Source organism: Rhizobium sp. AN6A (assembly GCF_900215635.1).
Taxonomy (GTDB): Bacteria; Pseudomonadota; Alphaproteobacteria; order Rhizobiales; family Rhizobiaceae; genus Agrobacterium; species Agrobacterium tumefaciens.
In genome coordinates, this window is the sequence record NZ_OCNC01000004.1 from 168,265 (window position 1) to 398,950 (window position 230,686).

Annotated in this window: 208 protein-coding genes, 1 tRNA gene, 1 other RNA gene and 5 pseudogenes (2 of these 215 running past the window's edge); 97 read left to right on the plus strand and 118 right to left on the minus strand. The window is 59.0% G+C overall.

The window, feature by feature from the left end:
* Window positions 1-375, plus strand: partial view of a DMT family transporter gene (locus tag CRO62_RS13460; RefSeq protein ID WP_097100575.1) — the 3' portion only. Its footprint begins 51 nt before the window's first position; 375 of the gene's 426 nt are visible here — the last part of the coding sequence; its start codon lies off the left edge, out of view; the stop codon is at window positions 373-375.
* 32 nt (window positions 376-407) lie between these two features.
* Here the strand turns inward: CRO62_RS13460 and CRO62_RS13465 are convergent, their stop codons facing one another.
* The gene (locus CRO62_RS13465; protein ID WP_097100576.1) at window positions 408-1,694 is read right to left on the minus strand and encodes a DUF2778 domain-containing protein; all 1,287 of its coding nucleotides are present in this window, start codon (window positions 1,692-1,694) and stop codon (window positions 408-410) included.
* Between the two features lie 455 nt (window positions 1,695-2,149).
* Here CRO62_RS13465 and pncA point away from each other — a divergent pair, with 455 nt between their 5' ends.
* A complete protein-coding gene (gene pncA / locus CRO62_RS13470) occupies window positions 2,150-2,776 on the plus strand; it encodes a bifunctional nicotinamidase/pyrazinamidase (protein WP_097100577.1) in 627 nt (208 codons plus the stop codon).
* A 7-nt stretch (window positions 2,777-2,783) separates the two neighbouring features.
* Here pncA and CRO62_RS13475 read toward each other — a convergent pair whose 3' ends face one another.
* Entirely contained in the window at window positions 2,784-3,020 is a 237-nt protein-coding gene (locus tag CRO62_RS13475; RefSeq protein ID WP_025594024.1) for a DUF2164 domain-containing protein, read from the minus strand.
* 181 nt (window positions 3,021-3,201) lie between these two features.
* On the opposite strand from CRO62_RS13475, the gene CRO62_RS13480 reads away from it, so the two are divergent.
* On the plus strand, window positions 3,202-3,921 hold the full coding sequence (locus tag CRO62_RS13480) for an AzlC family ABC transporter permease (RefSeq protein WP_097100578.1): 720 nt from the start codon (window positions 3,202-3,204) through the stop codon (window positions 3,919-3,921).
* Entirely contained in the window at window positions 3,918-4,232 is a 315-nt protein-coding gene (locus tag CRO62_RS13485; protein WP_097100579.1) for an AzlD family protein, read from the plus strand. The genes CRO62_RS13480 and CRO62_RS13485 overlap by 4 nt, the downstream gene beginning before the upstream one ends.
* Here the strand turns inward: CRO62_RS13485 and CRO62_RS13490 are convergent.
* A complete protein-coding gene (locus tag CRO62_RS13490) occupies window positions 4,229-6,070 on the minus strand; it encodes an aminopeptidase P family protein (protein ID WP_097100580.1) in 1,842 nt (613 codons plus the stop codon). The two genes, CRO62_RS13485 and CRO62_RS13490, sit on opposite strands and share 4 nt — an antisense overlap.
* 338 nt (window positions 6,071-6,408) lie before the next feature.
* Here CRO62_RS13490 and CRO62_RS27215 point away from each other — a divergent pair, with 338 nt between their 5' ends.
* Complete coding sequence (locus CRO62_RS27215; protein WP_003513176.1) at window positions 6,409-6,582, plus strand: hypothetical protein; 174 nt, start codon at window positions 6,409-6,411, stop codon at window positions 6,580-6,582.
* A 149-nt stretch (window positions 6,583-6,731) separates the two neighbouring features.
* Here the strand turns inward: CRO62_RS27215 and CRO62_RS13500 are convergent, their stop codons facing one another.
* From CRO62_RS13500 to CRO62_RS13510, 3 genes are all read right to left on the minus strand, one after another.
* Complete coding sequence (locus tag CRO62_RS13500; RefSeq protein WP_097100581.1) at window positions 6,732-7,610, minus strand: 50S ribosomal protein L11 methyltransferase; 879 nt, start codon at window positions 7,608-7,610, stop codon at window positions 6,732-6,734.
* A gap of 94 nt (window positions 7,611-7,704) precedes the next feature.
* Window positions 7,705-8,304, minus strand: coding sequence for a cytochrome oxidase assembly protein Sco (gene sco / locus CRO62_RS13505; RefSeq protein WP_097100582.1), 600 nt, complete (start codon window positions 8,302-8,304; stop codon window positions 7,705-7,707).
* Between the two features lie 143 nt (window positions 8,305-8,447).
* Window positions 8,448-8,744, minus strand: coding sequence for a hypothetical protein (locus tag CRO62_RS13510; protein ID WP_323455498.1), 297 nt, complete (start codon window positions 8,742-8,744; stop codon window positions 8,448-8,450).
* An 85-nt stretch (window positions 8,745-8,829) separates the two neighbouring features.
* Between CRO62_RS13510 and CRO62_RS13515 the strand changes: the two genes are divergently transcribed.
* Window positions 8,830-9,297 (plus strand): chemotaxis protein CheW, encoded by a 468-nt coding sequence (locus CRO62_RS13515; protein ID WP_003513183.1) that lies wholly within the window; start codon window positions 8,830-8,832, stop codon window positions 9,295-9,297.
* Between the two features lie 213 nt (window positions 9,298-9,510).
* Here the strand turns inward: CRO62_RS13515 and CRO62_RS13520 are convergent, their stop codons facing one another.
* The 3 genes from CRO62_RS13520 to gcvA are packed head-to-tail and all read right to left on the minus strand — an operon-like array spanning window position 9,511 to window position 11,603.
* Window positions 9,511-10,002, minus strand: a complete 492-nt coding sequence (locus CRO62_RS13520; protein ID WP_097100583.1) for a CreA family protein — start codon at window positions 10,000-10,002, stop codon at window positions 9,511-9,513.
* Between the two features lie 46 nt (window positions 10,003-10,048).
* Window positions 10,049-10,657 (minus strand): 3'-5' exonuclease, encoded by a 609-nt coding sequence (locus CRO62_RS13525; RefSeq protein ID WP_097100584.1) that lies wholly within the window; start codon window positions 10,655-10,657, stop codon window positions 10,049-10,051.
* A gap of 43 nt (window positions 10,658-10,700) precedes the next feature.
* Window positions 10,701-11,603, minus strand: a complete 903-nt coding sequence (gene gcvA, locus CRO62_RS13530) for a transcriptional regulator GcvA (RefSeq protein WP_097100585.1) — start codon at window positions 11,601-11,603, stop codon at window positions 10,701-10,703.
* A 196-nt stretch (window positions 11,604-11,799) separates the two neighbouring features.
* Here gcvA and CRO62_RS13535 point away from each other — a divergent pair, with 196 nt between their 5' ends.
* Together CRO62_RS13535 and CRO62_RS13540 are read left to right on the plus strand one after the other, a co-directional pair.
* A complete protein-coding gene (locus tag CRO62_RS13535; RefSeq protein WP_025594031.1) occupies window positions 11,800-12,732 on the plus strand; it encodes a DMT family transporter in 933 nt (310 codons plus the stop codon).
* A 187-nt stretch (window positions 12,733-12,919) separates the two neighbouring features.
* Window positions 12,920-13,450 carry a GNAT family N-acetyltransferase gene (locus tag CRO62_RS13540; RefSeq protein WP_097100586.1) on the plus strand — a complete coding sequence of 177 codons (531 nt, stop codon included), beginning with the start codon at window positions 12,920-12,922 and terminating at the stop codon, window positions 13,448-13,450.
* A 4-nt stretch (window positions 13,451-13,454) separates the two neighbouring features.
* Here the strand turns inward: CRO62_RS13540 and CRO62_RS13545 are convergent, their stop codons facing one another.
* The gene (locus tag CRO62_RS13545; protein ID WP_097100587.1) at window positions 13,455-14,348 is read right to left on the minus strand and encodes an aminoglycoside phosphotransferase family protein; all 894 of its coding nucleotides are present in this window, start codon (window positions 14,346-14,348) and stop codon (window positions 13,455-13,457) included.
* Window positions 14,349-14,412: 64 nt separating this feature from the next.
* On the minus strand, window positions 14,413-16,587 hold the full coding sequence (gene ligA, locus CRO62_RS13550; RefSeq protein ID WP_097100588.1) for an NAD-dependent DNA ligase LigA: 2,175 nt from the start codon (window positions 16,585-16,587) through the stop codon (window positions 14,413-14,415).
* Window positions 16,588-16,718: 131 nt separating this feature from the next.
* Here ligA and CRO62_RS13555 point away from each other — a divergent pair, with 131 nt between their 5' ends.
* Entirely contained in the window at window positions 16,719-17,333 is a 615-nt protein-coding gene (locus CRO62_RS13555) for a LysE family translocator (protein WP_097100589.1), read from the plus strand.
* Here CRO62_RS13555 and recN read toward each other — a convergent pair.
* The 7 genes from recN to CRO62_RS13590 form a co-directional block, all read right to left on the minus strand.
* Complete coding sequence (gene recN, locus CRO62_RS13560; RefSeq protein WP_097100590.1) at window positions 17,330-19,003, minus strand: DNA repair protein RecN; 1,674 nt, start codon at window positions 19,001-19,003, stop codon at window positions 17,330-17,332. The genes CRO62_RS13555 and recN overlap by 4 nt on opposite strands.
* 15 nt (window positions 19,004-19,018) lie before the next feature.
* Complete coding sequence (locus CRO62_RS13565) at window positions 19,019-19,885, minus strand: outer membrane protein assembly factor BamD (RefSeq protein ID WP_097100591.1); 867 nt, start codon at window positions 19,883-19,885, stop codon at window positions 19,019-19,021.
* A gap of 237 nt (window positions 19,886-20,122) precedes the next feature.
* Window positions 20,123-21,079, minus strand: a complete 957-nt coding sequence (gene lpxC, locus CRO62_RS13570) for a UDP-3-O-acyl-N-acetylglucosamine deacetylase (protein ID WP_003513204.1) — start codon at window positions 21,077-21,079, stop codon at window positions 20,123-20,125.
* A gap of 271 nt (window positions 21,080-21,350) precedes the next feature.
* Window positions 21,351-23,096 (minus strand): cell division protein FtsZ, encoded by a 1,746-nt coding sequence (gene ftsZ, locus CRO62_RS13575; RefSeq protein WP_097100592.1) that lies wholly within the window; start codon window positions 23,094-23,096, stop codon window positions 21,351-21,353.
* A gap of 92 nt (window positions 23,097-23,188) precedes the next feature.
* Window positions 23,189-24,520: a cell division protein FtsA gene (gene ftsA, locus CRO62_RS13580; protein ID WP_003513208.1), complete on the minus strand. Its 1,332-nt coding sequence runs from the start codon at window positions 24,518-24,520 to the stop codon at window positions 23,189-23,191.
* Entirely contained in the window at window positions 24,517-25,449 is a 933-nt protein-coding gene (locus CRO62_RS13585) for a cell division protein FtsQ/DivIB (RefSeq protein ID WP_003513210.1), read from the minus strand. The genes ftsA and CRO62_RS13585 overlap by 4 nt, the downstream gene beginning before the upstream one ends.
* Window positions 25,437-26,363 carry a D-alanine--D-alanine ligase gene (locus tag CRO62_RS13590; RefSeq protein ID WP_097100593.1) on the minus strand — a complete coding sequence of 309 codons (927 nt, stop codon included), beginning with the start codon at window positions 26,361-26,363 and terminating at the stop codon, window positions 25,437-25,439. The genes CRO62_RS13585 and CRO62_RS13590 overlap by 13 nt, the downstream gene beginning before the upstream one ends.
* Window positions 26,364-26,904: 541 nt before the next feature.
* Here CRO62_RS13590 and CRO62_RS13595 point away from each other — a divergent pair.
* The gene (locus CRO62_RS13595; protein ID WP_097102977.1) at window positions 26,905-28,209 is read left to right on the plus strand and encodes an MFS transporter; all 1,305 of its coding nucleotides are present in this window, start codon (window positions 26,905-26,907) and stop codon (window positions 28,207-28,209) included.
* A gap of 68 nt (window positions 28,210-28,277) precedes the next feature.
* On the opposite strand, the gene CRO62_RS13600 is transcribed toward CRO62_RS13595, so the two are convergent.
* The 13 genes from CRO62_RS13600 to mraZ all read right to left on the minus strand — a co-directional run bounded on the left by CRO62_RS13600 (window position 28,278) and on the right by mraZ (window position 43,267).
* Window positions 28,278-29,120: a GGDEF domain-containing protein gene (locus CRO62_RS13600; protein WP_097102979.1), complete on the minus strand. Its 843-nt coding sequence runs from the start codon at window positions 29,118-29,120 to the stop codon at window positions 28,278-28,280.
* A 199-nt stretch (window positions 29,121-29,319) separates the two neighbouring features.
* Window positions 29,320-30,285: a UDP-N-acetylmuramate dehydrogenase gene (murB, locus tag CRO62_RS13605; RefSeq protein ID WP_003513214.1), complete on the minus strand. Its 966-nt coding sequence runs from the start codon at window positions 30,283-30,285 to the stop codon at window positions 29,320-29,322.
* Window positions 30,282-31,697 (minus strand): UDP-N-acetylmuramate--L-alanine ligase, encoded by a 1,416-nt coding sequence (murC, locus tag CRO62_RS13610; RefSeq protein ID WP_097100594.1) that lies wholly within the window; start codon window positions 31,695-31,697, stop codon window positions 30,282-30,284. Before murC ends, murB begins: the two co-directional genes overlap by 4 nt.
* Entirely contained in the window at window positions 31,694-32,830 is a 1,137-nt protein-coding gene (gene murG, locus CRO62_RS13615) for an undecaprenyldiphospho-muramoylpentapeptide beta-N-acetylglucosaminyltransferase (protein ID WP_097102981.1), read from the minus strand. The genes murC and murG overlap by 4 nt, the downstream gene beginning before the upstream one ends.
* Window positions 32,831-32,836: 6 nt before the next feature.
* A complete protein-coding gene (ftsW, locus tag CRO62_RS13620; RefSeq protein ID WP_065687183.1) occupies window positions 32,837-33,991 on the minus strand; it encodes a putative lipid II flippase FtsW in 1,155 nt (384 codons plus the stop codon).
* Between the two features lie 4 nt (window positions 33,992-33,995).
* Entirely contained in the window at window positions 33,996-35,405 is a 1,410-nt protein-coding gene (gene murD, locus CRO62_RS13625; protein ID WP_097100595.1) for a UDP-N-acetylmuramoyl-L-alanine--D-glutamate ligase, read from the minus strand.
* A gap of 3 nt (window positions 35,406-35,408) precedes the next feature.
* The gene (mraY, locus tag CRO62_RS13630; protein ID WP_003513226.1) at window positions 35,409-36,509 is read right to left on the minus strand and encodes a phospho-N-acetylmuramoyl-pentapeptide-transferase; all 1,101 of its coding nucleotides are present in this window, start codon (window positions 36,507-36,509) and stop codon (window positions 35,409-35,411) included.
* A 23-nt stretch (window positions 36,510-36,532) separates the two neighbouring features.
* Window positions 36,533-37,966, minus strand: coding sequence for a UDP-N-acetylmuramoylalanyl-D-glutamyl-2,6-diaminopimelate--D-alanyl-D-alanine ligase (locus CRO62_RS13635; protein ID WP_097100596.1), 1,434 nt, complete (start codon window positions 37,964-37,966; stop codon window positions 36,533-36,535).
* Complete coding sequence (locus tag CRO62_RS13640) at window positions 37,963-39,423, minus strand: UDP-N-acetylmuramoyl-L-alanyl-D-glutamate--2,6-diaminopimelate ligase (protein ID WP_013636513.1); 1,461 nt, start codon at window positions 39,421-39,423, stop codon at window positions 37,963-37,965. The genes CRO62_RS13635 and CRO62_RS13640 overlap by 4 nt, the downstream gene beginning before the upstream one ends.
* A 59-nt stretch (window positions 39,424-39,482) precedes the next feature.
* The gene (locus tag CRO62_RS13645) at window positions 39,483-41,225 is read right to left on the minus strand and encodes a peptidoglycan D,D-transpeptidase FtsI family protein (protein WP_003513230.1); all 1,743 of its coding nucleotides are present in this window, start codon (window positions 41,223-41,225) and stop codon (window positions 39,483-39,485) included.
* Window positions 41,225-41,785, minus strand: a complete 561-nt coding sequence (locus CRO62_RS13650; RefSeq protein WP_097100597.1) for a hypothetical protein — start codon at window positions 41,783-41,785, stop codon at window positions 41,225-41,227. The genes CRO62_RS13645 and CRO62_RS13650 overlap by 1 nt, the downstream gene beginning before the upstream one ends.
* A gap of 1 nt (window position 41,786) precedes the next feature.
* Entirely contained in the window at window positions 41,787-42,812 is a 1,026-nt protein-coding gene (gene rsmH / locus CRO62_RS13655; RefSeq protein WP_097100598.1) for a 16S rRNA (cytosine(1402)-N(4))-methyltransferase RsmH, read from the minus strand.
* Between the two features lie 14 nt (window positions 42,813-42,826).
* A complete protein-coding gene (mraZ, locus tag CRO62_RS13660) occupies window positions 42,827-43,267 on the minus strand; it encodes a division/cell wall cluster transcriptional repressor MraZ (RefSeq protein ID WP_003513235.1) in 441 nt (146 codons plus the stop codon).
* 607 nt (window positions 43,268-43,874) lie between these two features.
* Between mraZ and CRO62_RS13665 the strand changes: the two genes are divergently transcribed.
* From CRO62_RS13665 to CRO62_RS13675, 3 genes and pseudogenes are all read left to right on the plus strand, one after another.
* On the plus strand, window positions 43,875-44,276 hold the full coding sequence (locus CRO62_RS13665) for a DUF350 domain-containing protein (protein WP_097100599.1): 402 nt from the start codon (window positions 43,875-43,877) through the stop codon (window positions 44,274-44,276).
* A gap of 9 nt (window positions 44,277-44,285) precedes the next feature.
* A pseudogene (locus CRO62_RS13670) lies at window positions 44,286-44,759 on the plus strand (DUF1190 domain-containing protein); the annotation flags it as partial.
* A 104-nt stretch (window positions 44,760-44,863) separates the two neighbouring features.
* The gene (locus tag CRO62_RS13675; protein WP_097100600.1) at window positions 44,864-46,021 is read left to right on the plus strand and encodes a glutathionylspermidine synthase family protein; all 1,158 of its coding nucleotides are present in this window, start codon (window positions 44,864-44,866) and stop codon (window positions 46,019-46,021) included.
* Window positions 46,022-46,078: 57 nt separating this feature from the next.
* On the opposite strand, the gene rnpB is transcribed toward CRO62_RS13675, so the two are convergent.
* The 6 genes from rnpB to CRO62_RS13705 form a co-directional block, all read right to left on the minus strand.
* An RNA gene (rnpB, locus tag CRO62_RS13680) (RNase P RNA component class A) lies at window positions 46,079-46,484 on the minus strand.
* A gap of 56 nt (window positions 46,485-46,540) precedes the next feature.
* Complete coding sequence (locus tag CRO62_RS13685) at window positions 46,541-47,731, minus strand: NAD(P)/FAD-dependent oxidoreductase (protein ID WP_097100601.1); 1,191 nt, start codon at window positions 47,729-47,731, stop codon at window positions 46,541-46,543.
* 66 nt (window positions 47,732-47,797) lie between these two features.
* Complete coding sequence (locus CRO62_RS13690) at window positions 47,798-48,985, minus strand: FAD-dependent oxidoreductase (protein WP_097100602.1); 1,188 nt, start codon at window positions 48,983-48,985, stop codon at window positions 47,798-47,800.
* Between the two features lie 186 nt (window positions 48,986-49,171).
* Entirely contained in the window at window positions 49,172-49,711 is a 540-nt protein-coding gene (locus tag CRO62_RS13695; protein ID WP_003513258.1) for a lytic transglycosylase domain-containing protein, read from the minus strand.
* Between the two features lie 247 nt (window positions 49,712-49,958).
* Window positions 49,959-50,738, minus strand: a complete 780-nt coding sequence (locus tag CRO62_RS13700) for an N-acetylmuramoyl-L-alanine amidase (protein ID WP_097100603.1) — start codon at window positions 50,736-50,738, stop codon at window positions 49,959-49,961.
* Window positions 50,735-51,475: a J domain-containing protein gene (locus CRO62_RS13705; protein ID WP_013636520.1), complete on the minus strand. Its 741-nt coding sequence runs from the start codon at window positions 51,473-51,475 to the stop codon at window positions 50,735-50,737. Before CRO62_RS13705 ends, CRO62_RS13700 begins: the two co-directional genes overlap by 4 nt.
* 318 nt (window positions 51,476-51,793) lie before the next feature.
* Between CRO62_RS13705 and CRO62_RS13710 the strand changes: the two genes are divergently transcribed.
* The 7 genes from CRO62_RS13710 to CRO62_RS13745 all read left to right on the plus strand — a co-directional run bounded on the left by CRO62_RS13710 (window position 51,794) and on the right by CRO62_RS13745 (window position 59,549).
* Window positions 51,794-53,005 (plus strand): pyrophosphate--fructose-6-phosphate 1-phosphotransferase, encoded by a 1,212-nt coding sequence (locus CRO62_RS13710; RefSeq protein WP_003513264.1) that lies wholly within the window; start codon window positions 51,794-51,796, stop codon window positions 53,003-53,005.
* Window positions 53,006-53,056: 51 nt separating this feature from the next.
* Window positions 53,057-53,692, plus strand: a complete 636-nt coding sequence (locus tag CRO62_RS13715; protein WP_097100604.1) for a LysE family translocator — start codon at window positions 53,057-53,059, stop codon at window positions 53,690-53,692.
* 125 nt (window positions 53,693-53,817) lie between these two features.
* On the plus strand, window positions 53,818-54,897 hold the full coding sequence (locus CRO62_RS13720) for a lytic transglycosylase domain-containing protein (protein WP_097100605.1): 1,080 nt from the start codon (window positions 53,818-53,820) through the stop codon (window positions 54,895-54,897).
* A gap of 294 nt (window positions 54,898-55,191) precedes the next feature.
* Complete coding sequence (locus CRO62_RS13730; RefSeq protein WP_065659182.1) at window positions 55,192-56,442, plus strand: DUF3419 family protein; 1,251 nt, start codon at window positions 55,192-55,194, stop codon at window positions 56,440-56,442.
* A complete protein-coding gene (locus tag CRO62_RS13735; protein WP_179784520.1) occupies window positions 56,439-57,155 on the plus strand; it encodes a class I SAM-dependent methyltransferase in 717 nt (238 codons plus the stop codon). The genes CRO62_RS13730 and CRO62_RS13735 overlap by 4 nt, the downstream gene beginning before the upstream one ends.
* Before the next feature lie 265 nt (window positions 57,156-57,420).
* Entirely contained in the window at window positions 57,421-58,200 is a 780-nt protein-coding gene (locus CRO62_RS13740; protein WP_013636525.1) for a GH25 family lysozyme, read from the plus strand.
* Between the two features lie 122 nt (window positions 58,201-58,322).
* Window positions 58,323-59,549: a lytic murein transglycosylase gene (locus tag CRO62_RS13745; protein ID WP_097100607.1), complete on the plus strand. Its 1,227-nt coding sequence runs from the start codon at window positions 58,323-58,325 to the stop codon at window positions 59,547-59,549.
* Between the two features lie 465 nt (window positions 59,550-60,014).
* Here the strand turns inward: CRO62_RS13745 and metF are convergent, their stop codons facing one another.
* The 3 genes from metF to ettA form a co-directional block, all read right to left on the minus strand.
* Window positions 60,015-60,920 (minus strand): methylenetetrahydrofolate reductase [NAD(P)H], encoded by a 906-nt coding sequence (gene metF, locus CRO62_RS13750; RefSeq protein ID WP_179784095.1) that lies wholly within the window; start codon window positions 60,918-60,920, stop codon window positions 60,015-60,017.
* Between the two features lies 1 nt (window position 60,921).
* Window positions 60,922-61,935 (minus strand): ArsR/SmtB family transcription factor, encoded by a 1,014-nt coding sequence (locus tag CRO62_RS13755; RefSeq protein ID WP_097100608.1) that lies wholly within the window; start codon window positions 61,933-61,935, stop codon window positions 60,922-60,924.
* Between the two features lie 163 nt (window positions 61,936-62,098).
* The gene (gene ettA, locus CRO62_RS13760) at window positions 62,099-63,748 is read right to left on the minus strand and encodes an energy-dependent translational throttle protein EttA (protein WP_003513287.1); all 1,650 of its coding nucleotides are present in this window, start codon (window positions 63,746-63,748) and stop codon (window positions 62,099-62,101) included.
* 127 nt (window positions 63,749-63,875) lie between these two features.
* On the opposite strand from ettA, the gene CRO62_RS13765 reads away from it, so the two are divergent.
* The 4 genes from CRO62_RS13765 to CRO62_RS13780 all read left to right on the plus strand — a co-directional run bounded on the left by CRO62_RS13765 (window position 63,876) and on the right by CRO62_RS13780 (window position 68,634).
* Window positions 63,876-64,847, plus strand: a complete 972-nt coding sequence (locus tag CRO62_RS13765; protein WP_179784640.1) for an alpha/beta fold hydrolase — start codon at window positions 63,876-63,878, stop codon at window positions 64,845-64,847.
* 100 nt (window positions 64,848-64,947) lie between these two features.
* Window positions 64,948-66,150 carry a CaiB/BaiF CoA transferase family protein gene (locus CRO62_RS13770; RefSeq protein ID WP_097100609.1) on the plus strand — a complete coding sequence of 401 codons (1,203 nt, stop codon included), beginning with the start codon at window positions 64,948-64,950 and terminating at the stop codon, window positions 66,148-66,150.
* Window positions 66,147-67,814 carry a thiamine pyrophosphate-binding protein gene (locus CRO62_RS13775; RefSeq protein ID WP_179784521.1) on the plus strand — a complete coding sequence of 556 codons (1,668 nt, stop codon included), beginning with the start codon at window positions 66,147-66,149 and terminating at the stop codon, window positions 67,812-67,814. The genes CRO62_RS13770 and CRO62_RS13775 overlap by 4 nt, the downstream gene beginning before the upstream one ends.
* A gap of 67 nt (window positions 67,815-67,881) precedes the next feature.
* Complete coding sequence (locus CRO62_RS13780) at window positions 67,882-68,634, plus strand: HugZ family protein (protein WP_097100610.1); 753 nt, start codon at window positions 67,882-67,884, stop codon at window positions 68,632-68,634.
* Window positions 68,635-68,857: 223 nt separating this feature from the next.
* Here CRO62_RS13780 and CRO62_RS13785 read toward each other — a convergent pair whose 3' ends face one another.
* The 3 genes from CRO62_RS13785 to CRO62_RS13795 form a co-directional block, all read right to left on the minus strand.
* The gene (locus CRO62_RS13785) at window positions 68,858-69,199 is read right to left on the minus strand and encodes a RidA family protein (protein ID WP_003513295.1); all 342 of its coding nucleotides are present in this window, start codon (window positions 69,197-69,199) and stop codon (window positions 68,858-68,860) included.
* A 49-nt stretch (window positions 69,200-69,248) separates the two neighbouring features.
* Window positions 69,249-69,587, minus strand: a complete 339-nt coding sequence (locus CRO62_RS13790; RefSeq protein ID WP_003513297.1) for a TIGR01244 family sulfur transferase — start codon at window positions 69,585-69,587, stop codon at window positions 69,249-69,251.
* Between the two features lie 142 nt (window positions 69,588-69,729).
* On the minus strand, window positions 69,730-70,563 hold the full coding sequence (locus CRO62_RS13795) for an aldose 1-epimerase family protein (protein ID WP_097100611.1): 834 nt from the start codon (window positions 70,561-70,563) through the stop codon (window positions 69,730-69,732).
* Window positions 70,564-70,719: 156 nt separating this feature from the next.
* Here CRO62_RS13795 and CRO62_RS13800 point away from each other — a divergent pair, with 156 nt between their 5' ends.
* On the plus strand, window positions 70,720-72,111 hold the full coding sequence (locus CRO62_RS13800; RefSeq protein WP_097100612.1) for a L,D-transpeptidase family protein: 1,392 nt from the start codon (window positions 70,720-70,722) through the stop codon (window positions 72,109-72,111).
* A 65-nt stretch (window positions 72,112-72,176) separates the two neighbouring features.
* Here CRO62_RS13800 and CRO62_RS13805 read toward each other — a convergent pair whose 3' ends face one another.
* From CRO62_RS13805 to CRO62_RS13815, 3 genes are read right to left on the minus strand one after another with little or no spacing between them, the layout of a single operon-like run.
* The gene (locus tag CRO62_RS13805; protein ID WP_179784522.1) at window positions 72,177-73,382 is read right to left on the minus strand and encodes an MFS transporter; all 1,206 of its coding nucleotides are present in this window, start codon (window positions 73,380-73,382) and stop codon (window positions 72,177-72,179) included.
* 46 nt (window positions 73,383-73,428) lie between these two features.
* Entirely contained in the window at window positions 73,429-74,076 is a 648-nt protein-coding gene (locus tag CRO62_RS13810) for a TetR/AcrR family transcriptional regulator (protein WP_097100614.1), read from the minus strand.
* 28 nt (window positions 74,077-74,104) lie between these two features.
* The gene (locus tag CRO62_RS13815) at window positions 74,105-74,659 is read right to left on the minus strand and encodes a Crp/Fnr family transcriptional regulator (protein ID WP_097102991.1); all 555 of its coding nucleotides are present in this window, start codon (window positions 74,657-74,659) and stop codon (window positions 74,105-74,107) included.
* A 57-nt stretch (window positions 74,660-74,716) separates the two neighbouring features.
* On the opposite strand from CRO62_RS13815, the gene CRO62_RS13820 reads away from it, so the two are divergent.
* Window positions 74,717-75,235 carry a Spy/CpxP family protein refolding chaperone gene (locus CRO62_RS13820; protein ID WP_097100615.1) on the plus strand — a complete coding sequence of 173 codons (519 nt, stop codon included), beginning with the start codon at window positions 74,717-74,719 and terminating at the stop codon, window positions 75,233-75,235.
* A 14-nt stretch (window positions 75,236-75,249) separates the two neighbouring features.
* Here CRO62_RS13820 and CRO62_RS13825 read toward each other — a convergent pair whose 3' ends face one another.
* The 7 genes from CRO62_RS13825 to CRO62_RS13855 form a co-directional block, all read right to left on the minus strand.
* Window positions 75,250-75,966, minus strand: coding sequence for a ParA family protein (locus CRO62_RS13825; protein ID WP_097100616.1), 717 nt, complete (start codon window positions 75,964-75,966; stop codon window positions 75,250-75,252).
* 161 nt (window positions 75,967-76,127) lie between these two features.
* Complete coding sequence (locus tag CRO62_RS13830) at window positions 76,128-76,511, minus strand: hypothetical protein (protein ID WP_097100617.1); 384 nt, start codon at window positions 76,509-76,511, stop codon at window positions 76,128-76,130.
* A gap of 9 nt (window positions 76,512-76,520) precedes the next feature.
* On the minus strand, window positions 76,521-77,666 hold the full coding sequence (locus tag CRO62_RS13835) for an iron-containing alcohol dehydrogenase (RefSeq protein WP_097100618.1): 1,146 nt from the start codon (window positions 77,664-77,666) through the stop codon (window positions 76,521-76,523).
* Window positions 77,663-79,051, minus strand: coding sequence for an aldehyde dehydrogenase family protein (locus CRO62_RS13840; RefSeq protein ID WP_097100619.1), 1,389 nt, complete (start codon window positions 79,049-79,051; stop codon window positions 77,663-77,665). The genes CRO62_RS13835 and CRO62_RS13840 overlap by 4 nt, the downstream gene beginning before the upstream one ends.
* 18 nt (window positions 79,052-79,069) lie before the next feature.
* Complete coding sequence (locus CRO62_RS13845; RefSeq protein WP_097102993.1) at window positions 79,070-80,434, minus strand: glutamine synthetase family protein; 1,365 nt, start codon at window positions 80,432-80,434, stop codon at window positions 79,070-79,072.
* A gap of 64 nt (window positions 80,435-80,498) precedes the next feature.
* A complete protein-coding gene (locus CRO62_RS13850) occupies window positions 80,499-82,013 on the minus strand; it encodes an amino acid permease (protein WP_097100620.1) in 1,515 nt (504 codons plus the stop codon).
* Between the two features lie 212 nt (window positions 82,014-82,225).
* Entirely contained in the window at window positions 82,226-82,999 is a 774-nt protein-coding gene (locus tag CRO62_RS13855; RefSeq protein WP_097100621.1) for an N-formylglutamate amidohydrolase, read from the minus strand.
* Between the two features lie 177 nt (window positions 83,000-83,176).
* Between CRO62_RS13855 and CRO62_RS13860 the strand changes: the two genes are divergently transcribed.
* The 6 genes from CRO62_RS13860 (at window position 83,177) to CRO62_RS13890 (ending at window position 89,507) form a co-directional block, all read left to right on the plus strand.
* The gene (locus CRO62_RS13860) at window positions 83,177-84,055 is read left to right on the plus strand and encodes a MurR/RpiR family transcriptional regulator (RefSeq protein ID WP_003513323.1); all 879 of its coding nucleotides are present in this window, start codon (window positions 83,177-83,179) and stop codon (window positions 84,053-84,055) included.
* Between the two features lie 288 nt (window positions 84,056-84,343).
* Entirely contained in the window at window positions 84,344-85,450 is a 1,107-nt protein-coding gene (locus CRO62_RS13870) for an ABC transporter substrate-binding protein (RefSeq protein ID WP_097100622.1), read from the plus strand.
* 202 nt (window positions 85,451-85,652) lie between these two features.
* Window positions 85,653-86,537 carry an ABC transporter permease gene (locus CRO62_RS13875; RefSeq protein WP_003513327.1) on the plus strand — a complete coding sequence of 295 codons (885 nt, stop codon included), beginning with the start codon at window positions 85,653-85,655 and terminating at the stop codon, window positions 86,535-86,537.
* The gene (locus CRO62_RS13880; protein WP_003513330.1) at window positions 86,534-87,316 is read left to right on the plus strand and encodes an ABC transporter permease; all 783 of its coding nucleotides are present in this window, start codon (window positions 86,534-86,536) and stop codon (window positions 87,314-87,316) included. Before CRO62_RS13875 ends, CRO62_RS13880 begins: the two co-directional genes overlap by 4 nt.
* Window positions 87,317-87,329: 13 nt before the next feature.
* Entirely contained in the window at window positions 87,330-88,388 is a 1,059-nt protein-coding gene (locus tag CRO62_RS13885) for an ABC transporter ATP-binding protein (protein ID WP_003513332.1), read from the plus strand.
* 75 nt (window positions 88,389-88,463) lie between these two features.
* Complete coding sequence (locus CRO62_RS13890; RefSeq protein WP_097100623.1) at window positions 88,464-89,507, plus strand: zinc-dependent alcohol dehydrogenase family protein; 1,044 nt, start codon at window positions 88,464-88,466, stop codon at window positions 89,505-89,507.
* A gap of 47 nt (window positions 89,508-89,554) precedes the next feature.
* Here CRO62_RS13890 and CRO62_RS13895 read toward each other — a convergent pair whose 3' ends face one another.
* On the minus strand, window positions 89,555-90,199 hold the full coding sequence (locus CRO62_RS13895) for a hypothetical protein (RefSeq protein WP_097100624.1): 645 nt from the start codon (window positions 90,197-90,199) through the stop codon (window positions 89,555-89,557).
* A gap of 200 nt (window positions 90,200-90,399) precedes the next feature.
* Here CRO62_RS13895 and CRO62_RS13900 point away from each other — a divergent pair, with 200 nt between their 5' ends.
* Both CRO62_RS13900 and CRO62_RS13905 read left to right on the plus strand, forming a co-directional pair.
* Window positions 90,400-91,176, plus strand: coding sequence for an AAA family ATPase (locus CRO62_RS13900; protein WP_097102995.1), 777 nt, complete (start codon window positions 90,400-90,402; stop codon window positions 91,174-91,176).
* Between the two features lie 79 nt (window positions 91,177-91,255).
* The gene (locus CRO62_RS13905) at window positions 91,256-92,587 is read left to right on the plus strand and encodes an MFS transporter (protein WP_097100625.1); all 1,332 of its coding nucleotides are present in this window, start codon (window positions 91,256-91,258) and stop codon (window positions 92,585-92,587) included.
* A 69-nt stretch (window positions 92,588-92,656) separates the two neighbouring features.
* Here the strand turns inward: CRO62_RS13905 and metH are convergent, their stop codons facing one another.
* Entirely contained in the window at window positions 92,657-96,430 is a 3,774-nt protein-coding gene (gene metH, locus CRO62_RS13910) for a methionine synthase (protein ID WP_019565253.1), read from the minus strand.
* A gap of 179 nt (window positions 96,431-96,609) precedes the next feature.
* On the opposite strand from metH, the gene CRO62_RS13915 reads away from it, so the two are divergent.
* Window positions 96,610-97,869, plus strand: coding sequence for an AGE family epimerase/isomerase (locus CRO62_RS13915; RefSeq protein ID WP_179784523.1), 1,260 nt, complete (start codon window positions 96,610-96,612; stop codon window positions 97,867-97,869).
* 102 nt (window positions 97,870-97,971) lie between these two features.
* Here the strand turns inward: CRO62_RS13915 and CRO62_RS13920 are convergent, their stop codons facing one another.
* Both CRO62_RS13920 and CRO62_RS13925 read right to left on the minus strand, forming a co-directional pair.
* Window positions 97,972-98,532 (minus strand): dual specificity protein phosphatase family protein, encoded by a 561-nt coding sequence (locus CRO62_RS13920; protein ID WP_097100626.1) that lies wholly within the window; start codon window positions 98,530-98,532, stop codon window positions 97,972-97,974.
* A gap of 202 nt (window positions 98,533-98,734) precedes the next feature.
* On the minus strand, window positions 98,735-99,187 hold the full coding sequence (locus CRO62_RS13925; RefSeq protein ID WP_003513344.1) for a hypothetical protein: 453 nt from the start codon (window positions 99,185-99,187) through the stop codon (window positions 98,735-98,737).
* A gap of 386 nt (window positions 99,188-99,573) precedes the next feature.
* Here CRO62_RS13925 and CRO62_RS13930 point away from each other — a divergent pair, with 386 nt between their 5' ends.
* Both CRO62_RS13930 and CRO62_RS13935 read left to right on the plus strand, forming a co-directional pair.
* Window positions 99,574-100,206, plus strand: coding sequence for an outer membrane protein (locus CRO62_RS13930; RefSeq protein WP_097100627.1), 633 nt, complete (start codon window positions 99,574-99,576; stop codon window positions 100,204-100,206).
* 212 nt (window positions 100,207-100,418) lie between these two features.
* Window positions 100,419-100,781, plus strand: coding sequence for a hypothetical protein (locus tag CRO62_RS13935; protein ID WP_003513347.1), 363 nt, complete (start codon window positions 100,419-100,421; stop codon window positions 100,779-100,781).
* A 156-nt stretch (window positions 100,782-100,937) separates the two neighbouring features.
* Here CRO62_RS13935 and CRO62_RS13940 read toward each other — a convergent pair.
* Window positions 100,938-101,013, minus strand: a tRNA-Ile gene (locus CRO62_RS13940).
* 178 nt (window positions 101,014-101,191) lie between these two features.
* On the opposite strand from CRO62_RS13940, the gene CRO62_RS13945 reads away from it, so the two are divergent.
* Window positions 101,192-101,935 (plus strand): SIMPL domain-containing protein, encoded by a 744-nt coding sequence (locus CRO62_RS13945; protein WP_097100628.1) that lies wholly within the window; start codon window positions 101,192-101,194, stop codon window positions 101,933-101,935.
* Between the two features lie 169 nt (window positions 101,936-102,104).
* Here CRO62_RS13945 and CRO62_RS13950 read toward each other — a convergent pair whose 3' ends face one another.
* Window positions 102,105-102,482, minus strand: coding sequence for a hypothetical protein (locus CRO62_RS13950; RefSeq protein WP_097100629.1), 378 nt, complete (start codon window positions 102,480-102,482; stop codon window positions 102,105-102,107).
* 160 nt (window positions 102,483-102,642) lie between these two features.
* Entirely contained in the window at window positions 102,643-103,068 is a 426-nt protein-coding gene (locus CRO62_RS13955) for a secondary thiamine-phosphate synthase enzyme YjbQ (protein ID WP_026330776.1), read from the minus strand.
* A 252-nt stretch (window positions 103,069-103,320) separates the two neighbouring features.
* On the opposite strand from CRO62_RS13955, the gene CRO62_RS13960 reads away from it, so the two are divergent.
* Window positions 103,321-105,873 carry an HWE histidine kinase domain-containing protein gene (locus CRO62_RS13960; RefSeq protein ID WP_097100630.1) on the plus strand — a complete coding sequence of 851 codons (2,553 nt, stop codon included), beginning with the start codon at window positions 103,321-103,323 and terminating at the stop codon, window positions 105,871-105,873.
* Window positions 105,874-106,051: 178 nt separating this feature from the next.
* On the opposite strand, the gene CRO62_RS13965 is transcribed toward CRO62_RS13960, so the two are convergent.
* The 4 genes from CRO62_RS13965 to CRO62_RS13985 form a co-directional block, all read right to left on the minus strand.
* Window positions 106,052-106,972 (minus strand): DUF930 domain-containing protein, encoded by a 921-nt coding sequence (locus CRO62_RS13965; RefSeq protein ID WP_179784524.1) that lies wholly within the window; start codon window positions 106,970-106,972, stop codon window positions 106,052-106,054.
* Window positions 106,973-107,167: 195 nt separating this feature from the next.
* The gene (gene rpoD, locus CRO62_RS13970) at window positions 107,168-109,222 is read right to left on the minus strand and encodes an RNA polymerase sigma factor RpoD (protein ID WP_003513359.1); all 2,055 of its coding nucleotides are present in this window, start codon (window positions 109,220-109,222) and stop codon (window positions 107,168-107,170) included.
* Between the two features lie 394 nt (window positions 109,223-109,616).
* Window positions 109,617-111,602, minus strand: coding sequence for a DNA primase (gene dnaG, locus CRO62_RS13975; RefSeq protein ID WP_097100632.1), 1,986 nt, complete (start codon window positions 111,600-111,602; stop codon window positions 109,617-109,619).
* A gap of 382 nt (window positions 111,603-111,984) precedes the next feature.
* Window positions 111,985-112,434: a GatB/YqeY domain-containing protein gene (locus CRO62_RS13985; protein WP_026330775.1), complete on the minus strand. Its 450-nt coding sequence runs from the start codon at window positions 112,432-112,434 to the stop codon at window positions 111,985-111,987.
* A 339-nt stretch (window positions 112,435-112,773) separates the two neighbouring features.
* On the opposite strand from CRO62_RS13985, the gene carA reads away from it, so the two are divergent.
* The gene (carA, locus tag CRO62_RS13990) at window positions 112,774-113,979 is read left to right on the plus strand and encodes a glutamine-hydrolyzing carbamoyl-phosphate synthase small subunit (RefSeq protein WP_035198637.1); all 1,206 of its coding nucleotides are present in this window, start codon (window positions 112,774-112,776) and stop codon (window positions 113,977-113,979) included.
* Between the two features lie 39 nt (window positions 113,980-114,018).
* Here the strand turns inward: carA and CRO62_RS13995 are convergent, their stop codons facing one another.
* Window positions 114,019-115,416, minus strand: coding sequence for an MATE family efflux transporter (locus CRO62_RS13995; protein WP_097100634.1), 1,398 nt, complete (start codon window positions 115,414-115,416; stop codon window positions 114,019-114,021).
* Between the two features lie 329 nt (window positions 115,417-115,745).
* Here CRO62_RS13995 and CRO62_RS14000 point away from each other — a divergent pair, with 329 nt between their 5' ends.
* Together CRO62_RS14000 and CRO62_RS14005 are read left to right on the plus strand one after the other, a co-directional pair.
* Window positions 115,746-117,836, plus strand: coding sequence for a methyl-accepting chemotaxis protein (locus CRO62_RS14000; RefSeq protein WP_097100635.1), 2,091 nt, complete (start codon window positions 115,746-115,748; stop codon window positions 117,834-117,836).
* 200 nt (window positions 117,837-118,036) lie between these two features.
* Window positions 118,037-118,516 (plus strand): DUF2938 domain-containing protein, encoded by a 480-nt coding sequence (locus tag CRO62_RS14005; protein WP_038491718.1) that lies wholly within the window; start codon window positions 118,037-118,039, stop codon window positions 118,514-118,516.
* 40 nt (window positions 118,517-118,556) lie between these two features.
* Here CRO62_RS14005 and CRO62_RS14010 read toward each other — a convergent pair.
* A pseudogene (locus CRO62_RS14010) lies at window positions 118,557-119,487 on the minus strand (neutral zinc metallopeptidase).
* A gap of 95 nt (window positions 119,488-119,582) precedes the next feature.
* Entirely contained in the window at window positions 119,583-120,071 is a 489-nt protein-coding gene (locus tag CRO62_RS14015; RefSeq protein WP_097100636.1) for a DUF2306 domain-containing protein, read from the minus strand.
* A gap of 93 nt (window positions 120,072-120,164) precedes the next feature.
* Here CRO62_RS14015 and CRO62_RS14020 point away from each other — a divergent pair, with 93 nt between their 5' ends.
* Together CRO62_RS14020 and carB are read left to right on the plus strand one after the other, a co-directional pair.
* Window positions 120,165-120,986, plus strand: coding sequence for a LytTR family DNA-binding domain-containing protein (locus CRO62_RS14020; protein ID WP_179784525.1), 822 nt, complete (start codon window positions 120,165-120,167; stop codon window positions 120,984-120,986).
* A 156-nt stretch (window positions 120,987-121,142) separates the two neighbouring features.
* A complete protein-coding gene (carB, locus tag CRO62_RS14025; protein WP_097103002.1) occupies window positions 121,143-124,631 on the plus strand; it encodes a carbamoyl-phosphate synthase large subunit in 3,489 nt (1,162 codons plus the stop codon).
* An 83-nt stretch (window positions 124,632-124,714) separates the two neighbouring features.
* Here carB and CRO62_RS14030 read toward each other — a convergent pair whose 3' ends face one another.
* The 3 genes from CRO62_RS14030 to CRO62_RS14040 form a co-directional block, all read right to left on the minus strand.
* Window positions 124,715-125,854, minus strand: a complete 1,140-nt coding sequence (locus CRO62_RS14030) for a GGDEF domain-containing protein (RefSeq protein WP_097103004.1) — start codon at window positions 125,852-125,854, stop codon at window positions 124,715-124,717.
* Window positions 125,855-126,003: 149 nt separating this feature from the next.
* The gene (locus CRO62_RS14035) at window positions 126,004-127,452 is read right to left on the minus strand and encodes a UdgX family uracil-DNA binding protein (protein WP_097100637.1); all 1,449 of its coding nucleotides are present in this window, start codon (window positions 127,450-127,452) and stop codon (window positions 126,004-126,006) included.
* On the minus strand, window positions 127,452-128,684 hold the full coding sequence (locus tag CRO62_RS14040) for a putative DNA modification/repair radical SAM protein (protein WP_097100638.1): 1,233 nt from the start codon (window positions 128,682-128,684) through the stop codon (window positions 127,452-127,454). The genes CRO62_RS14035 and CRO62_RS14040 overlap by 1 nt, the downstream gene beginning before the upstream one ends.
* 221 nt (window positions 128,685-128,905) lie before the next feature.
* Between CRO62_RS14040 and greA the strand changes: the two genes are divergently transcribed.
* Together greA and CRO62_RS14050 are read left to right on the plus strand one after the other, a co-directional pair.
* Window positions 128,906-129,382, plus strand: coding sequence for a transcription elongation factor GreA (gene greA / locus CRO62_RS14045; RefSeq protein WP_003513396.1), 477 nt, complete (start codon window positions 128,906-128,908; stop codon window positions 129,380-129,382).
* Between the two features lie 91 nt (window positions 129,383-129,473).
* Window positions 129,474-130,529, plus strand: a complete 1,056-nt coding sequence (locus CRO62_RS14050; RefSeq protein WP_097100639.1) for a glycosyltransferase family 4 protein — start codon at window positions 129,474-129,476, stop codon at window positions 130,527-130,529.
* 31 nt (window positions 130,530-130,560) lie between these two features.
* Here the strand turns inward: CRO62_RS14050 and CRO62_RS14055 are convergent, their stop codons facing one another.
* Complete coding sequence (locus tag CRO62_RS14055) at window positions 130,561-131,028, minus strand: Lrp/AsnC family transcriptional regulator (RefSeq protein WP_003513401.1); 468 nt, start codon at window positions 131,026-131,028, stop codon at window positions 130,561-130,563.
* Between the two features lie 254 nt (window positions 131,029-131,282).
* Here CRO62_RS14055 and trxB point away from each other — a divergent pair.
* The 4 genes and pseudogenes from trxB to CRO62_RS14075 all read left to right on the plus strand — a co-directional run bounded on the left by trxB (window position 131,283) and on the right by CRO62_RS14075 (window position 135,308).
* Window positions 131,283-132,258, plus strand: a pseudogene (trxB, locus tag CRO62_RS14060) (thioredoxin-disulfide reductase).
* A 24-nt stretch (window positions 132,259-132,282) separates the two neighbouring features.
* Window positions 132,283-133,179: a LysR family transcriptional regulator VtlR gene (locus tag CRO62_RS14065; RefSeq protein WP_003513405.1), complete on the plus strand. Its 897-nt coding sequence runs from the start codon at window positions 132,283-132,285 to the stop codon at window positions 133,177-133,179.
* Between the two features lie 598 nt (window positions 133,180-133,777).
* Complete coding sequence (locus CRO62_RS14070) at window positions 133,778-134,068, plus strand: ArsR/SmtB family transcription factor (RefSeq protein WP_003513408.1); 291 nt, start codon at window positions 133,778-133,780, stop codon at window positions 134,066-134,068.
* A 127-nt stretch (window positions 134,069-134,195) separates the two neighbouring features.
* A complete protein-coding gene (locus CRO62_RS14075; protein WP_097100640.1) occupies window positions 134,196-135,308 on the plus strand; it encodes an alkene reductase in 1,113 nt (370 codons plus the stop codon).
* Window positions 135,309-135,364: 56 nt separating this feature from the next.
* On the opposite strand, the gene CRO62_RS14080 is transcribed toward CRO62_RS14075, so the two are convergent.
* Both CRO62_RS14080 and CRO62_RS14085 read right to left on the minus strand, forming a co-directional pair.
* On the minus strand, window positions 135,365-135,754 hold the full coding sequence (locus tag CRO62_RS14080; protein WP_025594112.1) for a DUF6220 domain-containing protein: 390 nt from the start codon (window positions 135,752-135,754) through the stop codon (window positions 135,365-135,367).
* Complete coding sequence (locus CRO62_RS14085) at window positions 135,754-136,791, minus strand: NAD-dependent epimerase/dehydratase family protein (protein WP_097103005.1); 1,038 nt, start codon at window positions 136,789-136,791, stop codon at window positions 135,754-135,756. Before CRO62_RS14085 ends, CRO62_RS14080 begins: the two co-directional genes overlap by 1 nt.
* Window positions 136,792-136,854: 63 nt before the next feature.
* Between CRO62_RS14085 and CRO62_RS14090 the strand changes: the two genes are divergently transcribed.
* Window positions 136,855-137,826, plus strand: coding sequence for a LysR family transcriptional regulator (locus CRO62_RS14090; RefSeq protein ID WP_179784526.1), 972 nt, complete (start codon window positions 136,855-136,857; stop codon window positions 137,824-137,826).
* Between the two features lie 109 nt (window positions 137,827-137,935).
* Here the strand turns inward: CRO62_RS14090 and CRO62_RS14095 are convergent, their stop codons facing one another.
* Entirely contained in the window at window positions 137,936-138,202 is a 267-nt protein-coding gene (locus CRO62_RS14095) for a DUF2188 domain-containing protein (protein ID WP_003513427.1), read from the minus strand.
* A 197-nt stretch (window positions 138,203-138,399) separates the two neighbouring features.
* On the opposite strand from CRO62_RS14095, the gene CRO62_RS14105 reads away from it, so the two are divergent.
* On the plus strand, window positions 138,400-139,506 hold the full coding sequence (locus tag CRO62_RS14105; protein ID WP_097100641.1) for a calcium:proton antiporter: 1,107 nt from the start codon (window positions 138,400-138,402) through the stop codon (window positions 139,504-139,506).
* A gap of 59 nt (window positions 139,507-139,565) precedes the next feature.
* Here the strand turns inward: CRO62_RS14105 and CRO62_RS14110 are convergent, their stop codons facing one another.
* A complete protein-coding gene (locus CRO62_RS14110; protein WP_003513431.1) occupies window positions 139,566-140,768 on the minus strand; it encodes a pyridoxal phosphate-dependent aminotransferase in 1,203 nt (400 codons plus the stop codon).
* Between the two features lie 209 nt (window positions 140,769-140,977).
* Here CRO62_RS14110 and CRO62_RS14115 point away from each other — a divergent pair, with 209 nt between their 5' ends.
* From CRO62_RS14115 to CRO62_RS14130, 4 genes are all read left to right on the plus strand, one after another.
* Window positions 140,978-141,907 (plus strand): EAL domain-containing protein, encoded by a 930-nt coding sequence (locus tag CRO62_RS14115; protein WP_097100642.1) that lies wholly within the window; start codon window positions 140,978-140,980, stop codon window positions 141,905-141,907.
* Between the two features lie 145 nt (window positions 141,908-142,052).
* Window positions 142,053-142,364 (plus strand): hypothetical protein, encoded by a 312-nt coding sequence (locus CRO62_RS14120; protein WP_081307400.1) that lies wholly within the window; start codon window positions 142,053-142,055, stop codon window positions 142,362-142,364.
* A gap of 141 nt (window positions 142,365-142,505) precedes the next feature.
* Window positions 142,506-143,408, plus strand: coding sequence for a DMT family transporter (locus tag CRO62_RS14125; protein ID WP_097100643.1), 903 nt, complete (start codon window positions 142,506-142,508; stop codon window positions 143,406-143,408).
* A gap of 443 nt (window positions 143,409-143,851) precedes the next feature.
* Entirely contained in the window at window positions 143,852-144,067 is a 216-nt protein-coding gene (locus tag CRO62_RS14130; RefSeq protein WP_003494703.1) for a cold-shock protein, read from the plus strand.
* Between the two features lie 92 nt (window positions 144,068-144,159).
* On the opposite strand, the gene CRO62_RS14135 is transcribed toward CRO62_RS14130, so the two are convergent.
* The gene (locus CRO62_RS14135; protein WP_025594124.1) at window positions 144,160-144,804 is read right to left on the minus strand and encodes an MBL fold metallo-hydrolase; all 645 of its coding nucleotides are present in this window, start codon (window positions 144,802-144,804) and stop codon (window positions 144,160-144,162) included.
* A 234-nt stretch (window positions 144,805-145,038) separates the two neighbouring features.
* On the opposite strand from CRO62_RS14135, the gene CRO62_RS14140 reads away from it, so the two are divergent.
* The 4 genes from CRO62_RS14140 (at window position 145,039) to CRO62_RS14155 (ending at window position 148,495) form a co-directional block, all read left to right on the plus strand.
* On the plus strand, window positions 145,039-145,638 hold the full coding sequence (locus tag CRO62_RS14140) for a DUF1236 domain-containing protein (RefSeq protein ID WP_097100644.1): 600 nt from the start codon (window positions 145,039-145,041) through the stop codon (window positions 145,636-145,638).
* Between the two features lie 203 nt (window positions 145,639-145,841).
* Window positions 145,842-146,369: a MarR family winged helix-turn-helix transcriptional regulator gene (locus CRO62_RS14145; protein WP_003513440.1), complete on the plus strand. Its 528-nt coding sequence runs from the start codon at window positions 145,842-145,844 to the stop codon at window positions 146,367-146,369.
* A 2-nt stretch (window positions 146,370-146,371) separates the two neighbouring features.
* Entirely contained in the window at window positions 146,372-147,085 is a 714-nt protein-coding gene (locus tag CRO62_RS14150; RefSeq protein ID WP_019565223.1) for a response regulator, read from the plus strand.
* A gap of 30 nt (window positions 147,086-147,115) precedes the next feature.
* Complete coding sequence (locus tag CRO62_RS14155; RefSeq protein WP_097100645.1) at window positions 147,116-148,495, plus strand: ATP-binding protein; 1,380 nt, start codon at window positions 147,116-147,118, stop codon at window positions 148,493-148,495.
* A 121-nt stretch (window positions 148,496-148,616) separates the two neighbouring features.
* On the opposite strand, the gene CRO62_RS14160 is transcribed toward CRO62_RS14155, so the two are convergent.
* From CRO62_RS14160 to CRO62_RS14175, 4 genes are all read right to left on the minus strand, one after another.
* Window positions 148,617-148,958, minus strand: coding sequence for a tRNA-binding protein (locus CRO62_RS14160; protein ID WP_003513443.1), 342 nt, complete (start codon window positions 148,956-148,958; stop codon window positions 148,617-148,619).
* Window positions 148,959-148,985: 27 nt separating this feature from the next.
* Window positions 148,986-149,804 carry a pyrroline-5-carboxylate reductase gene (gene proC, locus CRO62_RS14165; RefSeq protein WP_013636581.1) on the minus strand — a complete coding sequence of 273 codons (819 nt, stop codon included), beginning with the start codon at window positions 149,802-149,804 and terminating at the stop codon, window positions 148,986-148,988.
* A 2-nt stretch (window positions 149,805-149,806) separates the two neighbouring features.
* Window positions 149,807-150,307 (minus strand): YbjN domain-containing protein, encoded by a 501-nt coding sequence (locus tag CRO62_RS14170; RefSeq protein ID WP_006311131.1) that lies wholly within the window; start codon window positions 150,305-150,307, stop codon window positions 149,807-149,809.
* A 432-nt stretch (window positions 150,308-150,739) separates the two neighbouring features.
* Window positions 150,740-151,003, minus strand: a complete 264-nt coding sequence (locus CRO62_RS14175) for an accessory factor UbiK family protein (RefSeq protein WP_003513446.1) — start codon at window positions 151,001-151,003, stop codon at window positions 150,740-150,742.
* A gap of 308 nt (window positions 151,004-151,311) precedes the next feature.
* Between CRO62_RS14175 and lgt the strand changes: the two genes are divergently transcribed.
* The 6 genes from lgt (at window position 151,312) to CRO62_RS14205 (ending at window position 157,367) form a co-directional block, all read left to right on the plus strand.
* On the plus strand, window positions 151,312-152,124 hold the full coding sequence (lgt, locus tag CRO62_RS14180) for a prolipoprotein diacylglyceryl transferase (protein WP_029658791.1): 813 nt from the start codon (window positions 151,312-151,314) through the stop codon (window positions 152,122-152,124).
* A 15-nt stretch (window positions 152,125-152,139) separates the two neighbouring features.
* Entirely contained in the window at window positions 152,140-153,240 is a 1,101-nt protein-coding gene (locus tag CRO62_RS14185) for a class I SAM-dependent methyltransferase (protein ID WP_097100646.1), read from the plus strand.
* A 160-nt stretch (window positions 153,241-153,400) separates the two neighbouring features.
* Window positions 153,401-154,195, plus strand: coding sequence for a peptidoglycan editing factor PgeF (gene pgeF / locus CRO62_RS14190; protein ID WP_003513461.1), 795 nt, complete (start codon window positions 153,401-153,403; stop codon window positions 154,193-154,195).
* Complete coding sequence (locus CRO62_RS14195) at window positions 154,196-155,347, plus strand: M24 family metallopeptidase (protein ID WP_097100647.1); 1,152 nt, start codon at window positions 154,196-154,198, stop codon at window positions 155,345-155,347.
* Window positions 155,348-155,437: 90 nt separating this feature from the next.
* Entirely contained in the window at window positions 155,438-156,214 is a 777-nt protein-coding gene (locus tag CRO62_RS14200; RefSeq protein ID WP_097100648.1) for a hypothetical protein, read from the plus strand.
* Window positions 156,215-156,434: 220 nt separating this feature from the next.
* Window positions 156,435-157,367, plus strand: coding sequence for a ribose-phosphate pyrophosphokinase (locus tag CRO62_RS14205; protein ID WP_003513466.1), 933 nt, complete (start codon window positions 156,435-156,437; stop codon window positions 157,365-157,367).
* Between the two features lie 231 nt (window positions 157,368-157,598).
* Here the strand turns inward: CRO62_RS14205 and CRO62_RS14210 are convergent, their stop codons facing one another.
* The 4 genes from CRO62_RS14210 to CRO62_RS14225 are packed head-to-tail and all read right to left on the minus strand — an operon-like array spanning window position 157,599 to window position 161,067.
* The gene (locus CRO62_RS14210; protein WP_097100649.1) at window positions 157,599-158,447 is read right to left on the minus strand and encodes a phosphatase PAP2 family protein; all 849 of its coding nucleotides are present in this window, start codon (window positions 158,445-158,447) and stop codon (window positions 157,599-157,601) included.
* A complete protein-coding gene (locus CRO62_RS14215; protein WP_179784527.1) occupies window positions 158,437-159,945 on the minus strand; it encodes an ArnT family glycosyltransferase in 1,509 nt (502 codons plus the stop codon). The genes CRO62_RS14210 and CRO62_RS14215 overlap by 11 nt, the downstream gene beginning before the upstream one ends.
* Window positions 159,920-160,207, minus strand: a complete 288-nt coding sequence (locus CRO62_RS14220; protein ID WP_029658792.1) for a lipid-A-disaccharide synthase N-terminal domain-containing protein — start codon at window positions 160,205-160,207, stop codon at window positions 159,920-159,922. Before CRO62_RS14220 ends, CRO62_RS14215 begins: the two co-directional genes overlap by 26 nt.
* Window positions 160,208-160,227: 20 nt before the next feature.
* Entirely contained in the window at window positions 160,228-161,067 is an 840-nt protein-coding gene (locus CRO62_RS14225; protein ID WP_038491769.1) for a glycosyltransferase family 2 protein, read from the minus strand.
* A 190-nt stretch (window positions 161,068-161,257) separates the two neighbouring features.
* On the opposite strand from CRO62_RS14225, the gene CRO62_RS14230 reads away from it, so the two are divergent.
* Complete coding sequence (locus tag CRO62_RS14230; protein WP_097100651.1) at window positions 161,258-163,525, plus strand: methyl-accepting chemotaxis protein; 2,268 nt, start codon at window positions 161,258-161,260, stop codon at window positions 163,523-163,525.
* Between the two features lie 143 nt (window positions 163,526-163,668).
* Here CRO62_RS14230 and adh read toward each other — a convergent pair whose 3' ends face one another.
* The 3 genes from adh to CRO62_RS14245 form a co-directional block, all read right to left on the minus strand.
* The gene (gene adh / locus CRO62_RS14235) at window positions 163,669-165,186 is read right to left on the minus strand and encodes an aldehyde dehydrogenase (RefSeq protein WP_097100652.1); all 1,518 of its coding nucleotides are present in this window, start codon (window positions 165,184-165,186) and stop codon (window positions 163,669-163,671) included.
* A 173-nt stretch (window positions 165,187-165,359) separates the two neighbouring features.
* Entirely contained in the window at window positions 165,360-166,319 is a 960-nt protein-coding gene (locus CRO62_RS14240; protein ID WP_013636592.1) for a helix-turn-helix domain-containing protein, read from the minus strand.
* A 107-nt stretch (window positions 166,320-166,426) separates the two neighbouring features.
* Window positions 166,427-168,511, minus strand: a complete 2,085-nt coding sequence (locus CRO62_RS14245) for a putative bifunctional diguanylate cyclase/phosphodiesterase (protein WP_097103010.1) — start codon at window positions 168,509-168,511, stop codon at window positions 166,427-166,429.
* Window positions 168,512-168,811: 300 nt separating this feature from the next.
* On the opposite strand from CRO62_RS14245, the gene CRO62_RS14250 reads away from it, so the two are divergent.
* The 5 genes from CRO62_RS14250 (at window position 168,812) to CRO62_RS14270 (ending at window position 174,115) form a co-directional block, all read left to right on the plus strand.
* Window positions 168,812-169,417: a 50S ribosomal protein L25/general stress protein Ctc gene (locus CRO62_RS14250; protein WP_097100653.1), complete on the plus strand. Its 606-nt coding sequence runs from the start codon at window positions 168,812-168,814 to the stop codon at window positions 169,415-169,417.
* A gap of 305 nt (window positions 169,418-169,722) precedes the next feature.
* The gene (locus CRO62_RS14255) at window positions 169,723-172,107 is read left to right on the plus strand and encodes a bifunctional diguanylate cyclase/phosphodiesterase (RefSeq protein WP_097100654.1); all 2,385 of its coding nucleotides are present in this window, start codon (window positions 169,723-169,725) and stop codon (window positions 172,105-172,107) included.
* A 16-nt stretch (window positions 172,108-172,123) separates the two neighbouring features.
* Window positions 172,124-172,837 carry a substrate-binding periplasmic protein gene (locus CRO62_RS14260; RefSeq protein ID WP_097100655.1) on the plus strand — a complete coding sequence of 238 codons (714 nt, stop codon included), beginning with the start codon at window positions 172,124-172,126 and terminating at the stop codon, window positions 172,835-172,837.
* A 102-nt stretch (window positions 172,838-172,939) separates the two neighbouring features.
* Window positions 172,940-173,656, plus strand: coding sequence for an aminoacyl-tRNA hydrolase (pth, locus tag CRO62_RS14265; RefSeq protein WP_097100656.1), 717 nt, complete (start codon window positions 172,940-172,942; stop codon window positions 173,654-173,656).
* Window positions 173,657-173,662: 6 nt separating this feature from the next.
* Entirely contained in the window at window positions 173,663-174,115 is a 453-nt protein-coding gene (locus CRO62_RS14270) for a GNAT family N-acetyltransferase (protein WP_097100657.1), read from the plus strand.
* Between the two features lie 3 nt (window positions 174,116-174,118).
* Here the strand turns inward: CRO62_RS14270 and clpS are convergent, their stop codons facing one another.
* Window positions 174,119-174,430 (minus strand): ATP-dependent Clp protease adapter ClpS, encoded by a 312-nt coding sequence (gene clpS, locus CRO62_RS14275; protein WP_003513495.1) that lies wholly within the window; start codon window positions 174,428-174,430, stop codon window positions 174,119-174,121.
* 253 nt (window positions 174,431-174,683) lie between these two features.
* On the opposite strand from clpS, the pseudogene ychF reads away from it, so the two are divergent.
* The 4 genes and pseudogenes from ychF (at window position 174,684) to CRO62_RS14295 (ending at window position 177,748) form a co-directional block, all read left to right on the plus strand.
* A pseudogene (gene ychF / locus CRO62_RS14280) lies at window positions 174,684-175,788 on the plus strand (redox-regulated ATPase YchF).
* Window positions 175,789-176,111: 323 nt separating this feature from the next.
* Complete coding sequence (locus tag CRO62_RS14285) at window positions 176,112-176,585, plus strand: MaoC family dehydratase (RefSeq protein ID WP_097100658.1); 474 nt, start codon at window positions 176,112-176,114, stop codon at window positions 176,583-176,585.
* Entirely contained in the window at window positions 176,582-177,049 is a 468-nt protein-coding gene (locus CRO62_RS14290) for a MaoC family dehydratase (protein WP_097100659.1), read from the plus strand. Before CRO62_RS14285 ends, CRO62_RS14290 begins: the two co-directional genes overlap by 4 nt.
* A 63-nt stretch (window positions 177,050-177,112) precedes the next feature.
* Window positions 177,113-177,748, plus strand: a complete 636-nt coding sequence (locus CRO62_RS14295) for a class I SAM-dependent methyltransferase (RefSeq protein ID WP_097100660.1) — start codon at window positions 177,113-177,115, stop codon at window positions 177,746-177,748.
* Between the two features lie 13 nt (window positions 177,749-177,761).
* Here the strand turns inward: CRO62_RS14295 and CRO62_RS14300 are convergent, their stop codons facing one another.
* From CRO62_RS14300 to petA, 5 genes are all read right to left on the minus strand, one after another.
* Complete coding sequence (locus tag CRO62_RS14300) at window positions 177,762-178,304, minus strand: adenine phosphoribosyltransferase (RefSeq protein WP_019565208.1); 543 nt, start codon at window positions 178,302-178,304, stop codon at window positions 177,762-177,764.
* Window positions 178,305-178,394: 90 nt separating this feature from the next.
* Window positions 178,395-178,787: a GFA family protein gene (locus CRO62_RS14305; protein WP_097100661.1), complete on the minus strand. Its 393-nt coding sequence runs from the start codon at window positions 178,785-178,787 to the stop codon at window positions 178,395-178,397.
* Window positions 178,788-178,866: 79 nt separating this feature from the next.
* Window positions 178,867-179,775 (minus strand): cytochrome c1, encoded by a 909-nt coding sequence (locus CRO62_RS14310; RefSeq protein WP_097100662.1) that lies wholly within the window; start codon window positions 179,773-179,775, stop codon window positions 178,867-178,869.
* 22 nt (window positions 179,776-179,797) lie between these two features.
* Window positions 179,798-181,120, minus strand: coding sequence for a cytochrome b (locus CRO62_RS14315; RefSeq protein WP_097100663.1), 1,323 nt, complete (start codon window positions 181,118-181,120; stop codon window positions 179,798-179,800).
* A 14-nt stretch (window positions 181,121-181,134) separates the two neighbouring features.
* Window positions 181,135-181,713, minus strand: coding sequence for a ubiquinol-cytochrome c reductase iron-sulfur subunit (gene petA, locus CRO62_RS14320; protein ID WP_003513514.1), 579 nt, complete (start codon window positions 181,711-181,713; stop codon window positions 181,135-181,137).
* A gap of 310 nt (window positions 181,714-182,023) precedes the next feature.
* On the opposite strand from petA, the gene CRO62_RS14330 reads away from it, so the two are divergent.
* On the plus strand, window positions 182,024-182,956 hold the full coding sequence (locus CRO62_RS14330) for an endonuclease/exonuclease/phosphatase family protein (RefSeq protein ID WP_097100664.1): 933 nt from the start codon (window positions 182,024-182,026) through the stop codon (window positions 182,954-182,956).
* 13 nt (window positions 182,957-182,969) lie between these two features.
* Here the strand turns inward: CRO62_RS14330 and CRO62_RS14335 are convergent, their stop codons facing one another.
* From CRO62_RS14335 to CRO62_RS14345, 3 genes are all read right to left on the minus strand, one after another.
* Window positions 182,970-184,838 carry an ABC transporter ATP-binding protein gene (locus CRO62_RS14335; protein ID WP_097100665.1) on the minus strand — a complete coding sequence of 623 codons (1,869 nt, stop codon included), beginning with the start codon at window positions 184,836-184,838 and terminating at the stop codon, window positions 182,970-182,972.
* Window positions 184,839-185,175: 337 nt separating this feature from the next.
* Window positions 185,176-187,026 (minus strand): ABC transporter ATP-binding protein, encoded by a 1,851-nt coding sequence (locus CRO62_RS14340; protein WP_097100666.1) that lies wholly within the window; start codon window positions 187,024-187,026, stop codon window positions 185,176-185,178.
* A 383-nt stretch (window positions 187,027-187,409) separates the two neighbouring features.
* Window positions 187,410-188,285, minus strand: a complete 876-nt coding sequence (locus CRO62_RS14345) for a phosphodiesterase (RefSeq protein WP_097100667.1) — start codon at window positions 188,283-188,285, stop codon at window positions 187,410-187,412.
* Window positions 188,286-188,510: 225 nt separating this feature from the next.
* On the opposite strand from CRO62_RS14345, the gene CRO62_RS14350 reads away from it, so the two are divergent.
* Window positions 188,511-188,984, plus strand: a complete 474-nt coding sequence (locus CRO62_RS14350) for a tRNA (cytidine(34)-2'-O)-methyltransferase (RefSeq protein ID WP_097100668.1) — start codon at window positions 188,511-188,513, stop codon at window positions 188,982-188,984.
* A gap of 172 nt (window positions 188,985-189,156) precedes the next feature.
* The gene (locus CRO62_RS14355; protein ID WP_065662220.1) at window positions 189,157-190,809 is read left to right on the plus strand and encodes a Na/Pi cotransporter family protein; all 1,653 of its coding nucleotides are present in this window, start codon (window positions 189,157-189,159) and stop codon (window positions 190,807-190,809) included.
* A 3-nt stretch (window positions 190,810-190,812) separates the two neighbouring features.
* Here the strand turns inward: CRO62_RS14355 and CRO62_RS14360 are convergent, their stop codons facing one another.
* Entirely contained in the window at window positions 190,813-191,088 is a 276-nt protein-coding gene (locus CRO62_RS14360) for a hypothetical protein (RefSeq protein WP_097100669.1), read from the minus strand.
* 129 nt (window positions 191,089-191,217) lie between these two features.
* On the opposite strand from CRO62_RS14360, the gene hemF reads away from it, so the two are divergent.
* The 3 genes from hemF (at window position 191,218) to CRO62_RS14375 (ending at window position 192,823) form a co-directional block, all read left to right on the plus strand.
* Window positions 191,218-192,129, plus strand: a complete 912-nt coding sequence (hemF, locus tag CRO62_RS14365; RefSeq protein ID WP_097100670.1) for an oxygen-dependent coproporphyrinogen oxidase — start codon at window positions 191,218-191,220, stop codon at window positions 192,127-192,129.
* 122 nt (window positions 192,130-192,251) lie between these two features.
* Window positions 192,252-192,518, plus strand: coding sequence for a hypothetical protein (locus CRO62_RS14370; RefSeq protein ID WP_097100671.1), 267 nt, complete (start codon window positions 192,252-192,254; stop codon window positions 192,516-192,518).
* Between the two features lie 119 nt (window positions 192,519-192,637).
* Window positions 192,638-192,823 (plus strand): DUF1059 domain-containing protein, encoded by a 186-nt coding sequence (locus tag CRO62_RS14375; protein ID WP_097100672.1) that lies wholly within the window; start codon window positions 192,638-192,640, stop codon window positions 192,821-192,823.
* Window positions 192,824-192,849: 26 nt separating this feature from the next.
* Here CRO62_RS14375 and CRO62_RS14380 read toward each other — a convergent pair whose 3' ends face one another.
* The 3 genes from CRO62_RS14380 to CRO62_RS14390 are packed head-to-tail and all read right to left on the minus strand — an operon-like array spanning window position 192,850 to window position 195,367.
* Complete coding sequence (locus CRO62_RS14380; protein ID WP_097100673.1) at window positions 192,850-194,106, minus strand: CCA tRNA nucleotidyltransferase; 1,257 nt, start codon at window positions 194,104-194,106, stop codon at window positions 192,850-192,852.
* The gene (locus CRO62_RS14385) at window positions 194,103-194,741 is read right to left on the minus strand and encodes an NUDIX hydrolase (protein ID WP_179784528.1); all 639 of its coding nucleotides are present in this window, start codon (window positions 194,739-194,741) and stop codon (window positions 194,103-194,105) included. The genes CRO62_RS14380 and CRO62_RS14385 overlap by 4 nt, the downstream gene beginning before the upstream one ends.
* A complete protein-coding gene (locus tag CRO62_RS14390) occupies window positions 194,738-195,367 on the minus strand; it encodes a DUF1285 domain-containing protein (RefSeq protein WP_097100674.1) in 630 nt (209 codons plus the stop codon). Before CRO62_RS14390 ends, CRO62_RS14385 begins: the two co-directional genes overlap by 4 nt.
* Before the next feature lie 175 nt (window positions 195,368-195,542).
* Here CRO62_RS14390 and CRO62_RS14395 point away from each other — a divergent pair, with 175 nt between their 5' ends.
* From CRO62_RS14395 to CRO62_RS14415, 5 genes are all read left to right on the plus strand, one after another.
* Window positions 195,543-196,553: an AAA family ATPase gene (locus tag CRO62_RS14395; RefSeq protein WP_097100675.1), complete on the plus strand. Its 1,011-nt coding sequence runs from the start codon at window positions 195,543-195,545 to the stop codon at window positions 196,551-196,553.
* 111 nt (window positions 196,554-196,664) lie between these two features.
* A complete protein-coding gene (locus CRO62_RS14400) occupies window positions 196,665-197,579 on the plus strand; it encodes a DUF58 domain-containing protein (RefSeq protein ID WP_003513542.1) in 915 nt (304 codons plus the stop codon).
* The gene (locus CRO62_RS14405) at window positions 197,576-200,386 is read left to right on the plus strand and encodes a DUF4159 domain-containing protein (RefSeq protein WP_097100676.1); all 2,811 of its coding nucleotides are present in this window, start codon (window positions 197,576-197,578) and stop codon (window positions 200,384-200,386) included. The genes CRO62_RS14400 and CRO62_RS14405 overlap by 4 nt, the downstream gene beginning before the upstream one ends.
* Window position 200,387: 1 nt before the next feature.
* The gene (locus tag CRO62_RS14410) at window positions 200,388-202,475 is read left to right on the plus strand and encodes a hypothetical protein (protein ID WP_097100677.1); all 2,088 of its coding nucleotides are present in this window, start codon (window positions 200,388-200,390) and stop codon (window positions 202,473-202,475) included.
* Window positions 202,476-202,562: 87 nt separating this feature from the next.
* Window positions 202,563-202,976 (plus strand): GNAT family N-acetyltransferase, encoded by a 414-nt coding sequence (locus CRO62_RS14415; protein ID WP_097100678.1) that lies wholly within the window; start codon window positions 202,563-202,565, stop codon window positions 202,974-202,976.
* 157 nt (window positions 202,977-203,133) lie between these two features.
* Here CRO62_RS14415 and CRO62_RS14420 read toward each other — a convergent pair whose 3' ends face one another.
* Both CRO62_RS14420 and CRO62_RS14425 read right to left on the minus strand, forming a co-directional pair.
* Entirely contained in the window at window positions 203,134-204,447 is a 1,314-nt protein-coding gene (locus CRO62_RS14420) for an MFS transporter (protein ID WP_097100679.1), read from the minus strand.
* A gap of 239 nt (window positions 204,448-204,686) precedes the next feature.
* Window positions 204,687-205,256: a GNAT family N-acetyltransferase gene (locus CRO62_RS14425; RefSeq protein ID WP_097100680.1), complete on the minus strand. Its 570-nt coding sequence runs from the start codon at window positions 205,254-205,256 to the stop codon at window positions 204,687-204,689.
* 296 nt (window positions 205,257-205,552) lie between these two features.
* On the opposite strand from CRO62_RS14425, the gene CRO62_RS14430 reads away from it, so the two are divergent.
* Entirely contained in the window at window positions 205,553-206,545 is a 993-nt protein-coding gene (locus CRO62_RS14430; RefSeq protein ID WP_097100681.1) for a glutathione S-transferase family protein, read from the plus strand.
* 17 nt (window positions 206,546-206,562) lie between these two features.
* On the opposite strand, the gene CRO62_RS14435 is transcribed toward CRO62_RS14430, so the two are convergent.
* Complete coding sequence (locus CRO62_RS14435) at window positions 206,563-207,054, minus strand: NUDIX domain-containing protein (RefSeq protein WP_097100682.1); 492 nt, start codon at window positions 207,052-207,054, stop codon at window positions 206,563-206,565.
* A gap of 66 nt (window positions 207,055-207,120) precedes the next feature.
* Between CRO62_RS14435 and CRO62_RS14440 the strand changes: the two genes are divergently transcribed.
* Window positions 207,121-208,071: a metallophosphoesterase family protein gene (locus tag CRO62_RS14440; protein WP_097100683.1), complete on the plus strand. Its 951-nt coding sequence runs from the start codon at window positions 207,121-207,123 to the stop codon at window positions 208,069-208,071.
* Window positions 208,072-208,278: 207 nt separating this feature from the next.
* Here the strand turns inward: CRO62_RS14440 and leuA are convergent, their stop codons facing one another.
* The 4 genes from leuA to CRO62_RS14460 form a co-directional block, all read right to left on the minus strand.
* On the minus strand, window positions 208,279-209,988 hold the full coding sequence (gene leuA, locus CRO62_RS14445) for a 2-isopropylmalate synthase (RefSeq protein WP_003513556.1): 1,710 nt from the start codon (window positions 209,986-209,988) through the stop codon (window positions 208,279-208,281).
* A 299-nt stretch (window positions 209,989-210,287) separates the two neighbouring features.
* Window positions 210,288-211,475, minus strand: coding sequence for a benzoate/H(+) symporter BenE family transporter (locus tag CRO62_RS14450; protein ID WP_097103014.1), 1,188 nt, complete (start codon window positions 211,473-211,475; stop codon window positions 210,288-210,290).
* A gap of 88 nt (window positions 211,476-211,563) precedes the next feature.
* A complete protein-coding gene (locus CRO62_RS14455) occupies window positions 211,564-212,208 on the minus strand; it encodes an NrsF family protein (RefSeq protein WP_097100684.1) in 645 nt (214 codons plus the stop codon).
* Entirely contained in the window at window positions 212,205-212,720 is a 516-nt protein-coding gene (locus CRO62_RS14460) for a sigma-70 family RNA polymerase sigma factor (protein ID WP_174002366.1), read from the minus strand. The genes CRO62_RS14455 and CRO62_RS14460 overlap by 4 nt, the downstream gene beginning before the upstream one ends.
* 218 nt (window positions 212,721-212,938) lie before the next feature.
* Between CRO62_RS14460 and CRO62_RS14465 the strand changes: the two genes are divergently transcribed.
* A complete protein-coding gene (locus CRO62_RS14465) occupies window positions 212,939-213,187 on the plus strand; it encodes a pentapeptide MXKDX repeat protein (protein WP_065687135.1) in 249 nt (82 codons plus the stop codon).
* A gap of 116 nt (window positions 213,188-213,303) precedes the next feature.
* Here the strand turns inward: CRO62_RS14465 and CRO62_RS14470 are convergent, their stop codons facing one another.
* Entirely contained in the window at window positions 213,304-213,885 is a 582-nt protein-coding gene (locus CRO62_RS14470; RefSeq protein WP_003513567.1) for an ATP-dependent Clp protease proteolytic subunit, read from the minus strand.
* 233 nt (window positions 213,886-214,118) lie between these two features.
* Between CRO62_RS14470 and CRO62_RS14475 the strand changes: the two genes are divergently transcribed.
* Together CRO62_RS14475 and CRO62_RS14480 are read left to right on the plus strand one after the other, a co-directional pair.
* Entirely contained in the window at window positions 214,119-214,709 is a 591-nt protein-coding gene (locus CRO62_RS14475) for a HupE/UreJ family protein (protein ID WP_097100685.1), read from the plus strand.
* Between the two features lie 100 nt (window positions 214,710-214,809).
* Complete coding sequence (locus CRO62_RS14480) at window positions 214,810-215,565, plus strand: DUF2076 domain-containing protein (protein ID WP_097100686.1); 756 nt, start codon at window positions 214,810-214,812, stop codon at window positions 215,563-215,565.
* Window positions 215,566-215,590: 25 nt separating this feature from the next.
* Here the strand turns inward: CRO62_RS14480 and queF are convergent, their stop codons facing one another.
* From queF to CRO62_RS14500, 4 genes are all read right to left on the minus strand, one after another.
* Complete coding sequence (gene queF / locus CRO62_RS14485; protein WP_013636627.1) at window positions 215,591-216,055, minus strand: preQ(1) synthase; 465 nt, start codon at window positions 216,053-216,055, stop codon at window positions 215,591-215,593.
* A 17-nt stretch (window positions 216,056-216,072) separates the two neighbouring features.
* Entirely contained in the window at window positions 216,073-216,975 is a 903-nt protein-coding gene (locus CRO62_RS14490) for a cation diffusion facilitator family transporter (protein ID WP_097100687.1), read from the minus strand.
* A 156-nt stretch (window positions 216,976-217,131) separates the two neighbouring features.
* Complete coding sequence (locus CRO62_RS14495; RefSeq protein ID WP_097100688.1) at window positions 217,132-217,560, minus strand: glyoxalase superfamily protein; 429 nt, start codon at window positions 217,558-217,560, stop codon at window positions 217,132-217,134.
* A gap of 69 nt (window positions 217,561-217,629) precedes the next feature.
* The gene (locus CRO62_RS14500; RefSeq protein WP_097100689.1) at window positions 217,630-218,736 is read right to left on the minus strand and encodes a branched-chain amino acid ABC transporter substrate-binding protein; all 1,107 of its coding nucleotides are present in this window, start codon (window positions 218,734-218,736) and stop codon (window positions 217,630-217,632) included.
* A gap of 287 nt (window positions 218,737-219,023) precedes the next feature.
* Here CRO62_RS14500 and CRO62_RS14505 point away from each other — a divergent pair, with 287 nt between their 5' ends.
* Window positions 219,024-220,199 carry a DUF3095 domain-containing protein gene (locus CRO62_RS14505; RefSeq protein WP_097100690.1) on the plus strand — a complete coding sequence of 392 codons (1,176 nt, stop codon included), beginning with the start codon at window positions 219,024-219,026 and terminating at the stop codon, window positions 220,197-220,199.
* Between the two features lie 118 nt (window positions 220,200-220,317).
* Here the strand turns inward: CRO62_RS14505 and CRO62_RS14510 are convergent, their stop codons facing one another.
* From CRO62_RS14510 to CRO62_RS14530, 4 genes are all read right to left on the minus strand, one after another.
* Window positions 220,318-220,641 carry an ArsR/SmtB family transcription factor gene (locus tag CRO62_RS14510; protein ID WP_003513586.1) on the minus strand — a complete coding sequence of 108 codons (324 nt, stop codon included), beginning with the start codon at window positions 220,639-220,641 and terminating at the stop codon, window positions 220,318-220,320.
* Window positions 220,642-221,163: 522 nt separating this feature from the next.
* Window positions 221,164-222,210, minus strand: coding sequence for a choline ABC transporter ATP-binding protein (gene choV, locus CRO62_RS14520; protein WP_003513591.1), 1,047 nt, complete (start codon window positions 222,208-222,210; stop codon window positions 221,164-221,166).
* On the minus strand, window positions 222,207-223,058 hold the full coding sequence (gene choW / locus CRO62_RS14525) for a choline ABC transporter permease subunit (protein WP_003513593.1): 852 nt from the start codon (window positions 223,056-223,058) through the stop codon (window positions 222,207-222,209). The genes choV and choW overlap by 4 nt, the downstream gene beginning before the upstream one ends.
* 292 nt (window positions 223,059-223,350) lie before the next feature.
* The gene (locus CRO62_RS14530; protein WP_233283658.1) at window positions 223,351-224,253 is read right to left on the minus strand and encodes a choline ABC transporter substrate-binding protein; all 903 of its coding nucleotides are present in this window, start codon (window positions 224,251-224,253) and stop codon (window positions 223,351-223,353) included.
* Between the two features lie 285 nt (window positions 224,254-224,538).
* On the opposite strand from CRO62_RS14530, the gene CRO62_RS14535 reads away from it, so the two are divergent.
* From CRO62_RS14535 to CRO62_RS14545, 3 genes and pseudogenes are all read left to right on the plus strand, one after another.
* Complete coding sequence (locus CRO62_RS14535) at window positions 224,539-225,120, plus strand: thymidine kinase (protein ID WP_097100691.1); 582 nt, start codon at window positions 224,539-224,541, stop codon at window positions 225,118-225,120.
* Window positions 225,121-225,234: 114 nt separating this feature from the next.
* Window positions 225,235-225,687 carry a pseudoazurin gene (locus CRO62_RS14540; RefSeq protein ID WP_097100692.1) on the plus strand — a complete coding sequence of 151 codons (453 nt, stop codon included), beginning with the start codon at window positions 225,235-225,237 and terminating at the stop codon, window positions 225,685-225,687.
* Window positions 225,688-225,926: 239 nt separating this feature from the next.
* Window positions 225,927-227,085, plus strand: a pseudogene (locus CRO62_RS14545) (DUF2333 family protein).
* 26 nt (window positions 227,086-227,111) lie between these two features.
* Here CRO62_RS14545 and CRO62_RS14550 read toward each other — a convergent pair.
* Both CRO62_RS14550 and CRO62_RS14555 read right to left on the minus strand, forming a co-directional pair.
* Window positions 227,112-227,828 carry a helix-turn-helix transcriptional regulator gene (locus CRO62_RS14550; protein ID WP_097100693.1) on the minus strand — a complete coding sequence of 239 codons (717 nt, stop codon included), beginning with the start codon at window positions 227,826-227,828 and terminating at the stop codon, window positions 227,112-227,114.
* Between the two features lie 100 nt (window positions 227,829-227,928).
* On the minus strand, window positions 227,929-228,450 hold the full coding sequence (locus CRO62_RS14555; RefSeq protein ID WP_013636634.1) for a TIGR00645 family protein: 522 nt from the start codon (window positions 228,448-228,450) through the stop codon (window positions 227,929-227,931).
* 358 nt (window positions 228,451-228,808) lie between these two features.
* On the opposite strand from CRO62_RS14555, the gene CRO62_RS14560 reads away from it, so the two are divergent.
* A protein-coding gene (locus CRO62_RS14560) for a TonB-dependent hemoglobin/transferrin/lactoferrin family receptor (protein ID WP_097100694.1) crosses the window boundary here: on the plus strand, window positions 228,809-230,686 show its 5' portion. Its footprint extends 363 nt past the window's final position; the window shows 1,878 of its 2,241 coding nt (coding positions 1-1,878); its start codon is at window positions 228,809-228,811; the stop codon falls past the right edge of the window.

Sequence of the window (230,686 nt, forward strand, 5' to 3'; positions counted from 1 at the left end):
AGCCGTCAGGTCAACGGCCGCCTCAGCCTGTCGAACTCACCGCTGATCGCCTCGTTCTGGAACCATATCGTCGGTTTCGGGGTATTGACCGCCATCGGCCTCATCGTCGGCGGCCTCATTCCGCCGGGCGCGGCCGACGCGCCGTGGCTTGCCTTTATCGGTGGCCCCATCGGTGTTGTCTTCATCGCTTCGGGAAGCTGGCTCATCCCCCGCATCGGCGCGGTCAATACCGCACTTCTCGTCATCAGCGGCCAGATGGTCTCAAGCGTCGTGCTCGACTTTTTCAGCGATCAGCCGCCGAAACTCTGGGCAAGCGCACTCGGCATTCTGCTGATTCTCGCCGGCATGGTGCTGACCCAGCGTCGCGGCCGCTAAGGCACTTCTCCGTACGTCCGGGAAAGCGTAAATCAGGTATCGCTATCGCGTGAGAACATGCTGAGCAGGGTCTTGCCGCCACTCTTGCCACCGCTGCTTGCGAGCGTCGGGCGACCACCGTTCAGCTTCGGCACCACGACCATGCGCTTGACTTCGCCACGTTTGAAGGCCGCAAGGAACCGGGAATAATCCCGGAACACAACGCAGCCATTCGATTCACCGCGTTTCGCCAGCATGTAGGTGTGGGCGAGAAGACCGTCGCGGCCATGCGGATTGACGCCATTTTCCGGCGTCAGACGAATCGCTTCGACGCCATGGAACCGCGCCTCGCGCATCGTCAGACGATAGCTGGAGGGCGGCGTCGAGCCGCGCATTCTCACATGAACATAGTCGGGGTTGTCGCGCATCTTGCCGATGCCCGAATGTGCCTCGAGCTTCTCGCCGTTCGGCATATGAACCAGGCCGGAGGAAATATCGTAGATCGCCGTGCCGTTGCCGCGATCCGGCCACGGAACCGCATCCATCTTGCTCGGCTCGCGCACCGGATTATCAGGTTTTGCAAAGGCGAGCATGCCGGCCGTGCCTTGCCGCGGCTGCTGGGGTGCACGCGCAGGCACCGGCGCATCGAAAGCAGGTGCGGAAGCGCCGGCTGCCGGGTGTTCATCGGTCTTCGCTAAAACGGCGGGGCGGGGTGATGGCTCCACCGTTTCGGCAGCCGCCACCTCGGGCCGGAAGCTTGGCAAAGGGACGTCGTCCGGAAGCAGGCTGCTCGCCTCTTCCTCGATCTGCGGGCGCCCTAATGCCACTTCAAATGCCGGATGTTGCGATGCGGCGCTCTGATAGGCGACCTCTGTGGTGCGTCCAAGCGCCGAATCGACGACGGCGGAGGGCCGCAGCGCTGCAAGTTCCTTGACTGTCGCCTGCCCCTTCGCGTTCGCAGCCGCGCCAAAACGCTCGCGGAACTCCTTCTCGCCGATTTCGGGCATGATGCCGGCAAGGCGAACCGCCTTCTGCGGGCCATGGCTGTGGTCGCTCAGACGGGAAAATTTACGGACGTGGATATCGCGTGCGGCTGCGCCGGAAATCGCAGCCTCGCCAGACTCCAGCCTTGCCACCAGCGTCTTCTCAAACTGCCCGACACCATGCGATGCGGCCGCCATCGAGTGAAGCGAGGCGAAGGCAGCGAAGGCGAACAGGCCGGCAAAGGCACCACCGCCAAGCAGAGCGGACATTCGGCCAAGCGAAAAGGATTTGCCTCTCTTGAGGCAAGACGAACCGGCAAGACCGGCGCCATTATAAGCCGCAGCAGAATACGCCATGATACTCGTTACTCGAACCGTTCACGCACACCCGGGCAAAGCCGGAGGGATTTTGGGGCATCCGAACAGCGGGCGGACACCCGGCCGATTTCGGAACTGACTGGTTCGAAGCATGACGAATTATGGTAACCAAAGTGTTTACGAGTCCCTGCAAAAATAATTCGTTAAGGTCTGCGCATTATCGGGCGAAGGCAAAAAAATGACTTGCGCGGGCTGGACATGCATCTGCATCGCCTTTTCCCGGAAAATGCCCCGCAGGGCGTCATCGGCCTTTAAAGTTTACGTCGCCGCATCGTCAGGTAAATTCCGACTTTGCCGGAAATTTGCTGTAAATGCGGCAGGACTGCGACGGAGCAAATCTATGCCATGAGCCGTCAAGCACATACAAAGCTGGTAAGGGTACTTGATCCGTTGCTGCCGGCTTGGCATCCTGCCGGAAATAAGGGAGGCAAATCATGAAGGCGCTGCTGCTCATCGATATCCAGAACGGCTTTTGTCCGGGCGGTAATCTGGCTGTCGCCGATGGCGACCGGATCGTGCCCATCACCAATGCCCTGATCGACAATGGCGGTTACGATCTGATCGTCGCCTCGCAGGATTGGCACCCGGAAAATCACGGCAGCTTTGCCTCGCAGCATGTCGGCAAGAAGCCGTTCGATATGGGTGAACTCTCCGGCAGACCGCAGATGATGTGGCCGGACCATTGCGTGCAGGGCACGCCGGATGCGGAATTCCATCCCGACCTCAAGACGGAGGCTTTCGACTATATCCAGCAGAAAGGAGAAAATCCCGCCGTCGACAGCTATTCCGCCTTTCGCGACAATGATCAGGGGGCAACGACAGGTCTTGCCGACTATCTGACGCGCCAGGGCGTAACCCAGCTCGACATATGCGGGCTCGCCACCGATTATTGCGTCAGTTTCTCGGTGCTCGATGCCCTCGACATGCTGCCTGGCGTCAAGGTCCGTTTCATCGAGGATGCAAGCCGCGGCATCGATCCCCAAGGTATACAGGCGTCGATTGCGGCCATGCGGGAAAAAGGCGCCACTATCCTCAAAAGCCGCGACATTTTGCGCGACTGAGGGCCGGTCAGCGCAGCCTTGGCTTCTCCAGCACGTCGATATCGCCTGCCGCATCCTCCAGACGCCGCAGGATCGCGGCATGCGCATCCTTGAGCCCCTGATTGTAAAAGACATATCCGACTTCTTCGGCCAGAAAGTCGACGAAGATTTCCGCCTGCAGCAAGCCGATCTCGGTTTCGGTCTCCCGGGCCAGATACTCCCGAACACGCGCGGCCAGCACGGCCCTTTCCTGCTTCTCCAGCATTGATCCTCCATTATTCAATCGTTTGGGCGGGGAGCAAAAACCGGGTGAGGCCTTCCGTCCGACGTCGCGTATCGGCGTTACCGTAACGGAAGCTTCAAGGGAATCAATCGATCCATTCATGCAATTTGTTTGCCAGCCGGCCGGGACGGCGATAGAGCGGCGGGCAAGGAGTTCCTGAACAATGTCCAATGCAGATTTCCGCGAAGGCCTCAAAAGCGGCTTTCCGATCGCCCTTTCCGCCGCTCCCTTCGGCGCGCTGTTCGGCGCGGTCGCAGTCGATAACGGGCTGAGCGTCGCCGAAGCGACGATCATGAGCGGCACCGTCTATGCGGGTGCCAGCCAGCTGGTCGGCATCGAATTATTCGGCCAGAAGGTAGCCCCCTGGCTGATCGTTCTATCGGTGTTTGCCGTCAATTTTCGCCATATTCTCTATTCGGCCGCCATTGCCAGAATGATCACCAACTGGACTTTCCTGCAAAAGGCCATGGGGTTCTTCGTGCTGGTGGATCCGCAATTCGCCGAGTCAGTCAGGAAATACGAAAACACCGGCGTGGTCGGTTTCGCCTGGTACATGGGCTTCGCCACGCCGATCTATATTCTGTGGCTGGTGATGACCGTTGTCGGTGCATCACTCGGCAATCTCGTCGGCGACCCGAAAGCCATCGGCCTTGATGTGCTGTTGCCGATCTATTTCATGGGCATGGTTTTGAGCTTCCGCCAGCGGGAGAATTTTTACCCGGTGATGCTGGCAAGTGCGCTTGGCGCAACCGTTGCCTATCACATCGTCGGCTCGCCCTGGCATGTCAGCCTCGGCGCGCTTGCCGGCATTCTCGTCGCAGTCGTCTATCCGCCGAAACCAACCGGCGAGGCCAATTCTGAAAGCAAGGTGGAAACGCCATGAGCGATCTGCTGCACGCCGACACGCTGATCCTGATCGCGCTCGCCACCGTCGCCACCTATCTTACCCGCATCGGCGGTTATGTTCTGATGACGCGGATGAAATCCATCCCGCCGCGCATGGAGGCGGGATTGAACGCCGTTCCTGTGGCGGTTTTGACGACCCTTGTCGCACCCGCCTTTTTTGAAGGCGGATACGAGGTGAAGATCGCCATGGTGGCCGCTCTTCTGGTCTGCCTGCGTTTCCCCGGCCTGACGATGCTGGCCATTGGCTGGGCCATCGTCATCGCCATCAGGCAATTTTCTATCCTTTAAGCGTTCCGCTCCAGAGGCTGCGTGGCCGCAACAAGCCACGCCTTCACCTCTTCATCCGCGATCAAAGGCGAAAGCTTTTCCAGAACGCCGGCGTGATAGGCATTCAGCCAGTCCAGCTCATCGTCGGTCAAAAGTGCTGTAACGACCAGCCTGCGATCGATAGGGCACCAGGTCAGGGTCTCGAAGGACAACATCGGCTGATCACCGCCCGCGACTTCCGCCGCCTCGCGCACATAGATCAGGTTTTCGATGCGGATGCCAAAAGCGCCCGGGCGGTAATAACCGGGCTCATTCGACAGAATCATTCCCGGCAGAAGTTCCTGCGTCGAAAGCCGAGAAATACGCTGCGGCCCCTCATGCACCGAAAGATAGGAGCCGACGCCGTGGCCAGTGCCATGGGCATAATCCGCCCCGGCCTTCCACAACGCGATACGCGCCAGGGGATCGAGATCGCAACCGCGCGTTCCCTTGGGAAACCGTGCGTCGCTGATGGCGATCACGCCCTTCAGCACCAGCGTGAAGAAACGCCGCTGATCTTCCGGAACATTGCCGATTGCCACGGTGCGGGTGATGTCCGTGGTGCCGTTTACATATTGCGCGCCGGAATCGACGAGGAACATCTCACCATCGCCAAGGGTGCGGTCGGTATCGGTGGTGACGCGATAATGGATGATGGCGGCATGTTCGCCCGCGCCCGAAATCGTATCGAAAGACACGTCCTTTAGAGGATTCTGGAGAGACTGCCCCACCTTGGCGCGCGCAGCCTCCAGCGCCTTCACGGCCGCGATTTCGGTAACGCTGCCCGGTTGCTGACGATCCAGCCAGCACAGATATTCAACCATAGCCGCGCCGTCCTGCACATGTGCCACTGCCGAGCCGGCAAGCTCCGCCTCATTCTTGCAGGCGCGCGGCAAGCGGACGGGATCGGCCTCCTCGATAAGGGCGCCACCCGCCGCGGTAATCGCCCCTGTCAGCGCCACAGGCGTCAAATCGGCGTCCACCATGACGCGGCCCTTGGCGCTGGCAATGGCGTGCAGACGATCGGCGATATTCGATGGCGACAATTGCGTCGCCAGCTGTGCCAGATAGGCCTCGGCCTCTATACCGGTCTTGCGTTTGTCGAGAAAAATATCGGCCTTGCCATCCGCATAGATGATGGCGCGGGCAAGCGGATGCGGCGTGTGCGGCACATCGTTGCCGCGAATATTGAAAATCCAGGCAATGGAAGACGGATCTGTCACCAGCAGGGCATCGGCTCCCTTGGCAGACACCGTCTCCGCCAGCGAGGCGATCTTTTCCTTCGCCAGCTTGCCGGTGAAGGCTTCCGGCTGAATGACGACAGGCTCCAGCGGTTCGGACGGGCGGTCGTGCCACAGGGCATCGAGCGGGTTATTTTCGAGCAGGACGACAGAACCACCCTTCCCCGCAAGCGCCTTTTCCAGCCGCTTCAATTCAGCGCCGGTATGCAGCCATGGATCGATCCCGAGCCGAAAGCCCGCAGCCCCGTGCTCCAACAACCAGACGGAAGGCGGGGCACCGACCAGATCACCACCGCTGAACACCGTCTGGTCGACCTGCGACTTCAACTGCGTGGTATACCGACCATCGACAAACACCACCGCTTCTGCGCGCGTTACCAGCGCAATGCCGGCAGAGCCGGTAAATCCGGTCAGCCATGACAGACGCTCAGATGATTCAGGTACATATTCGCCCTGATATTCATCGGCACGCGGCACCAGGAAACCATCGATACCAAGGGCGTCGAAACTGGCACGCAGCGCCTCGACGCGGGCCTTGCCGAATTGCGGCGCGGATTTGTTTTCGAAGGTCTGGAACATGGGCATCTTTCGGGAACTGTCATGAGGAAAGCTGGTCGGTAACGCCGTCAAATCATTGGCGCGCAATGACAATGCCATGCCGGCAAACCCGGTTTCAAGCCATATGTGACATCACCCATTAAGGTAGGCAGGCGCGCTGCCGTTTACCCCAAAGGCTGAGAAAAGACGCCGCTAAATTAAGCAGTTTTTCCTAAATAAGTAATATTGAAAAGCGTTAGACATGTGAAAAACGCATATCTACCTTGAAGCAAGACCCCTAACCAAACAAAAACACATCGCTTATCTTCAAGCCAACACAGCGAGAGACACACTCTCCTGGCAAACAAGGATTTGAAGCAATGGCAAAATCTTTCCTCCGCACCGCTTTCGATCGCGTCATTGAAGCACGCGAGCGTCAGGTCAGCCGTCATGTCAACGCAGCCCTGCTCAACCTCGACGACAAGTCGCTCGAAGCGCTCGGCATGAACCGCGCCGAACTTCGCCGCACCGCAAAGTCCAGCTACGTATTCTGATAACTTCGGGCGCGGCGATCCTCCCTCCACCGCGCAGGAACAGGAATACGTCGACCCGCTTGAGCGATTCTCCTCCAATATGTTCGCGGGTTTTCAGGCGGCGCGAAAGCGCCGCCTTTTCTTTGTCCGAAACGGATGCTGCGAAAGCGTCAGTCCTTGCGCAGATGCAGCGTGACCCAGCCATTGCGCCAGATGGTGCGGACGTGGGAAAGCCGCGCGCCATTATAGGCCGCAAGCACCTTCCAGCGCTGCGATGCGAGAATTCCCGACAGGATGACGGTGCCGCCGGGCGCCAGATGCGTAACAAGCTGCGGCGCCATCTTGATGAGCGGCCGCGCCAGAATATTGGCGATGATGAGATCGAACGGGCCGTATTTGCGGAAAGCGTCGGAGTGGAAACCCGGAGCGGTTTCAAGTGCCAGCCCGGAGACGATGCCGTTCAGCCGCACATTCTCCCTGGCCACGCGCACCGCGATGGGATCAATGTCCGTTGCGAGTACCGGAATATGGCGCATCTTGCGCACGGCAATTGCCAATACGCCGCTGCCGGTGCCGAGATCGAGCGCATTGCGCACGGTCCGCGCCCGCAGAACGTCCTCGATCATCTCAAGGCAGCCCGCTGTCGTGCCATGATGGCCGGTGCCGAAAGCCTGACCGGCCTCGATCTCGATCGCCAGATCGTTGGGCTTGACCTTATCGCGATCATGCGCGCCGTGAACGATGAAGCGCCCTGCCCGTACCGGTTTCAACCCCTCGAGCGACTTGGCGATCCAGTCGATGTCGGGAACGATCTCCTTTTCGATGGCGAGGCCGGGAAAGGCCGGTGCCAGCAAGGTGTCGATACGCTCGCGGAATTCGTCTTCCTGCTCGGCCATCAGGTAAACCGAAGCTTCCCAGATGTCGCGCTTCTCATCCACCTCGGTGGTGGCGATCGCGACATCCTCCTCGCCGAAATAGTCCGACATGAGATCGAGGATTTCACCGGCCTTGATTTCGGTCGTGGTGACGTAAAGTCGGATTTCGCTCACGGCAGGCTGCTTTCTCTAGCTAAGGTTCTTAGGCTTGCCTTTGCCACAAAACCTCCGCCAGTCCAATAAGCCAGGCACAATTATGCCGTCTCGTTCAGCCCTTCAGCAGATTCTGGAGCTTCTGCTCGGCAACATCGGGGTTCTCGCCATAGGCGATGGTGCCGGAAAAACGACCATTGGCGTCAAGCAGGATGACGGAAGCCGTGTGATCCATGGTGTAGTCACCATCCGGATCCTTGTCATCGACCGGCACCTTCTTGGCATAGATGCGATAGCCTTTCAGCGTTTCGGCAATCTTGTCGGCCGGACCGGTGATGCCGGTGATCCGCTTCGAGACGTTGGAGACATATTGCTGCATGAGCTCAGGCGTATCGCGCTCGGGGTCTACGGATAGGAAATAGGCCTGCAGCTTGTCGCCGGCCGGGTCTACCTTCTCCATCCAGCCGTTCAGCTCGAACAACGTCGTTGGGCAGACTTCCGGGCAATGGGTGAAACCGAAAAAGAGCGCCGTGGGTTTGCCCTGAAACGCCTTTTCGGTGATCGGCTGACCGTTCTGCGCCGTGAGTTCGAACGGCACGCCATAGGCTGTTTCCACCATTTCCTCACGGGTCTTCGTCATTTCGAGCGTCAACCAGCTGACGACACCGACAAGAACGACCACCACGGCCCACAATACGATGCGAATATTTCTCATTGTCCTAATCCTACCCCCGAAGGCCGGCCGCATGACGTGGGCCTCCATCGTCTGATAACGAACAGCGGTGGCGACGGCAAATCAACTGGGCGTATTTGGGTAAACCGCGCTGATTTGTCACAAAGCCGGGACGGGACGGCAGATTACAGACACCAGGCGATGCCGCTTTGCACGGCAGAGAGGAAAATATCCGTGCCGTGTCGCACCCAGCCATCGAAGGCAAGAAGCACGACGGCAAGCGAGGCCCCTACCGCAAGGCTTGCAAGAATAAACTTCAGCGGATTGGCAACGAGCGCGTTCATGCGTCTGTTATAACCTGTTTGCACCGGCACGAAAACCGCCAAAATACTGGGTTTTGCGAGCGGGACACCTCCAATTGTTAGGGAAAGTTTAAAATCTTGCTGTGCAATATGGCCATAGCGGTTTTTAACTTCCGACATGATGTCTCCCGGTCCATTCCGGCCACCGCATAAAGCTCAATCATGCATGGGCCTGCCTAAGAGCCGCCAGAGGAAACCTGCCGTCATGTCCAACGCCATCAAGCAATCCGGCGCATATCTCGAAATCGTTTCCTTCCATCTCGGCGGTCAGGAATTCTGCATCGACATCATGGCGATCCGCGAAATCCGCGGCTGGGCGCCGGTTACACCGATGCCGCACACGCCGCCTTATGTTCTCGGCCTCATCAACCTGCGCGGCGCCGTTATCCCCGTCATCGACATGGCCGGCCGCCTCGGCATGAAAATGACCGAACCTTCCGAGCGCTCCGCCATCATCGTCACCGATATCGGCGGCAAGCTGGTCGGACTTCTCGTAGAACAGGTCTCCGACATGATGACCATCCGCTCCGAAGACCTGCAGCCCGCGCCCGACATCATTCCCGAAGAACAGCGCAACTTCTGCCGCGGCATCGTGGCACTGGAAAAGAGCATGGTGTGCTTCCTCAACCTCGACACCGTGATTGCCGACGAGCTGGCGCGCGAAGCGGCTTAATAGAGCCGGTGAGGTTTTGATAATATAACGCGCAGGTTCCACGGCTTGCCCTGAGGGGCACGGCAGGGTCAGAAACCTCTCCTCCGTCATCCTCGGGCCTGTCCCGAGCATCTACAACCTATCGATTTTACGATACGTGATTGGATCCTGGGGACAGGCCCGAGGATGACGTCGCGGGTGAATTATGGTGTCAGCAGTACCAAGGGCAAAGCCTCAAGGCTTGCCCTTTTCCCACGTCACCTGCTGGTTGTAGAGCGGCACCGTGGAAATCGCCATCTTTGCCGAACCGTCGCTCAATTCCCGCGCATGCACCAGATAGATCAGCGAATCATTGGCCTTGTCGTAGACGCGGCTGACGACGAGTTTTTTCCAGACCAGTGACATGCCCTGCCGGAAAACCTCTTCCCCGCCCTTCGACAGATCGATGTCGCCGATTTCGACCGGTCCCGTCTGGCTGCAGGAAATGGCATTGTTCGAAGGGTCTTCAAACCAGTTGCCGTTCTTCAGGCGGTCGATAACGCCGCGCTCGAAATAGGTGACATGGCAGGTCACGCCCTTGATCTTGGGATCGGCAATAGCCTCGATGACGATATCGTTGCCTATCCAGTCGACACCGACCTTACCGACGACTTGCGAGTGCGCAACTGTCACCGGGAACAACACCAGAAAGCCCGCAAACAAACCCGAGAGAGTTTTCATCGTCATCGCATGTTCTCCGTTACGCTGCTTCAAACATAGGTGCGGGGAACGGTTACGCAACCCGCGAGACGGCACGTTTTTTCATGCTGCAGGGCTGATAGCCGGTGGAAGTGAGACGGCCGGCGACCATGCCGATCTTTTCCGGCAGGTCACGGATATGGGCAACGCGCAACGCCCTGGCCGCCGCAATCGACGCTGCCGCGCAGACGACAGCATCTTCGGCAGCATTGTGGTGCACGAACCGCAACTGGAGATGATGGGCAATCACATTTAGCTTGTGCGATTCCAGCTGCGGCCAGACATGGCGGGCAATCTTGACGCTGCACAGATAGGAAAGATCAGGATAGGACTGCCGGTATTTGTCGAAGGAAGCCCGCATGACGCTGAAATCAAAGGCGGCATTGTGGGCGATCATCGTGGCGCCGTGGAAATCGTCGATGAATTCTTCCATCACATCAGGGAATTCCGGCGCGTCCTCGACATCGGCAGGCCGAATCCCGTGCACAGCAATATTGAAGGGCGAAAACCGCATGTCCTTCGGCCGGATGAGCCGCTCCTCGACGCGAACGATCTCACCGTCCTCTATCCACGCAAGCCCGATGGAGCAGGCGCTACCCCGTTCCTCATTGGCGGTCTCGAAATCGATGGCGATGGTTTTCAAGAGTGATTCCCGTTGTTTCATTCCGGCATAGACCGGATCGGCGTCAAAGAGAACCGGCTTCGGTAGACCCCGCTTCCGCAAGCATCCAGTCAAGCAGCCTCACAAGATCGGGATTATCAAGCATGCGCCGTGGATAAACCAGGAAATAGGCAAGCGTGCTGGCAATGTCCGTGCCGAAGGGAGCTATTAGCGCTCCCTCGGCAAGTTCGCGGGAAACAAGCGATCGCCGCGTTAGCGCAACACCATGCCCGGCCTTGGCCGCATCCAGCGCGCCGTTGCTGTCGATGAACACGGTGCCCCCGGAAGCATCGACCTCTGTAGCCCCCGCCGTTTCCAGCCAGCGCCGCCACTCGTTGCGGTTTTCATCGTGCAGAAGCGGCACGCATTTCAGATCACCGGCCACCCGAAGCGGGCCATATTTTTCAAAAAGCTGTGGCGAGCAGACCGGCAAGGTGCTGTCGTCTATGAACCGGATGCTTTCCAGCCCTTCATAGCGACCAAAACCGTGACGCACGGCCAGATCGACATCGTCCCTTGAGAAATCAACGAGCCGGTTCGTCACGCTGATACGAACATCCACTTGCGGATGTTGTTGCTGAAAGCCGGGCAGTCTCGGCATCAGCCATTGCACCGCGAAAGTCGGCGTGCAGCTTAGCGTTAAGACCGTAATCTCTGATCGCGCCGTCAGCTCCGCCGTCGCCTCGCGCATCATCCGGAATGCGGTGCGAAGGGAACCGTAATACCGCTCGCCCTCACGCGTCAGCTGGATGCTGCGTGGCCTGCGCAGAAACAGCTGCACGCCAAGGCGGGCTTCCAGCTCCCGGATTTGCAGGCTGACCGCGCCGGGGGTGACGTTCAACTCGTTGGATGCAAGCGTGACACTGCGATAGCGCGCCGCAGCCTCAAATGCCTGCAATCCTTTCAAAGACGGAAGTTCTGCAACCATGGTTTAGCTGAGCTCAATTATCCGACGAGAAACTATCGTTTGAAAACAGCATAATGTGAGGAGTAGATAGATGCAACGGCGCGGACGGAACCAGGATTGCCAAACGACTGATTGAGATAAACTCAACCGATATCGGGTGGCTGAGCGTGGCGTTCTCTGCGACTATTTCAATTTTCCAGCGGTGGGAGAGACGAAGATGGCAATACAAAAACAGATGGATGCCAGCGAATGGGGGATGCTTGTTGCGCTCTCGCTGCTGTGGGGCGGATCGTTCTTTTTCATCGGCATCGCCGTTAAGGAACTGCCGCCGGTCACCATCGTCACGCTGCGTGTCAGCCTCGCTGCCACGGCACTGCTGATCGTCTGCCGCATCATGGGCCTTCATCTGCCACGGCAATGGGCCGTTTGGCGCGCCTTTTTCGGCATGGGCCTGCTCAACAACATCATTCCCTTCTGCCTGATCGTCTGGGGCCAGACCCATATTGCCAGCGGGTTAGCCTCGATCCTCAATGCGACGACGCCGCTCTTTACCGTCATCGTCGCCCATTTTCTCACCGCCGACGAGAAGATGACCGGCAACAAGCTGGCGGGTGTTCTCATAGGTTTTGCCGGCGTGGCGACGATGATCGGCCCGGCAGCCTTTGGCGGTGCGATCTCCGGCCTCTGGGGCCAGATTGCCATTCTCGGCGCGGCTATCTCCTATTCTTTCGCGGGCATATTCGGCCGCCGCTTCAAGGCCATGGGCGTGCCGCCGCTGATGACCGCCACCGGCCAGATATCGTCCTCGACACTGATGCTGATCCCCGCCGCGCTCCTCATTGACAAGCCTTGGACGCTTGCCATGCCGAGCCTCGGCACCTGGGGCGCACTCATCGGTATCGCGCTCTTGTCCACGGCCCTGGCCTACCTCATCTTCTTCCGCATCCTTGCCACTGCCGGCGCCACCAATCTCGCGCTCGTCACCTTCCTCATTCCCGTCAGCGCCATCCTTCTCGGTTCGCTCATTCTCGGAGAACAGCTGGAAATCAAGCACTTCGCTGGCATGGCGATGATTGCCGCCGGCCTTGCCGCGATTGACGGTAGGCTGCCGGCAAAACTAAGAGATTTCCTGCGCAAGGCACCCGCTTGACAGTGACAGTTCGTAAAAGCATTCTCGCCATCATGATCGCTATCAAGACGACAACCACCCGCCATATGACGATGACCGGTCAACCGGCAGGGAAAGGCATGTCCGCGCACTGAGCGATCAACATCCACCCCTGCCGATAAGAGCAGGGGTGTCACGCCTGCTCCGAACGCGCCACAAGGAGACAGGCATGAACATGAAACCAGCGGATATTACAAACAAGCCATTTGATCTGAAGGACGTTGTCCTGCGCGCGACCCGGCTTGAAGACGTCGAAGCCTTGACCGAAATGCTCAACCTTCCCGGCGTCCGGCACGGTACCCTTCGGCAGCCTTTCCATACGCTCGAAAAAACGAGAAAATCGATAGAAAACCGAGCCCCTACCGACATCGTCATCGTCGCTGAGTGGCACGGAAAACTCGTTGGTAACGCCGGATTATATCGCAGAGCGGGCAGACAGTACCATGTCGCCGATCTTGCGATGTCCGTTCACGACGATTTCGCCGGAAAGGGCGTTGGTTCAAGGCTCTTGGCGGCACTCATCGACGCGGCCGATAACTGGCACGATATCCGCCGCATCGAACTGAACGTCTTCACCGACAATCTTGCCGCCCTCCGGCTCTATGAGAAACTCGGTTTCGAACGCGAGGGCACCTTGCGCAACGATGCCTATCGCGACGGCAAATATGTGGATGCCTACGTCATGGCACGTCTGCGCTGATGTTTCAGGCGGACAAATGATCGGCCATCACTTCCCGAATGGTCCGACGTGACCATTCGGCCAGTTTCTCATCACGTCCAGGTTGAGCCTCAAGCGTGATCAACGCCTTCCACAGCGCCCAGCCGCGCCCGCGCTGCCATGTGGCATCGTCGAGATCCATCGCCAGGCGAAAGACGTTCCGGCTTTCGGCGTCGAGCACGTTCCATGCCAGAATGAGATCGGAAGATGGGTCTCCGACGCCGGAACTGCCGAAATCTATGACGGCTGAAAGGCGGCCATCCCTCACCAGCAGATTGCCCTCGGCAATATCGCCGTGCACCCAAACGCCTTGGCCCTGCCAACTGCTCGAAAGAGCAAGCTGCCATATCTCCATGGCCAGCGTCTGATCGACCTCATCGGCAAGGCGCAACGCCGCCGCTCTCGCCTCGCCGTCATAGACCGCAAGCGACCCGCCGCGGTGGAAATTGTGCTCGCCCGCAAGCGGACCATCCGTCGCATTGATGCCCTGCAGGGCTTTCAAAAACGCTGCTACGTCGACGGCTATTGTTGCGAGATTTATATGCCCAAGATGCAGGGCGAGAGGCTCGCCATCAAGCCAGCCATAAACGGACCATGGAAACGGATAATCTCGTCCCGGCTCACCAATCGCCAATGGCTTCGGGATCGGAAGAGGCAAAAGAGGCGCAAGCTTCGGCAGCCAGCGATGCTCCTTCTCTACCTGCGCGACATAACCCGCAGCGCTCGGCAGGCGAACGAGCATATCATCCCCAAGGCGGAAGCTGCGATTATCCCAGCCGCTCAGTTCCACCGGCCTGACATCAAGCCCCGCCCATTGCGGAAACTGGCTCGCGATCAGCGCCCGCACCTGCTGCGTCGAGATAACGATGCGATCACCCATGTCCCGTTCCCCGTTTCAGGATGAGACCCATAGCGGCGCAAAACAACGAGGCGATGACGGTGCCTCAGCCACCGATCAGCGCCAGCCACTCGTCCTCGTCCATGGTCTGCACGCCGAGCTCCGCCGCCTTGGCAAGCTTGGAACCTGCACCCGGCCCGGCCACTAGAATATCCGTCTTCTTCGATACGGAACCGGCCACCTTGGCGCCCAGACTTTCGGCGCGGGCCTTGGCCTCGTCGCGCGTGAATTTTTCCAGAGACCCGGTAAAGACCACCGTCTTGCCCGCCACCGGGCTGCCTTCGGTCGAGGGCTTCTCGGCCTCCTTCGGCCGCAGCTCCCGTATCAGCCGGTCGATGACGTCGAGATTGCGCGGTTCCTTGTAGAATTCGATGATGGCGCGGGCCACGACCTCGCCGATACCATCGATACTGTTGAGTTCGGCCCAGGCATCGCTCGCCGGGTCGGCCGCCGCCTTCATGGCTTCCTCGAAATGCTCATAGGTGCCATAGGAACGCGCCAGAAGCTTCGCCGTGGTTTCACCAACATGACGAATGCCGAGAGCGAAGATCAGCCGATGCAGATCGATCTCGCGGCGGGCATCGATGGCATCGAACAGTTTCTTGACGCTGACCTTGCCGAAACCATCGATGTTTTCAAGCTTGGTAAGATGCGATGCCTCCTGCCGCGCCTTCAGCGTGAAAATATCAGGCGCGGTCTTGATGGAGAGGGTCGGATCCTCGCTTTCGAAGAAGAAATCGATCTGCTTGGTACCCAACCCCTCAATATCGAAGGCATTGCGCGAAACGAAATGTTTCAGATGCTCGACCGCCTGCGCCCGGCAGACGAAACCGCCGGTGCAGCGCGTGACCGAATCGAGCTTGCCGGTCTTTTCATTGCGCTCCCGCACCGCATGGCTGCCGCACACAGGACATTTCTCCGGAAACGCATATCTCACCGCCTCAGCCGGGCGCTTTTCCAGAAGCACATCCAGCACCTGCGGAATGACATCGCCTGCACGCTGCACGATGACAGTATCGCCAATGCGGATATCGTGATCCTCGGGACGGATGCGCTCGCCGCTATTGCCGATACCCTCGATGTAATCGGCATTGTGTAGCGTCGCATTGGTGACGACGACGCCGCCGACGGTAATCGGGGTGAGACGCGCAACCGGTGTCAGCGCGCCGGTGCGGCCTACCTGGATTTCAATGTTCTCGACCGTGGTGAAGGCCTGTTCGGCCGGAAACTTGTGCGCGGTGGCCCAGCGCGGGCTGCGCGAACGGAAACCCAGCCGTTCCTGAAGGTCAAGCCGGTCGACCTTGTAGACCACGCCGTCGATATCATAATCGAGATCGGGTCGCGCGACGCCGATTTCATTATAGTGCTCAAGCAATTGTTCGGCAGAAGTGAATCGCTTCATCAGCGGATTGACCGGGAAACCCCATTCCCGGAATTTCTCGACGATACCATATTGCGTGTCGGCAATCCGCGTCGGCTGGCCGCCATTCGAGACCTCGCCAAGAGCATAGGCAAAGAACCGCAGCTTGCGTTTCGCCGTCACATTCGCGTCAAGCTGGCGCAGCGAACCGGAGGCGGTGTTGCGCGGGTTCACATAGGTCTGCTTGCCATCGGCCTCCATCTGGGCATTGAGCGCCATGAAGTCGCTCTTGGCCATGTAGACCTCGCCGCGCACCTCCACCACATCGGGTGCATCGGCAGGCAGCTCGTTCGGAATTTCCTTGATGGTCTTGATATTGGCGGTGACGTTCTCGCCCGTCGTGCCGTCGCCACGTGTTGCCGCCGTCTTCAGCTTGCCGTTCTCGTAGCGGATGGACATGGAAAGTCCGTCGATCTTCGGTTCGGCGGTAAAGGCAATCGAATCATCCGGCAGGTGCCCGAGGAAGCGGTAGACCGAACTGACGAAATCGCGCAGATCACCTTCAGAAAACGTATTGTCGAGTGACAGCATCGGCCGCGCATGCACGATCGGCGCGAAGGTGGGAAGCGGCGTGAAGCCGACTTTCTTCGATGGGCTGTCGGCCCGCACCAGCGCCGGAAAAGCCGCCTCTATGGCATCGTTGCGCCGCTTCAGCGCATCGTAGTCCGCGTCCGAAATCTCCGGCGCGTCCTTGCCATGATAAAGCGCATCGTGGCGGGCAAGCTCGGCTGCCAGAAATGCCAGCTCGGAAGAGGCCTCAAGCTCGGTCAGGTTTTCGACGGGAATCTGGTCTTTCGACATGGAAGAAGCCTCACGGATGAATCTGCAATGCTTTTAGCGAATTATTGGCAAACGCAAAACCATCCTCGCTTTTCAACAGGCGGGAATCCGTTATTCTGAGCATCCGGATGAAACGGAAGCCGGAGCCCCCCATGGAACTTACCACCCTCATTGCCTTTGCAGCAGCCTTCTTCGTGTTCGCGGCCAGCCCCGGCCCGGACAATATGACGATCGTCGCCCGCACCATCACCCATGGTGCCGCCTCCGGCCTTGCCTATGGGGCCGGAACCGTGGCAGGAATATTGATTTTCCTCACACTTGCAGCCTTCGGCCTGTCGATCCTCGCCGCCGAAATGGGAACGGTGATGGCAGTGCTGCGCTATGGCGGCGCGGCTTATCTGATATGGATGGGCTTCAAACTCTGGACAGCGGAACCTGTGGTTCCCGATCTGCAACCCATGAATGGCGGCCGTAGCATTCTTTCGATATTCGCCACCGGAACTGCGCTCAATCTCGGAAATCCGAAAATGCCGCTCTTTTACGTGGCATTGCTGCCGAACGTCGTCGGCGCCTCGCTGACGGTCGATCACCTTCTGGCGCTGGCATCCGTCATCGTCGTGGTGGAGGCGGTTGTGATCGGCGCTCATGTGGTTCTGGCGGTGCGGGCAAGAAAGCTGCTGCGTGAGCCAAGAATCGTCCGCAGGGTGAACCGGGCGGCGGGCGGCGTCATGATCGGCTCCGGCGTGGCGGTGGCCGTCAGCCGTTAATCCTTGGCGGCAAGCAGGCGGGCGGCGGCAGCCCTCGCCTCATCGGTCACCGAGGCACCGGCAAGCATGCGGGCGATTTCTTCGGTGCGATGTTTCGGCTCCATGGTAGCGACACGCGTGGCGATGCGCTCGGTGCCGTCGCCGGAGGGGCCTTTGGAAATGAGAAGATGTGTGGCCGCCCGCGCGGCCACTTGCGGCGCATGGGTGACGGAGAGAACCTGCACGGTTTTCGACAGACGACGCAGCCGCTGGCCAATGGCATCTGCCACAGCGCCGCCAACGCCCGTGTCGATTTCGTCGAACACCAGTGTCGGTGCCGAACCACGATCCGCCAGCGCGACTTTCAGCGCCAGCAGGAAACGGGACAATTCGCCACCAGAAGCGACTTTCATGATCGGGCCGGGCCGCGTTCCAGGATTGGTCTGAACGTGGAATTCCACGATGTCGATACCGTCAGCCGTCGCCTGCTCCGGGTCGGAGCTGGCTTCGACGGTAAAACGTGCCCGCTCCAGCTTGAGCGCCGGAAGCTCGGCCATGACCGCTTCGGAAAGCGCACTCGCCGCATTGCGGCGTTTTTCGGAAAGCGATTTGGCCGCGTGGTCGAAATCGGCTTTCACGACGCCGAGATTGGCTTCAAGTTTGCCGAGCTTTTCCTCACCCGCATCGAGGTCGGCGAGATCTGCGACCATTTTTTCCGCAAGCGCCGGTAGATCAGGCACCGCGACATTATATTTGCGTCCGGCGGCGCGTAGCGCAAACAGCCGTTCCTCCACCCGCTCCAGCTCGCGTGGATCGAACTCGGTGCGACGAAGTGCGGCCTCCACTTCCATCTGCGCGTTGGAAAGGCTGTCGAGCGCGGCATCCAGCAATTGCACGGTATCTTCCAGCAATCCCGGCGCCTCGTGGCTCTTGCGTTCCAGGCGCCGCATCATGGATGCGATCATGGGCACTGGCGAGGCGTTGCCGTTCAGGAACTCGCTCGCTTCGGCGATATCACCGGCAATACGTTCGGATTTCTGCATCACCGCCCGACGTTCGGCAAGCTCCTCCTCCTCGCCGTCGCGCGGCGAGAGCACTTCAAGCTCCTCGACGGAGGAACGCAGATAGTCCGCCTCTCGGGCAGCAGCCTCCACCTTGGCACGATGGGTTTTCAACGCCCGCTCGGCGTCCTTCCATGTGCGGTAGAAACCCTGAACGGCACGGGCATCGTCGCTCAGCCCGGCAAAAGCATCCAGCAGCGTGCGGTGGGCATCGGTATCGACAAGGGCGCGGTCGTCGTGCTGGCCGTGAATTTCGACCAGTAGCTGCCCCAGCTGACGCATCATCTGCACGCTGATGGCCTGATCGTTGATATAGGCCTTGGTGCGTCCGTCTGCGGATTGCACGCGGCGGAAAATCAGGTCGCCATCGTCATCCAGACCGTTTTCGCGCAGGAGATGCCGTGTGGGGTGGCTGTTCGGAACTTCGAAAGTGGCAGTGACCTGCCCCTTCTCTTCCCCGTGACGCACCAGACCGCCATCGCCGCGTCCGCCGAGCGCAAGCGACAGGCTGTCGAGCAAAATTGATTTGCCGGCGCCAGTCTCACCCGTCAACACGGAAAGGCCCGCCTCAAAACCGAGGTCGAGCCTTTCAATCAGAACGATGTCACGAATCGAGAGCTGGACCAGCATGGCCTATGCCCTGTCTCAGGCGCCGATAAGCTTCTTGCCGGCGCGCGAAATCCAGGACCCCTTGTTTTCACGCGGCTCCAACCCACCGCCCTTCAGCAGCTTGTAGGAATCCGCATACCATTGGCTGTCGGGATAGTTGTTGCCGAGAACGGCGGCCGCAGTCTGCGCCTCGTCGGAAAGACCCATCGCATAGTAGGCTTCCGCCAGACGCGCCAGTGCTTCCTCGATCTGGTTGGTATTCTGATATTGCTCGACGACGATGCGGAAACGCGAAACGGCGGCGAGATATTCCTTGCGCTCTAGGTAATAACGACCGACCTGCATTTCGCGGCCGGCGAGCTGGTCGCGGGCGAAACGGATCTTGGCCTGCGCGTCAGCGACATATTCCGAATCAGGGTAGTCATTGACCACCTTGCTCATCGCCTCAATGGTGCGCTGCGCGGCGCGCTGGTCCTGCGTCACGTCGGAAATCTGCTTCGAATAGGCAAGACCGATCATGTACTGAACGTAGGCGGCATCCTTGGAGCGCGGATATTGCCGCAGGAAGCGGCTGCCCGACGCGATGGCCACGTCGTTCTTGCTGGTGCGCGTGGCGATGAAGGTCTGCATGACCAGCGCCTTCTGGCCCCATTCGGTGAAGGGATATTGCTTGTCGATCGCCTCGAACTTGCGCGAGGCTTCGGTCATGTTGCCGGCGTTCATGTTGGCAAGCCCCTGCTTGTACAGAACGTCTGGCGGATCGGTCTCGACGCCGAGCTTGGTAATGTCGATATCCGGATCGGACTGGCAGGCCGTGACGGCAACACTCGCACCGACCAACATCAACGAAACGGCGATCCCCCGCATCGTACCCTTCATTGCACCAGACCCTACATGCTTCATTCGACAGTTCCCACTTCCCGCGCAAATACATAAGCATCGGCTTTGCACTGGCGTTTCTAGCCATAAAAGCATCTGCAGGGCAACGCAATGATGATGCATTAACGCATTTTTATGGCATCGGCCCATGCAATCGCATGAATATCAGGCGGTATGACGAAACATCCCGCCCCTCATCGTGAAAAAAGCCGCCCCGAAACGGAGCGGCTTTTCCTGTCAATCAATAGCCTGCAAACAAACTCAAGCGGACCAGGGTGCAAATTCCGGCATGTTGACCGGAACGAATTCGCGGGCACGTACCTGGTTGCGAGCGGCCGGAGCCTCCACGATCTCATAGGCCGAGCGGTCGCTCAGCAAAGCCTTCAGCGCGTTGGCATTGACCTTGTGGCCGCCTCGATAGGAGCGATAGCAACCGATGAACTGCGCACCGGCAAGCGCCAGGTCACCCACGGCGTCCAGCGTCTTGTGGCGAACGAATTCGTCCTTGGCATAACGCAGGCCTTCCATGTTGATGACGCTGTTGTCGTCGGAGATGACAACAGAGTTTTCAAGCGAAGAGCCGAGTGCGTAACCGGCAGCCCACAGGCGCTCCACGTCACGCATGAAGCCAAATGTGCGCGCGCGCGAAAGCTCGTTCTTGAACGTATCCGCCGTCAGGTCGCCCTTCCAGGACTGCTTGCCGATCAGCGGCGTGTCGAAATCGATATCGACCTCGAACCGTGTGCCGTCGTAAGGGCGGAACTCCGCCCAGGACGCACCCGAATCGATGCGCACCGGCTTGATGACGCGGATATAGCGGCGCTTCACACCAAGGTTCTTGATGCCGGCCGATTCGATCGCATCGATGAAAGGCGCAGAGCTGCCGTCCATGATCGGCACTTCCGGGCCGTCGACCTCAACGACGAGGTTATCGAGGCCCATGGCGTAGATGGCGGCCATGACGTGCTCGACCGTTGCCACTGACTGGGATAGCGAGCGGCCGAGCACGGTGCACAGATCGGTATTGCCGACATTGGAAGACACCGCCTTCAACTCGGTTACGCTGCCATTTTCATGAAGGCGCTGAAACACGATGCCCGTTCCGGCTTCTGCGGGCTGGAACGTCATCGAAGCCGGATTGCCGGAATGCACGCCAATGCCCTTGAGCTGAACAGCATTTGCGATAGTCGTTTGAAATCCGAGCAGTCCGATAGTCATGCCTATATGCCTTGTTTTGAAAACCGCGCCGTATATTCAGCGCCGTTCAAGTTTTTCAAGCCGGCTTTAACAACCGGCGAGGTCAATGTTTTCCCTTACCCAGCCTCATACATACGCACATGAAAGTGCCAGGACAAATCACTGTTCGTTTCGGATTGTTACACGCACAAGCCATTGAAAAGATGAATTAATTTACTGTTAATAACGCACAATAAAACAAAACGCCCGGGTCGTGTGACCCGGGCGTTTGGAGAGGCGAACGGAATCGCTGTTAGTTGGACTGGCGACGCAGGAAGGCCGGAATTTCCAGCTGGTCGTCGTCATGGTGGCTTGCCGAAGAAGGCGTCGCACGACCGTGATCGTCAAGCTGGCCACGACGCGGAGCGTACAGGCTGGCTTCCGGCGAAAGTGCGCGGCGCTGCTGCGGCGCCATGCTCGGCGCATCCATCATTTCGGAAGGAACTTCTTCCTCTTCGCGTCGGCCAAGCGAGTTGGTGATGCGCTTCAGAAGACCCATCGGGCCACGCTCTTCCTGGGCTGCAGGAGCTGCGTGGGCACGGTGATCCATCTCGGCCTTCACGACCGGCGGAAAGTCCTCAACCTTCGGCATGCGGACAGGCTCGGGCTGGCGGGCAACAGGAGCCTGCTCCTGATAGACCGGGGCCTGCGGCTGCTGCAGACGCGGAGCGGCAACCTGTTCCGGCGCGTGATAGACCGGTGCCGGGGCAACCGGTGCCGGAGCAGCCTGCTGAACCGGCTGGGCCGGACGGAGAGGTGCCGGTGCTTCAGCCGGAGCGGATGCAAACAGCTTGCTCTGCGGACGGAAGTCCTGAGAGGGCTGCTGGTGTGCTGCGAAACCAAGTTCACGTTCCATTTCGGCTTCCGCCGAACGGATGGTCTGGGCGATCTGGTCTACGGTCTTTGGTGCCTGCGATACTGCTTGTGCAGGCTGAACTGCGGCCGGAGCGGGAGCAACGGCCGCGGAAGGACGGATAAGCGGCTTGGCGGCTGCGGCGCGCATATCGGCAATGTTCTGTTCGCCAACGCCCGCAACGCGGTCGATGCCGGTAGCGACGACGGAGACGCGGATGAGACCTTCAAGTGCCTCGTCGAAGGTTGCGCCGAGGATGATGTTGGCATCCGGGTCGACTTCTTCGCGAATACGGGTAGCCGCTTCGTCGACTTCGAACAGGGTAAGATCGCGACCGCCGGTGATGGAGATCAGGAGGCCCTGTGCGCCCTTCATCGAGGTTTCGTCGAGCAGCGGGTTGGCGATTGCCGCTTCCGCAGCCTGCATCGCACGGCCAGGACCGGAAGCTTCGCCAGTACCCATCATTGCGCGGCCCATTTCACGCATGACCGAGCGAACGTCAGCGAAGTCGAGGTTGATGAGACCTTCCTTCACCATCAGATCGGTAATGCAGGCAACGCCGGAATAGAGAACCTGGTCAGCCATGGCGAAGGCATCGGCAAAGGTCGTCTTGTCGTTGGCAATGCGGAAGAGGTTCTGGTTCGGAATGACGATCAGCGTATCGACGGACTTCTGCAGTTCCTCGATGCCCTGTTCGGCAAGACGCATGCGGCGACCGCCTTCGAAATGGAAAGGCTTGGTAACGACGCCGACCGTCAGGATGCCCTTGTTGCGGGCAGCCTGTGCGACGACAGGTGCAGCACCCGTGCCGGTACCACCACCCATGCCGGCAGTGACGAAGCACATGTGGGTGCCGTTCAGGTGATCGATGATCTCATCGATGCATTCTTCAGCGGCGGCGCGTCCGACTTCCGGCTGGGAACCGGCACCGAGACCCTCGGTGACGTTGACGCCGAGCTGGATGACCCGGTCTGCCTTCGTCATGGTCAGAGCCTGTGCATCCGTGTTGGCGACGACGAAATCGACACCCTGGAGGCCAGCCGTGATCATGTTGTTGACAGCGTTACCGCCACCGCCGCCCACACCGAAAACAGTGATGCGTGGCTTCAGCTCGGTGATATCAGGCTTTTGCAGCTGTATCGTCATTTTACCATTCCTTCTTTCTCTGGCCGCATCGCCCCGCTGGCCGATTCTTGAAAACTCAACTTGGAAACCTCAGGCTCACGCCACGAGGCCACTCAGAAACTCTCTTTCAGCCATTGCCCTACCCGGGCTATCCGGCCGCTACCCGTACCAAACGGCGAGAACATTCCGCCTTGCGCCGCATGAATTTCGATGTCCGCCACCTGCGGATAGATCATCAGTCCGCATGCGGTTGAAAATGCCGGTCCCTTTGCCGCAACCGGAAGACCCGCAACCCCCATGGGGCGACCGATACGAACGTTGCGGGCAAGAATGCGCCGTGCCGTTTCCGGCAGCCCCGTCAGCTGGCTCGCGCCGCCCGTCAGGACAACACGTTTGCCGACGATGGGGCTGAAGCCGGACTTCTGGATACGATCACGGATCAATTCCAGCGTCTCTTCGATACGCGCCCGCACGATGCGGGTAACAAGTGCCCTTGAAACTTGCGATGGTTGATCGCGATCATCTTCGCCAATCGGCGGGATCGAAATCATGTCGCGCTCATCCGCGCCATTCAGCAAAGCCGAACCATGCACCACCTTCAGTCTCTCCGCATCTTCGATTCGTGTCGAGAGGCCTCGTGCAAGATCTGTCGTAACGTGATGGCCGCCAAGGCCGATCGCGTCGGTATGAATGAGACGGCCTTCGGCGAAAACCGAGATCGTCGTGGTGCCGCCGCCCATGTCGATGGCCGCACAGCCAAGCTCGACCTCGTCATCGACCAGTGCCGCAAGACCGCTGGCATAGGGCGTCGCCACCATGCCCTCGACCGAAAGATGCGCGCGATTGACGCAAAGCTCGAGGTTCTTCAGCGCCGTGCGCTCGACAGTCACCACATGCATGTCGACACCGAGAAGATCGCCATACATCGACAGCGGATCACGAATGCCGCGCTCGCCATCCAGCGAATAGCCTGTTGGCAGCGAATGCAGGATCGCCCGGTCCTGACGCATGGACTGCTGGCTCGCCGCCACCAGAACCTTGCGCAGGTCGCTTGCTTCCACTTCCTGTCCGCCGAGATCGATGCTCGCGGTATAGATGTCGCTTGCCAGCCTGCCAGCGGAAACATTGACGATCAGGCTATCGACGGTCAGGCCAGCCATGCGCTCGGCCGCATCCACCGAAAGACGGATCACGCCTTCGAGCGCGTCAAGATCGGCGATCACGCCGGACTTCACACCCCGCGAGCGCTGGTGACCAATGCCGATGATTTCCACCTTGTGGGTGCGACCCGGCAGAATTTCGCTTTCCTGGCGCGGCGTCAGCCGTCCGATCATGCAAACGACCTTGGTCGAGCCGATGTCGAGCACCGAGACGATGTGGCTGCGCTTGGAAGACAGCGGCTTCAGGCGAGGCAGACCGAAATGGGAAGAACCAAAAAAGCTCACGTGTTCTTCTCCGCTTTCTTGAGTGCCTTCGTGCGTGCATCTACCGCCGTCTGGCGGCGCTCTGCTGCGCCTTCGGTCAACTGGATCGTGGTGCGGTCCGTCAGGCGCAGATCGACGGCAGCGACATCACGCGACAGAACCTTTTCCTCGAGATCGAGCCGTGCCAGCAATTGCAGTGCCTGCGGCAGGTTCTCTTCCGGCAGCTTGACGACGATGCCGTTGTCGAGATGCAGATCCCAGCGGCGGCCGGCAATGCGAACATAGGCGCGAACGCGGTTGCGAATTTCCGGCCAATCGGCCAGTTGCGCAACGAAGCCGGCAGCACCCGTTTCCGCGTCACGTCCGACGAACAGCGGCAGGGCGGCAAATTTATTGTCACGCAGCGGCGCGATCACGCTGCCGCTTTTTTCGATCAGCGAAAGTTCCGTGCCATGCTGCCAGATGCCGAAAGCTTCACGCTCCTTCAGGCGAACCTCAACCGTCTTCGGATAGACCTTGCGGATATCGACATCTTCGACCCAGGGAAGCTGGACGAGCTTGCGGCGTGCCGCATCGATATCAAGCGCAATCAGGGAGGTGCTGCCGTCAAGGCCGAGAAGCTGGAAGACTTCGATTTCCGATGTCTGCAAATTGCCGGATACCTTGACGTCTTCAACCGCGAAACCGGCGGCCGATGTCGTGGTCTGGGTGACGATATTCGTATGTCCGCCAAGCGACATGCCGTAAAGCCCGATCACCGCGTAAAAGGCAACAGCCGAAATCGTGCCGGTATGGGCGGGAATGTGGATGCGTCCGGTTGCAAGGCTGACACCGAAACGCACGAAACGACGCAGCGGACGCGGCAGCACCCTGCGATCGTCGGCATTTGCCGTCGCCACGAATTGCTCGCGCTTTTTTGCCGTCGACTTTTTGCCGGTCACCGCAAACACGAAGCGTCCTCCACCATCCAGCTGACAAGGTTACCAAAGGAGCGGCCAGCATGGGCCGCCATTTCCGGCACCAGGGAGGTCGGCGTCATGCCCGGCTGCGTATTCACTTCAAGCCAGATAACTTCGCCATCTTCTGAGAAGCGGTCGTCGTAACGAAAGTCTGAACGGCTTACGCCACGGCACCCGATCGCCCGATGCGCCATAACCGCCAGTGTTTGAATTTTTTGGTAAATTTTTGGTGAAATTTCTGCCGGAATGACATGCTTTGAGCCACCGGCTGCGTATTTAGCGTCATAATCATAGAAATTGTGACCCAGCGGCACCACTTCCGTGACACCTAACGCCTCGCCGTCGAGCACGCCGCAGGTCAGTTCACGACCATGAATGTAACGCTCGACCATGACCTGATCGCCGTAACGCCATTCCGACGAGGTGAGGATTTGCGGCGGATGCGACTGGTCTTCCTTGACGATCACCACACCGAAGCTCGAGCCTTCGCGCACCGGCTTCACGACGTAGGGCGGCGCAAGCGGATGTTCGCTGGTGAATTCGAACCGGTTCATGACGCGTTCGGCAGCCACCGGAATGCCGGCAGCCGCAGCCACTTTCTTGGCCTGCGCCTTGTCCATGGCAAGTGCAGAAGCGAGCACGCCGGAATGGGTATAGGGAATGGCGAGATATTCGAGAATGCCCTGAATGGTGCCGTCTTCACCGAAGGGGCCATGCAGCGCATTGAAGGCGACATCCGGGCGCAGCTCGCCGAGTACGGCGGCGATATCGCGCCCCACATCGACCCGGGTGACCTTGTACCCCTCGCCCTCAAGGGCGAGCGCGCAAGCATTCCCGGACGAGAGGCTGACCGGCCGCTCCGACGAAAACCCACCCAAAAGAACAGCTACGTGCTTGCCGCCCATCGATACCTCTGACACCAAATCTCCGCTACGATCCGCACCGGAACCAACCGAATTTGACGAACGGTGATTCTGGCACATGATCCTTGAGATCAGTTAAACGCCATTAAGGTTAATGAATCGTTTACTTTCGTTAACCGCCGCGCCCAACATGCCAGTTCCATTAAAGAATCAGCATCGATCCGAATTACCTCCTTGGAATCAGAGAGTTGCACGGATTGCAACATGCAGGTTTTCAATGATCGGAAATAGAACGAGGGTGCCGCACACTTCTATCCCTGATAAAGACAAGGCGAAAACGTTAACGGATGACGCTTTTCCCCAGCGAAAATTATCTGACGTTTCAGCGTTTTAAATCCGTCGCCTGAATCAGTCTCTCAATCTTGAGACTGCGTCTCGCACACGCTGCGGTCCCTGTCGCACCAGCCGATCACATTGTCCGCATTATTTCTTTTTTAGCATTCCAAAAGAACAAAAATTGCGTTAACGCAGTCAATGCCCCCCAAGGCATGACATGCAATCATCCAAAAATGGGACCAAAACCATGACTGACGCGATATCTCCGGTATCGCCGACAGCTGGCAATCCGAACGTTGTAAAGACAAATTCGCCTGCACGAGTTCTCACCGCCAGCCTGGTCGGCACGACCATCGAGTTTTTCGATTTTTACGTTTACGCCACGGCCGCAGTGCTCGTGTTTCCGACATTGTTCTTCCCGAACAATGATCCGATGACGGCACTTCTGGCATCCTTCGCCACCTTCTCCATCGCCTTTTTCGCCCGCCCGCTCGGCGCCGTCGTTTTCGGCCATTATGGTGACCGCGTCGGCCGTAAAGCTACGCTTGTCGCCGCTCTGCTGACCATGGGCGTATCGACGGTCGTGATCGGCCTTCTGCCGTCCTATGAGACAGCCGGTGTTCTGGCACCTCTGTTGCTGGCGCTTTGCCGCTTCGGTCAGGGCTTCGGTCTTGGCGGAGAATGGGGCGGCGCGGTCCTGCTGGCCACGGAAAACGCTCCTCCCGGCAAGCGCAGCTGGTACGGGATGTTTCCGCAGCTCGGCGCGCCCGTCGGTCTGTTCCTCTCCTCCGGCGTCTTCTGGATCCTGCTGCACTTCATGTCGCAGGAAGCGCTTCTGAGCTGGGGCTGGCGCATTCCCTTCGTCGCTTCGATCATCCTGATCGCGGTTGGCATGTGGGTTCGTCTGTCGATCACCGAAACGCCTGCCTTCCAGAAGGCAATCGAAAAGGAAGAACGTGTTGCCGTGCCGGTCGTGGAACTGTTCCGCAACCACAAGCGCAGCCTCGCGCTCGGCACTTTCGTGGCGCTGGCCACCTTCGTGCTGTTCTATATCGGTACCGCCTATCTGCTGTCCTACAACGTCAAGGTTCTGAAAATCCCGTTCCTCGACGCACTCGAAGTGCAGATCATGGGCTCCATCGTTTTCGGCATCTTCATCCCGATCGCCGGCAAGCTCGCTGAGCGCTTCGGCCGTCGCGAAATCCTGATCCTGACGACGGTGCTGATCGGCCTGTTCTCGTTCCTGCTGCCTACCCTGATGACAGGCGGCGAAGGTTCGATCTTCATCTTCGCGGCTCTTGCGATGACGCTGATGGGCATGACCTACGGCCTGATTGGAACGGCGCTTGCCGCCCCCTTCCCGACAAGGGTGCGCTACACCGGCTCGTCCATCACCTTCAACATGGCCGGCATCTTCGGCGCATCGCTGGCGCCCTACATCGCCACATGGCTGCAGGTGAATTACGGCATGGGATATGTCGGATATTACCTCTGCGTATCCGCCCTCATCACGCTCGCCTGCATTCTTCTGTCCCGCAAGGATGAAGTCTGAGCGACAGGTCACTAAAAGATCAGGGCCGCGAAATCACCTTTCGCGGCCTTTTTCGTCTGTGATGATCCTCAGGCGATAATTTGACGGCCACTTTTCGCGCCCGAAGAACAGATGCGATTACGCCCACTACGTTTCGCCTCATAGAGCGCCATATCCGCACTGTGCATGACCTTCTCGAAAATCTCCCTGTTCCCGCGCAAGGCCACACCTATCGAGATGGTGGTACTGATCTGCAAATCCTGAAAATGAACCGTTGTCGTCGCGATCTTCTCACGGACGCCTTCGCACTGTTCCAGGAACCGGTCCGGGGAAAGGGTGTGGACGACGACAAACTCTTCACCGCCCATCCGCGCCACATGAGCGGCTTCATCGAAACCTTCCCGAATTGTCTTGGCGACACTGGAGATAACCATGTCACCAGCCAAATGTCCGTAGCTGTCATTCACGGACTTAAAATGATCAATGTCGATAAATGCGACGCAATATGGCGTGCTCAGGTGAACGCAATTCGAATAAAGACCTAGCCGGTTGTGAAGACCTGTCAGAGCATCAGTCTGGCTGAGCTGCGCAAAGCGCTCGTGTGACTGGATCAGTAACTGCATCTGCCTCGCATTGAGCCAGCAAATTAAAAAGCCGACGGTGAAAGAGATTGTCGAACTAAGGACCAGGCCGATTGTGAGCCCATTGCTCAAGTCCGATACCAAGTCCAACTGCGCCATCGTCAGGATCGCAACGACACAGATAACGGCGGCTATGGAAGCGATCAGGCAAGCCAATCGAAATGATGACTGTACCGGATCAAGCCGACGCCATCCATCCGGTGTCGCCACGGTGAAAGTCGTTATCGCGACGAGTTCGCTTAAAAAACGTGACAGCTGTCCGCTTACGCGATCGGCAATGAAAATGCTCATAAATATCACCCAAGCAGTAGAGTGGCGTAACGCTGCCTCTCCCGTAATCTAATACTGCTTATAGATGAAAACTATTGATCGACCGTTACCCGTCGCCAAGGGTGATATGAAACAAAAACTCCTGGCCGCTTGGTGCTGCCAGGAGAGATATAGAACGGCTAACGCTGTTGCTCATGGCAATCGCGAGGCATCGCAATTTTCAGGCACCGAGGAAGGGTTCCACTTCACGACCCGGCATGAATAGCCCAAGCCGTTTGATTTCCCACTCCAGCCGAATGCCCGACTTCTCGAACACGCGCTTGCGAATGGTCTCGCCCAGATATTCCAGATCGTAACCGGTCGCATGGCCGGTATTGATCATGAAATTGCAATGCAGCGATGACATCTGCGCACCGCCGATGACCAGACCGCGGCCGCCCGCTTCGTCGATCAGCTCCCAGGCGGAATGACCTTCGGGGTTCTTGAAGGTCGATCCACCGGTCTGTTCACGGATCGGCTGCACGGTTTCGCGGTGGTGACGCACGGCGTCCATATCGGCGCGGATCTTCGCGCGGTCTTCCGGATAACCCTCAAACAGAGCGCCGGTGAAGATCAGACCGGCATCGGCGCCGGAGTGGCGATAGCTGTAATCCATATCCGCATTGGAGAGCACATGCTGGTTGCCCTGACGGTCCACCGCATAAACTTCCACGACACGCTCACGCGTTTCACCACCGTTGGCGCCCGCATTCATGCGCAGCGCGCCGCCGATGGAGCCGGGAATACCGTAGTAGAAATGGAAACCGCCAATGCCATTATCCATGGCCATCGCGGCAATATGCTTGTCCGGGCAGATCGCGCCTGCCTTGATGCGATTTTCACCCGAAAGCTCCACCGAGCCGAAACCCTTGGCGGAAAGACGGACGACGACACCGGGAATGCCGCCATCGCGCACCAGAAGGTTCGAGCCGACGCCGACCACGGTCAACGGCACGTCCTCCGGCAGGATTTTCAGGAATGTAACCAGATCGTCGGTATCGTGCGGCTGGAACATGACTTCCGCAAGACCGCCGGCTCTGAACCACGTCACGCGGTCCATCGGCGCATCCGGTGTCAGACGTCCCCGCAATTCCTTTACCCCGTCGCCGAGCCTCCCCAGCAATTTAACCCCATCGACCTGTCTCATTCAGACTTTCCTGATATGCTCTTCAATTCCGAAGGCAGCACTGCCGCCCATTGCGTGATATTTCCGGCCCCCAAGAGAACCACGAAATCACCCGGATTTGCAATGCCTGCAACCACTGACGCGAGATCTTCCCGTTTTTCGAGAAAACGGGCATCGCGATGGCCGGCAGCCCTGATCGCGGAGACCAGCGCTTCCGAGCTTGCGCCCTCGATCGGATCTTCGCCCGCTGCATAGACCGGAGCAAGAATAATCGTATCGGCATCGTTAAAACAATGCGCGAAATCATCAAACAGGCTCGAAAGTCGGCTGTAGCGGTGCGGCTGGTGCACGGCGATGATGCGACCCTTGCAGGCTTCGCGCGCGGCTGCCAGCACAGCCTTGATCTCAACAGGATGGTGACCGTAATCGTCGAAGACCTGCACGCCATTGGCTTCGCCCGTCAGCGTGAAGCGCCTCTTGACGCCGGCGAAGGAGGCAAGGCCCTTCTTGATGTCCGCTTCCGAAATACCGAGACGATTGGCGACGGCAATCGCAGCCGTTGCGTTCGAAACATTGTGGCGACCTGGCATCGGCAGGACGAGGTCGGTGAAGGAGAATATCTTGCCGGTGCGGCGACGGCGAATTTCCACATCGAAGATAGACCGCGTGCCGTCGATGCGCACATTCGAAAACCGCACGTCGGCCTGTGGGTTCTCACCATAGGTGATGACCTTGCGGTCTTCGATACGCCCCACCAGAGCCTGCACCTCGGGATGGTCGAGACACATGACGCCAAAGCCGTAGAACGGAACATTCTCCACGAATTGCCGGAAAGCAGCGCGCACGGCGTCGAAATTGCCGTAGTGGTCAAGATGTTCCGGGTCGATATTGGTGATCACGGCCACATCGGCCGGAAGCTTCAGGAATGTGCCATCGGATTCATCGGCCTCCACCACCATCCACTCGCCCTCGCCCATGCGGGCGTTGGTGCCATAGGCGTTGATGATACCGCCGTTGATCACGGTCGGGTCGAGATTGCCGGCTTCCAGCAGGGTCGCGACCATCGAGGTCGTCGTGGTCTTGCCGTGCGTGCCACCGATGGCAATGGCGTTGCGGAAACGCATGAGTTCGGCCAGCATTTCGGCACGGCGAACGATCGGCAGGTGTTTTTCCCGCGCGGCGATCAGCTCCGGATTGTTCTTCTTGATCGCGGTGGAAACGACCACGACCTCGGCATCACCGAGATTATCCGCCGTGTGGCCGACGAAGACCTCGATGCCCTTGTCGCGCAGGCGCTGCACATTGGCGCTGTCGGCCTGGTCGGAGCCCTGTACGCGATGACCGAGATTGTGAAGCACTTCGGCAATGCCGCTCATGCCGATCCCGCCAATGCCGATGAAATGGACAAGGCCTATGGCTTTCGGCATCTTCATGCCTCAACTCCTTCAATGTTCTTCTTGAATTCCTGTACGGACTTTCCGCTCGCAATCGCCTCGACCAGATCGGCCAGCACATCCGCCGCATGCGGTTTTCCTGTCGCCTTGGCCGCCGCCGCCGTTGCGGACAACCGATCCGGCTCGGACAGCGCCGAGGACAGAAGGCCGGACAGCTTCTGCGGCGACAGTTCCGCCTGCTTGATGACGCTTGCGCCGCCGGCTGCCGAAAGCGCTGCCGCATTGGCCGCCTGATCGTGATCCAGCGCATGCGGATAAGGCACGAGGATCGAAGGTCGGCCGATGACCGAAAGCTCCGATACCGTCGATGCACCAGAACGGCTGATGACCAGATCGGCCTCACCGATGCGCGAGGCCATGTCGCCGAAGAAAGGCGAGACATCCGCCTTCACGCCCAGCTTCTGATAGGAGGCGATCACGCTGTCCTTGTCTTCGGGGCGCGCCTGCTGGGTCACGACGATGCGCTTGCGCTGCTCGTCCTTCAACAGGCAGATCGCCGCCGGAACCGCGCTGGAAAAGAACTGCGCGCCCTGGCTGCCGCCGAAAACCACAAGCTGGAACGTCTCGCCGGTTTGCGAAGGCGTATAGGGTATCTCTGACGCCGCCAGCACCGCCGGGCGCACGGGATTGCCGGTCGCAACCGTCTTGTCGGAATATTGGCCGTTGGCAGGCGGCAAAAAACCACCGGCAATCGCCTTCACACGGGCCGCCAGCGCCTTATTGGCACGACCCATCACCGCATTCTGCTCGTGAATGATCGATGGCACGCCAAGCCCGGTCGAGGCAAGCAGCGGCGGCACGGTGGGATAACCGCCAAAGCCGACGACCGCAACCGGCTTCAGCTTCGTGATCAGCCGGCGCGCTGAACGCAGCCCTGTCCACAGCTTCCACAGCGAACGCGCCACGGAAATCGGGTTTTTCGAACCGATGGTGGCGGATGGAACGACGTGAATTTCTTCCGCCGGAAACTTTCCCGCATAACGCTCGGCACGGCTGTCGGTGACCAGATGCACCTGATAACCGCGCGCTTTCAGTGTATGCGCCAAGGCCTCGGCTGGAAAGACATGGCCGCCGGTACCCCCGGCGGCGAGCAGAACAATACCCTTGCTCATGATCATTTACTCCGCAGGAACGCCGGAACCGACGCGGAAGAAGCTGCGCTCCTGCGCCCTCTTTTCCGGCCTGTGGCGTGTCAGCGCCAGAAGGAAGCCTGCCGTGACGCAGATCGCCATCATCGACGAACCGCCATAGGAAATCAGCGGCAGCGTCATGCCCTTGGCGGGCATCAGCTCCAGATTGACGCCGATATTGATCATTGACTGCATGCCGATCTGCAGGACCAGACCGGCCACGGCAAAGCGGCAGAAATCGTCTTTTTCCTTGAAGGCATGCGAGAGGCCGCGCAACACGATGAAGGCGAAGATCGCCACAAGGAACATGCAGAAAACAATGCCGAATTCTTCCGCCGCCACCGAAAAGATGAAGTCGGTATGGCTGTCGGGAATGATACGCTTGACGATGCCCTCACCCGGGCCGCGACCGAACCAGTCGCCACGAATGATCGCCTCGCGCGCCGTATCCACCTGGAAGGTATCACCCTCACCGGTCCAGAAACGGTCGATACGGCCGGCGACGTGCGGCAGCAGCAGATAGGCGGAGACGATGCCGAGAACGCCGAGGCCGCCGAGCACGATGATCCAGAACCAGGGAACACCGGCCATGAAGAACATGCCGCCCCACACCACCGATGTCAGGATGGTCTGGCCGAAGTCGGGCTGGGCGATCAGAAGTGCCGCCACGATACCGAAGGTAATGATGGCAAAGAGGTTGCCGGGAATTTCGGGGTGGCGCGCACGTTCGGCAAACAGCCAGGCGCAGACGATGACGAAGGCGGGCTTCATGAATTCCGATGGCTGGATCGAGAAGCTGCCGATGGAAATCCAGCGTCGTGCGCCCTTGACCTCGATACCGAAGAACAGCGCGAAAATCATCATCAGCAGCGACGCGATCAGCATCATCACCGCCACGCGCCGGACCTGACGCGGCGACAGGAAGGAGAGACCGATCATGATCGCCAGCGAAGGCACCATGAACATCGCCTGACGTTCCACGAAGAAGAAGCTGTTGAGACCGATGCGTTCGGCAACCGCCGGCGATGCCGCAAATGACAGCATCAGGCCGATGCCCATCAGCGCGATGAACGCCGCCAGAAAGAAACGGTCGATGGTCCAGAACCATTCCGCGACCGGACCGCGATCAACTCGGCTTACCATGGCATCAGCCCCCTTTTCCAGAGTGAACGAGCATCGTCATGCCATCGAGCGCCGCAACCTGCGCGACGAACGAATCACCTCTGATTTCAAAGTTCTTATATTGATCGAAGCTTGCGCAAGCCGGGGATAACATCACGATATTGCCGGCCGTCGCATCTTTTTCCGCATCCGCCGCCGCATGCTGCACCGCCTTGTCCAGCGTGCCGGATATTTCGTAAGGCACGGCTTCGCCGAGCGTCGCTGCAAATTCCGCCGCCGCCTCGCCGATCAGATAGGCCTTGGCGATGCGCGGAAACAAGGGCGCAAGGCTGGCGATTCCGCCGGCCTTTGGCAGACCGCCCGCGATCCAGAAGATGCGCTCATAGCTCGACAAGGCCGGTGCTGCTGCATCGGCATTGGTGGCCTTGCTGTCATTGACGAAAGTGACATTGCCGCGCTGACCGACCGGCTGCATGCGATGCTTGAGGCCGGGGAAAGACTTGAGACCGGCGCGAACGTCCTCTTCGGAAACGCCGACGGCAAGGCATGCGGCAATTGCAGCCGCTGCATTCTGGGCATTATGGCTGCCGCGAAGCGTCTGGATACCGTCGAGATCGACCAGCAGCGAGGACTTGCCGCCATGCGCCCGCAGGATGCGGCTGCCTTCGGCATAAAGACCTTCGGAAACGACATTGCGCTTGGAAATGCGCTCCACCTTCACGCCGGCACGCTCGATGCGGTCGGCGATCAGCGTGGAATAGCTGTCATCAACGCCGACAATTGCCGTGCCACTACCGGCCACAAGCCGTTCCTTGACATCGGCATAATGCTGCATGGTGCCGTGGCGGTCGAGATGGTCAGGCGTCAGATTGAGCAGAATGCCGGCCGTCGGATTGATCGTCGGCGCCAGGTCGATCTGGTAGGACGAGCATTCAACGACGTAGAAACGCTGTGCCTTCGGCGGATCGAGGCTCAGCACCGCAGTGCCGATATTACCGCCGAGTTGTGTATCGCGGCCCGAAGCCTTGAGGATATGGGCAATCAATGCGGTCGTCGTGGATTTGCCGTTCGTGCCGGTGATGGCGATGAAGGGGCAATCCGGCGCATGCGCCCGGCGCTCGCGAATGAAAAGCTCGATATCGCCGATAACCTCGACACCCGCCGCCCGGGCAAGATCGACCGACCAGTGCGGCTTCGGATGCGTCAGCGGCACGCCGGGTGCGAGCGCGAAAGACGAAAAGGAATGCCAGTCTATCGTTCGAAGATCAGCCGTCGTCATGCCTTCGGCCTCAGCCGTGGCGACGCTGTCGGGATTATCGTCGAAAGCAACGACATCCGCCCCGCCGGCAACCAGCGCCCGGGCCGTGACGAGGCCCGAACCCCCAAGCCCGAAAAGCGCCACCTTCTTACCTCTGAACGACGAGACCGGGATCATCGCTCACCTCAGCTTCAGCGTAGCGAGGCCGAGCAGCGCCAGACCGACGGAAATGATCCAGAAACGGATGACCACCTGGCTTTCCGTCCAGCCTTTTTTCTCGAAATGATGGTGGATGGGCGCCATCAGAAAAACGCGCCTTCCTGTGCGTTTGAACCAGAAAACCTGGATGATGACCGACAGCGTTTCCATCACGAACAGGCCGCCGACGATGACCATGACGATCTCGTGCTTGGTGGCAACAGCGATGGAGCCGATGAGGCCGCCGAGCGCCAGCGAACCCGTATCACCCATGAATATGGCAGCGGGCGGCGCGTTGAACCACAGGAAGCCGAGGCCAGCCCCGACCACCGCGCCGACGATGACGGCGAGCTCACCCGTTCCGGGCACGAAGTTGATCTGCAGGTAATTGGCGAAAACCGCGTTACCGGCGAGATAAGCAATCACACCGAAGGTGGCGGCTGCAATCATGACAGGCACGATGGCGAGACCATCGAGACCGTCGGTCAGGTTAACCGCATTGCCGGCGCCGACAATCACGAAAGCACCGAACAGCACGAAGAAATAGCCGAGATTGATCACGAGTTCCTTGAAGAACGGAAAGGCGATGGAGCTTCCGAGCGTGCCGCCATGCGGTGCGGAAGCAAGCGCCACCTTCATCATGAAGAACACGGCAATCGCGGCAATCAGGAATTCGATGCCGAGACGCGCCTTGCCGGAAAAGCCCTTGTCGCTCTGCTTCGTCACCTTGAGATAGTCGTCGTAAAAGCCGATAGCCCCGAAGCCGAGCGTCACCATCAGAACGGCGACGACGTAGACGTTCGACAGGTCACCCCAGAGCAGCGAACCGCCGAGAATACCGGCAAGAATCATCAGCCCGCCCATGGTCGGCGTGCCTGCCTTCTTGAAATGCGTCTGCGGCCCGTCGGCGCGGATCGGCTGGCCCTTGCCCTGGCGCACGCGAAGCGAATTGATGATCGCCGGTCCAAAAAGGAAGACGATCAACGCAGAGGTGAACATCGCCGCACCCGCCCGGAAGGTGATGTACCGGAAGAGGTTGAAGACTTGAATTTTATCCGACAGTTCGACGAGCCAGATCAGCATAATTGCCCTTTCAAAAGGCTATTTCAGACTTGGCGTTCCGTCTCGGGGAATGCCGGATACTTGTCAAGCAGTGCCGCGACAATCTTGCCGAAACCCAGCCCAAGTGACGATTTTACCATCAGCGCATCGCCCGGTTGCACCCATTGCAGGGCGAAATCGGCAAGTTCAGCTGTCGTCGGGAACCAGATGACAGTTACACTGTCCGGAAGCGCATCGCGAAGGGCGGCCATCGCCTCCCCCGCCAGCCAGACATGTTCGATACCCCCGGCCAGCAACGGTCCGGCCAGTTCCTCGTGTAGCTGGGCTGAGAATTCGCCCATCTCCAGCATGTCGCCGAGAACGGCAACGCGACGGCCATAACCCTGCGTTTCTGTTTCCGCAAGCACGGCAATCGCCGCCCGCATGGAGGCGGGGTTGGCGTTGTAGCTCTCATCGATCAGCAGGAAGGAACCGCTTTCAATCATCAGGCGATGGCGCTGGCCGCGCCCCTTGACTGCCTCGAGCGTTCCGAGCACCTCGAAAGCGCGGTCGAGATTGGCGCCGGTAACGGCAACAGCGCCAAGCACCGCCATGGCGTTGTCGGCAATATGCCTGCCGGGAATGTTCAGGTGCAATTCGCTCGTTTCGCCGTTCAGGATCGCCCAGATGGTCGAGCCCGTGGACGTGCTTTCGAAATCGGCCAGCCGGAAATCGGCCTTGGCGTGCTGCCCGAAGGTCAGGATATGCTCGATACCCTGGTCCTGCGCCGCTTCTTCAAGTTGCTCGAACTGGGCGTTGTCACGGTTGAGGATGACGGAGCCGCCCTCCTCCAACCCTTCGAATATCTCCGCCTTGGCGCTCGCGATCTCTTCTATGTTCTTGAAATTGCCCAAATGAGCTGGCGCGATGGTGGTAATGATCGCGACATGCGGGCGCACCATCTTGACCAGCGGACGGATTTCGCCGGAGTGGTTCATACCGATTTCGAAAACGCCGAATTCGGTATCGGCGGGCATGCGCGCCAGCGTCAGCGGCACACCCCAGTGATTGTTGAAGGACGCCACCGCCGCATGAACCCGGCCCGAAGGCGCCAGAGCCTGCCGCAACATTTCCTTCGTCGTCGTCTTGCCGACAGAACCGGTCACCGCGATGATCCGCGCCGTGGTCCTTTCACGCGCCGCAACGGCGAGCTTGCCAAGCGCCGCGAGGACATCCTCCACGACGATCATCGGCACGGTCAGGCGGCCGAGAGCCGGCAGCTTGCCTTCGGCGACGACCAGCAGGCCCGCACCATTGGCGACAGCAAAACTCGTATAGTCATGGCCGTCGACCCTATCGCCCTTGATGGCGAAAAATGCTTCACCAGCCTTCACAGTCCGGCTGTCGATGGAAATGCCGGTGATACCGGTCGGCAGGTTCCCGACGGGACGCCCTGCCGTGATGGCGATCATGTCGGCGACTGTCCATAACCAATTCAAATCTTCAATCCTTCCAGCGCGGTACGCACCTGTTCATGATCGGAAAACGGCAGCGTCACGGAACCGACGATCTGCCCCTCTTCATGCCCCTTGCCCGCGACGATCAGCGTATCGCCGTTCGAAAGCAGCGACACCGCATGACGGATCGCTTCTGCCCTATCGCCAATTTCCAATGCACCCGGCGCGGCCGCCATGACTTCGGAACGGATCGTTGCAGCGTCTTCCGAGCGCGGATTGTCGTCGGTAACGATGACGATGTCGGAAAGACGTGTCGCCACTTCGCCCATGATCGGGCGCTTGCCCTTGTCACGGTCGCCGCCGCAGCCGAAGACGGTGATGATGCGGCCGGAGGTGAAGGGCCTGACCGAGGTCAGAACATTTTCAAGCGCATCCGGCTTGTGGGCATAATCCACATAGGCAAGCGCGCCGTTCTTCGTCTGCCCTACAAGTTCCAGGCGACCGGCAGCACCGATCAGCTTTTCAAGCGCCTTCATGGCCGTTGCGGCGGAGACGCCGGTGGACATGGCAAGACCGGCGGCGACGAGAGCATTGGCTACCTGAAAATCGCCGGCCAGCGGAATGTCGACCTCGTGGATCACGCCGTCATGATGCACTTCGATCAGCTGCTTGTGACGGAAATGCTCTACCCGCTTCAGCGTCAGATAATCGCCCTTCCGGCCAACGGTGCGCACATTGAGGCCTGCATCTGCGGCGGCACGAATGGCCTTATCCGACCAAGGGTCGTCGGCAAAAATGACGGCCGGCGCGCCCTTTTCCATCAGCGTGTCGAACAACCGCATCTTCGCGGCCATGTAGTCCTCGATGGTCGGGTGATAATCCATGTGGTCACGGCCGAGATTGGTGAAACCGGCCGCAGCGAGCTTCACGCCATCAAGGCGACGCTGGTCGAGGCCGTGGCTCGAAGCTTCCATGGCCGCATGGGTCACGCCTTCGGCAGCAAGCTCGGCGAGAAGCGCATGCAGCGTCACCGGATCCGGTGTAGTGAGCGCGCCATAATCTTCGCGGCCGGGAGCGATGACACCCGTCGTACCGATCTGGGCGGCGGCATGGCCAGCGAAAGCCCAGATTTGCCGCACGAAGGAGGCAACGGAGGTCTTTCCCGCGGTGCCGGTAACGGCGACCATGGTTTCCGGCTGTTTTCCGTAAAAACGGGAGGCGGCGAGCGAAAGGTAGAGGCGCGGGTCGGTGACAGCGAGTACCGGCACATCGGCATCCACCGCATGCCCGGAAACGACGGCGACCGCACCCTTGGCGACCGCGTCCTTCACATAGGCCGCGCCATCCGCCTTGGTTCCCGCAACCGCCACGAACAGGCTGCCGGGCGCAGCCTTGCGGCTGTCTGCGGTAATTCCCCCGATTTCGATTGCCCCTATCTCAGACAGGAGCAATTCATTCAATTCCGGAAACGCCGTCCCGGATATATCTCGCAAATTCATCGACTGTGTCCGTCTTGTCCCCCCGGCGCGATTCGCCGGAACACCATAAGCTCTAACAATCAATAAGACACGAGCAAGGCCGAGCCATCCTTGCCGAACTTCGGCTTCACGCCCAGCACTGCCGCTGTGCGGCTGATGATATCGTGCACCATCGGCGCGGCCGAGGTGCCTGCAAGTGCCGCGCCATTGCCCTTGTCCGTCTTCGGTTCGTCGATGAAGGAGAGCACCACATATTGCGGGTCGTCCATCGGGAAGGCCGAAAGGAATGCATTGAAGTTCTTGTCATGCACATAACGGCCATTGACGACCTTGTCAGCCGTACCGGTCTTGCCGCCGACATTGAAACCGTCGACGCGCGCATTACGGCCAGAACCGTTGACACCGTTCCATTCGAACAGGAAGCGCATATCCTTGCTGGCGCCGGGCTTCAGCACCTGTTTTGCGACCTGATCCGCCTGTTCGCGCGTGCGCGGCAGGAATGTCGGCTCGATCAACTTCCCACCATTGACGAGCGCGGCACCGGCAACTGCTGTCTGCAACGGCGTTGTTGAAACGCCGTGGCCGAATGAAATGGTGATCGAGTTGATCTTCTTCCATTCGCGGGGCTGCGAAGGCAGCGCCACTTCAGGCAGTTCGGTCTGCATGCGCGTCAGAAGGCCAAGCCGCGTCAGGAATTCCTTGTGTCCTTCGGTACCCACGGTGTCGGCAATTTTTGCCGTACCGATGTTCGACGAATACTGGAAGATTTCCGGCACCGAGAGCATGCGGCCCTTGCCGTGGAAGTCCTTGATGGTGAAGCCACCGATGCGGATCGGATAACGCGCGTCGAACATATCGCCCAGGCGGACGCGACCCGAATCGAGACCCATGGCAATGGTGAAGGATTTAAAGGTGGAGCCCATTTCGAACGTGCCGTTCGACATGCGGTTGAGCCATCCTTCCTTGGCACCTTCTGCCGGGTTGTTCGGATCATAATCCGGCACGGAGGCCATAGCGAGCACTTCGCCGGTATGCACATCCAGAACCACAGCCCCCGCGCCGATCGCCTGGAACTTGGTGATGGCCGAGGTCACGACTTCACGCACGATGGACTGGACGCGTAGATCGATGGAAAGCTTCACCGGCTCCAGCGGCTGATCGCTGGTCATGCCGAGCGCCGTCAGATCGGCCAGTCCCTGGCTGTCAACGTAACGCTCCATTCCGGCGACACCGCGATTGTCGATATTGACGTGACCGACAACATGGGCAGCTGTTGGCCCGCCGGGGTAGAAGCGGCGCTTTTCCGGGCGGAAACCGACACCGGGAATGCCGAGCGCCAGGATCTGGCTCTGCTGCTTCGGCGTCAACTGGCGGCGCAGCCACTGAAAGCGCGAATTGGAGGAAAGCTTCTGATAGGTGCCGCGCTGGTCGAGATCCGGCAATACGGTGCGCAGCTTCTCGATGGCTTCGTCGATATCGACGATGCGATGCGGCTCGGCAAACAGCGACACGGTACGGATATCGGTCGCCAGAACCTCGCCGTTACGATCAAGAAGATCGGGACGCGACGCCATCAGCCGGTCGGCAGGGGCAATGCTCGAAACTGTTTCCTGCTCGGCAAGGCCATATTGCACCAGACGGCCGCCCACGACGCCGTAAAAGGCGATGAAGCCGAAAATGATGAGACCGACGCGGCTTTTCGCCTGGGCCGCCCTCTTCTTGCGAGCGCCCTCGAAAGCAGCATGGTCAGTGTGAATGCCGGTGGTGCTGGCGGAAAAGTGAGCCTTGCTCTTCAGAACCATGACGCGGGAGAGAAAAGACATCAGCGGTCCACCGATCCAGTTATGGTTTCATCCATTTCGCCATCTTCATCGCCTGCGACAGCGGCAACGGCAGGAGCCGGAGTCGCCGTGGGACGGGAAACACGCGCCCGCGGTGTTGGAACAGGAGCGCCATTGGCGGCAATCTGGCCGGCGGGCGGTGATTTCTTCTTGGCAGCTCCGCCAAGCGTAGCGCCCGGCTTGGAGCCGTTGACGGCGGCGGCGATAACATCAGCAACGCTCATGCCTTCCGGCTCGGGCGGCTGCGGCAATTGTGAACGCAGCATCGGCAGTTCGCGCGGCTGCGCCAATTGTGTCGGCAGCGTCGGCGAAAGGCCAAGCTCGTCCTGATAGGCATTCACGAGACGATGGAGGCGGTTCGGCTGCGTCAGCAGTGCCCAGTCGGCCCGCAAAAGATCGATCGTGTCTTTTTCGAGCTTGATTTCGGTCTCGAGCTTGCGGACCTGTTCCAGCTTGAGATCGGTCTTGTGCTTGATCGAATAGGTCACCACCGCCGCAGCGACCATGACCCCCATCAACACGACGTCGAATGTGCGCAGCATATCAGCCTCCCATCTTTTCAAGGCTGGCGAGATCGGGAAGTTCGAAAATCGAAAAATCTGCCGCCCGGGCGGGTGCCGCCGTGCGCAGGCCGGCACGCAGCTTGGCCGAACGGGCCCGCGGATTGATCTCTGCCTCCTCGTCGCTTGCAGCGACCATCGGCTTGCCGATATTTTCGAAAATGGCAGGCTTGTCTTCCACCATCGGCAGATGGCGGGAACCCGCCGCCTTTCCGGAACGTTCGGAGAAGAATTTCTTGACGATGCGGTCTTCGAGCGAATGAAACGTGACGACAACCAGCCGGCCGCCGGGCTTCAAAGCCCGCTCGGCTGCAAACAGGGCCTGCGCCAATTCGCCGAGTTCGTCATTGACGAAAACGCGAAGTGCCTGAAACACCCGTGTTGCGGGATGGATCTTGTCTTTAGCCTTGCGCGGCGTAACGATTTCAATGAGGCCCGCCAGATCACGCGTGGTACGGAAGGGCTCTTCCGCCCTCCTCTTCTCGATGGCGCGGGCGATGCGGCCTGGCTGCTTTTCCTCGCCGAGAAAACCGAAGATGCGGATGAGATCGCCGACCTTGGCGCGATTGACGACATCCGCCGCCGAGACACCGGAGCTGGACATGCGCATGTCGAGAGGACCGTTCTTCTGGAAGGAAAAACCGCGCTCGGCCTCGTCTATCTGCATGGAGGAAACGCCGATATCGAGAACCACGCCGTCAAGACCGCCCTCAGGCGCGTGCCTTGCCAGATCGGAAAATTGCGATTGAATGAGGGTAAGCCTGCCGCCATTTGCAGCAACCATGGCCTGGCCGCCGGCGATCGCGTTCGGATCGCGGTCAAGCGCGATGACATCGGCACCTTGATCGAGAATTGCCTGGGTGTAGCCGCCGGCGCCGAAAGTGCCGTCGAGGATGACCTTGCCGGATGCGGGTTCGAGCGCAGCGATCACTTCGCGAAGCAGGACCGGGATGTGACGCTGAGGTCCCTCACCGGCATCAGAAGATCGCCCGCCAGAATTCGCCGCCATTCCGTGTCCCCGTCCTATGCGGGGCGTGCAGCCGAAAAACCGCGCCCCGCTCTTGCTGCCGCCTGCGCCGCCAAAAACGCCTGCGGTTGCCAAAGCTGAAAATGATCCGCTCGTCCAACGAAGGTGACATCGGTGGATATGCCGGTAAATTCCCGGACGAAATCCGTCACCATCAACCGACCTTCCTGATCGAGCTTCATGAAAACGCCGCCGCCGTGTACCAGCAGCGACATTGCGTTCGCCTCCGGCGAGAAGGCATCCATGGACGCGATCTGCCGCTCGTAGCGCTCCAGCAAATCCGGACCGCCGACACTGATTGCCGGAAACGCGAAATCCTGAAGACAATAAAGCTCCTGAATGCCACGCTGTGCCAGCACCGAACGAAACGGAGACGGAACCGAAACGCGCCCCTTGGCGTCGATCCTGTTCGTTACGTTCGATAAAAAGCGGTCCATTACTCAACTCGCCAAAACCGCATTCCACAAAGCGAATCATCCGCCCCACAGACAACACCGGTACGCACGACACATCGCCAAGCGTCAGGGCGACATGCCCTGCAGCAGCCCGTTGCAGGCTCCTCACTCGTTTCAGCGATTGCGGGTCAAAAACACGACCCAGTGTGGTGTGCATTTGGGATACCATGGGACACTATGGGCGTCAATGGGAGAAGCCGGCACGATACCGACTCCGCATCGGAAATTCATAAGCCGTTAAGTTTAACGAATGGTTTACTTCGCACGCCCACATCTCATCCACGGCGGCGCGAAACCGCATGAAAAGGCCGGTTTTTCGAGAAAAACAGTGGATTGAAGAAATGGCTCTACTGACAGAAACACGCTCTCTCTTGCTTTCAACAGAGACCAAGCCGCCGCCAAGTCATTCAGGCCCGTAATTGCCCCACCGGCATCACTGCACAGTATTCAAGGTGCCTATGCGTACTGTCTGACTGGCCAGTTACTGGTACAATCCCAATTGTTGCCGAACCGGCCTTGACTTTTTAAACTTTTAATTGATTTTGCATTCTTAAAGTTGTGTTTTACATGAGTATTGCGAGATATAGCAATGACAGGTTATGTCGCGGGCCTGCCCGCCTTTTTAAGTTATTTCACCATAGGCCTGGTTTGTTTCGCCGTATTTTCAGCAATTTATACCCGCCTGACACCCCATCGCGAAGTTGAGCTCATCAAGGATGGCAACACGTCAGCAGTTGTCGCTTTTCTTGGGGCTCTGATAGGGTTCAGCTTGCCGCTGGCTTCAGCCGCGGCCAACTCTGTTAGCTTGCCTGACTACATAATTTGGGCTGTGATCGGCATATTGATTCAAGTTCTGGCTTTTTACATCGCCAAGCTCACGATGACCGATCTTCATCACAAAATCACCGAAGGAAACATAGCAGCCGGCCTTTGGAGTGGAGGGATCGCCGTGGTGATCGGCACCCTGAACGCTGCCTGCATGACTTACTGAGGAACGGGTATGCCCAAACGCTGGATTGGAAACAACCCGTACCTTACCATCGGTACGATTGCCGCGACAGGTCTCGCGCTGACAACTTGCTCTCCGGACGAAGACGTCCTCTATTCCTCCGCCGACAAATGCATTTCCTCGAAGATCAATCCTGAGGTTTGCCGGGTCGCGGCGGAAGATGCCAGACAGTCTCACCTCGCCACCGCGCCGAGATATCGGAACATGGTCGCATGTGAGATGGAGTACGGCGCAAGAAATTGCTCGGAGCAAAAAGAAACGCCCCTCGTCAACAATGCTATCGGCAACAGCATTTTCACGCCGGCACCGGTCGGATTTATCCTGCCTGCGGGTATTCAGAGCATCGAGGACTACAACAAATATCGGCGGAGACAGGAGGGGCGCCGCGATTCGGATTCCGGCTCCGCAATTTCAGTCTATAAAAAACGCAACGGCGACCTTGTTACACCTGATCTCAGCGAAAAAAATTCAGGCAAGACGGATTTTACTAAAATGAAACCGTTAAACTCGAAAACGAACGTCACGGGCCCGCAGCGGATTTGGCAACGGATTCTTTTCCGGAGGGTGACATGCGGCGCATCTCGATCCCGCCGCGCCCGGATTGGCGTGAAAAGGCCAACGATGTCGGGTTTTCGTTTCATGAAATGCACGGCGAACCATATTGGGTGGATGACGCGGCCTATTGCTTTGAGATCGAGGAGATTGAAGAGAGCATAGAGGCGCCAAGTCAGATGCTGCACGAAATGTGCCTGGATCTCGTCGCCGACATCGTGAAAAGCGAGGAAGCGCTGGAGCGGCTCGCTATTCCCCGCGACTATCATGATGTCGTCAGCGCTTCATGGGAACGAGGGGATCGTCACCTCTATGGCCGCTTTGATCTCGCATATGATGGCTCTGGTCACGCGAAATTACTCGAATATAACGCCGATACGCCCACCTCCGTTTTTGAAACGGCATATTTTCAGTACAATTGGCTTACAGATCAGATCGCTCTCGGGACGATCGCTGCGGAAACCGATCAATTCAATTCGGTTCAGGAAAGCTTGGTCGAGGCGTTCGGGCAATTCTCGAATGACAGAATTTTTCATTTCGCAGCGGTTAGCGACAACCCCGAAGATTATGGCACCACGATCTATCTGATGGACTGCGCCATTCAGGCTGGCCACCGGGCTCAGTTCCTCGATATTCGCGAAATCGGCATCGATGCAAACGGGTGTTATGCCGATCTGCAGAATCGCCTCATCGAACGCTGCTTCAAGCTTTATCCCTGGGAATTCATGCTTCGGGAATCTTTTGCTGCGCAACTCCCTATGCAGAGCGCGATTTTTGTCGAGCCCGCCTGGAAAGCTGTTTTATCGAACAAAGGTCTGTTGCCGATGCTGTGGCAGCGACATCCAAATCACCCGAATCTGCTGCCGAGCTTCTTCCCGGATGATCCCGATCTCTACGAATTGCGGAATTATGTGGTGAAACCACTGCTGTCGCGCGAAGGTGAAAATGTCAGCCTGTTCCGCAACAGACGCGAGGTTTTGTCCGCACCGGGAAGTTATGGCGAAGAGGGATATGTCATCCAGGCCTATGCGCCATTGTTCAAGAGCGAGTTTGGTTACGCCGTGCTTGGAAGCTGGATTGTCGGCGACCGCGCCTGTGGACTTGGCATTCGCGAGGACATGTCTCCCATAACCGCAAATCTCTCGCGTTATGTTCCTCACATCATTGAGGGGTGATTTCGAGCGTTCGTGACGAGAAAGCGCCGTCACCGCCCACGCTTACAGACAGGAAAATTCGCCAGTTGGCCTGTAAGCCGGGTTCTGTATGGCCCCGGTTTGACCCGGAACGTGGCAGCCATTCATCTGGGACGGCATTTGCATGCCGCCTCTCGCAACCCACCCGGATGACGGGCCCGGAAACCGGCTGTAGACGAAGGCTTTCGCCCGCGCCCCGTGTCATCCCTATTCGGTCTTGCTCCCGGTGGGGTTTACCTTGCCACCACTGTCACCAGCGGTGCGGTGGGCTCTTACCCCACCCTTTCACCCTTACCATGCCAGGCATGGCGGTTTGCTCTCTGTGGCACTTTCCCTGGGGTCGCCCCCGCCGGACGTTATCCGGCACCGTATTTCCGTGGAGCCCGGACTTTCCTCACCTTACCGTCTTTCGACATTGGTAAAGCGCGGCTGCCCAGCCAACTGGCATGGCGTCAATACCCATGTTCTTTGGCGAAAGCCACCGAAAAGCGTAACGGAAGATCAAAGAAATGCTGGCTTGAAATCCGTGCCATAGGCGTCGTTGCCAATTTTTCCATCCCGCAGCAACAGGGCGCCTAACCGCCCGATCTCGTCGGAACTCTTGGCCGCCGTACCGTTGCCGCCAGTCAGAACCGCAATGCGCGGTGACGTCGTAAAGCCGATGGCCGGATAACCGCCCGGCGTTTTGGACACCACGCAGGCGGCCATGGAAATGCGCGACCGGTCGATGGAGGGCACCAAGGTCCCGACGATGGCGGAGAGATGGTCGCGAACGCTTTCCCGTCCGCCGGAGCGGAACCATGCGCGGATTTCGGGATCGCTATCGAGCTTCTTATCATCGGGATCGCCGCCGATTTTCAGATAGAACCTGCCATCGGGATAACGGACAGGCGGCAGGAGATAGATATGTTTCATAGTGTCGCGCGGCTCGTAGATCAGCGACGGCATGCCCGCATATTGTCCCAGCTCCGCCTCGTCTACCTCGAAGAAGGCGACGGTGCGCGCATAGACATTGAGAGCGACGGGCTGCGGCAACAAATCCTTCGTGACCGAAAAGCCACCAGCAGCGACCAGCACCCGGTCTGCCGTATAAACCGCACCCGAGGCCGTCTCGACGCGTGCACGGCCAGCCTCTTCCCGCGTCAAGACAACTATATCGTCGATGAGCGTAACGCCAGCTTTGTCTGCCAGAACGCTCTGCGCCTTCACCAGCGCGCGCGGATTGACGTAACCGGCATTGTCCTTTTCGAACACGCCCTCGCAGCCCGGTTCGAAGGAGAAATAGGGAAAGCCGCTTTTCAGACCTGCGTCGTCAAGCATTTCCGTGAAAACCCGCAGACGCGCCGCTGCCTCGCAGACGTTGTCGATAAAAGGATTGTCGCCGCCACGTTCAGGACCGACCATCAGGCAGCCAACGGGCGCGTAAAATTCGACGCCGCTCCTCGCCGCGATGTCGGCGTAGCGCGCGATCGAGCGGTTGGCGAGCAGTGCCCAGTCCGCATCACCGTCAATGGTGCGGGTAATGCGCGCCTCATCATAATGGCTGGCGAAAACACCCGGATGTGACTTGATGTCGGCAGGTTCACCGGGGCCGATCAGGGCCACACCTTCGGTGTTTTCCGCCAGATGGCGGGCGGCAGCAGCACCCATCATGCCACGACCGACAACGATATATTTAAAATGTTCCGACATGCCGCCCTCTTCACCTCAACCCGCTCTAGTACAGCCGCGATTTTGTAGCCGCTTCGCTGCTGAATGTCAGATAAAAACCGGCGACATTTCGGCGGCAAAATCACTCTCGGTCAGTTGGCCATCCAGAAGCAGCACCGCGCCTAGCCGCCCGATTTCGTCGGAAGACTTGGCGGAAACGAAATTGCCACCGGTCAGAACCGCAATATTGGAGGATTGCGTATAGCCGATATAGGGATAACCGCTGCGGGTGATGGATGCGACGCAGGAACCAGAGGTCACGGGGCAGCCCGCAAGTTCCGGCATGAGCGATAGCGCCCGTTTCGTCAGGAATTCCACTTCGCCCGGCGTGCCGTCGGAATGGAACCAGCCGACTGCTTCGGCCAGCGTTTGCAGCCTGCCCTTTTCGCTCTCACCACCGATCTTCAGATAGATCTTGCCGTCGGGGTAACGCACAGGCGGCAGGATATAGACGATATCGTCCTCGGTTTCAGCCAGCACGATGGTCGAGGGCATAGAGCCGAACAGGGCCTGCCTTGCTTCGTCGAGTTCGAAAAACACGATGGTGCGGCCCGTTGCCGCCATATCGACCGGGGAAGGCAGAAGATCAGCCATGTTGGTGAAACCGCCAGCGGCCACTATGACCTTTTCGGCCGTGTGCACGGCCCCTTCCCTGGTGGAAACTTCCACACCTTGGGAGGTATCGCGAACATGCGCCGCCGTCTCGCGGACCAGTCGCGCGCCCTGCGCAGCAGCAATAGTGCATTGCGCCCTCACAAGCGCACGCGGATTGACGTGGCCGGCATTGTGCGCCTCGAAGTAACCGTCGTGATCCGACGGCAGGGAAAACATCGGGAACCGGCCAGCCAGCGCATCGCTGCCGATCGTTTCCACGCCAAGACCAAGACGGTCGGTCGAGACCAAGGCTCGCGAAACGTAGTCTCCGGCAAGCCCCTTGCCGTTTCCGGTAAACAGGCAGCCCGCTTCGGTGAAGAAACGGATGCCGCTTCTTGCCTCGATCTCGGCATAGCGCCGGATGGAGCGTTGCGCCAGCTCCGCCCAGACGGGATCGCCATCGAAACCACGGGTGATGCGCGCCTCGTCATAGTGACTTGAAAACACACCGGTATGGGTCTTGCGATCGGCGGGTTCATCCGGCCCGATCAGCGCCACGCCATCCGTTTGCGCCGAAAGGTGCCTCGCTGCCGCCGCACCCATCATTCCGGCACCGACAACGATATATTTGAAATCCGGCATGTCATGCTCCGCATCAGGTTTGCTCCTGACTACAGCATGCACGCATAAACCGGAATCGATTTTCGTGACGTCCGAAACATGTCGCGCAAGAGCGTGCAGCGGTTTTGCAATAACGAGATGCGATAAAACAAGGACTTAAAGCTTATCGTCAATCTGAAACATCACGACACGCTTGAGCAAAAGACCTCAGCTGGCCAGAAGCGCCTGGACCTTGCCGCAATAACGCTTGGACACCGGGTTCATGCGGGTCGCGCCGTGGCCGGCATTGTAACGCAGGATCGTGCTGCAAACCTCACCGCCGCCAAGCTGGTGGGCGGTTGCCAGATATTGCATGCCCCAGCGAATATTGGTCTCGGGGTCGAAGAGGGCTTTGGTCGTGCCGCGAAAGCCCATCATGCGCGCCGTTGCCGGCTTGATCTGCATCAGCCCGACCTCGCCTGCGCTGCCGCGAGCCCTAGGGTTGAACTTGCTTTCTACAGAAACGACGGCATGGGCCAGATTGGTGGGGACGCCGTAACGCTTGGCATATTTGACGATCAGATCGGAATAGTCGTTCTTGAGCGATGAAGGCAGGCTCTTTTCGGGAACGGGATAACCGGGCGTACGGAAGAAGGTCCCCAGCGTCACGGTTTTGGTCTTGACGTCCTCGTCTTTGGCAAAAGCAATCCCCGCCTGCGAAACGAGCATAGCAACGCCCGCTGCGACAGCAACAAAAACTCTGTTCATCTGTTGAAATAGTCTCCAGATCGGATAACCGGAACAATGAAACGATAAAAACGTCCAGCGCGCGGAAAGTCGATTACGACCTTCTACCGTCCAGTCTCCTTGATTGATATTGACGGCAAGCTCCCCTGAAGAACAGCACCGCGTCCACTGCGGCTCTTAGACTTCCTCAATGCGGATTAACTGTGGCACAACAAAAAAATCGACTTGCGCGACCGGGAAATGGGGAAGGCTTTTCAAGAAACGGCGTTCAAACGGCCGAAAATTTCGGAAGGCTGGCAATCAGCCGATGCAGCGTGTCGATCGTGGAAAAATCCGCGATACCATCCACCAGCGCCGGGCGGAAATGCCGCTGAAAGGCGGCCACGGCACCTTCGGTTTTTTCGCAATATGCGCCTGTTATTTCAACGCCATATCCGTAAATAGATAGCATGGACTGGAGCGCTTCCACCGGCTGGCCGTGATCGCCGCGCTGAAAAAAACGTCCGCCGCGGATCGGCGCTGGCTCCACCCAATGACCGACACCGTGCCGCGACAGGATGTCCCATGGGAATTTTTCACCCGGATCAACCTTGCGGATCGGCGCCACATCGGAATGCGCAAGCACCCTTTCAGGGGCGATAGACCACCGCTGGCCGCAATCGCGACACAATTCGATGACGGCAGCCACCTGTTTTTCCGGAAATTCCGGCAGGCCGCCGGGATGCCCCTGATTGGCGATTTCAATCCCGATGGAGCGGGAATTGATGTCCGCCTCTCCCGCCCAGCTGCTTTTGCCCGCATGCCAGGCGCGGCGTGTTTCCGCAACAAGCTGCATGACACGCCCGTCTTCAAAAACGAAATAGTGGCTGGAGACCTGGCTTTCGGGATTGCAGAGCCACGAAAGGGCGCCATCGGCGGTCGTCATGCCGGTATAGTGCAGAAGAATGATATCCGGGCGTGCCACGCCCTGTCTTTCGCCATGGTTGGGAGAAGGCGCAATGGTTGCGCCCCCGAAATCCGGGTTGAAGTCCGGCAGAAATTCACTCATGCGACGCGGCGTTCTTTCTCGATGGCCTCGTAGGCGGCATTGAGAGCCGCCATACGCTCATTCGCGGCAGCGTGCAATTCCATCGGCACACCGCGCGCAATGAGCTTGTCCGGATGGTGCTCGGCAACCAGCGAACGGTAACGCTTGCGAATATCCAGAAAGTCGTCCGAGGGCGAAACGCCAAGCACACGATAGGGATCGCGCCCGTCCATATGAACGTGCCGCGCCATGATCGTTTCGAAATGATCTTCGGTAATATGGAAGATTTCCGCGATGCGGCCGAGGAACGCCAGTTCCCGCTCGTGGATCAAGCCGTCTGCCTTGGCGATGTGGAACAGGCCGTCGATGACGCTTTCCAGCATCTCGCAATTGTCATGGCCGGAGCCGCAAAGACCGGCAAGACGCTCTGCATAGGCCTCGTATCCCGCAACGTCCTGGCGTGCGAGATTGTAAAGGCGGGCAACGTTTCTGGCTTCTTCTTCAGGAAAATCGAAAATCTGCCGGAAGGCGCGCACTTCGGCATCGTTCACGACACCGTCGGCCTTGGCCATCTTTGCCGACAGCGCGATAATGGCCACGGAAAAAGAAACCTTGCGGCGGGTCTCCGGATCTCCCTCGAACAGGGTGCGGATCGCCTCCACCACGCGACCGAGCGTGCTGCCTGCCGCGTCACCGATCGCGCCGAGCAGCCGTTCCCACAGGGATGAAATATGCAAACAGGCGAAATCGAACATCATGACGCCAAGCATGACGGCATATCGCCGTGAATGCAATATGCGCGGCGCCGCTGCGGCATTAACTTTTATTCATTTTTGCGACAGTTTTTCTTCAGGAGCAAGGGGGCGGCAAACGGGAGAGCAACGGTTTTCCACAGACGGCGAAGCCTGGTGCAAGGTTGGAGGCGATTGAAACGATTATATTCGTCTTCTTTGCCCAAGCTGCTGAAAAACCGCGAGAAATCGGCATTTTTCGTGATAAATTCACTTTACACCTACACGTGGCTGTCGCATCCATTTGCCAGACATATCTTTCTATCCAAGCAAAGGAGAGCCACGATGGCCAAACAGAAAGTCGCAATGCTGACCGCGGGTGGCCTTGCTCCCTGTCTCTCTTCGGCCGTCGGCGGCCTGATCGAGCGCTATAGCGACGTCGCGCCTGATATTGACATTGTGGCCTATCGTTCCGGCTATCAGGGCGTGCTTCTGGGCGACCGGATTGAAATCAACAAGGACATGCGCGAAAAGGCGCATCTGCTGCACCGTTATGGCGGATCGCCGATCGGCAACAGCCGCGTAAAGCTCACCAACGCTGCCGATTGTGCCAAGCGCGGGCTGGTGAAAGAGGGTGAAAATCCGCTGCGCGTTGCGGCCGAACGGCTGGCTGCCGACGGCATCACCATTCTCCACACCATCGGCGGCGACGACACCAATACGACGGCCGCCGACCTTGCCGCCTATCTCGGCGCCAATGGTTACGATCTGACCGTCGTCGGCCTGCCGAAGACGGTGGATAACGACGTGGTTCCGATCAGGCAGTCGCTCGGCGCATGGACCGCGGCCGAAGTGGGCGCTTCCTTTTTCGACAATGTCAGCAACGAGCAGAGTGCTGCGCCCAAGACCTTTGTGATCCACGAAGTCATGGGCCGCCATTGCGGCTGGCTGACGGCTGCGACCGCCCGCGCCTACATCCAGAAGACCAACGGCAATGAATATGTCGAAGGCCTGATGATGAATACGCAGATGAAGAACATAGACGGCATCTACCTGCCGGAAATGGCGTTCGACATCGAAGCGGAAGCCGAACGACTGAAGGCGATCATGGATAAACACGGCTACGTCACGTTGTTCGTTTCCGAAGGTGCGGGGCTCGATTCCATCGTTGCCGAACGCGAAGCCGCCGGTGAAGCCGTCAAGCGCGATGCCTTCGGCCATGTGAAGATCGACACCATCAATGTCGGCGGCTGGTTCCAGAAGCAATTCGCCGGCCTCATCGGCGCCGAACGCTCCATGGTCCAGAAATCCGGTTACTTCGCCCGCTCCGCTCCCGCTAACGGCGACGATCTGCGCCTCATCCAGGGCATGGTCGATCTTGCCGTCGAAAGCGCGCTGAACAAGGTGTCGGGCGTCACCGGCCACGACGAAGACCAAAAGGGTAAATTGCGGACCATCGAGTTTCCGCGTATCAAGGGCGGAAAGCATTTCGACCTGTCTGCAAAATGGTTTACCGAAGTGATGGAACACGTCGGTCAACCGTTCACAGCGGCCTAATTTTACGATAGGCTGGAGAAAGCGGCGACAGGGAGGGCAAGGAGGAAGAGAATGTCTGGACAGGCGTGGCTGGTTTTTTGTGCAGCATGTGCCGTTGTGTTCGCACTTCCCTCTCCCCTTGTATTCTCTGTCGCTTCCTATGCCGCTATCCGCGGCAGAAAAACGGTGTTTGCCTCCGTCAGCGGCGGGGCGCTGGGCATCGTTACCGCCATGACGATATCTGCGATTCCAGCGGCTGGCCTTGCCTACCTGCCGCATGCCTTTGTGGAAATCGTTCAGTGGGCGGGTATCGGCTGGCTGATTCTTTTCCTGTTATGGACCTTTGCCACCCCCGCCGCCCAGGCAGCCAATGCAGACAATGACAATCTGCCCGGCAAATCATCCAGCGGCATTTTCCGTGATTGCTACGCTATTGCAGCGTTGCGTCCGCGCTATTTCATGTTCTTCCTGGCACTTTTGCCGCAATTCGTCTCCACCTCCGGCAATGCGGTCGAAACGCTGGCCGTAGCGCAGGCCGCAATCCTGCTGCTGGCGCTTGGCATTCTGGCAGCGCAGGCACTCTTTGCCGGCTCTACGCTGGCACTGGTGCGCCGCATGTCCGGCAACAAAAAAATCCGGCCGAAGTACCGCACTCACTTCATTTCTGGCCGTGCCGTCAGCGCCGGATACCGCCGCATCGCCGCCTGAAAAACCGCGATGCCACGTCCCGGCTTGCCGCTATCCTTACAATAGGTTAATGAAGGCTCGATGGGACACTGCCTGCTTCGCTCGACGCGGGGGTATCGACAGACAGGCATAACGAAGGCGGCAACATGCGAAATTCGGCAAAATTCCGCGGAAGAAGCGCACTTCTTCTGTCTTCCACGGTGGGCCTTGCACTGGCTTTGGCCGGATGCACCAGCGTCGAATATGCCGCAAAGGAAGGGCCCAACGGCCCGAAAATAGCCCCAGTCAACCAAACCGCACCGGCACAAGCCTCCGCACAGTCGGAAACGGCTGGAACCCCGGCTGATGCCGCCGCACCGGCAGCACATGCCACTGACGTGGCAGCCTCTTCCCAACCCGAATCGCTTCCAACCGTCGCCGCCGTCAAGGGCGGCCGCGTGGCGCTGCCGCCGGCAGCCGAAATCGCAGCGGCAGTGGCAAGCCCAACCCAGATGCAGCCGCAGCAACAACAGACAGAGGTCGCGCAGGCGACGGTAACGACAGCCGCGCCGACGACGGCTGCGGCTCTTGCACCGCACGCCGCAACGCCGGCAGCCGCAGCGATCGAAACCGCAAGTGCCGCCGCGAAACCGGCGGCCCACAACTCTGCCGCCGACCTGCCGCAGGTGGTTGCCGTCAAGGGCAGCTTCCCGCCCGCACCGCCGCCGCCCGGAATGTCGTCGATCGGTACCGAACTGACCGCGGAACGGAAAGTCATTCCCCTGCCGAAGCCGGACAGCACGGTTCTGGCCTATGCGGCCGGCCCGACCAACGCCGCCCTTGCAGCTATCCGGCAGAACGAAACGATGACGGCGCCATACAAATCAGCGCCGGCCGGACGTGAAAAGCTGAGCGGGCTTATTTCGAAATACGCTGTCATGTATAATGTGCCGGAAGATCTGGTGCATCGCGTGGTGCAGCGTGAAAGCAGATACAATCCCGGCGCCTATAATGGCGGCCACTTCGGCCTGATGCAGATCAAGCACGCCACGGCCCGCTCCATGGGCTTTGATGGCCCCGCCTCGGGCCTGTTCGATGCCGAAACCAACCTCAAATATGCCGTCAAATATCTGAGCGGCGCCTGGCTTGTTGCCGACAACAACCGGGACAATGCTGTCAGGCTTTATGCACGCGGTTATTATTACGACGCCAAGCGCAAGGGCATGCTGCACGTTCTGCGCAAGTAAGCCTTTGAGCAGCGCCGGGACTGCAATGCAGCAAAGTGGCTTTTCTTAAAAACGTCGAGCACGTCACTTTCGTCATCCCCGGGCTTGTCCCTGGGATCTGCAAGCTTTTGATTTTACGATACGTGGTTAGATCCTCGGGACAAGCCCGAGGATGACGTCGCATCTAAATGAAAGCTTGAGACCCGAGTCGGTTTCACACCGCCTTTTCGATTCGTTACGTCGGCCCACAACCCCTGTCATCAAACTGTAGCGTCGTGACTGTAGACGCCTCTCAATCTATTGAGAGGTGAACATATGACGAGTGCGGCACCCAAGACCGGCTTCAGCAAGAATACGAAACTGAAGTCCGCATTGCTCCAGCACAAGGCGCTCTCGAAAAGCGGTTTTTCCGAACGGTTCTTCGGGGTTCTCTTTTCCGGTCTGGTTTATCCGCAAATCTGGGAAGACCCGGAAATCGATATGGAAGCGATGGAGCTTGCTGAAGGCCACCGCATCGTCACCATCGGCTCGGGCGGCTGTAACATGCTGGCCTACCTCTCCCGCAACCCGGCCAGCATCGATGTGGTGGATCTCAACCCGCATCACATCGCTCTCAACAAGCTGAAGCTTGCCGCCTTCCGCCATCTCCCCGCCCATCAGGATGTGGTTCGCCAGTTCGGCCGCGCCAATACGCGCAGCAATAGTCACGGCTACGACCGCTTCATCGCCGACCATCTCGACGACACGACCAAGGCCTACTGGTCGAAGCGCACCCTGTCCGGCCGTCGCCGCATCTCGGTATTCGACAGGAACATCTACCGCACCGGTCTGCTCGGCCGTTTCATCGGCGCGGGCCACCTCATGGCCCGCCTGCACGGCGTCAAGCTGACCGAAATGGCCAATAGCCGCACGCTGGATGAACAGCGTCGGTTCTTCGACAGCAAGGTCGCACCGCTATTCGACAAGCCGGTGGTGCGCTGGCTGACGAAGCGCAAAAGCTCGCTGTTCGGCCTTGGCATTCCGCCGCGCCAATATGACGAGCTGGCAAGCCTTTCCAGCGACGGCACGGTCGCCTCCGTCCTCAAGGAGCGGCTGGAAAAGCTCGCCTGCAATTTCCCGCTCAGCGACAATTATTTCGCGTGGCAGGCCTTCGCGCGCCGTTATCCCGAGCCGCATGAGGGTGCCCTGCCCGCTTATCTCAAGCGGGAATATTACGAGACGATCCGCGACAACACCGCCCGCGTTGCCGTGCACCACGCCACCTACACCGAGCTGCTTTCCAAAAAGCCGGCAAACGGCGTCGATCGCTACATTCTGCTCGATGCGCAGGACTGGATGACGGACGTGCAGCTCAACGAATTGTGGTCGCAGATCAGCCGCACCGCCGCTCCCGGCGCCCGCGTCATCTTCCGCACCGCTGCCGAAAAGAGCGTGATCGAAGGCCGTCTCTCGGCCGATATCCGCAACCAGTGGATCTATCTCGAGGAACGCTCCAATGAGCTCAACGCCATGGACCGTTCGGCCATCTATGGCGGCTTCCATATCTATCAGAGGGCTCTGGCATGAAGACCATCGGCGAGAATGTCGGCCTTGCGGATGAGGCGCATGCGAGCCTGATGGACCGCATGTATCGCTACCAGCGGCATATCTACGATATCACCCGCAAATATTACCTTCTGGGCCGCGACAGGACCATTTCCGGCCTCGACGTGCCCAAGGGAGGCACGCTGCTTGAAGTCGGCTGCGGTACCGGCCGCAACCTGCTGCTGGCCAGCCGCAAGTTTCCGGAAGCAAGACTGTTCGGTCTCGATATCTCCGCCGAAATGCTGCTGACCGCATCCGAGAATTTTACCGGAAAGGCGGAACGCCCCGTTCTGCGCGTGGCCGACGCCACCGCTTTCCGCGCCGCAGAATTCGGTCAGCCGGACGGTTTCGACCGCGTCATGATCCCCTATGCGCTTTCGATGATACCGGACTGGGAAAAGGCGATCGAACAGGCGCTGACAGCTCTCAAGCTCGGCGGCTCGCTGCACATCGTCGATTTCGGCCAGCAGGAACAATTGCCCAGGTGGTTCCGCGCACTTTTGCAGGCATGGCTCACCCGCTTCCACGTCACGCCCCGCGCCAATCTCCGTTACGTTCTGGCCAACATGGCGGGCCGTTTTGATGGCAATCTCGAATTCGAGGAGATTGCCCGGGGTTACGCCTGGCGGGCCATCATCACGCTTCCGGTCGCCGAAGTGCAGCCAAAAGTCAGCCGTATTCTGGCAGACGCCTGATCCTCAAGGGTTACGGCGCCTCGCCTCTGCAAATGCGGGCGAGACGCTGCCAGCCGACGGTCCTACAAGTATATGCCACTGGGACGCTCAGGCATTTCGCTCGCCTGAAAGACCGCAAATCTCTTGGAATCCAGCGACTTGCGAGCCGAAAATGGGCCACTGCCCCTTGCCATAACGGCTTGTTTACCATGTTATGGGTAAATCGGGAGATGCGGCGCGCCATTTTGCGGCCGCGGATGGGCAACAATAATTCATCAGGGTTCCAATGCGGCTGCGTCTATCGGCACTTTTGTCGGCTATGTTGTTGATCGGCGGCTGTACGTCCACGAGCTATGACCTGCTTGAAACCGCGTCTGTTTCCAAGCCGAAATTCTCCGATACCGACCCCCAGGATTTTGGCACGAACAACCCGCATCGCCACGAGGTGCATGGCATCGATGTGTCCAAATGGAATGGCGACGTCGACTGGCGGACCGTTCGCAAATCCGGCGTTTCCTTCGTCTTCATCAAGGCGACCGAAGGCTCAGACCGCATCGATCCGAAATTCGGCGACCATTGGCGCAGTGCGGCGGCGGCAGATATCCTGCACGCGCCATACCATTTCTACTACTTCTGCTCGACGGCGGACGCTCAGGCAGACTGGTTCATCAGCAACGTGCCAAAGGAAGCCGTCACCCTGCCGCCGGTTCTCGATGTGGAATGGAACCCCTCCTCCCCCACCTGCAAGACGCGCCCGGCCCCTGGCATCGTCCGTGCCGAGATGCAGCGTTTCCTCGACCGCCTAGAGGCCCATTACGGCAAGCGCCCGATCATCTACACCTCGGTCGACTTTCACCGCGACAACCTCGTTGGCCAGTTCAAGAATTACCATTTCTGGGTGCGCTCCGTCGCCGCGCATCCCGCCAAGATTTACGAAGACCGGCAGTGGGCTTTCTGGCAATATACGGCCACCGGCGTCGTGCCCGGCGTCAACGGCCCAACCGACATCAATGTCTTCGCCGGAAGTGAGAAAAACTGGCGGAAATGGATCGCTTCGGCCAAATAATACGGCCAAGAAGCAACACATTCGAAAAATCGGCGTTCTTCTGCACCGGCAGATCGCTGGACCCGTTTTTTTGTCGCAAACATGTGGGTAAAGCGGGCTAACAACCTATCGAGGAAATTCCCATGCCCACTTTTCGGTCGCGCAGCATCATTTTTGCCGCCGCTCTGTCGCTTCTCTCCGCCGGCTCCGCCCTTGCCACACCGCCTGTGGCCTCACCTGACGATCCAAAGCAGGTTGCCTGCGGCGGTGATCTCGGCGCATTTCTTGAGGGCGTGAAGGCTGAGGCCGCTGCCAAGGGCGTTCCGGCGGCTGCCACCGAAAAGGCGCTGGCCGGCGCGCAGATCGACCCCAAAGTGCTTTCGCGTGACCGCGCGCAGGGCGTCTTCCGCCAGACCTTCCTCGAATTTTCCCAGCGCACCGTCAGCCAGGCCCGTCTCGATATCGGCCGCAAGAAGCTGCAGGAGCTGTCATCGACCTTTGCCCGTGCCGAGAACGAATTCGGCATACCGGCTGGCGTCATCGCCGCCTTCTGGGCCATGGAGACCGATTTCGGTGCCGTCCAGGGCGATTTCAACACCCGTAACGCGCTGGTGACCCTCTCGCACGATTGCCGCCGCCCGGAACTCTTCCGTCCGCAATTGCTGGCCCTCATCGAAATGGTCCAGCACGGCGATCTCGACCCCACGTCCAACACGGGTGCATGGGCCGGTGAAATCGGCCAGGTACAGATGTTGCCCAAGGACATCATCGCCTTCGGCATCGATGGTGATGGCGATGGCCATGTCAACGTCAAGAGCAGCGCACCGGATGCGATCCTGACGGCGGCGAAATTCATCCAGCACCTCGGCTTCAAGAAGGGCGAACCCTGGATGCAGGAAGTTTCCGTACCGGAAAACCTGCCCTGGGAAAAATCCGGCCTCGGCGGTTCGCTTACCGCCGGTGACTGGTTTACCCTTGGCGTGACCCCGCGCGACGGCAACAAAAATTTCGCCTCCCTGCCCGCAGCCCTCATCATGCCGCAGGGCCGCAAGGGACCGACCTTCCTCACCTATCCCAACTTCAACATCTATCTGGAATGGAACCAGTCGTTCATCTACACGACCTCGGCTGCCTACTTCGCAAACCGTCTGATGGGCGCCCCTGTCTATAATAAGGGCAATCCCGATCCGGGCTTCGATGACGCGACGATGAAAGAGTTGCAGACCAAGCTTGAAGCGCGCGGCCACGATGTTGGCAAGGTGGACGGCATTCTCGGTTCCGGCACCCGCGTCGCCATCCAGAAGGAACAGCAGCGTCTCGGAATCCCTGCGGATGGATGGCCGACCCAGGCACTTCTCCAGGCGCTTTAACCTGTATTAATCGCACCTTCAGGCCTTTAATCTATCGGCCGGAATCAAGGCGTAAACTGTTAATCTCGACCTGATGACTGGGGATAACACCCCGGTCATTTACTTTTTTTAAAGATATGAAGCACTGCGTGATGAGAAAATAATCTTTTATTTTCAAAGAATTACAGAAGTTACTTTTTTAAGCGGCCGCAAAGCATGCTGCACCGCATCACAGAAACCGCTTTTCAAGTGCCACAAAACGGTCATATTATCGAACCTGTCAACAACAGGAGGCACCCATGGGACTTACAAAATCTCTCAATGCCTTGGCAGTCGGTTTGGCGTTTTTGTTCGTAGCGATGATGCTTTTCATCTGACGAGACGTGAAGACCAAACGCAGAAAAGAACCGTAGATGACACAAGTTTGAAAAGCGCAGGTCCTGTCGGGCCTGCGCTTTTTTCCTGTCGTAAATAGGATATCTGAAATCAGGCGGCGCTGCGGCGCAAACGCTCAAGCCCGAGGTTTTCAAGCACCGCATCGACCAGCGGCGCACGGTTCATGGTGTAGAGATGGAACTCGTTGACACCGCGCCGTTGAAGATCGGCGATCTGCTCGGCAGCAACTTCCGCCGCAACGCGGGCGCGTCCCTCAAGATCGTCGTCATAACCTGCAAAACGCTCATCCAGAAAACCGGGCACACTGGTACCGCAGCGGCCGGCGAAACGCTTGAGTTGGGTCAGGTTCTGGATCGGCATGATACCCGGAACCACCGGAATGGTGATGCCCGCAGCCGTAACCCGCTCCATGTAGCGCTCGAACACGTCATTGTCGAAGAAGAACTGCGTAAGCGCCCGCGTTGCGCCATTGTCCGCCTTGCGCTTCAGCATATCGATATCGACCGCATCGCTGGCGCTCTCCGGATGCTTTTCGGGATAGGCAGAAACGGAAACCTCGAAATCGCTGATATCGCGTAGCCCCTTCACCAGGGCGGCGGCATTCTCGTAACCTTGCGGATGCGGCCTGTAGTCCGTGCCGATACCGGTCGACGGATCGCCGCGCAGCGCCACGAAATGGCGAACGCCGGCATTGCGAAACTCTTCAACGACCTGATGCACGTCGTCACGGCTGGCATCCACGCAGGTCAGGTGCGCGGCGGTCGGCAAATGGCTGTCACCGATCATCCGGCGCACCGCATCCAGCGTCGGCGCCTTGGTGGAACCGCCCGCGCCATAGGTGACGGAGACGAAATCCGGATCCCATTTCTTCAGCTCGGCAACCGTTTCCCAGAGCTGGTTCTCCATCTCGGGGTTCTTGGGCGGGAAAAACTCGAAAGATAACCGGATATCCCCCCGGATTTCGCCATTGTGGCGCGCGGTTTCCGACCTCAACATATCATGCCCTCCCGGCAGCAAGTAAAACGGCCTCTTGCACCACATCGTCTGCCATCAGCAGCCGCTGGTCGCGGGCAACCCATATCGTGACGTCCAAGGATTCATCGGACGCCCGTTCAGAATGAAGATCGACGGCACGGTCGAGCGCGAGCCCGGCCTTTTTCAGCCATTCATCCATAAGCGGATGCGAAAAGCCGAGCCGCACATGCGCATGCTCATCACGAAGATGCTCGAAGGAATGCGGTGCAAGATCGATGACGATCAGCCGGCCACCGGGACGCAGCATGCGGGCGGCTTCGGAAAGCGCGATCTCCGGCTGGTCGAGAAAATGCAGAACCTGGTGGATGACGATCAGATCGAAATCCTGGCCTTCCAGCGGCAGGTTGAGAATATCGCCATGGCGCACGGAAGCGTTGACCACGCCCGCCTTGTCAAGATTGGAGCGCGCCACCGACAACATGTCGCGGCTCGCATCGACGCCGATTGCCCGGCGATAGATGCCGCTCAGAAGCTGGAGGATGCGGCCCGTGCCGGTACCGAGATCGAGCAGCGAGTCGATCGGGGTGGTTCCCACCAGCTTCAGCAATGCACCTTCCACGGCCTCGTCGCTCACATGCAGGCGGCGCAGCTCGTCCCAGGCGGAGGCATTGCGGCTGAAATAATCCTGCGCCCGCTCCGCCCTTACCCGCTTCACGGTGGCAAGGCGTTCGCTGTCGCGCTGGAGAACGGCGTCAGACGGCGATGCGGCGCCCAGCAGCTGCCTGATAACAACGGCGGGCTCGCCATCCTGCCGCAGGCGGAAATAGGCCCAGGCGCCTTCCTGATAGCGCTCGATCAACCCTTCTTCCGTCAAAAGCTTGAGATGACGGGAAATACGGGGCTGCGACTGGCCGAGAATTTCGGTGAGATCGGTGACGGTCAGATCGCCGGCCGCCAGAAGCGCCAGCAAGCGAAAGCGCGTCGGCTCGCCGGCCGCCTTCAAGAGATCCACCAATTTATCCAAACCGAACGCCACGTCTGCCGCACCTTGCAATCTAATCAACATATAAAGATATCTTTATGTCGGTGTCGCGCGAGATGCAAGCGCAATTTGCCACGCTCTCCCCTTAAGCCCCATTTATTGCATCAAAAAAGGCCCGCTTTTAGGCGGGCCTTTCTGAAGTAATCCGAGAACAGGATTAGCGCGTCAAGCGCTTGTAGCTGACGCGGCCGGGCTTGATGCTTTCCGGGCCGAGACGGCGGACCTTGTCCTTTTCATAGTCTTCGAAGTTGCCTTCGAACCATTCCACGTGGCTGTCACCCTCGAAGGCGAGGATGTGAGTGGCCAGACGGTCGAGGAACATGCGATCGTGGCTGATGATAACGGCGCAACCGGCGAAGGCCTCCAGCGCTTCTTCGAGCGCTGCCAGCGTTTCCGTATCAAGGTCGTTGGTCGGTTCGTCGAGCAGCAGCACGTTGCCGCCTGCCTTCAGCATCTTGGCAAGGTGAACGCGGTTACGCTGACCGCCGGAGAGGTTGCCGACCTTCTGCTGCTGATCGCCGCCCTTGAAATTGAAGGCGCCGCAATAAGCGCGGGAGTTCGTTTCGAACTTGCCGAGCTTGATGATGTCGTTGCCGCCGGAGATTTCCTCCCAGACGGTTTTGTCGCCCGCCAGCGTATCGCGGCTCTGGTCGACGTAGCCAAGGTGCACGGTCTCACCAATGGTCACCGAACCGCTATCGGGCTTTTCCTGACCGGTGATCATGCGAAACAGCGTGGTTTTACCCGCACCGTTCGGGCCGATGACGCCGACGATGCCGCCCGGAGGCAGCTTGAAGGTGAGGTTTTCGATCAGAACACGATCGCCATACGACTTTGTGAGGTTTTCCGCCTCGATAACGACGCGGCCCAGACGCTCGGCGACCGGAATGACGATCTGCGCGTCGCCGGGACGGCGATTTTCGGCGGCTTCCACCAGTTCGTCATAGGCGCGGATACGCGCCTTGGACTTCGTCTGGCGAGCCTTGGGGCTGGAAGCGATCCACTCCTGTTCGCGGCTGATGGCCTTCTGGCGCGAGGCGTCTTCGCGGGATTCCTGCTGCATGCGCTTGGCTTTTGCCTGCAGATAGGCGGAATAGTTGCCTTCGTAAGGAATACCGCGGCCACGGTCGAGTTCGAGAATCCAGCCAGTGACGTTGTCGAGGAAGTAGCGATCGTGGGTGATCATCATCACGGCGCCGGGATAGTCGCGCAGGTGCTTTTCGAGCCAAGCGATGGTTTCGGCGTCAAGATGGTTGGTCGGTTCGTCGAGCAGCAGCAGGTCAGGCTGCGAAAGCAGCAGCTTGCAGAGCGCCACGCGGCGGCGCTCACCACCCGAAAGGCCGGTTACTGCCGAGTCGCCAGGCGGGCAACGCAGCGCATCCATGGCCATTTCGACCTGATTTTCCAGATCCCACAGGTTCTGGCTGTCAATGATGTCCTGAAGCTTTGCGCCCTCATCCGCCGTTTCGTCGGAATAGTTCATCATCAGCTCGTTGTAGCGGTCGACGATTGCCGTCTTGCTCGCCACACCTTCCATGACGTTTTCCATCACGGTCTTGTTTTCGTCGAGCTTCGGCTCCTGCTCGAGATAACCGAGCGTCGCACCCTCAGCGAGCCAGGCCTCACCGGTATATTCCTTGTCGAGACCAGCCATGATCTTCAAAACGGTCGACTTACCGGCACCGTTCGGACCGAGGATACCGATCTTGGCATCGGGGTAGAAGGAGAGATGGACGTTCTCAAGAACCTTCTTCGCGCCATAGGACTTGTTCAGCCCGGCCATGTGATAGATGAATTGACGTGCCATTGTAGCGAATGCTCCACATCGGATTTTAAAGAGTACGTATCGGGAAATTTGCCGCTATGTAGGGTAAATAGGACCTTGGGGCAACCTCTGGCACGATTATGACCCCATGATTATGACAAGGGACACCATGGCAGGCACGGGCGAAAGCATGAATGAGACGACGGATGACTTGACGTTCAGCCGGATTGAGAGGCTCGACGCTCCATCAGGCGCATCCATCGCCTTTCGCCACCAGCCCTCTGGCCTTTCTCCGGCGCGCGGCGTGCTGATGATCTGCCACGGCATGGTGGAGCACGCCGGCCGTTACCGCCGTTTTGCCGACGTCATGGCAAAGCAGGGTTTCGAGGTATACGCCCACGATCATCGCGGCCATGGCCGTACGAGGGCGGCGGATGCGCCGATCGGCCGCTTCGCCTGGAGGGACGGCGCCCAGAAAGTGGTTGCCGATGTCATGGCGATGCGCATGATGGTTGGCGAAAGACATCCAGGCCTGCCGGTGATCCTGTTCGGCCATTCCATGGGCGGCCTTGTGGCGCTCAACACCGCCGTCAGCCATCCGGATGCCTTTGATGGCCTGTCCATCTGGAATTCCAACCTCAATCCCGGTGTCATGGGCCGTCTTGCACAGATCGTGCTGCGCCTTGAAAAGATGCTGAAAGGCTCTGATGTGCCGAGCGCCATCCTGCCCAAAGCAACCTTCCGTGCCTGGAATGCCAGAATGCCGGAAAAGCGCACTCATGCGGACTGGCTGAGCCATGACAGGGCAGCGGTGAACGCTTATGTGGAGGATCCGCTTTGCCAGTTCGAGGCCAGCGTCTCCCTGTGGCAGGATGTCTTTGAATTGTCCTATCGTGCGCCGAGGCTCATCGAACGCCTGCCGAAGACGCTGCCGATTTTGCTTGTCAGCGGCGATCAGGATGCCGCGACCAATGACGGCAAGGAGATCGTCTGGCTTGCCGAACGCTTCCGCGAAGCGGGTTTCAGCCATGTCGAACACACGATCTACCGGGGCATGCGCCACGAAACGCTGAACGAGATCGGCTGGCATGCCGTGGCTGCGGATTTCGCCGCCTGGTGCGGCCGCGTCGTTGGCAACTGACGAGCCTTTGCCGAAACGGAATAAGTCCATGAGATAAAATCACATGCGGCAATGCGGCGAGACGTCTATAAACCGGCAAGCAGAAAACACCGGGGGACAAATGACCGAAACGCCGAACAGGAAACCGCCACTATCAGGCATTCGCGTCATCGAACTGGCGCGTGTTCTGGCCGGTCCCTGGGCGGGGCAGATGCTGGCCGATATGGGTGCGGATGTCATCAAGGTCGAGAACCCTGAAGGCGGAGACGATACCCGCGCATGGGGTCCGCCCTTTGTCGAAAGCGCCGATGGTGAAAACCTCTCCGCCGCCTATTACCATGCCACCAATCGCGGCAAACGCTCCATCGTCGCCGATCTCAAGACGGCGGAAGGCTGTGCGCTGGTGCGGCGGCTCGTGCGCACCGCCGATGTCGTCATCGAGAATTTCAAACGCGGCGGGCTTGCCAAATATGGCCTCGACTATGAGAGTCTCAGGGTTCTCAATCCGAAGCTGATCTATTGCTCCATCACCGGCTTCGGCCAGACCGGACCCTATGCCGATTTCGCCGGTTATGATTATATCGTGCAGGGCATGTCCGGTTTCATGTCGATCACCGGCGAACCCGACGGTCAGCCTATGAAGGCGGGCGTTGCCGTTGCCGATATCTTCACCGGCATCTATTCCGTGTCAGCCATTCAGGCCGCGCTGATCCACGCCATGCGATCAGGCGAAGGCCAGCAGATCGACATGGCACTCCTCGATGTGCAATCGGCAGTGCTCGCCAACCAGAACATGAATTACCTGATATCCGGCAATGCCCCCGTCCGGCTCGGCAACGCCCATCCGAATATCTCACCCTATGAGGTCATGCCGACAGAGGATGGTTTCCTCATCCTGGCCGTCGGCAATGACGGCCAGTTCCGCCGTCTCTGCAAGATCCTCGGAATCGAGGCGACCGCCGATGACGAACGTTTCGCCACCAACAAGGCGCGCGTGGCGCACAAGGCAGAGGTGCGGCGGATCGTTTCCACCGAGACGCTGAAATGGCAGAAGCGCGATCTTCTGACCGCCTGCGAACAGAATGCCGTGCCGGCCGGGCCGATCAACTCCATCGAAGACATGTTCGCCGATCCGCAAATTCAGGCCCGCGGATTACGTGTTGATCTCGAATCGGAAGATGGCACCGTCATTCCCGGCGTGCGCACCCCCATCGTGCTGTCGCAAACCCCGCTGCACTACGGACGCCCGAGCCCGAAGCTTGGCGAGCATCAGGCGCAAGTGCTGGCCGAACTGGAAAACATCGAAAGGACCACGACGCCATGAAAGCAACCGGAATGAAAAGAACAGGCGGACAACTGATCGTCGAAGCGCTGAAAGCCAATGGCGTCTCCCGCGTTTCCTGCGTTCCCGGTGAAAGCTATCTGGCGGTGCTGGACGCGCTTTATGAAAGCGGCATCGAAACCGTGGTCTGCCGCCAGGAAGGCGGCGCCGCAATGATGGCCGACACCTGGGGCAGGCTGACCGGCGAACCCGGCATCTGCATGGTAACGCGCGGTCCCGGCGCCACCAACGCCTCGGCCGGCCTGCATATCGCAAGGCAGGATTCAATTCCGATGATCCTGTTCATCGGCCAGGTACAGCGCGAAGCCCGCGAGCGTGAGGCGTTTCAGGAGGTGGAATATCGCCGCGCCTTTACCGAATTCGCCAAATGGGTGGGCGAGATCGACGATGCGCGCCGCATTCCGGAATTCGTCACCCGCGCCTTTGCCGTCGCCACCTCCGGCCGCCCCGGTCCCGTGGTGCTGACGTTACCCGAAGACATGCTGGTTGAAGAGGTCGAAGCCCCCGAGGCAAAGCCCTATACCCCGGTCGAAGCGCATCCCGGCCCGTCGCAGATCGCCGCTTTCTCAAAAATGCTGGGCGAGGCCAAGCGGCCAATCTTCATCATCGGCGGCACACGGTGGTCCGAAGAAAGCGTCGCAAGCTTCACGGCTTTTGCCGAAAAGAACAAACTGCCCGTCGGCTGTTCCTTCCGTCGCCAGATGCTGTTCGATCACTTGAGCCCATCTTACGCGGGCGATGTCGGCATCGGCATCAACCCGGCCTTGGCGAAGGACATCAAGGAAGCCGACCTCGTGGTGCTGCTCGGCGGTCGCCTCTCGGAAATGCCTTCCTCCGGCTACACGCTGATCGACATTCCCTACCCGTCGCAGAAACTTGTCCACATCTACCCGGAAGCCGAAGAGCTTGGCCGCGTCTATCGCCCCGATCTCGCAATCTGCGCCTCACCGGATGATTTCGTCGCCGCCCTTTCTTCCGTAACGCTCCCCGATAACGCCGCCTGGGCGGACCGCACGGCCACCATGCATTCGGCTTACCTTACCTGGTCGACACCGCCGCAGACCGGTCCGGGCGCGGTGCAGATGGGTCCGATCATGGACTGGATCGAAGCCAACGTGCCTGACGATGCCATCTTCACCAATGGCGCGGGCAACTATGCCACCTGGGTACACCGCTTCCACCGCTTCCGCCGCTTCAACACTCAATCGGCGCCGACCTCCGGCTCGATGGGTTACGGCCTGCCGGCTGCTGTGGCCGCCAAGCACCTGTTTCCGGAGCGGGAAGTGATCTGCTTTGCCGGTGATGGTTGCTTCATGATGCATGGGCAGGAATTCATCACCTCCGTGCGGTATGGCCTGCCGATCATCACCGTGCTGGTCAATAACGGCACCTATGGCACGATCCGCATGCATCAGGAGCGGGAATATCCCGGCCGCGTCAGCGGCACCGATCTCGTCAACCCGGATTTCGCGGCCTTTGCCAAGGCCTATGGTGGCCACGGCGAAACGGTCGAAAAGACGCAAGACTTCGCCGCCGCCTTCGAACGCGCCCGGGCAAGCGGCAAGCCCGCCATCATCGAGGTGAAGCTGGATGCCGAAGCAATCACGCCAACCCGCACGCTGACCCAGATCAGAAGCCGGACCTGATATTGCGCATGGACATGGATCCGGCATGGTGTAAATCCTGACTAGAACATACAGGTTAGGAAACGACATGCCGGATGCAGCCCCTCCCGTCATCACCCCACGCGGCGCAAAGATCGAACCTTCGGCTGGTGCGCCATTCGAGGCCGTGCGCGTGGCACGCGATGTCCTGCACACATCCCGCACGGCGGCGCTCGCGACCCTCGATCCGGTCAGCGGTTATCCCTATACGACCGCCACCAATATCGGCATCGAGCCGGATGGTACGCCGTTCTTCTTCGCGGCGGGCCTGACGCTGCATGCCCGCAACATGGAGGCCGACCCGCGCATCTCGTTGACGCTTGCCCCCTTCGGCAAGGGTGACGCGCTGACGCTGCCCCGGCTGACACTGGTGGGCAAGGCGGAACTGATCGACCTGGAAGAAGTACCGCTTGCCAGACAGCGCTACATCGACCGCTATCCCAAGGCAAAACTCTACCTCTCTCTTCCCGATACAAGGCTCTACCGGCTGCGGACAGAGGGCGTGCAGATCAATGGCGGCCCTGCCCGCAACGCCAGCAACATCACACCTGCCGATCTGCGCACTGACCTTTCCGACGCGGAACAGCTGATGGCTGCGGCAGCGGACGAGGCCGCGCGCCTCAACGCCATCAAGGGCGAGGCATCACGGCTGGCCGCTCTTGCGGGTGAGAAAACCGCACGCTGGAAAATCATTTCCATAGACCCTGATGGTATCGACCTCGCCTCAGCCAATGACCTGGCACGACTGTGGTTTGCAGAACGGGTGAAGACGTTGAAGCAGCTTGAGAAGGCGCTTGCTTAGCTTCTGAAATGAAGGGCGCAAGCGATTCACAAACCTGGGACAATCGCCTCTCCTCCGTCATGCTCGGGCCTGTCCCGATCATCTGCTACCGATCAATTTGCGATACGTGATTGGATCCTCGGGACAAGCCCGAGGATGACAAAACTAGCGTTTCGAATTTTCCCAACAAAAAAAGCCGGGCTGCATTCCGCAACCCGGCCTTTTCTCAAAATCAAACCGTTACTCAGAGAGCAGCGGTAACGATGAACTCAACCTTGTAGTCCGGAGTAGCAAGCGCCGCTTCGCTGGTCGCGCGGGCCGGCGGGTTTGCCGGGTCGATCCAGCCTTCCCAGACGGCGTTCATTTCGCCGAAGGTGGACATGTCGGAGAGGTAGATGATGGTCTGCAGGATCTTCGACTTGTCGGAACCGGCAGCGGCCAGCAGACGATCGACTTCAGCCAGCGCCGACTTGCTCTGATCGGTCACGGACACGCCCTCACCGACCTGGCCGGCCAGATAAACGGTGTTGCCGTGGATGACGGCGCCGCTCATGCGCTTGCCCGGCTCGATACGCTTGATGGTCATGGAAAACTCCTGTTGATTGGCTTTAGAAAATCGAATTATCCGCGGAAAATCAGCCGCGCAGGTGGTGGGTCTTTTCGTAGATCGCGGTCGAGCGCGCGCCGGAACGGCAATAGCCGAGCATCGGGCGCTGCAATTCGTCAAGCGCATCCACCATGCCGGTAACCGCATCCGCATCGACGCCGTAGCGGCCAACCGGTACATGCACGATGGTCAGGCCAAGCTGTTCGGCACGCTCGGCAATATCGGCGAAAAGCGGCTGGCCTTCTTCTTCGCCGTCAGGGCGGTGGCAGACGATCGACTTGAAGCCGAGTGCCTTGACCTCGTCGAGATCGGCAACGCTGATCTGTCCCGTGACCGAATATTCGTCGTCTATGCGCCTGATATCCATATTAATGCCTCCGCTTAAACCGGCGCCTCGGCGCCGCTGGCACGCTGTCGCCACTGCCTGAAATCCGCATCCGATGTAAGGGCTCAAAACCCTTGCGTCAATGATGCCGCGCCTTCATTCGGTACGCCATTCAGTCCCCTATTCAGAGGATGGAAAAGCGAAGACCATAGGAGCGGCTTTCGCCCGGCTGCAGCATGTTGAACTCGCCGGCGGCCTCAAGCTCCCCGCGCCCCACCCAGCGGTGCGAAACCGGTTCGATGCCAAGCACATTGGCCGGATCCTTCTGGTTCCGCCACATCTGCAGATAGGGCAACGTCTCCGTGCCGAAACGTACTCTCAGCGTCTTGCCGCCAATTGCGGCAATCGGACCGAGCGCAAGTTCCGCCCATTCGTCCTGACCGGCGGGAACACAGAACACCGTGCCCGGCTCCTCGCCAAAGCGCCAGCCATGACCACCGTCATCGAGCATGGCACCTTCCAGCCGAACGGCCTCGTCAAACAGCCTCGCGCCGACATTCATGTGGTACATCAGAAAGACCGGGATCGGCCGCGAACTCGTATTGACGATCAGGTCATCGAGGCTGACTTCGCCGCTTTCGCCATCGATGCGCCATGTCCGCTCCAGAAGGGCCGTGCCGCCATCGGCAAGGTTCACGGGAACCTCGGCACGCGCCAATGCATTGGACTCATGAACGTCGAAGGCAACTATCTTGGCGGGATGCGCGGAGAAGGACCCATGCAAAGGATACCGACGCCCCTCGCCCTCACCGCCGATCGGTTCGGGATGGCGGATATGATCGGGACCGCAGGTGAACAGAAAGCCTTCCAGCGAATGGTCGATGCGCGGATCGCCGTCATCTGGAATGGCACGGCCGGGTGCGATGTCGATACCATCGACAACACAGGCGCCAATATCGAAAACGGAGGTTTCATCGAGGAAAATGCGTGGCGATTTGCCGGCCTGAAACGAACGCAAGACAACCTCCCTGTGGCAGTAAAAGCGCAATAATCACGGAAACGCTACTAACCGTGACGTAAATTAAGATTGCTTTAACCGTGAATTCACCTTTTTCACAATAGGGTCAAGATTGCGGTGTGTTTATCGGTGAACGAAGTAAGGGATAGCAGAATCGTGAAACAGTTTGTTAACGCAGCTCTGGGTCTGGCGATTGCCTTGGCGGCGGTTTGCGCGCCTCTACAGGCTGGCGCGCAGCAGCGTTATGGCTATCAGGAACAGCCGGTTCTGGTGACGCCGGATGGCCGTGTTCTCGATTTCGTGCCCCAACGTGGCGACATCGTCATCAGTCGCGACAATATGGGCCGCACGGTATTTTATGACCGGTACGGCAACCTGCTGGCCACTGAAATGCCGTCAGGCTATCAGCAGCGGCAACAGGTACAGCAGCGCGACACCACCTATTATCCCCCGGCCCCCGGCGGCGAGTATCGTGAGCCGCAGCGCGATTACGGTTATCAGGAAAATGGAAGCGTGCGCGATTACCGCGAATATCGCGGCAATGGTTCAGGCGACGATGTCTATACCGGCTCGGTTCCCGGCCCGGGCGCTGTCGAAAGCGCGCCGCTCAACCAGCCGATGCCCGAAGAAAGCACCACGGCTGCCGTTCCGCAGCCGCAGCACCTGATCGAGCGCCACACGCCCGTTACCACACCGGTCAACAGGTCCCGCCAGGAGATCGTAGCACTTCAGACCTTCCTCGACCGCGAAGGCATCTCGCCCGGCGTGATCGATGGCAAGATGGGCGACAACGTCAACAAGGCGATTGCCGCCTGGCAGGACATGACCGGCGAAAAGCTCGACCCGAACAATTCCGAGGACATTCTCGAGCGTCTGCGCGCCTCCGGCGGCATGCCGATCGTCGATTATACGATCACCGCAGCCGATGCAGCCGGCCCCTATGTCGCCTCCATTCCGGATGACTATGCGGAGAAGTCGCAGTTGCCCGCCCTCTCCTTCACCTCCACGTCGGAGGCGCTGGCCGAACGCTTCCACATGGACGAGACCTATCTGAAAGAACTGAACCCCGGCATCGATTTTTCCGTGCCCGGCACCATCATCAAGGTGGTCAGTCCCGGGGAACCGAAAAAGGGACAGGTGGCCCGCATCGTCGCGCATAAGGGCATCAAGCAGGTCTTCGCTTATGGAGAGAATGGCGCTCTGATCGCCGCTTATCCCGCCACCATCGGTTCTACGGACACGCCTTCGCCAAGCGGCACGCACACCGTCGAGCGCGTCGCGCTTAATCCGGGTTACACCTACAATCCGAAGATCAACTTCAGGCAGGGCCAGAACGACAAGATCCTGCAAATCCCGCCGGGTCCAAACGGCCCTGTCGGCACGGTCTGGATTGCCCTGTCCAAACCGACCTACGGCATCCACGGCACGCCGGAACCCTCGAAGATCGGCAAGACCAACAGCCACGGCTGTATCCGCCTCACCAACTGGGATGCGACGGAGCTGGCAAAAATGGTCCGCCCCGGCGTCGTGGTGGAATTCGCGGAATAGGATTGACCGTAAAGATTGCAAAAGCCCGGCGGATGTCATCCGCCGGGCTTTTTCGTTGATGGATGTTATCCGCGCTTTTCAGTCAGGAAGTAAAGCGCCGCCGCCGCTGGTAGAGCAAAGCCGACCCAGGACGCCGCACCCCATTCCCCGACGGAATAGGCCCAGCCGCCGATGGCAGAGCCGATCGCCCCGCCCATGAAAAATGTCGCCATGTAGACGCCGTTCAGACGGCTGCGAAATTCCGCCCCGAGCGTGAAGATGGCGCGCTGACCGAGCACCAGGTTGGTGGTGACGCCGAAATCGAGAACGATGGCGGCGACCACGAGAATGCCGAGTGCCAGATGCGATCCTTCGGGCGCAAGATGCGTGACGGCGAATGACAGCGCCGCTGCCACCATCGCGGCAAAAGTAGCGGCATAGGTCCAGCCCCGGTCAGCCATGCGCCCCGCAATCGGAGCGGCGACGGTGCCTGCTGCACCGGCAAGGGCAAACAGCGCAATCTGACCTTGGCTGAGATTGAAATGCGGTCCGCTCAGATAAAGCGGCGTCGTCGTCCAGAACAGACTGAAGGCAGCAAACAGGAAGGCGTGATAGATCGCGCGCCGCCGCAGGATAGGCGTATGGGCGGCAAGCCTGCCCATGGAGGCCATCAACGCCCCATAACCCAGCCTTGCCTCAGGCACACGAACGGGCAAAAGGCGATAGAGCACAACGGCGAGAATTGCCATGACGCCAGCCGAAGTCAGGAACACACCGCGCCAGGAGACCACTTCCGACAGGAGGCTGGAAACCGGGCGCGCCAGCATGATACCGGCCATCAATCCGCTCATGACATTGCCGACCACCCGCCCTCGAATAGCATGCGGCGCCATGTGCGCCGCATAGGGAACGATAACCTGCACCGCGACCGAACTGATGCCCACCAGAAAGGCGGCAATCAGAAAAGGTGCCGCATGCGGGGCAAAAGCCGCCGCAAGGAGCGCAAGCACCGCCATCGAAACGGTGCTGACGACCAGCCTGCGATTCTCGACCAGATCGCCAAGCGGCACGACGAACAGCAGGCCGACGCCGTAACCGATCTGCGTCAGGGTCACGATCAGACCGGTTGCGCCGGCAGACAGGCCAAGCTCCGCCCCGATGATGCCGGCAAGGGGCTGGCCATAATAAAGATTAGCCGCAATCAGTCCGCAGGCGGTAGCCAGCAGAAAAGTCAGGGCCGGGGAAATGGATGTTTCGTAAACATCCTCCCCTTCAACTACACGCGTCGTCATCATTTTCTCCAATATGGAAACGAATGTTTCCTAAATAGCCACAAAATCATTCGGCAAGTTTCAGGGCGATATTCACCACGGCCGTCATCTCTTCCAAACTGCGCCCGGTCTTTCCCACCACCCGCATGCCGTACATCATGCACAACATCGCTCTGGCGAGATCATCGGGATCAGTCTTCGACTGCACGGAACCATCCTTCTGCCCCTCAGCCACAAGGCGGGCAACGATACGCTCCCTCGCCTTCACGGCCCGCTCGACCACGACAGCGATATCGTCGTCCAGTGCGGCGAGATCGGCGGCAGCACCAACCACGAGGCATCCATCCGAACCGGTGGCACCGTGCGACCGTTCCGCATAAAACATCAGGCCGGCCCGCAAACGCTCGTAACCGGTATCATAACCGGCAACGGCGGCTTCAAACCGCTCCGTCTGCAAGATCCTGTAGCGCTCCATTGTCGCAATGAAGATGGATTTCTTGTCCTTGAAAGCCTTGTAGAGACTGCCCTGCGCCAATTCCATCGCATCGGTAAGATCACCGACAGAGGTGGCGTGATACCCGCGCCTTGAAAAAACACGGATTGCTCCATCAAGCGCGCGGTCGATATCGAACTCGCGCGGCCTGCCGCGATGGCGTTGTTCCGGGGAATTGGTGTGGATGGTATCGGTCATGGCTGCAATATAGGAAACGATCATTTCCAAATCAAGTCAATAATGAAACCCGCTAGATTGATGAAGCCGGGCGTTTGGCAAGTTCGCGATAAAGCGCTTCGGGGGAAACGCCTATTTCCTCAGCCAGGCTCTTCCATTGGCCCTTTGGCGGAAGCTGGCCATCATTGAATGCGGTCCACGCATCGAGCCGCGCCCCGACCGAGCGCAGCGCCAATATTTCGGCGCGCGTCCTGACCTTCTGCAACTCGCCGGAAACATGGCTCATCCATCCGCGCGCGAATACGGGCTCCCGCTCCAGCAATTGCCGCACTGTCATCATCGGCACGAGCAGGACACGGCCAGCCATCATCGCCACTGCATCGCAATGATATTGATCCGAGAACACCGAGGCTTCGGCAAGAACCGTCATCGGTCCCGCACGTTGCAACACTGCGCCATTGCCATCGGACTGAAACCGCATCAGATGCACATATCCCTCGGCCACGAGAAACAGCATGTGTATGGCATCGCCTCGATGGAAAAGGGTCTCGCCCTTTTCAAAAGACTTCGAGGCGGCAGCCTTCGGGCGAAGATAATTGAAAATCAGATTGGACATGATCTCTATCATGTCCAGCAAAGGCATCGGCTGGCAAGGTCAAGAGATCGAAGCAATCAGGTAGCCACCATGAAATCCACTCTCCTTGTTCTTCTCGTCGCCCTTCTGCCCCTCTCCGCCGCGGCAGAACAGCAGCATCAGCATCTTTCGGCCCAGGCCAGTGGACATAGCTTAAACATCAAAAGCCTCTCGGCTGAAGACATTGCCGAGCTGGAGAAGGGTGGCGGATGGGGTTTTGCGAAAGCGGCCGATCTCAATGGAATTCCGGGGCCTTCGCATGTTCAGAAAATGGCGGAGCAACTGGCATTGACGGCGCAGCAGCTGGCCTCGGTGCAACGGCTATTCGAGACCATGCAAGACAATGCCGCGACAGAGGGAAAACAATTGATCGCCAGGGAAGCGGCATTGGAGGCCGCTTTCCGTGATGGCACGATAGATGCGGATCAACTGCGTGCCCGCCTCGATATTATCGAGGCAAGCCGCGCGAAGCTCAGATACATCCACCTTGCCGCCCATCTCGAAACGGTCAAGCTGCTGAACAGGGAGCAGATCGCGCGTTACAACGAGCTGCGCGGCTCCACACGCTAGCCGGGAAATTGTGTTCAGGCCGCCTTGCGGGTGAAAAGGCGAGCAGGTTGCGTGCCGAGTCGCAACAGGCGTTTCGGCAAAAGGCCTAGCACCTCGCTCGCGAATGCTTTCGCATTCTCCACCGCCTTTTCGATATTGCTAACCTTGTCCTTATCGAGACAGAGAAGCGTGCCGCCATAATCGAAGATATCGCGATAGGCCGCTCTTTCGACAATCGGCGTATTCAGAACCGAAACGTTCTTCTCGGCCAGCAGCATTTTGACGAGCAGCAGCGAGCGGGTCGCCACCATGGCGTTGACCCGCGTCAGCACGATGGAATGGGCGATCGCCTTGCCCATCTTGCGGTTCAGGAACTCGATATGGTCAAGAACCTCGGCAGCCCCGCGCGCATCCATGGCGCAGCCCTGCACCGGTATCAGCACATGGTCGGAAATACCAAGCGCCATGGTCAGAAGCGGGTTTTTCGCTCCCGGCAGATCGATGATGAAACAGTCGGTATTGGCGTTGTTTTCGCGGATATGCCCCTCGAGGGACGCCATCGTCACATGCGAAATTACCGAGAGATTTTCAATCTCGCCTGATAATTCGTGCCAGCGGGAAATCCACAATTGCGGATCGGCATCCAGCACGGTCACGCGGTGGCCGCTGCGGGCGAGTTCGGTTGCCAGAAGCAGCACGGCAGTTGTTTTTCCCGCGCCGCCCTTGGTGTTGGCAAAAGTAATGACAGGCATGATATCCCCTGATGATCAGAGCCGTTTCATGCTCATTCACGCACCGAACCAATCATGGTGCTTTCCATAACCTTAACGAACATGGTTAAGAAAAGACTAAGATCGTTTGTGGGGACAACAAAAAGCCCGCGATAAATCGCGGGCTTTTGCCATCTGATTGATCACGCCAGCTTACGGCAGGAACCCACATCGTCCGCACGCAGGCGGCCGGCTTTTAGATCCTCGTACTTCGGCAAGTTCAGGGAACTGCCCAGCCTTTTCTCAACGGTTGCACGATCAAGCGTAATCATGCGTCCGGCGCTGGTGAAGGACACAATGCCTTTCTTTCCAGAATACGCCATAGTCGCGCGCATTTCACAGAAATAGCGGTCTGAACCCCTGGACAAATTCCATCCCTGGATTCCTGCCTTATTGCTCGACAGAGCTCCGACTTTGTAACCCTGACCGGAAAGTTCCTTGAAAGAAGCGGCCTGAGCCACGAGGGGCAGGCTTAGAAACGCCACTGCGAGCAATGGCGAAAAAACTGAAAATCTCATGGTTGCCATAACTACCTTTTAAAAGCAGTCCTCAAACAATTTCCTGGTATTCTCCAGCGTCATCGGCATCGGATTGCCGCCGCAGCTCGGATCCTTGATCGCTTCTGCCGCCAGTTCGTCGATGCGGTCAGGCTTAATGCCCATGGCGGTCAGGTTATCAGGCACGCCGAGTTCCTTGCGAAGCTCCAGCACATAATCATAGAAACCATCGAAACCGCCCGAAATGCCGAGATATGCGGCAGCGCGGGCAATCTTGTCTTCGATGGCCGGGCGGTTGAAACGCAGGACCGCCGGCATGACGACGGCATTGGTCATGCCGTGATGGGTGTTATAGACCGCGCCGATCGGATGCGAGAGCGAGTGAATGGCGCCGAGACCCTTCTGGAAGGCAACCGCCCCCATCGCAGCCGCCGCCATCATATTGGTGCGCGCTTCGATGTCAGTGCCGTCCTTATAGGCGCGTGGCAGAAATTCCTTGACCAGCCGCAGACCCTCGAGCGCAACGCCGGCGCTCATCGGATGGAAGAACGGCGACGAATAGGCTTCGAGGCAATGGGCAAAGGCGTCCATGCCCGTGCCTGCCGTGATGACCTTCGGCATGCCGACCGTCAGTTCCGGATCGCAGATGACGACGCCGGGCAAAAGCTTCGGATGGAAGATGATCTTCTTCACATGGGTCTGCGAATTGGTGATGACGCTGGCGCGGCCGACTTCCGAACCGGTGCCAGCCGTCGTCGGAACCGCGACGATGGGCGCGATCTTCGAGGCGTCCGCCCGCGTCCACCAGTCGCCGATATCCTCGAAATCCCAGACCGGGCGCGTCTGCCCGGCCATGAAGGCGATGGTCTTGCCAAGATCGAGTCCGGAACCACCGCCGAAGGCGACGACGCCGTCATGGCCGCCATCGCGATAGGCTTTTACGCCGGCTTCCATGTTGATTTCGTTGGGGTTCGGATCGACATCGGCGAAGATCGCCCGGCCGAGCCCAGCCTCTTCCAGTACATCGAGCGCATGCGCGGTAATCGCCATATTGGCAAGGCCGCGATCCGTGACGAGAAGCGGCTTCTTGATGCCGAGCGTCTTGCAGGCTTCCGCCAGTTCCTTGATCCGGCCACGGCCAAGCTTGACGGCGGTGGGATAGCTCCAGTTGGCGACGATATTCATTTCGTGACTTTCTTCAGATGGTAGGATTTCGGTCGGGTCAGGTTCTGGAAACCGAGAACGGAAAGCGAGCCGCCACGGCCCGTTTCCTTCACACCTGTCCAGCAGAGCGCAGGATCGAGATAATCCGCACGGTTCATGAACACGGTCCCGGTTTCGATCTCACGGCCGATCCGCCCGGCACGCGCTGCATCCTGCGTCCAGAGCGAGGCGGTGAGGCCATATTTGCTGTCATTCATCAGGGCGATGGCCTCGTCGTCGTTCTTCACCTTCATGATGCCAAGAGCGGGGCCGAAGGTTTCTTCGGTCATGAACTCCATGGAATGATCGACATTGACGAGCACTTGCGGAGCGACGTAAGCGCTCTCGCCGTCATCGGCAGGGAAAAGCTTGGGATCGACCAAAGCCTTGGCGCCCTTTGAGACGGCATCAGCGATCTGTGCGCGCACCACCTTGGCGAAACGCTTGTTGGCCATCGGCCCGAGTGTCGTTTCCTGCTCCAGCGGATTGCCGAGCTTGTAATTGGACACCCACGCCACGGACTTCTCGACGAATGCGTCATAGAGGTTTTCGTTGACGTAGATACGCTCGATGCCGCAGCAGCATTGCCCGGAATTATAGGTCGCGCCATCCATCAGCGTATCGACGGCAGCGTCGAGATCAGCATCGTCCATCACATAGCCGGGGTCCTTGCCGCCGAGTTCAAGCCCGAGACCGGTGAAGGTGCCGGCAGCAGCGCGCTCGATGGCCCGACCGCCTTCCACCGAACCGGTGAAATTGACGAAATTGAACAGGCCTTCGGAAATCAGCGCCGAGGTCGTGCCGTGATCGAGGAAGACATTGATGAAGACATCGTCAGGCACGCCCGCCTCGACGAAAGCCCGCACCATCCGCTCGCCGACGAGAAGCGTCTGCGCCGCATGTTTGATGACGACTGTGTTGCCGGCCATCAGAGCCGGGGCAACGGTATTGATCGCCGTCATGTAAGGATAGTTCCACGGCGCGATGACGAAGACCACGCCATGTGCTTCGCGCTCGATGCGGCGTTCGAAATTGCCGCTTTCCTCGATGACGAGGGGCGCCAACGCATCCGCGGCAATGGAGGCGACATAGTTGGAGCGCTCGTTGAAGCCCTTGAACTCGCCGCCATAACGAACCGGGCGACCCATCATATGCGCCAGTTCCGGTACCACCTCGGCTACCATTTCGTTAAGGCGCGCCACACCTTTGAGAACCAGCTGAACGCGGTCCTCAAGCGGACGTCGCGCCCAGTCCTTCTGCGCCTTGCGCGCTTTCGAAACGGCGGCGCGCGCCGCTTCCAGCGACATCGCCTCCCGCTCGGCATAAACCGAGCCGTCGATGGGCGAGATATTCTGGATCATGGTCATGATGTTTTCCCGTAATGATTAGGCTCTCTCGAAACCGCGCGCCACTTCCCAGTCGGTCACGCGGCGGTCGTATTCTTCCTGCTCCCACCTTGCGGCATGCACATAGTGATCGACCACGTCGTCGCCAAAGGCGTCACGCAGCATTTTCGATCCGTCCAGGAAGGCGGTCGCGTCGCGCAATGTCTTGGGTATCTCGCGCACGTCCTTCCCGCCATAGGCGTCACCGACAAAAGCGGGCTCAAGTTCGAGTTTATTTTCAATGCCGTCAATGCCCGCCGCAAGAAGAGCGGCCATGGCGAGATAGGGATTGAGATCCGACCCGCCGACCCGGCACTCGATACGGATGCCCTTGGTTTCCGCGCCGCAAAGGCGGTATCCTGCCGTGCGGTTGTCGAGGCTCCATATCGCCTTGGTCGGCGCAAAGGTGCCAGCCATGAACCGCTTGTAGGAATTGATGTAGGGCGCCAGGAAATAGGTGATGTCGCTGGCATGCGCCAGAAGCCCGGCAACATAATGCCGCATCACATCCGACATGCCGTGTTCGCCGTCCTTGTCGAGGAAAGCCGGCTTGCCATCCAGGCTCCACAGCGACTGGTGGATATGCGAGGAACTGCCAGCGGCATTGTAGTTCCACTTGGCAAGGAAGGTCACCGCCTTACCCTTCGACCAGGCGATCTCCTTGGTGGCGTTTTTGATGATGGCGTGCCGGTCGGCCATGGTCAGCGCCTCGGCATAACGCACATTGATTTCCGCCTGACCGGGAGACGCCTCGCCCTTGGAATTCTCGACCGGAATTCCCGCACCCTGCAAGCCCTTGCGCAGCGCCCGCATGACGTCCTCTTCCTTGGTCGTCTGGAAGATATGATAATCCTCGTTATAGCCGCTGGCGAGGTTCAGGTCCCTGTAGCCGCTGGCGCGTGCCGCATCGAATGTCTGGTCGAACAGGAAAAATTCGAGCTCGGTGGCCATATAGGCCTTCAGCCCCATCGCCTCCAGCCGCGCCACCTGCTTTTTCAGCAGCGCGCGCGGCGAATGCGGCACTTCTTCATGGGTATGGTGATCGAGGACATCGCAAAGAACCAGCGCTGTGCCTTCCAGCCACGGCACCTTCCGCAGCGTCGAAAGGTCGGGCTTCAGCGTATAGTCGCCATATCCCTTTTCCCAGCTTGAGGATTTGTAACCGGGAACGGTTTCCATCTCCATGTCAGTGGCAAGCACATAGTTGCAGCTATGGGTTTCCTCAAAGGCGCTTTCAACGAAAAACTCCGCCTGGAACCGTTTACCCATCAGACGCCCCTGCATGTCGACAAGGCAGGCCAGAACCGTGTCGATGCGCCCTTCGGCCACATCCATCTTCAGCGCGTCGAATGTATAGCTCGTCATTTTGTCCATCCCTTTTCGTGTGGCGAGCAGGCGGCCGGTATGCGGCCGCCTGTCAGTTCGAGCATCAGGCCTTTGCAGCCGCCGCTGCCATGGCAGCCTGCTTGTGCTCCAGCGCGAACTCCTCTTCCGGCGACAGGATGAGGCGATGGCGTCCGACAAAGGCGAAGTAGGCAATGGCAACCGCAAACCATACGGCTACCCACAGCACACCCTTGGTGAAGTTCGGATCCTGGATCTGATAGAGCAGCGTCACGATAGCGATGATGATCGTCAACACCGCGCCCGGAATGCCGAAGGGCGAGCGGAACGGCCGCTCGATATGCGGCAGATTTTTCCTGAGCAGAATGAAGGAAATCGCCTGCAGGATGTAGGAGAACATCGCACCGAACACGGCCATGTTCAAAAGCACGCTGCCGATGATGCTGCCGCCCTGTTCCGCACCCAGCGAGAACCAGATGACGAGCATGACCGCAAGGCCGACGAGCGCGCCGGCAATATTGGCAACGTATGGCGTCCGGTATTTCGAATGGGTGATCGACAGCACGGTCGGGAAGTAACCCGCACGCGACAGCGAATAGATCTGGCGGCCCTGCGCATAGAGGATCGTATGGAAGCTGGCGATCAGGCCGGTCAGTGCCACGAGACCGAGCAGCACCACGCCGCCATCGCCGTAGATCGCCTTGAAGCCATCCAGCAGCGGTTCAAGCGACGAGCTGAGATGGAAGGCGCCGACGCCCGGAAGTGACGGGTTGAGCAGCACGATCATGAAGGCCGAAACCATCAGCGTGATGACACCGAGAATGATACCCTTGGGCATATCGCGTTTCGGATCAACGGATTCTTCAGCCGCCAGCGGCAGCTGCTCGATGGCGAGAAACAGCCAGACCGCAAAAGGTAGCGTGGCAAGAACGCCCGAAAAACCGAATGGGAAGAAGGAACCGTTGCCTTCCGGCAGTTCCACAGCCTTGCCATCAGGTCCGACACCGATATTAAGCGCGTAACGCGAAAAATCCATGTTCGGAATGGCGCTGACCCAGAAAAACACCAGAACGCCGAGCGAAATCAGCGTGATGACAAGGGTGACCTTGAAGGAAAGCTCAAGTCCGAAGACGTTGAGAGCAAGGAAGATCGCGTAGAAGGCTATCCACACGAATGGTGAATAGGCTGGATCGAGGCCGAGAATGGAGTTCACATAGGCGGTGATGAAGGTAACGACGACCGCCGGCGTCAGCACATATTCGACATTCTCGCAAAGTCCGGTGACGAAACCGCCCCACGGGCCCATGGCCGTGCGGGCAAAGGAATAGGCAGCACCCGTGTGCGGCAGCGCCGGGCTCATTTCCGCAATCGAGAATGTCAGCCCGAGATACATGATGGCGATGATGATGCCCGCCACCAGCATGCCGCCCCAGCCGCCGGTGGAAAAGCCTAAATTCCATCCGGAAAAATGCCCTGATATAACCGCGCCGACGCCAAGCGACCACAGCGACCACACGCCCGCGTATCGGGATAGTCCGCGTTTTTCGAAATAGGATGCATCAGCCTTCTTGTAGCTGACGCCTGATGATGAACCGTCCATGCCCTTCTCTCCTTAATAGAAAAAAAAGCCAGCCAGCCGTTATTGGCCGATTGTGCCCCCAGTTTCCGGCATCGCCCGGGAGGTTTCCCGCACTGCGCCGCACGCATCTGCTGTTCCCTTGCCGCTTCATGCCGTTCCGGCTTTTGTCGATTGCGGCAGTCTCATTGACGGTCGGCCCCGGTGTTTTCACCATAGGCCGCCCCATTGCTCCCTCACTCATCGATTGATGAGAGCGCCTTCCCCATAAGCTCGTGGAGAAAATCGGCAATTGCCGATTGGTCTCCTTCATTGGCGATCAGATCGTTGCGGATCTCGATCATGACGTTCAAAAGTCCGTCCGGCAGCGCATGCAGCCGCAATGTATGCGTTACACCGTCTTCCGGACCGTAGGGATCGTTGCGCTTTACCGTGAGCGCAGAACCCTCGGCGCCCACCAGCATCGCATCGGCGAGCCGGCTGTCAGTATCGTGCAGGATGCCGATCTGCACTTCACGGAACCGACCGTGATAGACCGGCGTGAAACTGTGAATGGTCACCACCACCACCTTGCGGCCGCGGTCCTGCCGCTCGGCAATAATCTCACTGACACGGTCGTGAAACGGCACGTAAAGCGCCGAGGTACGGGCAAACCGCTCCGCCTCGCTCAGATCGAGATTGCCGGGAATATTGTAAATCTCGCTTTTGACCGGCATGGCAGAAGGCGACTCCGGCGGCCGGTTGCAATCATAGACCAGACGCGAAAACCGCTGATGGACGAGCGTGGCATCAAGCTTTTGCGAAAGCAGCCTCGCAACCGCCAAGGCACCCGGATCCCAGGCCGCATGGCTCGAAAGCACGTCCGGCGAAAGACCGAGCGTGCCGAGTTTTTCCGGGATGATGGCTGAAGCATGTTCGCAGACGAGAACGACGTCGCCCTTCGCTGCGGCGTTCTCGACGCCGACAGCCTGTCCTTCCGCTTCCGTGAAAAACCGTGAACGCACCGTCATGCACGCATCCCGCCCCGAAACCTGCCATCCCGCCGATGACGAAAAGAATTCTTCACATTATCGCGAGTGTCAAATGGAATTTTGAAATTTTCTCTTCATTTTCCCCATTGACTCGATAGCTGGCACAGATGCTTATATTCGCCAATACACCGGCAAAAAGACCGGAAGGGGAAAGATTTGCGCAGTACGACGGCCACCGTGTCGGATGTCATCCATGCCCATTATGACGCGCTGACCCGTTCGGAAAAACGGCTGGCGGAGAGCCTTCTCGGCAACTACCCCGTCTCGGGTCTCGGCAGCATCACCACGATTGCCGAAAATGCCGGTGTTTCGACGCCGACCGTGGCGCGCATGGTGCAGAAGCTGGGATATAAAGGTTACCCGGAGTTTCAGGCCCATCTGCACCAGGAACTGGAAGCGACGATCTCCGGCCCGGTTGCGAAACATGACCGCTGGGCAACCAATGCACCGGGTCTACATATTCTCAACCGTTTCGCCGACGCCATAACGGGCAATCTGCGCGACACTTTGAGCGATCTCGACACCGCGGTCTTCGACAATGCCGCAAGGCTGCTCTCGGACCGCAAACGCAGCATCTATTTCGTCGGCGGGCGCATCACCGGCGCGATTGCCGAATATTTTTTCACGCATATGCAGGTGATCCGGCCAAAGACGACGCTGATGTCGTCCAACTCCAGCGCCTGGCCTCAATATATGTTGAATATGAGCGCCGGCGATGTGCTGGTGATCTTCGACATCCGCCGTTATGAGCACGACATGACGACGCTCGCCGAGGTGGCGAAGGCAAACGGCGTACAGATCATTCTTTTTACGGATCAATGGACATCGCCGGTGGCGCGCCATGCGCTGCACACCTTCCGTGTGAAGATCGAAGCGCCCTCGGCATGGGATTCATCGGTCGTTACATTGTTTGTCGTCGAAGCGCTGATCGAAGCGGTGCAGAGCAGCACCTGGGATGAAACCAAGGAGCGCATGAACGCGCTGGAAGGCCTGTTCGAGCAGACGCGTCTGTTCCGCAGGCCGGACCGGACATGAACATTAGTAGCCGGCACAGTGCTTGACGCGGAAACCGCCGGCTGATTGGATACCTGAAATCGCTACCAGCGCGATAAAGCGGGATAAAAACAAGCTGGGGAACATATCTGTCCAACACGAATGATGATGGGATTAACCCGCGATTGCAGGCACAAAGCCGGGCGATGGCGGAAAATGGGCGTAAAGTGACGGAATCCGGATAAATAAATTGCAATCCAGCCGTCACATTAGCTTCATCCAGAATCCGTATCAGCGTCCGTAATACGAGAACACGAAGAGGAGAAAAAAGTGATCTCTCATTGCCGTCGACTGCTTGCTGCCACCACCGCTCTGGTAATGGCCTCCACCGCGATCGCTGCCGCTGCGCCAAGCGCCGAACTGATCGCTGCCGCCAAGAAGGAAGGCATGCTGACCACCGTCGCGCTGCCGCACGACTGGTGTGGTTACGGTGACGTCATCGCCGCTTTCAAGGCGAAATATCCGGAAATCACCGTCAACGAACTCAACCCCGACGCCGGCTCTGCCGATGAAGTCGAAGCGGTAAAGGCGAACAAGGACAACAAGGGCCCGCAGGCTCCTGACGTTGTCGACGTCGGTCTCGCTTTCGGCCCGCAGATGAAGGCCGAAGGCCTGCTGCAGCCTTACAAGGTCTCCACCTGGGACGAAATCCCTGACAACGTCAAGGATCCGGAAGGTTACTGGTACGGCGACTATTACGGCGTGATGTCCTTCTTCGTGAACAAGGACCTCGTCAAGAACGTGCCGAAGGATTGGGCCGACCTGCAGAAGCCGGAATATTCCGGTCAGGTAGCGCTTGCCGGCGATCCGCGCGCTTCCAACCAGGCTATCCTCGGCGTTCTCGCCGCCGGTCTTGCCAGTGGTGCGAAGTCCGGCAAGGAAGCCGGTGAGGCTGGCCTGAAATATTTCGCCGACCTCAACAAGGCTGGCAACTTCCTGCCAGTCATCGGCAAGGCTGGCACGCTGGCACAGGGTGCTACCCCGATCATCGTCGCCTGGGACTATAACGCGCTCTCCTGGAAGAAGACGCTGAACGACAACCCGCCCACGGAAGTCGTGGTTCCGGAAAAAGGCGTTCTGGCTGGCGTTTACGTTCAGGGCATTTCCGCTTACGCCCCGCATCCGAACGCTGCCAAGCTCTGGATGGAACACCTCTATTCCGACGACGGTCAGCTCGGCTGGCTGAAGGGTTATTGCCACCCGATCCGCTTCAACGCGATGGTCAAGGCCGGCAAGGTTCCGCAGGAACTGATCGACAGCCTGCCGCCGGCAGCAGCCTATGAAAAGGCATTCTTCCCGACGCTCGAAGATGTCGACGCCAACAAGGCAGCCGTTACCGGCGGCTGGGACAGCGTCGTCGGCGCGAACGTGAAGTAACCTTTGAAAAATACACCCCGGCTTTTCAAAAAGCCGGGGTGCTTCTTTGAGAGCATTTCAGGTAAAACTCCGTAGGTTTTACCCCCGGAAATTGCACAAAACAAAGATCGAAAGTGCGTCTGACGATTCCGTTTTAACCGGACGTGCGATAATAAAGAACTTTATAGACAGACCGTTTGAAAACGGCGTTTGGGGACCAGGCATGCCATCAACCAACACCGGCGGACCATCCGATGCGGGCAGAAAATTGCCGCTTCATTGGTTAGGCGTCGTACCTTTTGCTGTTTTTGTTCTGCTGTTTCTGATTTTTCCGACGATGAAAATCGTGGTCGGTGCGTTTCAGCGTCCCGATGGCAGCCTGACGCTCGAAAACGTCGCGGGGCTTTTCACCTCGTCCATCCTCGCGGCCTACTGGATTTCGATCAAGATCAGCCTCGCCTCGGCGGCTCTTGGCTGCCTGATTGGTTTTGCCGTCGCCGCCGCCGTGGTTCTGGGCGGTCTGCCGCAGCGCATTCGCGGACCGCTCCTGACCTTTTCGGGCGTCGCATCGCAATTTGCCGGCGTGCCGCTCGCCTTCGCCTTCATCGCCACGCTCGGCCCGGTCGGCCTCCTCACCGTGTTTTTGAAGACGCAGATCGGCATTGATCTGAGACTCCTCGGCTTCAACATCCTGTCCTTCTGGGGCCTGACCGTTACCTATCTGTTCTTCCAGATTCCGCTGATGATCCTCATCATCACGCCGGCGCTTGACGGATTGAAGCGCGAGTGGCGCGAAGCTGCGGAAATCCTTGGCGCGACCGGCGTACAATATTGGCGCATGGTGGCCTTCCCCATCCTCCTGCCATCGTTGCTTGGCACCATGTCGCTGCTGTTTGCCAATGCCTTCGGTGCGGTGGCCACCGCGATCGCGCTTACCGGCTCGTCGCTCAACATCGTGCCCATCCTGCTTTTCGCGCAGATCCGCGGCGACGTTCTCGGCAATCCGCATCTGGGTTACGCTCTCGCCTTCGGCATGATCGTCGTCACCGGCATTGCCAATGCGCTTTACATCTGGCTGCGCGCCCGTAGCGAAAGGTGGCTCAAATGAAGAAGTTCTTCGCCTGGGGCGCGCTGATCTTCGGCCTCCTCTATTTCGCCCTGCCGCTGATCGGCATGACCAACTTTTCGCTGAAAATGCGTCGCGGTGAATATTCCTTCGACGCCTATGGCAAGGTGCTCACCGACCCGCGTTTTCAGGAAACCTTCAGCTATTCTGTGGTGATGGCTCTCTTCACCATCGTTTTCGGTGTGCTGCTGGTGGTGCCCACGGCCTATTGGGTCCGCCTGAAACTGCCGGGCCTGCGCCCCTATATCGAATTCATCACGCTCCTGCCGCTGGTCATCCCGGCCATCGTCATCGTGTTCGGTTATATCAGGCTTTACAACACCTCCAGCTGGCTTCCGCTGACCGGCACGACCTTCGGCACCAACCTGCTTTTGATGTTCGGTTATGCCACGCTCGCCTTGCCCTACATGTACCGCGCCGTCGATACTGGTCTGAGAACCATCGACGTCTCGACGCTGACGGAAGCGGCGCAGAGCCTTGGCGCGGGGTGGACGACCATTCTGTCGCGCATCATCCTGCCCAATGTTCTGGTCGCCGTGCTATCAGGTGCGTTTTTGACCTTCGCCATCGTCATCGGTGAATTCACCATGGCCGCCCTTTTGAACCGCCCGGCCTTTGGCCCCTATATGCAGCTGCTTGGCGCCAACCGCGCCTATGAACCGGCTGCACTTGCCGTGATCTCCTTCGGCATCACCTGGGGTTGCCTTGGGTTGATCCAACTCGTTTCACGCTACCAGAAGGGCGCGCCTCCCAAGGCCTGAGGACAAGATTTTCATGAGCTTTTTGACACTTAGCAATATCAAGAAATCCTTCGGCTCCGTACAGGTCGTCCATGATTTCAACATGGCCATCGAAAAGGGCGAATTCGTCTCCTTTCTCGGACCATCGGGCTGCGGCAAGACCACCGTGCTGCGCATGATCGCCGGTTTCGAAATCCCAACCGGCGGATCGATCGTCATCAACGGCAAGGACCAGACGACGCTCAGACCCAACCAGCGCAATATCGGCATGGTGTTTCAGGCCTATGCGCTGTTCCCCAACATGAATGTCTATGAAAACGTCGCCTTCGGGCTCAAAGTCGCCGGCAAGCCGAAAGCCGAGATCGATGCCCGCGTGAAGGAAATGCTCCAGCTCATCCATCTGGAACATCTGGCGGATCGTTACCCCTATCAGATGTCGGGCGGCCAGCAGCAGCGTGTGGCGCTTGCCCGCGCATTGGCCCCGAAGCCGGAAGTGCTTCTGCTGGACGAGCCGCTTTCCGCGCTCGATGCCAAGATTCGCGTATCGCTGCGCGAAGAAATCCGCCAGATCCAGAGAAAGCTCGGCATCACCACGATTTTCGTGACCCACGATCAGGAAGAGGCCCTGTCGATCTCCGACCGTATCGTTGTCATGAATTCCGGCCGCGCCGACCAGATCGGCTCGCCCTTCGATATCTACAACAAGCCCGCGACCCGGTTTGTCGCCTCCTTCGTCGGCACGCTGAACCTGATCGACGCAACCGTCGTCGATTCCTCGACCAGCACAATCCGTGTCGGGGAGCAGAACGTGACGCTCCACAAGCCGGTCGATGTTGCAAACGGTGAAAAAATCACCCTCGCCTTGCGCCCGGAAGCAGGAGCTCTCGGCGCTGACGCCAAGGGAGACGTGGCTATTTCCGGTATCGTCACCTCAAGCCAGTTCCTGGGTTCGGTCATCCGAACCCGTCTTGATCTCGGTGGCTCGACCTTGTCTTTCGACATGTTCAACGATCCCGGCACCGCACCGCCCGCCCTGGGCGAACAAGTAACTCTTAAATTCGCGGCTGGTGATCTTATGGTGATCAAAGATTAAATTGCTTTTCTCCAGCGTCGGAAGCAGATAGAGCAGGTATAGTTCAAATCTGCTTACCGACGATGTGAGGCCAGGATGCGCGCGCTTTTTTACGAACTGTTCGGCGAGACCCCGATTGTGGCATCCCTGCCTGATCCGGAACCGACCGATGGCGGCGTGGTTATCGAGGTGAAGGCGACTGGCCTCTGCCGCAGCGACTGGCATGGCTGGATGGGCCATGATACGGATATTCGCCTGCCGCATGTCCCCGGCCACGAATTCGCTGGCGTTATCGCTGCGGTCGGAAAGAACGTTATCAGGTTCAAGACAGGCGACCGTGTCACCGTTCCCTTCGTTTCCGGCTGCGGCCGTTGCCATGAATGCCGCTCCGGCAATCAACAGGTGTGTGAGACGCAGTTCCAGCCCGGCTTCACCCATTGGGGTTCCTTCGCCGAATATGTCGCCATCGATTACGCGGACCAGAACCTTGTGCATCTGCCTGATACGATGAGCTACGCCACTGCCGCCGGTCTCGGCTGCCGTTTCGCCACGTCCTTCCGGGCTGTGACGGACCAGGGTCGCCTGAAAGGCGGCGAGTGGCTGGCGGTACATGGCTGCGGCGGCGTCGGCCTCTCCGCCATCATGATTGGCGCAGGCCTCGGCGCTCAGGTCGTCGCCATCGACATTGCGGAAGACAAGCTCGAACTTGCCCGCCAACTCGGCGCAACCGCCACCATCAACAGCCGCTCGGTTGCCGACGTCACGGAGGCGGTGCGCGAAGTGACCGGCGGCGGCGCGCATGTCTCTATCGACGCGCTTGGCCACCCGCAGACCTGCTGCAATTCCATCAGCAACCTGCGCCGGCGCGGGCGCCACGTTCAGGTGGGGCTGATGCTGGCCGATCACGCCATGCCAGCCATCCCCATGGCCCGGGTGATTGCCCACGAGCTGGAGATTTACGGCAGCCATGGCATGCAGGCATGGCGCTACGAAGACATGCTGGCGATGATCGAGAGTGGCAAGCTCGCACCCGAAAAACTGATCGGCCGCCACATCACTCTTTCCGATGCCATCACCGCCCTGCCCGCCATGGACCGTTTCCAGGAAAGTGGCATCAGCATCATCGACCGGTTCGAATAACAGTCACAGCCGGAACGCCCTGGAAAATGCCGTTTGTCTAGACGGCATCAGGCATTCCTGCGTCCGAATGGCCGTGCTGCCGTCCCCGCGCGATTTGGCGCGGCCTCCGGCCTTCTGGTCTGCGGTGCAACCTCATTGCGAGCAGGCGTATAATCCTGGGTAACTGCCGTACGTTGCTGACGTATGGTCGGCGGACGGGGTTCCGGTAATTCGACGACCGCCTCGATATCTTCCCGCTCGAGAAGAGCGTTTCTGCTACCCGACCGATAGTACCAGCGAATACCCCTGCGCAGGAGTACGAACAGGCCCACGAGCAGCACAAACCCACCTATCAGTCTCCCTATAGGCTCAGCCGCCTCCGAAGCCGCCGCACGTTTTTTGCGGTCCTCGACGGTAGGGTCAAATCCAAGCATACTGGAAATGCCCTTAAGGCCTACCTCGTCCAACTTCACATATTGGTCGCCATTATAAAGAACATAAGCGTCGCCACTACTGCTGTTCAGATAACCGAGATCAAAGAACTTCCCTTCCAGCACGAAAGTCGTTTGATCGGGCAAATCGTAAACCCTGTCGATCGTCTCACCGCGACTGAAGCCAGGCGCCGCAAAAAACCGAAAACGCTTGGCATCGGCATCCACAGCAGACGCGAATAAAAATATCATGGCGACGTAAACCAGCGTAATCTGATTCATATCTTCCCCGCAATACAAAAATATCGGGATATATTTATACAATCGCCTTAATATAAAATTTAACCGATGATTACTCATTTAATTACTGTAAAAATACACAGATGTGATTTTGATACTTATAATATACACCAATATAATATACTCCTCTTCCGCCGGAAACGGACACACAGAAAAAGAAGCATCGATAAAGAGGATTGAAAATGCTGTTTCTCGACAGCGTGACCATGAAGGAAACTCCGGACCGAAGGGACGAATACCCCTTTACCGTTCCGGCGCTGCGCCAGCTGGAACGCCTCGAATTCAAGACGCCGATCACCTTTTTCGCGGGCAATAACGGCTCCGGCAAATCCACGCTGCTGGAAGGGCTGGCAGCCGGAATGACGGCCTATGCCATCGGCAATCATGGACAGGTTGCCGGCGACCTCTATCTTCAGCATGCGGAAACCGTGGCGAAGGCATTCTATTTCGCCCGCAAGAAATACCCGAAAATCCGCATGTTCATGCGCGCCGAAGACGTGCTTGGCTACATCCGCAAGCAGAATGAAGAGACCCTGGATGACTTTCGCTGGGAGCGGGAAAAAGCCCTGAAAAGAGGCGAAGATTTTCCCGAGGAAACGCCGGACACTTTCAGGCATATCGTCAGAAGCAACGTCATAGACCGGCGTTCGCATGGCGAGGGATTTCTCGATATCATGCAGCAGCGCCTGCACGGCGCCGGCCTTTATTTTCTCGATGAACCGGAAAGTCCTCTTTCACCGCAAAAGCAGCTGGAGCTTGCGGCTATCGTCCGTCACACGGCAGATAGTGGCGGGCAGTTGATCATCGCAACCCACTCGCCGGTGCTGTTGGCCATTCCCGAAGCGACGATTTATTACTTCGACGAGAGCGGCATCACCGGGCGTCTTTATGACGAGCTGGAAAACATCAGTTTCCTGCGGCGCTTTCTTGATCGTCCATCAAAATTCCTGAGCGATTAGGAGCTGATAAGGCTTGAAATCGCGCATCGCTTGCCGCATGCCCATTAGCAACATGTGAATTAGAAAAAGAAGCAGGCTTATGTCTCCCACCACCACACCGGCAGCTGCCCGGCCCCTGAACAGGCAGGACTACAGAACTCTCGGCCTTTCGGCCCTCGGCGGCGCGCTGGAGTTCTACGATTTCATCATTTTCGTGTTTTTCGCCACCGTCATCGGCCATCTGTTCTTCCCGCCGGAAATGCCCGATTGGCTGGTGATGATCCAGACCTTCGGTATCTTCGCCGCCGGTTATCTGGTGCGGCCGCTGGGCGGCATCGTTCTCGCGCATTATGGCGATCGTTATGGCCGCAAACGCGTCTTCGCCTTCTCCATACTGCTGATGGCGCTTTCGACCCTCGGTATGGCGCTGATGCCGACCTATGCCACCATCGGCGTTGCGGCCCCCATCCTGCTCATCGTCCTGCGCATGCTGCAGGGCGCGGCCATCGGCGGCGAAGTGCCGGGTGCCTGGACCTTCGTCGCGGAGCATGTGCCGTTTCGCCGCGTCGGGCTCGCCTGCGGTTTTCTGACGTCCGGCCTCTCTTTCGGCATCATGCTCGGTTCGCTGATTGCCTTTGCCATCAATTCCCTCTTCTCGGCAGAAGATGTGGCGGCTTATGCATGGCGCATTCCCTTCCTGCTCGGCGGCATATTCGGCCTGATTGCCGTCTATCTGCGCCGTTGGCTGGAAGAGACACCGATCTTCATGGAGATGAAAAAGTCGAAGTCGCTGACGGACAAGCTTCCGCTTGGCCTCGTGCTGAAGCACCATATGCGCGGTGTGATCATTTCCGCGCTGCTGACCTGGGTTCTGTCCGCAGCCATCGTCGTTACCACGCTGATGACGGCAACCTTCCTGCAGAAGCTCTATGGCTACACACCGACGCAGGCGCTGGCAGGCACCAGCTTCGGCACGCTGTTTCTCATCTTCGGCGTCATCATCGCCGGCGCATTGATCGATCGTGTCGGCTCCGGCATTTTCTTCATGGCCGCCAGCATCTTCTTCGGCATCGCCACCTTCACTTTCTACAGCTATGCCGGCACATCGCTCGAAACCATGTTCGTGCTTTACGGCGTCATGGGCCTGTCGGTCGGCATGGCGGGTGCAGTGCCTTATGTCATGGTGCGCGCCTTCCCGGCATCGGTCCGCTTCTCGGGCCTCTCCTTCGCCTACAACGTCTCCTATGCCATCTTCGGCGGGCTGACACCGATTGGCGTAACGATGGCGCTAGCCGTCAATCCAATGGCGCATGCGTGGTATCTGGTGTTCATAGCCGCCCTCGCCTTCTGCATCGGCGCCTACCTCTATCTGCGCGGCAGCGAGATCGAAAGCCATGTCGGCATAGAGGAACTGGCGGCCTTAAGGTCGTAAGCCCAACGACGACACAAAAAAGCGCGGGCAGGACCCGCGCTTTTTATTGCGACAACGGTGGCCGAAACCTCAGGCCGCGCTGTCGATTTCCTCGGCACCGTTTACCGGTACGTAGTTGAGCACCGGTCCCAGCCAGCGCTCTACCTCTACCAACGGCATGTCCTTGCGACGCGCATAGTCCAGCACCTGATCGCGTTCCACCTTGGCGACACCGAAATAGTAGCTCTCGGGATGGCCGATATAGAGGCCGGAGACGGAGGAGCCGGGCCACATGGCATAACTCTCCGTCAGCTCCACGCCCGCCGCGTTGGTGGCGTCGAGCAGGGAGAACAGGGTTTTCTTTTCGGTATGATCAGGCTGGGCCGGGTAACCGGGCGCAGGGCGGATACCGGCATAGGCCTCGCCGATCAGCTCATCGCCGGCAAGAGCTTCTTCGGGCGCATAACCCCAGAATTCCTTGCGCACTCGCTCATGCATACGTTCGGCAAAGGCTTCCGCAAAACGGTCGGCCAGCGCCTTGACGAGAATCGACGAATAATCGTCATTGGCCCGCTCGAAGCGTTCAGCAATCGCCACCTCCTCGATACCCGCCGTCACGACGAAGCCGCCGACATAATCGGCAACGCCGCTATCGACAGGCGCGACGAAATCGGAAAGCGCCACATTGGGGCGTCCGTCACGCTTGGAAAGCTGCTGGCGCAGCGTGAAGAAGGTCGCCAGCTCTTCGGAGCGGTTTTCATCCGTGAACAGCCTGATGTCGTCGCCCACCGCATTGGCGGGCCAGAAGCCGATAACAGCCCGCGGCCGGAACCATTTTTCCTCGATGATCTTCTTCAGCATCGCCTGCGCATCGGCATAAAGCTGCCGCGCAGCCTCACCCTGCTTCTCGTCTTCAAGGATAGCGGGATAGCGACCCTTCAGCTCCCAGGTCTGGAAGAACGGCGTCCAGTCGATGTAACGCGACAGCTCCTCAAGGTCATAGGTCTCGAACACCTTGGTGCCGAAGAATTGCGGCTTCACGACACTATAGGTCGACCAGTCGATCTTGTGCGCATTCTCGCGGGCGCGGGAAAGCGGCAGACGCTGCTTTTCGCGCTCATTGCGGGCGTGCGCCTCCGCCACCTTGGCATATTCAGCCCGGATGCCGTCGATATAGGCTGGCTTCTGCTCGGCGGAGAGAAGTGCGGAAACGACGCCCACCGCGCGCGAGGCATCGGTGACATAGATTGCCTGACCCTGTTCGTAACGCGGATGGATTTTCACCGCCGTATGCACGCGGCTCGTCGTCGCGCCGCCGATCAGCAGCGGGATGTTGAAACCCTGCCGCTCCATTTCCGCCGCCACATGCACCATTTCATCAAGCGATGGCGTGATGAGACCGGAAAGACCGATCACATCGACCTTTTCGGCAATCGCCGTTTCAAGGATTTTTGTCGTCGGCACCATCACGCCGAGATCGATGATCTCGTAATTGTTGCAGGCAAGAACGACGCCGACGATATTCTTGCCGATATCGTGCACGTCACCCTTCACGGTCGCCATCAGCACCTTGCCGGCGGCCTTGTTCTGCTCGCCGCCGTTCAGGCGCTTTTCCTCTTCCATGTAAGGAAGCAGCACGGCGACGGCCTGCTTCATCACGCGGGCGGATTTCACCACCTGCGGCAGAAACATCTTGCCAGAGCCGAACAGGTCACCGACCACGTTCATGCCGGCCATCAGCGGCCCTTCGATGACATGCAGCGGGCGGGCGGCCTGCTGGCGCGCCTCTTCCGTATCGGCTTCGATGAATTCGGTAATGCCGTTGACCAGCGCGTGTTGCAGCCGCTTTTCGACTGAAAGCTCGCGCCAGGAAAGATCCTGCACCTTCGCCTGTTTTTCACCCGTGCCGCGGAAACGCTCCGCCACGTCAAGCAGCCGCTCCGTCGCATCATCGCGGCGGTTCAGCACCACATCTTCGCAGGCCTCGCGCAGTTCCGCATCGATGTTGTCGTAAACCGCAAGCTGCCCGGCATTGACGATGCCCATATCCATGCCGACCTGGATGGCGTGATAGAGGAACACGGCATGCATCGCCTCACGCACCGGCTCATTGCCGCGGAAGGAGAAGGACAGGTTGGAAACGCCACCGGAAATATGCGTGAGCGGCATGGTTTCGCGGATGGTCTTGGTGGCTTCAATGAAGTCCACGCCGTAATTATTGTGCTCCTCGATACCCGTGGCCACCGCAAACACGTTTGGATCGAAGATAATGTCTTCCGGCGACAGGCCCGCCTTCTCGGTCAAAAGCTTGTAGGCGCGCGTGCAGATCTCCACCTTGCGCTGATAGGTATCCGCCTGCCCGACCTCGTCAAAGGCCATGACCACGACCGCAGCACCGTAATTGTGGACGAGCCGCGCCTGCTGGAGAAATTTCTCCTCGCCTTCCTTCAGCGAAATCGAATTGACGATCGATTTGCCCTGCACGCATTTCAGACCGGCTTCGATGATCTCGAACTTGGATGAGTCGATCATCACAGGCACGCGGGCAATATCAGGCTCGGCGGCAATGAGGTTCAGGAATTCCACCATCGCCTTTTGCGAGTCGATCAGACCCTCATCCATGTTGATGTCGATGATCTGCGCACCGTTTTCCACCTGATCGCGGGCAACAGCGAGCGCCGCCGTGTAATCGCCGGCGGTGATGAGCTTGCGAAAGCGGGCCGAGCCGGTGACGTTGGTACGTTCGCCCACGTTGACGAAGGGAATGTCCTTGGTCAGCACGAAGGGTTCGAGACCCGAAAGCGACATGAAAGGCTTGTGCTCGGGAATGGGGCGCGGCTTGTAATCCTTGACGGCTTCGGCAATCGCCCGGATATGCTCGGGCGTCGAGCCACAGCAACCGCCGACGATGTTGACGAGACCGTCGCGTGCGAAACCTTGCACCTGGCGCGCCATCATCTCGGGCGTTTCGTCATATTGCCCGAATTCGTTCGGCAGGCCGGCATTCGGATAGGCGCAGACGAAGGTGTCGGCCACATCCGAAAGCTCCTGCAGATGCGGACGCATGGCATCTGCACCAAGAGCGCAGTTGAGGCCGATGGTGAAGGGGTTGGCGTGTCGCACCGAGTTCCAGAAAGCAGACGGCGTCTGGCCGGACAGCGTGCGGCCGGAAAGGTCGGTGATCGTGCCTGATATCATCACCGGCAGACGTATGCCCTTGGCCTCGAAGCGCTCCTCGCAGGCGAAGATCGCAGCCTTGGCGTTCAGCGTATCGAAGATCGTCTCGATCAGAATGATATCCGCGCCGCCATCGATCAGACCGTCGATCTGCTCGCCATAGGCGATGCGCAGATCGTCGAAACTGACGGCACGGTAGCCAGGATTGTTGACATCAGGCGAAATCGAGGCGGTGCGGTTGGTCGGACCGATAGCGCCCGCAACGAAACGGCGGCGGCCATCTTCGCGCTCAGCCCGCTGGGCAGCACGGCGGACGATCTGCGCCCCTTCGCGGTTGAGATCGTAGACGGCGTTTTCCATCTCGTAGTCCGCCTGCGCGATGCGCGTCGACGAAAACGTGTTGGTTTCGAGAATATCCGCGCCCGCCATCGCATAGCGATAATGGATTTCTTCGATGGCATCCGGCTGGGTCAGGATCAGAAGGTCGTTATTTCCCTGCTGGTGACAGGCGCAGCCGATGAAACGATCACCGCGAAAATGATCTTCATCAAAACCCAGCCCTTGAATCTGCGTGCCCATCGCGCCATCGAGAATGAGGATACGTTCGCTGGCGGCCTGGCGCAGCGCGCGCAAAATTTCCGCGCCGTCGCGCTTTGCCCCTTCAGGGCCGAACAGATCGTCAAACACGGGCGCACTCCTCATTTCGATTTGCAAGATCGCAAGCCGTCAAGTCACATAAAGATATGTTTATGTCAATATATCTTCAAGGTATAGGTATGGCTTTGCGTCGTTGCGGCAGACTACGAAATTTCACTGACAGATGACAGGTTTATGCGGCAAGGATATAAGCCGAAGCAGCAAACCGTATGGAGGACGAAATGCCCGAGGACGACCACAACAACCGGAACTGGAACACCTTGCCATGGCATCGCCAGTGGCTGGTCAAACAGGCCGATGGGCTTTTCGACTTCTTCCAGTACCGCGCCGTCAATCCGGCCGGCGGCTTCTTCGATCTCGACGCCAAGGGTGCGCCGCTGCAGAAAAACGATCCCGTGCGCGGCATCCATGCCTCGGCACGCATGGTGCATTGCTTCTCCATCGGCCATCTGCTCGGACGGCCGGGCTGCGGCGATATCGTCGACCACGGCATGACCTACCTCTGGAACAATCATCGTGACAGCGAGCACGGCGGTTATTTCTGGCAAGTCAACGATGGCGGCCCGGTGGACGCCACCAAACAGGGTTATGGCCACGCCTTCGTGCTTCTGGCCGCCTCCTCCGCCAAAACTGTCGGCCACCCGCTTGCTGACAAGATGTTGGCCGACATCACGGAGGTTCTGGAAACCCGTTTCTGGGAAGAAAAACACGGCGCTATCGCCGAGGAATTCAACCGCGACTGGTCACCCATCGACAATTATCGCGGCCAGAATTCCAACATGCATCTGACCGAAGCGCTGATGGCCGCCTATGAGGCGACCGGCGACAGCAATTACCTGACAAAGGCCGAACGCATCGCCGATCTCGTCATCCGCCGCCGCGCCGGTGAGCTGGATTTCCGCGTGCCGGAGCATTTTGACGAGAACTGGACGCTCGACAAGCAGTATCGTGGCAACGAAATGTTCCGCCCCTCCGGCTCCACTCCCGGCCACTGGCTGGAATGGGCGCGCCTCATCCTGCAATTGTGGGTGCTGGGCGAACGCCGCCACGACTGGATGCCGGTGGCGGCAAAATCGCTCTTCGTGCAATCCATGGCGCTTGGCTGGGACCGCGAAAAGGGCGGCTTCTTTTATACGCTCGACTGGCACGACAATCCCGACAAGACGGCAAAGCTCTGGTGGCCCATGTGCGAGGCGGCTGGTGCAGCCCACTTCCTCAACGAAAATCTGCCGGCGGACGAATTCTACGAAGATAGCTACCGCCGCATCTGGAGCACGATCGCCAACAATTTCATCGACCACGCCAATGGCGGCTGGCACGAGGAGCTGACGGAAAATCTGGTTCCAGCCAAGACGCTTTTCCCCGGCAAGGGCGACATCTACCATGCGCTTCAGGCCTGCCTGATCCCGCTATTTCCGGCAACGGGAAGTTTGACGAAAGTGATCAAGGAAGGCGGCGGCTCCTATTGAGGCCGCTGCAAGAATGAAGCACCCTGACACTCTCTTCGTCATGCCGGACGTGATCATGCTGGACCCCGGATCAAATCCGGGGTGGCGGCATATCGAGGCGCCTCAAAATCCGATAGTTTCCTCGAAATCATCCCAGGACTGGTACATTTCATAGCGGCCGATACCCGGGATCGGCACATGTCCGTAATAGGGTGAAAGCTGGAACTCGGCGGCAGCCTCGCTTTTGCCGGCAACGGCGCTCACATAGATCGCGGAGGCGAGCCCGGTTCGGTTGGCGCCGTGTTCGCAATGAATGAGGATCGGCTTTTCAGCGTTGCGCAGCACGGCGACCAGCATTTCCGCTTCCTCCACCGAGACCTTCTCGCTTGAACTCAGCGGATAATCGACCAGCCGGACGCCGTTGTTTTTCGCTGCCTGGCTTTCGGCGTCATACCAGCCTTCACGCTTTTCATCGCGCAGATTGATGATCGTCTTGATGCCATAGGCCTTGGCATAGGCCGTGATGTCCTTGCCGCTCGGCTGGGCCGAACGATAAAGTTCGCCGGGAATGACCTCGTGAAAATTTCCGGTCAACTGGCCGATGCCCATATGCGCGCCGGCCAGAACCGGCAGAGCCACCAGGCCAATGGCGGCAATTTTCAGAAACTTCAGAACTATACGCAAAACCTAAACCCGCAACATTCATCGGACGGGTGGGCAGGTGGCATTGCAAATCGGCGAAAACAAGTCCCGCAACGGCGAAAGCGGCCTCGGCGTGGCCGGCAACGACGCGGGCACCTTTACGAACCCCTTGCAACACAAGGGGTTCAGGCGACAGCACGAAAATGTTCAAAAAACCGTGAGGGTCGCAAGCAGCGACAGCCGTTCAATCGAACTCCGCAGAAACGATGGTGACGCGCCATTCCAGCCGTTGCGGATCTACCGTTTCATTGTTGCGCAGTCGGAAAGAGCGGCACGCGGCAAAGGTCTCCCCGGCCTCGATCCGCCTTTCACTCACCTGATAGGGATCGAAGGCGACCGAGGCGCGGAAGGCAGGCTCGAACCCTTCAAGCGTATAGGTCAGGCGCTGCACGGCAACATTGTTGTCGTTGCGGAAGCTGACGCGGATCGGCAATGCCGCATCCGTGCACGCCGCATCGAAGCTAGCCGTCGCAATGACATGGTCGAGCCGCTGGCTACCGCGCTGCCAGTCGTAAATGACAAAGGCGGCGGTGGTTCCCCAGATCAACAGCAGGCAGATGACAACCGGTTTGAGATGCCGCGGAAACGCGATGAGGGTGAGAAGAAGAATGGCACTGAGAACGGCTCCGACAATCACGTCGCCCCTCCCCCATGAAAACTAACCCGCATGCGATACTGTCCTCCCTTGCCCATTCCTGCCCGCAACATCAGCCCTATCCAGGTGCCGAAGCACCGGCATTGCCGCAGACCGGCACAACTCTATGGTCGTGCCCCCCGCTGTCAAGACAACCAAGCGTGACCCCGCTCCCGTCGCATTGACAAGGCGGCGAAAGGAACCAAACGCCGTTGAAGGCGTTCGCCGCATCAGAACAGCATGACGGGGCGGTAAAAAACGTCGCGATTTGGGCAAGAAAGGCCGGCAACTCGAGGGAACAATCTGCCCCTTGGAACCACCGATCTCCAACCCATATTAAATGCACCTAATATATGTTATATAAGTCAATCAGCTCAGGGAGAAAAACGATGAAAACGCTGATCGTAACGTCACTCTTGGTCCTGTCGGCCAGCACCGCGATGGCTGCGGATGCCGTCTACGAAACACCGGCGCCTCCGGTCGCGCAGGAAACCCTGCCGGTATTTACCTGGTCTGGTCCCTATCTTGGTATTCAAGGCGGCGCAGGCTGGGCGAACGGCGATTTTTCGGCTGGCGGCCCCGTCGCGTCGGATAGTTTCGATGGCGGCATTCTGGGCGCTTTTGCCGGTTACAATTACCAGTTCGACAATAATTTCGTCCTCGGTATCGAAGGCGATGTCGATTATAACTGGAACGACAATGACTATGCCGGCGTGAACATCGGCACCGACTGGCAGGGCTCCGTTCGTGGCCGTGTCGGTTACGCTTTCGACCGTGCCTTGATCTATGGTACCGCCGGCTGGACAGCGACGCGCGGCTTTATCGAAACGCCTGGCGCCGGCAAGGATAGCACCACGTTCAACGGTTACACCGTCGGCGCTGGCCTGGACTATGCCTTCACCGACAATGTATTCGGCAGGATTGAATATCGCTACAATGACTATGGCGACAAGGACATCTTCGGCGTCAACACCGATTTCGACCAGAGCACCGTCAAGGTCGGCCTTGGTGTGAAGTTCTGATAGCGTCGACAAACGTCAGCAAAAGAGCCCGGCCAAGTGCCGGGCTTTTTCTTTGTCGAAAGGCCGCACCAGCTGCGCCCTGAGACTCTTAAAACGTGGAAAATGTGAACATCGCAAAAATGAGATATTCACGGACCGTTCAGCCGGCCCGTGCCATCATGCGGGCATAATGAGCCTCTATCTCCCGAAGCAGGCTTATGGAGTAGCCCTCGATGAAAAAGATCATTCTTACAACCCTTGCCGCGCTGGTTGCCACCGGCAGCGTCTTCGCGTCCTACGGCACCGCTGCCGCGCAGGACTATCCCTATCGTCCGCGCTACGACCGTGGCGGCCCGCCCCCACCGCCCTATCGCGAACACCGCCGCCACAATGATGGTGCCGCGATTGCCGGCGGACTGGCCGCAGGCGTCATCGGCGGCCTGATCGGCGGCGCAATCGCCAACGGCGGCAACAGCGGTCCCCGCTACTACGAGCCACCACCGCCGCCCCGCCCACGCTGCTGGTTCGAAGACCGCCGCGTTCCCAATTCCTATGATGGCGGCTGGCACACTGAGAGCATGCGGGTCTGCGACTGACCCCATAGCTGAAAATCCGTAATGAACAATCCGATCAGTCTGAATGGCTGGTCGGATTTTTTGTTGGATGAGCAAAAACCAAAGAATGCGCAATGATCGACGATGTATCGATTTGCTATGCGGAATCGCACCAACTCGTTCAAAATATAAGGAAAATGGTGGGCCCGGAGAGACTCGAACTCCCAACCAAGCGGTTATGAGCCGCCGGCTCTAACCATTGAGCTACAGGCCCTTTCGGAAAAATTATCCGAAACACCGGCTTCGCAATGGTTCGAATCCGGTGGGTCACGCTCTAACGTAATTTTTACGGCCCGACAAGCCATTGATGCTATCGCAAGCTGCCGTTGCCGTATTAGCTTCACAATCTAAGGCAATACCCTGCAAAGGGACACAATCAACGAGGAAACACCATGACGACGACAAAGGCCCGCCTTTTCGCACTTAGTGCATTGACCGCAGCAGCAATGATGCCGCTTGCCGGTAATGTTCTTGCGCAGGATGCCACCCCGCGCGAAGCAACCATCAGTGTTTCCGGCGAAGGCCAGTCGGCAATCGCGCCCGATATGGCGATCCTGTCCTTCAGTGTCGTCAAGCAGGCGGAAACGGCGGCCGCGGCTCTGACAGAGAATTCCAAGGCGCTCGCCGAGGTTCTGAAATCGCTGAAGGCGTCCGCCATCGAAGACCGCGACCTGCAGACGAGCAATTTCTCCGTGCAGCCGCTTTACAAGCATTATGAGCCCAAAGACGGCGTTTACGTCGCACCGGAAATTACCGGCTATCAGGTTTCCAACGGACTGACCGTGCGCGTACGCGACCTGAAGAAGCTGGGCGAGATACTCGATACCTCCGTCAAGCTCGGTATCAACCAGGGCGGCGATATCACCTTTACCAATGACAAGCCGGAAGCAACCGTGACCGAGGCCCGCAAGCAGGCGGTTGCCGATGCGCTGGCCAAGGCGAAAACGCTAACGGAAGCGGCGGGCGTGAAGCTTGGACGCGTGATCCAGATCAGCGAGAACATGCAGCGCCCCATGCCGGTGCCGCAGACCATGATGCGCGCTTCGATGGCGAAGGAGGCCGACAGCGTGCCGATCGCTTCGGGTGAGAACAGCTACAGCGTGGTGGTCAACGTCACCTTCGCCCTGGGCGAATAAAACAGTCGTAGCGGCGGCATTGCCCGCCGCCCGCATTTGCCGAACGGCTGCGCGCAACGCCACCCGAGAGGCCACAAAAAGAAACGCCCCCCGCCTGTCATGACAAGCGAGGGGCATTTTTTTGATCCGCGCGAAGGGCGGGGGATTTCCGCGGATCAATATCAGCCGTTTAGCGACGGATCACCGGGCAACCACGCTCATTGGCGAAGAAGACGCGGTCAGGGCCGCGACGGTCAAAGCCTGCAACTACGACACGGCGCGGCGATACATCGACAACGCGCGCGCGGCGAAGACCCATGCGGCTAGCCTTTTCTTCCGCAAGCCGCGGTGAGCAACCGTAACGCGGGCGGTCAGGACGGCCCCAACCCGGACCAGGACGATCGGGACGATCCCAGCCCGGGCCGCGACCTCTGTCATGGCCGTATCCATCCTGAACCTGAACTCTGAGCTGAACATCCGGGCCAGCCGAAGCAGCTGGAGCGGTGACGGAAATTCCGCCAATTGCGATGAGGGCAGCCAGGCCGGCTTTTGCGAAGGTGCTGAACATGAACTCACTCCGTTTGTTTCTGCGCCGGCAGGGGACGTCCCCCGGCGATTGACGAGACCCTAGACCCGCCCGCCTGAACGCCGACAGAACCGCATGTTCAGCAGACGTTCAGAGACATTAACGGGAAAACGACAGGAAAAGGCGGGGCTTTTGACGGGAATCATGGGGAGATATGCAGAACGATTTCACGGCGGTGCGGCCGGTCGCGATGTTCGAAAAGATAAAGGCCCTGCCATGTGCCAAGGGTAAGCCTGCCATCGCTGATCGGCACTCCGATGGAAACCGCGGTCAGGGCCGATTTGATGTGAGCAGGCATGTCATCAGGGCCTTCGAGCGTGTGGACGACCCAGCGCATGGAGACATCGTCGGAAGGTGGCACGAGGCGGGAAAAAAATACCGCCAGATCGCGCCGAACATCCGGATCGGCATTTTCCTGGATAAGCAGGGAGCAGGATGTGTGCCTGACGAAGACGGTCAAAAGGCCTTCGTCCACGCCTGCCTCCTTCACAAAGCGCTCGGCCTCGGACGTAAATTCGTAGAGGCCCTGCCCGTGGGTGGTGGTAATGGTCATTTTCTTCTGCGGCACGTTATTTCCTTTAGATAATTCGGAACAAATTAGGCACTGCAAACGTTGGACCGTGTCGAATTGTAACCGATGGCGAAAAGGCGTGCTTCCATGACATGGCGGCTGCCTTTAATAGAGCGGAATACCGGCGTCACGGTTGCAAAAAACGGGGAAGGATTGGCACTATCAGAATGAACCATTCACGCTTTCCCGTCTGCGGACGACTAAACTATTTTCAGTGCAAGACAGGCAGAGGGTGCGAGAGATAGATTCATGGCATCCACTGACTATAATGTCGACCTGACCAATTGCGACCGCGAGCCCATCCACATTCCAGGTTATATTCAATCGCACGGCTGCCTGATTGCTTGCGACAACGCCATGCGCATGGTCCTGCGGCATTCGGAAAACTGTCGCGAGATTTTGCGCGTCGATGGCGATATCAACGGCAGGACCGCCGAAGAGGTGCTTGGTAAAGATCTTGTCCACGACCTTCGCAACGCACTCACTGTAACCGGAAGAACCACCCGCCCTGCCATGCTGCCCAATATGGAACTGCGCGATGGTCGCAGCTTCGATATTGCGGTCCACCGCTATAAATCCACGACGATCATCGAATTCGAACCGTCAGGGAGCGAGACCCAGCCGCTTGGCACCGCACGCAAGATGGTGGACCGCATCCGCGAGGCGGACACGGTAGAAAGCCTGATTTCGAGAACAACCCGGCTGGTAAAGGCCACCTTGGGTTACGATCGGGTGATGATCTACCGTTTCGAGGATGACGGTGCAGGCAAGGTCGTGTCGGAGGCAAAGCAGCCGGAACTGGAAAGCTTTCTCGGACAATATTTTCCGGCAAGCGACATACCGCAGCAGGCCCGCACGCTCTATCTGAAAAACACACTGCGCATCATCTCCGACGCCAGCGGAATACGAGTTCCCGTATTGCCCGCCATCGATGTGTCTGGCGAACCGCTCGATCTGTCATTCGCGCATTTGCGCAGCGTTTCTCCCATCCATTGCGAATATCTTCGCAATATGGGCGTTGCTGCCTCCATGTCGATTTCGGTGATCGTCGATGGCACCCTCTGGGGCCTTATCGCCTGCCACCATTATTCGCCACGCGTTCTGACGATGTCGGTCAGGATCGCCGCAGAAATGTTTGGAGAGTTTTTCTCCATGCATTTGCAGGTCCTTAAGCAGAAGCGCAAACTCGATACCGTCAACCACGCCCATGCCGCTCTCGACCGCTTCCTGCGGCTTGCCGCCCATCACGCGCACATCGAGGAACTGCTGATCGACAGTTTCCAGGATTTTGCCGATCTGATGCCATGCGACGGCGTCGGGCTTTGGGTGGAAAACAACTGGCACGGCCACGGCGCAACGCCGCCGGCGGATGCCATTCCAAGGCTGGCGCGCTTCGTAACCTCTGTCAGTGAGGGAAGGGTCTGGGCAACCCATGCCATCTCGCAAGCCATACCGGAAGCGGAGATTTATGCAGATACCGCAGCCGGAATGCTCGCCATTCCGCTGTCGCAGGTCAAAAACGACTATCTGCTGTTTTTCCGCAGGGAGATCGTGCAGAACCTCAACTGGGCCGGCAACCCGGAAAAATCCTACGAGACCGGTCCGCTTGGCGATCGTCTCACCCCACGCAAGAGCTTCGCGATCTGGAAGGAGACCGTGCGCCTACAGGCGCAGCCATGGTCCGATGCTGACCGGGAAATTGCCGAAGCCGCAAGAATAGCGTTGGTCGAGGTCGCATTCCATCACAGCGAGCTGATGGCGGGCGAAAGAGAGCGCGCGGAAGTGCGCCAGCGCATGCTGAACGAGGAACTCAACCACCGCGTCAAGAACGTTCTCGCCATTATCAAATCGCTGGTCGGCAATCCCTCGCAAGAGGGTAAAACCCTGCAGGAATATGTCAGTGCGCTGAAGGGTCGTATCCAGGCATTGTCCTTTGCCCATGACCAGATCATTCGCGGTGAAGGCGGCGGCTCGTTGCGCGACCTGCTGGACGCCGAATTGTCGCCGCACCGTTCACCCGAGGCAATTGTTGATCTCGCCGGACCACAGGTCACGCTCGATTCGCGCGCATTTTCCGTCATGGCCCTCGTACTGCATGAACTGGCGACGAATGCTGCCAAATACGGCGCGCTTGCGCAGACCGGCGGAAAACTGGATCTGCGCTGGGAAGTCGACGAAAACCGCGATTGCCTGATACATTGGCGCGAAACTCTGCCTACCAAACTGCCCACACCATCACGCTCCGGTTTCGGCACGGCGCTCATCAGCCGCAGCATCCCCTACGATCTGGGCGGACGCAGCACCATCCGGTATTTGCCTGATGGGCTGGAGGCGGAAATTCTCCTGCCCTCCCGCCATATCTCAGCAGTCACGACAGCTTCCGAAACGAAGACGGAGGATGACACCATGCCGCAACCCAGACGGTCAAACCGGGAGGAAACGTTGAAAATATTGCTCGTAGAAGACCAGATGCTGATTGCCATGGATGTGGAGAACATGCTGGAAGACAACGGCATCAAGACAATCGAAACCGCGACCTCCTCGGCAATGGCCATCGAGAAGCTGAAGAGCTACGTGCCGGATGTGGCTATCCTCGACATCAATCTCGGTTCCGACACCTCCATCGCCGTCGCACGCGAGCTTCACCGCCGCGGCATCCCCTTCCTGTTCGCCACCGGCTATGCCGATGCCAGCATGGTGCCTGACGACTTCGGCAACGTGCCTGTCATCAGGAAGCCGTACGACGAGGATGCGCTGATGGCGGGTATCGGGCTGTTGGTCGGTGATACGGAGAGGGTGTAAGCTCCTAGCCCTGCTGACCGACACATGTCCAGACTCGACGTCATCCTTGGGCTTGTCCCGAGGATCTAAACACGTCTACAAAATCAGTCGGTTGCATGTCCTCGAGACAAGCCCGAGGAAGACGGAGTGGCGGACGGAAAACTTCGTCAGCAAACCAAAAATTTAAAAAAACTAGTCTTCATTGAAATCGGGTGAAGCCCCGCTTTTTGGCCTCATCCGGTGTTAAGGCGTTCCCAATCTTAAACCGGAAGGCCGTCACGGCGTAGTTATCCAGATCGACTTCGCACTGAAAAGACACATCGTGCCAGCTATTGCCGGTGTTGAATGCGCCGCCGGAAGCATCAATCGAATTCCCCGATATCCTCCCGCCCGTGTCCGAATAGGGTATCATGCCACGGGCGGCAAAACCCGCGCCCTGAATTTGCGCCAGAGCCTCCGTGCTGCAAAGCTGAACAATGCGGCGGCGGGGCGGCAGATCACCAAACATCTGGCGTCTTTGGGCCGGAGAAAGCAGCGACGAAGACAATAGACTTTTGGCGGCCGGAAGTTTCGCGGGCTTCTCCTTTGCCACCTCGGCAGGTTTTTCGTCAGCCGGTTTCTCCTGCGGCACAGGCGCCTTTTCCAGCTCAGCCTCTTGCTTGACGGGTGAAACCGCAATTTCTCCCTGTTCGGCGGACGCCTTGAGATCGCCGTTGGCGGCAGATGGCGTGGGCTTGTCCTCAGCCGTCTTTTCAGGCTGGCTTTCAGGCTCCTTGGAAGGCTCGGTCTTGTCCGCTTCCTCCGCCTTACCTGGCTTGTCCTCGGGATCCGCCTGCGTCTCCTCCGGCCGCATGGCGATCGCCGGCAGCGTCGCCTGCAAGGGCGGCGAAGGTTTCGGCTCCTCTGCCGGCGGAGCGGGCGGCGGCGGTGGAGGCTGCGGCTTTTCTTGCTTTGCCTGCTCGGCGGCGGGAGGCTTGGCTTCTTCCGGCTTCTTTTCCTCAGGCGGCGGCACCAGATCGACGCTGATGCTTTCCGGCTCCTGCGGTTCGGCTATGCGTTCGGGCAGTTCGAAAAGAAAGATCGCGACCACGGCCAGATGCAGCAACACGGAGACGGGCACCGCCCATCCCTTCCCTCGCCATCTGCTTGCCGAAACCTGTTGCATGTCATCGAGCCATATCGAACCTGAGCATTTCCGAAAAAGCGGAATGCTTTGTTTTCACACATAAGGCTTGTCGCAGAGATCGCCAGTGCGGGAAACAAAAAACCCGGCCAGAGGTGACTGACCGGGTTCAATTTTAATGCAGGCAAAGGCTTAGCTGTCGAGGAAGCTTCTGAGCTTTCTGGAGCGGCTCGGATGCTTCAGCTTGCGCAGTGCCTTCGCCTCGATCTGACGAATACGTTCGCGCGTGACCGAGAACTGCTGGCCGACTTCTTCCAGCGTATGGTCGGTGTTCATGCCGATGCCGAAACGCATGCGCAGAACACGTTCTTCACGCGGCGTCAGCGAGGCGAGAACGCGGGTCGTCGTCTCGCGCAAGTTGGCCTGAATGGCGGCGTCGATCGGCAGCAGCGCGTTCTTGTCCTCGATGAAGTCGCCGAGATGCGAATCCTCTTCGTCACCCACAGGGGTTTCGAGCGAAATCGGCTCCTTGGCGATTTTCAGAACCTTGCGCACCTTTTCAAGCGGCATGGCCAGCTTTTCCGCCAGCTCTTCCGGGGTCGGCTCGCGGCCGATCTCGTGCAGCATCTGGCGCGAGGTGCGAACGATCTTGTTGATCGTCTCGATCATGTGCACCGGAATACGGATCGTGCGCGCCTGGTCGGCGATCGAACGGGTGATCGCCTGTCTGATCCACCATGTCGCATAGGTCGAGAACTTGTAACCACGGCGATATTCGAACTTGTCCACCGCCTTCATCAGGCCAATATTGCCTTCCTGAATGAGATCAAGGAACTGCAGGCCGCGGTTGGTGTATTTCTTGGCGATGGAGATCACGAGACGCAGGTTGGCCTCGACCATCTCCTTCTTGGCGATACGCGCTTCGCGCTCACCCTTCTGCACCATGGAAACGATACGGCGGAATTCGGCGATGGAAATACCGGTTTCCGTCGACAGATTCTGGATTTCCTGACGGATCTCGCGGATCGTGTTGCTTTCCTCGCGGGCGAATTCCTTCCAGCCGCGGGCGGCCAGATTGGCAATCGACTTCATCCAGTTCGGATCGAGTTCCGCACCGTGATACTGCTCGAGGAAGCTGTCGCGCTTGACGCCATAGGATTCGGCAAGGCGCAGCAGCCGGCCTTCGTTCTGCATCAGACGCTTGGAAATATCGTAAAGCTGCTCGACAAGGCTGTCGACACGGTTCTGGTTCAGCGACAGCGACTTCACAGCCGTGATCAACTGGTCCTTGAGGTCCTTGTAGCGGCGCTCCTGACCGGAGGACAGGGTTCCCGTGCAGGCAAGGCGAGCCTCGACCTGCTGGTCCTGAAGCTTGCGCAGCTTCTTGTAGGTGTCGGCAATGGTGTCGAGCGTTTCCATGACCTGCGGACGCAGCTCGGCTTCCATCGCGGCAAGCGAAAGGTTGGACTCGTCGTCGTCCTCTTCTTCCTCTTCCGGCGGCAGGCCATCGCCACCCACGTCAGTCACATCCTCGTCACCGGAGGGCGCACGCAGTCTGCGGGTCTTTTCCTTCTCTTCGGCGGCCTTGCGGTCCGCCTCGATCTTTTCCGGGCTCTGGAACTGCGGGGCAGCCTTGGCCTCCGGGCCGGAATAGGTGGTTTCGAGATCGATGATCTCGCGCAGAAGCGTCGTGCCTTCGTTGAGTTCGTCGCGCCAGATGATCAGCGCCTGGAACGTCAACGGGCTTTCGCAAAGGCCGGAGATCATCGTTTCGCGGCCGGCCTCGATGCGCTTGGCGATGGCGATTTCGCCTTCGCGCGACAGAAGCTCTACGGAACCCATTTCGCGCAGATACATGCGCACAGGATCGTCGGTACGGTCGGTCGGTTCTTTTTTCTTCGCGGTCGCAAGCGCGGTACCGCCGGAAGGTGCCAGTTCGCCGCCTTCGGACTCTTCGTTATCGGAATCGTCGCTTTCGGCTTCGCCCGGTGCTTCCTCGGCATCCTCGTCCTCGATAACGTTGATGCCCATATCGGACAGCATCGCCATCGTGTCTTCGATCTGCTCGGACGTCACTTCTTCGGACGGCAGGACGGAATTCAGCTCGTCCATCGTCACATAGCCGCGCTTCTTGGCGGCCTTGATCATCTTTTTGACCGCGTCATCCGAAAGATCGAGAAGCGGACCGTCCGTCGCACCGTCGCGTTCGTTTTCTGCTTCTTCGTTTTCTTTGACTTTGGTTGCCATCTATCTCGTCGCTTTCCCTGACGCTAACACCTGTTCCGCCGCATCGCCGTTCGCCTTGAGAGCATCCGGCTGATAACAGCGAATCACTGTCAGACACCTAACGGAGTGATCTTTAATTGCCGATTAACCACGGCAGCCTCAGGCAGAATGCAAAGACAGTGCACCCGAAAATGCTTGCTCATGCAATTTCTATCCGCCAAGGCTCATTCCACCTTACTATTCCTGAATTGGTGATTCCCGCTATTTCCCGTCCCGTCAAGCCTTTGAGGGCGAGACAGCCACGGAAATTCATAAAAAAGGCCGCATTTTGCGAGTTATCACCAGACTACCCCCTATTTAGGGCGCTTGCAGCAAAAGGCAACCCCACACGTCTTTCTATTCTTGGCCGCAGTCCTCAGCCATGGCCGACAGCCGGACCCTTTACCCGGCCGGACATGACGCCGAAACCATCGATGATCGCTTCCTGATTTTCCATTCGGCCGATTTCCAGCTGAACTTCGGCCAGCGCCCGCACCAGAAGCGTGCCGCGTTCGTCGTCCGTCGCCTCGCCGATTTCCCGTTCCAGCTCGCGCTTCTGCCAGAGCAGGGATTTCGTCCTCTTGTGCAGGGAAAGCGCCTGCACGTATCCCTCACGCGCATCTTCCAGCGCCGCCTGTTCCGTGGCCGTCCACAGACGCGCATTGCGCACCTGCTGGTCCATGGTTTTCAAAAGCACCTCGAAACCCTGCTGCGACAGGCGCTCGATCAGCCCTGCCCGCGAAATCTCGGCGGCACTTTCCGCAGCAAAGGTCAGCACAGTCGACCACAGGCGTTGCAGATCGCGGTTCTCGTAATCGATCGCGGCGATCTCGTCATATTCCTCAAGCAGCAGTTCGGGATGGTTGACGATTGTGATGGCGAGAACGCTTTCGCGAAGTGAAGGCTTGGTCTGGTGCCCCCTGACCAGACCCGATTGGGTAAGCCGGTCGGAAATGTTGCTGGCCGGCGCGGCCATGGCTCCACCCCGTCCGGAAGCGTTCCGCTGGAACCCGCGCCCATTGCCATGCTGGCCATCGCGGCGGAAATTTCCACCCTGCGAACCGCCCTGCTGAAAACGCGGCTGGAAAAAGGCATTCAGCCTGTCGCGCATATCCTGCTGGTAAAAACGCCGCACCGCCTCGTCGCCGATCACGGCAACGATCTGCCGCAGCCGGCTTTCAAGCTGGGCACGCTTTTCAGGCGTATCGAAAGTCACCGACGACGTCTCGCGGCTCCAGATCATCGCGGCGAGCGGTTTTGCCTCGGAAAGCACACGGTCAAAAGGCGCACGCCCCTCCAGCCGCACGAGATCATCAGGGTCTTTTCCGTCGGGCAAAAGCGCAAAGCTGACCGAACGATCCGGCTTGATATGCGGCAAGGCGAGATCGGCTGCACGGTTGGCGGCACGAATACCGGCGCCGTCGCCATCAAAGCAGAGGATCGGCTGCGGCGACATTTTCCACAGGAGATCAAGCTGGCTTTCCGTCAGCGCCGTGCCGAGCGGGGCGACAGCATTTTCGACACCCGCCTGATAAAGCGCAATGACATCCATATAACCTTCGACGGCAATGACGGTGCCGCCGGAAGCCTGCGAGGCACGCCGCGCGCGGGCGAAATTGTAGAGAACATTGCCCTTGTGAAAAAGCTCGGTCTCGTTGGAGTTCAGATATTTGGCCACCGCATCCGCCGCCATAGCGCGGCCGCCGAAAGCGATCACCTTTTCGCGCGACGACAGGATCGGGAACATGATGCGGTCGCGGAAGCGGTCATAGGAAACCGGCACGTTTTCATGCACCACCAGCCCGCAGGCTTCCATCTGTTCGCGCGCCACACCCTTGCTCGCCAGATGCTCCTTCAGCGCATTGCGGCTATCTGGCGCAAAACCGAGCCTGAATGTCTCGATGGTGCGCCCAGTCAGTCCGCGATCGCGCAGGTAAGCCCGCGCCCGCGCACCTAGCGCGGTCTGCAACTGATCCTGAAAGAACAGCGTCGCCATTTCCATGACGTCCTGCAACGAGGTGCGCTCGCGCTCCCGCTTCTCAGCCTGCGGATCGGGCTGCGGCATGGAGATGCCGGCCATGTCGGCGATCTGCTGAACGGCTTCGGGGAAACTCAACCCCTCGAGATCGGTGAGAAACCGGAAATGATCGCCGGAAACACCGCAACCGAAACAATGGTATCGCCCCTTGCGATCCTCGCAATGAAAACTCGGGCTTTTTTCGCCATGGAACGGGCAGCAGGCCCAATAATCGCCCCGCGGCGTATTGGTCTTCTTCTTATCCCAGGACACACGTCGGCCGATCACATCGGAGATGTTCACGCGGTCGCGTATCTCATCGAGAAAAGAATTGGAAAAGCGCATGGGTTACCTGTTCGAGGCCAGTCTTTCATATAAGCGCAGAAAGGGGTAAGTACCAAACCCAAAGAACCGGAATACCCGATATTCACAGGCCATCGCACTAAAACCGCATCGCCGCTGTCGCCCGCTTCGGGCAAATTTATGGCAGCGCATCATCACAAAAAATTATGTTTTTGTAATTTGAGCCAACCGTCGCCGAGGTATAAAACATATTCAAAGGCAGCGCCCGGACATTCGCATAAAGCTGCTGACGCCCGCAGGCACGTCCCCCGAAAAACGCCTGCGCGTGACCGCATTTTGATCCGCCGAAATGCGCCTTCGTCGGCAGCAAAAAGGCAGGGCAGCCATGGCTGCCCTGCCTTTACTTTTTCCGAACGGACGAAACCTACTTCAGCAAATCCTTGACGACGCCGGAGGCTTTCGCGAAGTCGATCTGGCCGGGATAACGCTCCTTGAGCGCATTCATGCATTTGCCCATGTCACGCAGGCCAGAGGCGCCGGTTTCGCTGATGACCGCCTGGCACAATTCGCGCACCTTTTCGGCCGGAATTTCTTCCGGCATGAATTCCTTGATGATGACGATTTCCTCGCGCTCCTGAGCGGCAAGCTCGGCGCGGCCGGCGCCATCATAGATGCTGGCGGACTCTTCCCGCTGCTTCACCATCTTGGTCAGGATCTGCATGATCTCGTCGTCGGTGACGGGGTCCTTGCCCACGCCGCGATTGGCAATATCGCGATCCTTGATGGCCGCCTGGATGAGACGCACGGTCGATGTACGCCGGGCGTCACGAGCCTTCAGCGCGTCTTTCAGAGTATTAGCGAACGTGTCGCGCATCATTTCTTCTTCTCCTTGGGAAAGTCCATTCCGCAGCTTCTCGACACGGAAACTTTCCACCTTATTTTTCGAAACGACATAACCGAGCAAACCCGCTCAAGCAAATCAAATACATAAGCCCTTGAATGTGCGAAGGTTTAATTCCGCGTAAATCTTGAGCCTGCGGTTGACCGTTTAAGCAGCTTTCGTTATTTTCCGGCACCTGCACGAGATTTTAACGAAGGGTCAAAACGCGAGTTTTTCGCGCGCCCCTTTATGTCACGAAGCCTGCGACAAAAAATGGCCCCTCTCCCCCTGCCTTTCAAGAGGCGGGGTGCGAAGCGGCAGAAACGGAACGAGATGACCGAGACAGCGCCCTGGACTACCCGCAAACCGACCGCAATGCTTGTTCTTGCCGATGGCACAGTGATCGAGGGAACGGGCATCGGCGCAACCGGCAAGGTACAGGCCGAAGTCTGCTTCAACACCGCGCTGACCGGTTACGAAGAAATCCTGACCGATCCGTCCTATCTCGGCCAGATCGTCACCTTCACCTTCCCGCACATCGGCAATGTCGGCACCAATGAGGAAGACATCGAAGACCTGACGCCTGCCGCCCGCCGCGGCGCAGTCGGCGTCATCTTCAAGGCCGACATCACCGACCCTTCGAACTTCCGCGCCGCCAAACATCTGGATGCCTGGCTGAAAGCCCGCGGCGTCATCGGCCTTTGCGGCATCGACACGCGCGCGCTGACGGCATGGATCCGCGAAAACGGCGCACCGAACGCGGTAATCGCCCATGATCCGAACGGCGTGTTCGACATCGAGGCGCTGAAGGCGGAAGCCAAGGCATGGAGCGGTCTCGTCGGCCTCGACCTCGCCATCGAAGCCACATCCGGCCAATCCTCCACCTGGACGGAAACGCCTTGGGTATGGAACGAGGGTTACGGCACGCTGAGTGAAGCCGATGCAAAGTACCATGTCGTCTGCGTGGATTTCGGCGTCAAGCGCAACATCCTGCGCCTCTTCGCCGGTCTCGACTGCAAGGTCACGGTGGTTCCGGCCCAGACGTCCGCCGAAGACATTCTGGCACTGAAGCCGGATGGCGTGTTCCTTTCCAACGGTCCGGGAGACCCGGCCGCGACAGGCGAATATGCCGTACCGGTCATTCAGAACCTCATCAATAGCGACCTGCCGATCTTCGGCATCTGCCTCGGCCACCAGATGCTTGGCCTGGCCGTCGGCGCCAAGACTGAAAAGATGCATCAGGGCCACCACGGCGCCAACCATCCGGTCAAGGATTTCACCACCGGCAAGGTGGAAATCGTGTCCATGAACCACGGTTTTGCGGTTGACGCCAAGTCGCTGCCTGATGGCGTCGAAGAAACCCACACGTCGCTGTTCGACGGCACCAATTGCGGCCTGCGCATCGTCGGCAAGCCGGTCTTCTCCGTCCAGCACCATCCGGAAGCATCGCCCGGCCCGCAGGACAGCCACTATCTCTTCCGCCGCTTCGTCAACCTGCTGCGCGAGAGACAAGGTGAGGCAGCGCTCGCCGAGCGCTGAGACATCTTCGGGAAATCAGGAAAAATATACGGCCCGCTTTCAGCGGGCCGTTTTCATTTCACGCTTCACCAGAATGACGAAACGTATAGTCAGGAGAACGGCCGCCGTCGAAAGGCCGATCACGAAACCGAACCAGACGCCACGTCCGCCAAAGCCGAGCGGAAAGGCCATGGTCCAGGCCAGCGCCAGCCCGATCGGCCAATAGGAAATCAGCGCCAGCATCGCCGGAATGCGCGCATCCTTCAATCCGCGCAGCAAGCCTGCTGTCACGGCCTGAATACCATCGACCAGCTGGAAGATGCCGGCGATCACAACGAGGCTGCTGGCATAGGCAAGCACTTCCGCCGCTTCCGGCAACTTCGCGTCAAGAAACCACTTCGCCAGAAATTCCGGAACAGCCGCAAACAGGATGCCGCCGCAAACTGCAATGCCGCAGGCAATCGCGTAAACCATGATGGCGGCGCGCACGAGGTTCCTGAAATCACTCTGACCGAACGCGACACCGACCCTCACGGTCGCCGCCTGCGACAGGCCGAGCGGGATCATGAAAGCGATGGAGGCAAGTTGCAGGGCGATGCCATGCGCCGCAAGCTGCACCGTGCCAATCTGTCCCATCAGGATCGAAGCGGCCGCAAACAGCGTCACTTCGGCAAGGATGGTGATGCTGATCGGCAGGCCGAGGCGCAACACTTCGAACAGCGCATGCCAGTCCGGCCGCCAGAAGCGCACGAACAGCTCGTATTTCCTGGTTTCCTCACGCGTCTGCACATAAGCGACGATGAAGACGAAGCTGAAGGCATTGACGATGACGGCAACGACGGCCGCGCCGTTCATGCCCATCACCGGCAATCCGAAATGGCCGAAGACCAGCGCATAGGCCATCAAACCGTTCATCACCAGCATGATGATGGTGACATACAGAATGATGCCCGCACGGCCGATGGCACTGACAAGCCCGCGCAGTACGTAAAAAAGCAGCGCCGGCAAAAGGCCGAACTTGGCGATGGCGAGATAATGGCCGGTCAGCGCCGCAACTTCGGGGTTTTGCCCGAGATAGACCAGAATACGCTCGGCATTGAAGAATATCGGCAAGGCGAGAATCCAGTACGCGATTGCCACCCACATGCCCATGCGCAGCGAGCGGCGGGCAGCCGTCGCATCGCCCTGCCCGTAAGCCTGCGCTACCATTGGCACCACGGCCACGGAAAATCCCGAGCCGAAAATGAAGACAACGAAGAAGAACTGCCCGGCCAGCACCATGGCCGCCAGCTTCTCAGCGCCGAGCTGACCGACGATGACCATATCTGTAGTGTGGATGCCAAGCTGCGCGAGCTGCGCACCGACAAGCGGAATTCCAAGCGCAAGCGTAGCCTTGAAATGCGAAAGCCACGACCCCGATCCGGAGGGAACGGTTTCTGCAACAACCGACGAAGACATTGTAATTCACCTGAATTTTGGCCATTGCCCGCGAATTGCGCAATGGCAGCAGGTGATGAATAAAATATTCCCTTGCTGCACGCAACCTTTGCCGATCAATGATCAAAATTTACGCAGAACGGCAATTTTACATCCACTTTGGCCGAAACGGCGTGACATAAAACAAATTTAGCCGAATTTTACCATTTCACTTTACGCATTAGAATATCGCGAAGTTCTTTCAAACCATAAGCTGCATGACGCAGAATATTCCCGCCATTGAGGCATGTCTTTCCCATTATTTTCCAAGATGAGCCGAATGGGCACATCTGGTTCCAAGGACGTGTAGCTTGCCCAAAAAAACCAATCTCATGACGCGCATTCTGTTTGCGGCGTCATCGCTTGTCGTCGCCGCTTTTGCCGGCTTTTCCTTCTATATCGACAGTCTTCAGCACCAGGTGACAACGGAAGCCGTGGCGGAAAATATCGATTCGTCCGGCAAGCAGGCAGCGCAAAGCATTGCCAACTGGCTGAACGGCCGCATCATGCTGACCGAAACGGTTGCGAAGACGCTCGCCAAGCTCCCAGATGACGACGCCAAGCTGCAGTTCCTCCAGAACGACGTGTTGACGGCTCAGTTCATGTCCACCTATTTCGGCAATGCCGAAAGCGGCAGTTTCACGACTTTCCCGAAATTGCCATTGCCGGAAGGCTATGACCCGCGCAAGCGCCCCTGGTATCTGGACGCCGTCAAGGCCGGCAAGCCAGTACTGACCGAGCCCTATAGCGATGCGTCGACCGGCGGCCTTATCATCACTGCCGCCATTCCCGTGTCCATCAACGGCAAGCTGGCCGGCGTGACGGGTAGCGACTTCTCGCTGGATTCGCTGGTAACGATGATCAAGTCGGTGGATGCGGGCAAGGACGGATACGCCTTCCTCGTCAGCAAGGACGGCAAGATCCTCATGCATCCCGATGCGAAATTCGTCGACAAGCCGCTGACCGATCTCTTCAAGGTTGATACACCGGCAATTTCTTCCGCGATTTCGCAAACCGAGATCGACGGCAAGGGCAAGATCACCAGCTTCATTCCCGTCGCCGGTCTGCCCTCGGTCGATTGGTATCTTGGTTTCGTTGTCGATTCCGACGTCGCCTACAGCGCGATCGGCCAATTTCGCCTCGCGGCAACCATCGCGACGATCCTTGCCGCTGCGATCATGATCGCCCTGCTGGCAACCGTTCTCAGCCGTTTCATTGTTCGCCCCGTCACGCAGATGACTGCTGCCATGGAAGGGCTTGCCGCCGGCAATCTCGATGTCGCCATTCCAGGCCAGGAGCGCAGCGACCAGATCGGCTCGATGGCTGCGGCGGTTGCCGTATTCAAATCGAACGCCACGGAACGTCTGCGTCTTGAAGGCGACGCCGAACAGAACCGCACACTTTCCGAACAGGAGCGCAACGACCGCGAGAGACTGGCGGCGAAAGACGCCGCCGACATCCAGTTCGCAGTCGATTCGCTGGCAAAGGGACTGACGCACCTATCGAACGGCGACCTCAACTACCGGATCGAGACGCCTTTCGTGACCCGCATCGACCGCTTGCGCGACGACTTCAACAACTCCGTCGCCAAGCTGAACGTTGCCTTGAGCACAGTCGGCCAGAATGCACGCGCAATCGATGCCGGTGCTGGAGAAATCCGCCAGTCTGCCGACGATCTGGCCAAGCGCACCGAGCAGCAGGCAGCCTCTGTCGAGGAGACTGCGGCAGCGCTTGAGGAAATAACGACGACGGTCAAGGATTCCGCCCGCCGTGCCGAAGAGGTAGGCCGTCTGGTCGACCGCACGCGCAACAATGCCGAGCAGTCCGGCATCATCGTCGAGGACGCTGTTCGCGCCATGGAAGGCATCGAAAAATCGTCGTCGGAGATCAGCAACATCATTGGCGTGATCGACGAAATCGCCTTCCAGACGAACCTGCTTGCGCTGAATGCCGGTGTGGAAGCCGCCCGCGCCGGTGAGGCAGGCAAGGGTTTTGCCGTCGTCGCACAGGAAGTGCGCGAGCTTGCCCAGCGCTCTGCAAATGCCGCGAAGGAGATCAAGACGCTGATCAACGCCTCAACATCGCAGGTGCAATCCGGTGTCGATCTCGTCGGCAATGCCGGCAAGGCGCTGGAAACCATCGTCCGCGAAGTCCAGGAGATCAACCGCCACATCGACGCCATCGTAACGTCGTCGCGCGAACAGTCCACCGGACTTCAGGAAATCAACACCGCCATCAACACCATCGATCAGGGCACCCAGCAGAATGCCGCCATGGTCGAAGAACAGACTGCGGCAAGTCACGGCCTCGCCTCGGAAGCGGCGGCGCTCAACGAATTGCTTGCGCAGTTCCAGCTCGCCACGGCAACACGGCGGCAGGCTGAATATGGGCGTGCTGCGTAGAGCGAGAATAGCTCACTGGTGAGACCATCGCACCGTTACCCCGGATCCAGTCCGGCATGACGGAGGAGACGTTTCAGTCTTGATTGTGGCCGGAGCAATCCGGCCACTTTTCTTGTCCGCCCCCAGCACACGAAAAACCCTGTTCACGCCACTCACACGATCAGCTAGAGCTTGATCGATCATGATTTGCGGAGGGATCTATGCTGGATTTGATTTGGCGCGGTATTGCCATGGGGGTGGGTGGCACCGTGTTTATGGATATATGGGCGATTGTGCTGCACCGGTTTTTCGGCCAGTCCGCCCCGAACTGGGCACCGGTCGGCCGCTGGTTCTGGCATGTGCCGAAGGGCCGGATATTCCACGATACTATCGCGACGGCCGCACCTTACGAGCATGAACTGGCGCTCGGCTGGGTCTCGCATTATGCCGTCGGCATTCTCTACGGCATCATTCTCGCCCTGATAGTACCGGCCTCGTGGTTTTCAGAGCCTTCCTTCATTCAGCCTTGGATCGTGGGCATCGTCACGGTCGGCGCGGGCTGGTTCCTGCTGCAACCTGGCCTCGGCATCGGCTGGGCGGCATCGAAGACACCGAACCCGAACAAGGTTCGCTTTCTCAACCTCGTTGCCCATACGATCTTCGCGCTTGGCATGTATGCCGTGGCGCTGTTGATGCGCTGAATAAAAAGGGGGCTGAAAAGCCCCCTCGTTCATTTAATTCTCAGATATTCGCCGAGAAGGTGTCGCAATCCTCGACGCGACCGTTCTGGAAGCCGCGCTTGAACCACTCCATGCGCTGCGCCGATGTGCCGTGGTTGAAACTGTCAGGCACCACATATCCCTGAGTCTGCTTCTGCAGGGTGTCGTCGCCGATCTGGTGAGCGGCGTTGAGCGCTTCCTCAAGGTCACCGGTTTCCAGAATGCCCTTCTGTTCGGTGAACTTGCCCCAGATACCGGCATAACAATCGGCCTGAAGCTCCACACGCACCGACATCTTGTTGGCGTCCACCTGGCTCATGGACTGGCGGCGGCGGTTGAACTCCGGCAGGACACCGGTCAGGTTCTGGACGTGGTGACCTACCTCATGCGCAATCACGTAAGCCTGCGCGAAATCGCCAGACGCGCCGAAACGCTTGTCTAGTTCACTGAAGAAACTGGTGTCGAGATAGACCTTGCGGTCACCAGGGCAATAGAACGGACCACTGGCCGCCGAAGCAGAACCGCAGGCAGACGCAACCTGCCCGGAAAACAGCACAAGGGTCGGTTTCTGATACGTCTCGCCGGCGGATTGGAAAATGCCGCTCCAGGTATCTTCGGTCTCAGCCAGCACGGTACGCACGAAAGCCGTCGTCTCGTCGGACGATTGGCCTTGCGGCCCGAGTGCCCGCCTGCTGGCCGGATTGCTGCGTGGTACCGCCGCCATCCAGTGAAATGTCACCGCCCGAAAGCAGCGTCAGCGGATTGATGCCGAGCACCCAGCTGATCAGCAGGATCAGCAGAAGACCGCCAATGCCGATGCCGCCGCCGCGGCGTCCGATCGGCACGCGCATTCCGCCACGCGAAAAAGGATCGTTGCCGGATGGCCCCGATCCCGCCGACATGCCGCGCCGATCCTCGATATTGTCCGACTGGCGGCGCCCTCTCCATTCCATGCTTTTCTCTCCGCAAACGTCGCCTCAACAGGCAACCTTATAACGGCACTATAATACATCTTGTTCCGGAAGAAAGCGGAGGTGGGCGCATTCGTTCAGGAGGCTCGCCGCCTTTGCCTGAAGACGGTCAGAGACAGCAGGGCAAACACGAACACGCCCGCGAAAAGCACCACAAGACCCGGCTGACTGTCACCGAAAGCAACCTCATGCATGATACGCCCCGGAACGAAGGTGAAACCGCCTGCGATGACGATACCGCCGAGATAAACACTCTGCATGATCCTCATATGGCGCCTGATTTCGCCCCTGCGCGCGAAAAGTACCGATTGCAGACAGCCATATATGGTGAAAAGCGATAAAAGATGGATCGGGCTGAAACCGTAAAACATCCTCAGTTCATGGATGAAGAAGGTCGAAACGGACGTCATGACCATCAGCGTCACCCAGATCTTGCCGAGTAGCCGGTGGATGGCGGTTCCTTTGCGGCGAAAGAAAATGAAGGCGCCTAGAATCGCGGCCGGAACAACGGTGGCGACATGGAATTGCACGGCAAGCGGTGCGTCTAGCAAAGGCTGGAGTGACATGATGAAGCGTTTTGACCCGGTTGAAATTACCGCTAACTTCGGCAAAACATGCGCGAAAGAAAAACGCATTGACGTCAACCGCAGGAAAACTTCGTGGATCACCTCTCTTTGCAGTCCACGCTTCGTGAAATACACGCCATCCTGCAATCGCGCAGACTGTGGCTGACCTTTCTTGCCATATTGGCGATCTTCATTCTGACCGGGCCTTTCGGGACAAGTGAGACCATGAGTTTCGCCGACCGGCTGCTTTACTGGACAATCGTTCAGGCTGGCGCATGGACGTTCGCCCTATCCTTTTCCATCGTCGCCAACACCATCCTTGCCGGCAGCATTGAAAATATGCTGACACGCATGATGATCGGCTCGCTGACGGCGGCCCTGCCCATAGGTCTGCTGCTTTCCATCATGAACCAAATCTTTTCCGGCAGGGAAATGGGTTTCGCCGCCTTTCTGAAAAGCAGCCTGTCGGCCCTGCCGCTCTGCGCCATCTTCTGCCTGCTGAGCTACCTCACGGCCTGCCAGTCACGCGCAACGACCGCGGATGCCGTTTCGGACGCCAATGGAGATGCCAAAGGTGAGGCAAAAACTACCGCGCCGCTGCTGGAGCGGCTGCCGCCGCAAAAGCGCGGAGAATTGCTGCGGCTGTCGGTGCAGGACCACTATACCGAAATCGTCACCACACGCGGCCATCAGCTCGTTCTGCTGCGTTTTGCCGATGCGCTGAAAGAAATAGGCCAGACGGAAGGCTTGCAGGTGCACCGTTCCCATTGGATTGCCATTTCCGACGTCGTCTCCTTGCGTAAACAGGCTGGCCGTCTGCACGTCATTACACGAGACGGCTCGGAAATACCCGTCAGCCGCTCCCATAGCGCGGCGGTGCAGGCCCGTTTCGCCGCGCATACACCGGCGGGTTAAGAGTTTCTGTCGATTCCGGAATTTATGGGGTTCCGTTCTCAAAAACATTTGCCTATAAGCCGCTTCTAGCCTGAAAACTTTGAATTGCGCGCCCCGGCCGGTGATCTTTCACCCTGGCTGGTGTTTTGCGCAACCAAAACGCGGAACGAGAGAGCCATGCCGAAGCGCCAAGATATCAAGTCCATCCTCATCATTGGCGCAGGACCGATCGTCATCGGCCAGGCATGTGAATTCGACTATTCCGGCACCCAGGCCTGCAAGGCGCTGAAGGAAGAGGGTTACCGGGTCATTCTGGTCAACTCCAACCCGGCCACAATCATGACCGATCCGGGCCTTGCCGACGCAACCTATGTCGAGCCGATCACCCCGGAAGTCGTTGCCAAGATCATCGCCAAGGAACGCCCGGACGCGCTGCTTCCCACCATGGGCGGCCAGACCGCGCTCAACACCGCGCTGTCCCTGAAGCGCATGGGCGTTCTCGACCGCTACAATGTGGAAATGATCGGCGCCAAGCCCGAAGCCATCGACATGGCCGAAGACCGCGCCCTCTTCCGCGAGGCCATGGCCCGCATCGGCCTCGAAACGCCGAAGTCCATGCTGGCCAACGCCACCGAAATCAAGGACGCCGACCGCAAGAAGCACGAAGCTGCCCGCGCCGAACTCAAGGCGAAGCTTTCCGGTGCGGAACTGGACAAGGCGCTGGACGATCTGGAAAACCAGTGGAACCTTGGCGAGACCGACCGCAAGCAGCGTTACATGGCGCACGCGATTGCAATTGCCGCCCAGGCGATCGACCATGTCGGCCTGCCCGCCATCATCCGCCCGTCCTTCACACTCGGCGGCACCGGCGGCGGCATTGCCTATAACCGCTCCGAATTCTTCGACATTGTCTCGGGCGGCCTCGACGCTTCGCCGACCACCGAGGTGCTGGTCGAAGAATCGGTTCTCGGCTGGAAGGAATATGAGATGGAAGTGGTCCGCGACACCGCGGACAATTGCATCATCATCTGCTCCATCGAAAACATCGATCCGATGGGCGTCCACACCGGCGATTCCATCACCGTTGCGCCAGCGCTGACGCTGACCGACAAGGAATACCAGATCATGCGCAACGCCTCGATTGCGGTGCTGCGTGAGATCGGCGTGGAAACCGGCGGCTCGAACGTGCAGTTCGCCGTCAACCCGAAAGACGGCCGCCTCGTCGTCATCGAAATGAACCCGCGCGTTTCGCGCTCGTCCGCTCTCGCCTCCAAGGCGACCGGCTTCCCGATCGCCAAGATCGCCGCCAAGCTCGCCATCGGCTATACGCTCGACGAGCTGGAAAACGATATCACCGGCGGCGCGACGCCTGCATCGTTCGAACCGTCGATCGACTACGTCGTCACCAAGATCCCGCGTTTCGCCTTCGAGAAGTTCCCGGGCGCCTCGCCGATCCTCACCACGGCCATGAAGTCGGTCGGTGAAGTCATGGCCATCGGCCGCACCTTCGCCGAATCGCTGCAGAAGGCGCTGCGTGGCATGGAAACCGGCCTCACCGGTCTCGATGAAATCGAAATCCCCGGCTTTGAAGAGGGCGAAGGCTCCAAGAACGCCATCCGCGCCGCCATCGGCACGCCGACGCCGGATCGCCTGCGCATGGTTGCCCAGGCGCTGCGCATGGGAATGACGGAAGAAGAAGTCCACGAAAACTCGAAGATCGACCCCTGGTTCATCGCCCAGTTCAAGGCAATTGTGGACATGGAAGCCCGTGTCCGTGAGCAAGGCCTCCCGCAGGACGCAGAGAACCTGCGCATGCTAAAAGCCATGGGCTTTTCCGACGCCCGCCTGGCAATTCTAACGGGCAAGCGCCCGAAGGAAGTGGCCGAGCTGCGCAACAGCCTCAATGTTCGCCCGGTCTTCAAGCGCATCGATACCTGCGCGGCAGAATTCGCCTCGCCCACCGCCTACATGTATTCGACCTATGAAATCCCCTTCGTCGGCGCCGCCCGCTCTGAAGCGCAGGTTTCCGACCGCAAGAAGGTCGTCATCCTCGGCGGCGGTCCGAACCGTATCGGCCAGGGCATCGAGTTCGATTATTGCTGCTGCCATGCTGCCTTCGCGCTGAAGGATGCAGGCTTCGAAGCGATCATGATCAACTGCAACCCGGAAACGGTTTCGACCGACTACGACACCTCCGACCGCCTCTATTTCGAACCGCTGACGGCCGAAGACGTGATCGAAATCATGCGCGCCGAACAGGAAAAGGGCGAGCTGGTCGGCGTCATCGTGCAGTTCGGCGGTCAGACGCCGCTGAAGCTGGCCGAAGCGCTGGAAAAGAACGGCATCCCGATCCTCGGCACCGCGCCTGACATGATCGACCTTGCCGAAGATCGCGACCGCTTCCAGAAGCTGCTGATGAAGCTTGACCTCGCCCAGCCGAACAACGGCATTGCCTATTCGGTTGAACAGGCGCGCCTCGTCGCTTCGGAAATCGGCTTCCCGCTGGTCGTGCGTCCGTCCTATGTTCTGGGTGGCCGCGCCATGCAGATCATCCATTCGGAAGGCCAGCTGCAGACCTATCTACTCGACACGGTTCCGGGCCTCGTGCCCGAGGATATCAAGCAGCGTTACCCGAACGACAAGACCGGCCAGATCAACACCCTGCTCGGCAAGAACCCGCTTCTGTTCGACAGCTACCTGACCAACGCCGTCGAAGTCGACGTCGATGCACTGTGTGACGGCGAAAGCGTCTTCGTGTCGGGCATCATGGAGCACATCGAAGAAGCCGGTATCCACTCGGGCGACTCGGCCTGCTCGCTGCCGTCCCGTTCGCTGAGCAAGGAAACGCTCGACGAATTGGAACGCCAGACGACGGCGCTTGCAAAGGCGCTCAACGTCGGTGGCCTGATGAACGTTCAATACGCGATCAAGGACGGCACGATCTACGTTCTCGAAGTCAACCCGCGCGCCTCGCGCACGGTGCCCTTCGTTGCAAAAACCATCGGTGCGCCGATCGCCAAGATTGCTGCCCGCGTCATGGCCGGCGAGAAGCTTGATGCGGCGATTGCCGCTTACGGCAAGAAACCCGACCCGCGCAACCTGAAGCACATCGCCGTCAAGGAAGCCGTTTTCCCGTTCGCCCGCTTCCCCGGCGTCGACATTCTGCTCGGACCGGAAATGCGCTCGACCGGCGAAGTCATCGGCCTCGACACCGATTTCGCACTCGCCTTCGCCAAGAGCCAGCTCGGCGCCGGCGTCGACCTGCCGCGCTCCGGCACCGTCTTCGTCTCGGTGCGCGACGACGACAAGGACCGCGTATTGCCCGCAATCCGTATTCTGGTCGAGAGCGGCTTCAGGGTACTGGCAACCGGCGGCACCCAGCGTTTCCTTGCTGAACAGGGCATCAACGCCGAGAAGATCAACAAGGTGCAGGAAGGTCGTCCGCATATCGAAGACGCCATCCGCAACCGGCAGGTACAGCTGGTCATCAACACCACCGACAGCAACAAGGCGATCTCCGACTCGAAGTCGCTGCGCCGCGCAACGCTGATGCAGAAAGTGCCCTACTACACCACGATGGCCGGTGCCGAAGCAGCAGCCCTTGCCATCAAGGCGCTGAAAGCCGGCAACCTCGAAGTGAAGCCCTTGCAGAGCTACTTCCTGTAAAACCAGCCGACAACGAAGATCATGGAAACGCCGCGGGTCATGCCTGCGGCGTTTTGCATTGTCTCACAAAAAGCTCAGAAACCTCACGCCGCCAGCGCTTCTCGCACGCAATTACGCCCATCTGTCTTGGCGCGGTAAAGGGCGCGATCCGCCATTTCCGCCAGGGTTTGCAGATCGCAGCGCATGTCGCCGCTGGTTGCGACGCCGATGCTGATCGTCACGCCGACACGCAAACCGCCGCAATCGACTTCGGTTATCGCAATCGCATCGCGAATGCGTTCTCCGATCATGGAAGCCTTTTGAACACCGGCACCCGGCAGGAAGATGATGAACTCCTCGCCACCGTAACGCGCCAGCACGTCACCACCGCGTATGCTGCCGCCGATACGCTTCGCCACTTCCTGAAGAACGCTGTCGCCGACGGCGTGGCCGAAGCGGTCGTTGATTGATTTGAAGTGGTCGATATCGAGCAGCATCGCCGCATCGGTGGGACCCGGCACCGCCGGCATGGCCTGGAAGAAAAAACGACGGTTCTTGACGCCCGTCAAAGGATCGGTGTTGGCGAGAACCAGCAATTTCCGCTCTGACCGCTCGGCTACCAGCATCATCACGAACAGCGCAATGGCGAAGTTCAACATGATGATCAAGAAAAACGCATTGACCAGATCGATGGTGGCGTATTGGGGCAAAAGCACGCTCTTTGCCACCGACAACGAAATCAGGCCGGAAATACCCGAAATCGCGCCCAGCGCGAAGCGGGACAGGAGTGGCTCCTTGCGCCACCGCGCAAAAAGCCCGCCCGCTCCCGCAAGATAGGCCAGAGCCGCACAACCGTTGAACAGGGCCGCACGATAAGCGTTATTGTCAGCCACCTGCTGTGCAAGGACAATTGCCAGCAAGGCAATGAAACAGACAGTTGACACTGTCCTCCTGCTGGCAGCACGTCCGTCGCTCAGGATTTTCAGGCCAAGCCAGATCAGCGCATAACCCACAATACCGAAGACGATGCTGCCGAATTGCCACAAGGCCGGAGACATTATTCCCCACTCGCCGTACCCAGCGAGCGTGGAGCCGGCAGCCATGGCTGCGAAGCCTGCTGCAAGAGATGTCGGGCCGCGCAAACCACGATTTGTGAGCTTCAGATATATAAAACTCAGCATTCCAACAATGTAAGAACACTTTTGCATCAGTATCACTGTTGCAAGATCTAGTTCGCCGAGCATCATACATCCACGCAATGAATAAATATAAATAGCTGAATTATAGTATCAAGTATAAAATTTCAATAAAAATAACCAATAAACAAAAATTTAATCATATCGATGAAGACATAGATTATCATCCAATATAACATAGCAATACACAAAACGGTCTATTCGAATAATCTTATAAAATCAATTTCATTCCTGAAATTTTGCATTTCCGCCTCCTTCTGCCGCGAGTCGGGAAGGCGAAGAAGATAGGAAGGGTGCACCGTGACAAAAAGCGTCCGCTCCTCCTGCATCGGAATCGGGCGACCCCGAACCTCGGAGACCTTTTCCTTTCCGCCCGTCAGCGCATAAAGCGCAGTTGCACCCATGGCAACGATAAGCTTCGGCCGTACCAGCTCGATTTCCTTGTTAAGCCACCAGCGGCATTGCTGCACCTCGCCCGCATCCGGTCGCTGGTGGATGCGCCGCTTGCCGCGGGCCTCGTATTTGAAGTGTTTGACGGCGTTGGTGACATAAAGCTTTTTGCGGTCAATACCGGTTTCAACCAACGTCCGGTCGAACAGCTGACCAGCCGGACCGACGAAAGGTTTTCCGGCAAGATCCTCGTGATCTCCCGGCTGTTCCCCGACGATCATCACTTTCGCATCTTCAGGTCCCATGCCGAACACTGTCTGCGTTGCCTTGCAATGCAGGGCGCAGCGGGTGCATTGGCCAGCCTCCCGCGCCAATGAAGCGAGCGTACCGTCCGGCGCCGGTGGCGGCTCTTCACGCGCCGAGGCCGCGGCCTGCAGGCGGTGATGGAATGGTTGCGGCTGGCTCGCAGCCTTTGCCGCCATCTCCAGCACCCGCGCCTCGGCACCGAGAACCAGACCCGGAATAAGTTCGGCTTCCGGTAGATTCTTCCAGTATTTCTTTGGCATCTCTGCCGTCATCGCTTTTATCTTAAGACGCGCCGGATTGAATATATTGGCATAATAGGTTCGCCACAGCTCGTCCGTTTCATCCGTCAGCTCAGGCTTGGACGCGGCCTGCCGCGATGTCTCCAGCACGTTTCCGTCCCACCGCGCGGAGCCGTTGGGTGTCGCGATCAGCCAGTCCATATCCGTGAACCGCCGCTGGAAAAACGGGGCCGTGCGCTCGACGATGAAGTGATCCGGCTCGAACCATGCGACGAAGCGCCGCCGCCCACCCTGCCCCTGCGGCAAGGATAATTCCTTGAAGCGAACAAAGGCCGTCATCTTGTGACAATCGCGACGGACCGATTTTTCAAGCTGCCGGGCTTCGGAAACATCCGCATCGGACTTGAACTGCAACAGGGCGCGATCCCGCTTCAGCCGCCACAGCAACCGGTAAAGCAGTGCGAAACGACCCGGATCGCTATGACAGATAATCGCTTGCGCCAAAGTCACGAAGGAGGCTGGAACGGACACCTGCACGTCATCCGCACGGGCCGCCGGCAAAGGCTCTCCGGCAAAATCGAGAAGCCCGGCTTTCTCATCCCGCAACCGCCAGTCAATCGCCTCCGGCGGCACATTGGCGGCGAGAGCCGCGCGCGCCGCATCACGCCACTCGCCGAAATCGCCCCGCCCTTCCAGAACCGGGCCGTACATCACAGCAGCGATAATTGTTCGGGCTGCGGAGCAAACATCGCTCGCAAATCCGGCCGTTCAGTCAGCTTGCCCGGCGTCCAGCCCTCGGCAACGATGAAGGCCTTCACCTTTTTGAGGGAAACGCCGAAGCGGGCAATATCCTCCAGCCGCAACCGGCGAAACCCGCGTGAAGACAGGATCGAGGCGACCGTCTTGGTACCGAAGCCGGGCACGCGCAGCAATATTTCGCGATCCGCCACGTTCACGTCCACTGGAAAACGGTCGCGATTTTTCAGCGCCCAGGCAAGCTTCGGATCTATATCGAGATCGAGCATTCCGTTACCGCCGATCGCGGTTATTTCACCAATGTCGAACCCATAAAAACGATAAAGCCAGTCGGCCTGATAAAGCCTGTGTTCCCGCATCAAAGGCGGCTTGATGAGCGGCAGGTTCTTCGACGAATCCGGAATGGGGCTGAAAGCCGAATAATAGACGCGCCGCAAACCATAGCTGCCATAAAGCCGGGCGCTCGTGGACAGAATGGTGCTGTCATCAGCCCCATCCGCGCCAACGATCATCTGCGTGCTCTGTCCGGCAGGCGCAAAACGTTTGGTCTTTCGCGTCCTGACAGTCGGCTCCCCCGCCTCCTCGATCTTCAGGCGGATATCAGCCATCGAGCGGCGAATATTGGCGGGCTGCTTTTCCGGTGCAAAACGGCTGACGCCGCTATCAGTCGGCAATTCGATGTTGATCGACAGCCGGTCGGCGTAAAGCCCCGCTTCCTCAATAAGCTTTGGCGATGCTTCGGGAATGGATTTCAGATGGATGTAGCCGCGAAAGCCATGCGTGACGCGCAGTTCCCGCGCCACCCGCACCATCTCTTCCATCGTATGATCGGACGAGCGGATAATGCCGGAAGAGAGAAACAGCCCCTCGATATAGTTGCGCCGATAGAACTCCAGCGTCAGCCACACCACCTCCTCGGCAGTAAACCGCGCCCGCTCGACATTGCTCGAAGAACGATTGATGCAATAGGCGCAATCATAGATACAGAAATTGGTGAGCAGTATCTTCAGGAGCGAAATGCAGCGCCCGTCCGGCGCATAGGCATGGCATATGCCTGACCCCTCTGTGGAGCCAAGTCCGCCGGATGCAGCAGAGCTGCGTTTCGTCGTGCCGCTGGAGGCACAGGACGCATCGTATTTGGCCGCATCGGAAAGAATGGCCAGCCGTTGCCTGATTGACTTCTTCATGGTTATGTTCACTATATGTTCTATTGAAAAATGTCAATCTCATCTGTTAAAGCCCTGAACGAATGCAAGAAAATGCCCGTCTCAAATTTGCTGGCATTTCGTTGTCGTCTTCTGATATAGTCGGCTTAGTTATGATTTTGGCATGGTTCCGGAGTTCCCCTCCGGAACCTGTTTCTTTTTGTGTCTGCAAGTAAAGCGACAGGACTGCGAAGGATAAAAAAATGGTAGAAAAAGTACCGATGACGCACGGTGGATTCATCAAGCTGCAGGAGGAGCTGCGCTTTCGCCAGCAGGAGGAGCGTCCCCGTATCATCGAGGCAATTGCGGAGGCGCGCGCCCATGGCGACCTTTCGGAAAATGCCGAATACCACGCTGCCAAGGAAGCCCAGAGCCATAACGAAGGCCGCATCACTGAACTCGAAGACTTGACCGCACGCGCGGAAGTCATCGACCTTTCCAAGATGTCCGGTTCCAAGATCAAGTTCGGCGCCACCGTCAAGCTGATCGACGAGGATAGCGACGAGGAAAGAATCTATCAGATCGTTGGCGACCAGGAAGCCGATGTGAAGGCTGGACGCATTTCCATTTCCTCGCCCATCGCCCGCGCCCTCATCGGCAAGGAAGTCGGTGACAGCATCGAAGTCAACGCACCGGGCGGCGCCAAGGGTTACGAGATTCTCGCCGTACAGTGGGGCTGATCTGCCCTTTCATGCAATGCGCCCCTCGGGCGCATTGCATCGATATCTTGAACTGAACATCCTGCCTTAGCCGCAAAGACGGAAGCCCATCTTGTCCCACGCCAGTCTGAAAGATGTGCAGGTGCTTGCGCCGAACTTCAAGCGCAGGCTCTCCGGCGTTACCTCCACCATCGTTCAGCTTATTCCGGTGCAAAACCGGCTGGGTCAGAAAGTGGCCGTAATCGGCCCGGGCCTGCCGCAGCATCTGCCACATGTGCGCTTCCGTGATCTGTGGCGGCTCTGGCAAAACGGCCCGCTCAGCGGTCCGCGCATCTGGCACGCCCGCCGCAATCTCGAAATGTTGCCGGGCATTCTCATGCGTGACGTGCTGCGCATGAAGGTGAAGCTGATGTTCACCTCGGCGGCGCAAAGGCGACATTCCGCCTATACCCGCTTTCTGATTTCAAAAATGGATGCGGTCGTCGCGACAAGCGGCCGCTCAGGCTCGTTTCTGGAAGTACCACACAGCGTCGTCATGCATGGCGTCGATACAGAACTGTTTCACCCCGCAACTGGCCCGGAGGATACGGTCGCTTCGACCGGCCTGCCGGGACAATATCTCATCGGATGTTTTGGACGGGTGCGCCACCAGAAGGGCACAGACCTTTTCGTGCGCGCCATGATCGAACTCCTGCCCGACTATCCCGAATGGACGGCCGTCGTTTCCGGCCGCGTGACCGCAGAGCACAAGGCCTTCGCCGACAAGCTCGTGGCCGATGTCGCAGCAGCCGGTCTTGCGGACCGCATCGCGTTTCAGGGCGAGGTGGACGACATCAAGCCCTGGTATCGGCGGCTGACCCTCTATGTCGCACCGTCACGCAACGAGGGATTTGGCCTGACGCCACTGGAAGCCATGGCGTCTGAGACGGCTGTCGTTGCCAGCAATGCCGGCGCCTATGAGGAAATGATCGTCAAGGGCGAGACCGGCATGGTCGTTGAGGCCGGCGACTACGCGTCCCTGCGGGATGCCATTAAAACCTATCTTGCCGATCCTGCTCTCGCCAGGGACCATGCCCGTGCCGGACTTGCGCATGTGCGCACTGCATTTCCGCTGGAAAAAGAGGCGACGAGCCTCGGCACGATCTACGACGCGTTGCGGCGCGGGTAAGCGCCGGCGCAATCACTCAAAGGTCCGCCGATCAGATTTCCACCAGACCGACGCGCTTGACCTGACGGATGGTGAGCATGGTGCGCACGGTGTCGACGTTTTCGTCCGCTGTCAGAACCTCGATGACGAAATCCTGAAACTCGGTCAGGTTTCTGGCGATGCAATGCAGAAGGAAATCACTTTCGCCGGATACCATCCAGGCCTGGCGCACCAGCGACCATCCGGCCGTCGCCGCTGCAAAGGCTTTCAGATTGCTGTCCGACTGGCGCTTGAGGCCGACCATGCAGAAGGCAACGAGATCGAAACCGAGCTTCGGCGCGTTCAACATGGCGTGATAACCCTCGATCACGTCAGCTTCTTCCAGCTTGCGGACACGCCTGAGGCACGGCGGCGCGGAAATACCGACCCGTTCGGCCAGCTCCACGTTGGTCATGCGCCCGTCGCGCTGCAATTCGCGCAGGATTTTCAGATCGATGGCATCGAGTTCGACGCTGGTCACGGAGAGGTTCCTCGTTAAGCCGGAGAACTTCCTTGTACTACCAGGCGCAGGATTCGCAACAATATGCCGCCGGCCGGTCACAAAATTGCGCGCGCATCCACAACTGCCTTGTTGGTAACGCAAGGCTGCCCTTGAATAAAGGCACTAGACAACCTTAAATACCGGACAACGAAGGGGTTGCGGCCTGTCCACCGTGCTGCGGCTGGAATGTTCTGCCGCCGAAAGGCCCCGCTACTTTAAAAAGGATTGTTTCCATGTCTGCCCGCCATACCAAGGTATTGATCATTGGCTCTGGTCCCGCCGGTTATACCGCGGCGATCTACGCGGGCCCGCGCAATGCTGAAACCCGTGCTGATTGCCGGCATGGAACAGGGTGGCCAGCTGATGATCACCACCGATGTCGAAAACTATCCGGGCTTTGCCGATCCGATCCAGGGCCCCTGGCTGATGGACCAGATGCTGAAGCAGGCGACGCATGTGGGTGCGGAAATCGTCAGCGACCTCGTGACCGAAGTCGAAACCAACACGCGCCCCTTCGTGGTCAAGACCGATTCCGGTCAGGTCTGGACCGCTGACACGCTGATCATCGCAACAGGCGCAAAGGCCAAGTGGCTCGGCATCGAGAGTGAGCAGCACTTTCAGGGCTTCGGCGTTTCCGCCTGCGCCACCTGCGACGGTTTCTTCTATCGCAACAAGGATGTGATCGTGGTTGGCGGCGGCAACTCTGCCGTGGAGGAAGCGCTCTATCTCGCCCATATCGCCAAGTCCGTAACCGTCGTGCACCGCCGTGACAGCTTCCGCTCGGAGAAAATCCTTCAGGAACGGCTTTTCGCCAAGGAAAACGTCAAGATCCTGTGGAACACCGAAATCGCCGAAATCACCGGCGCTCCCGCCAAGCCGCCCATGCCGCCCTCCGTCTCGGGTGTGCGGCTGCGTGACACCAAGACCGGTGTGATCAGCGACACGCCCATCGACGGCGTCTTCGTCGCCATCGGCCACGCGCCGGCCGTCGAACTGTTCAAGGGCAAGGTGAAGCTCAAGGACAATGGCTACATGTGGACCGCGCCCGATTCCACCGCTACCGACGTGGAAGGTATTTTCGCCGCCGGCGACGTTACCGACGACATATACCGTCAGGCCATCACCGCCGCCGGTATGGGCTGTATGGCCGCCCTCGAAGCAGAACGGTACCTCACCGCGCAGCAGCCGCTTGCGGTAGCAGCCGAATAACCGAAAGGCAGGATAGGCATGGCAATGCCATTGGACTGGGATAAACTGCGCATTTTTCATGCCGCAGCCGAAGCGGGGTCTTTTACCCACGCTGCCGACAAGCTGCATTTGTCCCAGTCGGCCATCAGCCGCCAGGTCAGCGCGCTGGAACAGGACGTTGGCGTGAAGCTGTTTCACCGCCACGCCAGAGGTCTCATCCTCACCGAGCAGGGCGAACTGCTGTATCGCACCGCCCATGACGTGTTGCTGAAGCTCGAAACCGTCAAGATGCAACTGACCGAAACGACGGAGAAGCCGAGCGGCAAGCTGCGCGTGACGACGACGGTTGGTCTCGGTCAGGGCTGGCTGACGGACAAGGTGCAGGAATTCCTGCAGCTCTATCCGGAAATGTCGATCCAGCTCATCCTCGACAATGAGGAGCTGGATGTGAACATGCGCCACGCCGATTGCGCCATCCGCCTGCGCCAGCCGCAACAGTCCGACCTTATCCAGCGCAAGCTGTTCACGGTTCACATGCACGTCTATGCGGCACCGTCCTACATCAACCGCCACGGCGAGCCGCAGTCGATCGAGGATCTGGACAACCACCGCATCATCTCCTTCGGCGAACCGGCACCCAACTATCTGCTTGATGTCAACTGGCTGGAAAATGCGGGACGCTCGTCGGACAACACCCGCATTCCGCATCTGCAGATCAACAGCCAGACCTCAATCAAGCGCGCCTGCCTGCTGGGAATAGGTATCGCCTGTTTGCCGGATTACATCGTCGGGCGCGATCCGGGATTGATTCAGTTGTCGCTTGCAGCCGATATTCCTTCGTTCGATACCTACTTCTGTTACCCGGACGAGATGAAAAACGCTGCAAAACTGAAAGCCTTCCGCGACTTCGTCGTTGCCAAGGCACGGAACTGGAACTTCTGACGTTTAAATAGGCCAGCGCCACAAAATATCATACTAATTCATGGGGTTGGCCTTCCCAAGATGGCGGCGCGCCAGACGCGCCGCACTTCAGCTTTGCACATAAATTATACCGGAAATATCCAGACCTGCATCGCACGCATGCCTGACCTGCACAAAAAAGAGTTGTTTCGTGCACAAAAAAGCACCATATCGCTCTCAGTTGATGCACACGGTGGCTTTTCCTCCCAGTTCCACCGCATCAGCTGTTCCCCTCTGGAGGTTTTTGACCTTCACACTTAAAGGGCCCTGGATTTATCCGGCGGCCCTCTTTTTTTACCCGCAAGAATTTTCTCCAATTTGGCGAAATATCGCATGATGCAACCTTGTTTTGCATTCTTGCCACTCCCATATTTCAATCAGCTGTCACGCCTGCCTATGCACGCGACAGCTGTTCCCCTCTGGAGGTTTTAACCTTCAAACTCATTGGCCGCGGAGAAATCCGGCGGCCATTTTTTTGCGCGCTGTTCTCGGCCCGGGTGACAACCTCACAGAGACGTGAATTGTATATCGGAAACTATCGATCTAAATATCGGGCATGCCAGATATTAGAGAAACGCAGATGAACCCGGAGGAAATCCTCAAAGCCCTTTCACACCCCGCAAGGCTGAAGTTCCTCGAGTGGCTGAAGAGCCCTGAGAGTCACTTCTGTCAGGACCATCCGCTCAGCATGGGCGTATGCGCCAATCAGTTCCAGATCAGCGGCCTGTCGCAATCGACGGTCTCCTCACATCTGGCGGTTTTGCAGGCAGCTGGCCTGATAAGGTCAAAGAAAGTCGGGCAATGGGTGTTTTTCGAACGCAACGAGGAAACCATCGACGCCTTCCGTAATTATCTGCAAGCCAATCTTTGAGCCTCCCAAGCTTATAAGACCGGGGCGTCGGACCGGAAACTGCAAGGCGGTTTTCTCTCCGATGCCCAGACATTAGGAAAGCGCGCCAGCCGCGCAATTTCGCCAACCGACCAGAAAGTGAAGTCGCATGACAAGTCTTTTCGAACCGGCACAGGCCGGCGATATCGCACTCGCCAACCGTATCGTCATGGCTCCCCTCACCCGCAACCGCTCGCCGGGGGCAATTCCCAACAATCTCAACGCCACCTATTACGAGCAGCGCGCAACAGCCGGGCTGATCGTGACCGAAGGCACGCCGATTTCCCAGCAAGGTCAGGGTTACGCGGATGTTCCGGGCCTCTACAAGAAGGAAGCGGTCGAGGGCTGGAAAAAGATCACGGATGGCGTGCATGCCGCCGGCGGCAAGATCGTCGCGCAGATCTGGCACGTGGGACGCATTTCCCACACCTCGCTCCAGCCGCATGGCGGACAGCCGGTCGCCCCTTCCGCGATTATCGCCAAGTCCAAGACCTATATCATCAATGATGACGGCACCGGCGCGTTTGCGGAAACCTCCGAGCCGCGCGCACTGACCATCGACGATATCGGCCTTATCCTTGAAGACTACCGCACCGGCGCGCGCGCCGCACTTGAGGCCGGTTTCGACGGTGTCGAAATCCATGCCGCCAACGGTTATCTGATCGAGCAGTTCCTGAAATCCAGCACCAACCAGCGCACTGATGAATATGGCGGCTCGATCGAAAACCGCGCCCGCTTCCTCCTGGAAGTCGTGGATGCGGTTGCGGAAGAGATTGGCGCAGGCCGCACCGGCATTCGCCTGTCCCCCGTCACGCCCGCCAACGACATTTTCGAGGCCGACCCGCAGCCACTCTATAATTACGTTGCGGAAGAACTCGGCAAACGCAATCTCGCCTTCATCCATGTTGTTGAAGGTGCGACCGGTGGTCCGCGTGACTTCAAGCAGGGCGACAAGCCCTTCGATTACGCAGCCTTCAAGGCCGCATATCGCAATGCGGGCGGCAAGGGCCTGTGGATCGCCAACAATGGCTACGACCGTGAGAGCGCCATCGATGCGGTGGAAAGCGGCAAGGTTGATGCCGTGGCCTTCGGCAAGGCCTTCATCGCCAACCCGGATCTGGTGCGTCGCCTCAATGACAACGCGCCGCTGAACGAGCCGAACCAGCCGACCTTCTATGGTGGCGGGGCTGAAGGCTATACCGACTACCCGGCTCTTGGCTGATCAGTTCTAAACTCGAAACGCCGCACCGCTCCACAGCAGTGCGGCGTTTCGCCGTTTCAGGACAGGCCTCGCGCCTGCCGCGCAGCAAAGTCTGAAAATGCGCCCATCACGAAGGCGTTGGCCACATGCAGCGCCTGCAGAAAGCCACTGCCCGTTTCCCGACCGATGCTCATCAACGCCACCTGAAGGCAGTAGAGAGCGAGCAGCACGAGCGCGCGCCCAAGGTTTGGCCGGAGGTCATCATGACGAAGGGCGAGCACGACTAGAGATACAATGGGAACGGCGATCAGCATGCCAAGCCCTTTGTGAACCACAAGCAGCGATCCGTCATAATAGATCGACAGCCCGGCCAGCAGCACCTGCGCGAAAATCAACACCGGCACGCCTGCCGAAATCACCGCGAACATACGGCGCCGCCGGGAAAATCCATTAGCCACTGTAACCATCACACCCTACCCCCGGCATCGGTCGCATGATGAAGGCCCGCCAGTTGTTGCACCTCGCCGAGACACCCAAGGCTCGCCAATGTTGTCGATACCGCCGCATCGATCGGCGTTCGCGGTTCCGCGCCGAGGAATTCGACAAGCTTGCGGTTGCTCATCCGGATCGGCATCTGCCAGAGATATTTCATTTCCATGACTTCGCGGAACAGGGGAACGAACGGTGCAGCCAGCCCGACGGCTAACCACGAAAGCCGCCGCATCTTGACCGGATGGCCGACGGCCCGCTCGATTGCCCCGACCAGTTGCAGCCCGTCGAAATCCCAGACACCCTCCATGTGGTAGACGGCAAACGTTTGAAGCTCGTCCGAGCGATCGAGCAGCCGCCCGATTATCTCCGCAACATCCGGCAGATAGGCCCATTGATGCCCGGCATTCGGTACTGCTGGATTCTGAACGCTGCGAACCGGCTTGCCCGGTCGCACCAGCATCTGCGAAAACCAGTTGTTCTTCGCGTCCGGACCAAAGAAATCACCGGTGCGGACGATCAGGACCGGCACGCCGCGCATCGACGCCATTTTCAAACGCCGCTCCATTTCAACGCGCAAGCCGCCCTTGCGGGTGAAAGGCTTTTGCGGGCTGTCCTCCGTCAGAAGCGGAAAGGCATCCGGGCCAAAATTATAGATGCTGCCTGGAAACACGATCCTCGCACCGCAGGCCTCGGCAGCGGCAATGGTATTGTCGAGCATCGGCAGCACTTGGCTGTCCCAGTTGCGATATCCCGGAGGATTGACCGCATGGACGATGAGCCCGGCGCCTTTTGCCGCCTTCACCACATCCTCCCGGTTCATGGCATCGCCAGTCACGCGCTCGACGCCATCGGCGGCATCAACTGGTGCCGATCGGCGCGTCATCGCCCGCACCCGCCAGCCGCGCTGCAACAACATCTTCGAGACATGGCTGCCGACGCCGCCATTCGCCCCAACGATCAGCGCCAGAGGCTGGTTATTCTCTGCTGTATTTGCGTGGTTTTCATATATCATTGCCATTACTCCTTCTTCTGGGCTGGAGTATCGAGCCATCAGTCGATATACGAAATTGTCCAAATGAGTGGAGCCGCTATACAAAATCTTATAATCAGAAGCCGCAATGTCAGCTGGGATTTTTACCGCACCTTCCTCAGCGTGCTGCGCGACGGCTCGCTTTCCGCCGCCGCCCGCGAACTCGGCATTACCCAACCGACAGCTGGGCGCCATATCGGAGCGTTGGAAGAGGCCATCGGCTTTCCGCTGTTCATCCGCTCGCCGCACGGGCTGATGCCGACGGAAGCGGCGCTGGCGCTCCGGCCCTATGCGGAAAATCTGGCGGCGACGGCCGCAGCCCTTATGCGGGCAGCCTCCGGCGAGGTCGGCAAGATCGAAGGAACCGTGCGTATCAGCGCATCGGATATCATCGGCGTCGAAATGCTGCCGCCGATCATCGCTGCCATGCAGGAGATTCACCCCCGGCTTGAAATAGAACTTTCACTCTCCGACACGCTGGAAGACCTTTTGCGGCGCGAGGCTGATATCGCCATCCGCATGACCGAACCGCAGCAGGATGCGATCGTCATGCGCTATATCGGCAATTTCCGTCTGGGATTTCATGCGACACGCGATTATCTGGCAAGAGCCGGCATCCCGAAAAACATGGAAGAACTGAACAACCACCGTATGATCGGTTTCGACCGCAAGACGCCTTTCATCAGGGCGGCGATCCAGCGCATGCGCTCGCTCGATCCGGAAATACCCGATATCGAAGAAATTTCCTTCGAAATCCGCGCCGACAGCAACCTCGCCCAGCTTGCCATGATCCGCGCCAGCGCGGGCATCGGCGTCTGTCAGATAGGCCTTGCACGCAAGGATCCGCGGCTTGTCCAGGTCCTTCCGAAAACCGACATCCCGCTGCACGCATGGGTCGCGATGCATGAAAATCTCAAGACCTCGCCGCGATGCCGTGCCGTGTTCAGCGCCCTTGTCGACGGCCTGAAGGCCCACCTGAAGGAAACCGATCCGGGCGCCCCGCCGCAACGACGCTAGCGCTATTACGGCATCGATGGCGCACGGCCTTGCGCCCGCAAATCCGCAAGACATACCGGCGAAGCATGGAGGGTGATGCTGTTCTCACCGGAAATGTTGACGCCCTTCATCAAAACGGTCTGGCGGGCGGTGAAATCTTGTCGACCACTTCCGCCTCCGGCCGATCGCCGCCCTGGCTGTATTCCTCATGCCACTGGCCGCGTTCGTCCTGATAGCTGATTTCCTCGTCATCGCCGCCCACCTGCTGTTCGGCAGCAACGATGCGCGCGGCCTCAACGGCATCGGCATAGGTAGGAAATGTTTCGGAATAAGCGCCGTTCATGCGGTAGGCGAAGCCACCGTCATGTTCCACGACTTCATATACCACTTTTGTCATGCATGTTCCTCCTGTTTCAGTAGGCGAAATGGCAACCACAACCGCGCTTCAAGCATTGCACCCAACGGGGGACAACACGGCATGAGCAGCATGTCCTTGACCGCACCACTATCCTACCAAAAGCATTCAAGCGCAAATCCTGCTTGATCTTAACGACGATACGTCACAGCCTCACACTCTCAGGGGAAGGGAAATCGATGGCGGGTTCTATTTTAAAGCAGGAGCGAATGTTGCTGCTGGCAATACCGGTGGCAGTCGTCGCCTATCTGGCCGAACATGCGATATTCGAGGCCGGCAAAACGGCGTCGCTGATTGCCGCGATCGCTCTGATCGGGATGATCGTTCTGGTGTCGATGCGGGTAGCCCATCACGCCGAAATCCTCGCCGCCAAGGTCGGCGACCCCTATGGCACGATGATCCTGACGCTGTCTGCCGTGGCGGTGGAAGTGCTGATCCTTGCCATCATCATGAGCGAATCCAACTCGCCGACGCTCGTGCGTGACACGATCTATTCCGCCGTGATGATCGACATCAACGGCATTCTGGGCCTGGCCGCCCTGCTGGGAGGTCTTCGCCACGGCGAGCAGCCCTACAATGACGATTCCGGCAAGACCTACGGCGTCATGATCCTGACCGCCATGGGCATTTCGATGATCGTGCCGGAATTCATCCCCAAGGAAAGCTGGCACGTCTATTCCGCCTTCACCATCGTCGCGATGATCGCGCTTTATGCGCTGTTCCTGAAAATGCAGGTTGGTCCGCACAGCTATTTCTTCAGCTACGCCTATCCCCGCAAGGCTCATCCCAGCGGTCATCCATCCGGCGATCACACGGAGGACGAGGATGAGGGCAGCGTGTCCCTCTCCATCGGCCTCATCATCGCGGGCGTCGTGCTGATCGGCGTGCTGGCGGAATTCATGGCGGCCTTCCTAAGCCAAAGCCTCGAGGGCACAAGCGCGCCACCGGCACTGATGGCCGTCGTGGTCGCGACGATCTCCGCATCACCGGAAATCCTGACCGCGCTCAGGTCCGCATTGCGCAACCGCATGCAGGCCGTGGTCAATATCGCCATGGGCGCATCGCTTTCGACGGTCATCCTCACCGTCCCGGTGATGGAGGGCATCGCACTCTACACCGGTCAGCCGTTCATCATGGCGATGACGCCGGTTCAGACGGTCATGGTCTTCATCACCCTCATCGCCGCCGCCATCAACCTCAATGACGGTGAAACCAACGCGATCGAGGGAATGACGCATTTCATCCTCTTCGCCACCTTCATCATGCTGTTGTTTCTCGGGCTTTAGCCGCAACAAAAAAAGCCCGGCATCGCTGCCGGGCTTCTTCGTTCAAGATCGTAAACCGATCAGCGGCAATCGGCGCAGAAGCGCTGGATGCGCTTGCAGGCCTCTTCCAGCAGTGCTTCCGACGTGGCGTAGGAAATGCGGAAGTTCGGGCCGAGGCCGAACGCCGATCCCTGCACGACGGCAACACCTTCGGCTTCCAGAAGCTCGGAGACGAAATCCACATCCGACTCGATGACCTTGCCGGACGGCGCGGTCTTGCCGATCATGCCGGCGCAGGACGGATAGACGTAGAATGCGCCTTCCGGAGCCGGGCAATTGATGCCTTTCGCCTGGTTGAGCATGGAGACGACGAGGTCGCGGCGGCCTTCAAAAATCTTCTTGTTGGCCGGAATGAAATCCTGCGTGCCGTTCAGCGCTTCGACAGCTGCCCACTGAGCAATCGAGCTGGCGCCCGAAGTCTGCTGGCCCTGGATCATGTCCATGGCCTTGATGAGCGGCAGCGGGCCGGCTGCATAGCCGATACGCCAGCCGGTCATGGCATAGGCCTTGGAGACGCCGTTCATCGTAAGCGTGCGGTCATAGAGCGAAGGCTCCACCTCAACCGGCGTGACGAATTTGAAGTCGCCATAGGTCAGGTGTTCGTACATGTCATCAGTCAGCACCCAGACGTGCGGATGCTTGACCAGCACGTCCGTCAATGCCTTCAGCTCGTCATGCGAATAGGCAGCGCCCGAAGGGTTGGACGGCGAGTTGAAAACGAACCACTTGGTCTTCGGCGTGATCGCCTTTTCCAGCGCTTCCGGCTTCAGCTTGAAATTGTCTTCGAGCGTCGTGTCGACGAAGACTGGCGTACCGCCGCAGATCGCCACCATTTCCGGATAGCTGACCCAGTAAGGTGCGGGAATGACGACTTCGTCACCCGGGTTGAGGGTGGCCATGAAGGCGTTGAAAAGGATCTGCTTGCCACCGGTGCCGACGATGGTCTGCTCCGGCTTGTAGTCCAGGCCGTTTTCGCGCTTGAACTTGTCGGCGATCGCCTTGCGCAGTTCAGGAATACCTGAAACGGGCGTGTATTTCGTTTCGCCGCGCTTGATGGCGTCAATGGCCGCTTCCTTGATGTTTTCGGGCGTATCGAAATCCGGCTCGCCGGCGCCAAGGCTGATCACATCGCGGCCCTTCGCTTTAAGCTCACGGGCTTTCTGGGTAACAGCGATGGTGGCGGATGGCTTTACGCGGGAGAGAATGTCGGCAAGGAAGGCCATTTTTAATCGGTCCTGTTGTGGTTGACATCGGCAGAGGCGGAAAATCCTGTCTTCTGCGGCATTTTCTATGTCGAAAGACAGGCGCTCTTTCAAGGTCAAAAGCAGCATATGTGACACGGGAAAGAATTTAAACCTTCCTTAACCCGGAAGTAACGCTTGATGCGCTATATTCTCCGGCTAGAGGTCGTGTCTCTGTAGCTGGTTGAAAAATGGCGCCCAAAAGCATCTTTTCCAGTCTTGTCCGCGAGGTCGATGGCACATGGTCCACGGCCTATGGCACCTTCAACTTGAAATCCGCCCTGCAGCCCATCTTTCGCCGAACGATGAACGGCGCTCTCGACATCGATTCCTTCGAGGGTCTGGTGCGTCCCCATCGCAACGGCGAACCGGTGACACCGGGTGAATTCTTCTCGCTGGTGGCGCCTGAAGATATAGAGAATATCGACAGTATTCTGCGAACGATCCACATTCTCAATACCGGCAGGCTCAATCGTTCGCGCGCCCGCGTCTTCGTCAACTTCCATCCGGGCCTGTTCCAGACCCCGGCCAAGATGCGTCAGGAAGTGGAGCGCATGCGCCTTACCGCCCACGAGGCCGGCATGACGGCAGACCGCATCGTCTGCGAAATCTCCGAGAAAAAGGCGTCCGATACGCAGATGGTCGCCGACTTCGCCTATCATATGCATGACATCGGTTTTCGCGTGGCGCTGGATGATTATGGCGCGGGCGATTCCGACATTGACCGGGTGAAACTCATCAAGCCGGACTATGTGAAATTCGAGGCAGGCTGGGTGCGTGATTTCATGCAGAATTCGGCAGGCGCCGCCCTTCTGCGCGTCATCGTCAGCCAGTTTCGCGACGATGGGATAGAGCCGGTGTTCGAAGGACTGGAAACCGGCAGGCAGGTGGATATCTGCGAGGACCTCGGCGTCTTGCTGATGCAGGGATACGTGTTGGCAAAACCCGAACTAGCACCGACGAGTTTCGATGCGCGCTTTCCCGAACTCGGCAGCGGATATTTTTCACCCTCTCCAAGGTCGGACAGAAGCACTGCGACACAGGCATTCCCGCGTGAAGAACGCCCCGCCGAGCCGCATACCCTGCGCCAGACCAGAACCTTCGGAAAACGCGGTCTTTGAGGCCGTTGACAGCGAAATTGTCCCGAAATCGGCTTTGCCACGATATTGCCACAATAAATACTGCGGAACGCCTGAATTCGGTCTCCAAGCCGTCCATTTCGAAGCCTCATTTATCCTTTGAGAACAGGGACAAGAGGCGATCGCCATGTTTACCAACGACAGGACATCAGTTGAACGGTTAAGGGCGCAGAGAACGCTGTTTTCCCTCTGGATGGCCATTGCGGCCTTTCTTGTCGTCGTCACCATGGCCGCCGGGATCGCAACCTCGGCCAATGCGGCCCCTCAGGCAATTGACACCCTGCAGACATCCTCTATTCCGCAGGTGACGGCAACCGCGCGGGCGGGCGGCCACCTGTTGCTAGTTATCTTCTCGGCCGCAGCCTTCATCAGCCTCGGCATAGGCGGCCTCGCGCTCACCCGGCGAAGCCTGAAGGACGAGGCCCGCCGCCACAAGTAAGCCGCCGTCTCCTCGACTTGCGGCATCGGCGTGTTGCTGCTAAAGCACAGGGGAAGTCGTCAGAACGACGTTTCAAAAATCCCCGAAATGCCAAGGCCGCGACGGAATGATCTTCGGGCCCCTGCTGTGCTGGTGCCATCAATGACGCGTATTCAGGCCAACATGCTGCTTCTGCTCGCCGCGGCGATCTGGGGAGGCGGTTTCGTCGCACAATCATCCGCCATGGCCTCGATCGGGCCATTCTGGTTCGTCGGTCTGCGCTTCGCCATTGCCGCAATCGCCGTGCTGCCATTCGCCCTGATGGAAACCCGCTCGAAAAAATCGCCGCCACGTCGCAGGGAAATCGGCGGCTTCATCCTTGTGGGCTTCGCCCTGTTCGGCGGCGCGACGACGCAGCAGGTTGGGCTTTTGACTACAACCGTCACCAATTCCAGCTTCCTGACGGGGCTTTACGTCATCTTCGTGCCCGTGATCGCCGTCGTTCTTTACCGGCGCCATCCCCACTGGATCGTCTGGCCCAGCGCCCTGATGATGCTGGGCGGCATATTCCTCCTCTCGGGCGGCGCATTCGAGGCGCTGACGCAGGGCGATATTCTGAGCATCATCTGCGCCTTCTTCTGGGCAATCCAGATTACGCTCGCAGGACGTTTCGTTTCCGAAAGCGGACGGCCGCTTGCGCTCTCATGCACTCAGTTTGCGATTTGCTCTCTCTTGAGTTGCATGATCGGCCTTGCGGTAGAACCCATCAGCATGGCGTCCATAGAGGGGTCGCTGGCGGAAATTCTATACGTCGGCCTCGTATCCTCCGGCCTCGCCTTCGTTTTGCAGGTCGTCGCCCAGCGTTATACGACCGCGCCGCAGGCTGCGATATTTCTCTCTTCAGAGGCGCTTTTCGGCGCCTTGCTGGCGTCGATTTTCCTGAAAGAAACCATTTCCAACGCCGGTTATATCGGCTGCGTGATCATTTTCGCCGCTATATTGATCGTCGAACTGGTGCCGGAACTGACGCGTAAACGGCAAAAAACCGTCGCTGGAACGGCCTGACGCAGAAAGAACTGATTTTTCTGTTTCGAGGAAAAATCGTACTGCCGCATTCAAAATTTTGCCCGGAAACCGAAGGCAACCGGCAATTATTTCATCAATTATCAAATATGCGGAAAAAATGTGCGACTACGCGCAGGAATTCTACCGCAGGTTTTTATCCGACAAAAAGCCCGTGAAAACTTTTGCTTGCCAATTTTCCATAAACGCAGCAATCTACTGCGGTTCGGGCAATTTGCGAGCATGGGAAGGCCTATAAATTTGCGCACTGGGGACGCTATAAACCTCGGGCGGTGGGACGAAAAACGTTGGATGAGAACGCCATTACTTCCCGCTGTGAAGGTCCTTTTTCTCAATAGTCAAGAGCTGCCTGCCAACGCCCTCGCGGGGCAAAACTGTAATGCTGCCTGTAGCTGAACGCGGGCAGAGCGAAAAGGACCTGATGCATGGCCGAAACTGGCACCGTAAAATTCTTCAACACAGACAAAGGCTTCGGCTTCATCAAGCCAGACAATGGTGGCGCTGATATCTTTGTTCATATCTCTGCCGTACAGGCTTCCGGCCTGTCCGGACTTTCAGAAAATCAGAAAGTGAGCTTCGACACGGAACCGGATCGTCGCGGCAAGGGCCCGAAGGCAGTCAATCTGCAGATTGCTGGCTAACCCTAAAACGGCTTTCATTTCTAGTTGAAGCCCGGCAGGAATGCCGGGTTTTTTTATGCCCAATCCGTAGGCGCCAATACGCGCCCGGAAACTCAGATCCCCTTGAGATAGGGGTTGGTGCGCCGCTCCTCGCCAAGCCGCCCGCCGGGGCCATGGCCGCAGATAAATCCGACATCATCACCCAGCGGCAGCAGCTTGTCGCGAATGGACGCCATCAATTGCTCGTGGTTTCCGCCCGGCAGGTCGGTACGCCCCACCGACCCCGCAAACAGCACGTCGCCGACATGGGCGAATTGCTGGTCGCGATTATAATAGATGACATGTCCGGGAGCATGACCCGGGCAATGGTAGACTTCAAAGACATGATCCCCGAAAGATACCGTGTCGCCCTCATTCAGCCACCTGTCCGGCAAAACGTTCTGAAGACCGCTGATGCCGTATTTTTCGGCCTGGGTCTCGATCCTCTCGAGCAGCGGCCGATCGTCCTCATGCGGGCCGATCACCGGCAGGGAAAGCTTCTCGCGCAGTTCCTTGGCGCCACCGGCATGGTCGAGGTGGCCGTGCGTCAGCCAGATTTCCTTGAGCGCGATGCCGTTTTCGGAAACCACCTGAAGAATGACATCCACATCCCCACCGGGATCGACGACAACGCCTTCCTTCGTATCCTCATCGAAGAGAATGGTGCAGTTCTGCTCGAACGGCGTGACCGGAATAATGCCCGCCTGCAACTTTCCCATATCCCGTGTCTCCCTGTCTGACAAATCCCGCCTGCTATAGCCTGCGGCCGGTTCCGGCACAATGGCGGAGGAAAAAGCAACGGTTTCCGGTGACCTTCCTACTTCTAAAAACTATGATTTAATTCAATTAGATATCGGAAATATTCCCGCTCAAGACGGAAGGTGACTGTGAAAAATGTGGAACGCCCTGAAGGCTGCGACGTTGTAGGTCCAGTCTTAAAAGGAGTGAGACACATGGACAAGACGCTTAAAATGCTCATGGCTGGCGGCGCTTTCGCCCTGATGGCCGGTTACGCAAACGCCGCCATGGTCGCCACAACAGCTTCGGACGTTTCCGTTCGTTCAGGCCCAGGCGAGGACTACCCCGAGCTTGGCCTTGCCACCCGTGGCAGCAATGCAGTTCTTGATGGCTGCATGGACGGCAGCAGCTGGTGCCGCATCGAAGTCAACGGCCTGCGCGGCTGGGCACATGCAGATTATCTGAATGTCATGTATGAGGGCTCTCCCGTCATTCTCGAACAGCGCCGATCCGATATCAGCGTGCCGGTCGTGACTTACGAGAAGACCTCGAGCGTACAGGCAGAACCCAACCCCGGCGATCCGAACCTCGGCCGCGTCGGTGAAGTCAACCCGCCCGAAACCGTCATCTCCTATATTGACGAGCACCCTGCGGACACTGTCGCCTTTGATGGCGAGGTAGCGGTTGGCAGCACCCTGCCCTCCGATACCCGGCTCGTGGAAATCCCCGATTACCAGTATCGCTACGTTCAGGTGAACGACGTGCCGGTTTTGGTGGAGCCATCGACGCGCCGGATTGTCTACGTCTACCAGTAGACGCGAACTCGATACCGGCAGCATGAAACCAATGAAGAGCGCGGGGCTTTCCGCGCTCTTTTCTATTTCCGGTAAAGGCCAGTCAGGATTCCAGTTGCACCGGCACCCGCAGCATATTATCCACCGCAACAGAAAATGATCGCGGCATCCTCCCGAGCGGACGCATTTTCGGCTATGTTTACAGAATATTGGCGCATCGACGTATGTCAGCCGCAGAATATGAAGGAACCGCAGTGCCACCGCAATCGCTCAAAACCGCAGCCGCCAGGCAGACACCGGCACTCCCGAAGGTTGACGACGGCAAGATCGACTTCGATACGATAGAGGCGCTGTTCTTCGCGTATCGCGATTTCGTCTCCGATCCAGATGTCATTCTTTCGAAACTGGAATATGGGCGCGCGCATCACCGGGTGGTCTATTTCGTCAGCAGGCAGCCCGGCATGACGGTAGCGGATTTGCTCGACACCCTGCAGATCACCAAGCAGAGCCTTGCCCGCGTGCTCAAGCAATTGATCGACGACGGTTATATCCGCCAGATGGCTGGTCCGGAAGACCGCCGCCAGCGCAGGCTCTATCCGACGTTGACAGGGCGCGAACTGGCGCTGGCGCTGAGCGAGCCGCAATCGCGGCGGATCGACCGTGCGCTGGAAGGGCTTGGACCCGACGCCCGCGCCTGTGTTCGCAAGTTTCTGGCGCAGATGCGCAGCCCGACACCGGGGGAAGGCGACTGACGATGGCCACGGCAACGACAAAACTCCCCCCCGCCGATGACGATGCGGCCCACCTTCTGATCGTCGATGACGACGCCCGCATTCGCAATCTTCTGCAACGTTTCCTTGGCGACAAGGGATACCGCATCTCCGTCGCAGCCGATGCGGCAGAAGCCCGGCGCAAGATGGTCGGCATCCGTTTCGACCTTCTTATTCTCGACGTGATGATGCCGGGGGAAAACGGGCTTTCGCTCACCCGGTCGCTGAATGAGAACAAATCCGTGCCGGTCATTCTTCTGACTGCTCGCTCGGAGGCGGACTCCCGAATTGCTGGGCTCGAAGCCGGCGCGGATGATTATCTCGCGAAGCCTTTCGATCCGCGCGAACTTGTCCTGCGTATCAACAACATCCTGCGGCGCAACACTTCGCCGGATACGCCCAAGATCGAACAGATCATGTTCGGCCCCTACAGCTTCTCCATCCCCAGGAAGGAATTGCGGCGCGGCCCTGAAACGATCCGCCTGACGGATCGCGAACAGGAAATCATGCTGCTTTTTGCGCTTCGCGCCGGCGATACCATTCCAAGGCACGAGCTGGTCGAGGCGGAATCGGAAGTGGGCGAAAGAACAATCGACGTGCAGATCAACCGCCTTCGCCGCAAGATCGAGGACGACCCTGCCAACCCGGTCTATCTGCAAACGGTGCGTGGTATCGGCTACCGCCTGAGCGTGGATTGACAAGGACAAACGAAAGGCGGGCGCACAGCCATGGCGAGCCTCGATTTTCTAATCACTGTCAGGAATAGCGGCGTAGCCAAGACCTGGCGCGCATTTACCAGATGGCTTCGCCACTGGCTGCCCACCGGGCTTTATACACGCTCGCTGCTGATCATCATCCTGCCGATGATCCTGCTTCAGGGCATTGTAGCGGCCGTTTTCATGGAGCGTCACTGGCAGCTGGTTACCGAGCGCCTTTCCTCCGCCGTAACGCGTGATATCGCAGCGATCATCGAGCTTCTGCAAACTGATGAGGAAGAAGACGACTATCAGCGCGTCATCCGCATCGCCCGCGAGAAGCTGGGCCTCAGCATATACATCGAGCCGAAGTCCGATTTGCCGGCCCCGAGACCAGAACCGTTGTTTTCCATTTTGGATACGATCCTCGCCAATCAGCTGACCCAGCAAATCGGCCGGCCATTCTGGATCGATACTTATGGCAACGGTTCCCTGGTGGAAATACGTGTCCAGCTCGAAGACAAGACGCTCCGCGTCTTTACCAGTCGCAGCGCCGCCTATGCCTCCAACACGCATATCTTCCTTGTCTGGATGGTCGGTGCATCGCTGGTCCTGATCGCCATTTCCATCCTGTTCCTGCGCGGGCAGATCAAGCCTATCGAAGCGCTCGCCAAGGCGGCCGAAAATTTCGGCAGGGGCCAGAAGATCAGCGCCTATTCCCCACGCGGCGCAGACGAGGTGCGGCGGGCGGGTCTTGCCTTCATATTGATGCGTGAACGCATCGAGCGGCAGATGGAACAGCGTACCGCCATGCTGAACGGTGTCAGCCACGACCTGCGCACCATCCTCACCCGTTTCAAGCTGCAACTCGCGCTTGCCGGCGACAATCCTGATCTGGAAGGGTTGGACAAGGATGTCGAGGATATGCAGTCGATGCTGGAGGCCTACCTCACCTTTGCCCGCACCGATGTCGAGGAGGATGTCGGCACGCTGGAGCTTCCGGCACTTCTGGAAAAAATCGACTATGATTTCGAGCTGCACGGCAAGAAATTCAGCTACGAGCTTTATAATATCGACCAGATCATCGCGCGCCCGAATGCCCTCTCCCGCCTCGTCGCCAATCTTGCGGAGAATGCCCGGCGCTATGCCACCAAGCTCCATATCGACATCCGCAAGGCGCCACGCTCCATCATCATGACGTTTGATGATGACGGGCCGGGTATTCCGGAAGCATCAAGGGAGGATGTCTTCAAGCCGTTCTTCCGGCTGGACGAGGCACGCAACCTCAACGCCTCGGGCACGGGGCTCGGCCTCTCCATCGTCCGCGACATCGCCCGCAGCCATGGCGGTGACGTATCGCTGGACGACAGCCCCATGGGCGGATTGCGGGTAATCGTCAAAATTCCGGCGTAGAGCAGCGGAGAGAAAAATGTGATGCAGCTCGCCCGCTTCCGTCATTCCAGCCTTGAACCGGAATGACGGAGAGAAAATTTTGAGCATGCGCAATCTTTGGGTTGCGTGTTGTTGTGCTTTCTCAGCACATTTTCTCGCCGTTCGGCACCGGCCGCTCCACCGCGGCAAGCACGATGTCGCCGTTGCCATCGGCAAACCCCAATGTCAGAACTTCGGAGCGGAACGGGCCAATCTGGCGCGGCGGAAAATTCACCACTCCCAGCACCTGCCGGCCGATCAGACTTTCCGGGGTATAATGCACCGTGATTTGCGCCGAGGATTTCTTGATGCCGATCTCGGGGCCGAAATCGATCTTCACCTTGATCGCTGGCTTGCGTGCTTCCGGAAAAGGCTCTGCCTCGACGATCGTGCCGACACGGATATCGACCTTCTCGAAATCGGCATAGGAAATTTCACTGCTCATGCCCTGCTCCCGCCAGCCTGCTCGTCTTCAACCAGCCAGTTCTTCAGCGCGATTTTTCGCCGCAGCGATCGCCTTGTCAAACAGGGGCTGCATGCCGTCTTCGGCCATCAGCACCGAAAGTGCGGCGGCCGTTGTACCGCCCGGCGAGGTCACGTTCTGGCGCAGGCGCGCCGCCTCGTCTGAGGACTGATGCAGGAGTTCGCCCGCACCGGCCACGGTTTCACGCGCCAGCCGCATGGCTATATCCGCCGGCAGACCGGCCTTGCGACCGGCTTCCGCCATGCATTCCACCAGATAGAAGACATAGGCCGGACCGCTTCCCGAAACCGCGGTAACCGCGTCGATATCGCTTTCGGTTTCCACCCATTCGACCGGACCGCTGACCTTCAGCAATCCATCCACCACGGCCTTAAGCGCCGGCGTCACCAATTCGTTGGCATAGGCTCCCGTCACGCCACGACCAACCATGGCGGGCGTGTTCGGCATGGCCCGCACGGCGGCGACCGAGCCGAAATGCGAAACGAAAGTGCCGATGGTGGTGCCGGCCGCAATCGAAACCACGACGGTCTCGGGTCCGAGCAAGGGCTTGAGGGAGGGTAGCACTGCTTCCATCATCTGCGGTTTTACCGCGACAAACAGAATGCCCGCCTTCACGCCGTCAGGCACGCTTTCGCTATGCGTGGCGCCCGCTTCCGCAATTGTCGTGCGCATGGCGTCGGAGGGGCGCGGATCAATGACGATAACCTGCGAACCCGGCACGCCCTTTTTCAGCCAGCCCGAAAGCAAAGCGCCGCCCATATTGCCCGCCCCAACGAGGACGAGAGGACCGGAAGCCCTGTAGACCATTTTCAAGCTTCTCCGACGGTCTCGAACATGACCGCTTCAATTGCACTTTTCGCATCCAGCCCCGACCATACGACGAACTGGAATGCCTGATAATATTGTTCGCATGCCTCAAGCGCGCTGGAAAGCAGCACTTCCACCTGCTGGTTGTTAGGCTCCGCACCGCCAGCCAGAAGCAGCGACTGGCGGAAGATCACAACATCTTCCTGCCGCCACAGATCGAAATGACCCATCAGTACCTGGCCGTTGACCTGAGACAACAGGCGAATGACTTCGTTGACGCGCTGATCGGGCACCTTGATGTCGAAGGCGCAGGCCAGATGCAGTGCCTCGAAATCTTCCATCCAGGAAAAGGAAACGTGATAATCGGCCCAGTGGCCCGCCACCGTCATGGCGATCTCATCTTCGCCGGAACGTTCGAACGACCAGTCGTTCGAGGCGGCGACAATCTCGATCATGTCCACGGGATTGGACTGGCGCTCAATTTCAAATTCTATCAGGCTCATGCGGCACCTTCTCATCCGGTATGGATGTTCTGTTTTGAACGCCGGGCACAAAACGCACACACAAACCGGATTCAACACTTGAGACGATTGCCCGACACCAACAGAGTTACACATTCACCCTGTGTGGAGCTTACCAGGTTCGTTTCGAATCATCATTTAAAATCAGTGTATAATGGCCGAGTCCTGCTGCCACCCCTCGGGCAGCATTTTTACTTTTTGAACAGTGGATATCTTCTCCCCCATCACCTCAGGCGAGATACATAAGCGACTCTGGCAATTGCGTTTTTTGGAAGTGTCCACAGGCCTCAAAAAATTAACGATGGAGGCAGGTCCGGATCGACAGGGAATAATTTCGGGTTGCATGGCCCGCAAACAAAAAGTCCCGGAATCGCAGGCGATCCGGGACCTCTTGATGAAAAAGCGCGAAAAGAATCAATCCTTGGCAGCAGAAAGCTTTGCTTCCAGAGCCTCGATGCGAGCGCGCAACGCATCGTTTTCATCGCGCGCCTTGATCGCCATCTCGCGCACCGCGTCGAATTCCTCGCGCTTGACCACGTCGAGGCTGTTCAGCCAGCGATCCGCCTGTGCGTGCAAGGCAGCCTCGGCCTCCTTGCGCATTCCCTGCGCAGCGCCCGCCGCATCGGTCATCAGCTTGGCGAATTCATCAAGAAAACGATTGGTGCCTGTCGTGCTCATGGCCCTGTTCCTTCGTCGGTTCAGGGAGCGTTCCGTTCCCTGCTGTTGATGCCTTTCAGGTAGGCACTCGACAGCCGCCTTGCAAGCAAAATCGAAAAATCGGCATGGCTTGCAATGGCCTTCGGCATCGCAAAGCGTCCCTTGAAGAATAATCTTGACCGGCGCTGCGGCAATCGCCATTTTCCTCGCGTAAAGAGACCGGAGAGCATCATCGCCCGGCTCCTTGAGGCAATGGGTCATTCTGTTGTCCGCCCAGCAACGATGACGGAATATACGGATTGTTAGCCGCTCCCACCCAACTTGCCATCATGCCATTTCCGAATATCGATCCGGTTGCCCTGTCTCTCGGGCCTCTGGCGATCCATTGGTACGGCATTGCCTATGTCGCCGGCATCATGCTCGGCTGGTTTTATGCCCGCCGCCTTGCGCTTACGCCTCGCCTGTGGCCAAACGATACATCGCCAATCTCGGCGCAGCATCTTGACGACTTCATCCTGTGGGCAGCCGGCGGCATCGTGCTTGGCGGGCGCATCGGCTACATCCTGTTTTACGATCTTGGCGCCGTCGCCGCAAACCCTATAAGAGCACTTGAGATATGGAACGGCGGCATGTCGTTCCATGGCGGCCTGATCGGCACGACCATCGCCATGATCCTCTTCGCCCGCAAGAACGGCATCCCTGTCTGGAGCATGTTCGATATCATCGCAGCCGTCGCACCTGTCGGCCTGCTGTTCGGACGCATCGCCAATTTCATCAATGGCGAATTGTGGGGACGTATCGCCGACGTTCCCTGGGCCGTCGTGTTCCCGACCGGCGGGCCGTTTGCGCGCCACCCCAGCCAGCTTTACGAAGCGGGACTTGAAGGCCTCGTTCTCCTCGTCATTCTGGCGGTCACCATCTACGTTTTCAGGGCGCTCAAGACACCTGGCATCGTAACCGGCATCTTCGTTTGCGGTTATGCGCTGTCGCGCATCTTCGTGGAATTCTTCCGCGAGCCGGACGCCCAGATCGGTTATCTCGCGGGCAACTGGCTGACCATGGGCATGGTACTCTCCACGCCGATGTTCCTTCTTGGCCTCTGGGCCGTCTTGCGTGCGCGACGCGCGAAAATACGCGCTTAAGCGGAATGGCCTGCCATGACGACACCGCTTGCGCAACGCATCAAATCCCTCATCCGCCTGAACGGCCCGCTCAGCGTCACCGATTTCTTCTCGCTTTGCCTGGCCGATCCTGAACACGGTTATTACCGGAGCCGCGAGCCTTTCGGCCGATCGGGTGATTTCATCACCGCTCCGGAAGTCAGTCAGCTTTTCGGCGAAATGCTCGGCGTTTTCGTGGTTCACGCCTGGCAGCGCCATGGCGCACCCGCAGATATTCGTCTGGTGGAAATCGGCCCCGGCCGCGGCACCATGATGTCTGACATGCTGCGCGTCATCCGCCGCATCGCCCCACCGCTTTACGAGACGATGCGGGTGCATCTGGTGGAGACCAGCCCTCGCCTTTGCGCCATCCAGAAAGAGACGCTCGCTGCGCATGCCGAACGGCTGACATGGCATGACAGTTTCGATGCGGTGCCGGAAGGTTTCCTGCTCCTCGTCGCCAACGAGCTTTTCGACGCCATCCCAATCCGCCAATTCGTGAAAACGCCGCAGGGTTTCCGCGAACGGGTGGTCAGTCTTGGTACCGATGGTGAACTGGTCTTCTCGACTGGGCTTGCCGGCATCGACCCGGCGCTGCTGCCGCCCGGCCCGGAACGGCAGCCGATTGGCAGCATATTCGAGATCGCACCCGCCCGCGAAGCCGTAATGACCGCAATCTGCCAGCGCCTGTCCGCATATGGCGGCACCGCACTCGCGATCGACTACGGCCATCTGGTCGCCGGGTATGGCGACACATTGCAGGCCATGCGCAACCATGCCTTCGACCCGCCGCTTTCTCATCCCGGGCAAGCCGATCTGACCAGCCATGTCGATTTCGAAAGCCTTATCAGGACGGCTGAGGCAAACGGCGTTCATGTCAACGGCGGCATCAGGCAGGGCGACTTTCTTTATGGTCTTGGCCTGAAGGAACGGGCAACCGCCCTTGCCGCAAAAGCTACACCCGACCAGACGCTTGAAATCGCCGAAGCGGTCAACCGTCTCGCTGGCGAAGGGGCTGGCAGGATGGGGGAACTTTTCAAGGTCATCGCCGTTTCAAGTCCCGCGCTCCATCTCATGCCGTTTCGCGCGGTGGATTGACAGTGCAATCACCTCTGGGCCAACATCGGCCCAGAACGAAGCAAGCGAACGCAGACACACTGCACCAGACAAACGCCGCGCAACGCCGTGGCAACAGGAAACATCTCGCTTAACGCATCCCACTGGCCAACAGCGACATTCTCCAAGGAACTCCCGCACCATGCAGAACGAAACGCTGCCGCTCCCCATCCAGAGCCCCCTGCTTGCCGCCTTGAGTGAAAACCGTGTCCGTCACGGTTTCTTCACCCGGCAAGGCGGTGTCTCCGAGGGGCTTTATCAGGGCCTCAATGTCGGCCTCGGTTCGAATGACGAGCCGGAACTGGTGCAGGAAAACCGCCGGCGCGTCACGCAATGGTTCGGCTTGTCTCCGGAACGTCTCGCCACCGTGCATCAGGTCCATTCTCCTGATGTCCTTGTGGTCGATGAAAGCTATGACGGCAGCCGCCCGCAGGCCGATGCGATGGTAACGGCGACACCGGGTTTCGTGCTCGGCGTTCTGAGCGCCGATTGCGGCCCGATCCTCTTTGCTGATGCTGAAGCGGGCGTTGTGGGTGCCGCCCATGCCGGCTGGAAGGGTGCATTGTTCGGCGTGCTCGAAAACACGATCGAGACCATGAGGAAGCTGGGCGCCAGCCGCGAGCGCATCTCCGCCTCTCTCGGCCCCTCCATCAGCCAGGCCAATTATGAGGTCGGGCCTGAATATATGGCGCGCTTCACCGATTTCGATCCTGCCTATGCGGCCTATTTCACCGCTTCGGACAAAGGCGGCCATGCGCTATTCGACCTCAAGCAATTTACGGTGGACCGGCTGGTCAATGCGGGCGTGAGAGCGGAAAACCTCGGCCTATGCACCTATCCTGATGAAGAACGCTTCTATTCCTACCGCCGCACGACCCACCGTGCCGAGCCCGACTACGGGCGGCAGATTTCCGCAATCGCAATTCTGGAGGACTAAATGGCCCTGCACTTCGAGCTCTCGGAATTCGATGCCCGCCGCGAACGGCTGATTGCGAAGATGGCGGAAGAGAAGCTGGACGCCATTCTGCTTTTCGCCCAGGAAAGCATGTACTGGCTTACCGGCTATGACACCTTCGGCTACTGCTTCTTCCAGACGCTGGTGGTCAAGTCGGACGGCTCCATGATGCTTCTGACCCGTTCGGCAGATATGCGGCAGGCCCGAAATACTTCGACGATCGAGAATATTCTCGTCTGGGTCGACCGGCCCAATGCCGACCCGACGCTCGATCTTAAGAACCTCCTCAGCGATCTCGATCTCCTTGGCGCCAAGATCGGCGTGGAATACGACACCCACGGCATGACCGGGCGCGTCGCCCGCCTGCTGGACAACCAGCTTGCCAGCTTCTGCCAGATGATCGACGCCTCCTATCTGGTCAGCAGCTTGCGGCTCATCAAGAGCCCAGCCGAGATCGCCTATGCGAGGAAGGCAGGCAGACTTGCGGACGAGGCTCTGGACGCTGCACTGGAGCTCATCAAGCCCGGTGCGGACGAAGCCGCGATCCTCTCGGCAATGCAGGGAGCGGTTCTGTCCGGCGGCGGTGACTATCCCGCCAATGAATTCATCATCGGCTCCGGCGCGGACGCGCTGCTGTGCCGTTACAAGGCCGGGCGGCGCAGGCTCGATGACAAGGATCAGCTGACGCTGGAATGGGCGGGTGTCAGCGCCCACTACCACGCCGCCATGATGCGCACGGTGGTGATCGGCGAACAGGACTTCCGCCAGAAGGAGCTTTACAGCGCCTGCCTGCAAAACCTCACCGACATCGAAGAGGTGCTGCGGCCCGGCAAGACCTTCGGCGATGTCTTCGACGTGCACGCCCGCGTCATGGACGAGCGTGGACTGACCCGCCATCGCCTGAACTCCTGCGGTTATTCGCTGGGCGCGCGTTTCTCGCCGTCATGGATGGAGCATCAGATGTTCCATGCCGGCAACTCTCAGGAAATCGCCAGCGACATGACCCTGTTCGTGCACATGATCGTGATGGATTCTGATTCCGGCACCGCCATGACCCTCGGCCAGACCTACCTTACCACGCAAGGCGCGCCGGAACCGCTCTCGCGCCATAGCCTCGATCTTCTCACAGCTTAAATCTGCACCGGGTTTGACAGAGCGGGAAAACCGGCCCTACATTGCCGCCACCTTGGGCAAGAAGGAGCGGAACATGAGAGGAAACGTCGCATGAGCCGGACGGGGTTTACCCGCCCTTTCCAGACGTTTGTCGTTTCGGTCCTCGTCATTCCGGCGCTGGCGTTGACCCTGTCGGCCTGCAACACCACGGAGGCGCTGACGCCGCAGGTGAATGTCGGCCACAATAGCTCGCAATCGACACCGGTGACGCAGGGCGATCTCGACCAGATGGCTGCCGCTGCCGACCGCGCGCCCGCAGGCGCACCGGCAACCGCCTCTTCCGTGCCCGCTTACGCACCGCAGAACTCCCTGCAGGCCCAGGCGCAGGCGCTTTCCAACGGCAATGAGTACGGCGAACCTCTTGGTCAGACCCAGTCTACCGGACAATCTGCAGGCCACTCACCCTCCGGCACCCAGCCGCCGCCTCCACAGCAGACGGCTGCACTTGCCCCCGCCGCTTCCGGCAATACCATCCGCTTCCTGCCGATCATCGGCGCGCCCGTTCAGGCCGTCACGCCGCTTTCGCGGCAACTGGGCGCCGAGGCGCGGGCAAAGGGGCTGACAATCCGCGCCTCTAACGACAATTCGGCAGAGAACATCCTCAAGGGATATTTCTCCGCCTTCGCCGATGGCAGCAAGGTCAACATCATCTACGTCTGGGACGTTCTGGATGCCAATGGTGTCAGGCTCCATCGCCTGCAGGGGCAGGAAACGGTGGCAGCCAAGGGCAGCGATCCCTGGGCCGCCGCGACCGACAGGGTCATGCAGGATATCGCCGCAAAAACGCTCAACGAGTATTCGTCATGGAAGCAGTCTCAAAGGGGATGAGATGAAACGGCGGGAGAAGTCACAGAGATTTCATGAAAATCATTGCGAAAGCACGGAGTCCTCTTGCAATCGGAAGCAACAACGCTATTAAGGCGCGCATGGCAACAAGGCGTATCCGGCAAAGGCTTTTCAGCCGGATGTTCCTCCCCTTGAACGACGCTTGGTTACGGCAGACACTTTCCCGTGGCGCAAGGCGATTGCATGGAAACAGGCGGGCGCAATGAAGGTTTTCGCAGGCAATTCGAACCGGCACCTTGCCGAAGCGATCTGCAAGTATCTCAACGTTCCCTTGGGAAATGCCACCGTAAAGCGGTTTGCTGACCAGGAAATTTTCGTAGAAATCAGTGAAAACGTGCGCGGGGAGGACGTTTTTCTCGTCCAGTCCACTTCGTTTCCGGCAAACGATCATCTGATGGAACTGCTCATCATGATCGATGCCATGCGCCGCTCCTCGGCAAAACGCATCACGGCAGTACTTCCCTATTTCGGTTACGCCCGCCAGGATCGCAAAGCCGGCCCCCGCACACCGATTTCCGCCAAGCTCGTCGCCAACCTGATCACCGAAGCCGGCGCCGACCGCGTTCTGACGCTCGATCTTCACGCCGGCCAGATCCAGGGCTTTTTCGATATTCCGACCGACAACCTCTTCGCAGCGCCCATTCTGGCCCGCGATATCAAGGACCACTACGACACCAACAACGTCATGGTCGTTTCGCCTGACGTTGGCGGTGTGGTGCGCGCCCGTGCCCTGTCGAAGCGTCTGGACTGTCTGCTGGCCATCGTCGACAAACGCCGTGACCGTCCGGGTGAATCCGAAGTCATGAACGTCATCGGCGACGTATCCGGCAAGGACTGCATCCTGATCGACGATATCATCGATTCCGGCGGCACGCTCTGCAATGCTGCCGAAGCGCTGTTGAAAAAGGGCGCAACCAGCGTCACCGCCTATATCACGCACGGCGTGCTTTCCGGCGGCGCCGTTGCCCGCGTGGCTTCATCGAAGCTGCGCGAACTCGTCATCACCGACAGCATCCAGCCGACCACCAGCGTCCAGTCCGCGCACAATATCCGCGTGATCAGCACTGCGGGCCTTCTGGGCGAAGCGATCAACCGCACCGCGCAGGAACAGTCGGTTTCCGGCCTGTTCGACTGAAGCAATCGTTTCTCTCGCACATCTGCAAAATCACTGCATCCGCATACCGTCACCCCGGATTTATTCCGGGGTCCAGTGCGATCAAGTCTTTGATCGCGTAAGACGCTTTCTTACGGCGCATCCGCGCCGTGGCTGGATGCCGGTTAAAGATTGGCATGACGAGAAGAGGGCTTATCAACTTTGCCAGCTATCTCAGCATCCGCAGAGATCGCAGCACTCCATCTGCACCACTCAGGAAGACGCCGTGCCCGCATCCGGCGGTCGTTGGAGGCGTGTGGCGGCGGCCTTGATTTTCGGCCACCAGCGTCGAGCGCGGGTGCGAACGGCATGGCTGCCATTGCGCCAAAGGCTGATGGCATCGGCCGTAACGGCGTCGCCGGTAAACAGATGACGATGACGGGCAATTGCCAGCGCCCGGTAAAGAAACAGCGTCGTCAGTGCGGAAAACAGCACGGACATCACCACATCGCTAAGAAAATGCCCGCCAGCTGCAATACGCAGACCGGACATGAGGATGATGGCTCCGGCGGCAGTGCTGCCCATGAAAAGACGCCCGCGCCATTGCAGGCGGTTCCAGACAAGCGCGCAGAGCGGCAGGAAAAAGCTCGCTATGAGCGCCGTTTCCCCGGAGGAAAACGAACAGTTTGAATAACATTGCGTGCTGAACTGGAAAGGCGGCGTAAAAAGCTGATGTCCACCGAAATCGCTGACGCTGAACGGGCGGGCGCGGCCGATATTGGCCTTCAGCACCCCGTTTACCAGAAGCCCGGCGCAGAGCACCACAGGCCCGCAGAGAAAGGCCCAGACGCGCCAGCCCGTGCGCTGCAGCGCGCCCAGCCTGATGTTGCCGACCAGAACGATGAAGGCCAGAAGCGTGGCCAGTTCCGTTAACTCCCGCAACGTATCGCGAAACCATTCCGGAACCGGCAGGCTTCCAGCCCACAGGCGCGCTTCGGTCGAGAAGAACAGGGAAGAAAACTCGAGGTCGATGGATGGGAAGGTCGCGAACAGGATGACGAGCGCCAATGTGGCGAATGTAACCCAGATCGTGATCCGCATATGCGAAAGATCATTGTCCATCGGCAGCCCCCGGGATGCATCGTGGCGGCAGACGCCAGAGACCGATTTCCTTGCCCTCGAACGAGCCCGGCCCGGCAACCCAGGTCGATAGCGGTGCCTCGCCATTGAGACAGCCCGGCAAGCCGTCTGACCTTGAAAGATAGACGGGATTTGTCGCCTCTCCGGCTTTCAGCGGATAAAGAAGCGCATAGTGGCTGGAAGGAACGCCGGTTTCAGGCAGCGCACGCCGCAATACCTGCTTTTCGTCCCGCAGCTGATAAAAAAGCTCGGCCAGAATGGAGCGATCTGCAGCGACGATTGCATCTGCCCCCGCCTCGCGCGCCCGGGACAGGCCGGTCGACACAAGCTCCGAGCTGCCGAGATAACGCTTCATCGCCAGGTCGCCATTTGGCAAGCGCAATTCAGTTCCGGCGATCGTCATCAGCGGCAGTGCGATGGCAACGATGCCACCGAGGACAAGGCTGGAAACGGTGAGCCAACGCCGGGATGCCAGAACAGGCACTGCCAGAAGCACGCCCGCGGCATAGGCCCCCACCGCCCAGTTGGCGAGCGCCCGTGACATCAGCCCTTGCGCGGTGATCAGAAGCACGATCGGTACCGAAAGGGCGACAAGCGCCCGGGTTTCAGCGGTTTTCGCCCTGAACGTCGCGACGATCATGCCGATGAAGACGAACGGCCCGACAACACCCGCCTGCGAGAAGAAGAACTCAAGCGCCGGACCGATTTTCAGCTTAACGCCATGCCAGTTGGCATTGTCCGCCGTGTGGCGCGCGGTCATGAAATCATGCGCGGCATTCCACCAAAGATTGGGAGCGATCACGGCGGCGCAGACAACTACAGCAATACCGGCGTCACGCCAACGGATGCGCCAGCCCACGCACAGCCAGCCGGCAGCGATGAAGCACGGCAGAAAATAGATCATCGCATATTTAGACATCAGCCCGAGGCCGAAGCTGAGACCGAGCGCAATGCTCCAGAGCGTCGCGGACATACCGGCGGCGCGTGCTTCCGCAAGCTTGCGCATGCAGATCATCGACAGCACGATGAACAGCATCATCGGCGTATCGGTCGAGATCAACAGGCTGCCGAGCGTCACGGCGGGCAGCGTCAGATAGATGACGGCAGCGAGCGAAGCGAGCTTCGTGTCGTAAATCATGCGCCCGAGCGCAAGGATAGCCGCGGCCGCTATGCCATGGATGACCGGCGCGGCCAGCCGCACGTCGAAGGTGCTCTCGCCGCCGCTCAGAGTGGTGGCGGCGCGAATGATCCAGCCGATCAGCGGTGGCTTGGAATAGGCGCCGAACGCCATCTCCCGGCCCCACAGCCAATATTGCGCCTCATCAACGAAAAGATCGGTGCGGTTGAAAGCAAGCCCGAGGATGCGCAGCACGGTGACGAGCACGATTGCCGCAAGCGCAAACGTCATCCATTGGCGCTGCTCATTCGCCTGCGCGTAAGGCAGAGCTGCGGCCTCATGCATGCTGGCGGCGTTCTGCATGGATCAACCAGAGATTTCGGGCATAAATGAACAGGCCGGAGGCCTGCCCCAGAATGAAAACCGGATCGCGACGCCAGATCGCGTATAATAGCAGCACAAGGCCGCCGAAGATGGAGAAATACCAGAAGGCTACTGGAATGACCGAGCGGTTCGCCCGTTCCGACGAAATCCATTGAACCAGAAAACGCATGGTGAACAGCATCTGGCCCATGAAGCCTGTGCAGACCCAGAGAAATTCCTTCCAGCTGTTCACATGCAGCATGGACCATAAAGCCGGTGCGTTCACGGCGATGTCTCCGTTTTGAAGGTTTCGGCCCAGCTTGCCCGCTTGCGCCGGCGCAACAGCCAGGCAACGCCGATCAGGTCATGGATGCCGACAAGCGCGCGGCCGATATTGGTGTAATGGGAGTTGCCATGCAGGCGCGCCCGGTGCGTGACGTCGACATGGGCAACCTGCCAGCCGTCGCGATTGAAGAGCGCCGGAAAATAGCGGTGGTGGTGATCGAAATAGGGCAAGGCGAGATAGGCGTCGCGACGGAAAGCCTTGAGGCCGCAGCCGGTATCCCGCGTGCCGTCCTTCAATATCCGCGCCCGCAAGCCATTGGCGAAGCGGGAGGAAAGACGTTTTGCAAGCGTATCGCGCCGGCCGACGCGCTGCCCGGCCACAAGCGCAAGCCGGCTCGGCGCGTTCGTGGCAAGAAGCGGCGCAAGAAGCGCCGGCAGATTGTCCGGCGGGTTCTGGCCGTCTCCGTCAAGCATACAGACAACCGGCGCGCGCGCTGCCTGCACACCGCTGTGGATCGCAGCCGATTGCCCGCCCTGCCGGTCATGCCGCACCAGCCGCAGCATCGGATAACGCCCGGCAAGCGAAAGCGCCACATCCGCCGTGCGATCGGAAGATGCGTCGTCCACCACGATGATCTCGAACGGACCGACCGGCTGGCAGGCAGCAACGATCTCAGCGACAAGCGTTTCAACGCTCGCTTCCTCATTGTGCATGGGTACGATAACCGCGAAATCCGGGATCGATCTCAAAGGGGCTCCGTCATATCCATCCGCGGGTGTTCCGCAAACATCGTCGATAGTGGCAAGAGCAGGAGCGCGAAAAGCTTGCATGAATATGAACAGCCGTTGAACTTCGCACGGTATGCGCCCGTTCCATTGCAGTTTTATTACGGAGAATGGGCGGCCAGGGCCTTGGATTTTTTCACGGTATGCGGGAAATAATCATACAATTCCCCGCCAAGCTTAACGCGACCGTAAACAATTGTTGCGACGGTACCGCAACGTTCTTTTGGGGGGAGGAAACAGGATGCCGGGTGCAAATCCGACTGCTGTCAAAGCTAAATCATTGTCAATCAAGGCCAAATTCGCAGCGCTCGTCACGGGCGCGACGCTGGTTTCGTGCCTGGCCGTTGGGCTGCTGTCATACGAAACGGGCAAGTCCGGGCTGATCGACGCCAGCAAGATCAGGCTCGAGACGGTTGCGGGAAACCAGTCCAAGCAGCTTGATGCCTATACGCTGCGCGTCGAACAAAGCATTTCCGAGCTGTCGCAGAACGCTGCGATCGCTCAGGCGCTGGAAACCATGACCACGGTCGTACCGACGGAAAAGGATGCGATCATTCAGGCATTCCGCCGCGAGGGCGTATCCGAGGAGGAGCGCGCCTCCTTCAACGGTGAAGGTTTGCGGCTGCTCTATGCCATTCGCCATGCCACGATCAACGCGGCCATTGCCAGCGTCTGGCGCAACACCCGGGTCAGCGACATCTACGTCATCGACAAGGCAGGCCTCATTATCTATTCCGTGACCAAGGGCAAGAACTTCCTGACCAATGTGACGGAACCGCAAAACAGCGCGATCAAGGAATTGTTCGACCGCATCGAGGCCGGCAAGGACGGTGTCATCAGCACAACCGGGTTCAGCGATGGCAGCACCAATGACTCGGCCCTGATCGGCATGCCGCTCGCGGTCTCGAACTGGGGCCAGTTGCAGCGCAAGGGCGCCGTCATCATGCGCATTTCCGCAGACCGTATCGGTGCGGTGGTAACACCTGAGGAAACCGGCAAGTCCATCGACGACGCCGTTCTTCTGAGCGCTGACGGCAAATTTCGCGCGGGCGTGCTCTCCGGTGGGGCTGGTGTCGCCGTTTCCGAAAGTCTCGCGGCACTTACAGGTGCCAGCGAAGCAGGAACGGTTATGGCGAAGACCCCAGCGGGCAGCATCTTCTACGCCTATCGTCCGGTCTCCGTTTTCGGACAGAAGCATCTTCTGGCCATCGGCCAGCAGGAGAGCAAGGTGCTGGCGGCGGCCAATGATCTCGCCTTCTGGGCAACGCTTGCGACACTTGCGGTGCTTGCCGTCATGACACTCATCGGCATTTTCGTTTCCGCCAGCCTGACCAAGCCGCTGACCGGCCTTGCCGGGTTGATGGAACGTCTGAACGGTGGCGACAATAATATTGAGATCAAGGCCGTTTCCCGTGGCGACGAAATCGGCACCATGGCGCGCGCACTGGAATCCTTCCGCCAGGGCATTCTGGACAAGCAGCGCATGGAAACCGAGTCCCATCGCAAGAGCGAGGAACTGGACGAGGAACGTGCCCAGCGTGAGATGGAAAAGGCAAGAAGTGCAAAGGAGTTGGAAGAAGCCGTCGATGCGCTTGCAACCGGCCTTGCCAATCTTGCTGCGGGCAGGCTCGATCTTCGCATTGAAAAACCCTTCGTGCCGTCGCTCGACCATCTGCGCGTCGATTTCAACAACTCCATAGCGGGGCTGGATGCGACGATCTCCAGCATCGGCGAAAGCGCCAATGCCATCCGCTCCGGCTCCGGGGAGCTGAAAAGCGCATCGGAAGATCTGTCGCGGCGCACGGAACGCCAGGCGGCCGCCCTTGAAGAAGCAGCCGCCGCACTTGGAGACATGACGCAGGCCGTCAACGTTTCCCTCTCCCGCTGCGACGTCGCAGTCGGAACGACGGCGGAAACCATGCAGGACGCCCATAAATCCACCGCTGTCGTCAAAGAAGCAATCGTCGCCATGGAGCGTATCGAGACGTCGTCGTCCAAGATCCGCCAGATCATCGACGTCATCGACCAGATCGCCTTCCAGACCAATCTTCTGGCGCTGAACGCCGGGGTTGAGGCCGCCCGCGCCGGTGAGGCCGGAAAGGGTTTTGCGGTCGTGGCACAGGAAGTACGGGAACTCGCGCAGAAATCGGCGGCTGCCGCACGGGATATCACGACGCTCATCGCCACCTCTGCGGGCGATGTGGAAAGCGGCGTGGCACTGGTGCTGAAAACCGGAGAAAGCCTCGAGCAGATCCAGAAACGCATCCAGTCGGTCAACGATCAGATCGGTGAAATCGCCACAGCATCGCGCGAACAATCCGGTCGCCTCGGCGAAATCAACGCCTCCGTCAACGAACTCGATCATGTAACGCAGCAGAACGCGGCGATGGTGGAAGAAACGACGGCTGCGGCCTTCTCGCTCGCAAGCGAAGCTGATGGCCTGACCGAACAGGTGGGCCAGTTCTCCGTAGGCGCCACCCGAAACCGCGACCAGCGTTACGCGGCATAGTCCGCAGTAAAAAAAGGCCGGAGGCAACACCTCCGGCCTTTTATTTTGCTGAACTTCATCCGGGTTCCCAGGGACCGAAGCCCCTGGGAACTCGCCGGCGGCCGGAAATCAAGACGATCCGTCGCCGGCTTCCGGGGAGGAACTCAGAAGAAGCCAACCTTGTTCGGGCTGTAGGATACGAGCAGGTTCTTGGTCTGCTGGTAGTGATCGAGCATCATCTTGTGGGTCTCGCGACCGATGCCGGACTGCTTGTAACCGCCAAAGGCGGCACCGGCCGGATAGACGTGGTAGCAATTGGTCCACACACGGCCCGCTTCGATGCCGCGGCCAGCGCGATAGGCGATATTGGTATCACGGCTCCAGACGCCAGCGCCAAGACCGTAAACCGTGTCATTGGCGATTTCGAGCGCTTCTTCCACCGTCTTGAAGGTGGTGACGGAAACGACAGGACCGAAGATTTCCTCCTGGAAAACCCGCATCTTGTTGTTGCCTTCGAAGACCGTCGGCTGAATGTAGTAGCCGTCCTTAAGATCGCCCGTGAGCGTCTTGCGGTCACCGCCAGTCAGAACCTTGGCGCCTTCCTTCTTGCCGATATCCAGATAACGCATGATCTTGTCGAACTGTTCCTGCGAGGCCTGCGCACCCAGCATGGTCGACGGATTGAGCGGGTCGTCCTGGCTGATAGCCTGAACGCGCTTGATTGCCTTTTCCATAAAGCGGTCGTAGATCGATTCATGCACCAGCGCACGCGACGGGCACGTGCAGACTTCGCCCTGGTTGAGCGCGAAGAAGGCGAAACCTTCAAGCGCCTTATCAAGGAACGCGTCGTCTTCATTCATCACATCGGCAAAGAAGATGTTCGGCGACTTGCCGCCCAGTTCCAGCGTGATGTTGGTGACATTGTCGGCCGCATAACGCATGATTTCCTTGCCGACCGGGGTGGAGCCGGTGAAGGCGATCTTGGCGATGCGCTTGCTCTGCGCCAGCGGCTTGCCCGCTTCAACACCAGTACCGTTGACGATGTTGAGCACGCCCGGCGGCAGCAGGTCTTCGATAAGCTCCATCACCACCAGAATAGAAGCAGGCGTCTGTTCCGCCGGCTTCAGTACCACGCAGTTGCCGGCGGCGAGTGCCGGTGCAAGTTTCCATGCGGCCATCAGGATCGGGAAGTTCCACGGAATAATCTGGCCGACGACACCGAGAGGCTCATGGAAATGATAAGCGACCGTGTCATTGTCGATTTCACCGATCGTGCCTTCCTGCGCGCGGATGCAGCCCGCGAAATAGCGGAAATGGTCGATCGTCAGCGGAATATCCGCATTGGTGGTCTCGCGTAGCGGCTTGCCGTTATCCCAGGTTTCGGCCCGTGCGATGAGATCTAGATTGTCCTCGATGCGCTGGGCGATCTTGAGCAGGATGTTGGAACGTTCGGTAACGCTCGTCTTGCCCCACTTCTCCCGCGCCTTGTGGGCGGCATCCAGTGCGAGTTCGATATCGGCCGCATCGGAGCGCGGAACCTCACAAATCTTGTGACCCGTTACCGGCGACAGATTGTCCATATAGCGACCGGATTTCGGCTCCACCCATTTGCCGCCGATGAAATTTCCGTATTTCAGCTTGAAGGGCGCTTCGCCAGCTTTGTGCTGAACCTGAATATTCATGATTTCATCCTCCCTGATGAAAACGATCCGCGACGGACCGCATGACAGGAAGGTGGGCCTAGATGATCGTGGCGGGTAGTGGCGCCGCGTCGTTCCGCAGCGCACATTGTCTCACATCTGCGACAAACCCGCTCCGATCCCGCTGAATTGACCGGGTATCGTTTCGGATAGCCTCAATGTACGTCGAATTTCTTCATCTTGCGATGAAGCGTGGCACGGCTGATGCCGAGCAGGGACGCGGCCTGCGTGACATTACCATTGGTGCGCGACAGAACCCTGCGCAAAGCCGAACGTTCCGCCTCCTCAAGATCGGAACCGCCATCGTGACGCTGTTCCTGCAAGACATCGGCGGCGGGCAGCCCCTGCGCAATGCGATGGTCATCGAGCTTCAGCGCAAGCCGCGCCGCGCGCGTCGCCCCAAGCACGAGATCGTCCTGATCGACGGCAAGCAACGAAAGTGCCGGACTGAAACCCGTTGGCACCACGACGATGCGCGCACCGGGAAAGGCCCGGCGGAAGAGATTGCCCTCGATGCGCTGCGCCGCATCCCGCACCGCCTGCGTGACGAAAGAAAACGTCATTTCGTTGATGTCGTCGCGGCACGTGGAAATATCGAGAGCGCCCGTCACCCGGCCGGTATGGTCGCGGATCGGTGCCGTGGTGCAGCAGAGTTCCGTGTTCGATGTGAAGAAATGCTGGTCGCGATAGACCACCACCGAACGTTCGTCGGCAAGTGCCGTTCCAATACCGTTGGTTCCGACGCTCGCTTCGCTCCAGACGGCGCCGGACCAGAGACCGAGCGCCCGGAAATCACGATCGTCGCCGGCAGCACCCCGGCGCTCCAGCGCGACGCCTTGGGCGTCGGTCAAAAGCAGGCAGCAGCCGGATTTGCCGACACTGTGAAAAATGCGGTCGAGTTCATCCGTGCTTTCGGCAATCAGGCCCGCCGCACTTTCGCGTGCGCGGCGGAATTCGACGTCGGTGAGAAAGATTGGCTTGCGGTTTTCCTCCGGCGCAAGACGGTGCGTGACCATGCAGCGGCGCCATGAGGCGATGATCGGAGAACTTGCGGCTGCGGAACGTTGGCGCGCTGTTTCATACACGCGGTCCGCATGGGCGATGTCTGTCGGCATTCGCTCCTCCCAAAGCTTTTCGGCAATGGTGCGCTGGAAGCGTTCACGTTTCAACTAAAAACTTTGCGACCCGCATCCGTCAGCGCAACCGCGGGCTGCGCCTGATATCATACCGCCTTGAAATAGCGTTGGCCGGTGGTGGTGACCTCCGGCTCGTCCTCCGTCGAGAGGAACGTGTCGTCGACGAGATTGGCGATGGAGGTCAAAGGACCGGGCCTGCCGAAGAAGAAGCCCTGCACCTGCAGGCAGCCTTCGCGGCGCAGGAACTCAATATGGGCCTTGGTCTCGACACCTTCCGCAAGCACCGGAATATTGAGGCTATGCGCCAGAATGAGCGTGGAGCGAACGATCGCCTCCGACTGCACATTGGTCGACAGGCCATCGATAAAGGCCCGGTCGATCTTGATCTTGTCAAAGGGAAAGCTCTGCAGGGTCGACAGGGAGGAATAGCCCGTGCCGTAATCGTCCATGGCGATCTTGACGCCGAGCGCCTTGAGTTTGCGGATCGTGATCAGCGCGTGGCGGTGGTCGGCGATGATGCTGCCTTCGGTGATTTCAAGCTCAAGCCTCTCAGGTGCAAGCGCCGTCTCCCGAAGAATCTTCTCGACTTTCTCGGGGAAATCATTGTCCGCAAGCTGCTGCGGGGCGACATTGACGGCGATGGAAAGCGATTTTTTCCAAAGGGCAGCCTGCGCGCAGGCTTCGCGCAGAACCCATTCGCCCAATTCGACGATAAAGCCGGTCTGCTCCGCGATCGGAATGAATTCGACGGGCGAGATCATACCGCGTTCCGGATGTTTCCAGCGCAACAGCGCCTCGAAACCGACGATGCTGCCGCTCTTGGTATCGTTCTGCTGCTGGTAATAAAGCTCGAACTCGCTGTTGGCGAGACCGCTGCGCATGGCCACGGCAAGCGCGTTGCGTTCGCGTGCGGCTTCATCCATGGACTTGTCGTAAAAGCAGATCGTGTCAGAAGTCCCGCCTTTTGCCCGATACATGGCGACATCGGCCTGCGCCATCAGCGTGTCGGCGTCGATGGCGCTGGTATTGCGCACCGATATGCCCACACTTGCGCCGACCGAAAATGTCTGCCCGTTCCATTCGACCGGCCTGCTGATCTGCTCGATCAGCCGCTGGGCGAATTCTGCACCATCGGCGCGGGTATAATAGGAATGGGTCATCGCCACGAATTCATCCCCGCCCATACGCGCCAGAAACTCCCCGGCTTTCAGAACGGAACTTGCGCGGTCGGCAATGGCGCGCAGCACGGCATCGCCCGCCGCATGGCCGTGAACGTCGTTGATTTCCTTGAAGCGGTTTAGATCGATGGACAAAAGCGCCGTGTGTGCGCCCATGGAGAGATGGCGCGTGCGGCGGTTGAGATGTTCGATAAATGCCGCGCGGTTCGGAATGCCCGTCAGCGGATCGTGCAGCGAAAGATGACGATAGCGGGCGACCGCCTGCTGCGTGGACTGGGCGTCGATGACATAGGTGGAAAGCCCGAGCGCCAGCAGGAGAAGCGTCACGGCGATGGCGCCTCCACCCATGATGGCGGGCGGCAGCAGACTTTCCGAAATGACGATGCGCGGATCGAACTCGAACAACATCGAAGCCATGCCGGTGTAATGCATGGAGGCGATGGCCAGGATGAGGAACGCAACCGAGCTATATTGGCAAAACCGGTTGACCGGGCGCGCGATGCGATTGACCGCGAGCGCGCCGAATACAGCCCCGAGCACCAGCGAAGCGATGACGTAGGTCTGGTTCCAGAAAATCATGCCCTGAATCTGATAGGCAGCCATGCCGGTATAATGCATGGCCGCAATACCGAGACCGACTGTCGCACCACCCGCTTCCACCAGCGCGGTGCGTCCGCCATAGGCGGAAATGGCAAAGCCGGTTGTCGTTGTGGCAATGGCGATGAGAAGCGAAAGCCCGGTCAGATAGGGATCGTAACCCACTTCCCCGGCAGCAACATAACCCAGCATCGCCACGAAATGGGTGGTCCATATCGCCGAACCACCATTGACACCAGCCAGAAACAGCCAGTTGACCTTTTGCCAACCCCTCGCCTGACGCGCCCTCGAGAATAGACGCATCGTGACGAAGCTTCCCAGCATGCAGACGAGGACCGCTGCTGTGGTGTATCGGAAGTCATGATCGACGGTAAGGCACTGGAGAACTTTAAGCATTGTCATCTACGCAATTGGAATTCCAGGCAGCCTTATCACTTGCCAAGTTTGCAGCCGGTTTATATGAATGGATAAGCATATATTAAAAGTTGCAATGCACGAGTGAATTAGACAACTCTAATAAAATCACAGCTTAGCATCCGTAGAAAACGGCCGCTCTTGTCTTTGTCTTCCGTTTGTATTATAGCGCCCGCACCCGTGTAGACACCCTTGGAGGCAACGCGGGCGAGATGGCTTTTAGCCTCTCCAGTTCAGCGCCCGCGGGCATGAACTCTCCATATAACCTCGAAAGGAATTGCCATGAGCAAAGAATCGTATGAGCTCAAGGCCGAGGCGCGCGAACGAGTTGGTAAGGGGTCCTCTCGTGAACTTCGCCGCAACGGTTTGATTCCCGCTGTCATCTATGGTGACAAGCAGGCCCCCATTTCCATCGCTCTGTCGACCAACGAAGTAACCAAGCGTATCCACGCTGGCGGCTTCATGACGACTGTTGCGGTAATCGACGTCGACGGCAAGAAGATCAAGGTCCTGCCGAAGGACTACCAGCTTGATCCGGTCCGCGACTTCACCATGCACGTCGACTTCCTGCGCGTTTCGGGCAACACGCTCGTCAACGTTGAAGTTCCGGTTCACTTCGAAAACGAAGAAAAGTCGGACATCAAGATCGGCGGCGTTCTGAACATCGTTCGCCACACGGTGGAATTCCACTGCCCGGCCAACGACATTCCGGAATTCATCACGGTTGATCTCTCCGGTCTGAAGATCGGCGACAGCGTTCACATTTCGAATGTGAAGCTGCCGAAGAACATCACGCCTGTAATCGCTGACCGTGACTTCACGATCGCAACGATCGTTGCTCCGGCTGGCGGCGTTGCTGAAGAAGAAGCCGGCGAAGCTTCTGAATAATAATCTGCGGCCATAAGGCCAGATAGATTTGAGCTAAAAGGCCCGTTCCGTTTTCGGAACGGGCCTTTTAGTTTTTATGAACTTTAAAAGCAAAAACCTCTCGCCGCGTGCAGGATGCCGGACCCGTTTCAGCGTGAATTAACAATTCCATGAAACGATGCCCATTGCGTTATCGTGAAAACACCGGACGGGTTGAAGAAATACAGTGGGGATACAAGGCCGTTGCCGAAAACCTCAAGGATGTCTCTCCGGACGTGGCGGAAACGGGGCGCAGTTATCTGGGGTAGAGGGTACTGCAATAGAACATGGCTCATTCCGTCGAAAGTCGCTTTATCGCGATTGTTTCCGGTGCACTTCTCACAGTGGTCGCCCCGCTTTTCACCCTTTTGCTGACCCTCTCCTATCACGAGGCTATCCGTAGCCAGCGCAATCACCTTGAGATTCTGCTGTCAACCAATGCGCAGGCGCTTGCCCGCCCGCTATGGGATCTCGACGACGACACCATAAACCAGATTACCGGCACCCTCGTTTCCGACCCCGTGATCCGCATGGTCGAGGTCAAGGATACCTCTGGCCAGTTGGACATCATCCAGACGGCTGGCAGCGACATCATTCAGGATGCGGCCTCCACGACCCGCGAAGTGACCTACAAAACCACAAACGGTGTCGTCACCGTCGGGCAACTGACAGTTTATTACGACGATATCGGTCTTCTGACCTCTCTCAGCCGCACCGAACTGGCGTTCATCACAATTTTCATTCTCGCCATTCTCACCACCGTTCTTGCGGCCATCGCCGGCAACCGCTTCATGGTCATCCGTCCGCTGATGCGGCTGGCGGCAGCGATAGAAGCGACACGCCGCGTCGGCTCCCGCCACCATGTCGACTGGCGCTCGAAGGACGAGATCGGCAGGCTAGCAAAAAGCTTCAACGAAATGCAGACCCAGCTTGAAAAGGAAGAGCTGGAAATCAAGCATGCCCATGAGCGGAAGACGGAAATCTACAACCGCACGCCCGCCATGCTGTTCTCGCTTGACAGATACGACCGGATTGCCGCAGTCAGCGACTATTGGGTGCAGGCGACCGGTTATGATCGGGCCAGAATACTCGGCCTGAATTTCGCCGACCTCATCCACCCGGATGACCGGTCCTTTTTCCTGCAGCGCAAAGCGGCGCAACATTCGCCCGACGCCGCACAGGCGGGTATCACGGTGCGTTTTCATTGCATGGATGGCAGCGTTATGGACGCGCTCATCCTTGAAAAAGCCCTTGATTCCGGTAACGCACATCAGGGCACATATCTCTGCGTCATGACTGACGTGACGGAGTTGCGCCAGTCGGAAAAGCGCAACCGCCAGCAGGCTATTTCCGACCATTTGACCGGCCTCTTCAATCGCCAGGGTTTCGAGGCCATTCTCGACGTGCAGATCCGTGACGCAGACAGGAACGGCAGCGAACTGGCATGCCTTTTCATAGACCTCGACCGGTTCAAGGCCATCAACGACAATCTCGGCCATGCGGCGGGCGATGCGGTCCTGCGGGAATTCACGCTGAAAATCGAACCCCTGCTGACACCGCTGGACAGCGCATCGCGTCTGGGCGGCGACGAATTCGCCATTCTGCTTGCGGGCGACAAGGTGGAGGAGCGCGCCCAGCTGTTCTGCGAGCGGATTTGCACCATGCTGGACACACCCTTCGAGATCGAAGGCAACAGCATCCGTCTCAGCGCCAGCATCGGCATGGCGATCTACCCGCTGCATGCCGCAAGCGCGTCCGAACTTTTGCAGAATGCCGACATGGCCATGTATACCCGCAAGAGAACGGGCAAGAACGGCTCGCAGATCTTCGACAGCTCGATCATGGACCGCGCCCGCGAACATGCGGAACTGGAAAGGGATATCGCGCAGGCGCTTTCCGACAATTGGTTCGAGGCTTATTTCCAGCCGATTCAAGATCTTGCAACCGGCCAGACGGCGGGTTTCGAGGCACTGTTGCGCCTCAACCATCCGGAAAAGGGATTGCTTTCTCCCGCCACGATCATCAGCCTTGCGGAAGAAAACGGCACCATCCATCGCATTGGCAATGTCATCCTCGACCAGTCAATCGCCAATCTGGCCAGACTGTCGCACCTGCCCGGCATGGAGCAATCCTATGTGGCGGTGAATTTTTCGCCGCTGCAATTCGAACCGGGATTGCCGACCCGTATCGCCGGCGTCCTTCACCGCTACGGCATTCTTCCCAAACGGCTGATTATCGAGATAACCGAGGCAGTCATCATGAAGGACGATCCGCAAATCCGGGCGATCCTCAATGCCATTCACCAGCTGGGCTGCCGCATCGCGCTGGACGATTTCGGCACGGGTTATTCGTCGCTGAGCTATCTCAGCCGCTTTCCGGTCGACATCGTCAAGATCGATCAGTCCTTCACGCGCTCGATCTGCGACGATACGGTGGAGATAAGGCAGCGCAGCCGCATGCTGGTCGAGGGTATCGCCGCAATCTCGCACAAGATGAATTGCTCCGTCATCGCCGAAGGCGTCGAGACGGAAGAGCAGAAGGAGCTTCTGACAGTGATAGGCGCGGATTACGGACAGGGCTATTATTTTGCGCGACCACAGCCCATCGAACGGCTGATCGCCGCATTGAATGCGGATAACGGCGCAGACCGCGCCGCAGCGCGCCAAGCGTAAGCGGGTGGGAGCAGCCATGGGATTGATCCGCTTTTGTCTGATCTTTCTTGCTCTTGCCGGCCCGGCCAGCGCAGCCAAGCTTTTCCTGACCACCGAGGTTTACCCACCTTATAATCTGCAAAACGACGACGGCAGCGTGGCGGGCGTTTATATCGACCAGCTCAAGATCGTGCTTGAGGATACCGGCACGGATTACGAGGTTGCCGTCATGCCCTGGGCGCGGGCAATCGCATTGGCCACTACCCAGGCCATGCATTGCGTCTTTGCCACGGCGCGAACGTCCGAACGGGAAAAACTATTCAAATGGGTCTCGCCGATCCATAGCGACCGCAACATCCTCGTGGCGCGCCAGAATGCGGATATCAACGTCTCCAGTCTGGAAGACGCCAGGAAATACCGGGTCGGCACCCAGCGTGGCGACTACACCGAGGTCCTTCTTGGCAACCTCGGTTTCGAGCATGTGGATGTCGGCGCTGATTTCCAGATCACGCTTCACAAGCTGAAAGCAGGCCGCATCGACCTGATGCCCATGTCGGAAAGCACCTTCAAAAGCCAACCCCCAGGCACGTTCAGGGAAGTGATAACGCTGGCGCGGCAACAGCTGGGTCTTGCCTGCAACAAAAGCGTTCCAGACGAGGTCATTGCAAAATTGCAGGCGCGGCTGGACAGGCTGATCGCCGATGGAACGCAACAGCGCATATTCGACCGCTACAAACTCGTCAGCCCTTGAGCGCCCGCTCGCCACATCCAAAAAATCCATAAAAAGATTGACAGCCGGAACATTTCGGGGTGGTGACAACAGCATCGTCAGGCAAAAACGCGGACATGCCCCATGAAGATCATCGCAGGCCTTGGTAACCCCGGCGCCCAATATGCGGGAAACCGTCACAACATCGGCTTCATGGCCGTGGATACGCTGCAGCGCCTGCCTTCCTTCTCGCCCTGGGCGCGGAAATTCAAGGCGGAGATTTCCGAAGGCGAAATCGGCGGTGAGAAGGTTCTGCTGATGAAGCCCCTCACCTACATGAACCTGTCGGGTGAATCCGTCGGCGAGGCCATGCGTTTCTTCAAGCTTGCACCGGCAGACATTATCGTCATCCATGATGAGCTCGATTTGCTTGCAGGCCGCGCGCGCATCAAGACCGGCGGCGGCCATGGCGGCCACAACGGCCTGAAATCGATCGACGCCCATTGCGGCAAGGAATACCGCCGCCTGCGCCTCGGCATCGGCCATCCCGGCGACAAGGAGCGGGTGCATGGCCACGTTCTCGGTGATTTCGCCAAGACCGACCGGGTCTGGCTCGATCCGCTGCTGGACGCCATTGCCGACAACGCCGCCATGCTGGTGAAATCAGAGGATTCGCAGCTGATGAACAAGCTGGCGCTTGCCACCGGCAGCAAGCCGGAAACGGAAAAACCGGCCAAGGCGGCCAAGCCCGCCGCGCAATCCCACATCCATCAGGCGCGCAACAACGCCCAACCGAAAAAACTGCCGGAAACCGGGCCGATGGCGGAGATGCTGAAGCGGATGTTCGGCAAGAAGGATTGAGCGCAGATGTCTTCAGAGACCATGAGCCTTCGCGAAGCTGGCCCCGACGATCTGCCGAAACTGCTCGAACTTTACCAGGCGCTGAACCCTTCGGACCCGCAACTGACGGCGCAAGAGGCAAGCACGGTTTTCGCCGCCATGCTCGGCCAACCCGGCCTCACCGTGTTCTTCGCCATGGAAGACCATGAACCCGTTGCAACCGCCACGCTTCTCGTCATCCCGAACCTGACGCGCGCTGCCCGTCCCTATGCCTTCATCGAAAATGTGGTGACGCTGGAAACCCGTCGCGGCCGGGGATATGGCCGCGCAGTCATGCGCCACGCCATCGAGACCGCCTTTGCCGCAAATTGCTACAAGGTGATGCTGCTGACCGGCCGGCAGTGTCCTGAGGTGCATGCCTTCTACGAAAGCTGCGGCTTCATTCAGAACAAGACGGGTTTCCAGATCCGGCGGGATTGAGCATCACTCCTCCGGCTCGGTGGTGAACATCAGCGGAAATCCGGCCTCCTTGCCAAGATCGTTCGCCTCCTTGGCCTTGGTCTCGGCAATGTCGCGCTCGCAGACAACGACGACCGCGCTTCCGAAGCGATGCGCCGTCATCATCACCCGGTGGCCGGTGTCCTCGCCCATGTGGAAGACGACCTTCAACACCAGGGTGACGAAGTCGCGCGGCGTATAGTCGTCATTCAGCAGAATGACCTTGTAGAGCTTAGGCCGCTCCAGCTTCGGTTTGACTTTCGGTTTCGGTTTGAGATCAACAGGACTGTCACTCATCATTGTCGCCCGTGATTGTCACTCAATTGTAGCCCAGGGGCAAAATCCCCGTTGATGACGAAAGATCGGTTGCTCGACCGGCGCATATTGCGCCGCAACCGCTGCATCGACAACCCCGGCCCCACACTCGCGCTAAATTCCTCGCCATTCGCGGGGCTTTGCCCGCCCAAATCGGCCCCCGGGCTTGACCTTGCCCTGCCCTTTCCGCAAAAGGCTCCTCAACGAATTCTTTCAAACGGACAGGTTTCAAGCCATGGGCTTCAAATGCGGTATCGTCGGGCTGCCGAATGTCGGCAAGTCCACCCTCTTCAACGCGCTGACGAAAACGGCGGCCGCGCAGGCCGCCAACTATCCCTTCTGCACCATCGAGCCCAACACCGGCGAGGTTGCCGTGCCGGACCCCCGCATGCAGCAGCTCGCGGCCATTGCCGGATCGAAGGAAATCATTCCGACCCGTATTTCCTTCGTGGACATTGCCGGCCCTGGTGCGCGGCGCATCGAAGGGTGAAGGTCTCGGCAACAAGTTCCTCGCCAATATCCGCGAAGTCGATGCCGTCGTGCATGTGCTGCGCTGCTTCGAGGACGACGACATCACCCATGTGGAAGGCCGCATCAATCCGGTTGGCGATGCCGACACGATCGAGACGGAACTGATGCTCGCCGACCTCGAAAGCCTGGAACGCCGCGTCGAGCAGACACGCAAGCGCGCCACCAGCAAGGACAAGGAATCCTTGGCCCAACTGCCGGTGATGGAAGCCGTAATTGCCCTGCTCAACGACGGAAAACCAGCACGTCTGCTTTTGAAGACACTGGCGGACGAGGAAATCGAAATCCTCAAGGGCCTCAATCTCCTGACGTCGCACCCGGTGCTTTATGTCTGCAACGTCTCGGAAGCCGACGCATCCACCGGCAACGAGCACACCGCGGCTGTCGCGGAGATGGCAAAGCAACAGGGCGCCGAATGCGTGATCATCTCGGCGGCGATCGAGGCCGAAGTCGCGCAGCTTCCGGCCGATGAAGCCGAAGAATTCCTCTCGGCCCTCGGGCTTACCGAAGCCGGTCTAGACCGGTTGATCCGCGCCGGCTATCACCTGCTAGACCTCATTACCTATTTCACCGTCGGCCCGAAGGAAACGCGCGCCTGGACGATCGTGCGCGGCACCAAAGCGCCCGCTGCCGCCGGCGTCATCCATACCGATTTCGAACGCGGCTTCATCCGCGCCTTCACCATCGCCTATGACGACTACATCGCCTACAAGGGCGAAGTTGGTGCGAAGGAAGCCGGCAAGGGGCGCGACGAAGGTAAGGAATATGTCGTCCAGGACGGCGACGTGATCCACTTCCGCTTTAATACCTGATCTGGTCTTGAGCGCGGCGGCGGTCAGATCGCGTCTTTTGACGCGCTGACCGAAGTGACACAGACCTTGTGGCTTATGTCTTCTCCCCGCCGGGGAGAAGGTGGCCCGGAGGATCGGATGAGGGGGCAACGCTGGCGAATCTCGCGACCCTTGCTCCCTCATCCCGCTGTCGCGACCTTCTCTCCTCGGGGAGAAGGCGCCATGCCGCACTGGCTCTCTCAATAGCACCTCCCTACGCCGCAACCGCGCTCTCGATTTGACCTTTACGTAAAGGGAAAAATCATTTTAGATGCCGGTGACATCGACTAGGCAAGGAGGAAGCCATGGCGCCGGTCGCGACATATGCCTATGAGGATTTTTCCGTTGGACGGGAATTTCCCCTGGGACCGCAATCGATTTCTGCAGCACAAATCATCGAATTCGCCAGCGAATTTGACCCCCAGCCCATGCATCTGTCCGAAGAGGCTGGCCGCCAGAGCATTCTCGGCGGGCTGGCGGCATCCGGCTGGCACACCTGCGCCCTGCTGATGCGAATGATGGCGGAGAGCTATATCAGCGATTCGACATCGCAGGGCAGCCCCGGCATCGATTATGTCGACTGGAAAAAGCCGGTTCTTGCGGGTGATACGCTTTCGGGAAAATCCATCGTTCTGGAACAGCGCACCTCCGGCTCACGCCCCGGCATCGGCCTCGTGAAGTTTCGCCACGAGCTTTATAACCAGCGCGGCGTTCTGGTATCGCACGGCGAAAACACCGTGATGTTCCTGATGCGTGCGGACGGAGGCCTTGCGGCATGAGACTGGCAGAACTTTCCCCGATCGGCGAACGCGTCACCCTCGACACATTGCATTTTTCCGCCGAAGACATCGTCCGTTTCGCCCGCGATTTCGATCCGCAGCCCTTTCATCTCGATGCCGAAGCGGCGAAAAACAGCGTCTTCGGCGCGCTCTGCGCTTCCGGCTGGCACACTGGCGCCGGCTGGATGAAATGTTTCCTTTCCCATTGGGGCGAGGAAGTGAAGAGGCTGAAACAACTTGGCCTTGAGCCGCCGAAACTCGGCCCCTCCCCCGGCTTTCGTGAACTCAAATGGAAAAAGCCGGTTTTCGCCGGAGACGACGTTACCTATTTCGTCACCTTGCTCGATGCCCGACCGCTGGAATCAAGAGCCGGGGTTTGGCTGAACACCACCTTCAACGAGGGCGTGAACCAGTCCGGAGAAACCGTGCTGACCTTCCAGAGCGGGGTTCTGGAGTTCGAATAGCGGCTGGCCGAGATAGCCCGCGCGCGATACCCTCGGAATCGGCGTCGCGGCGGGAAGGCAAGAATGAACGATATCCTACAGGGTTATGCTGAAGCGGCAACGCCGGACCTGATTGCCAGGTTCGATGGACTGGATTGCCGGGAAATCTACGCACCGGTCATCGATCTGTTGCCGGTCACACCGGCCCGCGTCGCGGATATTGGCAGCGGCACCGGTCGCGATGCCGCCTGGTTTGCCGAATGCGGCCATGATGTTCTGGCGATAGAGCCGGTCAAGGAACTGCGTGAACCCGGAAAGAGATTGCACCTCTCGCACAAGATAACCTGGCTTGACGACTGTTTGCCTGATCTGGTGAAAGCGCGCCGCCACGGCCCGTTCGATCTGGTTACACTGTGCGGCGTCTGGCACCATATCGATGACGAGGCACGGCAGACCGCCATGGAAAGCCTCTCGGAGATGACGGCAGCGGGCGGATTGCTGATCATGTCCCTGCGTCACGGCCCCGCACCCGAAGGCCGCCGTGCTTTTCCCATTTCACCAGCGGAAACGACGGGCAATGCAGCCCGTCTGGGGTTCACGTTGATCCGACAGGTAGAAGTTGCCTCCATTCAAGCGGGCAATCGCGCCATGGGCGTCCACTGGACATGGATCGCACTACGAAAGACCGGACAAAACACCGGCCTGTCGCAACATTCCTAACCGGAAACCGGCCTCAATGGCCTGAAAACTCCACCAGTGTCCGCACTTCGACACCGAGGTCTTCCAGCTTCCTGCGGCCGCCGAGATCGGGCAGATCAATGACGAAGCAGGCGGAAACGATTTCCGCGCCCATCTGCCGCAAGAGCTTGACCGCGCCTTCGGCGGTGCCGCCGGTCGCGATCAGGTCGTCGACCAGAATGACTTTTTCGCCCGGCTGCACGGCGTCCACATGCATTTCCATCTCGTCAACGCCGTATTCAAGGCTGTAGGCCACGCGCACGGTGGTGTGCGGCAGCTTGCCTTTCTTGCGGATAGGCACGAAACCGGCGGAAAGCTGGTGCGCCACCGCTCCGCCCAGAATGAAGCCGCGCGCTTCCATGCCGGCGATCTTGTCGATCTTCGTTCCCGCATAGGGCTGCACAAGCTCGTCCACGGCACGGCGGAAAGCGCGCGGATTGCCAAGCAGAGTCGTGATGTCCCTGAAGATGATGCCCGGCTTCGGATAGTCGGGAATGGAGCGGATGGCAGCGGAAAGCTCCGAAGCGATAACGGTCATGGTATTTCCAGTTAGATTGGGAAATGGATCAGAAGGTTCGGGCCACCCTATCAACTTGGTGGCTGCGGACCAACTAAAAAGGACCGCCGCTCATTCCTGCCCCGACATTCCCTCGATCCGCGCCCAGACAGGGCATACATCCGCGAAGGAATGCGACAGAGGCCGTAGCGCCTCATCGTTCCTGTCATCGAAGGAACCGGAAACGAGGGCGACAGTCGGCGCATCGTCGATGGCGCCAAGCGTGCTGCCGCAGATCGCGCAGAAAGCCCGGCTGGAATAATCGGAGGACCGGAACACCGAAGGTGTACCGCCCTCTCCCGTCCAGCTGACCGCTTCGCTGGGGAATTCCACCCAGGCAAGACTGGATGCGCCGGAATGCCGCTGGCAGATGTCGCAGGAGCAACTGTGCGGATTGCCGGGTTCACCCGTGGCCTCGAAACGGACGAAACCGCACAGGCAACCACCGCTCCGGACTTTCACCATTTCTCATCCTCCTTCGAAACATGAAAAGGCCCCCAGGGCAAGACCATGGGGGCCAATGATTGCAGGCATTTGAAGCCGGTCAATGTTCCTTGTTGGCGTAGACCGATTTCTTGGTCAGATAGATCAGCGCCGTGAAGATGAACAGGAACACCATGACCATGAAGCCGGTGCGCTTGCGTGCTTCCAGATGCGGTTCTGCGGCCCACATCAGGAAAGCGGACACGTCCTTGGAATATTGATCAACCGTCTGCGGTGCACCGTCGTCATAGGTCACCTGATCGGCACTGATCGGCGGCGCCATCTTTAAGGAAGTGGCGCCAACGAAGTACGGGTTAAAGTGCGTGCCTTCCGACACCGTGTAATCCGAACCATCCGGGTTTTTTATGCCGGCCGGCGGTTCCTGATAGCCGGTCAGCAGCGCATGGATATAATCCGGGCCGCCTTCCTGGTAACCACCAATGATCGGGATCATGTCGATGATGAATTGCGGGAAACCGCGCTCCACGCCGCGCGCCTTGGCAAGAAGCGACATGTCAGGCGGTGCGGCGCCACCATTGGCGGCAGCCGCCGCTTCGTGGTTCGGGAATGGCGAAGGGAAATGATCGGAAGGCACGGCCTTGCGATTAAACATTTCGCCGTCGGCGTTCGGCCCGTCCTGCACTTCATATTCCGCAGCGAAAGCCTTCACCTGCTCTTCCGAATAACCGAGATCTCCCAGCGTGCGGAAGGAAACAAGGCTCATCGAATGGCAGGCAGAGCAGACTTCCTTGTATACCTTCAGGCCGCGCTGCAACTGGCCCTTGTCATATTTGCCGAAGGGACCGGCAAAAGACCAGCTCTGTTCCTCGGGCTTGATGATCGGAAAGTGATTGCCGGCGATCGCATGTTCGGTCTTGGCGGCAAGATCATGGCTCTCCTCCGCCGCAAAAGCGGCGGCGGAACAGCCGATGGCGGCGATAAGCGCGATGCTCGTGAGAAGCGTCTTCATTGTCGTCATCCTTCCTTCGCGCTCAGACTTCGGCCGCCGCTGGCGCGGCAGTCTTCTTGGCGTTCTTTTCGAGAACGGCCTCGGTAATCGAATTCGGAATACGCCGCGGCGTTTCCACCAGACCGAGTACCGGCATGATGACGAGGAAGAAACCGAAGTAATAGAACGTACCAAGCTGCGAAAAGCCGACGTAGTTGCCTTTGATATCGCCTCCGAAGAGCAGGCCAAACAGGCCGCTACCTTCCGCCGGACGCGAACCCAGCCAGCCGAGCAGGATGGCGTTGACCACGAACAGCCAGAAGAACAGCTTGTACCAGGGACGATAGACGGCGGAGCGAACCTTCGACGTATCGAGCCAGGGCAGGAAGAACAGCACGATGATCGCGCCGAACATGACGAGAACGCCACCGAGCTTGGAATCGATCGGCCCGATGTTGACGGTGACGGCGCGCAGCATCGCGTAGAACGGCAAGTAATACCACTCCGGCACGATATGCGCCGGCGTCTTCAGCGGATCCGCCATGATGTAGTTATCAGGGTGGCCGAGGAAGTTCGGCATGTAGAAGACGAACCACGCATAAGCGATGAGGAACACCGAAACGCCGAGTGCATCTTTCAGCGTCGCATAGGGCGTGAAGGGCACCGTGTCGGTCTTGCTCTTCACTTCCACGCCGGTCGGGTTGGTCTGACCGGTAACATGCAGCGCCCAGATGTGCAGGATGACGACACCAGCGATCATGAAGGGCAGCAGGTAATGGAGCGCGAAGAAGCGGTTGAGCGTCGGATTGTCCACCGCAAAGCCGCCGAGCAGGAACTGCTGGATCCACTCACCTATGCCCGGGAAAGCCGTGAAGAAGCCGGTGATAACAGTTGCACCCCAGAAGGACATCTGACCCCAGGGCAGAACGTAGCCCATGAAGCCCGTCGCCATCATCAGGAGATAGATCACACAGCCGAGAATCCAGAGGATTTCGCGCGGCGCCTTGTAGGAGCCGTAATAGAGGCCGCGGGCGATGTGCAGGTAAACCGCGATGAAGAAGAACGACGCACCGTTGGCGTGCATGTAGCGCAGCAGCCAGCCGTGGTTGACGTCACGCATGATCTTTTCGACGGAATTGAAGGCGACCGTCGTTTCAGCGGCGTAATGCATGGCAAGCACGACGCCGGTAAGGATCTGCACGATCAGCATCACAGCCAGCATCGCGCCGAATGTGTAGGCGTAGTTCAGGTTACGCGGGACAGGATAGGCAACGAAGCTGTCATAGATCATGCGCGGCAAGGGAAGCCGCGAATCGATCCACCTCTCGATGCCGCTGGACGGCTGATAACTGGAATGACCACTCATAAATATCTGTCCCCTTATCCGATCTTGATCACGGTATCGGATGTGAATGCAAATGTCGGGATGGCGAGGTTCTGCGGCGCCGGACCCTTACGTATGCGGCCCGCCGTATCGTAATGCGAGCCATGGCAGGGACAGAACCAACCGCCGAAATCGCCGGCCTGGCCGAGCGGAACGCAACCGAGATGGGTGCAGGAACCGATCATGACGATCCAGTTTTCCTTGCCCTGACCGGCGGAACGGTCAATGTCCGTCGCCTGCGCGTCGGGGGCAATGTTGGCGTTGCGCGCCACCGGATCCTTGAGATCGGCAAGAGCGACAGCATTGGCTTCGCCGATTTCCTTTTCCGTGCGGTTACGGATGAAAATCGGCTTGCCGCGCCACTTCACGGTCAGCGACATGCCCGGCTCGACCGCCGCGACATTCACCTCGATGGAGGCAAGCGCCAGCGTCGATGCGTCTGGACGCATCTGGTCGATAAAGGGCCATGCCACTGCGGCGGCACCAACGGCGCCCGTCATTCCGGTTACTAGATAAAGAAAATCGCGACGGGTCGGTTCACCCGAGGCGTCGTGATTGGTTACGTGCTCGCTCACCGCTACACCATCCTCTGCGCTGTTTTTGCCGTAAATCGCATGAGTCCTCCCGCTATGATTTGATCCAAGACAATCTCCGTCCCACCGTCTCGGTCATCCTCGCGGCGTTTGAGAAACCGCGTCATTCTGTTTGATCGCAAAATATTGACTGACTTGGCAAGAGCAAAGCACACAAAGCTGCCGTAATTCTGCCAGAAGGGGCGGATTTGTTTCTGTTTTTTTCCTAAGCCCCGGCAAGCGGGCAACATTGTGCCCACCCTTGCGGCATGTTACGAGACATCAAGGGAGAGCTTGGAAAGCAGGGATTCGGATGACGGCGAAGCTCTCGTGCATGGTCTCCACGGTCGTGGCTGCCGTACTTTTCATCGCCAGCCTGCGTTATGTGACGGATTTCTGGCTTTTAGCCTTCGTCACCAGTTTCCAGCTTCACATCGCCTTCGTCTGCATCCTGCTGTCATGCCTGGTATTTTGGCTGACGCGTGACGCGATTTCCGCTTTCCTCATCATCTGGTCGCTTGCACTCGCCATCCACGCCGTCGCCATGCTCATGGAATTCTCGACAACCGCCAATGCGGCACCTGGCGCTAGACCCTTCCGGCTACTGTCCTTCAACGTATTGATGGATAACGCCGCCAATGCGGATGCGATTGCCGATAGGATTCTCGAATCAGACGCGGATGCGGTCTATCTGTTCGAGGCGGCTGCGCTGGAATCGGTTTTACCGCGTCTACAGCAAACCTACCCCCACAGGCTCGGCTGTTATGCGGGAACGCCGACCTGTGATCTTTTGATCCTGTCGAAGCGGCCGCTGCTGGAGGGCCGTTTCCATAGCCTCAGCGATCTGCGCCGCGACCGTTTCGCCATCGCCAGCATCAATTTCGACGGCACGGAGCTGACGCTCGCCGCAGGTCACATCACCAAACCCTATTTCGACGATTATCACCGGGACGAGCTGGACGAAGTCAGCGAAATTCTCTTTCGCGTCACCGGGCCGCTCATTCTGGCCGGAGATTTCAATTCGGCCAGCATCGCTCCCGACATGCGCGACTTCCTCGCCGCCAACGACCTGAAAAAAGCGGCATGGGAACCCGCTACGTGGCCGACGAAGGCAGGTCGCTTCGGCATCGCGATTGACCATATCTTCGCCCGCGAACCGGCCACGCTCTTGAAAACCACCCGTCTGCCCGACAGCCTCGGTTCCAATCATTTCGGACTGATGGCGGATTTCATGATCGGGAAATAGCTGTCGACAGGCCCTATTGGGCCGCCTCGTCCACAGCAAGGAAGCCGCCCGACTGTCGCGCCCAGAGTTCCGAATAAAGTCTGCCCTGCGAGACGAGATCTGAATGGCTGCCCTGCTCGACGATACGGCCCTGATCCATGACGATCAGCCGGTCGAGAGCAGCAATCGTTGAAAGACGGTGGGCGATGGCCAGCACTGTCTTGCCCTGCATCAACTCATCCAGATTGCTCTGGATCGCCGCTTCTACTTCCGAATCAAGCGCAGACGTCGCCTCGTCGAGGACGAGGATCGGCGCATCCTTCAGCATCACGCGGGCAATGGCGATGCGCTGGCGCTGGCCGCCCGACAATTTCACGCCGCGTTCGCCGACATGCGCGTCGAAACCCGTGCGGCCGCGCTGGTCTTCCAGCCGTGCAATGAACTCATCCGCCTTGGCCCGGCGCGTCGCCTCCAGCAATTGCGCTTCGGTGGCATCCGTGCGCCCGAACATGATGTTGTCTCTGATAGAACGGTGCAGCAGCGACGTATCCTGCGTGACCATGCCGATATGGGCGCGAAGTGATTCCTGGGTGACCTTGGCGATATCCTGCCCATCAATAAGGATTCGGCCTTTCTCGACATCGTAAAACCGCAGCAGCAGATTGACGAGGGTGGATTTGCCCGCGCCAGAGCGTCCGACGATGCCGACCTTCTCCCCCGCCTTGATATCGAGATTAAGATTGTCGATGACCCCGTTCGCCCGTCCATAATGGAAGCTGACGTTTTCGAAGCGGATACCTGGACTTTTCACGTCCAGCACCGTCGCATCCGGCGCGTCCACGAGGCCGATCGGCTGCGAAATCAGCTCCGCCGCATTCTGCACCGTGCCGAAATTGCGCATGATGCCGTTGAACTGCGTCATCAATCGCCCGAGCAGGAAGTTGAGGCGCAGAACCAGTGCCAGCGTGAAGGCGACAGCGCCGGAACTGATCTTGCCGGACAGCCAAAGGTCAATGCACAGCGCCGCCATCGACGTGATCATCACACCCGACAGCAGCGCCATCGAGGCGCGCACACCGGTGATGAACCGCGTGAACGTCATCGTGGCGTTCTGGAAGATATCGAATCCTTGCCGCATGTAGCGGTCATTGGCATCGTCGCGCCCGAACAGCCTGAGCGTCTGGATATTGCTGTATGCATCCACCATCCGGCCGGAAAGCATGGAGGCTGCCTCTGCAGTTTCTTTCGAATGGGAGCGGATGCGCGGCACGAAATAACGCGCGAGCAGCGAGAAGATCAGCACCCAGACGAGGACGACGACGGCAAGCCGCCAGTCCAGCCCGCCGATCAGCAACAGCATCGAGACGGAGTAGATGCCCACAAACCAGACGCTTTCCATCAGCGAGGTGACAAGATCGCCCGCCGCCTGCCCGCCCGACCAGACCTTGGTGACGATGCGGCCGGAAAAATCATTCTGGAAAAAGGTCAGCGATTGCCGCGCCACATGCATATAGGATTGCCAGCGCACCAGATTGTAAAAGCCGGGCGTGATGATCTGTTGGTCCACCAGCGCGGTCACCATGGTGACGATAAAACGCACGATGCCGATTAACACCAGCATGCCGACGAGTTCGCCGCCATGGGCTGCCAGCAGTCCAGCCCAGCCCTCTTCCGGCTTGACGGTCGAGAGAATGTCGACCAGCCGCCCGACGAACCAGAAAAGCGCAGCCTCAATGGCAGCCGTCAACCCGCCCAGCACCAGCATGGCAAGAAACGGCGCCTTGGCCTGCGAGATATAGAACCAGATGAAACCGGACGTGTTTTCCGGCGGCCGCAAATCGTCCTTGCGGGCGAAGGGCTTTATCCAGTTCTCGAAAAACTCGAAGATGCGGGTAATGACCATGATCCGGATATAGGCGGATTCCCGGAGCGGGAACAGCCGCAGAGCGTTCGGGAAGAGATTATATTTCGGTAACGTTCGGGAAATGAAAAAGGGCGAAGAATGTTCCGCCGGGCTCTGGATAGACCCGCCTGGATTTTGCGCACTCGCAGCATCCTCAGTCCGTCACCCCGGACTAGATCCGGGGTCGAGCGCAATCAAGTCTTTGATCGCGGGATACTCCTTTCACGGCGCAGACGCGCCGTGGCTGAATACCGGCTCAACGCCGACATGACGGAGGGAGAACGCGAACCGCAAACGAAAGGGCGGGAAACAATGCTTCCCGCCCCTCGAGCTTTCCTTATTCGGCAGCCACTTCCGCCTCGTGATCGGCTATGAAGCCGCCGGACTGGCGCCGCCATAGATCGGCATAGATACCGCCCATCGCCGCCAGTTCCGCATGGCTGCCCGATTCCACGATCTGGCCCTTGTCGAGGATGATGAGCCGGTCCATTTCGGTCAGCGTCGACAGGCGGTGGGCGATCGCGATCACCGTTTTGCCTTCCATCAGCGAGAACAGGTTTTCTTGGATCGCCGCCTCTACTTCACTGTCGAGCGCCGATGTCGCCTCATCAAGTACCAGGATCGGCGCGTTCTTGAGGAACACGCGCGCGATCGCAATACGCTGGCGCTGGCCACCGGACAGTTTCACGCCGCGTTCGCCCACCTGGGCATCAAGGCCCTGGCGGCCATGCATATCCACAAGCGTTTCCACAAAGTCCCAGGCATTCGCCCGCTTTGCCGCCGCAATCACCTGCTCGTCGGTGGCCTCGGGATGGCCATAGGCGATGTTGTCGCGGATCGAACGGTGCAGCAGCGAGGTATCCTGCGTCACGACACCGATCAGCTCGCGCAGGCTGTCCTGCGACACCTTGGAGATGTCCTGCCCGTCGATTGTGATCCTGCCCGCTTCCAGATCGTAGAAACGCAGAAGCAGGTTCATCAGCGTCGTCTTGCCCGCACCGGAACGCCCGACCAGTCCGACCTTCTCGCCCGGCTTGATATCCAGCGTCAGCCCGTCAATCACGCCCTTGGTCTTGCCGTAGTGGAAGCGTACATTGTCATAGCGGATCGCGCCCTGCGGTGCCGCAAGCTGAGGTGCCTTCGGAGCATCGACGATATCGTGCGGCTTCGTCATCATCGACATGCCGTCATAGACGGTGCCGATGTTTTCAAACAGCGAGGTGACTTCCCACATGATCCATTGCGACATGCCGTTGACGCGCATGGCAAGGCTTATGGCAATGGCAACCGAACCGGCCGTGACCGAACCCTGCATCCAGAAGTAAAGACCGAGCGAGGCCGTGGAAAACAGCACGACCGCATTGTTGAGGTCGATCAGGATGTTGAAGCCGGAAATCTTGCGCATCTGGCGGTGAACGGTTCCGAGAAACACGTTCATGCCCTCACGCGCATATCTTTCCTCGCGGCCCGCATGCGAAAACAGCTTGATCGTCGAGATGTTTGTATAGCTGTCGACGATACGCCCCGTCATCATCGAGCGCGCATCTGCCTGCTCCTGTGCGAGCCGGCCGAGTTTCGGCACGAAATAGGTGAGGATGCCCATATAGATGCCGAGCCACACCAGCAGCGGAATGACCAGCCGCCAGTCTGCGGCCGCAACCATGAACAGCATCGAGACGACGAAGCTGATCGCGTAGACGAACACGTCGATCACCTTCAGCGCCACTTCGCGGATCGCCAGCGCCGTCTGCATCACCTTGGTCGAAACCCGGCCTGCAAATTCGTTGGCGAAAAAGTTCATGGAGTGGCGCAGCAGGAAACGATGCATCTTCCAGCGCGCGATCATGCCGAAATTGCCAGCAAGCGTCTGGTGCATCGTCATGGTGTGGATCGCGCCCATCAAAGGCAGCACGATAAGCACCAGTCCGGCCATGACCATCAGATGCCAGCCTTCATCGGCAAAGAACGTCTCGCGATTGGCCGTGGAAAGCCAGTCAACGATGCTGCCGAGGAATTTGTAGAGCATGGCTTCCGCAACGGCGATGCCCATGGACATCAGGCCGAGCAGCAGGAGCCACGGCCATGCGGGCTGCACATAATGCCACACGAACGGCAAAAGCTTCTTCGGCGGCACAGACGGCGCCGAAGAGGGAAAAGGATCAAGGCGTTTTTCAAACCAGCCAAACATAGGCCAAGCTCCGGCAAGCAATCGCCCCATCGTGAAACGTGAGCAAACGCAAATATGGCTCACGACGGAACAGAAAAGTATTGGATATGGCCGCAACAGCCACATGACGAATCAAACTATGGGAAACGCGGTCGAACCGCGGGGGTAACACCTAGGCCAGCAGCAGCACTACTGGGGCCGGGAGGCGAATACGAATGTCATTTTGCATCAGAACCTCCCTAGCTGGTGTTGAAGATGTCGCCTTGTAGCGCAAAAATTAATCGTTGACCAGCCGCAAAGATGCCGAACGCGTCAGAAAAGCTCTCGATTGCGACCAATTCTGCCGAAAGGGCGGAGATAACCCGCAAAGGTCTCCGCCCGTCGTAAGGCCTTGGATGCGCAGCTTACTCGGCGGCATCCTGCGCCTGTCCGCTCTCATAATCGTCAATCAACGCGGCCATGCCGTCCTGCGTATGGCGCTTGAGTTCCCGGCGATCGCTGGGCCGGGGCACGAAAGTGACGCTCAGGCCCGTGTCACGCACCGTGCCGATGGTAAAGGACGCACCGGACAGCATGCGCACGCCCTCGTGCAGCCACAGCGGATCGGTGGCGAAATGCTGGCCGATACCGACTACCACGGGAATGCCCTGCCAGTGCGACATGCGGTCATAATGAATGTGGCCCGCCAGAATGCCGATAACATCGTATTCGAACAGCACCTCGTCCAGCGCCTCGGTATCGGCGAAGGAGAGGGATTCCCATTCGGCCTCGGGGCGATCGAAATCGAGCGCCGGCGCGTGGTGCATCACCAGAAGCTTCGGCAGTTCGGGGTGGTTTTCGATTTCTTGCGCGAGCCATTCGATCTGCCCGGGTTCGAAAGCACCGCCAACCTTGCCGGGAACGCTGGTATCAAGAACGATGACATGGATGTCGGCAATCACCAGGGCATAGTCATAGGGCTCGTCCATATTCTCATGGCGGCCGAGCATCACCGGATAAAAGCCATCGCGGCGATCATGATTGCCGAGCGCGAAAAGAACGGGCACGTCAATCGCAGCTTCATCCAGCAGGCGCTTGAGTTCCTCATAGCTGCCGGCATCGCCCCTGTTGGTCAGATCGCCACTCACAACTATGAATTCGGGCTGTGGCACAAGCGCCTTGATCTGCGCCAGAGTATCGGCCAGCGTGGCCGAGGTGTCGGAATAAAGATCATCGTCCTGCACCTGCGGATTGCCCACATGCAGATCGGTCAAATGGAGGAAATTAACCCGTTCGGACATGATATCTTCCTGTCTTTGCTGCGCGGAATCCGGATCGAAACAACGCCGATCCGACGCAACCGGATGTGCCGGATCGGCCTGACGACACGTTGGTCAATGGGTAGCCCGACTGTGTGTCACGCGAATGAATACGTCACTCTTCGAAACGGTCTTCTCGGGCTGCATCTGTCACAAGCCCGCCGCCCGTGATAAGCGATCCGGCATTCCAAACGCGACGAGAAGACCATGAGCGATATCAGACCCCAAATCAGGATTGCCCTCTACCAGCCGGATATTCCCGGCAATACCGGCACGATCCTGCGGCTGGCGGCCTGTCTCGGCCTCGGCGTCGATATCATCGAGCCGGCCGGTTTCGATATTTCCGACCGCAACCTGAAGCGGGCAGGCATGGATTACATCGCAGCGGCGGCGCTGACGCGCCACGTCAGCTGGGACCGGTTTGAGGAGTGGCGCGCAACCACCGGCCGCCGCCTCGTTCTCGCCTCCACCAAGGCCGCCCTGCCCTATACGAAAATCGCCTACCGGACTGACGATATCCTGCTGTTCGGCCGTGAAAGTGCTGGTGTGCCGGACCACGTGCATGAGAAGGCGCAGGAGCGAATCATCATCCCGATGGTCGAGGGGCAGCGCTCCATCAACGTCGCAATGTCGGCGGCGATGATCGCCGGCGAGGCTTTGCGCCAGACCGCATGGTCGTAAGCGCCTTTTTTAACGCCATTTTTTCGTGCAAATACAAAAATTGACCACTTTTGCTTCAAAACTGTCGCAACCCGGTCTGTACCTAAGGCGTTCAGGCTCCTATACTTATTAGCCGGACAACAAAAATCGCCCTCGCCGGAGCCATCCGCCGGCGGGTGTGAGGAGACGTCGCATGCAATCCACCATTGTCATCGTCAACCTTCTCGGCGCAGTCGCGCTGCTGCTCTTTGGTCTTGCCCAGGTCAAGGACGGGGTTACCCGTGCCTTCGGCATGAAACTGCGAAGTGTATTGGCGACGGGCACCCAGAGCGGCCCGCGTTCCTTCTTTTCCGGCTTTTTCGCCACTGTCGCGCTGCAAAGCTCGACGGCAACCGCGCTTACCGTCGCCTCCTTCGCAGAACGCGATCTCATCAAGCCGCGCATGGCGCAGGTCGTGCTGCTCGGCGCCAATGTCGGCACCGCCGTCACCGCCTGGATTGTCGCGGCCGGTGTGGAGTGGCTGTCGCCGCTGCTGATCCTTTCCGGTATCGTGCTCAAAAAGGGTAGCTCCAACGCCCGACAAGGTGGCGGAACCGCGGTCATCGGCATCGGCCTGATGCTTCTGTCGCTGCATCTGTTGAGCGGCGCGACCGAACCGATGCGTGCGTCGCCAGCCCTTGGCGTCTTCATCGGCCTGCTTGATGGCGCATGGCCCGTCGCGTTGATCTTCTCCGCCGTGCTGGCCTTCGTCTCCTCCTCCAGCCTCGCGGTCGTGGTGCTTATCCTGTCGCTTGCTGCTACCGGCACGCTGTCCGCCGGTCTCATCATCGTTCTCATTCTCGGTGCCAATCTCGGCGGCGCCATTCCGCCGGTCATCGCCACGCTCTCCGGCCCGGCCTCGGCGAGGCGCATCACCATCGGCAACCTTGTGGTGCGCACCATCGGCTGCCTCATCGCCATGCCGCTCGCATCCTATGGCGCAACGCTTTTGCAGCAATTGCCGCTTTCGCCGGCCAAATTGCCTGTTGATGCGCATCTCATCTTCAATGTCATTCTGGCAGCGGTTGCCTGGCCGTTCTCAGCCCTCATATCCGACCTGATGGCAAAGCTGGTGCCGGGCGATCCGAAAGCCGAAGATGGCCCGAATTTCCTCGATCAGCAGGCGCTGGATACGCCTGTTGTGGCGCTCGCCAATGCCACGCGTGAGGTTTTGAGCGTCGGCGATGCTATCGAGCGCATGCTGATCCGCGCCGAAAACGCATTCAAGCATAATGATCTGGCACCCCTTCAGGAAGTGTCCCTGCTCGAGAAGAAGGTCGATCGCCGTCAGCAGGAGGTGAAGGTCTATCTTTCCCAACTGGGGCGCAAAGGGCTTGCAGACGACGAAGCGCGCCGTTCGATCGCCATCATCGACTACGCGATCAATCTCGAACATATCGGCGACATCATCGAAAAAGGCATTTGCGAGCAGATCCGCAAGAAGGTGCTGAACAGCTTCAAATTTTCCGACGACGGTTATGAGGAGCTGAAGACGCTGTTCGATATGACAATCGAAAATCTGCGGGCCGCCCAGAGCATTCTGGTGACCGGCGATTTCGATCTCGCCCGCCGGCTGATGGAAAGCAAGGTGGATATACGCCGCCTCGAAAAACAGTCGTCCAACCGCCATCTGGAGCGGCTGCGCGATGGGCTGACGGAAAGCATGCAGACGAGTTCACTGCATCTCGACATGCTGCGCGACCTGAAGCGCATAAACGCCCATATCGTGTCTGTGGCCCATCCCATTCTGGATGAAAGCGGCGTGCTGATCGAAAGCCGCCTGCGTTACGCCGAACCCCGCGCTTAAAGCTTAGTCTGCCGAAGGAAGCCGCCGCATGGTGAATTCGATGCGGTCGCCTTCCAGCTGCCGCCAGCTTTCCACTTCGGTCCAATAGGCGGCTTTCGGAAAGCTGTCGAACCACTCGCGCGCCTTGGCACGGGCTTCTTCACGCTCGAGACAAAAGGTCTGCCGCACGAACATGCCGTTGCGCATCGGGTCGCCGCCGTCACTTTCACGCGCCTTGCGGTGATTGGCGATCCTGCGCTTCAGCCCGTCCAGGGGCGGCGGTCCGGCAAATTTCGTCATGATATTCACCTCTGGCACCTACATCGCTAAAGATAGTGCCCGCATGTGAACTTGGCGAGTCGAATTTGTGCGCAAGGCCAGCACCTGCTAGATGCGACAGGGAATCGACTTCACCAAAGGAGAACATGCATGGAACGGCCATCTTTGCCGAAGGGCTTGCCCGAGGACATAGAAGACAAGAAGGCCGCCGCCCAGGCCTGGTTCCAGCATCTGCGCGACACCATCGTTGCCTCCTTCGAAACCCTTGAAGACGAGCTGAGCGGCCCGCTCGCCGATCAGGAACCGGGACGCTTCGTGCAGAAGGACTGGCTGCGCGACAATGGCGAGGGCGGCGGCGGTAAGATGTCTATGATGGAGGGCCGCGTCTTCGAAAAGGTCGGCGTCCACACCTCCACCGTCTATGGTGAGTTTTCGCCGGAATTCCGCCAGCAGATACCGGGCGCGGAAGAAGACCCCAGTTTCTGGGCCTCCGGCATTTCGCTGATCGCCCATCCGGTCAATCCCAATGTGCCGGCTGTTCATATGAACACCCGCATGGTCGTCACCACCAGCCACTGGTTCGGCGGCGGCGCGGACCTGACGCCCGTGCTTGGACGCCGGCGGACGGAACAGGACCCGGACACCCAGCTTTTCCACCGCGGCTTCGAGATCACCTGTAACCGCCATCCCGTGGCCGACTATCCGCGCTACAAGTCGTGGTGCGACGAGTACTTCTTCCTCAAGCACCGCAACGAACCGCGCGGCACCGGCGGCATCTTTTTCGACTGGCTGCACCCGGAAGAGGAAAAGGGCGGCTGGGACGCCAATTTCGCCTTCGTGCAGGATGTCGGCCGCGCCTTCAACCTGGTCTACCCAAAAATCGTGCGGTCCAATTTCAACCAGCCCTGGACCGAAGAGGACCGCGACGAGCAGCTCATTCGCCGTGGCCGCTATGTGGAATTCAACCTGCTTTACGACCGCGGCACGATCTTCGGTCTCAAGACCGGCGGCAATGTCGAATCGATTCTGTCTTCCCTGCCGCCCGTGGTCCGCTGGCCCTGAAATACTCACGTAAATTTGACGCCCGTCAGGAATTTGGGCGCAAATCGCGCAAATTAGGACTTATGGAAAAATAAAGGCAATGATAATCTCCTGCGTGCAGACGTACTGGAGGAGCTATCGTCATGATTACTTCGAACAGCATGCCTATTTCCGCTTCCGCTGAGGGAGCCTCGCATTCCATTGATACCCCTGATTTGATCGACCGCCTGGCAGCGGAAATGCGTGCCACCGGCGATCGCGAACTGCCGCATTCCTTTTATGTCGAACAGGTAAAACGCACGCTTGCCGGAAAAACGGTGACGCGGGCCGACAATGACGAAATGCCTCGTACAAAAATCCCGGCAGCCGGCACATCCTCTGTTTTCCAGTGCTGGGCGATGCCCGAATAGGGCCTGAACAGGGTCAGCGGACGCCGCCCTGGAACATTAGCGGCGACCGTTCGTTTCTTGTCAGAGGGACAGCAGGCATTTGCAGGCTGTCCCTCTGTCTAAAACAGGGAGGCAAGACCATGAGACTGTTTGAATGTGGAACGCTCGTGCCAGGCTGTGCCTGGCACACCCGCGCGGATGACGACGCGGAAGTTGTGCGCCGCGCCGTGGAACATATGCGATCGGCCCACGGCGAAACCATCATCCGCGAAAACATGATCGAAAACATCAAATCCCGCATCCGCGACGAGGCAAATGCGGCCTGAGCCGCAACGCCTCCGCCGCTGCGATCTCAATTCTCCAGCATATCCTTCAGCCGGGCGGTCAGCGCTGCCCGGTCTAGCGAGAAATTGACGTCGATCCACTTTTCTTCGAGGCTTTTCAGCACCTCGCCTACCTTCGGACCGGACTCCACGCCCGCGGCCATCACATCAGCGCCGCTCAGCGGAAAGCCGGGCTTGTGGAACTTGTTCGCTCTCGTCAGTAGCGTCGAAAGCCGCGCGACTTTCTGCATCGCCGCCTCACCGCCCGTAAGGTCGGCGCGGGCCGAGGCAAGCGCCAGTTTCAGCCGCGTCTTCACACCGTCAACGCCCTGCCGGTAAAGCAGCCGGTCGAGCGCCGTCTCTTTCATCTCCGGATCGACTACCGGCGCAGAAGCCCAGTGGGCAAGATATGCAGCTTCAGCCTTCGACAGCCGCAGCCGCGCAGCAAGCGCCGTTAGCCTCTCCCTGTCGGGCGGCACTATGGCAGCGAGCCGCAGCATCGGGTCAACTGTCCAGCCAAGCGCCTGTTCGGTTGCCACCAGCCCGTGAATGGCGTCGATACCCCATTTTTCCGTTTCGGGAAGAATTTCCGCCAACACGCCGGATTGCCGCATCCACAGCAAGGCGCGGGAGGGATCGCGTGCGGAAAGCAGCTTTTTCAGCTCGCTCCACACCCGCTCGGCCGAAAGCGTCCCAAGCTTGTCCTTGGCGCGCGCACTGGCGCGCAAGCCATCGGCATCGGGACGACCGGAACCATAATGGGCAAAAAAACGGAAGAACCGAAGGATCCGAAGATAATCTTCCGAAATCCGCATCGCGGCATCGCCGATGAAGCGCACCGTGCCGGTTTCAATGTCGGGAAGGCCATCGATGAGGTCGATGATCTCCCCCTTCTCGTCGGCGTAAAGCGCGTTGATGGTGAGATCGCGACGCTCGGCATCGGTCTGCCAGTCAGTGCCGAAGGCAACCTGCGCATGGCGGCCATTTGTCTCGACATCGCGGCGCAGCGTCGTCACCTCAAAACCCTCGCCGTCGATCACCAGCGTCACCGTACCGTGTTCTATGCCGGTCGGTACCGCCTTGATGCCCGCCGCCTTGGCGCGCTCAACCACCACATCGGGGGTAAGCGTCGTCGCCAGGTCGACATCGACGACCGGTTGTTCCATCAGCGCATTGCGAACGGCGCCGCCGACGATCCGCACCTCGCCGCCATCGGCGTTCAACAGCGCGAAGATGCGCTTCAGCGCCGGCTTTTCGAACCAGTCCCGCCCGGCAAGGCTGCTCATGAATAAAACCTCTCGTAAATCGTCCGCACGATGCCCGCCGTAATGCCCCAAATGTAGCGCTCGCCATAGGGCATTTCGTAGAAAAACCGCTCCTTCCCCTGAAAGATGCGGCTGCCGCGCCCGTGATTGGCCGGGTCCATCAAAAAGGACAGCGGCACCTCGAAAACCTCATCCACTTCCGTGGGATTGAGCGTCAGGTCAAAGCCGCGACGAACGACCGACAGCACCGGCTTGATGCGAAAACCGGTACCGGAAATATAATCCGGCAGACGCCCGACCGTTTCCACGAAAGATCGCGAGAGGCCGATCTCCTCTTCCGTCTCGCGCAGGGCCGCCTCTTCCGGCGTGCGGTCCCCGGCATCGATGCCGCCACCCGGAAAGGAAATCTGTCCGGAATGTTTGCGCAGGGTTGCTGTCCGCTGGGTGAAGACCACCCGCGCTTCGTTGCCGTCGTCGATGACAGGCACCAGCACGGCGGCGTCCTTCAGCCTTATGCCGTTTCCCGAAAGCACCACGCCCGGATTGAGCAGATGATCGCCATTCTCGCGTTCCGCCACGCCCTCGCCTTCCTCCAGCACCCGGCGGCGGAAATCGGCGGCGGTAAAAGTTTCAAGGCGCGTCGTCGTCATCGTCATTGCGAAAGCCGTTCCAGTTCATTGGCGGGCATCACGGGAAAGACCACCCCGCCCGAGCGCACGGCAAACATCTCGACGCCGTCCACGTCAATCACCTCGCCGAGTGCCACGAGATCATACATCACCGCCCGCGAGACGAGCGCCTCCAGCCTGCCACGCACCAGAATATAGGGCTTCAATTCGCGGTTTTCTCCGAAAATCGTAAAGCGTAGCGGATGCTCCGGCCCGGCCTCCACCACATCGCCGACATTGGTGCGGAAGGTCAAAAGCGGTCCGCCATCCTTCTCGCCCGCCGTCACCTTCATCTCGACGGCCACGAAAGGCGCATCCACCACGCGGATGCCGACTTTTTCCACAGGAGTTACAAGATAGGTCTTGCCGTCGTTGTCCTTGCGCAGGACCGTGGAAAACAGCCGCACCAGCGGCGCCCGGCCAATGGGCGTACCCATATAGAACCAGGTGCCGTCTGCGCGGATTTCCATGTCGAGATCGCCGCAAAAGGGGGGATTCCAGCGGTCCACCGGGGCAGGTCCACGTTTGGCGTCGCCGGTCTGCTCGGCGGCGCGGGAAATCATCGCCGCCAGCCCTGCTGCATCGCTTGCCGAATTTATCGTCTCCGCTGCCATATTCGAGTCTCGCTTTGCCGATAAGGAAATACTAAGTCACGACATAGTCATTCGAATGGCGCTTGTCAGCGGCCAAGAGAGCAATAAGCTAGTTGCAGCGCGAAATCCGCCCCGGCCAGTGGCCATCAGGATCGGGGCAGGAATGGGTCGGCGGCAAAGGTATGAGGAGAGCGACATGGGCGTGATGAATACCGGCGAAACCCTCGACGAAAAAGCCATCGTCGCCTCGGCCGAAAAGGCGCTTTCGGATATTGCCGCGATCCGCGCGGAGGTATCCAAGGTCATCTTCGGCCAGGAAAAAGTGGTGCAGAACACGCTTCTCGCCATACTCTCGGGCGGCCACGCGTTGCTCGTCGGTGTTCCCGGCCTTGCCAAGACCAAGCTCGTCACCACGCTCGGAACGGTTCTCGGGCTTGATGCCAACCGCATTCAGTTCACGCCGGACCTCATGCCGTCGGATATTCTCGGCTCCGAAGTCATGGATCAGGATGAAAACGGGCGGCGTTCCTTCCGCTTCATAAAAGGTCCGGTTTTCGCGCAATTGCTGATGGCGGATGAAATCAACCGCGCCAGCCCGCGCACGCAGTCCGCGCTGCTGCAGTCCATGCAGGAATATCACATCACCATGGCCGGCCAGCGTTACGACCTGCCGAAACCCTTCCACGTTCTCGCAACCCAGAACCCACTGGAACAGGAAGGCACCTATCCACTGCCTGAAGCGCAGCTCGACCGCTTCCTGCTGCAGGTGGATGTCGGCTATCCCGAGCTTGCCGCCGAACGCCAGATATTGCTCGACACGACGGGCACCGCGTCTGGCGAGGCACGCAAGGTTATCGACGCCGAACGCATGATGGAAATCCAGGCGCTCATCCGCCAGATGCCGGTCAGCGACAAGGTGGTGGACGCGATCCTTTCGCTTGTCCGCTCCGCACGCCCCGGCCACGGCAACAAATTGACCGACAAACACGTTGTCTGGGGCCCGGGTCCCCGCGCCGGCCAGTCCCTGATGCTGACGGCACGCGCCCGTGCGCTTTACGAAGGCAGGCTCGCGCCGTCGCTGGACGATGTCTACGCGCTGGCCGAACCGGTGCTGGAGCACCGCATGGCGCTGACATTCGCCGCCCGCGCCGAAGGCATGTCGGTGCGCGATGTCATCGCAGCCCTTGTGGAGCAGGCGAAGAACTAAGGCATCGGACCGAAAAGTGTGACGCTGTTTTCGGAAAATCCGATGCTCGACAAAAACTCGGAGCGGCCCGCCGCTCTGACATCTGCCTAAGCTTTCTCGAAAGGAGTGCCTGTGGCATCCATCGGCCAGATCGTAGATAAGACACCGGGTAGCGAAGTCCTGGCGCGCGCGCGCCAGCGTGCCGCACTGGTGCCGGACTGCATGGTCGAGGCAAAGCGCATCGCCAATACCGTCACCGCCGGCTGGCACGGCCGCCGCAAGCGCGGCATCGGCGAGAATTTCTGGCAGTTCCGCCCCTATGCCGAAGGCGAGAGCCTGTCGCGCATCGACTGGCGACGCTCGGCCCGCGACGACCACACCTATGTGCGCGATCGCGAATGGGAAGCCGCTCACACCATCTGGCTGTGGGCCGACATGTCGCCGTCGATGATGTTCAAATCCACCCTCGGCTCCGTCTCCAAGGAAAGCCGCGCATTGGTGCTGATGCTGGCGCTGGCGGAAATCCTCGCGCGCTCGGGCGAGCGCATAGGTTGTCCCGGTATCATGGAGCCCATCTCGGCCAGAAACGCCGCCGAACGTCTGGCTGCCGCCATCATGCACGCGCCGCTCACCACAGGCATGCCGGAAACGGGCATGATCCGCGGTGCAAGCGATATCGTCCTCATCGGTGATTTTCTCGATGATGCGAAAAATGTGATGGAGCGGATTTCGCCCCTGGCGCGTCGCGGTCTGCGCGGCCATGTGGTGGAAATCGCCGATCCGGCCGAAGAAACCTTCCCCTATTCGGGCCGCACCGAATTTACCGACCCGGAAACCGGTGAAAAACTCGTCTCCGGCCGCGCGGAAACCATTCGCGAGGATTATACCCGCGCCTATCTCGCCCGCCGAGAGGCGCTGTCTTCGTCGCTGCGCCGTCTAGGCTGGAATTTCGTGTTTCACCGCACCGATCATCTCGCCTCCGAGGCGCTCGTGGCCGTACACATGTATTTGTCCGGCGCGCCCGCGCAAGGCGGTGGCAACCGATGAGCGCATTGCCCTTCGTCTTCACCAGCCCTTATATTCTCTTCGGCCTTCTGGCACTGCCAGCCATCTGGTGGCTGCTGCGGCTCACCCCGCCGCGCCCCAAGGCGGAAGTTTTTCCGCCGCTGAAAATTCTGGCCACCGTGCTGAAGCGCGAGGAAACGCCCTCGAAAAGCCCGTGGTGGCTGACATTGCTGCGCATCGCGCTCGCCGCCGCCGTGATTTTCGCGCTGGCCGATCCGGTGGTGAACCCGCGCAACAACAGCATTGCAGGCACCGGTCCCCTGGTGCTTGTGGTCGACAATAGCTGGGCCTCCGCAACCGATTGGCAGAGACGCGTCGAAACCGCTCAGGCCCTGATCGGCGATGCGGAAAGGGCCGATCGCCCCGTTTCCATCAGCTTCACCGCAGATGCCGAACATGACGCCGTGCCGGCAACCACGGCGGTGGCGCTGGACAAGCTTGCCGCCGCCAAGCCGAAGCCGCTTGCGCCCGACCGCGTGCGCACGGCGGAAGCCATTACCGAGGCGCTGAACGGCACCTCCCCCGGCACGCTCGCCTATATTGCCGACGGCGTGGCCACCGCGCAGGATGAAAGCGCGCTTAAAACGCTGGCCAGCCTCTCAGCTGCCGAATTCCGCATCGTCACGGGTGACGGGAAATCCATCGCCGCCATTACCGGCGCCACCAACAATGCCGATGCGATGAGCGTCACGCTATCGCGGCTCGACACAGCCTCCCCCAGCCGGTTGACCGTCAATGCGCAGGACAGCCAGGGCCGCATCCTTGCCACTGGCACCGCCAGTTTCGCCCCCGGCGAAGCGGAAACGACGGCGACGGTGGAAGCGCCTTTCGAATTGCGCAACGACTTCGCCCGCCTCTCCATCGAGGCAGTTTCGACGGCGGGCGCGGTGCATCTTCTGGATGACGGTTTCCGCCGCCGCCGCGTGGCGCTGCTGGCCGGTGAAACCGGCAATGATTTCCAGCCGCTGCTGCAGCCGCTTTATTACATCAGCCGAGCCCTTCAACCTTTTGTCGATCTCATCCCGCAACGACAGGCAGATCTTGCGCAGGCGATCCCGGAAATCCTGCAATCCAATCCTTCCGTCATCGTCATGGCCGATATCGGACGTCTGCCGCAGGAAACCTATGAGCCGATGCAGCGCTGGCTTGCCGGTGGCGGCACGCTGATCCGTTTTGCCGGACCGCGCCTTGCCGCAGCCCCCGCCGACGATCCCCTGGTGCCGGTGACCTTGCGGCAGGGTGAACGCGCGCTTGGCGGCGCGCTCTCATGGGCCGAGCCACAGCCGCTTGCCGATTTCCCGAATTTCGGCGCCTTTGCCGGAATGCCGAAGGCTGATGGCGTACTCGTCAAACGGCAGGTTCTGGCCGAACCGACACCCGACCTTGCCGAGCGCACCTGGGCGAGCCTTGCCGACGGCACGCCACTCGTCACCACCCGCAATGTCGAGGCGGGCCGCATCGTGCTGTTCCATGTCAGCGCCGAGGCAAGCTGGTCCGACCTGCCGATATCAGGCCACTTCGTCGATATGTTGCGCCGTATCGTGCAATTGTCCAAGGCAGGCGGTGCTTCCACCTCCGCGAATGCTCCGGCCGCAGCATTGCCGCCCTTCCGGCTACTGACGGCCGAAGGTGCTTTGTCAGCCGATGTCGGCTCCGCCCGACCGCTGGAAATGCGCCCCGGTCAGGCTCCCCGCACCGGTTTCGACAATCCCCCCGGCCTTTATGGCACAGAGGATGGTTTCGTGGCTCTCAATCTTCTGCCGGCTGGCGCCACGCTTCGCCCGCTCGATACCTCGGTCGCCGGTGTCAACACCACCAGCGAAGCACTGATCGGCGAAACGGCGAAATCGCTGCGCCCGGCCTTGTTCATCGCCGCCTTCCTGATGTTGATTGCCGACAGTCTCATCGTGCTTTTCATGAACGGCGCCTTCGCACGCCTGCCGAAAGCCCGCAGCGCCACGGCTGCCACCGTGCTTCTGGCGCTTGGCGCTTTTGCAGCCATGTCCTCGAGCGATGCGCGCGCCGACGACCCCAAACCCGGTGACGAGCAGATTTTCGAGCGGCTGGACACGACGCATCTCGCCTATGTCCGCACCGGCGAGGACGATGTCGACCGCATTTCCGAACAGGGTTTGCAGGGATTGAGCGAATTCCTGACCTGGCGCACGACGCTGGAGCCCGGCCAGCCGGTCGGCCTCGATATATCCAAGGATGAATTGTCGTTTTACCCGATCATCTACTGGCCGGTGTCGGCCTCCGCCCCCATGCCTTCAAGCGCCGCCATATCGCGCATCGATGCCTATATGCGCGCCGGTGGCACCGTTCTGTTCGACACGCGCGACCAGTTTTCGTCGCTCGACACCGGCGCGACCAGCCCCAACGGCGAACGTTTGCAGGCGATCCTCGCCAATATCGATATTCCGCCGCTGGAGCCCGTGCCGGAAGACCACGTCCTGACGCGGTCTTTCTACCTGCTCACCAATTTCCCCGGCCGTTACAACGGCTCGCCGCTCTGGGTGGAATCGCGCCAGGGGGCGGCAAAGACGACATCCGGCCTCTCCTCCTCCGGCGACGGCGTGACGCCGATCATGATAACAGGCAATGATTTTGCCGGCGCATGGGCCGTCGATGCGCAGGGCGCACCTGTTCTGCCCACTGTGCCGCCGGACGAGTTGCAGCGCGAACATGCGTTTCGCTCTGGCGTCAACATCATGATGTATATGCTGACCGGCAACTACAAGGCCGATCAGGTCCACGTTCCCGCACTTCTCGAACGATTGGGGCAGTGACATGACATTGACATTCGCCCCCTTCCTGCCGTGGATCGTGATTGCCGTTCTGGCCGTCGCCGCTCTTGTTCTCTCCTTCATCGGCCTGTGGCGCGGCGTGCGCGGCGCATGGCTGCGCGGGCTGGCGCTTACCGCCCTGCTTGCCGCCATCGCCAATCCGCTTTTGACGCAGGAGGAACGCGAGCCTCTCTCCACGATCGTCCCCGTTATCATCGATCGATCACAGAGCCAGGACGTGCAGGACCGACCGCAGATGACGGATACGGCGCTCGCCGCGCTGAAAGACCGTCTGTCCCGCTTCCCGCGCATCGAACCGCGCATTGTGGAAGTGCGTGATGATGGCGAGAGCGATTCACCTTCGACGCAGCTTTTCTCGGCCCTCTCCTCCGCCGTCTCCGATGTTTCGCCCTCCCGCGTCGGCGGTGCGATTTTCCTCAGCGATGGCCAGATTCACGATATTCCGAATGCTCTGCCCAATGCCGAACAGGCGCTTGGTTTCCGCGCCCCCGTTCACGGCCTGATCACCGGCAAGGCCGATGAATTCGACCGCCGCATCGAGATCGTCCGCGCGCCGCGCTTCGGCATCGTCAATGAGGAGCAGCAGCTGACGCTGCGCGTCTTCGATGATGGCCGTGCAGCCGCAGGCGGTGGTTCGGCGGAAGTCACCGTGAAGATGAACGGCGAAGAAATCGCCACCTTGCAGGCCACACCCGGCCAGCCGACACCCTTCACCTTCAAGGTTCCGCGCGGCGGCAACAATGTCATGGAATTTTCCGTCGCCGAGCTTCCCGGCGAAGTGACGGCCGCGAACAACCGTGCGGTTCACCTGATCGAAGGTATCCGCCAGAACCTGCGCGTGCTGCTGGTCTCCGGCGAGCCGCATGCCGGCGAGCGCGCCTGGCGCAACCTCCTGAAATCCGACGCCTCGGTTGATCTGGTGCATTTCACCATTCTGCGCCCGCCGGAAAAGCAGGACGGCACGCCGATCAACGAACTGTCGCTGATCGCCTTCCCCACACGCGAATTGTTCGTGGAAAAGATCGAGGATTTCGACCTCATCATCTTTGACCGCTACCAGCATCGCGGCGTGCTGCCGATCCTCTATTACGATTACATCGCGCAATATGTCGAAAAGGGCGGCGCGCTATTGATCGCAGCCGGCCCGGAACATGCCGGTCAGGATTCGATCGCCATGACACCGCTCGCATCCGTGCTGCCGGCCCAGCCGACAGGCCAGGTGCATCAGTCCGCCTTTTATCCCCGCCTCTCGGAAGCGGGCAAGAAACACCCAGTTACCCGCGGGCTGGAAGGGTCAGCCGATGAGCCGCCACATTGGGGCCGCTGGTTCCGCACCGTCAGCGTTGAGCCGCCGCAGGGCCAGACCGTGATGCTGGGTGACGGGCAGGACCCGCTGCTGGTGCTGAACCGCCAGGGTGAAGGCCGTGTCGCCATGCTGCTTTCCGATCAGGGCTGGCTTTGGGCGCGTGGCTACGAAGGCGGCGGCCCGCACGTGGCGCTTTACCGTCGCATCGCCCACTGGCTGATGAAGGAACCGGAGCTTGAGGAAGAGGCGCTGACGGCACGCGCCAACGGTCGCACATTGCAAATTACCCGCCAGACCATCGGCGACGACCCCGGTCAGGCAAGCGTGCATTTCCCCTCGGGCAAAACCGAAAATATGGCCTTCAACAATACCGAGCCCGGTCTCTACAAGATCGAGCGTCGCATGGACGAAACCGGCCTGTTCGAAATCAAGAACGGCGATTTCACCACGCTCGTCCATGTCGGCGCGGTGGATGCGCCGGAATTCAAGGCAATGATTTCGACAACCGAAACGCTGAAGCCCTTGGCTGACGCCACCAAGGGCAGCGTGCACCGTGTCGCCGACAATTCGGGCCGCGTGGCGCTGCCCGATATCCTGCCTGTCAGGGGCGATATCAGGGTTGCCGATGAGGATCGCATGCTGATACGCATGACCGACGAGACGGTGCTCAAAGGTGTCAACACCCTTCCGCTGTTTGCCGGTTTTGCAGGGCTTACCGCCCTGCTCCTTGCCTTCTCCGCGCTCTGGTGGCGTGAGGGCCGGTAGGAACTTTCCGGTGGAAGCTCAGGCGCTTTCACGTCTCGCAGTGGAAACGAGAAACGGCCGCTGCTCTGCGACCCGGGAAAGATAATCATGAATTTCGTTTTGAGCGATATCGCGGATGCAGAAGCCGAAAAGGCCATCCGGGATCCCCTGGTGGCCTATAATCTCGCCCGTTTTGGCGAAAGCGACAAACGCGAACTCATCATCACCATCCGCGACGATGAGAACACCGTCACCGGCGGTCTTGTCGGCTATACCGGCCGCGGCTGGCTTTATGTGCAGCTTCTCTTCGTGCCGGAAATCCTGCGCGGTCAGGGCACTGGCCCGAAGCTGCTGGCGATGGCGGAGGAAGAAGCCAAAAAGCGCGGCTGCATCGGCGCCTATATCGACACGATGAACCCGGATGCCTTGAGGCTCTATGAACGCTACGGCTTCACCAAGATCGGCTCGCTCGCACCGCTTTCCGGCGACCAGTCGATCACGTGGCTCGAGAAACGCTTCTAGAGCATTTGCAGTAAATGTGCGTATCGGCTTCACATCAGGAAAATGCGTAAAAACAAAGAGCTAGAGCACGTCCAACACTTCCGTTCGAACCGGACGCGCTCCAGGCTGAATGGCCTGACCCGAAAGGGACAGTCCCCGTCGGCCACGCAAACATGCCCTATGTCAGCGCCACCCGCCGCGTTTCCGCATTGATCATCGTTGCAGCAATCGCAGCCAGCACAAGCAGCCCTGCGAAAATGCCGATTGCGAAACCGAAGCCCTGCGCGATGGCATAGCCCAGCAACGATGGCGCAAGAAGGCCGCCTAGCCTCGCCATGGCGCCCGCAGCCCCCATGCCGGTCGCACGCGATTCCGTCGGGTACAATTCGGGAGTGAAGGCATAAAGCGCGCCCCAGGTGCCGAGCAGCGCAAAGCTCATGATCAGAAGCGAAGTGGCGATCATTGCGCCGCCTGTAGCGAGCGTGAAGAGCAGGCAACCGAGGGCGGACAGCAGGCAGAAACCGATCAGCGTCGGCTTGCGGCCCCATTTTTCAACCCCATAGGCGGCAAGCGCATAGCCGGGTATCTGCGCCAGTGCCACCAGCACGAGGAAACCATAACCGCGCACGAAGCCAAAACCGTCTCCCGCCAGTTTTGCCGGCATCCAGGTGAAGACACCGTAATAGGAAACGGAAACAAGGAACCAGATGGCAAGGATCATGATGCTGCGCTGTCTGAGCGCCGGCGAAAATATCCCCTGCCCTTTCGAGACCTCCGGCTGAAAAAGCCCTGTCCCGGCATCAAGTGGCGCGCGGCCGTTTACCACCAGCATGCGGTTGACGATGACCTTGGCTTCGTCCGATCGGCCTCTCCGCACGAGGTAAAGCGGCGATTCGGGCACCATGAACCGTAAACCCAGACCCACAACGGCTGGGAAAGCCGTAACCGCGAAAATATAACGCCAGGCATCGGCAACACCGGCAAGGCTTGCGCCCCACGCTGCAAGCGCCACAATCAGGGTTCCGATGGCCCAGAAGCCTTCCAGCATGACCAGCCAACGGCCCCGGTTCTTTGCGGGCAGGAATTCCGCCATCATCGCATAATCCACCGGCAGGGTGCCGCCGACAGCCGCACCCGTTAAAAAGCGTAGGACAAGAAGAATGGCAAAGTTCGGCGCAAAGACGGAAAGCACACCGAACACGGCATCACAGGCCACGGTGACGATCAACACACGGCGGCGACCGTAACGGTCCGCCAGACGCCCGAAACCGGCAGCACCTAAAAGCATGCCAAAGAAGAAGGCCGTTCCGGTTTGCAGGGCCTGCGGAACAGTCAGGCCAAACGTTAGGGCAATCGAGGCGGCGGTGAAGCCGACCGCCAGCACCTGCATGGCATCCGCTGCCCAGACGAGGCCGAAAATACCCATCAACCGCCGCTGATAAGCGCCCGCACCTGCGCGCTCCAGCGCATCGTTCATGGTGATTGCCGTCATATGCTCGCCCCCGTGCCGAAATCGACTATCGAGTGCTATCGCATAGAGGAAAGAAACGGAATTGAATTTTGCGAAGTACGATGCATGGTTTCAACACCATCCCGTCGTCTTGGCGAAATAACCGGCCAGTACCAATATGGGCGACTCAACGACCCATCCCTCATTTCTGTGCCTGTCACAGGAATGAGGGAAAAAGGACGAACTGGTGAGGGGCGGGAAATCCGACGTAACGAAATCCGTCAGCCGTAAACCCGAAGAGGCTCCTCGAAGCCGTCGTCTTCCGCCCGGGCGGCAGGCATGGCGGCCTCGCATTTACGCCAGCCGATCTTGCCCTTCAGCCGCTGGTGCACGTCGTCACCAACAGGCACGACCAGCACCCGGTTCGGGTCCACCGGACCTGGAAAATCAAGCGCCGCGTAGGCGACCTTTTCGAAACCGAGCGGCATGTAATAGGGCGGATCGCCGATCAGAATGACGGCCTCCGAACCCTTCCGCCGGGCGGCAGCGATAGCAATCCGGACGAGTTCACGGCCGATGCCCATGTTCTTGTGCGAAGGCCGCACGGCAAGCGGGCCAAGCATATGGCCCTGCACCCCACCGGCCAGAACCGGCGTCATGCGCACCGAAGCGATCGTCTCGCCATCATCGGCGCAGACGAAGGACAGCGACCGGTCATGCGGACCCTGCTCGCGAATGCGCGCGGCGGCACGGGTGTGCCGACCGGGGCCGAATGCTTCTTCGTTGATGATTTCGATGATGGCGTCGTGCGACGCGTCCTCGGTGAGGTAGACAAGATCGTGCTTGGACATGAAGAGACCGAAACTTCCAAAATGCGGATGCGACAATAGATGACGGCTGCGCCGGTAAAGGCGTTCAGGAGCGTCAGCGTCGTCGGAGCATCCGTGTTTCGATCATAATCTACAATTTCCTCAGATTTGTGAAAATCGCAATTATCAGGAAAATTCCCACCCGTCCAGAACAAATCTCGGCACTATCCCATTCAGCCCATGCGAGGCCGGAAACGCATTGTTCAATGTGCTACGGGTTCTCGGCACCGCGCTAAACGGTTAGGATTGCGGTCAAGGAAACAATCAAGGAGATCGTCATGGGCATGCTGGTGGAAGGCGTATGGAAAGACGTCTGGTACGACACCAAGGAAACCAAGGGGCACTTCAAGCGCAGCGCCTCGCAATTTCGCAACTGGGTAACGGTGGATGGCGCGCCCGGACCTTCCGGCGAAGGTGGCTTCAAGGCCGAGAAGGATCGCTACCACCTCTATGTGTCGCTCGCCTGCCCCTGGGCGCATCGCACCCTGATTTTCCGCAGGCTGAAAAAGCTGGAAGACCTGATTTCCGTCTCCGTCGTCGATCCGCTGATGCTGGAAAACGGCTGGGAGTTCAGACCGGGAGGCGAACGCACTCCGGGTGCAACCGAGGACCACCTCTTCGGCTTTTCCACACTGTGGCAGGTCTATACCAGAGCGGATGCCAACTATTCGGGACGGGTGACCGTGCCGGTACTGTGGGACAAAGAACGCGGCACCATCGTCTCCAATGAATCGGCCGAAATCATCCGCATGTTCAACGTGGCTTTCAACGACCTCACCGGATCGGCGGCGGATTATTACCCCGAAGCACTGCGCGCCGACATCGATGCGCTGAACGACGTTATCTATAACACCGTCAACAACGGCGTCTACAAGGCCGGTTTCGCCACCACCCAGGATGCTTATCAGCAAAATGCCGTGAAGGTGTTTGAAACGCTTGATATGCTGGAAGACCGGCTGGAGGACCGCCGTTTCCTGTTCGGTGCAGAACAGACGGAAGCAGACTGGCGTCTCTTCACCACGCTGGTGCGATTCGACCCTGTTTATGTCGGCCACTTCAAGTGCAACATCCGCCGCATTCACGATTACCCGCATCTCACGGGTTACCTCCGCGACCTCTACCAGACACCAGGCGTGCCGGACACAGTCGATATCCGCCACATCAAGGAACATTATTACCGCAGCCACCTCACCATCAACCCGACAGGTATCGTGCCCGTTGGCCCGGAACTGGACCTGACCATGGCCCATGGCCGTGAGACGATTGCCTGACGGCAGAGACGCCGCCGCTACCAGTAGTCCGCGATCGCCGCTTTGCCGGAAAGTTCGGCAAGGCGGCGGCGGGTGGCGGGCGTTACATTTTCCGGCAGGTCCGAGAGATCGAAAAAACCGCTTTCGATGATTTCGTGATCCGGTTTTTTCGGCGTGGTCTGGGTAACCTGAAGCCGGTAGAGCGCTACATGATCGCGGTTGCTGCCTTCCAGATTGAGGTAGACATGGACAAGCTCGGGGGTCGACGCAGCCTCGAGATTGCCTTCCTCGCGGATTTCCTTGTTGAGCGCCATCAGCAGCGTTTCACCGCGTTCCACCCCGCCGCCAGGCAGATACCAGCCGGGTAGATAGGTATGCCGCACCAGAAAAATCCGCCCCGCATCATCGAAGCAGAGCGCACGCACACCGAGGGTGGCACCGCGTGTGAACAGAAAAACGTAATGAAGCAGGCGGATAAGGATACGCGTGTGGAACGGACGTGCCTGCCGCTCGGTTCTCTCGTCATTCACCCTGGTTTCCCCCTGCCGGCAGGCTTTTATTGGACGTGCCGCATATCATAGGTTATCTCTGCCGCCATGTTCAAACTTGCGCATATTTCAGACGTCCATCTCGGGCCATTGCCAAAACTCACTTTCCGGGAACTTGCATCCAAGCGTATCACCGGTTTCGTCAACTGGCACCGCAACCGCCGCAAGCACCTTTTCACCGACACGCTGGAAAAACTGCTCGATGATCTCGAGGCCAAATCGCCGGATCATCTGGCTATTACCGGCGATCTCGTCAATCTTGCGACAGGCATTGAAATTCGCGCCGCCGCCGACTGGCTGGAAGAAGTCGGCGACCCTGAAAAGATCTCGGTCGTTCCCGGCAATCATGACGCCTATGTTTCCGGCGCGCACGACAAGGCCATGCGCGCCTGGTATCCTTATGTGCGCGGCGATGGCGACCCCGCGGAATGGGACGATGACCGCAAGATTTTCCCCTATATGCGCGTGCGCGGTCCCGTCGCACTGATTGGCTGCTCCACCTCGATTGCAACACCGCCCTTCTCGGCCACCGGCTATTTCGGCAACCGTCAAGCACGCGCAACCGCGGAACTTCTTAAAAAAGCCGGTGAACAGGGGCTGTTCCGCGTGGTGATGATCCATCACCCGCCGATCCGCGGTGCGGCGGCTGCCCACAAGCGCATGTTCGGCATTCGCCGTTTCGCGGCAGCGCTTGGCGTTGGCGGCGCGGAGCTCGTGCTGCATGGCCACACCCATTTGAACACCGTATACTGGCTGAACACTCACCACGGGCAAGAGCACATCCCGGTCGTCGGCATCGCCTCCGCCAGCCAGGGACCGGGCGGCGAAAAACCGCGCGCGGCCTATAATCTCTTCCATATTTCCGGTGGCCCCGGCGCCTGGAACGTCGCCTGCGAACGCCACAGCCTCAACGATACCGGAACGGGTATCGGGCTTGAAGATATCAGGGTATTTTATGAGAATGGTAGGCCGTTGGGGTTTTCGCGGCTGGGGGGATAGACTCCGGAGTGTTGAGGTTAGGGTCTGTGGCTCACTCCCCTCTGCCCTGCCGGGCATCTCCCCCATAAGGGGAGATCGGCAAGACGCTCTTTCGTCAATTCATTCTGAACGTTGAGATGGTCGAGACCGTGCCTCAGGTCGATCTCCCCCTTTCGGGGGAGATGCCCGGCAGGGCAGAGGGGGGTGAGCCCCTCCCAAAAAGCGAACTTACCTAGCTCGCTCTTCCAGCACCCGATTGGCCGCCGAAACAATCGCCTCCAGCGAAGCGCCAACAATATTCGTATTCACCCCGGCGCCGAACAATTTTCCGCCCGGATGCTCCATCTCAACATAGGCAATGGCGGAAGCATTGGACCCGTGTTGCAGCGAATGCTCGGAATAGTCATTCACCGACAGATCGATGCCGAGATAGACCGACAGCGCATTAATGAACCCGTCGATAGGACCAGTGCCCTTACCCTCGATGCGCTTAACCTCACCGTTATCGGTGATTTCCGCGGCGACAATGCGCACGCCCTTGAAATCGCCCGCCGGATAGGTGTGGTGATCGACGAACTTGATGCGCGCATTTGGCTGCGTCACGTAACGCTCCATGAAGCGCTCGTAGATGCGCTTGGCCGGCAGTTCCACGCCCTCTTCATCGGTGATGCGCTGGATGTCTTCGCGGAACTCCACCTGCAGGTTGCGCGGCAGGTTAATGCCGTAATCCTGCTGGAGGATATAGGCGATTCCGCCCTTGCCGGACTGCGAATTGATACGGATGATCGCTTCGTAGGAGCGGCCGACATCCTTCGGATCGATCGGCAGATAGGGCACTTCCCATACCGGGTGATTGGCAACCTTGATCGCCTTCATACCCTTGTTGATCGCATCCTGATGCGAGCCGGAAAACGCCGTATAGACCAGTTCGCCGACATAAGGGTGGCGCTCGGGGATCGTCATCTCGTTCGAATATTCGTAGACCGCCTTGATGCGCTCAATATCGCGGCAATCCAGCTCCGGATCGACGCCCTGCGTATACATGTTCAGCGCCAGCGTCACGACGTCGACATTGCCGGTGCGCTCGCCATTGCCGAACAGCGTGCCCTCGACGCGGTCCGCACCGGCCATCAGAGCCAGCTCCGTCGCAGCGATGCCAGTGCCGCGGTCGTTGTGCGGATGCAGCGAAATGATGACGTTTTCGCGATTGTCGATATTGCGGCACATCCATTCGATCTGGTCGGCATAGATGTTCGGCGTCGCCATTTCGACTGTGGAAGGCAAGTTCAGGATCAGCTTGTTATCCGCCGTCGGCTTCACCACCTCGACCACGGCATTGCAAATCTCCAGCGCTACTTCCAGCTCGGTGCCGGTAAAGCTTTCCGGAGAATATTCGAAGCGGAAACCGCCGCCGGCCTTGGCCGCCATGTCGGTGATCATCTTGGCGGCATCGACGGCAATCTGCTTGATGCCGTGTACATCCTTGCCGAATACCACGCGGCGCTGCAATTCCGAGGTGGAGTTGTAGAAGTGGATGATCGGCTTGTTGGCGCCTTCCAGCGCTTCGAAGGTGCGGGTGATCAGTTCTGGCCGGCACTGCACCAGCACCTGCAGGGAAACATCCTCAGGCACATTGCCCTGCTCCACGCACCAGCGGGCAAAATCGAAGTCCGTCTGCGAAGCGGAGGGGAAACCGATCTCGATTTCCTTGAAGCCCATTTCGAGCAGCAGCTTGAACATGCGGGCCTTGCGGTCGTGGCCCATGGGGTTGACCAGCGACTGGTTGCCGTCACGCAGGTCCACCGAACACCAGATCGGCGCCTTGGTGATGGTCTTGCCCGGCCACGTGCGGTCAGGAATATTGATGGTCGGGTAAGGGCGATACTTGACGTTCGCGTCCGACATGCCTTTGGAAATATTGGTGATCTTGCCGTCCATATCGCTTCCTCCTTGCGCAGTCCGCCGGCTTCTCGAGCCATCGGCGGATGCGCGGCCCTCAAGGGCCTAAATCCAGTATAAAATGAGATTTCGAGATGAGGAGCGTTTGCGCCAGCGGGCTTTCGGCCGCCGGGCGCTCCTCACTGGACCCGGCAACCGCGTGTAAGGTCGAGGCTAAGAAGCGAGAGTGCACCGCACGGAGAGGCAATCGCAGAAATCTGCGCGCTCATGCCGGAAATGGTTGCGATGCTGTTGCTCATGGGCAAGCTTATAATCGGCGAAATATTTGGATGCAAGGGCTATTGTCTCTTCAATCCTTTTACGAAACCGGTCAACGCCATCATCAACCCGCCGCCTATCAGCCCCCAGAAGGCACCGGAGACACCGGCGAAGGAAAGGCCGGAGGCGGTGATGAGGAAGGTGATCGCCGCCGCCTCGCGTGTTTCCGGATCCTTGAAAGCCGCAACGGCAGAGCCGGAAAAGGCGCCCACCAGTGCAAGCCCCGCCACCGCCTGAATGAGGATGGGCGGCGCCAGTGCCACGAAAGCCGTGACCGCGCCCGCCAGCAGGCCGAAGACGATGTAGCCGACACCGCCGATGATCGCCGCCCAATAGCGCCGTTTCGGATCAGGATGGGCGTCCTCGCCAGCGCACATCGCCGCCGTAATCGCGGCAAGATTGACCGCATGGCCGCCGAATGGTGCGGAAAGCAGTGAGAAGAAGCCGGTCGCCGCGAAAAGCGGTCCGGGCTGCGGATCGTAATGATTGACCTTCAGCACTGCGATACCGGGAATATTCTGCGAGGCCATGGTGACTATGAAGAGCGGCAGCGCGATGGAAATGACGGCGTGCAGGCTGAAGACGGGCATTACCCACTCCATCGGAGGCATCAGCGATTGCGCCACACGGTCAAGCGCCCCAGCCGGAATATCGACACCAAAGATCATCACCAGCACGAAAGCGGCAAGCGCTGCAGGCACGGCAAAAAGTCGTTTAAAGGCTCCGACCACGATCCAGGCAAGAATGATCGGCAATCCGAGCGCCGGGTTAAAGCCGATCGCCTTGATCGGCGCAAAACACAGGCCGATGATGACCCCGGAGAGCATGGCGTTGGCAAGTGGCGCTGGAATGGAGGCCACCGCCTTTCCGAGCGGCCGGAACAGGCCGGCAATGATGATCAATATGGCGCAGATGATGAACCCGCCCACGGCGGCCGGAAAACCGCCCTCGATCACGCCCGTGGTCGCCAGCAAGGCTGCACCGGGTGTCGACCATGCGATGCTGACGGGCATCCGCGTCGCGACTGAAAGCGCAATCGCGCAAACCCCCATCGCAACCGAAAGCGCCATCAGCCCTGACGCTGCCTCGAAATCCGTCGCACCGACAGCCTTCAGGCCCTGCAACACCACGGCGAAAGAACTGGCAAAGCCGACAAAGGCGGTCAGGCACCCCATGAACAGGCTCTGTACGGAAAAATCTTTCATCAACATGGCGGTTCCCGGATCTTCTGTTTCCCTTGAAGATCAAAAAACCCAACCGCTGGCAAGATGCCCGCAGGCTTAACAGGTACGCCTTTTACCAGCGCAGAAAACGCGAACCGGCAAAAGCGCCGATCAGACCGGTGAGGAAAATGCCAAGCGAATACCAGATCAGCACGAAAGCCATGCCGTTTTCGGTGCAGAACCAGGAATACACCCAGGCTCCGGCTGCACCCGCCGCAATGCCCGCGACAAAACCTGCCAGGGCTGGATCAGCCGGGGCTGAGCGTTTGAGAACTGAAAAATTCGCCAGGAATACCGGAAGCGCGAAAGCGACGATCAAAAACGGGCAATGCAGCGCGGACGACCCCAGAACAAGCGTCCTGTAATTGTCCGGAAAGGCAAACCCCAGCTGGACGAGTGCTATCGCCGCCATCACAACGAAAATCACCGCAAGCCAAACGAACAAGCAGCCGCTGTTTCCCTCGGGACGGGTAAGGCGGCCAACCGCGAAAAACGCAGTCAGGGCCAGCAGGGCGTTATAAGCGGACTTGATCCAGAAACCCAGCTCGGTCAAGGCGTCGTGCATGTCGACCCGCGGCCCGAGAGTGGCAAGCATCAGCAACAGCGAAACGCCAAGCGCGGGCAGGACGGCCAGCGCCAGCCGGCGCTCCAGTGCCAAGGCAGGCACGGGCTTGAGGCCGCTTGCCAGTTGTTCAATGATGTCTTCCGTCTTCCTCACGTTTCGCCTCGCAACTTTGCCGCCAGCATTTTAAGCGTCCTGTGAATGCCTACCCTCGCCGCAAGCTCGGTCTGGCCGGATTTTTTGGCCGCTTCGGCAATTGACTGCCCCTCGAGTTTCACCCTGCGAATGAGGTCGCGTTGCCGCTCTGGCAACTCGTCGAGCAACCGTTCCACATCCATACGTGCCGTGACCTGATCGACGGACGATCCCGCTTCCAGCGTCTCATCAAGTTCCACTTCCGAAAGCTGGCGCGCACCCCTGCCCCTGTAGTGATCGATGAGTTTGTAGCGCGCTATCGAAAAGAACCAGGCGGTAAACGGCCTTGCTCGATCATAGGTCTCGCGTTTGGCGTGAAGCGACAACAGGGTTTCCTGAACGAGATCTTCCACATCCCCCCGTGAAGCAGCCCTCATGCGCCGGTCGAAATAGGCTGTCAGCAGCCTGCGTAGGGCATGGAGCAAATGCCTGTAAGCGCCCTCGTCCCCATCGAGGGAACGCAGCATCAGCATTTTTAATGTCTCTTCCGAAAGGCTGCCTGTCATCGTCACTGTCGGGTTATTCGCAATCGGCGGGATATTGTTACATAATGGCGTGAAAAGAATCTCGCCCGAATATGATGTCACAAACGCGTGAGCGTGTAACGACACACGGATCCCGACCGAATGGACAATCGTGAGCCCCGGTGCAACGCCGGCGGACATTTAATGACGTCCAGAGGAGATTTTTCATGACCCGCATTTTTACCGCCATCGCCACCGCTTCCATGCTGTCTGTTCTTTCTTTCGCAGGCATCGCCCATGCCGACGGTATGAAAACCGATATGACGAAAATGCATAACGACACCATGAAGACGCAGACGATGAAAAAGAGCGACATGTCCATGGCATCCAAAAAGGACTGCGTGCACAAGGCTGACATGGAAATGAACAAGATGAAAAAAGCCGACATGATGAAGGCCTGCAACACGATGAAGTGATGCCGGCCGAACATTCAATACACATGACCGGGAGCGGCACGTATCATCCGGCCTGAATGAAAAAAGCCCGTGCCGGTTTCCACCGGCACGGGCTTTCTCAACCAAAAATCAAAACCTTAAACTTCCGACTGGCTCTCGACGATCTTGCCGACGAGGCCGTAGCCCTTGGCTTCTTCAGCGCCAAGCCAGTAATCGCGATCGATGTCCTTGGCGATCTTTTCTTCGCTCTGGCCGGTGGCCTTGGCGAAGATCTTGATCAGGCGCTGGTTCATCTTGATGATTTCGCGGGCCTGGATTTCGATGTCGGACGCCATGCCGCGCGTGCCGCCGGAGGGCTGGTGCAGCAGGAAGCGGGTGTTCGGCAGGCAAAGGCGACGTTCCTTCGGCACCGAAACATAGATCAGCGCGCCAGCGGAAGCGACCCAGCCCGTACCGATGATATAAACCTTCGGCTTGATGAACTTGATCATGTCATGGATCGAATCACCCGATTCGACATGGCCGCCCGGCGAATTGACGTAAACGCGAATGTCGTCGTCGCTGGCGGCGGCAAGTGCCACGAGCTGCGTGCAGACCTTCTGCGCCAGTTCCTGCGTGATGCCACCATAGATGAAGATCGAACGCGACTTGAAAAGATTCGCTTCCGTTTCCTTGCCGATCGGCAGTTCCTTGCTCTTGTCGTCTTCGTCTTCGTTCATCAGCGGCTCTCCAGCGTAATTCATGCATGCCCTTCGGACATAGTGCGACTTGTTACGTAAGGCAATGAGCAAAAAAGGCAAGGTTTGCGCCCCAACAATAAACAGCACCCCCGGCAGATGACGCATGGACAGCCTCTCCGGGTTCGCGGTATCGTCAGGTCCTCATTGCAGTGCCGCCGATTGCGGGAACCCCAAGATCCCCTTGCCGGCGACGATAATCAAAAGAGGGAATCATGCTGAAAAGACTAAGCCTTGCTGCCGCAGCGCTCGGCGCCACCGCCCTGCCCGCTTTCGCCCATTTGAACCCGGAAGAACACGGCTCCTTCATGGCCGGCGTGTCCCACCCCTTCTTCGGTGCGGATCATATCCTGGCAATGGTTGCCGTTGGCCTCTGGGCATCACAGATCGCCATGGCGCAGAATGACCGCAAGGCGCTGTGGATCGTGCCTGCCGCCTTCGTCGGCACCATGGCCATTGGTTTCCTGATGGCCGTTTATGGCATCGGCCTTCCGTTCGTTGAACCTGCCATCCTGGCCTCCGTCATCGGGCTCGGCCTGCTGGTCACGATTGCGGCAAAGCTTCCGACGGCAGCCGCTGCGGCAGTGGTCGGCGCTTTTGCCCTTTTCCACGGCCATGCCCATGGCGGTGAACTCGGCAGCGCCGGCGCCCTGCAATTCGGCATCGGCTTCATGATAGCAACCGCGATCCTCCATCTCGCAGGAATCGTGCTTGGCCTGCGCATTGCGCGTTTCGGCCCGGCCGCAAGCCGTACCGCGGGCGCGCTGACGGCGATAGCGGGCCTTTCGCTTGCCTTCGGCGGGTGACGATCATTACCGAAATTTAAAGTTTCGGCCGCTTTGAAAAGCCTGAATTTGGACCTACCTCCTTATCGTTGATTTCCGCTTCACGGTAAGGAGGCATCATATGTCACCGGAAGAAAGCCAACTTCTCAAGGCCCTGTTCGACAGGACAAAGGCCGCATCCGCCACCCCGCGCGACCGCGAGGCGGAAATATTGATCGCAGATGCCGTGCGCGATCAGCCCGCAGCCCCCTATTATCTCGCCCAGGCGGTGATCGTTCAGGAAAAGGGTCTGGAAGCGGCAGCAGCACACATCCAACAGCTTGAAGACCGCATCCATGCGCTGGAAAGCGGGAATGCGGCCCCGCAAGCCTCCGCACAGGGTGGTTTTCTGAGTTCGATCTTCGGCACCGGCCAACAGCAATCACTTGCTCCGGCGCCCGTCTCGCCACCGGCCCAGACATCATGGCGCAACGATACGGCAGGCCAGACAGCCGGTCCTTGGGGCTCACCAGCCGGCCGCGCACCTGATCCGCAGCCCGGTGGCCTCTGGAGCCAGCAACCCGCAGCAGCCGGACGCTCCGGCGGCGGTTTCCTGCAAGGTGCGCTCGGCGCTGCTGCAGGTGTTGCCGGCGGCATGCTGCTCGCCAATTCGCTGAGCGGTATTTTCGGCAACCACGCATCGTCGCTCGGCATTGGCTCGCCATTCGGCGGCGGCAATCCGCTGGGCAACAACGCACCGGTCGAAGAAACCGTCATCAACAACTACTACGGCGACAGTTCCGCCCAGCCGGACAATAATAACGATGTCCAGCAGGCCGATTACGACGACAGCGCCGATGACGATTTCGATCAAGGCGACGACGGGTCGTTCGCCTGAACGTTCTCAACCGTGAAAAGCCGGATCAGCCGCGGCCGCGATAGGTCGGCACACCCTGATCCGGCAACCACACGCCCTCGGGCACCGGTCCGGTCTGCCAGAAAACGTCAATCGGAATACCGCCGCGCGGATACCAGTAAGCGCCGATGCGCAGCCATTTCGGCTGCAACAGCTCCACCAGCCGCCTGGCGATATAGACCGAGCAATCCTCGTGAAATGCGCCGTGGTTGCGGAAGGATTGCAGGAACAGCTTCAGCGACTTCGATTCCACCAGAAAATCACCGGCAATATAGTCGATGACGATATGGGCGAAATCCGGCTGTCCGGTCATCGGGCAAAGCGAGGTGAATTCGGGTGCTGTGAACCGCACCACGTAATCGGTACCGGCATTGCCGTTCGGCACCTTTTCGAGAATGGCCTTTTCCGGGCTCTCGGGCGTATCGACCTTCGCGCCCAGCTGCGACAGGCTGGAAACATCCGTCACGGACATGGAAAACTCCTGCTTATTCAAACGATCACTTTGACGCCATGCGCCTTTTCGCCTTCCGGCTCGACGTGAATGGCAAGGCTGGCACCCGGTATGACGTCCCTTATGGCATCTTCAAGGCGGTCGCAAATATCATGCGCCTCCCGCACCGTCATCGGGGCGGGAACGACCACGTGGAAATCGATGAAGGCGGCCGAACCGGCGCGGCGGGTTCTGAGATCATGCACGCCGATGATGCCGACGGAATTTTCGGCGATCGCCTTCTTGATCGCCTCGTCTTCTTCCGGTTCCACCGCCCGGTCCATCAATCCGCCGAGCGAATGCAAAATGACCTTCGATCCCTGAAAAAGGATATTGATGGCCACCAGAATGGCGAGCAGCGGATCGAGAATGGCGTAACCCGTCAGAAGCGCCAGAACCAGACCGACCAGCACCCCTGCCGACGTTACGACATCCGACATGATATGATGACCATCCGCCTTGAGAGCTGGTGAAGCGTATTTCCGGCCGACGCGGATGAGGATTGTCGCCCAGACAGCGTTTATGACACCCGCTGACGCGTTGATGGCAAGACCGAGAACCGGCGCTTCCGGCAGCTTTGGGTTGAAGAGACCACCCCAGGCCTCCTGCACGATCAGTAGCGCGGCGACGACGATCAGCACGCCCTCGACGACAGCCGAGATATATTCCGCCTTGTGATGGCCGAACTGGTGATCGTCATCTGCGGGCTTCTGCGCATAACGGATGACGAAATAGGCAATGAAGGCCGCAACCACATTGACGGTCGATTCCAGACCGTCCGACAGCAGCGCTACCGACCCCGTGACCCACCAGGCCACGAGCTTGAGGCCAAGCACGCCGAAAGAAAGTGGAATGCCCCAGAATGCGAGCTTCCTTACCAGTGCATTGCCTTCAGTGTTCATTTTTTGCCCCCGTGCGGATGCGAACGAATTGCAGAACTGACCGCCAAAACGCACGAACCGCGCGCACGGGGTCTCCGTGCACGCGGTTCGCTATTTGCGCTTCCTATCGTTCAAACCGCAGCCGAGGTCAAGACCCATGAGGTCACGTCGAAGACGTCACCCCTCGCTTTTCTGCTCACAGAAACGGATACGGTTGCCGAATGGATCGATGACTTCCATGACATCGCCCCAGGGTAATTCTTCGACACCAGGCTTCAGGAAGCGGTAGTCTTTTCCCGCCAGCTCTTTTTGGAAGGCATGCACGCCGTGCATGGTGGCGAAGATATTGGAGCCCGGCGTCGCGTCGCCGTGATGGCCGCTGAGGTGAAGCCCCATTCCGGCCCGCGAAACCTGCATGTAGAGCGGGAAGTTTTCGCCGAAGCGGTGTTCCCAGTCGACCTTGAAACCGAGAAAATCAACATAGAATTCCCGCGCCTTGGCCTCATCGAAAATTCTGAGAATCGGGAATATCCGCGCAAAGCCGATGTGAGGAAGGTTTTCCCCACCCGCCGCGCTTGCATCCCGGGCGTCCAGGTCATTGCCCATTCTGCTTGCCCCTTGTCAGGCGACGGAGATGGTACCGGCCGCAACGGATGCGGCCGGTACGCCTGATACTTATTCGGCTGCGACGATCTTGCCGTCCTGCCACTTATAGAGCGAGAAAGCCTGCGACGACAGGTCGCCACTCTCGCCATAGGTGACCTTGCCGATCGCCGTGGCAAAAGCGTCACCGCTCTTCAGAGCCGTGACGACCGCTTCGGAATCCTTTGCGCTTCCAGCCTTCTCGATGCCGGCCTTCAGCACTTCGACGGCAGCGTAAGCGTTAAGAGTGAAGGCTTCCGCAGGGATGTTGGCGGCCTTTAGAGCTTCGGCAGCGGCCTTGGAATCCTCGTTCTTCAGGGCGTCGGAGGCGTTGGTGAAGATCGTGCCTTCACCAGCCTTGGCACCGATGTTCCAGAACTCGCTGTTCGACAGGCCGTCACCGCCGATAACGGCAGCCTTGGCGCCGATATCGTTCAGCTGACGCACCAGAAGACCGGCTTCCGGATGGTAACCGCCGAAATAGACGATATCGACATTTTCAGACTTCAGGCGGGCCGTCAGCGCGCCGAGATCCTTTTCGCCTGGTGTCAGCGCGTCATAGAGAACTTCGGTCACGCCACCGGCATTCAGCGTGGTCTTGAAGGCATCCGCCAGACCCTTACCATAAGCGCCCTTGTCGTGAATGATGGCGACCTTCTTGTCCTTGAGCTTGGCAAGAACGTATTTCGCCGCAACTTCTGCCTGCTGGTCGTCACGACCGCAAGTGCGGAAAACGTTGGCAAGGCCACGGTTCGTCAGGCCCGGCGAGGTCGCCGTGGGCGTGATCATGAGGACGCCGTTTTCAGCAAACACGTCCGATGCCGGAATGGCAACGCCGGAGGTAACCGGACCGACGACGAAATGGATGCCTTCGGCAACCAGCTGGTTTGCGGCCGACACACCCTGCTTCGGCTCGCCGCCATCGTCAGCAAGCTTCAGAACGACCTGCTCTCCGAGAATGCCGCCCTTCTTGTTGATTTCATTGACTGCCGTCTGGGCGCCGTTCTTGACCTGATCGCCATAAGCGGCGACGGGACCGGTAAGCGGCGCAATCAGGCCGATGACGATTTCGGCATGGGCAAGCGGTGCGAATGCGAAGGACGCTGCAAGCGTCACGCTGGTCAATGTCTTCAGTTTCATCCTGGTGTCTCCTTGGAAATGGGGTCTCAGCCCCGATGAGCGCCTTGGGCGCCGACCGAATGAAACTTCGCGGACGCCTCCCGGCGAAAACCCGTTCCATTTTTGAATTCCGAGCCTTCATTTCAACTCATACGGAAGGTTTGATGGCTTATGCAAGTCACCTTTGCTGGATAAGGTCTATTCGCGGTAAATCTATCGTCAGGCCAGCCTCGATCGTGCCATCGAAACGGGCGAGTGCACCGGCGTAAACGCTTGGCGTTTGGTCGCCGCAGGAGGATAATGGCGGCATGATAACAGCAGATGACGAATTTCTGACGGGCCTGCCCGTCTTCCGACATTTCGAAGACGTGGCCGACCCGGCGCTTTATCGCGCCCTGCCGCCGGGATGGGCGCTGGCCATTGCCGATATCATCGATTCGACAGGAGCGATCGGCACCGGCAGATATAAGTCCGTCAACATGGCGGGCGCTGCGGTCATCTCAGGCATATCGAACAGCCTCGAGCGTCACGACCTACCCTTCGTATTCGGTGGCGATGGAGCCGCCGTTGCGGTGCCACCGAACGGGATACCCCTTGCGCGCACCGCCCTTTCGAACGTGCAGCGTTGGGTGAAGGACGATCTCGACCTTTCGATGCGTGTGGCGCTTGTTCCGGTGGAGGACATACGCAACAACGGCTTCGATGTGCGCGTCGCGCGCTTTCAGGCAAGCGAGGATGTTTCCTACGCCATGTTTTCGGGCGGCGGCAACAGCTGGGCCGAGGCGCGGATGAAGGAGGGGCAATATGCCCTGCCCACGGTTGCGACAGGCGGGCGGCCGGACCTGACCGGCCTTTCATGCCGCTGGAACCCCATTCCGGCAACCCATGGCAAAGTGGTGTCGATCATCGCCATGCCGGGACCCTCACGGGATATGCCGGCATTCCGCCAGTTGGTCATCGATCTCGTCGATCTGGCCACGCAGGACGCAAGACAAGGCCACCCCGTGCCGGAGGATGGGCCGAAACTGGGCTTCGTGCGGGAAGGCCTCGGTCTGGAAGCCAGGGCAGGTGCGGCCTATCACGATAGCTGGGGCAAGGTGCGCCGTTCGCTCCGCATTCTCGGCGAGAGCTTCCTCGTGAATTTCCTCGGCATGACGGGATTGTCGCTCGGACGGTTTAATGCGGATCGCTATCGGCGCTCGGTTGCCAGCAACACCGATTTCAGGAAATTCGACGATGGCCTGAAAATGACGGTGGATATCGACGCCGAAAGGCTCGAAAAAATCCGTGCGCGGCTGGAGCTGGGGCGCCTCTCCGGCACCTGCTATTTCGGCCTGCACGAGCAGGAAGCCGCATTGATGACCTGTATCGTGCCCTCCCCGCTTTCGAAGGACCATATGCATTTCGTCGATGGTGCAGACGGTGGATATGCGGCTGCGGCAAGCCGGCTAAAGCAACAGATACAGGCTGCGTCTTCGGCCTGAGTGACGCGGACGCCTTCTCACCGCATTACATGCGAGCCAGACACCAAAAAAGAAAAAACCGGCGTCATGCGCCGGTTTCAACGGAATGGCACCGCCGGGCCGTGGGATGGCCGTTAGATCAGGCGGCAGCAGTCTTGCTGCTCTTCTGAACCTGGCAATAAATCTCCTCGAGGGAAGCGAGGATTTTTTTGACGGATTCGGAATTGCTGGAATAATAGATGGTCTGAGCATCCCGTCTTGTTTTCACCAGCCGCTGGGCACGCAATTTCGAAAGATGTTGCGAGAGCGCGGACTGGCTGAGACCAACTTGGGAGGCGAGAACACCGACCGGCACTTCCGTATCCACCAGCGTGCACAAGATCATCAGGCGCTTGGGATTCGCCATCGCTGAGAGCAAGTCTGCAGCGGCGATGCTATGTTCCGACAGAGATTGGTTATCCATACGCTCAAGTCTCCTGATGACAGTCGAAAAGACCGTCATGGTGGCTATTATAGGTGGTCCAAAAGGTGTTTTTTATAATTCAGTCGATACGTTGTATATACCTAAATCTTGCTTATATCGTGTCTCCCTCCAAGACTATTCTTCATTGATCATTTACCTAGACATATTGATCAAATTTTCAGACTTTTGCCTGTTTTTCGTCATTTTAGCAACAAACTGCTACATTCTCAGTAGTATTTGGAGCAAAAAACAATCAAAAATTGAGCACGCAAATCTTGTCTTCCAATGTCTGGCTTCGTGACCACTACCTTACACCACCTTAAATTTAGCAAGGAGGTACAGAATCTAGTTTTACTTTGCGCAATTTTCTCAAAGTTTGCAATATGCTTTTTATTCGTAATTATTTTAATGCATAACTTATAATGTCCTGGGTATTCTTTTTCTTTATACCAGCATTAGGTAATACAAAAAGGCCTTCCGGGGAGGAAGGCCTTTCGTTTTCTCGACCAATGCGAGTGTTTCTCATTTCTTTCGGTGGCGAGTGAGGCCTGTCACAATTTCGTCTGCGGAAATCGTGCCTATAATTGCGCCATTATCGACAACACCGATCGCGCCGGAATGTTTCGAGAGCGCATCGAGGATATCGATCAGCGGCGATGTCGGACGGGCGGTGGCGGCCACGTTCAACCGGCCGTTTTGTTCATCCACGCCTGGCTTCATCACGTCCGCGGCAGTCAGCATGGAAATCGGGTTCATGTTCTGCACGAAATCCGCGACATATTGCGTAGCCGGTTGCTTGACGATCTGCTGCGGCGTACCGCACTGGATGATGCGCCCGCCCTCCATCATGGCGATGCGGTTGCCGATCCGGAATGCCTCGTCCAGATCGTGACTGACGAAGAGGATGGTTTTCTTCAACCGGCTCTGGAACTCCAGAAGTTCGTCCTGAAGGCGGCTTCTGATGAGCGGGTCGAGCGCCGAGAACGGCTCGTCCATCAAAAGAATGGGCGCTCCGGTTGCGAAGGCGCGCGCCAGCCCCACGCGCTGCTGCATGCCGCCGGAAAGCTCCCCCACCTTGCGGTCGGCCCAGGCGGACAGGTTCACCAGCTCAAGCTGCTCGGCCACCATGCGCTTGCGCTCGGCTTCCGGCGTCCCGGAAAGCTCCAGTCCGAAACCGACATTGTCGGCAACGTTTCGCCATGGCAGAAGGCCGAATTGCTGGAAGACCATCGAAACCGTATGCATGCGCAGATCGCGCAGCGCCTTCGCCGTCGCCCGATAGGGATCGACAAAACCGGACGCCGTCTTCACGCTGACATTGCCGCGCACCACCGGCGCCAGACCGTTAACGGCCCTGAGCAGCGTCGATTTACCGGAGCCCGAAAGCCCCATGAGCACGAGTATCTCGCCCTCATTGACCGAAAGCGAGGCATTCGCAACGCCGAGGACCAGTCCGGTCTGCTCGTTGATCTCGTCACGCGTGCTGCCCTTGTCGATCAGCGCCAGCGCCGCCTCGGGCCGGTCGCCGAAGACGATATCGACATTTCCGAAGATGATTGCATCACTCATAGATCATGCTCCGTGCCGGGAAGGCGGAAAAGTCGGTCGAGAACGATCGCCAATATGACGATGCACAACCCCGCTTCGAAGCCCATGGCGATGTTGACGGTGTTCAAGGCGCGTACCACCGGCACCCCCAGGCCGTTGGCGCCGACGAGGGCGGAAATGACCACCATCGAAAGCGAAAGCATGATCGTCTGGGTAAGGCCCGCCATGATTTGCGGCGCAGCGAAGGGAAGCTCCACCTTGCGCAGAACCTGCGATGGCGTGGCACCGAAGGCGATGGCCGCTTCCACCAGTGCCGGCGGCGTCGAAACGATGCCGAGACGGGTCAGGCGCACGGGCGCGGGAATGGCGAAGATGACGGTGGCGATAAGCCCGGGAACCATGCCGAGGCCGAACAGCACTAGCGCCGGAATGAGATAGACGAAGGTCGGAATGGTCTGCATCAGATCCAGCACCGGGCGCATGCCGGCATAGATCCACTTGCGCCGCGCCGCCAGTATTCCAAGCGGTATGCCGATGATCATGCAGACGGCGCTGGAGGCAAGAACGAGCGCCAGCGTTTCCGTCGTCGCCTTCCAGTACCCCAGATTGATGATGAACAGCAGACCAAGCGCCGTGAAGACCGGCATGCCAACCGACCGCCTCGTCCAGGCCGAAAGAGCCGTCACAATCGCGACGATGACCAGCGGATGCGGCGCCTGCAAAACGTAAAGCAGGGCGTTAATGACGCTTTGGAAAATGAAAGAAAGCCAATCGAAGAAAAAAGCGAGATTGCCGGTCAGCCAGTCAATGGCCTCCTTGGCATATCGGCCGACGGGCAGGCGGTTTTCAGGAGCGCTGAGCCATTCCACGGTAAGACAAGACCTTTCGTGAACCAGAGCAATTCCAGTAAAAATGCGTAACGGTTTTGGGTCCGGAATTGCAAAAAAATAAGAAGAACAGGCATTGAAGGTGATCCCGTTTCACCGGAAATGCCGCTAATGCAGAAACGACGGCCGGCAACAGCATTGCCGGATACCGGGATGGCGCGTGACCCCGGATGCAAGAAAAATTCGCGGACCGAGATCATGCAAAGGACATCGTAATTTCCTGCAGTATCCGGCCTGTTACAAGGTTAGGCCGGATACATGCGTTGTCTGCAACCTAGAGGCCCAGGGCCTTCTTGACGGCGGGCAAGGCGTCAGCGCTGCCATCCTTGGTCTTGACGTTGGCAAGCCAGGGTTCGATCGCGGCCGGGTTGGCCTTCAGCCAGGCAGTCGCCGCCGCTTCGCCCTCGAGGCCATCATTCAGGATCTTGCCCATGATCTCGTTTTCCATGGGCAGGGAGAATTCCAGGTTCTTGAGAAAGACACCGACATTCGGGCATTCCTCGGTGTAACCCTTGCGGACATTGGTGTAGATCGTCGCGCCGCCGAGATTGGGGCCGAAAACCTCGTCACCGCCGGTCAGATAGGTCAGCTTGAAATTCGTATTCATGGGATGCGGTTCCCAGCCGAGGAACACGATCGGTTCGCCGGATTTCCCCGCGCGGGCAACCTGCGACAGCATGCCCTGTTCGGAGGATTCGACCACCTCGAAGCTCTTCAGCCCGAAGGTGTCCTTGGCGACCATGTCGAGGATCAGGCGGTTGCCGTCATTGCCGGGCTCGATGCCGTAGATCTTGCCGCCGAGATCGCCGCTATGGGCCGCGATATCCTTGAAATCCTTGATGCCGAGTTCAGCACCCTTGGCATTGGTCGCCAGCGTGTATTTCGCGCCGGTCAGGTTTTCACGCAACGTTTCAACCGACTTGTCGTCGCGGTAAGGCGCGATATCGCCTTCCATGGTCGGCATCCAGTTGCCGAGGAAGACGTCGATGTCCTTGTTTTTCAGCGATGTATAGGTAACGGGCACCGAGAGAAGCTTGACGTCGGTTTCATAACCGAGGCTCTTCAGCAGCACCGTGGCAGTCGCTGTGGTGGCTGTGATGTCGGTCCAGCCCACATCGGAAAAACGAACCTTGCCACAACTTGCCGGCTCCGCAGCGCCGGCCGCATTGAACGTCATGACGGAGATTGCTGCGGCCAAAGCCAGACAGCGACTTCTATTTGCAAACATCGCTTGCTCCCTTTTTTCGTTCCCTTGCCATTATCAATATCTGCCGGACACAATCAACTCGCGTGCATTTGCGTGCTTTGGCCCGCCGTTTGCGACACGACGATGAAAATCTCCGGCTTTTAGTCAGCGATACGGACAGCTGCGGGATGCGGAAATCTGTGTTTTTCCCGTTGCGGCACTTTTCAACCCGCCCCTTCGCCGTCAAAAGACGCGAAGGTGTACAGGGAGTAGACGATGGCAAAACTCTATTTCAATTATGCGGCGATGAACGCCGGCAAGTCGACCATGTTGTTACAGGCATCCTATAATTATCACGAGCGCGGCATGCGCACGTTGATTTTCACGGCCGCCTTTGACGACCGGGCCGGCTTCGGCCGGGTCGCGTCGCGCATCGGCCTGTCGTCCGACGCACGGACCTTCGACGGAAACACCGATATCTTCTCCGAAGTGGAGGCCCTGAATTCCGAAGCGCCCGTCGCCTGCGTTTTCATCGATGAAGCCAACTTCCTGTCCGAACACCATGTCTGGCAGCTTGCCGGTATTGCAGACCGGTTGAACATTCCGGTGATGGCCTACGGCCTGCGCACGGATTTTCAGGGCAAGCTTTTCCCGGCCTCCAGGGAACTGCTCGCCATTGCCGACGAGCTTCGCGAAATCCGCACCATCTGCCATTGCGGCCGCAAGGCGACGATGGTCGCCCGTTTCGACAATGAAGGAAATGTGGTCAAGGAAGGCGCGCAGATCGACGTCGGCGGCAACGAAAAATACGTCTCCTTCTGCCGCCGCCACTGGGTAGAAACGGTCAAGGGCGACTGACCGTCTGCGGCCGGTTGCCGCATTTGATTTTTCGCAAGGATGGTTCCCCTGCTCCTGCGCTAAGACCATGCGGACACATTCGCGTGGATGTGCTTTCTCTCAGGAGCAAAAGATATGCACAACAAAACTGCCACCATCGCCAGCCTTGCCATCGCTGCTGCCCTCCTTGCCTTTCCCGCCCTGTCGGCCGAAATCGAGGTGAAGATGCTCAACAAGGGCAGCGATGGCCAGGCGATGGTCTTTGAACCGGCAACCGTCAAGGCAGCTGTCGGCGACGTCATTTCCTTCGTGCCCGTCGACAAGGGTCATGATGCAGCTGCCGTCAAGGAAATGCTTCCCGAGGGTGTTGCGGACTTCAAGGGCAAGATGAATGAGACGGTGAAACTGACTGTCGAGAAGGACGGTGCATACGTCGTCAAATGCACGCCGCATCTCGGCATGGGCATGGTCGCCCTCGTTGTGGTCGGCGATGCCGCACCAGCCAATCTGGATGCCATAAAGACCGGCAAGCTGCCGAAAAAGGCGCGGGAGCGGCTGGACGCCGAAATTGCCAAGCTCGGTCTGTAACCGCCTGTCACCTTGTCCAGGCGATGCATGCTTCCGCGCGTAGTTCCGGAACACGGGAACGACCCGCGCGGACCGCAGGTTGAGAAAAGTTTCGCAATCATGTTGTATCCCGGTGGGTAGGGACATATCTGGAAGACAGTAAACGACTGCGGTTGTTGCGAAGCGCCAAAAGGCGCATGGCCGGACCGCGGTTGTTCCTTCCGGCGTTCAGCCCCACGGGCAGAGGAGACTATGACGACATGATCGACCGGATAACCGCTTTGATTCAGGCAGCCTTCAACGCCATCGGCAAGGCCGCCGGTCTCGTCGTCGCCTGGCTTTTGTGGCCTTTCATGGCCGCCCACGGCTGGTATCGCGACCGCAACTGGATCATCAAGGGTCCGATCGCTCTGGTGCTCATTCTTCTTGCCGGCTTTTACGGATACTTCTTCTGGCAAACGCAGGTCTGGACGAATTTCGACCCGGATTATATTTCCCGTTACAAGCTTGCCGAACGCACGGTGCCGCCGGGGCAGGAATTGCCGGCTGCAACACCCACGGCCGCCGCCGGCGCCACCGGTGCTGCCGCAAACACTTCCGCACCGGTATGCCAGCGCTCGGCTATCGTCGATGCCGCCGCCGATCTCACCGATTTCAACGTCAATCAGAATGCATGGATTTCCTCCATGCTGCTCTATCGTCTCGGCCCTCTTCGGCATGGACTGGGACAGTACGCCATTTTTGGACAACAAGGCGTCCTTCCAGCGCGGGGTGAACCAGGCCGTGCGCCGCACCGCGGTGGAACTGGTGGATACGCTCGGTCGCGTTCGCGGAACCTCCGGTATCAACAACAATCTCCAGGAAGCGCGCGGGAACATGCAGTTCAGCGAATATTCCTGGTATTTCGGCCTCGATCCGTTTGGCCCCAAAACACCGACACCCAGCTATTATCGCGCCGCCATCCGCAGCTTCCAGGCCTTTAACGGTGAACTGACCGCCTGCAAGGCCGTCTTCGATACCCGCGCCGATAACCTCATCCAGTTCATCGACCGCATTGCCGGCGATATCGGCTCGACATCGGCCATTCTTCGAGAGCGTTCGGAAAACTATAATGGCGGCTGGTTCGACACTCGCGCGGACGACCGTTTCTGGTTCGCCTATGGCCAACTCTATGGTTATTACGGCGTGCTGTCCGCAGCCGGAGCGGACTTCGCGCAGGTTATTCGCGAACGCAATCTGACCAATCTGTGGAACGACACCCTGGGGCAGACGCGTGCGGCGCTACGCATCCAGCCGGCAATCATTTCCAACGGCGACGAAAGCGGTTGGATCATGCCCTCGCACCTTGCCACCATGGGATTTTACGTTCTGCGCGTTCGCTCCAACCTCGTCGAACTCCGCTCCGTTCTCGACAGGTAAGGCAACAGCTCGGACCGGCAGAAAAATCAGCTTATCAGGCCAAGGCGTATTGTCTTGGCCACAAGCTGCGCGCGGTTGACGCAATCGAGCTTGCGAATGGCGTTGTTCATATAGGTATTGACGGTGTGCTCCGAGATGGACAGAAGCTCGGCGATCTCCACGGAGGTCTTGCCTTGCGCAGTCCAGCGAACCACGTCGAGTTCCCGCTTCGTCAATGGTGAGGGGAGTTTTGAGCCTGCACGACAAAGCCGGTCATAGGCCTCCAGGGCGTGAAGGGCGATCATGCACAGCTCGTTCAGCGAACCCTGCGACAGGACATCGCAATCGCCAGCAAAATTCATCAGATGCCGGTTTCCGTCCATGCCATTCACCGGCACCAGAAGACCGGAGGTGATGCTCATGCCGCGCAGCAGGGTTGAGACTTCCAACAGCGAGCCGGAGTTGATGTCCTTATCATCAAGAGACCAGTATTGCGGCATCATCGATGAAGCGCCGCGCTTTATGACGGGACAATCTGCAAGTTCACCGTCCCGGGTCATCGCATTCACCACCCACACCGGCAGGCTGCTTTCCACCACTATCGGCAGGGCATAGGCATTGCGAATGCTCGGCAGCCTCAGCAAGGTCACGTAGGAATAACCGAACGCCTGCATCACCTGCTGCAGCGCCGCCAGCCATTGGGGTCTGTCAATGGCAGCAGAAAGGTCGCGGCAAAGTCTGGCCTGGCGCTCCGTCTTAGGCATTCAGGCGCCACCCGGCGGTGGGCGCAGGACACCCACAAGCGACGGCCAGGCGGCATGGGCAAACAGTGTTGCAACCTTCATATCGGGCGGACCACCTTGACTAAAGTGCCGGTTTTTCGGGTTTATCCTTCGGCTTGGCCATCAGTTTCTCCAGGAAACCGAGCATGACCGCCGAGACGACAAAGGCGAGATGGATGATGGTGAACCACATCAGCTGGCTATCCGTATACTGACTGGCGTTGAGGAATATCTGCAGCAAATGAATCGACGAAATCGCCACAATCGACGATGCGACCTTGATTTTCAGGCTGCCGGCATCAAGCTTGCCCAGAAACGAAACCTCGTCATCCGCCTCATCGAAACGGCTGACGAAATTCTCGTAGCCGGAGATCATCACCATGACGATAAGGCTCGCCACCAGTGCCGCATCGATCAGCCCGAGCATGGCGAGGATCATGTCCGATTCGTCGTAAGTGAAAACGTTTTTGGCGACCTTCAGGAACTTCAGCACGAAGGAAAATGCATAAACCGCCAGCGCCGCGACGAGCCCGAGATAAAACACGACGAGCAGCCAGCGGCTGGAGAGAATGATCCGCTCGACGAGCAGTTCAAGTGACTTCATTTCCGTATCCGATTACTTTTTTGTATATTGTTAGAGCATGCATTCTTCCGCCATCTAAACTGGCTACGAATATCCTAGCAAGCGTCAATGTCGGGACTTTGGCCGGAACCGGGCGTTTTCGGGCCTCTCCACCGGTCTGGATGCAGTCTCACGGGGCGTCACATTTTTGCCACGCACCGTTATGCTTTAAAACATGATGATAAAAGTCATATATAATATGTTGACAGTTATGATCATGTTTTTTAGTCCTCAGCTATCGGCTTGCCCGTAACAAATCAAAACAGTTTCAGCCGCGACAGCAAGCGCGGCGCGTTTTTGCGCGCCATAGCTTCTGCGCGCGCCTATCCGGGGGTATTTAATGTCCATCTCGCGCACACATTCGGCGCTGCTTTTGTGCACTGCCATGTCTCTTCTGCCCTTTGCCGGACCTGCGCAATCGCAGGATGCCGCTTCGCAGACGAACGACACCACCACGCTGGAGAAGATCGTGGTCAAGGGCAAGCGCGTCAAAAGCGCGAATGCAGCCGCCGACACACCGCTTGCAAGCCAGACGACCGCGGAAGACATCAGGAAGAAAGACATCGGCAGCATCAAGGACCTCGGAAACTCCACCGAGCCGGGTGTCGATTATGTGGATGCCAAGCCCGGCAGGCCCGGCGGCCTGTTCATTCGCGGTCTCGGTGGCGCGCGCGTGGTGACCCTGATCGACAATATTCCCGTTCCCTACTTCAACAATTTCGCCCGTCAGGGACAGGCCACGACGACCCTGAGTGATACCAGTTCGAGCTTTGATTTTTCATCGCTTTCCACGGTTGACGTTGTACGCGGCGCCGATTCCAGCCGCATCGGTTCCGGCGCTCTTGGCGGCGCACTCGTTCTGCGCACGCTTGAGCCGGAAGACCTGATCGGTGAAGGCAAGGACTGGGGCGGTGTCGCCAAGACCACCTATGACAGCGAGGACAGAAGCGTCGGCGGATCGCTCGCCGTTGCAAAGAAGATCGAAAACACCTCGGTTCTGTTCCAGGGCTCCTACAAGCGCGGCAACGAAACGGACAATAAGGGCTTCGCCGATGTCTACGGAACCCGCCGCACCAAGCCCAACCCGGCCGATACCTACGAAAGCAACCTGATGTTCAAGATCCGCCAGGATCTGGAAGGCGGCCACCGCATCGGGCTTACGGCCGAGCGTTATTCATTGAGAGATCGCAGCGACATGCGAACCCTGCAAGGCGTCAGCGTATCGGGATCGACTTACCGTATTGGCGACTACAGCGGCTACGAGGATACGGAGCGCGACCGCGTATCGCTTGATTACGAATATGAAGCGCCGTCGACAGACAGCCTGATCGATGCAGCCAATCTGTCGCTCTACTGGACGCGCCTCTCCAAGGAATCCGGCGCTGGCGACCGGCTGACCAACAACTCGCTCTATATCCGCGAAGACAGCATGCGCAACAGCGCTTTCGGCATCGTCGGCGGCCTTGAATCCGGCTTCGAACTCGGCGGCGTGCAGCACACCGTGCGCTTCGGCGGCAACGCCATGACAACCGATTTCAGCCAGGCGCTTTATGCCAACACAGGCGGAGTGACCTCATCATCACAGTCGGACATGCCTGACGTGAGCGGCAAGAGCCTTGGCCTCTATCTCGATGACGAAATCGCGTTTGGAAACGGTTTCCGTCTGACCCCCGGCCTGCGCTTCGATTCCTACGATTACGATCCGGATGGCTCGGTATCCAGCAACAGCGGTTACAACACCTTCGGCCTGCCAAGCGGCAATAGCGGTTCGCGCTTCTCACCGAAGCTGCTCGCCACATACGACGTGACGCCGGAATTGCAGCTCTTTGCGCAATGGTCGATGGCCTATCGCGCTCCGACCATCAACGAGCTTTATCTGAACTTCTCAAATATCAGCTCGGGTTATGCCGTGGTCGGCAACTCCGCGCTCAACCCCGAAACCAGCAACGGCTTTGAAATCGGCGCCAATTACGCATCCGGCGATCTGACGGGGAGCCTGACGCTGTTCCACAACAAGTACAAGAACTTCATCGAGCAATACACGACCTCGACAACGCTGTTCCCCGGCTTCGGCGGCAGGGGCAACGGATCGCTCTTCACCTATCGCAACCGCAACAATGTTGAAATCTCCGGCGTGGAAGCCAAGGTCCGCAAGGAACTCGCAAACGGCTTCTTCGCCCATGCGTCGCTTGCTTATGCTTATGGCAAAGACACAGAC

Bases quoted from the DNA above. Each gene is read 5' to 3' on its own strand.
- CRO62_RS13465 (WP_097100576.1), bottom strand. From the start codon at position 1,694: ATGGCGTATTCTGCTGCGGCTTATAATGGCGCCGGTCTTGCCGGTTCG.
- pncA (WP_097100577.1), top strand. From the start codon at position 2,150: ATGAAGGCGCTGCTGCTCATCGATATCCAGAACGGCTTTTGTCCGGGC.
- CRO62_RS13475 (WP_025594024.1), bottom strand. From the start codon at position 3,020: ATGCTGGAGAAGCAGGAAAGGGCCGTGCTGGCCGCGCGTGTTCGGGAG.
- CRO62_RS13480 (WP_097100578.1), top strand. From the start codon at position 3,202: ATGTCCAATGCAGATTTCCGCGAAGGCCTCAAAAGCGGCTTTCCGATC.
- CRO62_RS13485 (WP_097100579.1), top strand. From the start codon at position 3,918: ATGAGCGATCTGCTGCACGCCGACACGCTGATCCTGATCGCGCTCGCC.
- CRO62_RS13490 (WP_097100580.1), bottom strand. From the start codon at position 6,070: ATGTTCCAGACCTTCGAAAACAAATCCGCGCCGCAATTCGGCAAGGCC.
- CRO62_RS27215 (WP_003513176.1), top strand. From the start codon at position 6,409: ATGGCAAAATCTTTCCTCCGCACCGCTTTCGATCGCGTCATTGAAGCA.
- sco (WP_097100582.1), bottom strand. From the start codon at position 8,304: ATGAGAAATATTCGCATCGTATTGTGGGCCGTGGTGGTCGTTCTTGTC.
- CRO62_RS13510 (WP_323455498.1), bottom strand. From the start codon at position 8,744: ATGTCGGAAGTTAAAAACCGCTATGGCCATATTGCACAGCAAGATTTT.
- CRO62_RS13515 (WP_003513183.1), top strand. From the start codon at position 8,830: ATGTCCAACGCCATCAAGCAATCCGGCGCATATCTCGAAATCGTTTCC.
- CRO62_RS13520 (WP_097100583.1), bottom strand. From the start codon at position 10,002: ATGACGATGAAAACTCTCTCGGGTTTGTTTGCGGGCTTTCTGGTGTTG.
- gcvA (WP_097100585.1), bottom strand. From the start codon at position 11,603: ATGGTTGCAGAACTTCCGTCTTTGAAAGGATTGCAGGCATTTGAGGCT.
- CRO62_RS13535 (WP_025594031.1), top strand. From the start codon at position 11,800: ATGGCAATACAAAAACAGATGGATGCCAGCGAATGGGGGATGCTTGTT.
- CRO62_RS13540 (WP_097100586.1), top strand. From the start codon at position 12,920: ATGAACATGAAACCAGCGGATATTACAAACAAGCCATTTGATCTGAAG.
- CRO62_RS13545 (WP_097100587.1), bottom strand. From the start codon at position 14,348: ATGGGTGATCGCATCGTTATCTCGACGCAGCAGGTGCGGGCGCTGATC.
- ligA (WP_097100588.1), bottom strand. From the start codon at position 16,587: ATGTCGAAAGACCAGATTCCCGTCGAAAACCTGACCGAGCTTGAGGCC.
- CRO62_RS13555 (WP_097100589.1), top strand. From the start codon at position 16,719: ATGGAACTTACCACCCTCATTGCCTTTGCAGCAGCCTTCTTCGTGTTC.
- recN (WP_097100590.1), bottom strand. From the start codon at position 19,003: ATGCTGGTCCAGCTCTCGATTCGTGACATCGTTCTGATTGAAAGGCTC.
- CRO62_RS13565 (WP_097100591.1), bottom strand. From the start codon at position 19,885: ATGAAGCATGTAGGGTCTGGTGCAATGAAGGGTACGATGCGGGGGATC.
- lpxC (WP_003513204.1), bottom strand. From the start codon at position 21,079: ATGACTATCGGACTGCTCGGATTTCAAACGACTATCGCAAATGCTGTT.
- ftsZ (WP_097100592.1), bottom strand. From the start codon at position 23,096: ATGACGATACAGCTGCAAAAGCCTGATATCACCGAGCTGAAGCCACGC.
- CRO62_RS13590 (WP_097100593.1), bottom strand. From the start codon at position 26,363: ATGGGCGGCAAGCACGTAGCTGTTCTTTTGGGTGGGTTTTCGTCGGAG.
- CRO62_RS13595 (WP_097102977.1), top strand. From the start codon at position 26,905: ATGACTGACGCGATATCTCCGGTATCGCCGACAGCTGGCAATCCGAAC.
- CRO62_RS13600 (WP_097102979.1), bottom strand. From the start codon at position 29,120: ATGAGCATTTTCATTGCCGATCGCGTAAGCGGACAGCTGTCACGTTTT.
- murB (WP_003513214.1), bottom strand. From the start codon at position 30,285: ATGAGACAGGTCGATGGGGTTAAATTGCTGGGGAGGCTCGGCGACGGG.
- murC (WP_097100594.1), bottom strand. From the start codon at position 31,697: ATGAAGATGCCGAAAGCCATAGGCCTTGTCCATTTCATCGGCATTGGC.
- murG (WP_097102981.1), bottom strand. From the start codon at position 32,830: ATGAGCAAGGGTATTGTTCTGCTCGCCGCCGGGGGTACCGGCGGCCAT.
- ftsW (WP_065687183.1), bottom strand. From the start codon at position 33,991: ATGGTAAGCCGAGTTGATCGCGGTCCGGTCGCGGAATGGTTCTGGACC.
- murD (WP_097100595.1), bottom strand. From the start codon at position 35,405: ATGATCCCGGTCTCGTCGTTCAGAGGTAAGAAGGTGGCGCTTTTCGGG.
- mraY (WP_003513226.1), bottom strand. From the start codon at position 36,509: ATGCTGATCTGGCTCGTCGAACTGTCGGATAAAATTCAAGTCTTCAAC.
- CRO62_RS13640 (WP_013636513.1), bottom strand. From the start codon at position 39,423: ATGAATTTGCGAGATATATCCGGGACGGCGTTTCCGGAATTGAATGAA.
- CRO62_RS13645 (WP_003513230.1), bottom strand. From the start codon at position 41,225: ATGTCTTTTCTCTCCCGCGTCATGGTTCTGAAGAGCAAGGCTCACTTT.
- CRO62_RS13650 (WP_097100597.1), bottom strand. From the start codon at position 41,785: ATGCTGCGCACATTCGACGTCGTGTTGATGGGGGTCATGGTCGCTGCG.
- rsmH (WP_097100598.1), bottom strand. From the start codon at position 42,812: ATGGCGGCGAATTCTGGCGGGCGATCTTCTGATGCCGGTGAGGGACCT.
- mraZ (WP_003513235.1), bottom strand. From the start codon at position 43,267: ATGGACCGCTTTTTATCGAACGTAACGAACAGGATCGACGCCAAGGGG.
- CRO62_RS13665 (WP_097100599.1), top strand. From the start codon at position 43,875: ATGACAGGTTATGTCGCGGGCCTGCCCGCCTTTTTAAGTTATTTCACC.
- CRO62_RS13675 (WP_097100600.1), top strand. From the start codon at position 44,864: ATGCGGCGCATCTCGATCCCGCCGCGCCCGGATTGGCGTGAAAAGGCC.
- CRO62_RS13685 (WP_097100601.1), bottom strand. From the start codon at position 47,731: ATGTCGGAACATTTTAAATATATCGTTGTCGGTCGTGGCATGATGGGT.
- CRO62_RS13690 (WP_097100602.1), bottom strand. From the start codon at position 48,985: ATGCCGGATTTCAAATATATCGTTGTCGGTGCCGGAATGATGGGTGCG.
- CRO62_RS13695 (WP_003513258.1), bottom strand. From the start codon at position 49,711: ATGAACAGAGTTTTTGTTGCTGTCGCAGCGGGCGTTGCTATGCTCGTT.
- CRO62_RS13700 (WP_097100603.1), bottom strand. From the start codon at position 50,738: ATGAGTGAATTTCTGCCGGACTTCAACCCGGATTTCGGGGGCGCAACC.
- CRO62_RS13705 (WP_013636520.1), bottom strand. From the start codon at position 51,475: ATGATGTTCGATTTCGCCTGTTTGCATATTTCATCCCTGTGGGAACGG.
- CRO62_RS13710 (WP_003513264.1), top strand. From the start codon at position 51,794: ATGGCCAAACAGAAAGTCGCAATGCTGACCGCGGGTGGCCTTGCTCCC.
- CRO62_RS13715 (WP_097100604.1), top strand. From the start codon at position 53,057: ATGTCTGGACAGGCGTGGCTGGTTTTTTGTGCAGCATGTGCCGTTGTG.
- CRO62_RS13720 (WP_097100605.1), top strand. From the start codon at position 53,818: ATGCGAAATTCGGCAAAATTCCGCGGAAGAAGCGCACTTCTTCTGTCT.
- CRO62_RS13730 (WP_065659182.1), top strand. From the start codon at position 55,192: ATGACGAGTGCGGCACCCAAGACCGGCTTCAGCAAGAATACGAAACTG.
- CRO62_RS13735 (WP_179784520.1), top strand. From the start codon at position 56,439: ATGAAGACCATCGGCGAGAATGTCGGCCTTGCGGATGAGGCGCATGCG.
- CRO62_RS13740 (WP_013636525.1), top strand. From the start codon at position 57,421: ATGCGGCTGCGTCTATCGGCACTTTTGTCGGCTATGTTGTTGATCGGC.
- CRO62_RS13745 (WP_097100607.1), top strand. From the start codon at position 58,323: ATGCCCACTTTTCGGTCGCGCAGCATCATTTTTGCCGCCGCTCTGTCG.
- metF (WP_179784095.1), bottom strand. From the start codon at position 60,920: ATGTTGAGGTCGGAAACCGCGCGCCACAATGGCGAAATCCGGGGGGAT.
- ettA (WP_003513287.1), bottom strand. From the start codon at position 63,748: ATGGCACGTCAATTCATCTATCACATGGCCGGGCTGAACAAGTCCTAT.
- CRO62_RS13765 (WP_179784640.1), top strand. From the start codon at position 63,876: ATGGCAGGCACGGGCGAAAGCATGAATGAGACGACGGATGACTTGACG.
- CRO62_RS13770 (WP_097100609.1), top strand. From the start codon at position 64,948: ATGACCGAAACGCCGAACAGGAAACCGCCACTATCAGGCATTCGCGTC.
- CRO62_RS13775 (WP_179784521.1), top strand. From the start codon at position 66,147: ATGAAAGCAACCGGAATGAAAAGAACAGGCGGACAACTGATCGTCGAA.
- CRO62_RS13780 (WP_097100610.1), top strand. From the start codon at position 67,882: ATGCCGGATGCAGCCCCTCCCGTCATCACCCCACGCGGCGCAAAGATC.
- CRO62_RS13785 (WP_003513295.1), bottom strand. From the start codon at position 69,199: ATGACCATCAAGCGTATCGAGCCGGGCAAGCGCATGAGCGGCGCCGTC.
- CRO62_RS13790 (WP_003513297.1), bottom strand. From the start codon at position 69,587: ATGGATATCAGGCGCATAGACGACGAATATTCGGTCACGGGACAGATC.
- CRO62_RS13805 (WP_179784522.1), bottom strand. From the start codon at position 73,382: ATGACGACGCGTGTAGTTGAAGGGGAGGATGTTTACGAAACATCCATT.
- CRO62_RS13810 (WP_097100614.1), bottom strand. From the start codon at position 74,076: ATGATCGTTTCCTATATTGCAGCCATGACCGATACCATCCACACCAAT.
- CRO62_RS13815 (WP_097102991.1), bottom strand. From the start codon at position 74,659: ATGATAGAGATCATGTCCAATCTGATTTTCAATTATCTTCGCCCGAAG.
- CRO62_RS13820 (WP_097100615.1), top strand. From the start codon at position 74,717: ATGAAATCCACTCTCCTTGTTCTTCTCGTCGCCCTTCTGCCCCTCTCC.
- CRO62_RS13825 (WP_097100616.1), bottom strand. From the start codon at position 75,966: ATGCCTGTCATTACTTTTGCCAACACCAAGGGCGGCGCGGGAAAAACA.
- CRO62_RS13830 (WP_097100617.1), bottom strand. From the start codon at position 76,511: ATGGCAACCATGAGATTTTCAGTTTTTTCGCCATTGCTCGCAGTGGCG.
- CRO62_RS13835 (WP_097100618.1), bottom strand. From the start codon at position 77,666: ATGAATATCGTCGCCAACTGGAGCTATCCCACCGCCGTCAAGCTTGGC.
- CRO62_RS13840 (WP_097100619.1), bottom strand. From the start codon at position 79,051: ATGACCATGATCCAGAATATCTCGCCCATCGACGGCTCGGTTTATGCC.
- CRO62_RS13845 (WP_097102993.1), bottom strand. From the start codon at position 80,434: ATGACGAGCTATACATTCGACGCGCTGAAGATGGATGTGGCCGAAGGG.
- CRO62_RS13850 (WP_097100620.1), bottom strand. From the start codon at position 82,013: ATGGACGGTTCATCATCAGGCGTCAGCTACAAGAAGGCTGATGCATCC.
- CRO62_RS13855 (WP_097100621.1), bottom strand. From the start codon at position 82,999: ATGACGGTGCGTTCACGGTTTTTCACGGAAGCGGAAGGACAGGCTGTC.
- CRO62_RS13875 (WP_003513327.1), top strand. From the start codon at position 85,653: ATGCCATCAACCAACACCGGCGGACCATCCGATGCGGGCAGAAAATTG.
- CRO62_RS13880 (WP_003513330.1), top strand. From the start codon at position 86,534: ATGAAGAAGTTCTTCGCCTGGGGCGCGCTGATCTTCGGCCTCCTCTAT.
- CRO62_RS13885 (WP_003513332.1), top strand. From the start codon at position 87,330: ATGAGCTTTTTGACACTTAGCAATATCAAGAAATCCTTCGGCTCCGTA.
- CRO62_RS13890 (WP_097100623.1), top strand. From the start codon at position 88,464: ATGCGCGCGCTTTTTTACGAACTGTTCGGCGAGACCCCGATTGTGGCA.
- CRO62_RS13895 (WP_097100624.1), bottom strand. From the start codon at position 90,199: ATGAATCAGATTACGCTGGTTTACGTCGCCATGATATTTTTATTCGCG.
- CRO62_RS13900 (WP_097102995.1), top strand. From the start codon at position 90,400: ATGCTGTTTCTCGACAGCGTGACCATGAAGGAAACTCCGGACCGAAGG.
- CRO62_RS13905 (WP_097100625.1), top strand. From the start codon at position 91,256: ATGTCTCCCACCACCACACCGGCAGCTGCCCGGCCCCTGAACAGGCAG.
- CRO62_RS13915 (WP_179784523.1), top strand. From the start codon at position 96,610: ATGGAGGACGAAATGCCCGAGGACGACCACAACAACCGGAACTGGAAC.
- CRO62_RS13930 (WP_097100627.1), top strand. From the start codon at position 99,574: ATGAAAACGCTGATCGTAACGTCACTCTTGGTCCTGTCGGCCAGCACC.
- CRO62_RS13935 (WP_003513347.1), top strand. From the start codon at position 100,419: ATGAAAAAGATCATTCTTACAACCCTTGCCGCGCTGGTTGCCACCGGC.
- CRO62_RS13945 (WP_097100628.1), top strand. From the start codon at position 101,192: ATGACGACGACAAAGGCCCGCCTTTTCGCACTTAGTGCATTGACCGCA.
- CRO62_RS13950 (WP_097100629.1), bottom strand. From the start codon at position 102,482: ATGTTCAGCACCTTCGCAAAAGCCGGCCTGGCTGCCCTCATCGCAATT.
- CRO62_RS13960 (WP_097100630.1), top strand. From the start codon at position 103,321: ATGGCATCCACTGACTATAATGTCGACCTGACCAATTGCGACCGCGAG.
- rpoD (WP_003513359.1), bottom strand. From the start codon at position 109,222: ATGGCAACCAAAGTCAAAGAAAACGAAGAAGCAGAAAACGAACGCGAC.
- dnaG (WP_097100632.1), bottom strand. From the start codon at position 111,602: ATGCGCTTTTCCAATTCTTTTCTCGATGAGATACGCGACCGCGTGAAC.
- CRO62_RS13985 (WP_026330775.1), bottom strand. From the start codon at position 112,434: ATGCGCGACACGTTCGCTAATACTCTGAAAGACGCGCTGAAGGCTCGT.
- carA (WP_035198637.1), top strand. From the start codon at position 112,774: ATGACCGAGACAGCGCCCTGGACTACCCGCAAACCGACCGCAATGCTT.
- CRO62_RS13995 (WP_097100634.1), bottom strand. From the start codon at position 115,416: ATGTCTTCGTCGGTTGTTGCAGAAACCGTTCCCTCCGGATCGGGGTCG.
- CRO62_RS14005 (WP_038491718.1), top strand. From the start codon at position 118,037: ATGCTGGATTTGATTTGGCGCGGTATTGCCATGGGGGTGGGTGGCACC.
- CRO62_RS14015 (WP_097100636.1), bottom strand. From the start codon at position 120,071: ATGTCACTCCAGCCTTTGCTAGACGCACCGCTTGCCGTGCAATTCCAT.
- carB (WP_097103002.1), top strand. From the start codon at position 121,143: ATGCCGAAGCGCCAAGATATCAAGTCCATCCTCATCATTGGCGCAGGA.
- CRO62_RS14030 (WP_097103004.1), bottom strand. From the start codon at position 125,854: ATGCTCGGCGAACTAGATCTTGCAACAGTGATACTGATGCAAAAGTGT.
- CRO62_RS14035 (WP_097100637.1), bottom strand. From the start codon at position 127,452: ATGTACGGCCCGGTTCTGGAAGGGCGGGGCGATTTCGGCGAGTGGCGT.
- CRO62_RS14040 (WP_097100638.1), bottom strand. From the start codon at position 128,684: ATGAAGAAGTCAATCAGGCAACGGCTGGCCATTCTTTCCGATGCGGCC.
- greA (WP_003513396.1), top strand. From the start codon at position 128,906: ATGGTAGAAAAAGTACCGATGACGCACGGTGGATTCATCAAGCTGCAG.
- CRO62_RS14065 (WP_003513405.1), top strand. From the start codon at position 132,283: ATGCCATTGGACTGGGATAAACTGCGCATTTTTCATGCCGCAGCCGAA.
- CRO62_RS14070 (WP_003513408.1), top strand. From the start codon at position 133,778: ATGAACCCGGAGGAAATCCTCAAAGCCCTTTCACACCCCGCAAGGCTG.
- CRO62_RS14075 (WP_097100640.1), top strand. From the start codon at position 134,196: ATGACAAGTCTTTTCGAACCGGCACAGGCCGGCGATATCGCACTCGCC.
- CRO62_RS14080 (WP_025594112.1), bottom strand. From the start codon at position 135,754: ATGGTTACAGTGGCTAATGGATTTTCCCGGCGGCGCCGTATGTTCGCG.
- CRO62_RS14085 (WP_097103005.1), bottom strand. From the start codon at position 136,791: ATGATATATGAAAACCACGCAAATACAGCAGAGAATAACCAGCCTCTG.
- CRO62_RS14090 (WP_179784526.1), top strand. From the start codon at position 136,855: ATGAGTGGAGCCGCTATACAAAATCTTATAATCAGAAGCCGCAATGTC.
- CRO62_RS14095 (WP_003513427.1), bottom strand. From the start codon at position 138,202: ATGACAAAAGTGGTATATGAAGTCGTGGAACATGACGGTGGCTTCGCC.
- CRO62_RS14105 (WP_097100641.1), top strand. From the start codon at position 138,400: ATGGCGGGTTCTATTTTAAAGCAGGAGCGAATGTTGCTGCTGGCAATA.
- CRO62_RS14110 (WP_003513431.1), bottom strand. From the start codon at position 140,768: ATGGCCTTCCTTGCCGACATTCTCTCCCGCGTAAAGCCATCCGCCACC.
- CRO62_RS14115 (WP_097100642.1), top strand. From the start codon at position 140,978: ATGGCGCCCAAAAGCATCTTTTCCAGTCTTGTCCGCGAGGTCGATGGC.
- CRO62_RS14120 (WP_081307400.1), top strand. From the start codon at position 142,053: ATGTTTACCAACGACAGGACATCAGTTGAACGGTTAAGGGCGCAGAGA.
- CRO62_RS14125 (WP_097100643.1), top strand. From the start codon at position 142,506: ATGACGCGTATTCAGGCCAACATGCTGCTTCTGCTCGCCGCGGCGATC.
- CRO62_RS14130 (WP_003494703.1), top strand. From the start codon at position 143,852: ATGGCCGAAACTGGCACCGTAAAATTCTTCAACACAGACAAAGGCTTC.
- CRO62_RS14135 (WP_025594124.1), bottom strand. From the start codon at position 144,804: ATGGGAAAGTTGCAGGCGGGCATTATTCCGGTCACGCCGTTCGAGCAG.
- CRO62_RS14140 (WP_097100644.1), top strand. From the start codon at position 145,039: ATGGACAAGACGCTTAAAATGCTCATGGCTGGCGGCGCTTTCGCCCTG.
- CRO62_RS14145 (WP_003513440.1), top strand. From the start codon at position 145,842: ATGTCAGCCGCAGAATATGAAGGAACCGCAGTGCCACCGCAATCGCTC.
- CRO62_RS14150 (WP_019565223.1), top strand. From the start codon at position 146,372: ATGGCCACGGCAACGACAAAACTCCCCCCCGCCGATGACGATGCGGCC.
- CRO62_RS14155 (WP_097100645.1), top strand. From the start codon at position 147,116: ATGGCGAGCCTCGATTTTCTAATCACTGTCAGGAATAGCGGCGTAGCC.
- CRO62_RS14160 (WP_003513443.1), bottom strand. From the start codon at position 148,958: ATGAGCAGTGAAATTTCCTATGCCGATTTCGAGAAGGTCGATATCCGT.
- proC (WP_013636581.1), bottom strand. From the start codon at position 149,804: ATGGTCTACAGGGCTTCCGGTCCTCTCGTCCTCGTTGGGGCGGGCAAT.
- CRO62_RS14170 (WP_006311131.1), bottom strand. From the start codon at position 150,307: ATGAGCCTGATAGAATTTGAAATTGAGCGCCAGTCCAATCCCGTGGAC.
- CRO62_RS14175 (WP_003513446.1), bottom strand. From the start codon at position 151,003: ATGAGCACGACAGGCACCAATCGTTTTCTTGATGAATTCGCCAAGCTG.
- lgt (WP_029658791.1), top strand. From the start codon at position 151,312: ATGCCATTTCCGAATATCGATCCGGTTGCCCTGTCTCTCGGGCCTCTG.
- CRO62_RS14185 (WP_097100646.1), top strand. From the start codon at position 152,140: ATGACGACACCGCTTGCGCAACGCATCAAATCCCTCATCCGCCTGAAC.
- pgeF (WP_003513461.1), top strand. From the start codon at position 153,401: ATGCAGAACGAAACGCTGCCGCTCCCCATCCAGAGCCCCCTGCTTGCC.
- CRO62_RS14195 (WP_097100647.1), top strand. From the start codon at position 154,196: ATGGCCCTGCACTTCGAGCTCTCGGAATTCGATGCCCGCCGCGAACGG.
- CRO62_RS14200 (WP_097100648.1), top strand. From the start codon at position 155,438: ATGAGCCGGACGGGGTTTACCCGCCCTTTCCAGACGTTTGTCGTTTCG.
- CRO62_RS14205 (WP_003513466.1), top strand. From the start codon at position 156,435: ATGAAGGTTTTCGCAGGCAATTCGAACCGGCACCTTGCCGAAGCGATC.
- CRO62_RS14210 (WP_097100649.1), bottom strand. From the start codon at position 158,447: ATGGACAATGATCTTTCGCATATGCGGATCACGATCTGGGTTACATTC.
- CRO62_RS14215 (WP_179784527.1), bottom strand. From the start codon at position 159,945: ATGCAGAACGCCGCCAGCATGCATGAGGCCGCAGCTCTGCCTTACGCG.
- CRO62_RS14220 (WP_029658792.1), bottom strand. From the start codon at position 160,207: ATGCTGCATGTGAACAGCTGGAAGGAATTTCTCTGGGTCTGCACAGGC.
- CRO62_RS14230 (WP_097100651.1), top strand. From the start codon at position 161,258: ATGCCGGGTGCAAATCCGACTGCTGTCAAAGCTAAATCATTGTCAATC.
- adh (WP_097100652.1), bottom strand. From the start codon at position 165,186: ATGAATATTCAGGTTCAGCACAAAGCTGGCGAAGCGCCCTTCAAGCTG.
- CRO62_RS14240 (WP_013636592.1), bottom strand. From the start codon at position 166,319: ATGCCGACAGACATCGCCCATGCGGACCGCGTGTATGAAACAGCGCGC.
- CRO62_RS14245 (WP_097103010.1), bottom strand. From the start codon at position 168,511: ATGCTTAAAGTTCTCCAGTGCCTTACCGTCGATCATGACTTCCGATAC.
- CRO62_RS14250 (WP_097100653.1), top strand. From the start codon at position 168,812: ATGAGCAAAGAATCGTATGAGCTCAAGGCCGAGGCGCGCGAACGAGTT.
- CRO62_RS14255 (WP_097100654.1), top strand. From the start codon at position 169,723: ATGGCTCATTCCGTCGAAAGTCGCTTTATCGCGATTGTTTCCGGTGCA.
- CRO62_RS14260 (WP_097100655.1), top strand. From the start codon at position 172,124: ATGGGATTGATCCGCTTTTGTCTGATCTTTCTTGCTCTTGCCGGCCCG.
- pth (WP_097100656.1), top strand. From the start codon at position 172,940: ATGAAGATCATCGCAGGCCTTGGTAACCCCGGCGCCCAATATGCGGGA.
- CRO62_RS14270 (WP_097100657.1), top strand. From the start codon at position 173,663: ATGTCTTCAGAGACCATGAGCCTTCGCGAAGCTGGCCCCGACGATCTG.
- clpS (WP_003513495.1), bottom strand. From the start codon at position 174,430: ATGAGTGACAGTCCTGTTGATCTCAAACCGAAACCGAAAGTCAAACCG.
- CRO62_RS14285 (WP_097100658.1), top strand. From the start codon at position 176,112: ATGGCGCCGGTCGCGACATATGCCTATGAGGATTTTTCCGTTGGACGG.
- CRO62_RS14290 (WP_097100659.1), top strand. From the start codon at position 176,582: ATGAGACTGGCAGAACTTTCCCCGATCGGCGAACGCGTCACCCTCGAC.
- CRO62_RS14295 (WP_097100660.1), top strand. From the start codon at position 177,113: ATGAACGATATCCTACAGGGTTATGCTGAAGCGGCAACGCCGGACCTG.
- CRO62_RS14300 (WP_019565208.1), bottom strand. From the start codon at position 178,304: ATGACCGTTATCGCTTCGGAGCTTTCCGCTGCCATCCGCTCCATTCCC.
- CRO62_RS14305 (WP_097100661.1), bottom strand. From the start codon at position 178,787: ATGGTGAAAGTCCGGAGCGGTGGTTGCCTGTGCGGTTTCGTCCGTTTC.
- CRO62_RS14310 (WP_097100662.1), bottom strand. From the start codon at position 179,775: ATGAAGACGCTTCTCACGAGCATCGCGCTTATCGCCGCCATCGGCTGT.
- CRO62_RS14315 (WP_097100663.1), bottom strand. From the start codon at position 181,120: ATGAGTGGTCATTCCAGTTATCAGCCGTCCAGCGGCATCGAGAGGTGG.
- CRO62_RS14330 (WP_097100664.1), top strand. From the start codon at position 182,024: ATGACGGCGAAGCTCTCGTGCATGGTCTCCACGGTCGTGGCTGCCGTA.
- CRO62_RS14335 (WP_097100665.1), bottom strand. From the start codon at position 184,838: ATGGTCATTACCCGCATCTTCGAGTTTTTCGAGAACTGGATAAAGCCC.
- CRO62_RS14340 (WP_097100666.1), bottom strand. From the start codon at position 187,026: ATGTTTGGCTGGTTTGAAAAACGCCTTGATCCTTTTCCCTCTTCGGCG.
- CRO62_RS14345 (WP_097100667.1), bottom strand. From the start codon at position 188,285: ATGTCCGAACGGGTTAATTTCCTCCATTTGACCGATCTGCATGTGGGC.
- CRO62_RS14350 (WP_097100668.1), top strand. From the start codon at position 188,511: ATGAGCGATATCAGACCCCAAATCAGGATTGCCCTCTACCAGCCGGAT.
- CRO62_RS14355 (WP_065662220.1), top strand. From the start codon at position 189,157: ATGCAATCCACCATTGTCATCGTCAACCTTCTCGGCGCAGTCGCGCTG.
- CRO62_RS14360 (WP_097100669.1), bottom strand. From the start codon at position 191,088: ATGACGAAATTTGCCGGACCGCCGCCCCTGGACGGGCTGAAGCGCAGG.
- hemF (WP_097100670.1), top strand. From the start codon at position 191,218: ATGGAACGGCCATCTTTGCCGAAGGGCTTGCCCGAGGACATAGAAGAC.
- CRO62_RS14370 (WP_097100671.1), top strand. From the start codon at position 192,252: ATGATTACTTCGAACAGCATGCCTATTTCCGCTTCCGCTGAGGGAGCC.
- CRO62_RS14375 (WP_097100672.1), top strand. From the start codon at position 192,638: ATGAGACTGTTTGAATGTGGAACGCTCGTGCCAGGCTGTGCCTGGCAC.
- CRO62_RS14380 (WP_097100673.1), bottom strand. From the start codon at position 194,106: ATGAGCAGCCTTGCCGGGCGGGACTGGTTCGAAAAGCCGGCGCTGAAG.
- CRO62_RS14385 (WP_179784528.1), bottom strand. From the start codon at position 194,741: ATGACGATGACGACGACGCGCCTTGAAACTTTTACCGCCGCCGATTTC.
- CRO62_RS14390 (WP_097100674.1), bottom strand. From the start codon at position 195,367: ATGGCAGCGGAGACGATAAATTCGGCAAGCGATGCAGCAGGGCTGGCG.
- CRO62_RS14395 (WP_097100675.1), top strand. From the start codon at position 195,543: ATGGGCGTGATGAATACCGGCGAAACCCTCGACGAAAAAGCCATCGTC.
- CRO62_RS14405 (WP_097100676.1), top strand. From the start codon at position 197,576: ATGAGCGCATTGCCCTTCGTCTTCACCAGCCCTTATATTCTCTTCGGC.
- CRO62_RS14410 (WP_097100677.1), top strand. From the start codon at position 200,388: ATGACATTGACATTCGCCCCCTTCCTGCCGTGGATCGTGATTGCCGTT.
- CRO62_RS14415 (WP_097100678.1), top strand. From the start codon at position 202,563: ATGAATTTCGTTTTGAGCGATATCGCGGATGCAGAAGCCGAAAAGGCC.
- CRO62_RS14420 (WP_097100679.1), bottom strand. From the start codon at position 204,447: ATGACGGCAATCACCATGAACGATGCGCTGGAGCGCGCAGGTGCGGGC.
- CRO62_RS14425 (WP_097100680.1), bottom strand. From the start codon at position 205,256: ATGTCCAAGCACGATCTTGTCTACCTCACCGAGGACGCGTCGCACGAC.
- CRO62_RS14430 (WP_097100681.1), top strand. From the start codon at position 205,553: ATGGGCATGCTGGTGGAAGGCGTATGGAAAGACGTCTGGTACGACACC.
- CRO62_RS14440 (WP_097100683.1), top strand. From the start codon at position 207,121: ATGTTCAAACTTGCGCATATTTCAGACGTCCATCTCGGGCCATTGCCA.
- leuA (WP_003513556.1), bottom strand. From the start codon at position 209,988: ATGGACGGCAAGATCACCAATATTTCCAAAGGCATGTCGGACGCGAAC.
- CRO62_RS14460 (WP_174002366.1), bottom strand. From the start codon at position 212,720: ATGCTGATGCTGCGTTCCCTCGATGGGGACGAGGGCGCTTACAGGCAT.
- CRO62_RS14465 (WP_065687135.1), top strand. From the start codon at position 212,939: ATGACCCGCATTTTTACCGCCATCGCCACCGCTTCCATGCTGTCTGTT.
- CRO62_RS14470 (WP_003513567.1), bottom strand. From the start codon at position 213,885: ATGAACGAAGACGAAGACGACAAGAGCAAGGAACTGCCGATCGGCAAG.
- CRO62_RS14475 (WP_097100685.1), top strand. From the start codon at position 214,119: ATGCTGAAAAGACTAAGCCTTGCTGCCGCAGCGCTCGGCGCCACCGCC.
- CRO62_RS14480 (WP_097100686.1), top strand. From the start codon at position 214,810: ATGTCACCGGAAGAAAGCCAACTTCTCAAGGCCCTGTTCGACAGGACA.
- queF (WP_013636627.1), bottom strand. From the start codon at position 216,055: ATGTCCGTGACGGATGTTTCCAGCCTGTCGCAGCTGGGCGCGAAGGTC.
- CRO62_RS14490 (WP_097100687.1), bottom strand. From the start codon at position 216,975: ATGAACACTGAAGGCAATGCACTGGTAAGGAAGCTCGCATTCTGGGGC.
- CRO62_RS14495 (WP_097100688.1), bottom strand. From the start codon at position 217,560: ATGGGCAATGACCTGGACGCCCGGGATGCAAGCGCGGCGGGTGGGGAA.
- CRO62_RS14500 (WP_097100689.1), bottom strand. From the start codon at position 218,736: ATGAAACTGAAGACATTGACCAGCGTGACGCTTGCAGCGTCCTTCGCA.
- CRO62_RS14505 (WP_097100690.1), top strand. From the start codon at position 219,024: ATGATAACAGCAGATGACGAATTTCTGACGGGCCTGCCCGTCTTCCGA.
- CRO62_RS14510 (WP_003513586.1), bottom strand. From the start codon at position 220,641: ATGGATAACCAATCTCTGTCGGAACATAGCATCGCCGCTGCAGACTTG.
- choV (WP_003513591.1), bottom strand. From the start codon at position 222,210: ATGAGTGATGCAATCATCTTCGGAAATGTCGATATCGTCTTCGGCGAC.
- CRO62_RS14530 (WP_233283658.1), bottom strand. From the start codon at position 224,253: ATGACGTTCAATGCGGCCGGCGCTGCGGAGCCGGCAAGTTGTGGCAAG.
- CRO62_RS14535 (WP_097100691.1), top strand. From the start codon at position 224,539: ATGGCAAAACTCTATTTCAATTATGCGGCGATGAACGCCGGCAAGTCG.
- CRO62_RS14540 (WP_097100692.1), top strand. From the start codon at position 225,235: ATGCACAACAAAACTGCCACCATCGCCAGCCTTGCCATCGCTGCTGCC.
- CRO62_RS14550 (WP_097100693.1), bottom strand. From the start codon at position 227,828: ATGCCTAAGACGGAGCGCCAGGCCAGACTTTGCCGCGACCTTTCTGCT.
- CRO62_RS14555 (WP_013636634.1), bottom strand. From the start codon at position 228,450: ATGAAGTCACTTGAACTGCTCGTCGAGCGGATCATTCTCTCCAGCCGC.